Here is a 230,686-nt window from a genome sequence, read left to right as displayed (position 1 = left end):
CGGTGAAGCCTGACACCTTCCTCGACCCACTTTGAAATATCGGGGTTCGCGACAAGGCGCTGAAGGGCACCATCCTGTGCGGTCTTTGGTGTTAGCGCGATAACTAATTTAGAAAACTGACATAGAGCGTCCACGAAGGGAACCGGCTCTGGATGTCCGTCACGCAATTGGAATGGCAGCGCAAAACCCGACACCGGGGCGGCCTGCTTCTGCCGCAAGGTGGCGCGACTGACCTCAAGCTCCTCCTCGGAGTATGCCTTCAGCGGCTGGAGCCGGACAAAATCCTTCTCGGCGTCGGGCTTGCGGTAGCTGCGAAGCGAGGCCCCGCTTGTTGCTTCGCCAATCGTCTTTGCCACCGCTGAGAAGATTTTCCCCTTCTCGGTCGTGGCTTTACCGATTGTGGTCGCGATCTCGCCGATGCGTGCGGAGCGGGCATCATAGATCGATTGCTCCCGGCGCACTTCCTCCGCGAGAGCCTTATTCTCGACCCCCACAATTAGGATCGGGCGTAAGGGGCCGTCAAATTTCCCAATATTCGCTTCAACGTAATCCGAGTTAAAGACTCGGATCTTTCGAGCGCTCTTTTGACCTTTGCCGATCGCGCCGCCTTCGGCATCAACGGTAAATTCTAATAGTGGATATTCGGGATGCGCCCCGCTGTTCAGCGCAGTGAATAATCTTGATAGTGTAGTTTTGCCTGCGCCATTTTCTCCATATATCAGGTTATAACGAGAAAAATCTTTGAGACCTACGTCTTCGACGTAATCGCCAAAAACTCCAAGGTTTCTTATTTTATTTATGGTCGTAAGCACGACTATTCCCCCTCCGTACTTCTTGCCCATCCTTTAAGAAGATAAGGCTGACCGTTGTCCACATCGACCTTGGCAGTGTTCTCGCCATATTCACCGGGCGGTCCAAGGACAATCGCCACCCGGAATTCCAATTTACTGATTTCACCGGGCGGGGGCAGTTCGAAACGCTCCGGAAGATGGCGCATCTGATGCGTGTAGTAGAGCCATACATCGTTCCCTTTGAGCAGCACCAAGAGCTGCCGGACCCGTCTCGCGAGGGCGATATCATCGGCCGGGGTAGGCTTAGCCCTCCAGTCCCGCTGCGACCACGTTAGCGCAGTCAGTAACCGGATTAGCTCTTCAGCATATTCGCTGGTTTCGCCTGAAAGCGGCACGTCGACCTGAACGGTCAAGTCGTCCGAGTGCCCCGCGTCTTGAATGAGCTTCCCCTCATCCATCGTCGCGTAAGCAAGATCTTTATCGAAGCGTGGAATAACTCGGTCCTGAAGCAGGTCGTCTGGAACACGATCCATTACCTGTTGTGGCGGTACCAACTTCGGCACGTCGATCGCGAAGGCAACCTGATCACGTGAGGCACCCAGATAATTTGCGATTAGGTCCAAGGTTGCAATGGAGATCGTCGCGTTCTTGTTTTCGATCGAGCGGAGCATCCGCTCGCTGATACGGACGGCATGCGCCATCTCTTTTTGGAGCGATCCCTTTGCCAATTGCTCCCTTAGCTTTTTGATTAGGGTTCCGTTTGGTGTGACCTTCTTCATCGTGACCTCTGCGGCTGTTCTCTCCGCAAGGCTACACGGATTGCCCGTAAGCGGGTCGGCACGCGAGCGGCATTGAGCGGCAGACGACCGGCAAGCGCGAGTGATATCGCGCAAGGCAGACTGTGGGAGTTGGAAGCCCTGAAGCGTTCGCACTGCATTGCTAGTTCTTGGAACTTAGCGCGTTAGCCCGTCAATCCTGATGCCTCAGACTAATGCACTGGAGCCGCTTGAATAGAATCGAAAGGTCCCCGTCATTGGGCCAACATAGCAATTGTGACGCTGACCACCAGCGATGGTCAGGCGCAGGAAGATAGACCTTTGTATCTCACTTCGCCGCGTCCGTGCCAAGCGTCAGAACCGACCGGTTGTGACACCTCCGGTCGTAATGGCTAGAAACACGGAGAGCCCCCCAAACGTCCAGGAAACGCCGGAAGCGGGAATGCGTTAGCAGTGCTTGGTAGCTGTAATCGTCTTTAGGTGCTAGCAAGGCTGAACGGGGCCTCCCCTCGCATACGCGCTGTGAAACTGCGGCGTAAGAGCTAAAGTCTAGGGCAAGACGTGCCCGCCATGCGATACTGATTGACCGTGGCGTGATTGGAAGGGAGGCCTCGTATCCTTGAACCCGTTTGGACCTCCCCCTCGCGTCAAGCTTCCTCCTGAACTTGCTGATGAAGCGACTATCCTCACCCATCTCGGTATGTCGCCAGTCGAACTGAATAAGATTTGGTGGTATCGCGCCAAGATGTACAAGACCTTCGAGCTTGTCGGCACTAGTGGCAAGATCAGGGTTATTAATGCTCCAAACGACCGTCTAAAATACCTTCAGCGACAGCTCGTCGACCTGCTGGGGCCCCTTTACCGTGTCCGTAATCCCGTCCACGGTTTCATTACCGAACGTTCTGTTAAAACCAACGCACTTTCACACCTGCGGCGACGCTTCATCCTCAACATCGACTTCCAGGATTTTTTCCTATCCATCAGCGAGAACCGGATCGTAGGTCTTCTCCGGTCACTCGGGATCGACGCCCGTGTCGCCGATATTATCGGCCGCCTGTGCTGCCTCGATGCTTGTCTGCCGCAGGGGGCACCGACCAGTCCGGTCATATCCAACATGATATGCTTTCGGCTCGACAAGCAACTCATGAACTTGGCGAAAACGTCCCGCTGCATCTACACACGATATGCCGACGACCTGACCTTCTCGAGCCATCAGCCGATGACATCCCTCTTCGAGGGTTCCGTTCCATTACCCGGCCGGGTCCCTCCTGAGCAGCTAGCGCCAGCGCTGACCAGGATCCTTTCCGCAAACGGCTTCACCCTCAACCCGAAAAAGTCACACTATGCCGACCGGCATTCGCGGCGCATGGTGACGGGACTGAAGGTCAACGAACTGCTGAACGTTGATCGCCACTACGTTCGTAACGTGCGTGCGGCCCTTCATTCTGTCGAGAAACTCGGCCTGATAGACGCACAGGCGAAGTTCGTTGGCTTAGGCGGTAAAGGCGATCTCACCGATCACCTGCGAGGCAAGATATCATGGCTTCGCCACATCAAGGGCGCAGCCGATCCAGTGGTTCGCGGCGTCGCGCACCGCTTCAACCTCTGCTTCCCGTTGCAGCCGATTGCGGTGACGCCGACCGCGGCTGAGCAGCGCGATCGTGCCGTGTGGATCGTTGAACATGACGACGCGCAAGGAACCTATTTTTTCCTCAAGGGCGTCGGGCTTGTGACGGCTGCCCATTGTGTCCAGGGCGTCAAGGATGTGGAAGTGTTCCACCCTTCAAAGCACGCGAACACCTTCCCCGCGACCGTACTGAAGCGCGACGATAGCCGCGATCTCGCGATCTTAAGCCATACTATTCCTAACACGGAGTTCTACGAATTGGACCGCGCCGGCCATGCCGTAGCCATCGGTGACCCGATGACAGCGGCCGGTTACCCAGCTTGGGCACCTGGTGATCCGCTAAACATCAGGCCCGGTGTGATCAGCACCGTGACGGTGAAAGCCGGTCGGCAGCTCATTGAGGTAACCCAGAAACTCACCCAAGGCATGTCAGGCGGGCCTCTCCTCGACGCCAATGCCGCGGTGGCTGGTATCATTCACAAAGGTGGTCCCGAAGAAGGCCGTGACTTTGCGATCGATATCAACATGCTCGTCGCGTGGCTCGCGGCACCTTGAATTATGGAAGAACTATCACCGATCAAGCCATCCTTCACCGGCGCGATCGCCAAGGTCGATCACGCCAATCGTCATATTCGTAGCTTTGCCGCGGAGGTAGGGCGATGGTTCGCGAAGCACCCGTACCAGACGGTGCAAACCCTGCACGAGACGACAGGCGAGCCAGGCTACTACCTTTATTGCCGCCTTCCTCTCCCCGATCGGCACCTCGCTCTCTTTATAGGCGACGCGCTACATAATCTGCGCTCGGCGCTCGACCATCTCGCCTGCGCGTGCGCGATCGCGAACGGGAAGAACGCCGAGCACGTACAGTTTCCCGTCCTCCGCAAGGAAACCGGGCTCGGGCGGGCGCTCAAGGAGCACCTCGGCAAGGCTGGCCCCCTCGCCATCAACCTCGTGCGAGCGCTTGCACCAACACCGCTCCGCAATCCGTTACTGGCCGGTCTCCACCAGCTCGATATTGAAGACAAGCATCAGCTAATCCTCCCGGTCACGCACAGCATGGCAGTAGAGGTCGCCGTCGGCGCATTCGAGCAGCTTGCGATTGTGAAGACGCGCGGTGCGGCTGAGCCCCCGGCACGGACCAGCTGCTTCATCCCCGCCCCACCGGGATACGAGCAGTCAATCGCCCATGACTTCGACTACAACGGCGATATCCTCTTTCCTGCTGGCACCCCGTTCGCGGACATGCCCTGCCTCGAAACCCTCAACGAACTTTCTTGGATGGTTGCAGACATCGTAGCGAGATTCGAACAAGCCTTTTGCGTGCCTTGTTTGTCGTACTGCATCTCACGGCAAGGACGTAAGCCAATCACCAGCTGACTCGAGGCCCAACGCCTAGTGCCGATTACGGCACGAATAGCACGAGCCCCAGACCGATCGGTGTTAATCATTGCGTTACGTGCTGGCGCTCTGGCAGGCTCGCTTTAAAGTGTACATGAAGCGCTGAACGCGGAGGGGAAGGACGCGCCGTAATGTGGTCCGACAATCAAACCGACCGTGACCTACTGAATTTTCAGCACGTCGCCGACATTGCCGCAGAGCGCATCTTCGGGGCGGCCGGTCAGCCGCTGTCGATCGGGATCTCCGGCGGTTGGGGTATGGGCAAGTCATCCATGATGGAGCTGCTGCGGATCGCGATCCAAGATAGGATCGCGGAACAGCGCGCAATCGTGAACGTCTCCCGCGCTCATGGCGATCAAGGCGTGCCCGAGACCGTGCGCTTCGTCCATTTCAACCCGTGGACCTATCAGGGCTTCGACGACACTCGCGCTGCCCTCATGGAGATCATCACTAGGTCGCTTGCCGATCACGCCGAGAAGAACAAGGAAGGCCTCGGCGCTGCAGTAGTCGAGAAGATTTGGGGCCTCGTCCGGCGCACCCGCTGGTTCCGGCTGGCCGGAATGGCAGGAGGTGCGGCTCTGGCGCTGCATACCGGTGACCCCACGCCGCTGGCCATAGGCTCGGCCATGTCTGCGGTTGGCGGGGTGCTGGATGGCGATCTGTCCAAGGATGATGCGGACAAGCTGAAGAAAGCATTCGAGTCGCTTAGCAAGGAAGGAAAGACGCTCCTCAAAGACAAGAAGGAGGAGCAGAAAGTTTCTGCGGCAACTCCGCCCAAGGCGATCGACGAGTTCCGCGCGGACCTTGAAGCCGTGCTTGCAGAGATGAAGGTCACGCTGGTGGTGCTCATCGACGATCTCGATCGGTGTCTTCCTGAAACAGCCATCGGCACGCTGGAGGCGATGCGGCTCTTCCTGTTTCTAAAGCGCACGGCCTTCGTCATCGCCGCCGACGAGGAAATGATCCGCGAGTCGGTCCGCATCCATTTCCATGGTGCCAGACTTAGCGAAGCCATGGTGCGCAGCTACTTCGACAAGCTGATCCAGCTTCCGCTGCGCGTGCCCCCGCTCGGCACACAAGACGTGCGCGCATACCTCATGCTGCTCTTCATTGAGGCGAGTGACTTGGAGACAGACGCCAAGGAAATGGTGCGGGAGAAGATGGGCGAGCGGCTGGGTCAGACCTGGACCGGCGCGCGTCTCGACAGAGCGTTCGTGCTGGATTTGCTTGGCACTGGCTGCCCGCCCGATCTGCGGGCGCGCATAGCGTTAGCCGATCGGATCGCTCCCATCCTCACGAACTCCGCCGAAATCCGTGGTAACCCACGCCTGATCAAGCGCTTCCTCAACTCGCTCGCGCTGCGCACGGCGCTTGCAGAGCGACAGAAGGTCACGGTGGACGAAGAGGTGCTCATGAAGCTCCTGTTGTTCGAGCGGTGCGGAAGCGCTGATGCCTATGCGGCGCTCATCGCAATGGTGAACGCGGCTGCGGACGGGCATCCCGCCAAGCTCCGCGAAATGGAGCAACTGGTTCGTAGCGGTGCGGAGACCAAGCTCGACAAGCCTTGGGACGAACCCTTCGTCCGCGAATGGCTCGCGCTGGATCCGCCGCTTGGTGACAAGGATCTCCGCGCAGCGGCATACATCAGTCGCGACAACATCCCGATCATCTCCGCCCCCGACGACCTGTCGGTGGAAGCGATCGACCTGTTGGACGCGCTGCTCGCGGCGACACAGCCCAGCCCGCCGCTTGCAACCAAGGTGAAGGAGCTTCCATATCGCGAGCAATCAGCGATCATGGATCGAATTGTGGTCAGGGCCGGTGACGAGACCCGCTGGGGCGTGCCGCCAATCCTCAATGCAGCCCTCGACGTAGCCGTCGCCGACCCGCGACTGGCGGCCGAGTTATCCTCGTTCCTCAATGGGCGGCCCAGTACTCAGCTTGAACCAAGCATCATCCCGCGCATCGCCTCGCTTCCTTGGGCGAAAGATCTATTCCGGCTATGGTCCAATCGCGCGGATTTGCCGGACCCCATGAAGAAGCGGCTGACCAGGGAGCTTAAGGCCTGATGGGCACGTCGGCGTCGAGCAGAGGGCCGGGTCCCGGCGTGCCGATCGTACCGCCGTGGGTTCAGGATCCGGCGACGCCTCCGGGCACTCCGCTCCCGACAGACCCACCGATCGCTCCGCCTGGGCGCTTCCGGCCGGCCCGCACCGCCCTTGGCCGCTTCGGTGGCAGCGGCCGGCAGGAGGATCTGCGCCGGGGGCTCGGCCACTACGTCCGCTCCGGCATGGGCGGGGCCGGCAACGCCACAGCGCGCATGGGCAGTACCGCAGCCCGCGCTGGCGCTCTGTACGGGGCGCTCCAAGACTTGGCTGCGGGTGCGGCCCTCGCGGAATACGGGCTCGACGAGGCGCAGCTGCAAGGCCTTACCCAGGCCGAGATCATCGACAGGCTAGTGGATGCGCTTTGCCCTGCCGACGGCACACAGGAAGCCGAGGCGTCTCGCGACTCGGCCGCCCGCGCGCTCGCGGAGTGCGTCGGCGACGACGACGACGTGCGCGACCTTCCGCAGGAACGCATCGATCAGGTTGTGCGGGACTTCCTTGGCAACGAGATCGCCAACCAGGTCGCGCTCGATGTTGGACTCGCGGTGCTTCAGAAGGCGCCGAACGCCAGGACTGGACAGCAGCGGCTTGAAGAGATGCAGGATTACGTTCGTCAGGAACTTGGCCGCCGCTACGACGAGCGACGCGCTCTCAATGGCCGGCTCGACCGGGAAAGCGCCGCAAGGCTGGGACGCGAGGTGATGGCTGACGCGTTCGACGTCTTCGAGAGCTACGTCTCGTGAAGGTCGCATGCCTGCCTGAAGGCGCAACGACTCCAGCTGGCACGGATCTGCGCTTTGAACTCTACGCCAGGGCGATACGATCGGGCGTGGGACGCGTCGGCGGCCTCGTTCCCGCCGAACTGCTCAAGGCCCGACTGTCTCCGAGCTCGCGCGCATGGGACTTCTGCTCCATCGCGCTGGCCGTCGTCGCCGCGGACGAGGCCGTCACCCGCTCCAAGAGCCCGAATGGCTGGACCCGCGAAATCGATCTGACCGTGTCGGTTTCGGAACCGGACTTCTGGACCGATCAAACGCACAGCCTGGAGACAGCGCTCCGGTTTCTGACTGACGACCTGTGGACTGTCGGCTTTGTGCGAGGTGATCCACCCTACGCACCGCTCAGGCGTCCTAGTTCGCGGAAGGAGGATTGCGTTTGCCTGCTGTCAGGTGGGATGGACAGTCTGATCGGGGCCATCGACGCCGTAGCCGCCGGTCGCCGCCCGCTGCTGGTCAGCCAGAAGGCGAAGGGCGACAGCGCGGACCAGAAGCGGTTCGCGGAGCGCATCTCGAACGGGACGCTGCACCTTCAGCTGAACCATCATGCTCGGCCGCCCGGCACGTCCGAGCGGTCGCAGCGGGCTCGCTCAATCGTCTTTCTGGGGTTCGGCGCCTTGGCGGCTAGCTGCCTGGACCGCGTTCGAGACGGCGGAACTGCGGACTTGCTCGTTCCCGAGAACGGCTTCATCAGCCAGAATGTGCCGCTGACCCCGTTGCGCATCGGCGCGCACAGCACCCGGACGACGCATCCGTTCGTGCTGCGCACCGTTCAATCGGTAATTGACCAGGCGGGTCTAAATGCCCGCATCCACAACCCGTACGAGCACGCCACCAAGGGGGAGATGCTTGTCGGCTGCAGTGACCAGAACCTCCTCGCTGACCTTGTTTGGAACTCGACTAGCTGCGGCCGTTATTCTCGCACCGGGTTCCAGCATTGCGGCCGATGTGTCCCTTGCCAGGTGCGCAGGGGGGCGGTTCTAGCCTGGGGCCAAACCGATGCCACCACTAAGGGATACAAATACGATCCGCTCGGGCAAGCTGACGCCAAGCATGCCGGCTTCGACGATGTGCGTTCGGTTTCGATGGCCATCGACGTAGTCGCCAGACGCGGGATCGATGCGCTAATCGGTGGCGCGATGAACTTGGAGCAGGTCGGCGATGTTGCGCCCTACCGCCAGGTCGTTCGCCGTGGCATTGCCGAATTAGCCATGCTCCATCAACGCGAAGGCGTGACTTGATCGACCTACATTGCCACATCGACCTCTACCCTGACCCAGTGGCGATCATAGACGAGGCAGACCGCCGCGGCACGTTCGTGCTGGCGGTCACCACCACGCCGAAGGCTTGGCGAGGAACCACGCGGCTCATCGGGCAGCGCCGACGGATTCGTGTAGGTCTCGGACTTCACCCAGAGGTCGTCGCCGAGCGGCATGGTGAAGTGGCGCTGCTCTGCGGCCTCCTCCCCGAGACACGCTACGTCGGCGAGATTGGAATGGATGGCAGCCCACCCCATCGGCACTCGCTCGACCTGCAGCGAGGCGTCTTCCGGCGCATCCTTACCGAATGCGCGCGACTTGGCGGACGGATCCTCAGCATCCACTCACGGGGCGCCGCCGACGAGGTGCTCGACGCAATCGAGGCGCATCCGGACGCGGGCCTACCGATCCTCCATTGGTTTACCGGGACGTCGCGCCAACTTGATCGCGCTGTCCAACTCGGCTGTTGGTTCAGCGTGGGACCCGCCATGGTCAGGTCCGCCAAAGGTCGTGCGCTTGTCTCGCGGATGCCTCCTCAACGCCTGTTGACCGAGACCGACGCGCCCTTTGCGCGATCAGGCGACCGACCGCTATATCCGTGGGAGGCAACGGATTGCGCGCCGGCCCTCGCGGAAGCGCTGGCCGTTACGCCCGATCAGATGCTCTTGACGCTTCGCGGCAATCTACGGGTGATGGCGGAGTGGACGGGGAGCCGCTGAAGGCCACCCAAAAGCGACCCAGCCACAGTCTACGAGAGCAAAAGGATAAGAGTGTCAAAACCGAGCGGTTGTGACACTAGGAAGCCGTGCCAACGTGGGATGATCGAACGGCAGAAACTGCGCCCGCGAATGGGACTGCCAACGTCTGCACTTGGTCCGCGGGAAAGAAGGGGAGAGCGGCAGCTCCCGACGAAAATGCGACGTTCACGCGGTTTGGCGCAAACGTCCGACCGTTACAGAAGCGGACGTCCTAGCCTTCCGAAAGCTCTCGTTCAGCCGTCGCGATACGCCATCTTATGGTGTGACCTGCCGTCCCACGGAGGGACCCGGCTAGGCCGTGCCGCATGCTTCGACCACAGGAACGGTTCTTCGAATGACACTGGTGGTACTCAGGAAAAGACTCAGCTGCTGGGTGCCGCAGGGATAAAGCCAACCCGATCGCCGGGTCTGGCCTCATTTCCGGCAATCTGGACTGCGCGAAATGGAAGCCCGCGACGGCCCCCGCTCGCGTCTTAGAGCAGCCTAGCTCGGCAGAGCTGGACAAGCTCGGCAACGAGCGGCGGGTGCGACGGATTCACCGTCAAGATCTCTGCCAGATCCGCGATCGGAAGGCGGAGGCGCCCGCTACCAAGGGCGATGAGCGCCTCCGCTGCGGCCTCGCCTCTCGGACGATGGGCGCCTTCTATGATGCGTCCGACGATCCGCGCTGCGTCGAGCCGCGCCCCGGCATCGCTTGAGAAATCGATCTCGGTGGGCCTAGCGGCGCGAAGCAGGCTGGCTTGTATGACGCCGTCATTGAACCGACCGAGATTCGAGGGATCGAGCAACGTCTGCTGAAACCAGTTCGCGCGCAGCACCCGTGCGCCGGGCTTCGGCGACGTGGTGCGCAGCTTCTGCAAGACGTTGCTGATCGTGTAGAACACGTCCGCTTGGGTGGGCGTTGCCGTGGTCCGCTCTGGCAACTCCGCCGGCCAGAATACGAAGCCTGGTTGCAGCACCAACGGGGTCGCCCCACCGGCGACGAACAGTTCGTTAGTAAGGGGTTTCGAAGTTCTTCGGAGTAGGGTTAGTCGTGCGGCAAGGGAGGGGGAGAGCGCGGCACCGCGCACGACAGCGTCGTCGAGGAAAGCCAGCTCGGCCTGCCAAGCGTTCGGGGCTCCGGCGGAAGGCAGTACCAGTTCCTCGATCGCCGCGAACCTGTGCTGGCTCGGCTCTTGGGTCTGAATAAGCGTTTTCTCGAGATGCTGCCGACCAGCTGCGCTGGCCGATTTCACCAAGCCGACCACATAAATTTGCGGAGAGTTGGGTCGAACCTTGCGGAGATCGCGGCTGATGTCGAGAAGCGCTCTCCCGCTCTCGATCACAGCCGCAGCAATCACGATCGGTGAGCCGTTCAACGGCACGCCGTCTCGTGCATCGGTCCGATCGAGGTCATCGATGCCAAAGCGCGCAACGAATACAGGCGCAATGCCGGCCTTTCTCAGCAGGTCCTCGGCAAAAGGCATCGAGTCGTCGTTCAGAACGATGCATTCGCGTGTGCTCGACGGCACATGGGTCTTTGCGAAATAGTCGAGGCGCGTCGCAAACGCAGGCGCCTGCCAGAGTCGATCTGCGTCGACGACATACTGCCGGGCCGTCGCACCCGCCGCGAGCGACACACCGAACGCGCCGGAACCAGCAAGCCGATCCATTGTCGGCGCGAGGCGATCGGACGCATCGTTTCTGTTAAGCGTTATCGGCTCGAATTCTGGACCACTGAGATCGAATTGATCACCGCGCAGATCGACGGCGATCGATCCCGCGTCGCACAGGGCGCAGTCAGGCTCCCGATAGGTCTCGCGAGCCTCCGCAATGCCGAGCGGGTTCAGCCATTTGTCGAATGAAAGATCGACTGCCGACGGAAAGCGCGGCGAAGAGGCTCCGAGATAAAGGACATGCGCAATCCGGGATCGATCGACCTTTCTCCCCTCCACGATGGACCCGAGACTGCCGCTCGACGTTGCCGAAATGAGAACTATCGCGGTTTCGCTTCTGCTGAAGTCGTAGGTTGCGACGCCCAGATAGGACCGAAAGCTGTCGCATTGCAGCGGCTGGCGTCCCGGTTGGAGAACGCTGAGATGTTCGTTCACGGCCGAGACGAGCGCGAACATGGAAGGCGTATCGACATGCGCCTGCACCGCGTTGTCCGGGATTAGCGGTAGAAGCGCCATCGCGATGATCGAGATTTCCGCGTGGCGCACCAGCAGGTTGGACAAACGCATGAAGCGATCGGTGTGACGTCCCGACGGATTGCGGAAGTGATAGCTGGCGCTGGCTTCAACGAAGCCGCCGTGATCTAGGAAGATAGCCGTGGCGGACCGCCTAGCGATCTCCTTGAGCGTGATGCCGCTCTCCGCTCCGTCACCGATCGCGACATCGCGGCCGGCCTCCGCACCCTTCCGGTCGAAGCCGATGACGGTGACGGTCGCATGCGGTGCAAGCCGGTGGCGGAGCCGCTTCAGATCGCGATCGCTCCTGATCGCCGCGACCGCGGTCGCGCGGCTGGTCTCCCTGACGACCATTACGACCTCGTCCGGCACGAGGTTTCGCTCGACCTCGGCGTCGATCAGCGCGACGAGCGTGTCTGCAGGAAGTACGTCTGCCGCCAAGAAGACGACGAACGTGTCAATCACTTGAGTCTTCGTCGGCCTTTCGAGGCGAAGCGAGTAGAACGGGCGCAAGACCTAGGTCCCTACGGGAAAGAGGAGCGTGAAGAGCGTTCCGGCAATTGGCGCGACTCCTCCATTCGGGTCAGCCCAGTCGTGCAGCTCGGGAAGTTCGCCGAACGCACGCTGCTCTTCGAGCCCGAGGTCGCTGAACAGCGAAAGCCGACCAGTCCGAAGCCGTAGAAAGCCGTTTCGCTCGCGCAGAAGGTCAATCACGGTTGGCAGACCAAGGCCCGCCGAAGAGATCGACTTACGGGAGACGTTCTTGCCGAAACACCGTCGGACCAACATGCGCTCTTCGTCCCGGTCAATCGACGACAGAGGCCGGCCGGAGAGGCTAGCGGCCATGCCTGGTCCTGTGTCGAACACTGAGAGCTCGATCAGCTGAATGTCTCTGTTGCCCGCCCGCGCCGGACGTAACCGCGAGAAATAGTCGGAGAATGGCTTGGCGTCGGCGGCGAGCGTCGGCAGTGTCGTAGGGGTGATCGCGTGCCGTCGGGCGTGGAAACCCCGCACCGATTTTGCCGGGACGTTCCCGCTATCGGTCGCGCGGCCATGCTCCTCGGTATTGCGAAAGAGCTCGTGCAACGTACCGCCCAAGGCCGAGGCGAAACCGTCCGGGATCCCTCGCGAGAGTGTCGACGGGATTAGCTCCTTCAGGACCTCCACTGCGAACAGGTTGAAGGCAGGCAACCTCCTGACCTGGAGCACGCCTTGCTCGTCCGGTGCGTAGAAGGAACTTGGATGGCTCTTGGCAAGATGGTCGAAACAGATGATTTCCAACTGCGGCCCTCTTGATCCATCCTCGGGAGTCTCGGACTGCAAAATCGAGAGGCGGTCGAGCGCCGCCTGTCGGAGAACCTCTGTAAGATCGGGGCCTCGGATGCTCGAAATCGCGTCCGCAACCAGTATGCCAACTAGGCCGTGGAGCCTGCTGACTAGCCGTTCGATCTGCACCTCATCGCTCGGGCCTTCGGCGTAGCTCACGAGGTCCGCCGGATCCGCCTCATTCGCCCAGGTCGAGACCGCCTGCACGAACGCCGCCTCACCGCCTGCGGCGTGGTGCTTAGCGCGCGTCGGGATCTGAAGCTTTCCTACCGTGCCAGCTTGAATGCGGCGAAGAAAGTCCTCTGCCGCCGAGACTGTCATGAAGCTTGAGAGTTGCATGGCTTGACCTTCGTGGCGTCGGCAAGCGTCACCTATCCGCCGTCCTCCCCGGTCGCAACCGCCTTGAGCCAAAGCGGGTCGTTCCATCAGCTATCGCAAACGTCTGCTCCTGACAAAAGCGGTCATAGGACATTTCCCACGCGAAGGTCGGAACTGTCCCAAATTTCGCCTTGTCAGTATCGAGAGCGGCTTGGGCGTTCGAACCCGATTCAGAACATGAATGAATGGCAGGAGTTGGAGAGCGGAGATGGCGGTCTGAACGGCCGGGTATGGGTCTGATCAGAAAAGGCGCCGCGACTGCGCGAAAGCCAGTCACCGCAACTAGCTGTCCTTGCTACCCCGCCGATTAGACGTTGTAGCTTGGGGCCGATCACAGCCGCTTTGGCACATCACACGGGTGCGCTCACCAGGATCAAGGCGTAGCGACAGTTGAAATATTTAATTAGTCGGCTCCAAAATACATTGTCAGCAGATCTGACGCCAAGGGTGTGAGGGCCAGCCAGTCAACGCGTCGGTCGAGCTCGTTTGTCTGCCGGCTCATCAAACCTGCGGCCTCGAGCTCACTGATACGCCGCAGAGCGGTAGTCCTGGGCAGGCCGCTATGAGCGCAAGCATCCCCGACGGAAAAGCGGCTACCCTGCGCCACGAACGCGAAGAGGAGAATGTTCCATGCACCGTGATCCAACGGCAACGGATTAAAGGCTTCGTCTCGCCGTCGCAGCTTCTGTCGTTCACTTTCGGCTCTGCGTACAGCAAGCCGGGCATCATCATCCTGTCTCACAAATTCGGGATAGTCCGAACCGGACAAAGTGCAAGAGCTTCGGAGAACGGTATAATCCGGCATTGCCTTTGCAGCATCGAAGGATCGTATGGGAGACCCAACCACCGCAGCGCGTCCCACCGCCTATTCGTATCAGCGCTTCAGTAGTCCGGCGCAGTGGTCGGGCGACAGCATTACCCGCCAGCATTTAATGGCTGCGGAGTATGCTAAAGCGCACGATCTGCACCTCGACGAAAGCCTCACAATACGAGATCTTGGCGTATCTGGCTTTCGCGGTAAAAATGCTGAGACCGGGGCGCTCGCAAAATTTCTACAAGCGGTGCATAGCCAGCATGTGCCAAGTGGTAGCTTCTTGCTTATCGAGTGCCTTGATAGGCTAAGTCGTGCTCACATACTTATGGCACAAAGTCTGTTATCCCAATTGATACTGGCCGGCATCAATGTTGTATCGTTGGTGGACCGTCGCATTTATTCAACGGAAACGTTGGCGAAAGATCCTATTTCCCTTCTATATGCGTTGATCGTCTTCGCCCGAGCGAATGAAGAAAGTGCAATGAAGTCTGTGCGTGCTCGTGAAGCTTGGAAAAGGAAGCGCGAGGCGCCTAAGTGGGGCCTCATCACCAGCCATGTCCCTGACTGGCTTGTAGTGGATGCTACTACAAAGAAGATCGCTTCGCATGAAGGCAGGGCAGCGCTACTGAAGCAGATATTTGCGGCAGCGTTGAAAGGGCAATCCGCATCTGAGATTGCGAGAGCGCTTAATGAAAGCGGGGTACGCAGATGGCGGGGCGATCACCGGTGGAGTGGTCCTACCGTTTCCACCCTGTTGCGAAACCCCCGCGTGACCGGTGTGCTTCCGCTTTTTATCGCGAATGACGATACGCATGCTCGGTACGCACGCCCAGCGAGCTTGATTGCCGGATATTTCCCGCAAGTGATAAAACCAGACAGATTTCTAGCGGTTCAAGAGATTTTACGTAGGCGTCGGCGAGGGGGCAGTGTTGCTCGCAATAGTATCCTAGCCGACCTAATGCGCTGCGCGGAATGCGGCGCCGTAGTTCGCTACCAAGCGTTCGGCAAAGATGGTAGGCCAGTGCTCCGGTGTCAAGCAGCGTTAGTAAAGTATCAATGCGGCTCCCCAGAGGCTGATTACAGCCTGCTTGAGGATAGATTTCTTGAAGCGTTGCGCGTTTGGCTGCGTACGGTCGAGCCGAAAGCCGTTTATCATTACGAGAAGAAGGCTATACACGCTGCGATATTAGGCCTTTATGAGGCGCAGGAAGCAGTGCAGGCCAGCGCTATCACCGACTGTGGAGGCGTCAGCTACAATCTTTTTCTAGCATTGGCGAAGGCAGAAGATCGGCTAAATGATCTCTTAGACTATGGTGTATCAAAGCTTACCTTGGATAGGGCTCAGAAGAGCAAAATTCTAGCTACGATTGATGAAAGCATCTCGTCGCCAGACGTAAGGCGTGACCTCAACAGGTGGCTCAAAAAGACTTTTTCCGTAGCCGTTATCGACACACGTAACTGCCTAGGGCAAATTCATACCGACTGCGACATAGTCCTGTCATGGTAGGCACCTTCATCCTATACCGGTGACAACGCTTGTCGGCCTGAGGGGGGGGGGGCTGATCCGGTTTGTTGGCCATAGCTCACATTTCACGCCAGCGGGCTTTGCGCGGAGCGCGCTGTTCCGATAGCCGACGCGGCGTGCCAGCAAAATCTAATACGGGGCCTTATTGTCAGTCACGCTGAGATATTTGTTATCGCGAATGGCTTCATCAAACTACAGCTTCGCACTGGTCCGTTGTCGACGCTCATGATATACCATGAGCGTCGGCTCGGACGGACTAATTGTCTGCCAGCTCACATGCGTGCGCGTATGCCGAAGAAGAACGCCCGACCGGTATATTCGTAGAAGGCCGGGACGTTGCTGTAGGTCGAGAAACGCTTGGTGGCCGAGTCGAGCAAATTCGAGCTCTGCGCATAGACGGTGACCTGCGGCAGGACGTCGTAAGATACGCTCGCTGCGAGTTCATGATACGGCGACTGCTTTATCGCCAGGCTGTCGATGTAGCTGTACTGCGACGACACGAACCGCGACTGGTACTGGTACGAAACCGAAGCGTTGACGCCATGCGCCTCGTAGAACAGCTTGGCGTTTGCCGAGAACGGCACCGCATCCTCAAGGTTGACCGTCGGCCGCCCGGCGCGCTCCGCGCGGGACTTGTTATAGGTGGCATTAGCCTGCAGGCCGAATCCGTTGCGTAGAAAATACTGGCCGCCAACCTCGATGCCGTAGACCTTGGCGCTGTCGCCGTTGACATAGGTCAGCTCAGTGAACGGGAAGCTCGAAGGCGCGCCCGCGACCTGGTTCGTCGGCACGAGGTTGAAGGCAACTGCCTGCGTGGTGACGAAGTTGGTAAGGTGCTTGTAGAAGGCGGCTACCGTCAGCGCGAGGCGGTTGTTTGGATAGTATTCGAGGGAGATGTCGGCCTGATCCGCCGACACCGGCTTGAGGTTGGGATTGCCGGCGTCGGTGACGACCGGGGTGTTCGACTGCGCCGCGGAATAGTCCTTCGCCGACGACAGCTGACCGAAGGTCGGACGGGAGATAGCCTGCGATGCGGCGAGACGGACGCGAAGACCGTCCGCGAGATCGTACGCGAAGTTCGCCGACGGCAGGAGGCGCGAATAGTCGCCGCCGCCGTTGATCGGTTCGATCGGGTTGAACACGACGTTGGCGGTGCCGACGCCGATCACCTGATAGCTACGCACCGAGGCACCATAGCCCAGCGAGTCCACGCTGGTGTGAACGTAGCGCAGGCCGAAGTCGCCGCGCCAGCGCGAACCCTCGAGGTTGAACTGGAAATAACCGTCCCAGGTGCGCTCGCGGATCGCATAGGAGGCGAGCAGGTCGGGGACGATCTGCTGCGCCGCAAAACCGGTCGGGTAGGGTTGGCCCGTCGCCGGATTCAGCACGTTCGGATTGTTCTCCGCCTTCGCTAGCGACCCCAGATAGGTGTCGATGTCGAACGACGGGATCGATCGCGGGAAATTGCCCGGGAGCTTCGGCAGGATGTTCGACACCTGCCCCTCCTGGACGACGTTGGCGCCGATCGCGGCGAACGAGAAGGGGTAGCCGGCAAAATTCTCGGCGGTGGTGTACTGGTTGTCGATGACGTCGACGGTCTTCTTGCGGTTGAGGTAGGCGCCACCGAACGTGAACGACTTCATCGCGCCGTTGTCGACCTCGTAGGCTAGGTCAAGCTTCGCCTGCGTGCTGCGATCCGCAATGTTCTGGCCTTGAATGCCAATGTAATGCGCGCGCAGATCGCCGTTACCCGCGTCGCTGAGGGGGCGGTTGGTGAGCGTACCGTCGGCGTTGGGGATGGTGATCTGCAGGTCGGGCAGACCGCCGTTTCGCGTGGCCACCACCGCGCGCGACCCAGGAATGCCCGCGACGACGAAGCGGTTCTCGCCGCCGGTGTTATTGGTCGCCTTGCCGAAGGAGGCGTCGGCGGAGACCTTGAGCTTCTCCAACGGCGTCCAGTCGATGTGGCCGCCATACTGATAGGTGATCGAATGGCGCGGCTCAGTCGTCGCCAGGATGTCGACGGTAGCGGGATTAACCGTGTAGTTGGTGACCACCTTGTTGCGGTCGACTTGGACGTTGTTGAGGTCCCAGCGGATGCTGCCGTCGTCGGCAAGCGGCGTCAGGCCTACGGAGACTCGGTGGTTCTCCTGGTTGTCGGTATAGTTGCTGTAGATGCCGTCGAGGCGAAGTTCGAAGTTCGAGCTCGGCTTCCACTGATAGGCAGCCGAACCGCCCCACCGCTCGCGCTCGCCGAGCACATAGCCGACGCTGTAGAAGTAGGGAACGATGACCCCGCCATTGGGTACGTTGACGATGCTGCGCTGGCCGTTCGCCGCAGTGGCGATGTCGAACGTGTCGGTGCTCGAATACTCGCCGAGGTTGTCGGTGCGGAACTTGTACTTGTTGTACGTGCCGGAGACGAGCAGACCCATCGAGTCGTTCGCGAAGGTCGTGCTGACCACGCCCGACGCCTTGACACCGCCCTTCTCCGCGAACTGGTTGTACTGGCCCTCGAGCGAGCCGGCGGCGTGGAAGCCCTTGTGATCGAAGGGGCGGGCGGTGCGCAGGTCGACGTTGCCGCCGATGCTGCCTTCGAGCTGCGCGGCCTGCGCAGCCTTTTGGATCTCGGCGCCGGAAATCACCTCGGAGGGCAGGACGTCGAAGGCGAACGAACGGTCGGGGCCGTCGGTCGGCAGGATGCGGCCGTTGAGCGTCGTCAGGGCGAAGCTCTCGCCGAGGCCGCGGACGGTGATGCTGCGGCCTTCGCCTCGGCCGTCGCGACCGACCGTCACGCCGGGGATGTTGGACAGCGCCTCGGCAACGTTGCGATTGGGGAACTTGCCCAGCTCTTCGGCGGAAATGGCGTCGACGATCGTCGAAGCGTCGCGCTTCGTCTCGACCGACCGCAGCAGGCTGCCGCGGACGCCGCGCACGATGATGTCGTTGGCGGGATCGTCGCCGGCGACCTCCTGCGGGTTTCCGCTCTGGCCGGGGCCCGACTGGATCACGGAGCCGGGATTGGGCTGTTCGGTCGGGGAGACCGCGGTCTGCGCTGCCGCTTGAGAGGCTGCGAGCAGTGCCAGCAGGCTGACACCCGCTAGGGCGCCATATTGCCACCGCGTTGCACCGGTCATCATCATTCCTCTCATCGAAGCCTCCAGCGGACGTCGCCGCTAAGCGATCACTTTGTTGCGAATTGCTAGAACTGCCGTAACAATCTTGTCAAACGAATAAAAACGAAACATCATACGACGTGTTGGTCAGGTTTGCGGGGGGGGGCACACGGTCATTCCGCCGTTTCGTCGGCAGCTAACCACCTTCCATCCGGTGGAAGCGTGGATGCGTCGTTATGCTGATCGGCTTCGTCTGCCGACATGGCCAAGCCGGATCTCTCTGGCAGCGCCAGTCGCTGGGGATCATTCATTGCAGGAGAACTCCATGTCCGCACCATCTTCAAAAGGCGCCGCCAGGGGCCGTGCCCTGCGCGCGGCAGCGATTTTGGCGGCCGCCGCCTCTCCTGCGGCGGCGATGGCGCAGAACGATCCTCTCGCGCCGAGCGGAAGGTTCGCCGTCGTCCAGACCGGCGCAGCACAGACCCCGCCGATGGGTTGGAATCCGTGGAACGCCTTCCACGCAGACGTCGACGAGGCAAAGGTGCGGGCGGTGGCGAAGGCGATGGTCGACAGCGGCCTCGCGGCGCGCGGCTATCGCTTCGTCAATATAGACGACGGCTGGGCGTTGCGCCGATTGGCCGACGGACGGTTGCAGATCCGCAGCAATACCTTTCCGTCGTCGCACGTCGAAGGAAGCGCCACCGGCTCGTTCAAGCCGTTCACAGACGCCCTCCACGCCCTCGGCCTCAAGGCGGGCATCTACACCGACATCGGACGCAACACCTGCATGCAGCGATGGGACGCCAGCGTTCCCAACCTGCCGGTCGGCTCAGTCGCCGAGCGTCAGGTCGGCAGCTTCGGCTACGCGGTCACTGATATGCGGACGATCTTCGCCGACTGGCGGTTCGACTACATCAAGGTCGATGCCTGCGGCGTTGCCGACTATACGCCGGCCGATCCGCCGGTGACCTCGGGCGCTTATAACGCCTTCCCGCCGCTGATCGTACGAGGCAACATACCCGCGTCCGACCCGAAGGCGATCGAAGGACTTTATGCGGCGCTAGGCGACGCGGTGCGTCGCTGGGGCGGTGACACCGCAACGCTGTCGATCTGCGCTTGGGGCGAGGCGCTGTCGGTCCTCTGGGGCCCGCGGCGCGGCAATCTCTACCGGACGAGCCCGGACATCGAGTCGAACTGGAAGAGCATGCTCGCGAACATCGACAGCGTGGTCGATGGCGCGCTCTATGCGGGACCCGGTCATTGGAATGACCCCGACATGCTCGAGATCGGTCATGGGGACTTCGACGCGGCGCATCCCACGGAGGCGAGGTCGCACTTCACGATGTGGACGATCATGGCGGCGCCGCTGCTGCTCGGTTACGATCTGCGGCATCCCGACCCGGCGCTGCACGCCATCGTCAGCAACCCGGAGGTAATCGCGATCAACCAGGATGCGGCGGGCAACCAGGGGATCGGCTATCGCGACGGCGATGCGATGGTCGTCGTGCGAACGCTGGCCGCGGCAGGCACGCGGGCGGTCGCGTTCCTTAACCGCGGCGCGGTGCCGGTCGAGGCGAGGGTTTCCTGGCGACAGCTCGGCTTCGCCCCCGGCAGCCACGCGCGCGTCCGCGACGTCTGGGCGCGGCGCGATGATGCAGCGGCGAGCGACCTGATCCGAGTGACCCTGCCGGCGCATGGATCCGCGCTGCTGCGCGTCACCGGTACGCCGGCCGATCCCGGCGCCGTTCCGCTGGACGCCATGCCCGCGCGCATCCATGTAGCGGTCGATGGGCTGTCGCGGGCCAATGCCCTGCCGATGGGTCGCTTTCCCGCGCGCGTCGGCGCGACACCGGACGGAGCGCCGCTGATCGCAGGCGGACAACCGGTCGGTGGAATCGGCATGTTCGCTAACTCGCGCCTTGAAGTGCACGCCGATCGCGCCTTCTCACGCCTCGTGGCGACGCCGCGGGTGCTGGGCGGGACGGGGCCCGTACGCTTCCAGGTGTATGCCGACCGCCGCCTGGTGCAGGAGGTGTCTGCGGCGCCCGGAAAGGCGGCGTCGATCGTGGCCGACATCCGGTTCGCTTCCGTCGTCGAGCTGGTCACGCGCCAGCCGTCGAATGGCGGCCGCCCACCAATGGTGGCATGGAGCGCGGCGCGCATGGTTCGTTGAGGATCGTGTGATCCCTACCGAAACGTAACGCGATTGATGTAGCCTGACCGCGCTGGTAGCGGTGACGGCAGAGTGTAGGGAACGGGATGGAATGATCCGGGACACGAGTGAACGGCGATTGCGGATCAGCACGCTGGTGCGCGAGCGGGGCAGCGTGCAGGTCGCGCCGCTCGCCGAAAAGTTCGGAGTGTCGATGCAGACGATCCGCAAGGACCTGCGCTTCCTCGCGACGCGCGGCGTGATGGAGCGGTCCTACGGCGGTGGGATCAGCGCTGGCGCGGTCAACGTGACCGCCGAGCCGCCCGTCGAGGTCAAGCGCTCGATCCACGCCGACGAGAAGACGCGGATCGGCAAGGCAGCGGCGGCGATGGTGTCGCCGGGCGAGTCGATCGTGCTCGACTCCGGCACGACGACGCTGCAGATCGCGCGCTTCCTACCCGATGACGACGACATCACGGTCCTGACCAACGACCTCGACATCCTGTCGGTGCTGGCGGCGAAGGAGCGGCTCAACATCGTCATGCTGGGTGGGATGCTCCGCCGCAAGAACCGCGCGTTCTACGGGGCCCAGACGGTAGCGTCGCTGGAGAGTCTGCGTGTCGACAAGCTGTTTCTAGGCGTTGACGGCTTCGACATCGAATGCGGCATCACCACCCACTACGAGCCGGAAGCGATGCTGAACCGCAAGATGGTGGAGGCGGCGCGCGACGTCATCGCGGTGACCGACGTATCCAAGTTCGGGCGCGTTTGCCTCCACCGGATCATACCGGTCGACAGCATCCACCATCTCATCACCGGAAGCGACGTGCCCGACGACGTCCGCTCCGCCTCGCAGCGGCTGGGGTTCAGCATCCACGAGGCCTAAGCGGTTCGCGACGCTTAGCCTCCCAGATGGAAGAAGCGCCGTGCGTTGCGGTAGTAGATCTTGTCGATGACCTCGCGCGGCAGCGCAAGACCTGGCGCATCCGCCTTGATGGCTGCGATCGGCTGGGATAGCGGCGTCGCGAGATAGCGCCAGTCGGAACGCCACGTCGCATCGGCCTCCTTGGCGAAGTCGCCCGTCGTCGGCGGGTTCTGCGCGCGTGCCGCGGGATCGGGCGGGCTGTCAGTCAGGTCGGTGCCGTACATCAGCCGATCCTGATACTTAACGAAGAAGGCGCGCACCTTCGCATGGTTCGCGTTCGACTGGACCTGCACCTGGCTCATCCGGGCGGCGAGATCGACCACCGCGCTGGGAAAGCGGTCGAGAAAGGCGGCGAGTTCGTCGACGCTCCATTCTAGGCTCGCCATGTGCGCACCGTCGAAGGCGAGCTTCGGATGCTGCGCGACAAAGCGGTCGCGCACCGCCATCAGGCGCTCGTAGCTCGGCTCCTCGGGATGCTTGAACATGTAGTATTCGGGATGTTCGCTGAAATAGGTCCGGTCGTTGTCGGTCGTCATCTGGTCGAGCGGCAGCCAGCAGTTCTTTGGCTCGCCCTGATGCGCGATCAGCGGCACGCCCCGCGCCTGAATGTGGCGCATGATGGGATCGAACCGCGGATCATCGAGGAAGACGCGCTTGCCGTTCGCATCCTTGGCGATCATGCCGATATTCTTCCATACCTTCACCGCGACCGCGCCGTGCGCGAAGCCGTCGTCGACCGCGCGTTCGGCTTGGGCGGTCCATTGCGGCGTCCCGAACCCGTCCATCGAGAAGGTCGTCGCGAAGTGGAAGTGCTTAGGGTTGGCGGCATGGTCCTTGTAGGCGATCTCCGCCTGCCGCGCGAGCGGCGGGAAATCGGGATAATCGACGTTGATCGACAGGAGCTCGAACCCGTCGCGCCGGGCGACCTGTACGAAGTCGGGCGCGTCTCGGTTGGCGTGGACGTGCGCGTCGAGCTTGGCGACGCGCGCAAAGTCGGCCTCGGTATAGGACGTGGGAGACGGTGCGGAGCCGACGAGCGCCATGGCGGCGGTGACGGCAAGCAGACCTGATCGGATGCGCATCTGGTTCTCCAAAGGAAACGTAACGAAATCATACTATGTTGCGTTTTGAATTGCGCAAGCCGAACCGATGAGGCACATCCGAATTCAAGGCCGCCCGCTTCAAGTGGCGTCCGCTGCTACGAGAGGCATGCGCGTGTCGAACACATCCATATCCCGGCGTCGCCTGATCGCGCAGCTTGCGGGCGGAGCGGCCGTCGTCGCTGCCTGCCCTGCCGTCGCGCGAGTTTCGCGCCCGATTGGACCGATCACGCGAATCAGCGACGGCGTGCTGACGATCGAATTCGACGCCGGGCTGCACTCACGCCTGTCGCGCGGCGGGACCGTGCTGACCGCAATGGAACCGGGCGAAGCGATCCGCCTGGTCGGTCAGCAGCCGATCGACCGCTTCCTTCTCCTCGACCAGAGCAGCGAGGCCGTCTCGGGACCGCATGGCAGCGGTAGACTCCATCGGCTGCGCGGCACCGCGGCGGGCAGCATCGAGAAGCGGATTGCGGTGACGATGCTCGACCGCTATCCCGGCCTCGCGATGCTCGACGTCGCCTATCGCAACACTGGTAAGACGCCGCTCGCGATCGCTGGATGGCAGGCGGCGGCGCACGATCTGCTCGCGCATCCGGAGGGAGCCTGGAGCTTCTCGGGCGCCTCCTACCCCGATCGGCGCGACTGGGTGCAGCGCGTGGCGCCGGGGTTCGGCCAGCGAAACTTCATGGGCATGAACGCGTCCGACTACGGCGGCGGCACCCCAGTCGCGGCTGTTTGGCGGCGCGACGTCGGGCTTGCGGTCGGCCACGTCGACACGTTGCCGCGGCTGGTGTCGCTGCCGGTCGCTGGGCAGCCGACGGGAACGCGGATCGCGATCGCGGGCGACGAGCCGATGACTCTCGCACCCGGCGCGTCGCTTGCGCTGCCGCCGATCCTCCTGATGGTGCATGACGGCGATCACTTCCGTCCGCTCGACGCCTATCGCCGGCTGATGGCGGAGCGCGGCATCGCCGCCCCCGCGATACCGGAGCCGAGCTACGCGCCGGTTTGGTGCGCCTGGGGCTACGGCCGCGACTTCACCATCCCCGAGGTGCTGACTGCGATGGGTAAGGCCAAGGATATTGGGCTCGATTGGGCGGTGATGGACGACGGCTGGCAGACGTCGGAAGGCGACTGGAAGCTCAATCCCGCCAAGTTCCCGCGGGGCGACGCCGACATGAAGGCGTTTGTCGGTCAGATCAAGACGGCGGGCATGCGGCCACGGCTCTGGCTCGCCCCGCTCGCCGCGGATCCCGGCACCGACCTGCTCCGCGACCACGCCGACATGCTGCTGCTGGACCGCACAGGTGCCGCACAGAACGTCAGCTTCTGGAATGCGTTCACCCTGTGCCCGGCTTATCCGCCGGTGGTCGACTACTTCCGGGGTCAGATCCGCCGCATCATCGGCGACTGGGGCTTCGAGGGGCTGAAGCTCGACGGCCAGCATCTCAACGGCGTCGCGCCCTGCTACAATCCCGCCCACAACCACGCGCGGCCCGAGGAATCTTTCGAGAAGCTGCAGAGCTTCTGGAAGGCGCTCTACGACGAGGCAATGGCGATCAACCCGGAGGCGGTGGTCGAGATCTGTCCCTGCGGCGACTCCTTCGCCTTCCACAACATGCCGGGGATGAACCACACGCCCGCATCGGATCCGACGTCGTCGTGGCAGATCAGGCTCAAGGGCAAGACGTTCAAGGCGATGATGGGGCCCTCCGCGCCGTTCGCGGGCGATCACGTCGAACTCAGCGACCGGCACGACGATTTTGCCAGCCACTACGGCATCGGCGCGATCGTCTCGACCAAGTTCACGTGGCCGCACGATCCGGTCAACACCACCGATCCCCTGCCGCCGGGCGGCATCGCGCTCACTCCCGAGCGTGAACGCCTCTGGCGCAAATGGATCGCGCTGTACCGCGCCGACATGCTGCCCAAGGGCGAGTATCTCGGCGGGCTCTACGACATCGGCTTCGACAAGCCTGAGGGCCATGCGATCCGTGCCAGTGGCCGGATGCACTATGCATTTTACGCCGATAGCTGGTCGGGGAAGGTTACCTTGCGCGGATTGCCCCCGGGCACTCACCGACTGACCGACAGCTTCACCGGCGCTTCGCTCGGGATGGTCGACGGACCGGTGGCCACCGTCCCGGCGCGCTTCGAGCACTTCCTGCTGATCGCCGCCACCCCCATCACCACGAGGGGCGTCGCATGAGCGGTCTCGCATCATCAAGCGGGCGAGCCTGGCTGTTCAACGCGCTCGCCACAGTCGTGCTGTGGGGCGTGTGGGGCGCATTCTCCGGCCTGTTGCCGCAGCACGGCTTCCCCGAGACGCTCGTCTACTGCGTTTGGGCGCTAACGATGATCCCGCCCGCCCTGATCGTCCTCGCGCAGGCGCGATGGAAGCTCGACGTCAATCCGCGGGCGATCGCTTATGGTCTTGCCGTGGGTGGCCTGGGGGCGGGGGGGCAGATGGTGCTGTTCTACGCGGTCACGCGTGGCCCCGCCTATCTGATCTTTCCGGTGATCTCGCTGTCGCCGGTGGTCACGATCATCTTGTCCTTCCTGTTCATGGGTGAACGGACCGGCAGGCTCGGCGCGATCGGCATCCTGCTGGCGCTGCTCGCGCTGCCGACGTTCGACTTTGCGCCGGGCGGCGATGCGCAGGGCGGCGGCTGGATCTGGATGGCGTTCGCCGTCATGACCTGCTGGGGCCTGCAGGCCTATTTCATGAAGTCCGCCAACCGCGTCATGTCGGCGGAAAGCATCTTCTTCTACATGACCGTGACCGGCTTGGCGCTGATCCCCGCGGCACTCGTGCTGACCGACTTCAGCCGTCCGATTAACTTCGGTCTCGATGGTCCGCTGCTCGCCGCCGGCATCCAGGTTCTCAACGCCATCGGAGCGCTGACACTGGTGTTCGCTTTCCGCTACGGCAAGGCGATCATCGTGGCGCCGCTGACCAATGCCGGGGCGCCGCTCGCCACAGCGATCATCTCGCTGGTCGCGCTCGGCGTCATGCCGGGACCGGTCAAGTTCATCGGCATCGGTCTCGCTCTCGCCGCCTCGCTGATGCTTGCGTTCGAACCCGATGCCACGGCTGGTGACGACGATAGCGAAGCTACTACCGCAACATAGTAGTTTTTGTTTCGATTCGTTTCGTTGCCTTTCCTAAAAGACTCCCCTATCTCGAATGAAAGGAGATAATCGTGAAGCTGATCGAAGACATCATCGCCCGGCACAAAGCCGGCGAACGCGTCGGCGTCACGTCGGTGTGCTCGGCGCATCCGCTGGTGATCGAGGCGACGTTTGCCCATGCGCTGCGTCACGACGTGCCGGTGGTGCTCATCGAAGCAACCTCGAACCAGGTGAATCAGGACGGCGGCTACACTGGCATGGTGCCCGCCGACTTCCGCGCCTTCGTCGAGGGGATCGCAAGACGTTTGGGCTTCCCGCTCGACTGCCTCGCTCTGGGCGGCGATCACCTCGGCCCCAACGCCTGGACCGCGCTTCCCGCCGAGGCGGCCATGGCGAAGGCGGAGACGATGATCGCCGACTACGTGCGCGCCGGCTTCGGCAAGATCCATCTGGACTGCTCGATGTCCTGCGCCGATGACCCGACGCCACTTGCCGAACGCACGATCGCCGAACGCGCCGCGCGTCTCTGCCGCGTTGCCGAGGACGCCTTCGTCGGCGAGCCGGCGGACGCTCCGGTCTACGTGATCGGCACGGAGGTGCCGGTGCCTGGCGGCGCGGCGGAGGACCTCGACACGCTCGAAATCACCTCGCCTGAGGCGGCGCTCGCGACGGTCGATATGCATCGTGCGCTGTTCAGCGAGCTTGGGTTGAACGCAGCGTGGGCCCGGGTGATCGCGACGGTCGTTCAGCCGGGCGTCGAGTTCGATCACATGAAGGTGGTCGACTACCGCCCCGACGCCGCTGCCGATCTCAGCGCCGCCATCGTGCCGGTCGACCATCTGGTCTTCGAGGCGCATTCCACCGACTATCAGACCGCAGAGGCGCTGAGCGCGCTGGTTCGCGACCACTTCGCCATCCTCAAGGTCGGTCCCGGCGTCACCTTCGCGCTGCGCGAAGCGCTGTGGGCGCTCGATGCAATCGAAAGCGAGACGGTCGAAGAAGGGCGCGGCGATCTGCGTGCGGTCGCGATCGCGCGGATGCACGCCGAGCCCGCCAACTGGCGCAAATACTATCACGAGAACGGAGCTGCGCTCGACCTCCAGCTGCAGTACAGCCTCAGCGACCGCATCCGCTACTACTGGCCGGACCCTGCGATCGTCGCGGCGCAGGAGCGATTGTTCGCCAATCTCCGGGCGCAGGTGCCGCCTCTGCCGCTGCTCAGCCAACATCTGCCGCTCGCCTATGCCGCCGCTCGCGCCGGAACTGCGACCCTCGACCCGGTCGACCTCATCGTCGCGCAGATCGGCGCGACGCTCGACGCCTATCATGGAGCCTGCCATCCCGATGCCTGAGACCCTAGTCGCGGTCGATCCACAGGTCGCAAACGACGACAGCTGGACCCGGCGCGAAATCCACCAGCAGCCCGCCACGCTGCGGGCGACGCATGCGGTGCTCGCAGCGGAACGCGACGGCATCGCCGCGTTTCTCGCGCCCCTGCTTGCGCAGCCCGATCTGCGGATCATGCTGTGCGGCGCGGGTACCTCCGCCTTCATCGGCGAATGCCTCGCGCCCTGGCTGACCGCGACGCTTGGCCGCCCGGTCGAGGCGGTGGCCACCACCGACATTGTCGGATCGCCGAACTTCTATCTCGATGCGAGACGGCCAACGCTGATGGTGTCGTTCGGGCGATCGGGCAACAGCCCGGAGAGCGTCGCCGCGGTCGAGCTGGCCGACGCGCGGCTGACGTCGGTCCACCACCTGGTCATCACGTGCAACGACGATGGCGCCCTAGCGAAGCGTCCTGGCGCGATCGGCCACGTCGTCCGCCTTCCCGAAGAGACGCACGATCGGGCCTTCGCAATGACGTCGAGCTTCAGCGCCATGCTCTACGCGGCGCTTGCGATCTTCACCGGTATTGACGCCATGGCTACGCGGATCGAGGCGATCGCGGAAGCCGTCGCGACTACTTTGGAGCATGCCGACGCTGAAGCGACGGAACTCGCCGCATGCGATTTCGACCGGGTCGTCTACCTCGGCAGCGGCGTATTCCAGGGGCTGGCGCGCGAGTCGGCCTTGAAGCTGCTCGAATTGACGGACGGGGCGATCCCGACCGCGTTCGACTCGTCGCTGGGCTTCCGTCATGGCCCCAAGACGATCGTGACCGAGCGTACTCTGGTCGTCGTGTTCGTCTCGAACGATCCCCTGACCCGGCTCTATGATCTCGACATCATCGCCGAGCTGCGGGCCGACGGTCGCTGCGGCCGGGTGCTGCCAGTCATGGCGCGCGACGGGGGCGACGATGCACTGCTGGTGCTGGACGGGACGCTGATGGCGGATGCCGACCTGCTTTTTCCCTACGTGGTGCCGGCGCAGCTATTCGGCCTGCACTGCTCGCTTCGCCTCGGACGCACGCCCGACCAGCCCAACGCGAGCGGCACGGTCAACCGCGTCGTTCAGGGCGTGCGTATCCACACGCAGCCCGCATGACGGTCTACCTTGGCGTCGATGGCGGCGGTACGAAGACGGAATTCGTCTGCATCGACGCGCAGGGTGCCGTGATCGCGCGGGCGCTGACGGGCACGACCTATCATCTGCAGGTCGGGCTCGACGAGGCGTTGTCGCGCATTGCTCGTGGCATCGGCGAGGTCTGCGCGACGCTGGACCTTGCGCCTACCGCGTTTGACTACGTCTTCCTGGGGCTGCCGGCGTTCGGCGAGGACGCCGGCATCGATCCGCTGCTCGACGCCGGCTGCGCGCGCGTGCTCGGTCACGATCGATACCGCTGCGACAACGATATGGTGTGCGGGTGGGCGGGATCGCTGGCCTGTGCCGATGGGATCAACCTCGTCGCTGGCACCGGTGCGATCGGTTATGGCGAGCGGCACGGTCGCCGCGCCCGCGCTGGCGGCTGGGGCGAGGTGTTCAGCGACGAGGGCTCGGCGTACTGGATCTCGATCCAAGGACTGCAGGTCTTCACCAAGATGAGCGACGGCCGCCTTCCCAGTGGTCCGTTGCGGCAGATACTGATCGATTCCCTTCGCCTCGACAGCGATCTTGCGATCTGCGCACGCGTTATGGGCGGCTCGGGAATGACCCGTGACGAGATCGCCGCGCTCGCCCCGCTGGTTGCGCAGGCAGCGGAGGCGGGAGACACCGCCGCGACCGCGATCTTGGAACGCGCGGGCCAGGAACTGGCGGAGATCGCCGAGGCGCTTCGTGTCGCTCTCGACTATGACGAGCACGAGCGGGTCGCGCTGTCCTGGTCTGGCGGCGTGCTGACCAAGCAGCCCGCGGTACGAGCTGCGTTGCTACGCCGTCTGGAGACGCGCGCGCAATATGACGTCATCGCTCCGCGTCATGAACCAGGATTGGGCGCGGCCTTGTATGCCCGCCTTCTGGGTTCACGACCGGAGTAAAGCTCGTTGCGTAGGGATTCCGGCAAGGGTTCGGCGCCACAAAGCGGAAGTGCATCCGCGGGATCATTCAAGACCAGCAAACTGAGTGGGCGTCGTGGCCAAAGATCCTGCAGCAGAGCCGGTCGCCATCGCTAGGATGCTGAAATCACACAGAGGGCGATGAAGGTCATGTGACCTGTTACCAGAATTCGCCGCGACGTCTGCCGCGCAAGACGGTGCCCAGACGTCCGACCTGCCTCACGGTAGCACTAATCAGCCTCGACTATCTCGAACCGCCATCCGCTGCGGTCGGCACCGTGATGCGAGTTGGAACTCGCAAGAGCGCGGGACGGACAATCCGGCATTTTGATCGGCTGATCGTCCCCATTGGTTCTTAGAACTTCAGGATGGAACGACAGGTCATGGGCGGTCACCGGTGCCTGTATCCGGTCGCCTCCGATCAAGGCACGCCAAACACACAAGCCGACTCAATTCACTCTTTCTTATAGTTTCGGTTAGTTTCGGTTTGACTACATACTGTTACCGTATCTATCTACGCAACATAACGCGCGATCCGATGAATCGGACGAGTGAGCAGGGCAGCTAGGTGCGGGGCTGAAGACGGCAGGCTCGATCGGTAACGGTCTGAACCGGCAGCGATGTGACGGCGACGAGCAGCAAGGCGTTCCTGCCGAACTAGCTACGTTCCCGAATGTTTCGCTCAGCTTCGTGACCCGCAGGGATCATTAGAAGGGGAGAAGGCATGAAGAATCTGCTGGATACGAAGGACCGGCTTGCGCGGCGATGCCGCCTAGAGGCTTTTTGGCTGGGAACCGCCATGGCCATAGTGACGCCGGCTGTCGCCAAGGCGCAGGAGGGCTCGACGATCCAAGGCTCGGCTTCCGCCTCGCCAGCGCCTGAGCAGACCATCGGCGCCACCGACGACACGGGTCAGGACATCGTCGTCACTGGTATCCGAGCAGGCCTCGAACGATCGATCAACGTCAAGCGCAAGGCGGTCAATGTCGTCGACGTCATTTCGGCAGAGGACATCGGCAAGTTCCCCGACAACAATCTGGCCGAATCTCTCCAGCGCATTCCGAGCGTCACCATCGACCGTTCGGAGTTGGGAGAAGGACGGCAGATCAATCTGCGCGGTCTGGGTACCGGCTTCACGCGCACCGAGATCAACGGCGGATTCGCCATCAACGGTCTTGATCTGGGCGTTCTCGCACCGGAGATCTTCTCGCGCGTCGCCGTCGAGAAATCCTCTTCGGCCAGCAGCGTCGAGGGCGGACTCGCCGGCACGGTGAAGATCGAGACGATCAAGCCCTTTGATAGCCCCGGTCTCCGGATCGTCGCAGTCGGCGGAGGGCAGGTGGGCCAGAAGTCCAAGGTGATGCCCAGGACTTTCGGCCTGATCAGCAAGAACTGGGACGATCGCTTCGGCATCGCTCTCGGGGTGGCGTATTCGAAGGTCGACTTCCGGACCAACGAGATCGCCTACGGGCCTTGGGTGCCGTTCCGCCTGATCGCGAACGCCAACGCACTCGCCACGGCACCGTCGACGCTTCTCGATGCGGCGACGCCCCGTACCGCGGCCTACTACAGCTACATCGAACAGCGAAAGAACATTGGCGGTACCGCCGCCTTCCAGGCTAAGCTGGGCGACGGCTTCGATCTTACCGCCGACTTCCTCTACGCCGAGATCGACGGTGCACGACACGACGACCGGCCGGACGTCCCGATCGAAGGGAACAACGCCGCTCCCACCAACTATACGGTGGAGGACGGCGTGGTGACATCGGGTACGTTCGCCGGCGTGCAGAACCGCGTCGGCACAAGCTACCGGCCGCAATACCAGCGCGTCTGGCAGGGCACGCTACGCGCCGATCTGCGACCAAACGAGCATCTGACGGTGTCGCCCGCAATTGCCTTCGCCAAGAGGAACGAGCGCACGGAGCTCCAGCTCTTCTCATTCGCGATCAACAACACTACCGCCAGCTACGACGTGAACGGCAGCGTGCCGAACTTCACGTCGGGTTCGACCGACTTCCTGTCCAATCCGCAGGACTTCGGCTTCAACGTCTTCATCTTTGACCGTTTCCGTCAAACCACCGACGAGCTGATGGCGAAGATCGACGCCAAATATGCCTTCGACGACGAGGATCGGTTTTCGATCCGCTTCGGTGGACGCTACACCGACCGCACGACCAGCCGGCGTGGCGAAAACGCAGGGCTGTATCAGGGTTCCCCGCTCCTCACCGCGAACTCGCCCTCGCTGGCCGGGGTTGCGATCACGCGGCCCTTCAGCGTCAAGGGCTCGCCTTCGCAAACGCCCGACCGCATTCTCGCCGTGGATCCCGCGCTTGCGAAGAAGTACTTCTACCCGAACGTCGGCGATCCCTACGTCGCGCCCGAGTTCTTTCCGTATCTGACTGGAAACGATCTGCGGTCCTTCGCCGTACGTGAGGAGACGTTCGCAGGCTACGCACAAGCAAACTTCGTCATCGGCGCGGTGTCGTTCGATGCCGGCATCCGCTACGTCAACACCAGCACCCGCACGGAGGGTACTCAGCTCGTCGGCGAGACGCCCCTCGCCCGCAGCGACAGCGGCAAGTCGGCGAACTGGCTTCCGGCCGCGAACGCCCGGTGGGAGCCGATCCAGAACGTCGTGGTGCACGGTGCGTTGAGCCGCTCGCTGACTCGCCCGGACCTCGACTCCCTGACGCCGACGCAATACATCAACTCGGGACCGCAGACGGGGACCCGGGGCAACCCCAACTTGCGGCCCTACACGGCGGATCAAGCCGATCTCAGTGTCGAGTGGTATTGGCACCCCGGCTCATTGCTGAACGTCGGCTACTTCTACAAAGACATCAAGGATCTCATCACCCAGCGGACGGTTAATGAGGTTGCGACCTTTCCAGACCAGCTCACCGGCCTCCCCACGACGGGGGTGATCGCGTTCACGGAACCTGCGAACGGCAACTCGGCGTGGGTCAGCGGTCTCGAAGTCGGTCTCCAGTCGCCTTTCTACTTCCTTCCGGGGGCGCTGTCCGGCTTCGGTACCGTCCTGAATTATACGCGGGCTGCAAACCGAGCGAAGATCGACAATCCCGATGGGACGACCCTCCGTCAGGATCTGCCTGGTCTCTCTCGGAACGCTTACAACGCGGTGCTCTACTACGAGAAGTCTGGCTTCGATGCCCGCTTCGCCTACTCATGGCGCAGCACCTATCGTCGCTCCGATCCGGTGGGAGCCCAGTTCGGGGCGGAACGCTACGTCCGCAGCTTCGGGCAACTCGACTTCTCCAGCAGCCTGCCGGTCACGAAATGGCTGCAGCTCAACTTCGACGTGACGAACGTGCTCGACAAGCAGCGAAAAGAGTTCATCCGTATCCCCTCGACCGGAGCCACCCCGCCGGCGAACGTCATCGAGCTAGAGCGTCGTTTCATCGTGACGGCACGGGCGGTATTCTGACGTTTGGTGGACGGACATCCTGCGACGGCACCCCCAGCCCTCGCAGGATGTGCTCACCAATTCCGAAGTCCCTCGGTCGCCAGAACCGAATTATACCAGTGAGCCTTGATCAAGTAGTCCAGGCGGACGGCTTGCTCGTCAATGCGCCGATCGACCCCAATGTCAGCCGCTTAGGCCAGCCCACCCTAGCCCGCTCCATTGGATCATGGCCGGCGCTCTTTTAGATGGTGGTTCGCGCTGAGCGTGATCCGTCAGATCGGTACAATAGATGCGTCAATCGCCTGTTCGACGATGTTCCTGACTTTGAACGCCGCCAAGCTGTCCGTATGATCTCGTGCTATGCATATTCCAAAGATCGCTCTTGCCGCCGTTCCCCACGACGGCCGTCACTTCGCCGCATTCCTGTTCGACATGGACGGGACGCTGATCACCAGCATCGACTCCGCAAACCGGGCGTGGACGAGCTGGTCGCTGATGCGCGGCTTCGACCCGGCCCACGTCATCTCCATCATGCACGGCGTCCGGACGGTGGAGACGATGAAGACGCTCGGCGTCGCTGATCCGGTGGCGGAAGCGGCCTGGATCACGCGAAGAGAAATCGAGGATACCGACGGCGTGGAGGCGATACCGGGTATATTCGCTTTCCTGGCCAGTGTTCCGAAAGAGCGCTGGGCGATCGTCACCTCGGCTTCACGCGTGCTTGCCGAGGCCCGTCTTCGCCGAGCAGGCATCGAGATTCCGCCGGTTCTGGTCACCTCGGAGGACGTGGAGCGCGGCAAACCGGATCCTGCATGTTTCCTCCTCGGCGCGGAAAGGCTGGGGGTCGCGGCTTCGGACTGCCTCGTGTTCGAAGACACCCTGGCGGGCCTCGGCTCTGCGGACGCCGCGGGCGCGGCCAGCCTCGCAATTACGTTCACCCATCACGATCCAATCGGCAACGCTCATCCGGCGATACACGACTATAAGGGCCTTTCAGTCGTAGCAGAGGCCGAAGGGCTCCTGCTGACAAGAGGCATGCTTAGATAGCGCGGCCACTTCATGAAAATGGGCGGCTCCGTCAAACCAAATGCACCGGCCGGTAAGCCGAGCAGGGTAGGGGCTTGGTCATGCCTCGTGCCCTCAAGCCAGTCTCGCCGTTCCGCTACTTCAACTCATCGCCTGAGGTGATCCGGCTGGTGGTGCTGATGTACGTTCGCTTTCCGCTGTCGCTACGCAACGTCGAGGATCTCCTGTTCGAGCGCGGGATCGACATCTGCCATGAGACAGTGAGGCTGTGGTGGAACAGGTTCGGTCCACTGTTGGCAGGCGAGGTGCGCCGCCAGCGGATCAGCCGCATGCGGGGGTTCCGCCACTGGCGCTGGCACCTAGACGAGATGTACGTGAAGCTCAACGGTGAGATGGTCTACCTGTGGCGAGCGGTGGATCATGAAGGCGAGGTGCTCGAGAGCTACGTCACTCGCACCAGGGACAAGGATGCAGCACTCACCTTCATGAAGAAGGCACTCAAGCGCCACGGCTCTCCACAAGCGATCACCACCGATGGCCTGCGCTCCTACGGCGCAGCGATGAACGAGCTCGGCAACCGCGACAAGCAGGAGGTGGGACGCTGGGTCAACAACCGGGCGGAGAATTCGCACCTGCCGTTTCGACGACGAGAGCGAGCGATGCTCAGGTTCAGGCAGATGAAGACGCTGCAAAAGTTCGCCTCAATTCACGCCAACGTCCACAACCACTTCAGCTTGGAGCGCCACCTCGTTGATCGACAGACCTACCGGAATCGACGCTCCGCCGCGCTGGCGGAGTGGCAGGTGCTCGCTAGCTAGGCTACGACCGTCAAAGACCTAAGTGCATCGTGTGGAGAGCGGTTCGCATTAGACTGACAGCACCATGCCGGCATATCGACGGGCTGGGTTGCGCCGAGCGACGACCGGATTTCGGATGTGCGGGCGATCTACGAGGTGAACGTGTTTGGCGCGATCCGGGCGACACAGGCCTTCCTGCCCCTGCTGAAAGTCTCTGCCGCCCCGCGGATTGTCATGATGTCCAGCAGCCTGGGCTCACTGGGGTGGGCGTCGAATTTCGACGCGCCGATGGCGCGCGAGGCGAACCTGCTCGGCTACAACAGCTCGAAGTCCGCTCTGAACGCCGTGACGGTGGCGTTCGCTAAGGAGCTGGCGCCGTTCGGCTTCAAAGTGAATGCCGCCTGTCCCGGCTACACGGCGACCGATCTTAATCAACACACTGGCCCTCGCACCCCAGAGCAGGGTGCCGCCATCGCTGTCCGCCTTGCCTCGCTGGCCCACGACGGCCCGACCGGCGGGTTCTACGATGATGCAGGCGTGGTCTCCTGGTAGCCACAGCGCACGCGGACGCTTGTTCGTGCGAATGAACAAGCGTCCGCTTTTGGTTGACGCTCGGCTGCGCCTGAATGACGGTTTCTGGGTCAAAAGCTTTGGACGCGCGTTGGTGGAGCAGGTTCCCTTGAACGCGGAATCGTTCGCGATGGGCCGTTATAAGTGTCCGTTTTAGCGTGCTGCTGATCTACCGGATTGGACGTCTAAGCCCTGATCGGAGGTGATGTACAGGCTCGGCGACGAGACGGGAGCGAGCACAGCGCAGGAGCGCCCCTTTAGTTTTGCATCGTACAGGGCCCTGTCCGCCTCAAGGAGCAGGGTCGAGAAGTCCGACTGAGCAGCCGATTTCATCGCGATACCCACGCTGGCACCGACTGTCACCGCGGTTTCGTTTAACAAGAATGTCGTGCTGGACAGCGTGTCGATGAGACGCTGTCCGGTTTGACGAGCGGTGGCAGCGTCCGTTTCGTCGGCCAGAATGATAAATTCGTCGCCTCCCATCCGGGCGACGACGTCCGTTGCAGGGGTCGCCCGTCTCATCAACTCGCTGACTTCGACGAGAAGTTGATCGCCGGCCGCGTGGCCGAGCCCGTCGTTGATCGCCTTGAAACCGTCGAGGTCGATATAGAAGAGCGTAGCGCCCGTAGTCGTGCCTGCGCGGCGAGCAACGACTTCCTCTAGACCCGCACGGTTCAGCAGGCCTGTCAAAGTGTCATGTCGCGCGCGACGTCCGTTCTCGCGCTCGGACCGCATGGTCTGTACCAGCATGGCGTTCAGACGATAGGCCGCATGCGTCATGGCGTAGATGTACATCGGAATCTGGATTGCCGTGGCGAGCATGATCGGTTCACCGGATATGACCCCTGCCATGGCGCACGGCCCAAGGCTGAGAAGGATCATGACCATCACGAGCCGAGGGGCCGCGAAGTTCCGGAACGCCACGCCCCCGGTCATGGCCGCAGCGGAAAGGGCGACGAGCGTTGCAGCGAGCCAATCACCGCTGAGCACGGTGATAAAGCAGCCATAGCCTACCGAAGCAGCCCAACATACCGCAGCCAATATGTAGAGATCGATAGGTGCGCGGCCTCCGCTCTTCGCGGCGCGGGTCCCTTGAATGAGCAGCGGCAGGCGCAATGCCGCCAAGCCGATTTCGAGCACTGCCCAAAGCAGGAACGCGGGTGTGGGAAGGCGCGTCGTCACGATCGAGGAGACAAGAATGGTGTTGAACACACCGCCCAGAAAAATCGGGAGTGACCCATACAACCCCTGAACCAGTGAAGGGCGGATTTCAGCCGGAACTTCACCCGCACACTCGACCAGCCAGCGCGTGACAGCCCAACGCGGCAGCACACCATCACCATGCGGCATCAACATTACTCCCCGGGGCCTCCCCCCGGGAGCGCGTCGAATGCTTGCCATTCTGGGGTTAAATTTTGGTCAATCCGACAGGTTCACCGCATTGCTGGGTGCATGACATCGGTGGAACGGCTGAGATGAACGAACGGCCGAAGTTGGCGAGCGGCACGTCCCGGCTCAGTGTCTGCTTCTGGGTCTGAGCAGGTGTCCTCTCCGCCCGACGGATGCTACCTGAAAGCACGAGCTTTCGTGAGTGGCGACGTCCGACAATGCCCCTCGACGCCAGCGTAAGTCGCATCGTCTTTGCTTATTGTCCTGCGTCACCTCAATCGGTGATCGTATCGTATCGACGGGCAGAAGCCTGCTAGCCTATGGCGTTTTAGATAAAGCAATGGTGGGGACATTGGTCGTCAAATTTATTCAATATGTCGGAGGCATGGGGTTATCTGTAGCGGGCTTTTCCCTTGCTCCGGCGCAGCCGTGGGTGCCGGTAGCGACGGCCGGTAAGGTTATCGATGGCGTTTGGCGATCGCGCGGCTATGGGCATATCCTCGTCGTGCGAGGCGGGACCCGTACACTCTACCATGAGGCCGGCGCGTTCTGCTATCGCGGGACCAGCGACGACCTCGACGACGATGCCTATCGGCTGGTGTCCGTCACAGGACGGACCCATCTTGCATTCGCCGCATCGCCCGATCAGACCCATTACTTCTTCGAGCGCATAGATGCGTTGCCGCGCCGCTGCACCACGAAACGCGATTGGACGGCTCACGACATAGCAGAGGTTATCGCGGCGACGTTCTCTGACCTCTATCCCGGATTCGGCCGGCGCGGACTAACGCTGAATGCATTGACCGCTGCTCTTGCGACCAGCGACGCTTCACCCCCCGAATTGCCCTTCTTCCAACGTGCCACCCGGGCGCTGGCGAGCCTCGACGATGCCCATGTCGGTCTTGAGGCCAAGATCGACGGCGTTGATCACGATTTCGAGGGTGGCGAAGCCCGAACCATCAAGAACGCTCAAGCAGACTCTGCATTGGGTTCCGATCCCGCCGCGCGGGAGCGGGCCTGGTCCAAGTCCTATCACGACGGGATCACCGCCCTTCTCGATGGCGGTGGACATCAGGTCGCCAACCGCCGCATCCTGTGGGGGACGATCGGGCGGGTCGGCTATATCAACATCGTCGCCATGGGCGCGTTCGACAAGGACGCTCCTCCAAATAGCACAAAGGTGCTGGACGCCGCGCTGGACGAGGCGCTTGCTGCCTTTCAGGGGCTTCCCGGCGTTATCGTGGATGTCTCTAACAATCGTGGTGGGTACGATGCGATCAGCCTCCGTATCGCCGGTCGTTTCGCCGACGGGCGCCATCTGGCTTTCTCGAAGAGGGCCATAGGTGCGAACGGTCCCTACCAGCAGTTCGAAGTCATGCCGTCCGAGCGCGTCCGCTATCTTGGTCGGATCGCTTTACTGACCAGCGACGTGACGGTCAGCGCCGGTGAGACGTTTACGCTCGCGATGCGGGCGCTGCCGAACGTGGTGCATATCGGCAGCCGGACGAGAGGAGCTTTGTCCGATCAACTCAGCAAGCCGCTGCCAAACGGCTGGACGCTCACGCTGCCCGCCGAGAAGTATCGCGATCCCGATGGGCATTCGGCGGAAGGGATCGGCGTCGAACCCGCACGATCCCTACCCCCGTTCGAGCCCGATCATCGCACCATGATCCGGCAGGTAGCGCAAATCCTGTCGTCTCATGGTTGAGCTGCCGCTTTCACGGTGGCCCCTTCCGCCATGCCGGTGACGACGGCCAGATCATCTCGCTGGTCGTTCGTCATCGGGGATGCAAGTTCAGGATGACGGAACGCGTCGACGTGCGACAAGCTGGTCAACCAACTCGTCCCGACTCGATTTAAAGCACTGTCCGAAAGCCGCCTCAAGACCACGAACGTCTGTGATCTCCCCTTCGTCATGTCGTTTCCGGGCGGATGCGAGCTGAGGCCGGTACTCGGACCAGCATCGTTTGAGGGCCGTGCATCCCACGTCGTCGACGTCTTTGTCCCCAGTCGATATCGTCGTCTTGCACGTCGTGACGCCGATGGTGGTCGCAACCTTTCCCCGCCAAGCCGCCAGTCGCTTGCCGATCACGACAATATCCGTCTCGGGCGGTGCTTGAGGTACCGCCTGAGCCTGCGAAAGTAGAAGCGCGAACGCCATCATAGGACTTACCCCTTCAGTGGTCTATTCAAGTCGTTCGGCTCATTGAAAAAGCCCGCGCCGACGTAGCGGCTGCTCCGGACGTGTCGTTATATTAGTGAGGCTTGGAGCGTGTCTCTGTCGTCAGATTGCCGCTGATGAAAGCATAAGGGTGTTACCAGTGACGGTCAGCGGGACGTCGCCCGATTTCAGGATCGTTTCCACGTCTTTTAGCGGTTGGCTCGACCCCCGCTGGATCATCGCACGCATGACATCGCCTGCGTGTTTGTCATCGTTCAAACCATCGAAATAATCGAGCCACTCTGTCCCGCCCAAGCGTCGATCGGCCTGATGGCGGGTAAGCAGCGGATTGATAAAGTCGACGAAATTGGAACCGCCGTGGCGTCGCGCGACGCCGGATGCCGCCAATGCGAATACCGTCCCGCAGGCGTAGAAAGCACGGCTTTCATGGCGATCGGCAGCTTGTGCGATCGGCTTCGTGCCGAGCTTCACGCAATCGTCCACCGCCCGCTGGAGCTCGCCGATCACATACTCACGGTCGGCGTCGGCCAGCAACGTGTAGGCCATCATCTCGGCGCCGCCCTCGGTGATCCATGCGTCCGATGGCGCGCTGTAGGTCACTCCCTCCGACCCCAGCCAGAAATGTGCCATTTCGTGCGCGATGAACCACCTGGTCCGGCGCGCCGCGCGCTCGTTCCGCTCCAGCAGGCCCTCGCCCTCGAAATTGAGGACGATTTCGCCGGGGCGCACGCCACCGTCGTTGATGACCTTTCCGGGAGTCGCGCCGCGCCAGCCCATGATGAGCAACGGTAGCCGCGGATCAGACCGTGCGCCGAGGCGCGCCGCATAGGTCGATGCCACGCGCGGCGCGAACTGCGATACGTCGGTCTTCAACCAAGCCGGCAAGGCAGGATCGGCGAGCATGGCGACGCCTCCGAGCGTCTGTACCTCCCCAGATCCGAACACGACGTAGGTGGCCGCCCCGGTCAGGATCGGGTCCCTTTGCCGTTTGCCCTGCACAAACACCGGACCGGCATAGTCATGGAAGCGCACCGGCAAGGCGCGGCCACCCAAATCCTGGACCGACAGTCCTGCCTCTTTCGCGTCCACGGTTGCCGGATGATCGATCGGAACCAGGTCGAACTGGTCGGAATAGAGCGCTGTCGCGCCGTTGCTGAAGGAGATGGCTGGATCGTATTCCCGTTCCAGCGTCGCGTTAGTCGGTCTAAAGGTTATCCGGACTTTTCGGGGAACCGTACTACCATGATCGGCGACTAGTACGTCATAAGCCCCGTGCCGCTCGATCCGCACGCCGGGCGTCACAACCCGCCAAATTTCCGAGCGCCAAGCTCGATGATCGGCCTGCTTTGGCGCAGACACAGGGAAGATCCAGCCCCGCGTGTCGCTGCGAAGCGTATAGTCCACCTGCCAAGCGCCATTTCTGTGTGTGACGCTGGCTGAAGCCGGTTCATGCAATTTGGGCTTCGACGTCGCAATCTGTGCGGCAATCGCCATTATGAGCAACATGTATTCGTCCCCCTCTCCTCGATAGGAGAGGGCGACAGCTTTATGGCCGCTGAACGTTGCCCGCCTGGAATGACTGCATACAGCATTTCGTTTTTCGATAGTCTTGCCCTTGGTGATTTAGAGAAAGGATCCCGCTTCCGGTCTCTTGATCGATTTGAGGCAGCCGGGGGGCAGCCGGCAGGCCGAGCTCAGCAACTCCTTCGCTGCAAACATGAATGAATGGCCGAAAGTGGAGCGCGGAGAACGGGCGGCGAATGACCGGAACTGGGTTTAAACGCCCGCCGGTCGCCAAGCCGAGATCCTCAGGTTAGACTGAACTTGAGATCAGAGCGAAGAGGGCACCACCGTCATAATCGAGCTTGTTTCCCCTGATGCCTATGGCCCCCTCATTTAGCACCTGAAATCGCCCTTGGTAGCGGATGGCTCGGGGGTGACAGGGTTGTTGGTCGCGCCACCATCCGTGATCTGCTGATCAAGGCCGCTCGTTTCAACGAATAGGAGCGGCAGAGACTAACAATCCATCTGCCTAGCAGGGCGATCACACTCCGGTTGGACGAAATTGAACGGCACTATGAAGCTTGAAACCACCCGCACGGGCCGATGAACGAATGTCCGCTTCTGGATGGTGCACCTAGCTCCCTGAATGACCGCAAGTGGGGCTTTTGTAGCCCTTTCGAACCGCGGAGTTTGCAGAACGCCTTACGTTCTCCAAACTCCGTCTATGCAATGCAGGTTCAAGAAGGAGCAATTGGACCGGGTTTTGACAAAGCGGTCACGAGGAGGGGCGGCAACGGGGTAACAATAGCTGCTTTCCTACCGTGGGTTCCTTTCGGGATTGCTCCGGCGCTATGGTAAGCCGCGTCAGGCGTTAAAATATCTCTTCGGCGGATGCAGGCAGCTCTTCGTTACAGACAGCCTCTTCTGCCGGACACCGGCGCCAGCGCGACGGCTTTCGACAGCAATCGCCAGCGATGCGGCTGATCGTTACCCGGCGATGGTGAAGACCGAACCGGAATCGACTCTGATGCCGGCGCCATTGATAAAACTCGCCCGCTCGGAGCACAGGAAAGCGACCGCTGCGGCCACCTCTTCGGCCCGCCCGCGCCGTTTGAGCACCATGCCCGGCCGCTCCTCTTCGAGAAAGCTCGCGATCGCCTCATCGAAGCTCTCGCCGCGTTCCTCCGCCCGTTTGCGCATCATCGTGTCCGTCATTGGTGTTGCGATGAACGCGGGCGAAACGGTGTTAACCAGTACGTTTTCGCCGCCATAGGCCTTGGACAGCCCCTTAGCGAGGGCGAGGATACCTGCCTTGGACGCGCAATAGGCCAATTCGTCGATGTAGGGCTGGACCGCATCTTCGGAGGCGAACAAGACGATCCGGCCCCAGCCATTCTCGCGCATTGCCGGAATGGCTTCCCGGCACATCCGAACCGCGCCCATCAAGTTGATGTCGAGCGTATCCTGCCAGCCGGCATCGTCGACATCGAGGAAATCACCCGTCGCTCCCGTCACGCCTGCGGCGTTGACGTAGATGTCCGGGTTGCCGAACCTGTCGCGCACCTGCGCCCAGATCGATCGCACGTCGTCGGGATTGGTCACGTCGCCCGCGACGGCGGTGACCTCGCCGAGTGAGGTGAGGTCCGCGATCGCCTCGTCCAGCGTACCATCGGGCCGATCGGTGATCGCAACGCGGACCCCCGCCTCGAGCAGCAGGCGTGCCGTCTCCCGGCCCATGCCTGAATCCGCGCCACTGATAAGCGCGATACGGTTCTTGATACCCAAATCCATGATGAACTCCTCAATGCCTGGATGCGAGAAAACGGTCGGCGGTACGCAGCGACAACGCCATGATGGTCAGCGCGGGATTGGCCGCCAGCGCGCTGGGAAAGACGGAATTGTCGCAGATCAGCAGATTTGGCACATCGAAGCTGCGACCGTCGGAGTCGACCACAGCGGCGTCGCCATCCGTCCCCATGCTGCACGTGCCGATCGTATGGGCGGAGCGGTCGACCGCGACGATGTCGCTCGCGCCGGCCGCCTCCCAGATCCGAGTGAGCGTGCGCCGGGCATGACGGTCGATTGCTTGCTCGTTGGCGTGATAGCTGAAGTCGATCCGCGCCTTGTGGTGGCCGTAGGCGTCGACCTCGTCGGCGAGCATCAGACGGTTGTCGGCATGGGGCAGGCACTCGCCGTTGATCCCGATCCCCGCCATCTGATTGTACCCGCGAAGAAGGGCCTGAAGCCGCTCGCCCCACATGCCGGCCCCACGCGCAAGGCCGGTGGCGAGGTTGACGGGCAGCACGCCGAGGCTCTGGATGAGATAGCCGCCCGCGCAGCCCGCATCGCCGGGCCGCATCATGTCCTCGCTGATCAGCGATGAAGGATAGCCGCGGTTCATCCGCATGTCGGCGTCGAACCGGCCCCAGATCTGTGTCGCGACATGCGCCATGAAGTTGCGGCCGACCTGGCCGCTTGAATTGGCGATGCCGAGATTGAGCAACAGCCGCGGTGTTTCGACCCCGCCGGCGCACAGGAAGACCGTCGAACAACGCTGGCGATGCTCCTCGCCGTCCTGTCGATACACGACTGCGCTGATCCGTCCGCTGCCGTCGAACTCGAACGACACCACGCGCGCCCCGGCACGGATCTCGGTCCCATGCGCGAGGGCAAGCGGCAGGTAGGTCGTATCCATGCTGGTCTTCGCCGCGGTCCGACAGCCCTGGTGGCAGGTGCCGCAGTTGATGCAGGCCTGACGCTGCCCCCAGTGCGGCTGGTCCCGATCGCGTGAAACCAGGGCGGCAGGCGCATCGGTGGCGGTCATGCCGACCGCCGCACAGCCGCGGGCCATTGCGTCAGCCGCGGCGTTGCGCGCGACCGGCGGATAGGCATAGCGACGGGTGGCGTCCCATGGGTAGTCGTCCGGTCCGGATACGCCGGTAAACTGCTCCACCTCCGCAATGTAGCGGATCAATTCGGCGTGATCGATGGGCCAGTCGGCACCCTGACCGGTCATCGTCTTCAGTTGCAGGTCGCGCGGATCGGGGCGGGGGCAAAAGGCGCCCCAGTGCAAGGTCGACCCGCCGACGCCCATCCCCGAATTGTTCGAACCGAACGCCGTCGGGGTCGCCCCGCCGCTCAGTCGCTCCTCCATCCAGTAGATGTCGGCGGCGATCTCGTCGGCGACGTGGTCGTCGGGGCGAAACGGTCGGCCCGCCTCCAGCGCCACCACCGACAAGCCTGCCTGCGCCAGCCGGGAGGTAAGCGGTGCGCCACCTGCGCCCGTGCCGATCACCACGGCATCGACGACCTCATGCGCGCCGTAATGTTTCGACGTCACGAGGCGCGCTCCACCGACGGTTGCCAGGCTTCCAGGTCGTTGGCGCCGGTGCGCGTGTATCCCTGCTTGCGGCGACCATCGCCACCGACCGCGAAGCCGTCATAGCCGATCGCTGCCATCGTCGCCGGCAGCGACATCCAGATGCGCACCGTTTCGGCGCGCACGTCCTCGAACCACAACGCCATCTGTTCGGGAGAGAGCTGTGCCTCATCCTCACGGTTGCCGACCTCGCCGTTGGCCACACGTTCGAGCAAGCGGGTCTGCGCGCCGAGGTCGAGGGAGGCGAAACCATAGGCCGCCATCGTCGCAAGCCCGCGCTGCCATGCCTCACGGTCGGGCGGCAGTATCGCGAAGCGCCAGCCATCCCCGGTCCCGTCCGCGATGCCGCTCAGGATGCGATCCGCCAGAATGGCCGCGCCGTCAGCATCGGGCAGGATCTGCGCGACCAGAGCCGTTGCCATGGTGCGGTTTTCCGCCGACCAGATCGCAGCGGGGGCAGGAGGACGCAGGCGGTCCAGCAGGGCGGCGCGGGTCCTGCGGCTGACGCGATCGGAACCGAGCAGCGTCGCGAAATCGGCGGGCAATTCGGCTTGCGTGACGTTCGCGACATGGCCTTCGATCAACGCGGCGAGCACCTGCGGCTGTTCGTAGGGGATAAGATGGGCCGCTCCCTGCACGACCTGAACATCGGCCGTCACGTAATGCGGCAGGTTGAGCCGATGCTGGGCGTCCTCACCCAGATCGCCATCGTCCGCGCCGGCGAGGATCAGGGCAGGTATCGAGATGATCCCCGCCTCGGCGCTCCAATCCTCCCGACTGCCGCGTTCCAGCCATCCGAGCCATGCCTCGCGGCTCGACCGCCGTACGTCGTCGATCGCCGTGTCGCGTAAGGGGGGCGGCAATCGTGCCGCGGTGTTGGCGTCGACGAACGTTGCGGCTTCGCCGTGTGATGCCTGCTTTTCCGCGAACCAGCCGATCATCTCGGCGCGACGATCCTCGTCCATCGGTTCGGGCGAGGGGGGCGATGCGGCAACCAGCACGACGCCTAGGATTGCGGACAATCCGATCTCCCCCCGCGCGGCTCGTGCAGCGACAAGCGTTGCGATCTTGCCTCCCATGCTGTGGCCGACGAGCACGCACGAAGACAAAGCGCGAGACCGTATCTCGTCCGCCAGCCAATCCGCCATCGCAGCAACGTCCAGATAGCCATATGGTGCGGCCGCCCCGAAGCCTGGCAGGTCGAGCGCGACGCAATCACGCCCTGGTAGATAATGGAGAACAGGCTTCCACTCTTTCGCGCTTGCACCAAGTGCGTGAAGAAACACCAACGTCGGTCCGGTCATCAGGCCTCGCAAAGTCAACTGCATGCCCGACGTTGCAAAGGATGGTCAGTTCCGAAGCCATGCGCCCGTTGCCAAAAGAACGGTGGTAACCGTTCCAATGCGCCTGCCGAGCCCGCCCTCCAGCGACTGGCTTTCAAAGGACCGCAGCCCCCTGATAAGGACCCTTCGGGCCGGTCCCTTGTTGTGGGGACGCACGATCCTCATGCAATATCGGAGCTGAACCCCATGGCCAAAAAGCCGCCCAAAGCGAGCAACGCGTCCACGGACGAAGCGCAGCCGCGCTACGCCGTCAATTATCGCGAAATCCAGCCGTACGGTACGTTGAAAGACCTACCGATCGCGCTCGAAGACAATGCGCGTGCCCAGAGCGTGGAAATCCTGAACCAGGTTCTGGTCGATACCATCACTCTGCGCGACATGTACAAGAAGCACCATTGGCAAATGTCCGGCGCGACCTTCTACCAACTGCATCTACTGCTCGATAAGCATTTCGAGGAGCAGTCCGACCTGGTCGACATGATTGCGGAGCGGATCATGGCTTTGGGCGGCATCAGCATCGCCATGGCGCCCGACGTGGCCGAGATGACCCGCATCCCTCGCCCTCCCAAGGGACGCGAAGATGTTCCCTCACAGCTCGCGCGTCTACTCGAAGCGCACGAGATCATCCTGCGTCAGGCACATGAAGGTGCGGAAGCCGCGGACGAGTCCGGCGACGACGGCACGAACGATCTGCTGGTCAGCAACATCATTCGCACCGGCGAGCCGCAAGTCTGGTTCTTGGCCGAACATCTTGCGGCAACCGAGCTGGTGCGTCCCAACGCATAAGCCTCAGCGGGTGGCGCACACGTAATCTCCGTGTGCGCCACGTCCCATACGAGGCGAATTAGAGATGAACAGATGTCCAAAGTTGGGAACAACGACGGAGCGCAGGAATGTTCGGAACTGGGTTTCATGGAAGCCACGGATTGGGCCGGAGATGTAATACTTGGAAGCAAGAACTCAGCTTAGTATGACATCCATTCAAGCTATTAGAGGCCATCAAGCGGCGGGCTGCCTCCTGCCACGAGCGCGCTTTTCGTGCGGGCTCGAATTGACCCGTATCCGGGCGAGACGCGGTTGATATCCGCAGTCCGGCGTGGGAGACTGAGTTATCGCGCTATCCGCTCGGCTGCGATCCGGCGCCGGTCGTCTGCAAACAGCGGCCGGCACCGTTGCGGCTACGCATCCAGAGTTGCAACAATCGGGTTCGAAACCGGTTGATACCACTGGCGATGTTGCCCGACTTTCGGATTGTAGAATGAAGTTCTTTTTCCACACTGACACTGACAGCCGTTCGAACGACGTGGAAGGTATGGAGTTTGATGCACCAGACGAGGCGAAGGCTCAGGCAATTGCCATGTGCGGCCGAATGATGCGCGACGCGCCCCGCAGCTTTTGGGGCTCGCGACCCTGGAGTGTCACCGTCACTGACGAAACTGGGCTCATCCTGTGGAACATCGATTTGGATGCTACATCGTCGGCAGCGGGGAGCAGCTTGGAAGGTAACCGCCCATAGCTGGCGGACTTCGACGCACCATTCCTGCAAAGCAAACCAACTGTGGTGGCACCCTAATGATTAGCGAGCAGCTTGTCCGGCTCCCGACCGGCGTGACCGCCGCACAGACGGTCATCGCCACAGGCGCTCTTGGTAGAGTAGGCCGAGTCGCGGTCAAAGTTCCGCGAGTTCGCCGACGACGTACGCAACGGCCGCTTCACTATACGGGTTAACGCGCGACTGCCTCTCAGTGAAATTAGGAGCGTACACGAGCGTCTGGAGAAGGGCGGGGGCGGCAAGATCGTTCTGACGATCTGACTGGACGCGCAGCTGCGTAAGCCAGACTTTGCTGGCAATTAAAGGCCAGCCGCGAGACGAGGCGACGATTCCCCAAGCCGTCATCGGAATCCCACAGGGTGAACGAATGGCGGAATGCGGGGATGCAAAAGTCAGCCACGAATGGCTGGAACTGGGTCGCGGCAACCGTCCGAGGTTCGACTGAGTTTCAGCTCAAAACCGGCGGCTGGTTCATCGGCCTGATCACTCAACGGTCGCCCGCTTGTCGGTCCATCCATCCAAGATCGCGAAGCCTGCGCATTTAACTGAAGAGCAAAGCAGAAGGCGGCGACCAGTTCGCCACTTGGGCGTTTAGCGATCGAGCAAGCTTCAAATTAGGAACGAGACCAACCTTATGAAGACGGTTGTGGTAACAGGCGCGAGCGCCGGCATCGGCCTCGCAACTGCGGATCGCTTTGCGCGTAGCGGATGGCAGGTGGCGATCATCGCAAGGGACCCGACACGTCTCGGCGAAGCCAAGACGATGCTTGAGCAGCATGGCGGTAAAGTGCTGGCGATCTCAGTCGACGTTGCCGATGCGAAAGCCGTCGACGAGGCCGCCGATAAGGTGGTCGCCGAATTTGGCGCGATCGACGCCTGGGTCAACAACGCCATGTCGACGGTGGTTGCTCGCGCGCACGACATAACGTCAGATGAATATGCCCGCGTCACCGGGACAACCTACCTGTCGCAGGTCTACGGAACGCTTGCCGCACTGCGTCACATGCGTACGCGGGATCAGGGGGCAATCATCCAGGTGTCGTCCGGCCTCGCGATCCGGGCCGCTCCCTTGCAGGCCGCGTATTGTGGCGCAAAGGCTGCGGTGGGCGGCTTTACGGACTCGCTGCGCTCGGAGCTGATCTCGGACAAATCAAAGATTACGCTCAGCGTTGTGTATCTGCCCGGTGTTAATACGCCGCAGACGAGCTGGGCACGCACTCACACTGGCCGTGAGCAAATCATTCCCGATCCACTCTTCGACCCGCGCCTTTGCGCCGAAGCGATTTGGACCGCAGCGCACTATCCTCAACGTGAGTTCTGGGTTGGGCGTTCGACACTGATGATGGCGCTCGGGCAGTCGGTCGCACCAGGCTTCTCCGATCGTGAGGCAGCCGGAATGCTCGACAAGCAGCAGGGCGATCCGATGCCCGATCGCGCTGGCAATCTTGACGAGGCGGTTCCGGGACCGGCGCAGATCGACGGAAATAGTACCGACCGGGCGAAGGGCAGCCGCCGCGAGTTCTTCACGAGCCGTCAGCGCGATATGCTGAAGGTAGGCGTAGTGGGTGGTCTGCTGGGTGCGGGGGCTTTAATGGGCGCTGGTGCGTCACGCGCGCTGCCGCGTCTTTCTCGTTGACCGGGGTGCTAGCGCGGCTGCTGCCGCAGCATCATGAGCGTATCAAACTCGGCGTTCGCAAGGACGGCTATCTGCCGCTTGAGCAATATGGCGCGCTTGGGGATGGCCGATCCGTCGCACTGTCCGGTGCCGATGGATCGATCGACTGGTGGTGCGTGCCGAACATGGACTCGCCTCCATTGTTCGACCGATTACTCGATGGCGAGAATGGTGGGTGCTTTACGCTACAGCCCGATCGCCCCTTCACCGTCGAGCGCCAGTATCGCCCAGGTAGTAACGTACTTGAGACGATCTTTACGACGCCGAGTGGGCGAGCCAAACTGACGGAGTCTCTCAACAGTGGCACGGCGGGGCGTCTGCCATGGGCCGAGCTGGCGCGGCGGGTCGATGGGCTGGATGGCACTGTCCGCTTTAACCTGACTATGAAGCCCGGTCGGCGAGGCGATACGGTCAGTCCGTACCACTCGAAGATCGGTGGCCATACGGTTTTCCATGTCGAGCGCGTCCTTGGTCTCTTCGTTCACAGCGGCACGGTACATTGTGACTGGGCCGACGAAGGCATCACTGGTGAAGTAACGGTGGCTGCTGGCGAACGTCAGACCGTCGCGGTCGTGGCTGGACGTGACGAGCCGCTGGTGGCCCCAACGATTGAGCAGATTGATGCACGCATCGATATATCGGACCAGGAATGGCGGGACTGGAGCGAGCACGTCGCCTACACCGGTGAGGACCGCGACGCGTTCTTGCGCAGTGCGTTGGCGCTGAAACTCCTGCTCTATTCACCATCTGGCGCCATCGCGGCTGCGGCAACGACATCGATTCCGGAAGGTATCGGCGGAGCCAAGAATTATGACTATCGCTACGCCTGGATCAGGGATGCCGGCTACACGATCAAGGCGTTCCTGACGGCAGGCCTTGAAGCCGAGGCGAAGGCTGCGTTCAGCTGGCTGCTCGATCAGCTTCGCAGCGTCGGCACACGCGTGGTTTATACACTCGATGGCAAGGTCGTGCCCGGGGTGTCAGAATGGGCCATGCCAGGGTATCGCGGATCGACCCCGGTTCGTACCGGCAATCAGGCTACCGATCAAAGTCAGCACGGCGTCTACGGCGACATTTTCGAGACGGCCGCCTGCTTCGTTGGCTGCGGCAATATCCTCGACCCCGCGAGTGCGGAACTGCTTTCGCACCTTGCCGACGAATGTGCTGATCGTTGGCGTCTGCCCGATGCAGGCATGTGGGAGCTGGAGGAGGCGCAGCATTACACGATGTCCAAGGTCAGCTGCTGGCAGGCTCTGGCCCGCGCCGTGGAACTGGCGGACCAAGGTCAGCTACCGACCACGTGCCGGGAACGCTGGTCGCGCGAACGCGACCGCATCAAGGACTGGATCGAAGGCGAATGCTGGTCGGAGAAGAAGCAGGCCTTCGTCATGTACCCGGGTACCGACAAGCTCGATGCCTCGCTGGCGCTTGCTGTCCGCTTCGGCTTTGATGGTCATGATCGCCTGCTGGCGACGATGGATGCGATCGATCGTGAGCTCGGCAGCGGTGCTTTTCACTACCGCTATACCGGCATGGAAAAGGAAGAAGGGTGCTTCCTCGCCTGTTCCTTCTGGATGGTAGAGGCCCGGGCGGAACTTGGTCAACGGCCTGAAGCGCGCCAGCGGTTCGATAGGTTGAACAAAGCATTGTCTCACGGACACGGCATCCTTGCCGAGATGATCGATCCGGCGAGTGGCGCGTTCCTTGGCAACCTTCCTCAAGGTCTCAGCCACCTAGCGCACATCATGGCGCTGTCCGTCCTGGACGAGGCAGCGCCTGCAACTGACTCTGATTCTATCGCAATGGAGATAAGCATGACCGACCGTCTGACTATGCAGGATCCTCGCTCGCAGTACCCGCAGCCGCCTTTCCCGCGACAGCCGCAGCCCGTCCCCGGCGAAGCGTCGAAGATGGATCCCGTGCCCGACCATGGCGAAACGAGCTATAAGGGCTCAGGCAAGCTTGCCGGGCGCAAGGCGCTCATCACAGGCGCGGACAGCGGCATCGGTCGCGCGGCTGCTATCGCGTTCGCACGTGAGGGCGCCGACGTTGCCCTGTCGTATCTCGAGTCCGAGAAGAACGACGCGGCCGAGGTCATCGAGCTGATCGAGGCAGAGGGGCGCACCGCCGTCGACCTGCCCGGTGACATCACCGACGAGGAGTGGTGCAAGACACTCGTGGCGCAGGCTGTCGAAAAGCTTGGCGGGCTCGACATCCTCGTCATCAACGCCGGACGGCAGCAGAACCGTGAGGACATCTCGAAGGTCACGTCGGAGGATTTCGACAAGACCATGAAGACAAACCTCTACGCGATGCACTGGATCGCACAGGCGGCCGTGCCGCACCTGCCGGCAGGCGGCTCGGTCATCACCACCGCCTCGGTGCAGGCCTATAAGCCGTCCGCGATCCTGCTCGACTACGCCACGACCAAGGCTGGGATCGTCGCCTACACCAAGGCGCTCGCCAAGCAGCTGCTGGAGAAGGGCATCCGCGCCAATGTCGTGGCTCCTGGCCCGTTCTGGACGCCGCTCCAGGCATCCGGTGGTCAGCCGCCTGAAGCGGTGATGAAGTTCGGTTCGGAAAGCCAGTATGGCCGCCCGGGTCAGCCTGTCGAGATCGCGCCTGTCTATGTGCTGCTGGCGAGCCAGGAAGGCAGCTACATTAGCGGGGAGGTGTATGGCGTCACTGGTGGTGCTGGCGTCGCCTGACAATGAAAAGCCCCGGTCAGTCCATACTGATCGGGGCCTTCAATATTATATGGCACCCTTTGTCCCAAAAGAGGAGAAATCGCTTCAAATCATCTGCAGCATCCCGATCCTCAAGCCAACTCATGCCGCCCCGAGGACGTCATGAACGCATGTCTAAAGTGGGGAAGCGGGCAGGAGGGCTGGAATAACCGCATCTGGGTCAACTCATCTTTTTGACCGAAGCATGTCCCGTGCGGCAGTTTGCAGGAGTTCCTCCAAGGTGGGATGATACCAAGCCTGATCTTCGAACGCTGTCACATCCATCCCCTGTTCGATCGCCAAGGCGACCAGATGGCCAAGGTGTTCGCCGTCGGGCGAGACGATCGATGCGCCGAGCAGCATGCCGTCGACATCGGCATAAAGGCGAACGATTCCGAAGTGGTCGCCATCGGCTGCGGCCCTGCCGTTGTCGGCAACTGCGGCTTCGCCAATCTGTGCGCCCTCCGGAAGTGCGTCGAAAGGCGCGCCAACCTCCACCAGATTTGGCTCGGTAAAGGCGACGGCGAAGGCGGGAAGCGGCTTGGCCGCCCCGCCGCCCATGGCCACCTCGCCCGCGACGCGTCCGCCCCGTGCCGCTTCGTGCAGGACCGGGCGCCAAGCGGTGGCATCTCCTGCAAGGAAGATATTGCTGTCGCCGCATCGTCTGGTGGCTTGGTCGAACAGCGGCGTGCCATGATCGTCGAGCGTCAGGCCGGTGCTTTCGAGATCCAGGCCTTCCAGCGCGGGCGGGCGGCCGGTTGCGGCAAGGATGCAATCCACGGTCACCGAGCCCCCCGGCCAGCCGAGATGAGCCCTGCCATCCTCATCGAGCGTCGCCGAAGCTTCGACGCCAAGCACAAGCGTCATGTCCTTCGACAGGGCCTCGATCGCCGCTTTGTTCGTCGTGGGATCGTGCAGTCCGCCGATCATGTCGCTGTCATCGATGACGGTCATGTCGACGCCAAGGCGGGCGAAGGCCTGCGCGAGTTCCAGCCCAAGCGGACCAGCTCCCAGGACCGCCATCGCCTTTGGCAAGCCGTCCAGCTCGAAGGTGGTCTCGTGCGTGTGGACGAGGTGGCCCACGGGGCCGAGCGGCTCGGGTATGATCGGATGTCCGCCGGTAGCGACGATGATGCCCTTGGCAGCGGTGATGCGCATCTCGCCCGCGACGATCGCGTCGGGACCGTCGAACCGCGCGCTGCCGTGAACCACGCAGTCTGCGGGTATGGCATGATATTCCTCCAGTACGGAGGCGACGAACCGATCGCGCTCGCGGCGGACGCGTTCCCATAGCTTTCCGGCGTCCACGACGACGGGGCCGGTGATGATGCCAAATTCGGCAGCATTCCGGGCCTGATGCGCGACCCGGCCCGCCGCGAGCAGCAACTTGGACGGCATGCAGCCGACCCGGGTACAGGTCGAGCCGCCGGCGCCACGCTCCACGATCACCACATCACCGCCACGTGCGACTGCGGCCTTATAGGCTTTCAGTCCGGCAGTGCCCGCCCCGATGATCGCCACATCGCAATTGCGCTCGTTCAATATCGTTCTCCGAGGAAAGTGGGCAGGACTGGCATGAGGCCTTGCGGATGCGGCGGTCGTCCGGCGGATGAAGGGACGCTTGCGTGCGCCATCCCTGGCAGGCCGCGGCTTCGATGGATCAACGGTAGGTCAGTCGGCTCGCACGGACCATCTCTCCGATCCATCCGGTCAGCAGCGTGGAATAGACCCGCTGATGCTGGACATCTCGCATGGCGTGCGTCGCGCCCTGTATGATCCGATGGCTGAGCGAGTTCGTCTGGCGAAACGCCGCCTGCATCGACAGCAGCGCCTCACGCGGGATTTGTTCGTCCCTTTCCGACTCCACGATGAGCACGTCACCGCGGAACTCGGCGCAGGCGGTCAGCGCGCGGTCACCGCCCGCGCCATGCGGCTGCTGCCGATACGTCCGGACGATCTGCTTATCGAGCTTTGCCTTCGGCGTGTCCCAATGTTCGTCGGGATACAGCGCGGGAACGCGCATCGCGAGCCACCGAACGGGACGCAGTGCCGTCAGGAGCATCGCCAGATAACCGCCGTAGCTGGTGCCGACGACGCCGATCGAAGCACCATCGATCAGCGGTTGGGCGGCCAGATAGTCGTAGGCGGCGAGCACGTCGTCGAGGCTGTCCTGCCGCGTGATCCGCTCCTTGTCTGCGCCGCTTTCGGCATGACCGCGCAGGTCGAAGGTGAAGCAAATGCATCCGAGCCGCGCCAGTTCTTCGGCATGGCCCAGGTCTTCTGCCTGATCGCCACCCCAGCCGTGGATGAACAGGAAACCCGGTACCGGAGCCTCCGGGCTCAGCAGAGTTCCCGCGACCGTTTGACCGCCGACCTGCAACGATACCTTGCCTTCATCGATCTTGGCCGGATCGCTCACGCCAGCCTCACCGCATATTTGGTCATCGGGCCGACGGCGGGGTCGTCGCCCTGATAATATAGGATCGCACCCACCGGTGGAGTGACGAGGTCATAGACCTCGACGGTCGAGCATCGAACCGACGTCGTATCGGGTTCGTCCCGCAGTGCCTCGAACGCCGCGATCTCTGCACCGCTCGCGCCGCCGACGCGCCAGGATTGTTCCAGGACCCCGATACGGCGTAGTCCTGCGTGATCGGTGCCCTCGATGACGTCGTAATTACGCCGCGTCAGTCGGATGTCAGGATAGGCGAGGTGCGCGGAACGATCGAACGTGGCGGCGCATTCGATCGCGCGGACAACCGAGGCGGGCAGGTCAAGCGCGGCAAGCGCGTCGAAGCTGCCGCGGACTGCGCACAGGTCGGAGCCGCCATAGACCTCGCGACCCTGATGATCGACGGTGAGGGTCTGGCTGCCCCAATAACTGATGCTGTCCTCGCCCAGCTGCACCGATCCGACGCTGTAGGTGATCACATCGGTCAGATTGGCTTCCAGGACGATTCCGCACTGCGCCAATGCCGCGGCATCTTCCTGCATCAGCATTTCATCGAGCGACGTTGCGTCATTCACAACCGTCTGGCCGAGGCCCGCCTTGCCGCAGACGTCCTTCAGCCTGACGGGGCCCTCGGCAAGAAGCAGGCGGCCGGCCCGTGCGGCGTCACGGATGCTGAACGCGGTGAAACCGGTCAGCGCGGCGTCGCCCATCATGTCGGCCATGACGCTCGACCAGGCGGCGGGGCGATCCGCCTCGTCGTCGACCAGTGGATGCGTGATCGCCTTGGTGCCGATGAACATGGCTGGGACTACGCCACCCAATATCTCGACACCCTCTGTGGTGTAGCGGCTCTGCGACTGGTTGAGCGTGTCGCCCGGCACAAGCAGCACCCCATATGCCGATGCGTCGCCCTCGCTGGCGGGAAGATGGTCCGTGTCGAGATAGGCGGCGATCCGTTCGAGCAGCCGATCGCGCGATGACCGATCATGCTCGTGACCCCAGGGGCCGCCAGGATCGACGAGTGCGGCGACTCCGCCATATCGCGGCAGCACATGGCCCAAGGCGGCGGGCGAATACGATGGTTCAGCGACGACGGAGATCGTGTCGAGCATACCGGCAAGCCTTATCTTGGGTTATACCGGATGAACGTCCATTCAGGCGGCTTGTTCATGGTCCGCGATTGCGACCGCTTAATATTTATGATTGATCTGCATTGCTGTGATTGCGCGCCGGTTGGCCGGAACAAAGAAGCGTCGGGCGTCGACCTTGTCGCGCGTCGATCTTCACGATCTGCACGCGTCTTTCCGCCCGTATCCTGCGTTGAGCTGGCGTAACGGAGAGATCGATGGCGAGAGAAGAGGACGAGGCATGGATGCGCAAGGCGATCGCAGTCGCGCGGTCGAAGGGGTCGGATCCCTCTACTTCTCCGCTCGGGTGCGTGATCGTACTCGATGGCAAGGTGGTAGCGGCTGAACGGAATCAGACGCACGAACTGCCTGATGCGACCGCGCATGCTGAAATGATGGCGATCCGGCGGGCCTGCGAAGGGATCGGCCAACTCGAGCTTCGCGGCGCCACGCTCTACTCGACGTTGCAGCCATGCGGCATGTGCACGATGGCATCGATCTGGTCCAAGGTCGGCCGGGTGGTTTACGGCGCTGGCCGCGGCGACGTGCATCCGATGTACTTCGAGGCGAAGCACGTCGACACAGTGTCGTTCATCGCCGACGCCTATCGCGACGACATCGTGATCGAGGGCGGTTGCCTGGCCGAGGAATGCGCCACGCTCTACTATGGCCCCGATGCGGACCTTCCTCTTGAGGAGCAGGCAAACCTGTGACCGACCAACGCCGTGTCGACATCAATACCGCCAGTGCCGACGAGCTGAACGCCGTGCCCGCTCTCAAGGGTCATGGGTTCGAGATCGTGCGCTATCGCGAAGAGCGCGGCGGGTTCAGCGATCTACGACAGCTTGCGGAAGTGCCTGGGATGACGAGCATGACCGAGGCACTCGATGACGCGGTAACCGTCGGTAGCGGGTGAAGCTCAATGTGGTGCGAGGCGACGGAACGTGTCCTTCAGGATACGTTCGTTGATCGGCTTCTCCAGGATCACCATCGGCGCGGGGCAAGGGTGACACGCTGCCGGCGTTCCCGTCACGAAGATGACCGGTGTCACGCCATGTTCGGCGATGATCATGCGCACGGCGTCCGGACCGGTGCCGGCGGTCAGGATGACGTCTGACATGATGAAGGCGGGGGGACGCAAACGTGCCGCGGCGATCGCCTCATCCTGCGAACCCGCTTGCGCGAAAGACGTCGCGCCCGCCGTTCCGATCAACTGGATGATGTGGTCGGCGATGAGGAAATCGTCCTCGATGACGAGCACATGGCACATGATGGTGATCCCGGGTAATTTACCTTTCAACCAGTGGGATCAACCGATGTGTCCGTTGGCTGCCATTATTCTGCGCAAGCGGGGATTGATTAAATCGGAGCTTCAATTTCAAAGCGTACCCCTTCCGACAGATATCTAATCTCAGCCTTGCCGTTCACATGCCGTGAAAGCACCCGTTCGATCATCCGCGTACCGAATCCTACGCGGGTGGGTTGTATGACCGGCGGACCGTCCACCTCAACCCAAGTGAAGCCGAACCGACGTTCCGCCGCGCTACCATTGATTGCCCAACGTATCTCGACGTGGCCATCGGGCACCGACAAGGCGCCATATTTGATCGCATTGGTCGCCAGTTCATGCAGTGCCATGGAAAGCGCCAGTGTCACCTCGGGCGTCAGCCGGATCGTAGGACCGTCAGCCGAAAAGCGTTTGCCGCCGCGATCCATGAACGGGCTCAACACGCGACCCACGATATCACCGATCACGGCCCCTTCGATCTCGTCCTTTAGCAGCAACTCGTGGGCTGACGCCAAACTCGCTATTCTGCCAGACACTGCATCGCGTGCCCCTTCGAGAGACTCAGCATCGCGAAGTGTTTGACCGACCACCGCGCTAACTGTCGCCAGCGTGTTCTTCACCCGGTGGGTCAACTCCTGTGCCAGGACGCTGCGCTGTTCCTCCGCGAACTTGCGTGCCGAGATATTGCTGGAGAAGCCCGATATCGCCAGCGGCGATCCATCGGCCCGCCGCTGCAGTGATCCTTGCGAATGGATCCAGCGCTGCTCGCCCTCGGGCGTCAGAATGCGGTATTCGATATCGTATCTAATGTCTTGTTCAATTGCGGCGTTCAGCGATGACTTCATCAGGTCGCGGTCGTCCGGGTGCACACAGGCCAGCACGTCGTTGATCGACAGGACGTCGCTGGCGGGCCGCCCGAAGTTAGCGAGGCAACTTGTCGAATAGCTGAGCCGCCACTCCGGTAAGTCGATCGTCCAGGTGCCGAGACCGCCGGCGTCCAAGGCGAGTGCCAGCCGCGCTTCTCGTTCCGCAAGCGCCACTTCTCGTCGGACGACTTCGGCACTCAGGTTATCGCGGTCGCGTTCCAGTTGCTGCAACTGGTGTCTTTCCAGCGTGACGTCGAGCTGCGACGCAACGAAATAGCGCAGGATGCCGCCGGTATCGAATACCGGGGCGACCATCAGCCGGTTCCAGAATGGCGTACCGTCACGACGGTGATTGAGCAAATCGATGTCGATGCGTTCGCGGCGGGCGATCGCAAGACGCAAGCTATCCACGTCAGTTAGGTCAGTCAGCGGGCCCTGCATGAAACGGCAGTTCCGGCCCACCACCTCTGCCGCCGAAAAGCCGGTCAGCTGCTCGAACGCCTGGTTGACGTAGACCAGCGGGTTGTCAGGTAAGGTGGGGTCACTGACGACCATTGGCGTAATGCAATGATCGAACGCCGCAACGAACGGATCACTGCCATCTACCCGGCGCGTGAACGCTTCCAATGCCCGGCGCACCGCAGGTGGGGCATCGAACGGTTTGCTTGGCGCGAAAGGAAGCGGCTTGCGATCCAAAATAGGAACGGCCTAGCGGTAAGGCGCTGATCGAGCAATCTTGCACAGCATATGCCATGGCTGCGCGCGCGTCGCCCGTGGGGATGGCAGACGCTCTTCTATGCCATGCGTCTTCGTCACGACCATAGCGCAGCGAAGGCCGGCGCGGCGATAAAGCTGGCGGGCTGGGGCGACAGGGGCGGGGGATCGCATACCCCTTCCTCGATGTATCGCATTGCGGAGATAAGCCCGGTGCGGGAAAACGGCTTTGGGATCACGCCATGTCCTCCGGCGAAGTCCGCAGGAATCTTGAGCGGGTTCGCCGTGACGAACACGACGATTGCGTCCACCCAGCGTTTCCGAATGATCGCGCAAACGTCCAATCCGCTGGAGGGCTCCGTCAAATCAAATGCACCGGCTGGTAATCTGAAGAGGGTAGGCGGCGGTATGCCCCGCCCGCGCAAGCCCGCCAGCCCGTTTCGCTACTTCAACTCGTCACCTGAGGTGATCCGGTTGGTCGTGCTGATGTACGTGCGCTTCCCGCTTTCGTTGCGGAACGTAGAGGACCTGCTGTCCGAGCGGGGGATCGACATCTGTCACGAGACGGTGCGGTTTTGGTGGAACAGGTTTGGCCCGCTCTTTGCCCGCGATATCCGCCAACGGCGGGTGAGCCGGATGCGTGGCTTTCGCCACTGGCGTTGGCATCTGGACGAGATGTACGTGAAGCTGAATGGCGAGATGGTCTACCTGTGGCGGGCGGTCGATCATGAAGGTGAGGTGCTGGAAAGCTTCGTTACCAAATCCCGTGACAAGGCGGCAGCGCTGACCTTCATGAGGAAGGCGCTCAAGCGTCATGGTTCGCCAGATAAGATCACCACCGACGGCCTGCGCAGCTACGGCGCGGCGATGAATGAGCTGGGCTGCCGTGATCGTCAGGAGGTGGGTCGCTGGGCCAACAACCGGGTCGAGAACAGCCACCTGACCTTCCGACGACGAGAGCGAGCGATGCTCAGGTTTCGGCAGATGAAGACGCTGCAGAAATTCGCCTCAGTGCACGCCAATGTCCACAACCACTTCAGCTTGGAACGTCACCTCATCGACAGACAGACCTATCGAGAGCGACGCTCCGCCGCGCTGGCGGAGTGGCAGGCGCTTGTCAGCTGAGGCTTGCCCTCAAAAGACCAGCTTCAACCTGCCGAGACGCGTCCGCATTAAACTGACAGCTCCGCCAAGATCCATCGAGTGCGATGGACTTTTGTCGCCCGCGTTTGGCTGACCGTTAAGCGCATGGTTTTAGGCGAACGATGACGGACGTCTGCAACGAGATGATTCTCTTCGGCTCCTCATGTCCCTGCACCGCAACCGCTGAGATCAGCCTATTTGGTTGCGGACTCGCGGCTCGCTGCGGAGGATCGCTGCAATGATCGCGACCAAGGCTTCCTCAGCCCGCGAGCGCCCAGCAGAATTCTTAGCGAGCAGTTCGTGCCGGATTCGTTCAGCGGTTCGACGCACGATGCTGGTAATCAATCCAAACTGCTCATCATACTTCGCTTCTTCAACGCTTTTCTTCAAATGCCCCCTCTTGGGAGGGCAATGAAATCAACCCTCGAGCATCAGACACATCAACGAGCGGCCATGTCCGTGAGGGCGCTCGCGGCAGGCTCAGCGCTGGGGCGGGTGGCGATGGCCGCGATCAACGCTTCGGCGTTGTAGGGCTTGGCCAGAACGACACAGTCGATCTCGCTGGCAACCGCTCCGGGATCACCGGTTGCGAACACGACGGTAGCGTCGGGGCGCAATGCGCGGGCCTTTTCGGCGAGCTCACGCCCGGACGCTCCCGGGAGATTGAGGTCGGTCACGAGCACGTCGACGGGGGCGGTCTGCAGCGCCATCAACGCCTCCTCGGCGCTGGCGGCTTCTACCACGACGAAGCCGGCCTGCTCCAGCATCTCGCCGGTGTTCCCGCGGATCAGGTCGTCGTCTTCGACCAGCAGCGCCGTCCGACGTAGCGTCGGCGTCGAGGCGATCGGTGCCGAGCAGGCGGTGACGAGCTCGGGGACGGCAGCCGTCGGGATCGATGCCTGCCCCCGCTGGCGCTGATTGGCCAGCACATGGCGGAACTTCCGAGCCAACGCATCGCGGGTATATGGCTTGGACAGCAGTTCGACACCCTTGTCGAGTTTGCCGCCGTGCACGATCGAATTCTCGGTATATCCACTGGTGAACAGCACGGCGAGCTCAGGCAGGCGCTGGCGCGCCTTGCGGGCGAGTTCCGGGCTCTTCAGCGGCCCCGGCATGACCACGTCGGTGAAGAGCATGTCGATCGGAACCCCGCTCTCGATGACCGCGAGCGCGCTCGTCGCTTCCGGTGCCTTGAGGACCCGGTAGCCGAGATCGGTCAGCATCTCGACGACAGTGGCGCGAACCTCTTCGTCGTCCTCCACCACCAATACCGTTTCCGTGCCGCCCGTAATCGGTCCTGCATCGCTGACGACCTCGACGTCTTCGACCTCGGTCGCCCGCGGCAGATAGAGCCGGATCGTGGTGCCCTCGCCGACTTCCGAGTAGATCTTCACGTGGCCGCCCGACTGCTTGACGAAGCCATAGACCATGGAGAGGCCGAGGCCCGACCCCTTGCCCTCGGCCTTCGTCGAGAAGAACGGCTCGAACACCTTGGCGATGATCTCGGGCGACATGCCCGAACCCGTGTCGCTGACCGCCAGCATGACATATTGGCCCGGCGTCACTTCGTCGTGGGAGCGCGCATAGGCGTCGTCGAGATGAGCATTGGCCAATTCGATGGTCAGCTTGCCGCGGCCTTCCATCGCATCGCGTGCGTTGATCGCAAGGTTGAGCAGCGCGTTCTCGATCTGCGCGGGGTCGATGAAGGTGTTCCACAGCCCGCCGGAGAAGACGGTCTCCACCTCGATCGCCTCACCGATCGCGCGACGCAGCATGTCGTCCATCCCCTGCACGAAGCGGGTGACGTTGACGACCTTGGGCTCGAGTGCCTGACGGCGGCCGAAGGCGAGCAGTTGGGCCGCGAGCTTCGCGCCGCGCGCAACGCCGGCCATCGCGTTTGCGACGCGCTTTTCGGCACGCTCGTTGCCGGCCACGTCCCGCATGAGCAGCTGGAGATTGCCGCCGACGACCTGGAGCAAATTGTTGAAGTCGTGCGCGACGCCGCCTGTCAGCTTGCCGACAGTCTCCATCTTCTGCGCCTGGGCGAGCTTCACCTCTGCCTGGCGGCGTTCCGCGATCTCATCGATGACGCGGCTTTCGAGCGTTTCGTTGAGTTGCCGGAGCTGATCCTCGGCGCGCTCGCGATGCCGGACCTGGCGTGCCAGACTCTCCGCATGCTCCCGCAGGCTCGCCTCCGCCGCGCGCTGGTGCGAGATGTCGGTGTGGACTCCCACCCACTCCCTGATCTCGCCGGCACCATCGAGAATGGGCAATGCCCGAATGGCGAAGGTCCGCCATTCGCCATCGTAGCGGCACACCCGATGCTCGTGCACAAACATGCTGCGGGTCGTCACCGCCTGGTTCCAGGCGATGACCGTCGCTGCCGAGTCGTCCGGGTGGACGGCCGATGCCCAGCCGAAGCCCTGATATTGATCCGGACTCTGCCCGGTCAGCGCGCTCCAGCCGGGCTGTTCGCCGATCATGCGACCGTCGGCGCTGTTCGTCCACAGCACGCCGTGAACCGCTTCCATGGCGGTGCGGAACCGGCTGTTGCTGGCCTTGATCTCCAGCTCGCGCTCGGCGCGGTCACTGACGTCGATACCGAGGATGTAGACGCCGACCGTCGTATCGTTGTCGCCAACGTGGGGCACGTAGCGGATCTCGGTCTGGCGTGGTCCGAGGTCGCGGTGATGAAGCACCGTTTCGGCGATCACCGCATGGCCCGCCAGAGACCGATCGAGGTCTGCCGCGCGCGAGCGATACGCCTCCTCGCCGATCACCGCCCGGACGTGCTTGCCGATCATCGCTTCGGGAGCGATGCCGAACCAGGCCTCATAGTCGGCATTGGCGAAGCGGTAGACGTGCTCGCGATCGACGTAGGATACCAACATCGGCACCGCGTCCGCGATGCGGCGCAGTTCGGCCTCGCTTGCCGCCAGCTTGCGCTCGGTGGCGACGCGCACACTGTTGTCGATGATCGTGCAGAGCACCCCGCCGGGCGTGCCATCGGCATCGTACACGGGGGTGTAGAACAGGCCGAGCATCAGTGTCTGTGGGCCATCGGGACGCTCGAAGACGATCGGCTGATCGAGATAGGACTGCGTTTCGCCCTTGAGGACGGCGGCCAGCACCGGGCCATTCCAGTCCCAAACCTCGGGGAAGGCCTCCGCCACCGGCGTACCGAGCGCGAGCGGATGACGATCACCGGCGATCTCCCGATAGGCATCGTTGTAGAACATGATGTGGTCTGGTCCCCACATCAGCACCTTTGCGATCGGCGAATTGACGAGGTTGGAGATGGTCGCGCGCATCTCGTGCGGCCAACCTTCGGTCGCGCCAAGCGTGGTACGGCTCCAATCGCGATTGCGGATCAGCGTCCCGCACTCACCCCCAGCCACCGGCCAACCCTGTATCGCAGGTCGAGCGATCGGCCCCTGGCCATCGCGCAGGGCGCGAAGCCCCGCCCTGACGACTTCGCTGACGTTGGCATAATCGCCCGTGGCCAAACTGCTCGAAATGAAGCTCTTCAGCTCGGGCGTCAGCGATACGTTGCAGGAGAGGCGCGAAGTCATGATCCGGCCCTGCGCATGTGCGCGATTTGTGTCAATGGATGGCACGAAACCGTCCGTGTCACGGCAAACGCCATATGGTCCCGAAGCTTAGCGGGCATGAAAGACACGTCGTGACGTGGCGAACCGCGATGAGACCCGTCGTGCCCGCGTGGCGCCACGTTCGTCATTTCCGACATGGAGAATCCGAGCCCGGGTTCTACGCCTTGGCAAGAAGCTGCTCGACCCGGAACACCAGTTCGTCGGGGTCAAACGGCTTCTTCATATAATCATTGGCGCCTGCGAAGCGCGCGAGCTCCTCGTCGCGCTGGCCCTGACGCCCGGTGAGCATCATGACGGGCAGATCGGCAAAAGCAGCGCTCTTGCGCAGCTCCTGCACCAGCAAGACGCCCGCCAGCCCTGGCATGTTGCAATCGAGGATCACCAAATCGGGCTTTCTCGCTTTGATGATCTTGAGCGCTTCGCCACCATCGAGGACGAGCCCGGCGCCGTGGCCGGCCGAGATGAGCGCATCGCGGGCGATTTCACCGACGATCTCGTCGTCGTCGGCGATGATGATCCGGGCCATTCGTGTCTCGCTCCAGGTTTCGACATTGGGGGTTCAAAGCGACGCGCCACCCTGAACCCGCGCGTCCATCATTAAGAAGCAATGGTTCAACAAGGCCTTAACCAATCCCGCCATAGAGACGACGTCTCACGGGAGGCGCGGAAATGTACACGGAGAGGGTAAGGTCGCAGGTCGCGCTCGTCGTCGCGCTCGTCCTGCTGATCTGCTGCGCGGGTTCCGGGCTCTGGCTGGTCCACGAGAAGCAGAAGGCCGACGCCTGGGTTCGCCACACTTATGTCGTCAAGGAGCATCTGTCCGACGTCCGCGTCGACCTGCTGCGGGCGGAGGTGTACCGGCGTGCCCTCGTCCTCGGCGACGCGCAGGCCGGCGACACGCTCGCCGAAATCTCGCGCAAGGTACCGCGGCAATTGGCGACGCTTCGCCGATCGACGAACGACAATCCCGATCAGCATGCGCGGGTCGAGGCGTTCGCCAAGATCGCCAACACCAGGCTGAAGGACATCGGCGAGACCATCGCCTTGACCCGGCAGGGCAAGGCGAGCGACGCGGCCAGGATCATGGCGAGCCCCGAGAGCCATGTGGCGACCGCCGCCCTGATCGACCTGATCAAGCGCATCAGCGCGGAAGAGCGGCGCCTGCTCGCCATCCGGCTGAAGCATGCCGAGAATTTCCGCGCGCCGATCCAGGCGGGACTGATCGTCAGCGGCTTGCTCATCGTGCTGCTCGCCGTGCTCGTCTACCACGACCGCTGGAGGCGGCTTAACGCCTTGCGCATCGTAAACGAGCGGCTCGAGGCAGACATCCTGCGTCGCCAGATGGCCGAGTCGGAATTGTCGCTCCTCGCGCAGAACGCCACCGATGCCGTGCTGCGCGTCGACCTCAAAGGCCGCTGCATCTACGCGTCGCCATCGGTCGAGCAGCTGTTCGGGATCAAGGCCAGCCTGCTGGTCGGGCAGCGGCTCGGCGCCTCGGTTCATCCCGACGATCGCGCGGAAATGCAGTCGTTCCATAGCGCGCTCGTCACCGGCACCGTCGATCGCGGCGTGCGTGCCTATCGCGCGAAGCGGATCGATACGCCCGCCTACGAGCTATGGATAGAGGCGCATTCTGGCCTCGTCCGCGATCCCGCAACCGGCGAACCACGCGAGATCATCACGTCGTTGCGCGACGTCACCGAACGCAAGCGCCTCGAAGCCGAGCTGGAGGCGGCGCGCGAGCATGCGGAAGCCGCCGTCCGCGCCAAGTCGAGCTTCCTCGCCAATATGAGTCACGAGATACGAACGCCGATGAACGGTGTTCTCGGCTTCGCCGACCTGTTGCTCAACAGCGAGATATCGACGGAGCAACGCCATCAGGCGCAGTTGATCGTCGACTCCGCCAAGGCGATGATGCGGCTGCTCAACGACATTCTCGATCTCTCCAAGATCGAGGCGGGGCAGATGCAAATCTCACCCGAGCCAATCGATCTGCGCCATGCCCTGCGCAACTGCATCAAGCTCGTGCAGCCCGCCGCCTCCCAGAAAGGTCTTCAGCTCGATGTCGAGATCGACGAGGCGCTGCCGGTCTGCGTGCTGCTCGATGGCCTGCGGTTGCGCCAGGTCACGCTGAACCTGCTGGCGAACGCGGTGAAATTCACGCCGGCAGGCAGCGTGTGCCTGCGCGCATACGGTGTCGAGGGACAGGGGCGGCCGATGTTCGAGGTCGCCGTGGAGGATACCGGCATCGGCATTCCCGCGCATCGGCAGGCTGCGGTATTCGACCAGTTCACCCAAGCCGAACATTCCACGGCGAAGCGGTTCGGCGGGACCGGTCTCGGCCTGGCGATCAGCAAGCAGCTCGCGGCGTTGATGAGCGGCAGCCTGGAACTGACCAGCGACGAGGGGATCGGCACGACGTTCACGCTTCGCCTGCCGCTGCTGCCGGCGCAATCCGACGAGCGGGAAGCGATGCCGATCGCCGCCCGGACGACCGAGCAGCGCCCGCTCCGCATCCTTCTCGCCGAGGATCACGACGTCAATCAGGTCCTGATGAAGGCGATGCTGTCGCGGCTCGGCCACGACTGCGTCATCGTCGACAACGGTCTGCGCGCCGTGCAGGCGGCGACCGCCGCCGATGCGCGCTTCGACCTGCTGCTGATGGATGTGCAGATGCCCGTCATGGACGGGCTGGACGCCGCCAGGGCGATACGGTCCGCAGGGATCACCGCCGATCGCCTGCCGATCGTGGCGCTGACCGCAAATGCCTATGCCGACGACGTTGCCACATGCCTCGACGCCGGGATGCAGGACCATCTCGCCAAGCCGCTCGATCTGGCGATCCTTACCCGCGCCGTCCAGAAATGGACGCGCTCCGTGCCCGCCAAGGTCCTCGTCACGCCGACGTTCAAGATCAGTCCGGCGCTGCAAGCGCGCTTCGACGAGCGCAAGGCGGAACTGCTCGCCTTCGCCAAGCGGCTCGACGACGGCGATCAGGTGGATGACGAGGGGGTCAAGCAGCTTGCCGGACTGCTCCACAAACTGGCGGGCTCCGCTGCGATGTTCGGGCAAAAGGACCTCGGCGTACGTGCGGCAGAACTCGAGGAGCAATTGGAGACGGCGGCAGCGGGTAGTGAGAAGGCCGTGATCCATACCTTGCTGCAGACGCTGCGAGACGCGGCTTAGGCGATCGCATCAATAGCTGTTGATTGGTGGATGTGTAGAACCAGACGTCGAAGGTAGTACCAATTCTTTGCGGGTGGCTTAGGTGGACTGCCATTCCCTTACAGATCGGGCTGGCGCTGAAGCCGTGGCCGCTCTCCCGTTCCCGGCTGAAGGTTGCCAACCCGCATGCGGCCCAGCGGCTTCAAATGTCTGCAAATAGGTCGCCAACAAAGCGGAGGTCGGCGGGCATCCCAGACGCATCGATCGATCAGGCCGTCGCCATCAAAGCGGCATGGCGTAGAGCGCGTGATGGGTCAGGATGAACAGCGTGCGTTTGTCCTTCCCCCCGATCAATAGCTGCAATGGCCGCTCGGGGGTGTCGATCCGGCGCTCGAGCTTTCCGTCCTTGCCGTAAACGAACACCTGCCCGTTGGCGACGTAGAGGGTCCCGGCGTCATCCCGCGCGACGCTCTCGCCGCCACGGTCTGCTACCACCTTCAGGTCGGTCAATTGTCCGCCGATGCCGACCAGTCCGCTGTACGTCCGGTTTTCCGATGCATTCGTCAGGACCACGCGCTCACCCTGTTTCGCGGCCACCAATCCATAAGCGTCGAGCGAGTCCGACCAGCGCCAGCCGAGAGTGTCCGCCGTGCTCTGGTTCCAAACGCGAAACGCCGGCAGCACCAGCGACCCGTCGGGCGAGACATATTCCTGCGGCTTGGCCTCGGCCATCTTGTCCACGAAAAATGCGGACAGGGGCGGGAAGGCGTAGGTCTTGGGATCGAGCCGATCGGCGAACTCGCCATTGGCATAGACGTTGACCGGCAACAGCGTCGCCGCGTCGCCGTTTCTGCGCGCCGGGGTGGCGGGGATCGTGCGGACCTGCTCGGGATGCGCGGGATCGATGCTGTACACGCTGGCGTCCGTTCCCGCCGACGAGAGCACCATCAGGTCGCCGGAGCGGGCGACCGCCAGATTCACCGGGTCGAGCGGCGTATCCGTCAGCAGCGACAATCCCTCCTCCTGCGACCAGCCATGGATGCGGTGTTGAAAGCGGTCGATGAAGTAGAGCTTGCCGCTGGCATCGACCGCGCCGCCGGCGATCGAATAGAAGCCGTCCGCCAGTTTCCGGATGCCCGGCGTCACCACGACGCCGGACTCAGTGGCCGCGGCTGCCGCGGTGGCGGGGACGTCTAATCTGGCGAACTCGCGCTCGCGCACCTCCTGCCGGCGCGTGTAATCCTTGATCGCATTCTCGAACGGATATTTGCTGGCGCGCGAGAACGTGCCGCAACCCTTTGCGTCGCAATGTGCGAAGCTGTTGTCCGCGTTGACGTGGACGTTGCGGAACCGGATATCGCCCGAATCGAACAGCCGCACCGCCGTGTCCATCGGCTTCGCCGACCGCGTCACCCGATAGCTGTGGTAATTGGCGAACAGGATGTTGCGCGAATGGTGGAACTCGGTCGACACCGCATTGACCCCGTCGGTGACCTCCTGCTCGGTCTGCGGCCCCAGGAACTGCCAGTTCTCGACGTTGCGCAGCACGATTTCGTTCTTGAGGTGATGCTCCGCCGACAGCTCGTAGACATAGCCCGGCGTCTTGGTGTCGGACACCATGAAGCCGCTCGACGCGAGGCCGTTGGGGGTCCAGATCGCGGCGAAGGTGCCACCGCCGCCATCGGTCACCCAGATGCTGGCATGTTGCGAATCCATCCGTGCGCCGGGTTCGTTGACGCCGGTCGGCTTGCCGCCCGCCAGGACCACCGGGCCGTGGATGCGGACGTCGTTGACCAGCGATGCCTCGCCGGCCTTCCAGATCAGCGCCGTCGCACGCGGGTTGATCGCCCCCGCCCACAGGCCGAGCCCCGAGACGATCGCATTGCCGCCGCGGGCGCTCTCCACCATCGCCTTGGCGGCGCCCGTACCCGCATAGCCTTCCGTCCGGTTCGCCAGCGTGATCTGGGTCAGATCGGGATGCAGCGCGATGACCACGCTGTCCGGCCGCAGCTTCAGCGTATTGGTGATCCGGTAGCGGCCGATCGGCAGGTAGACGACGCGATGCGCGGTGATCGCGCGCTGGAGCGCGGCGGTATCGTCGGTGCTGTCGTCGCCCCGCGCGCCGGCGTCGCGCACGTTGGCCCATTCGCGCACCGGCGGCAGCGCGCGGATCGCCGGCGCGCGCCGCGTCGGCACCCGGGGCAGCGGGCTCATGCTGAGGTCGGTCGCATAGTCGCCGACGGCACCGAGGCCGGGTAATTTCAGCCCGTAGGAGAAGTCCTTGACCAGCCAGCGGCTGCCCTGGCCTGCCAGCGTCCTGCCGCTGTCGCGAAACAGCGCGAACGTCGGCGTGTTGATGCCGATCGCATGGTCGAAGCCGATCTGGGTGAAGACGCTTTTCTCTTCGGAGATCAGCACGGCGGCGCGCGACACGTTCTCGAAGCGGACGTCCTTGCCCCACAGGGAATCCGAATAGCCGCGATCGATCTCGATGCCGACCGGCGTGTTGCGGATCGCGACATTGACCAGCGTCAGGCCCAGCTCGTGCTCGCGGATCGCGGCGTCGCGCTGCCCCTCGAATTCGGAATCGATGAGCGTGAACGGCCAGGCGGGCGACGTCTTTTCACTGATGATGCCGTAGCGACCGCCGAAGAAGCGCAGGTCCTCGCATTCGTTGCCGGCCTGGTAGATGCCGGCAAGGCCGGATCCGAGCTGGAAGTCGGCGTGCCGCACGAAGGCATGTTGCGCCACGCGGAAGCGGATGGCGACGGCGCCGGCATTGCCTTGGCCGAGCGCGAAGTCGACGTTCGAGAGGGCGGAATAGAAGGTCGTCTGGGTCGCGTCGAACACGGCGGGGTCGAACGGGCGGGTGGTGGGCGGCGGGATCGGTGGCTTGCCCGACCGGTATTGATCGTCGCCGGTGAAGCTCACCACCGCGGCGATACCGTCCGCAAAGCCCGGCGTGTTGTCGCCGAGCACGATCACCGGGCGCGTCCTGCCGATGCCGAACACCCGCACCGCGGAACGGATCAGGATGGTGCGGCCGACCCGATAGCGTCCCGACGGCAGGAAGACGATGCCGCCCTTGGCCCCGCCGGTCCTCGCCGCGGCATCGATCGCCTGCTGGATCGCCGCGGCATCGTCGGCGACGCCATCGCCGACGCCTTTCACCGTGATCGCCCGTGGCTCGTCCGGACGGGTGACGTACACCGACGAGGACGCCCCATATGCGGGACCGGCGATGCTCGCCAGGGCGACGCCCAGCATCACGAAGGCTTTCAACTCATGCTCTCCCGGGACCGATCCGTTCGCGGACGGGGTTATGCCGCGCGGCAGGGGCGCGCAATCCGTCGTAAGGTCGTAGATTCATTGGTATTTTCGCACGGCCGCGTTCGGCTTCAGTCCTTGAACAGCAGGGGCGCCATCTCGCGCAGGCTCCGTCGCCACGACAGGAATTCGTGACCGGTACCGGGCGAGACGTAGAACACGCTGTTGATGCCGGCCTTCTTCAGCGCATCGGCATTCGCGCGCGGATCGACGCGCGGGCCGCCGGGCGGACCGGTGCCCCCCCCGTCCAGCTCGCGGCTGCCGAAGCTGACGAAGGTCAGCTTGACGCGCTCCCGATATCCCGGCGTCTTGTCGACGTCGTCCAGCGACATGGTTCCGCCGCTCAGCAGACCGATATAGGCGAAGGTGTCGAGGTTCTTCGGCGCGATCAGCTTGGTCTCGAAACCGCCCATCGACAGCCCGGCCATGGCACGGTGGCGCTGGTCGGCGAGGGTGCGGAAGTGCGTATCGACATAAGGGATCAGCTCGTTGACCAGCACGGTCTGGAACGGCTTGATGTCGAAGCGCGCAAGCCCGCCGGGACTGCCCGGCCGGATGTCGTTGGTCATGCCGTAGGTCATGACGATGATGAAGGGCCGCGTTCGGCCGGACGCGATCAGATTGTCCATGATCAGATTGGCGTGCCCCTGATTGGACCAGGCGGTCTCGTCCTCGCCCCAGCCATGCTGGAGGTAGAGCACCGGATAGCGCGTCGGCTTGCCGGCGTCGTAGCCGGGCGGCGTGTAGACGAACGCGCGACGCTGCGTCTGCGTGCTCGGCGACGGGAACAGGATCTGTTCGACGTGGCCGTGCGGGACGGCCTTCAGGGCGTAGAAATCGGCATCGTCGGCCGGTATCTCGATGCCGCTCTCCCAGCGCGTCGATCCGTAGAAGTTGAGCGTGCCCGGATCGTTGAACGTCCCGCCATCGACGGTCAGGTGGTAATAATGGAACCCCGGGTCGAGCGGGCCTTCCGACGTGCCCGTCCACGATCCGTCCGCCGCCTTGGCGAGCACCGTGCCGCCGCGCCCGCCAAGGCCGAGGCTGACCTTGACGCTCTTCGCTTCGGGCGCAGTGATCTTGAAGCGGACGAAGCCCTGCGAATTGACCTGGGGATAGCTTTGCCCGGGCTGGTTCAGCGTCGAGGGCCTGAAATCCTCGACCACCGCGGGCACGGCGGTTTGCGCCAGAGCTGTAGGAGCGATCATGGCCGCGGCCAGCATCGCAGCAAGAGCGATCTTCACCAGACATCCTCCCTCAAAGAAGCATATCCGCATCTAATATCGCCTTGTTGTCAATGACCTATGCGTCGCCTGCCGACCCTCCATCCGATCGTCATCGGGCCGGGCAATCATTTGTAATGTGGGAGTATTGACAGCCGCCCCAAATCCCACGACACGTGATGGTAACGTTACCAGATTCATCTGGACAGGAAGGGAGAGGCCATGTTGAACCGTGCTGGCGGATCGCGTTCGCGAATGAGAGGGATCGGCTCGGCGAGCGTCGCCGCCATCGCCATCGGGCTCGTCTGCACGCCGGCAGCGGCGCAGCAGACGCCGGCCCCGGTCGACGTCCAGCGCGCCACGCCGGTCCAGACGGACGCCGGCGGTCAGTCGGTGGATGCGGCGGGGGGCACGATCACCCAGGCGGACCCGCAGGCGGCAGTCGCCGGCCAGGATGCGCCGGCCGAGGATATCGTGATCACCGGATCGCGCATCACCACCGGCGGCTTCACCGCGCCGACGCCCACCACGATCATCGATTCGGCCGCGATCGCCGCGAACGCACAGCCCAACGTCTTCACCACGATCGCGCAATTGCCCTCGCTGCAAGGCTCGACCGGCACGTCGGTCGGCACGTTCAGCACCTCGAGCGGGCAGCAGGGGCTCAGCTCCTTCTCGCTGCGCGGCGTCGGCGCGATCCGCACACTGACGTTGCTCGACGGCCAGCGCGTGGTCGGCGCGAACGTGACCGGCGTTCCCGACATCAGCCTGTTCCCGCAACTGCTCATCAAGCGCGTCGACGTCGTCAACGGCGGAGCGTCCGCCTCCTACGGTTCGGATGCGGTCGGCGGGGTGGTCAATTTCATCACCGACACCCGGTTCAAGGGCATCCGCGGCAACGTCCAGGGCGGCATCACCACCTATGGCGACGACGAGCAGGTGCTCGTCCAGCTCGCGGCCGGCACCAGCGCGCTGAACGATCGGTTGCACCTGATCGCCAGCACCGAATATGCGCATGAGGAGGGCGTCGGCGGCGGCGACTTCGGCATCGGCCTGGCGGGCGGGCGTGACTGGTTCCGCCAGTCGACGCTCATCAACCGCAACGTCGTCAATGACGGTTCGCCGCAATATCTGTTCCGCGACTTCGCCCAGCCGTACAATTACACCAAATACGGGCTGATCACGGCGGGGCCGTTACAGGGTATCGCCTTCGATCAGGGCGGCAATCCGTTCCAGTTCAACTACGGCTCGAACGGCGTTCCGGCGCGCGACGCGGCCGGCAACGTCAACGGCTGTTATCCCGGCTTCTGTCTGGGCGGCGATCTGTCCGGCAACGTCGATGCGGGGCGGACGCTCCAGTCGAAGATCCAGCGGGTCAACAGCTACGGCCGGATCGGCTTCGACTTCGCGCCCAACGGCGAGATCTACGCCACCGCCAACATCGGTCAGGTGAAGACCAGCAACCAGCCGGTGGGCGGGCAGAATCGCCCCAATCTCACCATCCAGTGCGCCAATCCGTTCGTGCCCGCGCTGGTGCAGGCCGCCTGTGCCACCGCCGGGATCACCAATTTCCAATATGGCACCAGCAACGCGGCGCTCGGCAGCACGCAGGTGTTCACCGACCGCCGGCAATACCGGTTCGTCGCCGGCGCGAAAGGCCGCCAGCCCGTCGCCGGCTCGGAGTGGAGCTACGACATCTATTACGAACATGGCACCAATTATTCGAACATCGACGTCAACAACATCCTGCTGTCCAACCGCTTCAACCGGGCGATCAACGCGACGACGCTGAACGGCGCGATCGTCTGCGCCAATGCGGTGGCGCGCGCCAACGGCTGTCAGCCGCTCAACATCTTCGGCGGCAATCCGTCCCAGGCGGCGCTGTCGTACATCATGCCCGAGAACGGGCCGCGGCAGCGGACGCGGCAGACGCAGGACGTCATCAGCCTCAACTTCTCGGGATCGCCCTTCTCGTCGTGGGCGGGGCCGGTCTCGGTCGCGTTCGGCGGCGAATTCCGGCATGAATTCTACACCGTGCGTGCCGATCCTTATGGCGCCGGCTTCGCCAACACGCCCGCCGATGCGGCCTATCCCGCCGATCCGACGCTGCTCGCGGGCGGCAACAACTGGTATGCGGGCAATTACAAGAACGGCAACGGCGCCTACAGCGTCAAGGAAGCCTTCGTCGAGGCCGATTTGCCGCTGATCAACTCCGATCTGGCCGGGCGCGCCAACGTCAACGGCGCGGTGCGCGTCACCGACTACAGCACCTCCGGAACGGTATGGGCGTGGAAGATCGGCGGCACCTGGGACCTGCCGCTGGACGGCCTGCGGGTGCGCGGCGTCACCTCGCGCGACGTGCGCGCGCCCAATCTGTCCGAATTGTTCGCCGCGCCGGTGACGACCACGCTGCCGGGCTTTTTCGATCCCTTCCGCAACGTCAACGTGCTGGCGATCCAGAACACGATCGGCAACCGCAACCTGACGCCGGAGATCGCCCGCAACACCACCTTGGGGATCGCCTTCTCGGGCTCGAAGGCGCTGCCGGGGCTCAGCCTGTCGGTCGATTACTACAAGATCAAGATCACCGACGTCATATCCAGCCTGGGCGCGGCGGACATCGTCAACCTGTGCTTCCAGAACATCGCGCCGGAAACCTGTGGCGCCTTCAACCTGAACAACAATGCGGGGCCGAACTTCATTAACGTCCAGGCCTTCAATCTCGCATCGATCGAGACCGACGGCTTCGACATCGAGGCGAGCTATCGCTGGCAGCGGCCGCTGGGACTGCCCGGCAGCCTGACGTTGCGGGCGCTGGCGACGAACATCCGCAGCTTCGTCACCGATACCGGCCTGCCCGGTACGATCCCGGTCGACAGCGCCGGCGCCAACATCGGCAACACGCCCGACTGGAAGTGGCTCGCGGTGCAGACCTATGCCACCGACGATTTCTCGCTGCTGGTGCAGGAGCGCTGGTTCAGCGACGGCGTGCTCGGCCATCAATATGTCGAGTGCACGACCGGCTGCCCGGTCTCGACCAACAACCGTCCGACGATCGACACCAATTTCATCCCCGGTGCCTTCTACATGGACGTCGGCGGGACCTACAATCTCACCTCGGCGATGACCGCCTATTTCAAGGTCGACAACGTGTTCAACCGCGATCCGGCGCGCTCGCCGTATTTCGTCAATCCCGCGCTCTACGACGTGCTCGGCCGCGTCTACCGCGCCGGCGTCCGTTTCAAGTTCTGAACCGTCCCCCCTCTGTGGTCCGGGAGCAGCGCTTCCGGACCACTTTTTTGGATATTCCATGGTGCGCGCTTCCCGCCTGACCGCAATGCTGCTGCTGACCTCCGCCGTCGCGAGCGCGGCGCCCGACGTCCGGCCCGGCGCCAATCCGATCATCCGCGACACGTTCACCGCCGATCCGGCGCCTCTGGTGGTCGGCGACCGGCTGTACCTCTACGTCGGGCATGACGAGGCGCAGCGCGACGAGATGTTCAACATGAAGGAATGGCTGGTCTATTCCACGACGGACATGCGGCATTGGACCCGCCACGGGCCGATCATGAAGGTGTCCGACTTCACATGGGCCAAGAAGGACGCCTGGGCGTCGCAGACGATCTTCAAGAACGGCAGATACTGGTTCTATGCCGCGGTCGAGCATGACGACACGCATCCCGGAAAGGCGATCGCGGTCGCGGTATCCGATCGCCCGACGGGGCCATTCGTCGATGCCAAGGGGGCGGCGCTCATCACCAATGGCATGACGCCGAAGGGCACGCACAGCTGGGAGGATATCGATCCCACCGTGTTGACCGACGACGACGGCACGACCTGGATCGCATGGGGCAACCGGCAATGCTACATCGCCCGGCTGAAGCCCAATATGGTGGAGATCGACGGGCCGATCGTCGAGATCACGCCCCCGCATTTCGAAGAGGGGCCGTGGCTGCACAAGCGCGGCGGGCTTTACTATCTGACCTATGCCTCGCTGGATCGCGCGACGCATCGTGACGAGCGCGTGTCCTATTCGACCGCACCGTCGCTGAAGGGGCCGTGGACGTATCGCGGCGAACTCACCGGATCGGGAAAGTACAGTTTCACGATCCATCCCGGCATCGCCCGGTTCAAAGGCGCTTGGTATCTGTTCCTGCATAATGCAGCGCTGACGATCGGCGACCTGAACGGGGCGATCGGACGGCGGGCGGTGACCGTCGAGCCGCTGCGCTACAAAGCGGACGGCACGATGATCCCCGTCGTGCAGACCGATGCCGGCGTCACCGCCCCGACGCGGTGATCGCCTACGGCATGGTCCGGACCGGATGGGGCAGGGGGTTCGACCGCGGCGTCGCCGTGGACTCGCGTTCGATCAACTGGTGGTCGAGGACGGTTGCGCGCGCATCGTCGTCCGCCACCGGGCCGGCACGAATGTCCTGGATCAGCAATTGCAGCGCCGCCGCAGCGAGCGCGCGCACCGGTTGGCGGATGGTGGTGAGCGGCGGCCAGAGCGTGGTGGCGGCGGTGCTGTCGTCGAAACCGGTCACGGTGAGATCGGCGGGAACGTCGAGATGACGGCGATGCGCCACCGAGACGACGGCCGCGGCCATATCGTCGTTGCTCGCGAAGATCGCCGTAGGCGGATGCGCGCCGGCGAGCAGGGTCTCGCCGGCGACGAGTCCCGAGGCATAGCTATAGTCGCCCTGGACGATCTGGACGTCGAGGTCGCCTTCCTCGTCGACGGCCGCCTTGAAGCCGGCGAGCCGTTCCGCGCTGGCGGACTGGTCGGGATTGCCGAGGATGAAGCCGAGGCGCCGGTGTCCCAGCGCGATCAGGTGCCGCGTCATGTCATAGGCGGCACGGCGATTGTCGATGCCGACGCAGATCGCGCCGCACGCCGTCCCGCCCACCACCGCGACCGGCAGCTTCGCGGCGCGCAGGATCTGACCGACCACCTCGGATTCGCCGAGGGGCGGCGCGAGGATCATGCCCGCTACCCGCGAATCGATCAGCCCCTGGATCGCCTCGCGGCTCGGCGGCTTGCCATTCTCTCCCTTCAGCAGGATCAATTGGGCGGCGCGGGCCGACGCTTCCTCGAAGACGCCGGCGAGCAGGTCGCTCATGAACGCCGCGCTGGGATTGGAATAGATCACGCCGATCCGGATCTCGCGCGACGTCACCAGGCTGCGGGCGGTCAGATTGGGCGTATAGTTCAACGCGCTGATGATCTCGCCGACGCGGGCACGCACTTCGTCGCGCACCCCCGGGTCGCCGTTGATGACGCGCGACACCGTCATCGGCGACACGCCGGCATGTTTCGCGACGTCGATGATCGTGACGCCACGCGAGCGGCCTCTGGAACGGGTCAACTGTCTAGCGTCCTATCATCGGGCGCGTGGACGCCCGGCTGTTCGGCATCGACGTGCATCGTGCCGGGCGTGCAGGTCAATGGGGTCGTGCCGTCCTGCGCCGCTTCGGTACGCAAGCCGCGATCGGAACGCTTGCCATCCCGTACCGTCAACACCTAACCCTGCATGGTAACGTTATCGAGGAGCGGCGACGTGAGGCGTTTTCCATATATACGCTGGACGATCATCGCGCTGTTCGTGGTTGCGATGATCATCAATTATCTGACGCGCAGCATCCTCGGGGTCGCCGCGCCCGCGATCATGGCGGAGCAGCATATCTCCTCCGCGCAATATTCCTGGATCACCGGCGCCTTCCAGTTCGGCATCATGTTCCAGCCGCTCGCCGGATACCTGCTCGATGTGATCGGACTGAAGATCGGCTTCACGCTGTTCGTCGCGATCTGGTCGTGCATCACGCTCGGCCATGGCTTCGCCAACGGCTGGATGGGCTTCGCCGGCCTGCGCGGTGCGCTCGGCCTGGTCGAGGGATCGGCGCAACCGGCGGGGATGAAGCTGGTGGCGGAGTGGTTCCCGGCGCGCGAGCGCGGGGTCGCCGGCGGGATCTACCAGATCGGCGCTTCCTTCGGTGCCGTATTCGCGCCGCCGCTCGTCGCCTGGGCGGTGTTCAACCATAGCTGGCGTGCCGCCTTCTTCGTCGCGGGGGGGCTCGGGCTCGCATGGGTCGTCGCATGGCTGGCCTGGTATGCCCCGCCGCAGCGCCACCGGCGGCTGTCCGATGGCGAACGGACGCTGATCGTGGCGGGGCAGGAGGCCGCGCTGGTGAAGCATCGCCGCCGCCCGCCGCTCGGCGAATTGCTGCGCAAGCGCAATCTCTGGACGATCGCGGCGGCGCGATTCCTCGCCGATCCGGTCTGGGGCATGCTGTCGCTCTGGATGCCGCTCTATCTGGTGCAGGCCCGGCATTTCGATCTCGGCCAGATCGCGTTGTTCGCGTGGCTGCCGTTCCTCGCCGCCGATCTCGGCTGCCTGTTCGGCCCGGCGGTGGTCGCCTTCCTCCAGCGCCGCGGCGTCGGCCTGATCGACGCCCGGCGCGGCGCCTTCACGCTCGGCGCGGTGCTGATGACCGGCATGATGTTCGTCGGCACGGTGACCAGCCCGGCGGCGGCGATCGCGCTGCTGTGCCTCGGCGGCTTCGCGCATCAGACGCTGTCGGTCACGGTGATCACCTTATGCTCCGACCTCTTCCCGCACGATCAGGTGGCGACCGCCACCGGCGTCTCGGGCACCGCCGCCAATCTGGGCGTGCTGATCTTCACGCTTTCGCTCGGCTCGATGGTCGACCAGATCGGCTATCAGCCCTTCTTCATCGTGCTCGGCCTGCTTGATCTGGTGGGCGCGGCGCTGCTCTGGACCCTGATACGGAAAGCCGTATGACCCCTTCCAATCCCATCCTGCCCGGCTTCAACCCGGACCCGTCGATCACGCGGGTCGGGGACGATTTCTACGTCGCCACGTCGACCTTCGAATGGTTTCCCGGCGTCCGCATCCATCACAGCCGCGACCTGGCGACCTGGCGGCTGGTCGGGCGGCCGCTGACGCGGCCATCCCAGCTCGACATGCGGGGCAATCCGGATTCCTGTGGAGTCTGGGCGCCCGATCTCAGCTACAAGGATGGTCGTTTCCATCTGCTCTTCACCGACGTGAAACGCTACGGCCGGACCACGGTGGACGGCGCAAGAGGCGCGTCGCTGCGCGATTTCCACAATTACTGGGTGTGGAGCGACCGGATCGACGGCGACTGGTCCGACCCGGTCCACCTCAACAGCAGCGGGTTCGACCCCGCCTTGTTCCATGACGACGACGGGCGAAGCTGGCTGCTCAACATGCTGTGGGACCATCGGCCCAACCGGCGCAGGTTCGCCGGAATCGTCGTGCAGGAGATCGATCTGTCCACCGGCCGGTTGCTCGGCGAGCGCCGGCGCATCTTCGAAGGCACCTCGCTGGGCTTCACCGAAGGCCCCCATCTCTACAAGCGCGATGGCTGGTATCATCTGCTCGTCGCCGAGGGCGGGACCGAACGTGGGCATGCCGTCGTCATGGCGCGGTCGCGGTCGCTGACCGGGCCCTATGAACCGCATCCCGACGGCCCGGTCCTCACCGCGCGCAACCGGCCCGATGCGCCGCTGCAACGGACCGGCCACGGCGATCTCGTCGAGGGGCCGGACGGCGCGACCTGGATGGTCTATCTCTGCGGCCGGCCGCTTCCCGCCAGCGACCGCTGCGTGCTCGGCCGCGAAACGGCGATCCAGCGGATGGCGTGGGGCGAGGACGGCTGGCTGCGCCGGGCCGACCCCTGTGCGGGTCACGGTGCGGACCACGGCCGCGCCGAGCCGGTCCGCGCGCTGGACCGGTTCGACCGACCGACGCTGCCGCCCGCCTTCCAGTGGCTTCGTACGCCGCACCCCGAACGCCTGTTCAGCCTGACCGATCGACCGGGGCATCTCAGGCTCTTCGGTCGCGAGACGATCGGCAGCCATTTCGAACAGGCGTTGGTCGCGCGCCGGCAGACGGCGTTCCGCTATGACGCCCGGACGCTGCTCGACTTCGATCCGGCGCATTTCCAGCAGGCGGCCGGTCTGGTCTGCTATTACAACAGCACCAAATATTTCTTCCTCCACGTCACCGCCGGTGACGCCGGCGAGCGCCAGATCCAGGTGCTTTCGGTGACGCCGGAAGGCGAGGGGCAGAGCCTGCTCGGCGATCCGATCCTGCTCGATGCGGGGCCGGTCGAGCTGCGCGCGCAGGTGGATTACGAGCGCCTGCGTTTCGCCTTCCGGACGGGGCAGGACGCCGACTGGCGATGGATGCCTGCGTCGTTCGACGCCAGCCTGCTGTCGGATGAGGCGACGCTGCCCGGACTTCCCAACTTCACGGGCGCCTTCGTCGGCATGGCCTGCCAGGACATGGCCGGCACCGGCCGCCACGCCGATTTCGCCCGTTTCGACTATGTGGAGGAGGTCGGCTAGCGGTCAGGTCCGGCGCCGGCTGTACGGGCCTCCTGCCGTTAGCCGGGTGGTGCAGCGGGTGCGAGAACCTCCGGCGCGACGAGCCGGAAGCCGAGCATGCTGCGCCCTGGGCTGAATGCGCCCGTCAAAGCGGCGCCTCGAGGGGGCTGGACTGCTCCAAGGCGGAATGCGCCGGGATCGACCTCAGTAAAGATCGTTCCTCACGCTGTTGCCGTCGGAGCATCGGTAAACGGAACGCGCAGCCCAGCCGCGCGCTTAGCTCGCAGCAAAGGAGTTGATCATGATCAAGACGTTACTCGTGGCTGTCGTTGCGGCCGCAAGCCTTGGTTCACCCGCTTTCGCCGACACGCCCGGCAAAGGCTGGATCAGCGACGCGAAGGTCAAGACCATCCTCGCGAAGCGCGGCTATCAGGTCACCAAGTTGGAAGCCGACGACGGCCATTGGGAAGGCGAAGCACGCAAGGCCAATGTGCGTTATGAATTCCACGTCGATCCGCGCTCGGGTGCGATCACGAAGATGGAGCGAGATCACAACTGATCGGTGATTGCGCAAGTCTGGGGCATGGCGGCAGCGATCGGCACTACGCGCCGCTGTCCTTTCTTCGGCGTCCACCACACGGGCGCCGGGTTTGGTCGCTTTGTCCAGGCGCGACGATCTGAACGCGGGTCGACCGACCGCCAGCGGATCGGGCGCACGAATAGCGTCGTCTCCCATCCGCGTTGGCGGCTCGCGCCCGAGGGTTCGACCGTGTCGTCGTCGCCCGAGTAGACGAGTTCGCCCTCCGAGCGCGACCACCAGCGATCGAGCGTGAACATCACCGGACGTCGCTCGATTCGGGGCCCGATCTCGTAGCCCGTGCCGCGCACCAGCCCCGGCACCGCATCGGTTCCGGCGAGCACCCCACGCGAGTCGTTCGAGTGGAAGCCTTGGCCGTAATTGGCGTAGGGGCGACGTCCCGTGCGAGCGTAAATGCTGCACCGGTCTTGGGCGTGACGATCGAGTCGCTCGTGGCACCGCTCGTCGCCGCGCCGGCCAGCGCCAAGGCGCGGAAGCGATAATGATCGATCCGGCCACCGCCGGTCAGCGTCAGCCGCTCGACCGGTTGCCAGCGCAGCTCGGCATAGCCTGCCCGTTTGGTCTCGCGCACGTCGGCGAGGCTGGTGGTGCTGATGCGACGGCCGCCCGCATTGTGGTAGAAACCGAGACCGTCGATCCGGTCGGTACGAACCTCGGTGCCGACTGGGAGCTGCCACGCGGCGCCGGGCGGAATGCGGTGCTGCACACGCTTCTGAAAAGCGCTCAAAGGGCTTTGAATGGCTGCATCTAGGTCTACTCCGCCCCCGGCATCATCGCCCCTGTTTGGCTAGCTTAGAGTTGGGTGATCGCATCGCGGCGTGGAGCATCGCGGGATCGACGCTCGCGCCTCCTGCCAGCGAGGATCGCGCCTCGATCGCCGGCCTAGGAAGGCAAGTTGCGTTACGCGGGCGATATAGCTTCGTCTTACGACCTCGATCGTCGGGATATCGATGTCGCTCCGCTGGAGGATGGCTTACCCTCGCCGCGCCCGGACAGGGTCTGGCGTATAGGTTCAAGCGGTAATGTCAGACGGGAGGCACTAGCGGGTTGGGCCTCGGCTGTTGTGTTGCAATTCTTCGACGGCGCGCCTCGCTTCATCTGCCGCGACCGACCGCGTCTCCGGCGAGATAGCGGGCGAGCGGGTCGATCATTTCCTCCGGGATGCGGCGGGCGATGACCGGCATCGTCGCATGGCTCTTGCGCGCGTCCACCACCGTCTCGTCGCCGCGCCAGTGGCGCAGGCGCTGCGCGAGATAGGCGGGGCGCTGGCCGGCGAGCACGGGATAGGGTTTGCCGGGCGCGTGGCAGCTCGCGCAGGCGGGAAGCTGGAGCCGGGGCAGTCCCTGCGTCACGATCCGCGCGGCGGCGGCGTCGCCCGCGGGCGCTGCGCCGAGACCGGGCATCGCGGCGAAGCGGCGCGCGGCATCGCGCATCGCCTCGGGCGGCATCCGCATCGCGACCTGCTGCATCACCGCGCTGGAACGGCTGCCATCGGCATAGCCTTGCAGTGCGGCGAGCAGATAGGCGGGGTCCTGTCCGCCGAGCACCGGAATGTCGGGTGCGCCGCGGCCGCGGCCGTCGGTGCCGTGGCAACCGGTGCAGGTCGCGAGATCGGCGCCGGGGTTCGCCTCGGCGACGAGAGCGTCATATTGTGCCGGCGTCATGCCGGGCAGGCGGCGGACGAACGCGACCATGCGGCGCACCTCGTCCTGCCGGTCCTGCACCGCCCAGGCGGGCATGCCGGTATATTTGACGCCGTGCTGGAGGATCCAGAAGAGCTGCTTGTCGGTCCATTGCTTCGCATTGACGGCGAGGTCGGGGGCGGGCGGGGTCGCCGCCTGCATGACCGGGGCGGGCTTGATGCCGGGGGCGCCGTGACAGACCGCACAGGCATTGGCGAAATGGCTGGCGGCGCTGACGAGGCCGCTGCGGTCGGCGGGATCGTCGGGGCTGGTGAAGGCGGCATGGGTGCGCACCGAATTGCGCATCGTCCAGTGCAGGAACCAGTCGGTGATCGGCCAGTGGCCGCTCGATGCGGCGATGTTGAACACGCCCGACCAGGCGAAGAGCAGCCCGGCGACGGCGAGGCCGACCAGCGTCGCGACCGCGCGCGCCCAGGTGATGCGGATCGTCATGCGATGGCCTCGTTGCGGGTCTGGAGCAGCCGGCCGAGCATCGCCAGCCCGCCGAGCAGATAGGCGACGCCGCCGACGAGCAGCATGACGACGCCGGCGATCTGCTGGTCGATCAGCGCATCGGCGCCGTGGTGGGTGTAGAGGGGGCGGGGCGCGAGGCCGATCAGCGCACCGAGCAGCGTCATGTGCATCGAGGTGACGAGCAGCGCGCCGACGCCGGCGGCGCGATGGCGGGGCGCGAGCACCGCCGACCAGAGCAGCAGTCCGGCGGCGAGGAAGCTCGCCTGTTCGAGGATCAGCCACGCCGGCTGGTGATCGGCAAGGCGGCGCAGCGCGGGGACGTGCCAGCCCCAGACGATCACCGCCTCGACCAGCGCGGCGGGCAGCGGCGCGGCGAGCCGCGGCCAGCGCGTCGCCGGGTCCCAGCGGCCAAGCTGGACGCCGATAGCGACGAGCGGCGCGGCGATCGCCACGGCGATCATATGCGCCGCCATATGGCCCGTCATGCCCTGGCTGCTCAGCACCCAGCCGAGCGGCAGCAGCGCGAGGCCGGCGGCGAGGCTGGCGCGCCTCACCGGCAGTCGCTCAGCACGATGACCGGCATCGCGGTGAATACCACTGCGACGAAGCTCAGCGCCGACAGCAGCAGCGTCGAATATGCGAGGAAGCGCAGGCGGTCGCTGTCGGTACCCTCGTCATGCGGTGCGGGCGCGCCGGGGGTGCGCGCCTGTTGCCATGCGATCACGCCTGCCGCGGCGATCACCAGCAGCGCCACCAGCGTGCCGATCGCGAAGGCCGTCGGGAAACGCGCCCACATCCCGAGCTTGGCGCAGGACACCGCCGCCCAGAGGTAGGAGAAGAGGAAATGCACCGCCCAGGTCGTCGGCGGCACGATCAGCGTCCACAGCGTGACGTTGAGCCGGCGCGCGCGCCGCAGCCAGCGCCTCACAGCCCCGCCTCCGGGAACAGGCCGATCGTCAGATAGGCGACCAGCGCGGTGAGCGCGAAGAAATGCTGGTAGACGGTAATGTTGCGCAGATCAGCGTCGTGCGTCGGCGTCATCCGTCCGGCGAGGCTGCGCGCAAGCGTATAGAGCTGCATGATCGCGCCGATCGCGGCGTGGACGAGCGTCCAGATCACCAGCACCCAGACGATCGCCGGATAGACGTTCGCCTTCGGATCGAGCCCGTCGAGGCAGCGCAGGCCGGTGGCCAGGCTGGCGATCGCCGCCATCGCCCCGGCGACGAGCAACGCCCGTGCCGGCAGCACCGCGCCGCGTGCGTGGATGCCGCGTGCGGCGACGGTCGCCGCCCAGCTCGCCAGCGACAGCAGCAGCGTGACGATCGGCCAATAGACCCCTGGCCCGTCGAAGCCGGCGCCGAAATCGGGGTGGATCGTCCAGTAGAAATAATAGCCGAAGACGAGGCCGGAAAAGGCGGTGGCGTCGGCCATCATCGTGATGAACATCGCCCACCAGCCCGGCGCGGCGGGCCCGGAGATATACAGCGGCAAGACGATGCCGTGGCCGATCGGCTTTTCGGGCTTCTCGGGGATTTCGGCGGTGTCCCACAGCCACCACAAGACGCAGGCGAGCGTGACGACGCCGCTCAGCGCCGACAGCAGATAGAGGTGATAGGTGGTCAGGATGAACACCGCACCGAGCGCGACCGCGGTCATCATCGGCTTGACGCTCGGCGTGCCGAGGCGGATCACCGAGACCGGCTTGGCGTCGAGCACCGAGGTGATGATCGTCTCGCGCCGGCCTTCCTCCGCGTCGGGCAGGAAGAAGCGGCCCTCGTCGACCTTGGCGACGAAATCCTTCTGGTCCCAGATCGGATAGCGGCTCTCGATCAGCGGCACCGAGCGGATGCCCCAATCCTCGTCGTCGGGATGCGCGAGCCATTCGAGCGTGCCCGCGTTCCACGGGTTGCGCGGCGCCTTCTGCCGCGTCGGCGACAGCGCGAGGTCGACGACCAGCACCAGCACGCCGGTGGCGAACAGATAGGCGCCCGCGGTCGAGGCGAGGTTGAGCCAGCCGATGTTGAGGTCGGCGGGATAGGTGAAGACGCGCCGCGGCATCCCCTCCAGCCCCGACAGATGCATCGGGAAGAAGGACAGGTTCACGCCGACGAACATGATCCAGAAGGCGATGCGGCCGAGCCGGTTGGACAGTTTCTTGCCGGTGATGAGCGGCCAGTAATAATAGAGACCGCCGAACAACGGCAGCAGCGTGCCGCCGATCAGCACGTAATGAAGGTGCGCGACGATGAAATAGGTGTCGTGCGCCTGCCAGTCGAACGGTGCGATCGCGACCATCACGCCGGTCAGTCCACCGATCACGAACACCGCGAGGCTGCCGCTCGCATAGAGCAAGGGCACCGACCATTTGACCTTGCCCGCCCAGAGCGTCGCGATGAAGGCGAAGATCTGCACGCCGGTGGGGATCGCCACCGCTTCGGAGGCGGCGGAGAAGAAGGCGAGGCTGATCTTGGGCAGGCCGGTCGCGAACATATGGTGGACCCACAGGCCGAACGACAGGAAGGCGGTGCCGACCGCCGCGAGCACGATCCACGGATAGCCGAGCAGGTGACGCTGCGCGAAGGTGGGGATCATCATCGCGAACAGGGCGATCGACGGCAGGAAGACGATATAGACTTCCGGATGGCCGAAAATCCAGAACAGGTGTTGCCACAGCAACGGATCGCCGCCCTTGGCCGCGTCGAAGAACGGCCAGCCGAGCAGCCGCTCCATCTCGAACAGCAGGTCGCCCGCGATCAGCGGGGGGAAGGCGAACAGGATCATCACCGCGACGACGAGGATATACCAGGCGTAGAGCGGCATCAGGTTGAGGCGCATGCCCGGCGGGCGGCATTTGAGCACGCCGACGATCAGCTCGACCGCGGCGGCGACCGACGATACCTCGATGAAGCTGAGGCCGAGCATCCAGATGTCGGCGCCGAGCCCGCTGAGATCGGTCCGCGTGGTCAGCGGCGGGTACATGAACCAGCCGCCGTCCGGCGCGGCGTTGAAGAAGATCGATCCGCCGACGAAGACGCCGCCGAGCAGGAAGCTCCAATAGCCGAACGCCGACAGGCGCGGGAAGGGCAGGTCGCGCGCGCCGAGCAACTGCGGCAGCAGGATGATCGACACCGCCTCGAACATCGGCACGGCGAACAGGAACATCATCATCGAGCCGTGCAGCGTGAACAGCTGATTGAACGTGTTCGCCGAGACGAGATCATTGTCCGGCACCGCAAGCTGCGTGCGCATGACGAGCGCGAGCACGCCGGCGAACAGCATGAAGCCGAAAGCGGTCAGCGTGTACCAGACGCCGATGCGGTTGTTGTTGACGTCGGTCCAGCGGAAGAACCAGCCCGAGGGCGGCTTCCACACCGCACGCAGCCGCTCTTCCTGGGCCGCGCGGAGCTGCGGATCGTCTTGCGCGTGGAGGCTCATTTCAGGCCCTGGAGATAGCGGGCGATGGCGATGGCCTCACCGTGCGAGAGTTGCGGGAAGGCGGGCATGCGCACGCCGGGCTTGGTGGCTTCGGGATGGCGGATGAAGCGCGCGACATTGGCGGTCGTCATCGGCAGGATGCCCGCGGCGAGCGTCTCGCGTGCTCCGAAATGCGAGAGGTCGGGGCCGATACCGCGCGCGCTGCCGCTGCCGACGACGTGGCACGCGGCGCAGCCGTTGGCGGCGAACAGCCGCGCGCCGGGATCGGCCGCCGCCGGGGTTGCCGGGCGGCGCTGCGCGGCGAGCCAGGCGTCGAACGCCGCGGGCTCCATCGCGACGACGTCGAGCGCCATCAGCGCGTGGCTGAGCCCGCAGAATTCGGCGCACTGGCCGCGATAGCGCCCCGCCTTGTCGGCGCGGACGACGAGCGTGTTGGTGCGGCCGGGGATCATGTCCATCTTGCCACCGAGCCCCGGAATCCAGAAGCTGTGGACGACGTCGGCGGCGGTCAGGCGGAAGGCGACGGTGCGGCCGAAGGGGATGCGCACCTCGTTCGCGGTCTCCACAGCGCCGCCGCCGGGCGGACGATAGGTGACGCGCCACCAGAATTGCTCGCCCTCGACCGCGATCCGCATGTCGGCGGGGCCGACCGGGCGTGGCTTCATATAAGGCAGCGAATAGACCAGCAGGCCGAGCAGCACGACGGTCGGGATCACCCCGCCGAGCCAGAGGACGACGCGCATCCCCTTTTGATGCGTCAGCGCGCCTTCCCGCGCACGCACCGCATGGCGCATGAGGAGCGCGAGCCCCGTCGCGATGACGACGGCGCCGACCAGCATCAGCAGGAACAGCCGACGTATGTCGACGGCGTCGGCACCGAATGGCGCCAACGTCGATTGATGCATGTTGCATCCGGCCAGCGCGATCGCCGTAGCGATCGCAACTCCTGACTTTACCCCCCGCATGCGCGCTCAACGCGGCAGGTCCGTTTCGGTTCGTTCAGATATCGTAAGGAAAGATTGCTCGGTCCGGATGGGCCTTCATTTCGTTACGCCGCATCGTCCTTCTTGATCACGCTGATCTCGCCATCGCCTTCCATGATGACGTGATGGACAAGCTCGAGATCCTCGACGCCCTCTTCCCGCAGCTGCTGCATCAGCTCTTCTCGGTTCATCAATGCCTTGCGCATGTTGGCACGATTGAGTTTCCCGTCCTCGACCAGCACCATCGGGGGAGCGGCGGTGAGGAAGGCGAGCGGCCTGAAATGGTAGCTTGCCCAATTGAGGACCCAGCTCCAGAACAGGATCGTCAGAACGAAGACGGCGCTCTCGGTGATCGACTGCGCGTCGCCGCTGAATGCCGGCTGCGCGCCATCGACGACCGCCACGACGACCAGGATGTCGGCGATGTTGACCTGTCCACCCTCCCGCTTGAGCAGGAAGCGCATCACCAGGAACAGGAAGAGGTACATGATCGTGCCGCGCGCGATCACCTCCCATAGCGACAGCTCGGGTTTGAACATCGACGACCAGTCGGGCATGCGCACCTCCCGGTGGAGTGAACGCGCCGAGCAGCGCATAGGCTCTATTTCAATATGTTGCCGTATCCGGCGTCGGACGCTGGGGCGATGTGTTCGCGAGCCGCTCCAACGGGAGCGAATGTCCCGCCGGGGTCGATCCGGTCAGCTGCGGGTCGAGTTCGCCGGCGTTGATCGCAGCTTCGAACGCATCGAGCATCGCCGGAAGCGCTTCGGCCTGCCAGAACGTGACCGACTGCCCGCCGATGACCATAGGCTGGCCGTCGGGACGCATCGGCGTGAACGCCACGCGCCCGACGCCGTCGGCGGCGAGCCACCGCCCGCCGGCCGGTGCGGACGGGTTCGCGTCAAATGCGGTTCGCGCCTGACGCAGTTCGGCGAGCAACGCCGATCGCTCCGCGTTCGCGTCGACCGGATCAGCGGCGGCCGCGGCAACGGAACCGACCGCGGCGGCCGTGTTATCAACGATATCTTTCAGCGACATATCCTGGCTCCAGCGCGGCGGACGAGATCACGCGCGGGGCCTCAACAGTCCATCGGCGACATCGGCCCCTGCGGGCTCAAATTATCGCGCGATATAAAGGCGATACGTCGCTGGGTGCCAAAACACGAAGAGCCCCGGACACATGGTCCGAGGCTCCGTGAGGCAACGGTCCTGAAACGGATCAGAAGTGGCCGATGATCCCCAACGAGGGGCGCACCGTCTCGAAATTTCCGGTCGTGGCGACTTCGGCGCGGAAGCGCACGCCCTCCTTCTTCACGAGACCGTCGAGCCCGATCGCCTTGGGCCCGAACTCGCCGCCGACGCCGTAGGAGATGCGGCCGAAGTCGGGGCTGTTGTTGCCGTAGCGATCGAAGTTGACCCAGCGGTAGCCGACCTTGCCATAGACCAGCCCGGTTTCACCTGCACGCACGCCGGCGCGGCCGTGGACGCCATATTCCCAGTCGATGTCGCCGCTGAAGCCCTTGGCGGCATTGCCTTCGACACCGACGAAGAAGGAACCGAGCGGCACGTTCACGCCCGCGACGCCTTCGACGAGGCCGCCCTTCAGGCGATCACCGGGCGCCGAGAAGGGAATGCCGTGGCCCGGGTTGCTCTCGAAACCTTCGTACACGCCGGTCACGCCGACATAGGGATCGATCCCGAAGGCGCGCGAACCGTCGGACGTCGTGTCCTGGGCAAAGGCTGCGGCGGGGATCAGGAACGCGGCACTGGCCGCTGCGAGAAGCAGCTTCTTCATATCAATCACCTTGTAAGCGGCAGGCGAAACACAGCCTGTCAGGTGATGAAACCGCCGTCCTTCGATGCGTATCCGACCGCCGCAAACGGCACGGAGAGCGTGTTGCAATGCGGCAACAGCCTCTTGAAAGGCACTTCGAGGATACTATCGCCGATTTTCGATGGCGTCCCCGCCGTTCTGATCGCCGCGCCTCTGCCTTACTGCACCTCCATCCTTTGCCTCAATCGATCAACGCGGCTCACTCGAATTCCCTCATTCGCCCATTCAGCCTGAGATTTGCAAATTTCTCTTGATGGACCAGGTTGAGGCATTGCCGCCGGTAAGTCAGAGAAGAATTTGATACAATAGACGTCATGGCGCCGGTCATATTGCGCTTTGTAGTCGTCCGTTATTGTTGTGATCCGACGTGGCGTAGCGGCGACTCCGGGGAATGGCGGTGCGATTAGTATTGTCGCCGCAAAAATCTTGCTCATGTTGATCAGTATCATATTCCGCTCCCATAAACGTCCGCCGTTGGTCCACGACGGCTCCGTTCGAGGATCGCAATATGTGTGCCAGTCGAGTAATACGCCTTGCCCCAAGGGGGCGGTAGCGCAACGTGCCGGCCATCCACGAGGATGTAGCAATAGGCGCCACCTGTTAGGGTTTAATGCCATCTGCGCCTATCCTAATAAGGTCTAAGATCAGTGGCACGCGCCTGACGTGTTCGCGGACGATCCATACATGGAAACCGGCAAGCTGCCTCTTCACTACCCGCGTCCAAAACGCGAAACGGAGGGTCAATCAGTATGGACGATGTTACGCCATGCTAAATCCCTCGCTGGGTGCAGGAGGAGCAAAATGTTGGCAAACGTGGTGGCATCGTCGTCGCTGACGTCGTATTCGTGTATGCCGATAGTATTCCGCGATGCAGCCGGGTTTCTCAAGAAAATTGTTAAACCCGAATGTCATGACGACAAGGTGATAAATATATAGTCTGTAGTGCGGAAAATTATTGCATCTTAGGCTTCTGACATTTGCTGCTTCAGGATACTGCGTCGCCGCCGCACGCCAAGAGCGTTGTGACGTCGTCAGCCGGCCGCCTTCGGTGGTGCCGTCGAGCCGCGGACGGCCAGCCCGACCGGGACGATGGTCGGGCCGTCCGGCAGCGTGCGGCCGGCCTGTTCGGCGATGATCAGTTCCACCGCGCGCGCCGTCACGTCGGCGATCGGCTGGACGACCGCGGTCAGCGCCGGATGCGTGAAGCGGACGATCGGCGTGTCGTCGAAGCTGACGATCGACACGTCGGAGGGCACGTCGAGGCGACGCTCGCGCAGCAGCTCCAGCGTCGCGAGCGACATCTGATCGTTGCTCGCGATGATCGCGGTGGGAGGCAGCGGCGCGTCGAGCAAGGCAGCGGCGGCGCGGCGGCCCGAGGCGAAGCTGAAATCGCCCTCGGCGAGCAGGTCGCCGATCGGCAGATCCGCGGCGGCCATCGCGTTGCGCCAACCGGTGGCCCGCCAGCCGCTGAGTTCGTATTCGGCCGGGCCGGCGATGAAGCCGATCCGCGCGTGGCCGAGCGCGATCAGATGTTCGGTGGCGAGGCGCGCCGCGCCCTCGTCATCCATGGTCAAGGCGAAGCCGCCGCCCGGCCTGAGCGAGCCGATGCGGGCGAAGCTGATGCCATGATCCTCGAGCAGGCGGGTGATCAGCAGGTTTTCCGAATGCGGCGGCGTCAGGATGACGCCATCGGGTTGCAGCGCGGCGATCGCCGCGAGCAATTCGCGCTCGATATGGTCGCTGTGGGTGTCGACCAGTTCGACGATCATGCGATAGCCGTGTTTGGCGCAGGTCAGCATGCCGCCCAATAGCATCTGATCGACCCAATCCGCGCCCTCGCGGCTGCGCCAGTCGGCGATCGTCCGTTCGCGGTCGTTGAGCGCCAGGATCAGGTGCGAGCGCGATCCCGCCATGCGCTGCGCGGCGATCGAGGGGACGTAGCCGAGCTTGGCGATCGACGCCTGCACGCGCTGCGTCATCTCGGGCCGGACGTTCGGCTCCTTGTTGATGACGCGGCTGACGGTCTGCAACGAGACGCCCGCGTCGGCCGCGACGTGGCGGATCGTGACGGCCTGGCGACGGCGGACCATCAGGCGGCGTCGGGCGCCACGCCGCAATATTGCGCGACGTAGGCGGCATGGGGCGGCAGACCGCGGACCGTGGTCGCGACGTTCTGGCGCAATGTCGATAGCAAGCGCGCCATATCGTCGTCGCCGAGCTTGGCGGCGATCGGGTGGTGGCTGCGCGGCACGATGCCCTGGCCCAGCATCACCTGCACCCAGCTGTTCTCGGCGAACAATTCCTCGTTCTTGCGGAAGACGCGGCCGGTCTCGCGGAACAGCTCGATCTTCTGCGCGAGACTGTCCGGAATCTCCATCGTCGCGCACTGCCGCCAGAACGGGCTGTCCCGACGCTCGGTCACCTTATAGTGGAGGATCAGGAAGTCGCGGATCTGCAGCATGTCGGTATGCTGCTGGTCGTTGAATTCGGCGACGTCGCGGGGGCTGACGTCGCCTGCCGGCATCATCCGGATCAGCCGCAGGATCGCCCGCTGGATCAGGTGGATGCTGGTCGATTCCAGCGGCTCCATGAACCCGCCTGACAGGCCCAGCGCGATACAATTGCGATGCCATTGCTTGCGTCGCGCGCCGGTGACGAAGCGGATGCGGTTGGGCTGGGTCAGCACGCGCCCCTCGACATTGCCGAGCAGGCGGTCGAGCGCGGCGTCGTGATCGAGATAGCGGCTGCAATAGACGATGCCGTTGCCGACGCGATGCTGGAGCGGGATGCGCCATTGCCAGCCGGCGTCATGCGCCATCGCGCGGGTGAACGGCACCGCCGGGGCGACGCTTTCGGTCTGCACCGCGATCGCGGCGTCGCAGGGCAGGTAATGCGTCCAGTCGTCGAAGCCGGTGTGCAAAGCCTGTTCGATCAGCAGCGCGCGAAAGCCGGTGCAGTCGAGGAACAGGTCGCCCTCGATCCGCGTGCCCGACTCGAGCCGCAACGCCGCGATGTCGCCGCTGGCCCCGTCGAGCTCGACCTGCGCGATCTTGCCCTCGATGCGGTGGGCGCCGTCGGCTTCGGCCATCCGGCGCAGGAAGCGGCCGTACAGCGCCGAATCGAGCTGATAGGCGTAGTTCATGCGGTCGTCGGGCAGATGCGCGAACTTGCCCTCGCGCGCGGCGATCAGTTCGAGGCAGTAATCGTCATAGGGCTGGCCGTGGCCGCGGGTCTGGCCGTCGAGCCAATAATGCTGGAAGCCCGCAGCCCAATGGTCGGTGCCGGTCAGGCCGAAGGAATGGAAATAGCTGTCGCCGGCCCGCTTCCATCCGTCGAAGGCGATGCCGAGTTTGAACGTCGCCTGCGTCGCGCGCATGAACTCGGCTTCGTTGATGCCGAGCAGGCGGTTGAAGGTGATGAGCGGCGGGATCGTCGATTCGCCGACGCCGACGGTGCCGATCGCGTCGGATTCGACCAGAGTGACCTCGGCGGCGCGGCCCATGACGCGGGCGATCGCGGCGGCGGCCATCCAGCCCGCGGTGCCGCCGCCGGCGATGACGATGCGGCGCGCCTTCATCGCCCCAGCGCCCGCAGCAGGAAGGCGCGCAGCCGTCCGGCGGTGTCGGGGGTCAACGGCGCGAGGATGCTGCGCGCGCCTTCCGGGATATGCGCCGAGACGGCCGCGTCATCCTCGAAAACATAATGGTCGAACATGTCGCGCCAATGCCTCTTCTGGTCTTCGGGAAGGTCGCGGATGGCGAGGATCGCATGGTTGAGCGCATCCTGCGGCTGACCGAGCCAGCGCGGGCTCGACCGCCACCAGTAATTGACCAGCACGTTGAACGACGCCAGCCCCTCGACGTGATGCCACCACATCGCCGGCACGTAGAGCGCGTCGCCGGCGTCGAGGTCGGCGACCATCGCATGGTCGAGCGCGTCGCGGAACCGCGGATGCGCGGCGAAATCAGGCGCGTGGAAATCGACCATGCTGACCGCGCGGCCCGCGGGCGTATTGTCGATCGGACCGAGATACAGATTGCGGAACTGCTCGCGCGGGAAGAGCGTGAAGCGGCGCCGGCCGACCGCGACGCAGGCGAGATTGTCGGGTACGTCGTTGTGCGCCGCGATGCGCGTCCGCGTTCCCATCCAGATGCTGACGAGCGGGTCGCGGGTGCCGAGGTCGACGTGGTTCGCCTCGTGCAGGCCGTGGAAGAAGTTGAGCATGTCGATCGACGCGAGATAGATGGTGCGGGCGTCGTCGTTGGCGTCGATATGCGCGAAGATCTCGTCGAGCTTCGACTGGAAGGTCGCGAAGTTCATCCCCATCGCATCGTCGTAGAACAGGCGGCCGTCGCTGCCCGGTGCGCCCACCGACACGGTGAACGGCACGTCGCGGCGGTGCGCGAGGATATAGCGGCGCGCGTCCTGCGCGGAGCGGCGACCGGCCTGGACCAACGGCCAGTCGCCGACCAGATTGCGGACGACGAACGGCCGGTCGGCGGCGCGCAGCCTCGCGTCGAGGTCGGCGGCATCGACCACCGCCACCTCGGGGACGCGGGGCAGCGCCGCGAAGATGTCAGCCATGCGCCAGCGTCGCATTCTTGCGGGCGATCAGCGCCGGCAGATTGCCCTGCGACGCCAACGCCATGAAGATCGGCAGCAGATGCCCGTCGCGATGCAGATCGTCGAGCGCCGACCCCGACAGGCCGCGCAGCCGATCCTCGTCGATGACGTGGAAGCCGACCAGCCGATTGATCGATCCGTCGTCGAGCGGCACTTCGAGGGTCAGCGGCTCGAGCAGCTCGTGGCGATCGAGCGCGGCGAAGAAGCCGGCGCTCTCGCGATAACCGGCGTCGAGCGCCCCCAGCTGCTCGATCATCGCGGCGAGGCGGGGGGAGGGCTGGCCATCGGCGTCGAACAGCAGGTCGCCGTCGCCGATCCGCGGGCTGGCCATGTCGATATGGACCTGCGGCCCCTGCGCGCTCGCGCCGATCAGCAGCGGCTGGATCGCCATCGCCAAGGGCACGTAGCGCGCATCCCAGCGGCCATCGGCGAGGTAGAGGTTCTCGTCATTCTCGAACCCGAACATGGCGAGCGCGAGCGTGCTGCCGTCGGCGAGGTTGCGGCGGAAGAGGATGAGATAGTCGTTCTGCACGCGACGGAATTCGTCGGGGACGATCAGGCAGCTCATCTGCGCATCGCCCAGCGCGGCGCTGCGTTCGCGGCGGATGCGGGTGCCGGCATGCGTGGCGGCGGTAAGGATGGCATGGTCGGGCATAATCGATCCAATCCCGTGGGGGCGCGCCGTGGCGGCGGGCGCGCACGCTTCGTCCTATCCGTCGACGCGGCGCCGACAAGACGAAAAGAGCCACCTCTTCACAGAGATGGCTCTTTCCTTCAGCACCGGTCGATCAGAAGTTGAACCGGACGCCGCCCGAGTAACGCGCGTCCTGCTTGACCACGAAGGTGACGTTGCGGTCCGAGCGGCGATGCCCGCGGCGATCGGCGCCGGTCAGGTTGATCGCCTCGGCGAAGACGGTCAGGCCGGGCACGAACTGCCAGCTGATCGTGCCGTCGAGCTGGCCGTAGCCCTCCGTATAATAGGGATTGATGCCGCCGCCCGACAGGAATTCCGCCCGCCAGTTGTACGACGCGCGCGCCTGGAAGCCGTTCTTGTCGTAATAGAGCGTCGCATTGGCACTGTCGGACAGGCCGTTGATCGCGAATTGCGACGTGCTCGCCGGCAGCAGGTTGTTGTAGTCGCGATTGCCGTTGACGATCGTATAGTTGAGCTGCGTGCCGAAGCCGGTCTGCCAGAAGCTGTGCTGGATCGCGAATTCGAAGCCGTTGATCGTCGCGGTCTCGTCGCTGTTGAACGGCGTCGAGATGACGAAATTGACCGGTGCATCCGCGGCGGTGCCGAGGATCGTGCCGTTGACCACGCTGCCCGGATAGTTGGCGCCGATATAGTTGCGGATGTCGGCGAAGGTCGCATTGGCGCCCAGCGCGGCGATCGCGGCCTGATAGCGCGGGCCGTTGGCCGGGTTGGTCAGGTTGAACGCCGGGCCGTTGAGCTGGGTGACGCCGATATAGTTCGACACCTGCTTGCGGAAATAGCCGACCGACATGTAGCTTTCGGGCGTATAATACCATTCCGCCGACAGATCGATGTTCTTCGACTTGTAAGGCACGAGGTTGGGATTGCCCTGCGCACCGGTGCCGCCGCCGACGCGGAACAATTGGTCGAGCGTCAGGCCGCCCTGCAGCGAGCCGTAATCGGCACGCGTGATCGTATGGCTGTACGATGCTCGCAGCTTGACGTTGCGGATCGGCTGGACGTCGAAGTCGACCGACGGCAACCATTCGTCATAGCCGCCCGAGAAGGTGGTGAAGGCGCTGTCGCCCGAATAGACGATGTTGAATTCGTTCTGCGAATTCTGCCGCGTCCCGGTCGGGATCGGCACCAGCGCCGACGATTTCACCGTCGTGTTCTCGTAGCGCAGGCCGGCGATCAGATGCGCCGGGTTCGAGAACAGATCGAACTTGTTGTTGATCTGCAGATAGGGCGCGACGGTCTTTTCACGGATGCGGCGATCGGTGGTGTAGGGGGTGAGGCAATTGCCGTCGCCGCCGCAGATGCCATAGGTCGAATCGAGCAGGCCAACGACCTGTTCGAAATTGTAGCCGTAGAATTGCTTGGCGATGTCCGAGCTGCCGACGCCGCCGATCCCCTTGAACTTGCTGGGGATGTCGATCAGCTTGAAGATGTCGTCGGGCAGCAGCGCCGCCGCCGCCGCGCGCTGCGCCGCGCTGTCGCCGCCGGTGCCGCCCCAGGTGTCGTTCTGCAACACGCCATAGGCCGAGCGCACCTTGTTGTCGGTGAAGGTGAAGCCGAAATCGATCGAGTCGAGGAAGCTGCCCTCGTGGTCGTAATGCCCCTTCAACTGCGCCTGGTTGATCCGGTCGCGGAAGTAGGAATTGCGGAAGGCGTTGCCGGTCGGCACGATCAGCGACGCGTTCAGCGGGTTGATGCCGGGCTGCATCTGGTAGGAGATCACCGGCAGATCGTTGTCGAAGTTGATCGTCTGGTTGGCGACGCCGAAGATCGCGGTGCCCAGCGAATTGCTGTTGCCGTATTTGTTGGTCGGCTTCGATTCGGCGGTCGAATGATGCGCGTCGAGGCCGACGGTGACGCCGCCGGGCGCTTCCCAGGTGAGGTTGGCGCCGAGCGACTTGTTCTCGGTCCGGTATGCGGTCAGCGCGCTGGAATAGGACAGGTCCTTGGCTTCCGCCGCGGTGAAGCGCTCGGTGTAGAAGCGCGGGCCGGCGACCGGGCCGTCGGTCCATGCCGACGAGGTGTCGTTGTGGTTGAACCAGATGCCGACGTTGGCGTTGCGCGTCTTCACCTCGTTGCGCGAATAGGTGTAGTCGATCGTCGCGACCAACGTGTCGGTCGGCTTCGCCTGCAGCACCAACTGGCCGTTGATGCGCTCGCGGCTGATGTCGTTGACGTCGTAGGAGGCGTTCTGCGGCACTTCGTAGACGCTGGTGGCGCTCGGGCGGTTGGTGATGTTCGCCGCACGCGGATCGCCGGGCTGCGCGAGCGAGCCCCAATTGTTCTCCGAGCCGAGATAGCCGTCGCGCCAGCCGACGTTGGCCTGGTTCACCGACGCGCGGCGCTTCTGGTAGACGCCGTTCGCCAGGATGCCGATCCGGTCGTCGGCGAAGGTGGTCGAGAAGATGCCCGACACTTCGGGCGTGATGTCGTTCTTGCCGTTCTGCGAGGTGTCGATGACGCCGCGCGCCGCGACCGAGCCGCGCGTGCCGACCTTGTCGAACGGACGCGGCGTGCGGATGTTGATCGTCGCACCGATGCCGCCCGACGGCACGCTGGCGCGGCCCGACTTGTAGACCTCGAGCGCGGCGATGCCTTCGGAGGCGAGGTTGGCGAAGTCGAACGCGCGCGAGCCCGGCGCGCTGTTGCCGTCGCCGATCACCGCGGTCGGCAGCTGACGGCCGTTGAGGACGACGAGATTGTATTCGGGGCCGAGGCCGCGGACGGTGACGAACGAGCCCTCGCCGTTCGACCGGTCGATCGACACGCCGGTGATGCGCTGGAGCGATTCGGCGAGGTTGGTATCGGGGAACTTGCCGATATCCTCCGCCGAGATCGCGTCGACGATGCCCTGGCCGTCGCGCTTGATGTCCGCGGAGGCGCGCAGCGAGGCGCGGATGCCGGTCACGACGATGTCGCCGGTGGTATCCGGTGCATCCGACGGCGTCGCGGCCTGCGGTTCGATCTGCGCGGGGCCGGTGTTGCCGAGCGTGGCGGCGGCGTCCTGCGCGGCGGCGGCACCCGGCAGGGCGACGAGAGCGGCGGTCGAAACCCCGATGGCGAATTGCGAAAGCAGGCGAGCCCTGACGCGGCGCATGGTAATCCTCCCCGATGACAGGCGCGGCGATCCCGCGCTCTTGAGAACGTTCACTTCACGGATAAGCCGTTGTCTGTCAAGCGCATCCTGTCGAACGACCGTCGCCGTTGTGAACGTTCTCTTAATATGCTTTGAAGAGCGTCATGCCTGCAAAGGGCGACAGGCCGGCGCGGCGAATGCGTCGGCGACGGGAGGATTGCATGAAGCGGTTTTGGAAGACGTGTGCCTCGGCGATGGTATTGGCGACGGTCGTGCTGACGGCCGGTGCACCCGCCGCGGGCGGTCGCGTGGACGGGGCGGCACCGGCGCAGGCGACGGCGGCGCGGGCGCGTGCCGATGCGATCGTCGCGCGGATGACAATCGACGAGAAGATCGCGCTGCTCCACGGGCTGTTCCCGCCGATGGCGGCGGGCAAGTCGGCCAATGAGCTGATCCCGTCGGCCGGCCATATCGACGGCATCGCGCGGCTGGGCGTGCCGCTGGTGCGCGAAAGCGACGCGTCGCTCGGCGTCGCCAACCAGGTCGAGCAGCGTAAGGGCGACGTCGCCACCGCGCTGCCGTCCGGTCTCGCCACCGCGGCTAGCTTCGATCCCGCCATCGCCCGGGCCGGCGGCACGATGATCGGTGCCGAAGCGCGCGCGAAGCGGTTCAACGTGCTGCTCGCCGGTGGCGTCAACCTGACGCGCGACCCGTGGAACGGACGCAATTTCGAATATCTCGGCGAGGACCCGTTGCTCGCGGGGACGCTGGCCGGCGAGCATATTGCGGGGGTGCAGAGCAACCGCATCGTCTCCACCGTCAAGCATTTCGCGCTCAACGCGCAGGAGACCGGGCGCACCGTCGTCGATGCGCGGATCGGCGAGGCGGCGTTCCGGATGAGCGACCTGCTCGCCTTCGAGATCGCGATCGAGAAGGGCCAGCCGGGATCGGTGATGTGCGCCTACAACAAGGTCGGCGGCGACTGGGCGTGCGAGAACGGCCATCTGCTCAACGACGTGCTGAAGCGCGACTGGGGCTATCACGGCTGGGTGATGAGCGACTGGGGGGCGGTGCATTCGACGGTGAAGGCGGCGAACGGCGGGCTCGACCAGCAATCCGGGCAGGAGCTGGACAAGGCGATCTATTTCGGGGCGCCGCTCAAGGCGGCGGAGGCGGCGGGGCAGGTGTCGGGCAAGCGGCTCGACGACATGGTCGCACGCTATCTGACCGGGCTGATCGCGACCGGCGCCTATGACACGCCGGTCCCCGCCACCGCGCAGACCCCGCCCTATGCCGCGCACGCCGAGGTCGCGCAGCGCGCCGCCGAGGCGGGCATCGTGCTGCTCAAGAACGAGGGCGACGTGCTGCCGATCGCGCGCAGTGCGAAGCGGATCGTGGTGATCGGCGGCAATGCCGACGTCGGCGTGCTGTCGGGCGGCGGCTCGTCGCAGGTGCGCTCGGTCGGCGGCGCGCCGGTCGAGATCCCGCTCGCCACCGGCGGATCGGCGTCGTTCGCGCGGATCACCTATCACGCCTCCTCGCCGCTCGCCGCCTTGCGCAAGGCGCTGCCGGGGGCGCAGGTGACGTGGGTGGACGGCCGCAACTTCAACGCGACGATCGACGCGGCGAAGGGCGCCGATCTGGCGATCGTCTTCGCCACGCAATGGACGACCGAGGCGGAGGACGTGCCCGACCTGCGCCTGCCCAACCAGCAGGACGCGCTGATCGCCGCGATCGCCGCCGCACAGCCGCATACCGTCGCGGTGATGGAGACCGGCGGCCCCGTGCTGATGCCGTGGATCAAGGCGGTGCCCGCGGTGGTACAGGCCTGGTATCCCGGCCAGCGCGGCGGCGAGGCGCTGGCGGCGATCCTGACCGGCGCGGTCAATCCGTCGGGGCGGTTGCCGATCACCTTCCCCGCCGACGCCTCGCAGCCGCCGCGCCCGCGGCCCGTCGGGCTCGACCGCCTGACCGGGCTGGAGGCGGAGGCCGCGGCCAATCCGGCGGTGGCATCGCAGAAGACGCTGGAAAGCTTTCCGGCGGACTATGTCGAGGGCGCCGACGTCGGCTATCGCTGGTATGAGAAGAAGGGGCTGACGCCGCTGTTCCGCTTCGGCCACGGGCTGAGCTACACCAGCTTCGCCTATCGCAATCCGGTGGTCACCGGCGGCGCGCGGCTGAGCGTGACGTTCGACGTCGTCAATACCGGCCAGCGGGCCGGTGCCGACGTGCCGCAGATGTACGTGGCGCGCGAGGGCGGAGGGGCGCGCGAGGACGGGGGCACGCCGATGCGGCTCGCGGCGTTCACCCGCGTGACGCTGAAGCCGGGCGAGACGCGCCGCGTGACGCTGACCGCCGAGCCGCGCATCGTCGCCGACTATGACACGAACTTGCCGGGCTGGCGGATCGCGGCGGGGCGCTATCGCGTGGCGCTGGCCCGCGACGCGGGCGACCGCACGATCGTGTCGAGCGCGACGCTGCAGGCGACGACGATGAAGCCGTAGGGAAACAACGAGGCAAAGCATAAGGTTGTCGCCGGGAGGCATCGCGGGCAGGATCGCCGCGCCACGATGCCTCACGCCACCGCCACCTTGCCCAGCCGCCTGTTCCTGATCGTCTTCGCGCTGGCGAACGTCGGCGGGGTGATCGCCTATCTGCCGCTGCTGACGCTGCTGCTGCCGCTCAAGGTGGAAGCGCTGAGCGGTGCGGCGCGGATCGGGGTGTTCACCGCCTGCATCACCGCGGGCGCATTGTCGGCGAGCGGCGCCAACGTGCTGTTCGGCTGGCTGAGCGATCGCTCGCTACGCCGCGGCGGCGGCCGGCGGCGGTGGATGGTCGGCGGCATCGTCGCCACCGCGGCGAGCTATGCCGCGGTGGCGTTCGCCCAGACGCCGGTCGCGCTCGTCGCCGCGATCGTCGTCTTCCAGTTCGCCGTCAACGCGCTGCTCGCCCCGATGATGGCGATCATGGCGGAGGAGGTGCCCGACGCGCAGAAGGGCATCGCCGGCGGGCTGCTGTCGCTCGGCAGCCCGGTGGCGTCGGCCTTCTCGGCGATGCTGGTCGGCAGCGCGATCCTGCCGGAGGCGGCGCGGCTTGCGCTGGTGCCGGCGGTCGTCGCCGCCTGCGTGCTGCCGCTGCTGCTCGTGCGCGGCGCGCCCTCGGCGGCGGTCGTGGTGCGGACGCCGGTGCCGTCGTCGCGGCGCGACCTGGTGATCGCCGGCCTGTCGCGCTTGCTGGTGCAGGTCGCCGCAGTCGTGACGCAGGCCTATCTGCTCTATTATTTCGAGAGCATCGTCGATGGTGCGGCGCGCGTCGATCTGCCGGCGCGGATCGGCGGCCTGCTGGTCCTCGTCTTCGTGATCCCGTTGCCGATCGCCGTGCTGCTCGGCCGCCTCTCGGACCTGACGGCGCGGCGCAAGCCGTTCCTGCTGATCGCCGCCGCCGTCGCGGTCGCGGGGCTGCTCGGCATGGCAGCGGCGCGGGACTGGACCGGCGGCGCGATCGCCTTCGGCGTCTACGTTACCGGTTCGTCGGTGTTCGTCGCGCTCCACGCCGCCTTCGCGATGCAGCTGCTGCCCAATCCGGCGCATCGCGGACGCGACCTCGGCCTCTTCAACCTCGCCAATACGCTGCCGTCGCTGCTCGGCCCGCCGCTGACCTGGATGCTCGCGGCGCCGCACGATTTCACCGCCGTCCTGCTGCTGCTCGCCTTCCTCGCCGGCTGCGGCGGGCTCGGGATGCTGCGCGTGCGGGCGTGGCAGTGACCGTCGTCGCACGTCATCCGCGCGTGCCGAAGCCCGGTTGGCGATGCGCTGGACGGCGTGATATGTCGCCGATACGCTGCGATCGCATGTCCCGCTTCTCCTCCCTCGTCGTGGTGGCGACGCTCGCCGGTTGCTCGCCGACCGCGGCGGTCGAGGGGCCGGTCGCGCTCGGCCATACCGCGCTGGTCGGCGGGCCGCGGGTACGGCCCGATCATGTTGTTGAGGACAGCCGCTGCCCGATCGGCACCCGCTGCGTCTGGGCGGGCCGGGTGGTGGTGCGCGCCACCGTGTCGGGCGGCGCGTGGTCGAGGAGCGTCGACCTGATCCTGGGCGTGCCGGTCGATGTCGCCGACGGCAAGCTGACGCTCACCGCGGTGACGCCGGCGCGCAGGGCGGGCCAGTCGGCGAAGACGACGCCGTCGCGCTTCACCTTCGCCTTCCAGGGCGGGCTGTAGCGGGAAACGCCCGTTAACTAGGTCATTTTACCGGATAATCAGTTCCCTGCGCCTATCCTTCGCGCGACGGACATGCCGTCGAGGGGGATCTTCATGCGGTGCTTGCACATCTTGGCGCTCGGCTGCGCCTTGCCGACGATCGCGGCGGCGCAAAATGCGCCCGCCGACGTGGTGATGGTGCCGGCGCATACCCAGATCGCCTTCCGCCTCGACGAGGAGGTCAGCTCGCAGCGCGCCCGCGTCGGGCAGCTCGTGCCGGTGTCGGTCGCGCGCGACGTGATCGTCGACGGTGCAGTGCTGATCCCGCACGGCGCGGCGGGCACCGGCCTGGTCACCGCGCGCACCGGCAAGGGCGCGTTCGGCAAGTCGGGCAAGGTCGATATCGCGCTGCGCTCGGTGGAGATCGCCGGGCGGCAGGTCGCGGTCACCGGCCGCTTCCACGCCGCGGGCGAGGGCCGCGCCGGCGAGACGGTCGGCTCGATCCTCATCGGCGGCGTCGTCGCGGGCGCGTTCGTCACCGGACGGCACGCGGTGTTCGAGGCGGGTCGCGAGTTCGTCGCCTACACCACCGATGCCGCCAGCATCCCCAAAGCCGCGGTCCGGCCGGTGCGGCCGGCGCCCGTCCTCGTCTATGCGAGCGCCCTGCCCGCGCGCGCGGGGGCGTATCGGACGCCGATGCCGGTGCAACTGGTCGACATGCCCGGCGACGCCGCCACCGGTTCGTCCCGCTTCGACACGATGCAGCAGCTCGATCGCCGTATCGCCCAGGCGCAGCCGATCCGCGGCCGCGACGCGCGGCAGGGCTGGACGATCAGCGACTGAGCCGGCGCGGCGTCACAGCCCGAGGCGCAGACCCAATGCAAAATAATGCGGCCCCGCGTTGCCCTTCAGGCTGATCGCCGGCAGCAGCGGTAGCGCCACCGTACCATAAGGGCGCAGGTCGTCGCCGGCGCGAATGCCGGCGCCGACCGTCGCGACGAGGGGAATCGCATAGGTCGCCTCGATCCGGCCATAAGGTTTGACCGCATCGTCGTCGCCGCGATCGACGAGCGCGCCGACCATCGGCGTCAGGCGGAAGCCCGCCGCCCCGAAGCCGTAGCCGGCGCCCAATTCGCCGCCCCAGCGGCCATCCGCGCGCGCACCATTGGCTTCCAGCACGATCTGCGCCGACGCCGGCGCGGCGCTGGCGAGGGCGGCGGCGATGGCGCCGCCGATCAATGGGATTCGGGTCATACGCTCTCCGTACGGATCGCCGGACCGGCGACGTGGCGGGCTCTACGAACCGGCGGCGGCCGGCACAAGCCGCGACCATGGCCGCGCCCGCCGCATGTCGAGCCGGCAGAGGCCGTGCAGACGATGGCGCCGCGCATAAGCGGCGACGCGCGCGTCATAGTCCGTCGCCAAGGGGCTGGCGAAATCCCAGTCGGGCGGGTTGAACGTGGAGATGCCGTTGATCGTCGGCACCCGCCACAGTTCGGCGAGCAGCATCGCATCGGCGTTGTGCGGATAGAGGCCCTGCTTGAAGGCGCTGAGGTACAGCGGCTCGTCGCGCCGTGTGACCACGGCGTAGAAGCTGGCACAGGCGGCGGGCGGCGGCGGGATGGCCGACACGGCGGCCTGCTGTTCGTCGTGGTGCAGCTGGGCCGGCGTTTCGGCGCTCAGATTCTCGGCGACGAGCAGCACGGCGAAGGTCGCGGCGAGCCACGGCCGCGACCGGGCCAGCCGCGTCGCCCGCTGTCGCCAGACGGCGACGACGAGCAGCAGGAAGGGCAGCACCAGCCAGAGCTGGTAGCGCGACACCACGCGCAGCCCCTTGCCGCCGGGTACCAGCGCGTACACCAGGCCCCAGGGCGACACCGACCAGAATTGCAGCGTGAGCAGCCAGCCGATGATCGTCGCGAGCGCGAAGGCGCGCAATTCGCGCGATACCGGCAGGCCGTCGATCCGGCGGCGGACGATGATCTGCCATGCGGCGGTGACGACCAGCACGAACAGGATCGGCGGGATGCCGGTTTCATGCTCGCCGCCGAGCACGCGCCGGGGCAGCATCGGGTCGGCGGGCATTTCGGCGTGGATCAGCGCGAACAACGGCCGGAACAGCCAGCCCCACAGGTAATTGTCCGGCCCGACGTTGATCATGTCGATCAGCGGCGTGACGAGATAGCCCAGCATCTCCTCATAGGGGTGACCGCCGGTTTCGCCTGCCTTGGGAAGGTAGATGGCGAGGAACGGCAGGACGAGGATCGCGAACGCGCCCGTGCCGCAGAGCAACGTCGCGGCATGGCGGCGGGCCAAAGCGAGGGCGGCGGCGGGACGCCAACGGTCGCTCAGCACGCACCAGCAGGCGACGAACAGGGCGGCGGAAAAAATTGTGAACCAGGCCATGTAATAGGCGGTGAGCAGCCATGCCGCGATCAGCGCCGCCAGCGCGACGGCGAGCGTCCGCGCGCGACCGCGGCGCCCGTCCTGTTCGGCGCGCACGGCGGCGATCGCGAGCATCATCGCCACCGGCAGCAGGGCGACGCTTTGCAACTGCACGTGCACGGCCTGCAGCGAGATGCCGCTCGCCACCGTCCACAGCAGCGCGACCAGCGTCGCCGCAACGCGCCCCCAGCCGAGCGTCCGTGCGACCAGCAGATAGGCCGCGACGAAGCCGATCGTCTTGAAGGTCAGGACGTTGAGCGTGTCGGCATGGAAGGGATCGGCGAACAGCCGCCAGAAGGAGTAACTGAGCCCATACAGCAGATAGCCGTCGTTATAGCCGAGCGTGCCGCGATACGGATGGAAATAGCCGGTGGTGTCCCAGGCGGCGGCGCCGTCCAGCACGTTGCGCCAGTGTTCGAGGATGCTGATCTCGATCACCGCATCGCCGCGATCGCCGAAGCCGAGATCGAAGCCGCTGAGGATCGGGACGCGGAAGAACAGCAGCATCGCGACGACGAACGCGCCGGCGACCATCGCCCGATGCGCCAGCCGATCGCGGCCGGACGACCGGTCGCGCGCATCCGTCACGGCATTGGCGTCGGCGACGTCGGCACGGTCCATCGCCTCCGCCTAATTGTGGCGGTGGGTGCTGTCCAGACGGGCGTGCGCCGGCACGCCCGGCGATCAATAAGTGACGGCCTTCACCATCAACCCGGTCTTGACCTTGTAGGCGACGGGGCGGGCGGGATCGATCGTCTGCGACCAGGTCGCGCCGGCATAGAGCCGCTTGGCGGGGAGCGGGCGGCAGTCGCCGCCGGCGGCGGTGCATTGCCGGCCTTCGTACAGTTCGACGCTGGTGCTGCCGGTGTTGGTCAGGGCGAGCGTCGTGCCGTCGCGACGGCCGGCGACTTCGCCGGCCATCACCGCGGGGCGGACGATGACCAGCATGTCGTAGCCGACCAGCACCTTGAGCGCCGACCCCGCGGCCGAGACATCGCCCGCCACCGGCTTGACGGTGACTCGATAGACGCGATCGCGCGCCGCGCGCGGCGCCACCGCGGCGATGCGGATCAGCTTGCGCTCGCCCGGTTCGAGGATCATCTTCTGCGGCGTCACCAGCAGGCCGCTTTCGGCCGGATCGGCGCTGGCGACACGCCGCTCCGCCGGGGTGCCGGGATCGACGATGCTCGCGGGTTCGGCGACGACGTACATGCGCTCGGCCCCGGTGTTCCACGCCTCGACATCGGCGCGCGGCGGCCCGGCGGGCGTGAGGTCGACGACGACCTGGCTGAGCACGAGATTGGCGGCGGCGGGCTGGGCGGCCAGGCCGACGACGGCGACGGCGGCGGTCGCGAGGCTCCGGCGCATCCGGGTCATGGTCATGATCCTCTCCTTCTTCACGGCCGCAGGTCGGCGATCTGGTTGACGAACGACGCGCCGACGCAGGCGAGCGTTCCGAGCGCGGCATAGCCGTCGGGCGTCGCCGCGGCGTGGACCGGCAATTGGCAGGACCGGCCGTCGGGCGCCTGGATCTTCAGCACGGCATTGCGGATCGTCTCGATCTGGAAATAGCCCGCGGCATCGGTGTCGCCGATCGCGCCGGCAGCGTGGATCGCCGCATTGGCGACCGGCGTGCCGTCGTGCCACAGCAGCCGCCCGAACATCGCGACGACGTGGCGCGTCTTCCATTCGAGCCGCGCGACGGTGCCGGGATAGACGCTCACCTTTCGCGTGCCGCCATCCAGATGCATCAGTTCCTCGCCGGTCGAGCGCAGGCGCACGGCATATTGGCGATAGGCCGGCACCGACACCGCCAGCGTCTCGCCGAGCCGGACGGTGCCGCGCGTGCCATTGTCGACCAGCACCTCGAACGGGGCGCCGGCGGCGCCCTTGCGGCGGGGCTCGCCATCCTCCTGCACCGAGACGACGATGATCGCGTCGTTGCGCTCGCGGCCTTGCAGGACGAGCGCGCGATGCGTCGCCGCGGCGGTCGTCTGGAAGCCGAAACTATATTGGGTGGCGCCGTTGCTGCCCGCGAGCGGCTGCGCGACATCGGCATAGAGCGCGGCGGCGCGGGTGCGCAGATCGGCATGGCCGCGCGCCAGCGTGCCGCCGACCTCGCGCTCCACGCCGCCCGACAGCGCCAGCTCGCCGCCGAGCACGCGATCGCGCTGCCACGCCCCGGCGATGCCGCCGACCGCCGCGACGCCGCGCTGCGTGCCGCCGACATCGCTGGCGCGCAGGCCGGCGCTGGCGCTCCACGCGGCGGTGCCGCGCAGCCGCTGGAGGCTGATGCCGAGGAACGCCGCGCGCCCCTGGTTCGTGATCGTCGCGTCGCCACGCACCGTCACCTGCAAGCCGCCGCGCTGGATCAAGGGGATGGTGAGGCTCGGCCCGAGGCCGTAGGAGGCGCGCGCACGCTGATCCCGGCGGTAGAAACCCGACAGGGCGAACTGGCCGCGGGGTAGCGCATAGTTGATCGTGCCGTTGACCTGGGTGAAGCCGCCGGTCGAGACGCGCGCCGCCGGGTCGGCGCGGAGGATCATCGCGGTCGCGACGCTGTCGCCGAGCGGGATCAGCGGCCGTCCCCCCGGGCTCCACACCCGCCGCAGATCGACCGCATAATTGAGCCGCGCGGTGCCCGACGAGGTGGCCTGGGCCAGCATGCCGAACTGGCCGTGGAGCGAGGCGAGTCCGGCGGCACGCCATTGCGCGGCATGGCCGAGCCAATAGCCGCCCAGTTCGATCAGTGCGTTGCGATCGGTGCCGAGCACGGTCGCGTCGAGCGCGAGCTGCGGCGTCAGCCGGCGCGCGACGCCCGCTTCGTAGAAGGGCGTGCGCGACGTCGCGATGAAGGTGCCGACGCGGTCGTTGGCGAGCAGCCCGGCATAAGCGAAGACGATCGGGTCGCCGATCGCCGCGATCGCGGCGTTCTTGGTGAAGAAGCGGCGCTCGTCGCGCACCGCGACGCCGGCCTCGGTGACGTGCAGCACCAGTTCGTAGGCGCCGTCCGGCAGGCTGGAGGTGTCGAGCGCCTGATTGCCCGCGTCATAGGTTCGCGAGGTCAGCAGCCGGCCGTCGCGCAGCACGTCGACGCGCGCCCGCGCCGCCAGCGAGACGACGAGCGGACTGCCGGCGATCAGCGTACGGTCGAGCCGGGTATCGATCTGGCTCTGCACGCCGACGCCGAGGATACGCCGCCGGCCGGTGAGATCGATCCCCGGCGTCCATTGCACGCCCGCCGCATAGCGATAGCCGGGCGTGTCGAGCTCGGCCGCCAGCGTATCGGCGAGCAGGCCGTAGCGCGACGAATAGGACATCTCGCTGCGCAAGCGGGCATGGCCGTAGCCGAGGATGGCGCGGTTGAGCACCGTGTAATCGACATAGCTGCCGCTGCCCGCGACGGTGCCGCCGATCTGGTCGACCAGCGACAGGCGCGCCTCGGGCGGCGGCAGATAGCGGCGCTCGCTCGCCGGATGCACCGCCAGCAGCCTCGGATTGAAGAAGAGATCGATACGGAAGCGTGCCGCGTCGAGGATCACGCCGGCATCGGCGGGCGTCAGCGTCCGGCAGCTCGCCGGATCGGCATCGGCCGGGCAGACCAGCCCGGGATGCGCATCGAGATCCGGCGCGGCGAGCGCGGCGCGCGCGGTGGCGACGTCGACCAGATCGGGGACGAGGGCGAGCAGCGCGTCGACCTCGAGAAGGGTGACCCGGCCCGAACCGTAGCGCAGCCGCGTCTGGCCGATCACGCGGCCGCCGACGAAGACGTCGACCATCGCCTCCTGCGGCTTGAGCAACTGGTCGAAGCCGGCCGGCGCGCCGACGTGGAGCTGCGGCGCACCCGCCGGTCGATCCGCACGCGCGCCCGCGGACCAGCAGAGCGCCGCCGCGGCGGCCAGCGCCAGTCGCCAGCCCCTTCTGGGACGGCACCGGGGAACGGAAGCGCCGGACATGGCGTCGCGCCGCTATTCGGCCGCGATCAGCAGCGTCAGCGTGCCCGTATAGGGACCCGCCGTCGCCTTGCTCAGCTCGCTCGACCGCAGCAGGACGATCAGGCTGGCGCTGTCGTTGCCGAGCACGCAGCCGAGATTGAGGCCGAGGCCGGTCGTCGTCAGTCCGGTGGTGGCCACCCCGGCGACCAGCGCGGTACCGGTCGCCCGGCCCGGCGTGCCGCTCCATTGCACCTCATAGGCCAAAGGCGCACCGGCGCCGGCGAGCGTGAAGGCGCGGTTGGTGCCGCTGCCGCTCGCGACCACATTGTAGCGGCCGAGCACACCGGACGAGGAGATGCACACGTCCTTGCTGCTGCTGATGTCCGCATCGACCCCGACCGTGCCGAAGGCGAAGTCGGCGAGCCGGGTGATCTGGACCTGCTGCGCGGCAGCGGGCGCGGCGCCGGCGAGCGCGACGGCCAGCATCATGCCGCCGGACCGGGCGCGCGGACATCCGATGGCCACGCTCCCGCCGTCCGTCAGAGCGGGTTGACGAGCAGCGTCAGCGTGCCTGTGTAGCTGGTCAGCGACGGCATCGCCTGCAACTGCGACTGCGCGATGGTGACGATCAGGCTCGACGTCGAGCTGGGCGTCGTCGCGCAGGTCGGCACCGCGGCGGTCGAGACGAAGCCGCTCGACGCGGTCGATGCGACCAGCGCGGTGCCGGACGTCTGGCCCGAGCTCTGGTTCCACTGCACGGCATAGGTCACCGGCGTCAGCGCGCCCGAGGCGAGGGTGAACGCGCCGCCGGTGCCGCTGCCCGTCGCGGTGATCGTATAGCCCTTGGTCGCGGTGTTGCTCCACACGCAATTGTTCTGCGCGCTCAGCGCTTGGGCGTTGGGCTCGGCATTGGCGAAGCTGATGTCGCTGAGGCCGGTGATCTGCACGCGGCTCGGCACCGAGACGGTGATCTGGACGCTGCCCGTCGACGTCGCACCGAGCGCGCCGTTGGTCGCGGCCGCAGCCGGCGTCGCGGCGAGCGCGGTGAGACCGAGCAACGCCGCCGCGCGACCCGGCAGGAACTTTCCGAAAGCAATGATGTTGAGCTTCATGTTGCGCCACCCAAGTTGACCGACGATCAAAGTGCCGGTGAATGTGCCGCTGGACCGCTCGATTGCTCGAACTGTCCGAATAGTTCGGCGTTGATCCGCTGATCTCATGGCGCCGTTAACATTGCGTGTAACATTTTAACCACTTTGATGTGGGTTATGGGCGATTAGAACCACAACTGTTCTATGGGAACGGCGGTTTTATCTATCGTATATGATATCGTGGTGCGGTTGTGGTCGGGTCGCGCGGTTCGGGCGGTCCGATCATGCCGGGAACCTCATCGGCGCTGCGGAATTGTTGGGGCAGCGAGTGGGCGAACGCCCCGTGTCATCGATCTGAGGACATTATGAATCGTATCAAGCTGGGCCTGTTCGGGGCCGCCCGTCCGTCGAGCGTATCGGCCGACCTACAAGCGCCGAGCGACGCGCGCACCATCGAAGCGCAGGACCGGCTCGCTGGCCTGACCCCGGTCGAGATCGCCACCGCGGAAGCCTTGTCGCGCAGCGACGGCGTCGCGCTCGCCGCGCGCTGACGCGGGGTGGGGTCAACGTTGGTCGCCGCCGTGACCCCAAGACCTTAGTCCGTCACCCCGGGCTTGACCCGGGGTCCCGCTTCTTCCCGATCGACACGTTCAAGATGCAGCGGGACCCCCGATCAAGTCCGGGGTGACGAGGCTCGATGTGGCGGGGTCGCGACCGCGACGAACGTCGCTCCGGCCGCGCGTCGACCGCTTCCGGTCATTCGACCAAGAAGCCCTCGGGTGGCGTGCGGGTGATGAAATGGCCCTTCACGCCCGCGGGCCATTGCTTGAACGCGACCTGCCCGGTGTCGCTGGCGGAGTAGAGCGCGGCATAATCGAGGATCGCGCGCGCCGCTGCCGCGTCCGGAGTGAAACGGCCGAGGACGTAGCCGACCTTGCCGGGCGCGCGCAGGTGGACGGTGCAGAAATCGGCGCAGGCGAAAAGGCACGGCATCTCCTGTACCGCGACGCCGGCATAAGCGGGATCGGCAGCGCGTGCCGCATGGAGCGCCGCGACGAGCAGCGCGCCGCCGCGACGGCCGTCGCCATCCTCGCGTGCGTCCGCGGTCAGGCGGCAGGTACTGCATGCGACCACGGCGGGCCCGGCGGCGACGGGGGTGAGCTTCATCGCGCGACCCGGCGGTGTCCGTCCCGCACCGTCCGCTCCGCGGCGCGGCCGAACAGATCGGCGGCGACCAGCCAGAACAGCGCCTGCGTGCCGATCGCGGCGAGGCGGAACTGCCAGAGCAGCGTCGCCGGGAAGCGCGCCGGCACCTCGTCGATCATCGGCAGCAGCCGCTGCACCAGCGCCACCGTTCCGGCATAGATGCCGATCGCGATCAGCAGCCGGTCGAGCCCGGCGATGCGGCCGGCGAGGCGGCGATAGCTCCACAGCGCCAGGGTCGCCGCCGCCACCGACAGCGCGAGCATCGCGAAATAGGCGGCGGTGCGCAGCCGCACCGTCTCGTGCAGCCCGACCGCGGGCGGGGTCGGCGGATATTTGATCGCCGGCACCAGCACGATCGCGACGAAGGCGGCGAGCGCGAGCAGCAGCGCTAGGCTGCGCGGCCCGACCCGCGCGACCCGGCCGTACAGCCCGGCGAAGACGATCGCGAGCAGCCCGCCGAGCGCGGTGCCGTACAGGCCCATCGCCGTGTAGAGGCCCCAGGTCTTCTGCGTCGTGCGGCTGACCAGTTCCTCGTCCGCCATCGCGTGCGCGGCGTTATGCGCCTCCAGCGCGACCGCGGCGTCGATCTGCGGCTCGGCGAACAGCAGCGCGAAGGTGGCGGCGACCAGCGCGCCGATCAGTCCGGCGAGCATTCCCCGCCAGAGTAAAGTCCTCATCATGACCGTGCGTCCGTCGGGATCAGTGACAGGGGAAGCCGAGCAGGTGGCGGCCGTCGTGGACATATTCGTGGACGTACATGCCGTCGAACAGCGCGAAGGCGCCCTGTTCGGTGCTGACGAAATACAGCAGGATCAGCGCGACGACCGCGGCGAACACCGCCCAGGGGGCGATGTCGGCGAGCGGGATGTGCGTGGTGCCGACGGGAAGAAACGCGTCGTCGAAGGCGGCGGTGGTGCCGGACATCAGTCAGTCTCCTGCCGGGAAAGCGCGCCCGGATGGGGTGGAGGCGCCGGGCGGGGTCTGACTCTCGACAGGCTGGCGCCCGGCGATCACAGTGGCGCGACCGCGCCGGATTTCCACCGGCTTCCCGCCCGGCTCCGATCCGCCATGCTGTGGACGCGGGGCGGGGATGCGTCAACCGATCAGGAGATCCCGCCCGATGCCGACCCGCCTCGTCCTGCTCTGCGCCGGTGCCACCGCGGCGACGCGCGCGGCGCGCTTCGCCGATCCGGCCGAGCCGCTCGACGCCGGCGGCCGCGCCAAGGTGCTGGCGCTCGACCTTGCCGGGGCGGCGGCCGCGCGCTGCTGGGTCAGCCCGGCGGCGGCGGCGCGCGAGACCGCCGCACTGATCGGTGTCGCCGCCGAGGAGGCACCGGCGCTCCGCGACATCGATGCCGGCGCATGGACGGGCCGCAGCGTCGAATCGCTTGCGCCCGCGGCGGTCGCGGCGTGGCTGGCGGCACCCGAGGCGGGCGCGCCGGGCGGCGAAAGCATGGCGGCGGTACGCGCGCGGGTCGGGCCGTGGCTCGACGGGCTGGGCGAGGGGCGTGTGCTGGCGATCAGCCATGCCGCGGTGCTGCGCGCGGCAATCGCGCACGCGCTCGACGTGCCGGTGGCGGCGACGCTGGCGATCGACGTCGCGCCACTGTCGATGGTGGTGCTGTCGCGACACGGCCGCTGGCGGGTGCAGGAGCTGCGCCGCGGCTGAGGCGTCAGCGCTCGACGATGCGGTCGGCGAGCGGTTCGCGCGCCTGCCAGCCGCGGCGCGCCAGTTCGGGGGTGGCGGCGGGTGCCTCGGGATAGCCGATGCAGAGCAGAGCGATCAGCGTCCACTCCGCCGGTACGTCGAGCAGGGCGGTGACATAGGTCGGATCGAGGATCGAAACCCAGCCGAGGCCGATGCCGCGCGCGCGGGCGGCGAGCCACAGCGTATGGATCGCCATGACGGTGGAATAGCGCAGCATCTCCGGCATCGTCGCGCGGCCGAGGCCGTGGCCGGCGGCGGGCGCCTCGTCGCTGAACACCGCGAGCAATTCGGGCGCCTCGCGTAGCCCGTGCAGCTTGAGCCGGGCATAACGCGCGCGGCGCTCGGCGTCGGGCAGCCGGTCGGCCGCCGCGGCGCTGGCGGTATCGACATGCGCGGCGAGCGTCTCGCGCAGGCCGGGCGAGCGCAGCCGCACGAAGCGCCACGGCTGGGCGTTGCCGACCGAGGGCGCCAGCGCCGCGGCGGCGAACAGCGCCTGCATCGCCTTCTCCGCCACCGGATCGCGGCGGAAATGGCGCACGTCGCGGCGCCAGTGGAGCAACAGGTCGAGCCGGTCGCGGAACGCCGCGTCGAAAGCGGGTGCGGTCACGCGGCCGTCCGGCGCAGGAGATAGGTGTCCATGATCCAGCCGTGGTCCGCACGCAGCGCCGCACGCCGCGCGACGATCGCCGCGCCGGTGTCGGCGAGCGGACCGGCGGCGAGTGCCTGCTGCGGCATGCCGAGATAGGCGCCCCACCAGATCGTCACGCCGGCGGGGTCGAGCGTCGTGAACGCACAATCGCCGTCGAGCATCACCGCCAGCGTGTCGATGTCCGCCGGCCAGCCGCTCGCGCGCAGCCGGCGGCCGGTGGTGACGAGCACCGGCGCGGCGAGCGTGTTGAGCGGGATGGCATGCGCGGCGGTAAGCGCCTGCAGGCTGGTGATGCCGGGCACCACCGTGACCGTCAGCGCCATGCCGCCGCGGCGCAGGCGCGCGGCGATCCGCAGGCTGCTGTCGTAGAGCGAGGGGTCGCCCCAGACGAGCAAGGCGAGCCGCCCGCCGGCGGGCAGGTTGGTGGCGATCGCCCCGGCCCAGGCGGCGGTGATGGCGTCGTGCCAGTCGCGCACCGCCCCAAGATATGGGCCGAGATAGGGGCCGTCCGCGGCGCGTTCGGGCAAATCGAAGACCACGACGCGCGTCGTGTCGGTCAGCACCTCGGCGCAGAGCGCGCGGCGCAGGTCGAGGAGATCGGCGGCTTCGGCGCGCTTGCGCGGCAGCAGGATCAGGTCGGCGGCGCGCATCGCGCGTTCGGCGGCGCGGGTGAGATGATCGGGATTGCCGGTGCCGATGCCGATGAGGTCGAGGTGGATCACGCCTCCTCCATCAACGGGCCGTAGAGGATCAATGCCGGTGCCTCCGACACGGTCGCGCGCAGGCGGTCGGCGAGCGCGGCGACGGTGGTGCGGGTCAGCCGCTGGTCGGGGTGGCCGACGTTCTCGGCGAACAGCGCCGGTGTATGGGGTGGCAGACCGTGCGCGACGAGATCGTCGGCGAGCGCCGGAAAGGTGCGTTTGGGCATGAAGACGACGGTGGTCGCGTCGGGATCGGCGAGCGCCGCCATGTTGCGCGCCTGCGGCAGCGTGCCGGTTACGTCGTGGCCGGTGACGAACTGGACGCGCCGCGCCGACAGCCGCCGGGTCAGCGGGATCGCCGCCGCCGCCGCCGCGGCGCTTGCCGAGCTGATGCCGGGGACGATCTCGAAGCCGATCCCCGCGTCGCGCAGCGCGACGATCTCTTCCTCGAGCCGGCCGAAGATCGCGGGATCGCCCGATTTGAGGCGGACGACGCGCGCGCCGGTCGCCGCATGCGCGACGAGCAAGGCCGAGACGTGGCTTTGGCTCGGCGAGGGGCGGCCGGCGCGCTTGCCAACCGCGACCAGATCGGCGTCGGCGCGGACGTGACGCAGCACCGGCCCGGCTGACAGATCGTCGAACAGCACGATGTCCGCGGCGCGCAGCCGGTCGACCGCTTTCAGCGTCAGCAACTCGGGGTCGCCCGGTCCCGAGCCGACGAAGGAGACGAAGCCGCTCATCCCACCGCCGCGATCAGGTGGAAGAAGGTGCCCGACACGCGGCCCCGGTACGATCCGGTGTCGGCGAGCTCGGTCCCCTCCGCATCGGTGACCCGCGCCAGCGCGGCGTCGGGCTGATCGAGGATCGTCGAATAATGGAATTCGTGCCCGGCGAGCGTCGTCCCCGCCGGCAGCGCGGCGAGCGGCGCGTGCAGCGCGGCGCGACGATAGCCGAGGTGCATCCGCCGCCGTTCGTAGCTGGTGACGAGGCCGAGCAGCCCGGCCATGCGGTGGCGCACGCCGGCGGCATCGATCAGCCCCTCGCCGAGCGCCATATAGCCGCCGCACTCGCCGTGGACCGGCCGCGTTTCGGCATGGAGGTGGAGCGCGGCGCGGAACCGCTCCGCCGCGGCGAGGCGGCCGGCGTGGAGTTCGGGATAGCCGCCGGGCAGCCAGACCAGATCGGCGGCGGCGTCCGGCGCCTCGTCGGCGAGCGGCGAGAAGGCCAGGATCTCGGCACCGGCGGCGCGCCAGCCGTCGAGCAGATGCGGATAGGTGAAGGAGAAGGCCGCGTCGCGGGCCAGCGCGATGCGTTGCGCGGGCGGCACCAGCCGCGTCGACGGGACCGGCAGGCGCGTCTCGGCGCCGGCGGCGGCGCGCAGCGCGTCGAGATCGACGTGCTCCGCCAGGAAGGCGGCATAAGCGGCGATGCGCGCGTCGAGATCGGGATGTTCGGCGGCCTGGACGAGACCGAGGTGGCGTTCGGGCAGGTGCAGGTCGGCGCGCCGCGGCAGGCTGCCGAAGACGCGGAGGCCGATCGCCGCCATCCCGACCCGCGCGAGCCGTTCGTGGCGCGGGCTGGCGACGCGGTTGAGGATGACCCCGGCGATCCGCACCGCGGGATCGAAGCGCGCGAAGCCCAAGGCAGTGGCGGCGGCGGATTGCGCCTGACCCGATATGTCGAGCACCAGCACCACCGGCCAGCCCATCCGTGCGGCGATGTCGGCGCTCGCGCCATTGCCGGTCGCGCCCGCGCGGGCGACGCCGTCGAACAGCCCCATCGATCCCTCGGCAAGCACCAGATCGGCATCACCGGCGCGGTCGGCCAGCCCGTCGAGCATCGCCGCCGGCATCGCCCAACTGTCGAGGTTGAACGACGGGTGCCCGCTGGCGGCGCGGTGGAAGGCGGGATCGATATAATCGGGGCCGCTCTTGAACGGCTGCACGGTCAGCCCGGCGTCGGTGAAGGCGCGGAGCAGGCCGAGCATTACCGTCGTCTTGCCGGCGCCCGAGGCGGGCGCGGCGATCATCAGGCCGGGAATGGGGCGGGGCGTCATGCCGCATCGCCTCCGGCGAAGCGCGAGTCCGCCGATTGCGGGCGGAAGCGGCGATCGTAACCGGGCGCATAGAGGCTGCTGTCGCCGAACCCCTCGGCGGCGAGGACGCGGCCGACGAGGATCAGCGCGGTGCGTTCGGGGCCGCCCTCCGCCGCCGCGACGATCGTGGCGAGCGTGGCGCGGACGATGCGCTCGTCGGGCCAGCTCGCCCGCCAGACGATCGCCGCCGGGCAGTCCGCGCCATAATGGTCCGCGAGCTGGGCGGCGACTTCGGCGAGGCGGTGAATCGACAGATGGATGGCGAGCGTCGCGCCGGTCGCGCCGAAGGCCGCGAGCGTCTCCGCCGCCGGCATCGCGCTGGCGCGACCGGAGGTGCGGGTCAGCACCACCGACTGGGCGAGGCCGGGCAGCGTCAGTTCGGCTTCCAGCGCCGCGGCGGCGGCGGCGAAGGCGGGCACGCCGGGGGTGATCGTCACCGGGATGTCCAATGCGCGCAGCCGGCGGAGCTGTTCGCCCATCGCCGACCAGATCGACAGATCGCCCGAATGGAGGCGGGCGACGTCCTGACCCGCCTCGTGCGCGGCGACGATCGCGGCGACGATCTCGTCGAGCGACAGCGACGCGGTGTTCACGATCTGCGCGCCGGGCGGGCAATGGTCGAGCAGCGCGGCGGGCACCAGCGATCCGGCGTAGAGGCAGACCGGCGAGGCGGCGATGCGGTCGCGGCCGCGCAGCGTCAGCAGATCGGGTGCGCCGGGGCCGGCGCCGATGAAATGGACGGTCATGCGGGAATATCCTGTGAGATGGCGAGCGCGCAGGTCGCCATACGGTCCGGCGAGATTCGGCGGGATGTGAGCAGCCGCGCGCCGCGACCGGCGGCGGCGAGCGCGGCGGCCTCGGCGACGCTGCCCGTGCCGCGCGCGGCGAGGCTGGCGCGCGAGCGGGTCGGCGTAACGATGGCGGCGAGCGCATCGGCGGCGATGCCGACCAGCGGCAGGTCGAGCGCGTCGGCCAGCGGTCGGGCGATCGCGAGCCGGTCGGCGGGGATGGCGAGCATCGTCGCGACATGGTCTTCGCTCGCGAAGACGAGCGCGGCGCGCAGCGATGCGGCGGTGGCGCCGGCGCGGCACCCGAAACCCGCGACGATCATAGCGTCACGCTCCACTGGACCAGCGGATAGCTCGACCGCCAGCCGCGGCGACTGCCGAGCGGTACCGCTTCGGCGAGTTCGATGCGCAGCAATTGCCCGCCGCGCCGCGCGTGCCAGCCGGCGAGCAACGCTTCGGATTCGAGCGTCACCGCATTGGCGACCAGCCGCGTGCCGGCGGGCAGGTCGGCCCACAGCTGGGCGAGCAGCGCCTCGCCGAGCCCGCCGCCGACGAACACCGCATCCGGCGGCGACCGGCCGGCGAGTACCGCGGGGGCGTCGCCCTCGACGACGTCGAGCCGGTCGACGCCGAGCGCGGCGGCGTTGGCGCGCGCGCGGGCGGCGCGGACGGGATCGCGCTCGAAGCCGATTGCCCGGGTCGAGGGGCAGGCGAGCAGCCATTCGATCGCGATCGATCCCGATCCGCTGCCGATGTCCCACAGCATCTCGCCGGGCCGCGGCGCGAGTGCCGAGAGCGTCAGCGCGCGCGCCGGGCGCTTGGTGATCTGGCCGTCATGCGCGAACCAGTCGTCGGCGAGGCCGGCGGTGCAAGGCAGGACCGCGCCGTCGCCAGCGAAGGCGATGCCCAGCGCGACGGGATGCGCGATGTCGTCCAGCGCGAGCTCCATCGCGGCGGCGTGGCGGATGCGTTCGCGGGGACCGCCGAGCGCTTCGAGGACGGCGATCCGCGATGCGCCGAAGCCGTGGTCGCTTACATAGCGCGCGGCGGCCAGCGCCGCCTCGCCGTCGCGGACCAGCACGATCGCGCGGGCACCCGGCGCCAGATGCGGGCGCAGCCGCGTCGGCGGCGCGGCGTGGAGGCCGAGACAGGCGGTCTCCTCCAGCCGCCAGCCGAGCCGCGCCGCGGCAAGCGCGAAGGTCGAGGGGGCGGGGTGGGCGAACCATTCGCCGGGTGCGAGATGGCGGGCGAGCGTGCCGCCCGCGCCGAACCAGAACGGATCGCCCGACGCCAGCATCACCACCCGCTGCCCGCGCCGCGCGAGCAATGGCGCGATCCCCGCCTCGAACGGCACCGGCCATGGTTCGACCGGGCAGGCGAGCGGCGGCAGCAGCGCGAGATGACGGCGCGCGCCGGTGACCCATTGCGCTGCGTCGAGCGCGGCACTGCTTGCCGCGGACAGGCCCGCGGGTCCATCCTCGCCGATCCCGACGATCGTCAGCCACGGATTGCCTTCAGCCATGCCCCATCTCCTGATCCTCGGCGGGACGACCGAGGCGAGCGCGCTCGCCGCCGCCTGTGCGGCGCGCGGGGTGGCGGCGACGCTGAGCTATGCCGGACGGACCGCGGCCCCTGCGGCACAGCCGGTGCCGGTGCGGATCGGCGGTTTCGGCGGGGTGGCGGGGCTGACCGCGCATCTCCGGCGGCAGGGCGTCACGCATCTGGTCGATGCCACCCATCCCTTCGCCGCGAAGATGAGCGGCCATGCCGTCGCCGCCGCCACCGCCGCGGGCGTGCCGCTGCTCGCGCTGACCCGCCCGGCCTGGGTGGCGCAGGCCGGCGACCGCTGGACGCACGTACCCGACATCGCCGGTGCGGTGGCGGCGCTCGACGGACCGGCGCGGCGGGTGATGCTCGCGCTCGGGCGGATGCACGTCGAGGCCTTCGCCGCGCGGCCGCAGCATCGGTATCTGCTCCGCTTCGTCGACCGTCCGGACGCGGCTCCGCCGCTGCCGCGATACGATCTGGTGGTCGATCGCGGGCCGTTCACCGTCGCGGGCGACCGCGCGCTCATCGAGCGGCATGGCATCGACCTGGTCGTCGCCAAGAATGCCGGCGGCAGCGGCGCGGCGGCGAAGCTGGCGGCGGCGCGCGACCTCGGCTTGCCGGTGCTGCTGATCGACCGGCCGATGCTGCCGGCGCGCGCCGAGGTGCACGACGTCGCCGCGGTGCTGGCGTGGCTGGGTCATGCCGAGCGCGGCGTATAGAGGATCGGCGCGCCGGTACGCGCGATCAGCCGGGTGCGGCTCGATCCGACGATCACCATCGTGCGCATGTCGGCCATCGCGCCGCGCGCCGCGGGCAGCGGCACGATGCGCAGCGCTTCCTCCGCGGTGGTGACGGCGCGGGCGAAGAGCACCGGGCGATCGTCGCCGCACGCCTCGCGCAGGATCGCGAAGGCGGCGTCGAGCGTATCCGGCCGCGCGCGCGAGCGCGGATTGTAGAAGGCGATGGCGAAATCCGCCTCGGCGGCGAGCGCGAGGCGGCGTGCGATCAGCGGCCAGGGCTTGAGATTGTCGGAGAGGTTGATCGCGCAGAAATCATGGCCGAGCGGCGCACCGGCGCGGGCGCTGGCGGCGAGCATCGCGGTGATGCCGGGCAGCACGCGGATGTCGAGGTCGCGCCAGTCGGGCGGCCCCGCCTCCAGCGCCTCGAACACCGCCGCCGCCATCGCGAACACGCCGGGATCGCCCGACGACACCACGACGACGCGCGCGCCCGCCGCCGCCAGCCGCAGCGCGTGGCCGGCACGATCGATCTCGACGCGATTGTCGCTGGCGTGCAGCCGCAGGCCCGGCCGCGGCGCGATCCGCGCGACATAGGGGATATAGCCGATCACGTCGGTCGCGCGGGTTAGCGCGTCGGTCACTTCGGGCGTGATCAGCGCCGCATCGCCCGGTCCCAGCCCGGCGATCGCCAGCCAGCCGCTGCCGCTCATGGCCGCCGCCCCTGGCCGTGGATCAGCAGGATCGCGAAATAGGGTGCGGTCTCGCCCGCCTCGGCAAGCGGGGTGACGCGTTCCTCCGGCATCGCGGCATATTCGACCAGCCACGCCGCGTCGGTGCGCCCGGCGGCGGCGATCGCGCGGCGCAGCTTGGCGAGGTGGCGGCCGATCTTCATCACCACCAGCGCATCGGTATCGCGGATGCGGCGGGTCAGCTCCTCTTCGGGCAACGTCGCGGTGGCGATGGTCAGCACGTCGTCGCCCCAGGTGATCGGCCGGTCGGTCGCGGTCCAGGCGCCCGACATGCCGGTGATCCCCGGCACGATCCGCACCGGCACGCGGCCGGCGAGCCGCGCATGCAGGTGCATGAACGATCCGTAGAAGAACGGATCGCCCTCGCACAGGACCACCACGTCCTCGCCCGCTTCCGCCAGCGTGGCGAGATGCGCGGTGCAGTCGGCATAGAAGGCGGCGAGGCAGGCGTTATAGGCGGGGTCGGCGACGGCGATCTCGGTGGTGACCGGATAGTCCATCGCATATTCGACCACGTCGGCACGCAACAGGCCGTCGACCAGCCGGCGGGCACGGCCGGCGCGACCCCGTTTGCGGAAATAGGCGAGGTGGCGCGCGCCGCGCACCAGCCGGTCGGCGCGCACGCTCATCAGGTCGGCGGCGCCGGGGCCGAGGCCGACGCCATGGACGGTGCCGGTCGTCATTCGGCGCGGCTCGCCAGCGCGTTGACCGCGGCGACGGTGATCGCGCTGCCGCCGAGCCGCCCGGCGACGATCGCGCACGGCACCGGCTGCTCGGCCCAGAGCGCGTCCTTCGATTCGCACGCGCCGACGAAGCCGACCGGGCAGCCGATGATCGCCGCCGGGCGCGGGCAGGCGGGGTCGGCGAGCATGTCGAGCAGGTGGAACAAGGCGGTCGGCGCGTTGCCGATCGCCACCACCGCGCCGGCGAGATGCGGCCGCCACAATTCCAGCGCGGCGGCGGAGCGGGTGTTGGCCATCGCCGCGGCGCGCGCCGGTACCTGCGGATCGTGCAGCGTGCAGATCACCGCATTGCCGGCGGGCAGGCGGGCGCGGGTGATGCCCTCGCTGACCATGCGCGCGTCGCACAGGATCGGCGCGCCGTCGGCGAGCGCGGCGCGGGCGCGGGTCGCGAAGCCGGGCGAGAAGCGGATCGCGGCGGCGAGCTCGACCAGTCCGGCGGCATGGATCATCCGCACCGCGACCGGTTCCTCCTCGGGCGGAAAGCGGGCGAGATCGGCCTCGGCGCGGATGATGGCGAACGAGCGGCGATAGATTGCGGCGCCGTCGGTTTCGTAGCTATGCGACACGGGAAGGGCTTTCGAGCAGGGCGATGAGTTCGTCGGGCGACAGGCCGGTGACGGCGGCGGGATCGCCGGCACGGGCGTGGAAGGCAAGATCGAAGCGGCCGTCGCGGCCGGTGGCGACGACGTCGGCGGGGGCGGCGCGGGCGCAGCCCTTGGCGCATCCGGAGACGTGCAGCCGTCCGGCAACATGCGGCGCGAGACGCAGCGCGAGCGCGCGCGTCGCGACGGTCGCCTGCGGACAGGCGGGTGCGCCGACGCAGGCGTCGACGGCGAGGTCCGCAGCCGCGCAGGCGGGGAGGCCGGCGGCGGCGGGATCGAGCCCCTCGACCAGCAAATTGCGCCACGGCGTCACGCGGATGCCGGCGACGCCGGGCCGGTCGGCGAGATCGGCGAGCATCGCCGCGTCGGTCCGGCCGAAGGGGAGGCCGATCGCGGTGCCTTGGGTAGGTCGTAGCGGATGCGTCTTGTGGTCCCCGGCGGAGGCGCGATCTTCGCGCAAGCCGACGCCACCTTCAGTGCTCCCGCGAAGGCGGGAGTCCAGAGCCCCGGATACCACAAGACGATGTCCTGCTTGGTCCTGGGTTCCCGCTTTCGCGGGAACACGGGGGGTGGTGGCACCCCCCGCGAGGTTCGCCGGCAACGGGGCGACATGCCGCGCCATTCGTCCCGCCGCGACGCCGCCGCTGACGACGAACCACTCCGCCAGCGCGATCAGCGCCGTCGTTTCCTCGCCCGGCGTCAGCGCGTACCCTCCGGCGCGGCCGTCGGCGCGCAGGATCAGCCCACCGGTCGCATCGCGTTCGATCCGGAAGTCCGCGGAACTGTCGGTCAACACCGGCTCGCGGCCGGCGTCGATCGCGATGCCGATCTTGCCGGGCAGCGGCGGCAGCGCGTCGAGACGGTCGAGCAGCGCGCAGGCGATGCGATGCGTGTCGTCGCCCTCCCGCCAGTCGGGCGCGACCAGCAGCGCGCGGGCCTCGCGGACCGGATCGGGATCGACCAGCCCGGCGGCGACCAATGCGCCGAGCGCGACCGGCCAGTCCGCCTCGCGCAAGCCGCGCAACTGGAGCGCGGCGCGGTTGGTGAGGTCGATCAGGCCGTTGCCATGCGTGCGGGCCACCACGGCGATCGTCCGCGCCTGCGCCGGCGTCAGCCGGGCGAGCCGCGGGCGGACGCGCAGGATCAGCCCGTCGCCCGCCGCCATCGGCCGCCATGCGGTCGGGCACCAGCCACGTACGACGCTCATGCCAGCGACGCCACAATGGCGTTGCGCCGCGTCGGCCACAGGCCCGAGCGATGCAGCGCGGCGAAGCGCGCCTCCATCGCGGCGAGCGCGGCGGGATTGGCGGCGGCGAGGAAGGCGCGCACCGCGTCGCGGCCGAGCGTCGCGTCGTGATAGAGGTCGATCAGCTCCGGCGTCACCACGCGTGCGAGATGCGCGAAGGCGCCGAGATGGTCGAGCGTCGCGGCGATCTCGGCGGCGCCGCGGAAGCCGTGGCGCATCATGCCGTCGATCCACGCCGGCTGCGTCGCCCGGCCGCGGACGACGCGGGCGATCTCCTCGCGCAGGCTGCGTGCGCGCAGCCGCTCGGGATCGCGCGCATCGAGATGATAGAGCGCCGCCCGGCCGCCCGCGACCGCTTGCGCGGCCGCGAACCCGCCTTCGTGCGCGGCATAATCGGCGGCGAGCAGCAGGTCGCTTTCGGGCAGGTCCTGCAAATGGACGAAGGCGTCGGCGGCGGCGACACGCGCGCGCAGACCGGCGGCATCGGCGCGCGCGTCGGGGTCGTCGAAGGCAAAGGACGATGCCGCCAGCCACGCCTCGCCCGCCATTGCGCGCGCGGCGTCGGTATAGGTGTCCGCAGCCTCGCTCAAGTCGAGGCCGTACAACCCGGGCGCGGGGCCGTAGACGCGCGGCGCAGCGGCACGGCCGACGAACGGGTTCCAGTCGGCGGGCTCGTCGCGCGCCGCCAGCGCCCGCACCGCCTGACCGAACAGCGTACACAGCGGCGCGAACGTGTCGCGGAACAGGCCGGAGATGCGCAAGGTCACGTCGATCCGCGGCCGGTCGAGCAGCGCGAGCGGCAGGATGTCGACGCCGGTGACGCGATCGGAGCCGGTATCCCAGATCGGCGCGGCGCCGAGCAGGTGCAGCGCCATCGCGAATTCCTCGCCGGCGGTGCGCATCGTTGCCGATCCCCACAGGTCGACCACCAAGCCGCGCGGATAGTCGCCATGATCCTGCAGATGGCGGCGGATCAGTTCGTCGGCGAGCCGCTGGCCCTGCAGATGCGCCGAGCGCGACGGCACCGCGCGCGGATCGACCGCGAACAGGTTGCGCCCGGTCGGCAGCACGTCGGTACGGCCGCGGTGCGGCGATCCCGCCGGGCCGGCGGCGACGCGGCGGCCGGCGAGCGCGGCGAGCAGGCCGTCGCGCTCCGCCGCGCCGCACGCGCCGCGCCCGAAGACGTGCAGGCCGTCGCCGAAGCGGCTGTCCTTCACGTCGCAGACGAAGGCGTCGATGCGGGTGATCGCCTCGGCGGCGGTGGCCGCGCCGGCGAGATCGAGTTCGGCGGCGAGGCCGATCGCCTGCGCCTCGTCGGCGATGTCGCGCTGCAACCGGTCACGCCGCGCCGGGTCGAGCCCGTCGGCATTGGAGAATTCGTCGAGCAGCGTCTCGATCCGCCCGAGACCCACGCCGCCGTCCGCCGCGATCATCGGCGGCGGCAGATGGCCGAGCGTCACCGCGGCGGTGCGGCGCTTGGCCTGTGCCGCCTCGCCGGGATCGTTGACGATGAACGGATAGAGGATCGGCAAGGACCCGGTCAGCGCCTCCGGCCAGCAGGCGTCGGACAGCGCCACCGCCTTGCCGGGCAGCCATTCGAGCGTGCCGTGCGCACCGATCTGGATCGCCGCATGGCACCCGCGGCTGCGCAGCCAGAGGTAGAAAGCAACATAGCCATGGCGGGGGACCCGCGACAGATCGTGATAATCGTCGGCGCGGGTCGCGGGCGTGCCACGTTCGGGCTGGAGCGCGACCAGCGTCGCGCCACGCAGCGTCGCGGCGAAGCGGAAGGCGCCGTCGGCGACCGCGGGATCCTGTTCGGGTTCGCCCCAGGCTGCGGCGAGATCGTCGCGCAGCCCCGGCGGCAAGGCGGCGAGCGCGGCGCGATAGGCGACGACCGGCCAGCAGAGCCGCTCCGCCGCCAAGGCCGCGGCCAGCGGCGCGCCGGCGGCGGCGGCATGTCCGGCCGTGGCGAGATCGGCGAGCATCGCCTCCGCCGAGGCGAGCGCGTCGAGCCCGACCGCATGCGCCATCTGGTGGCTCTTGCCCGGATAGGTGGAGAGGATCAGCGCCAGCCGCCGCGCCGCCGGCGCGGTCCGCCCGAGCGAGACCCAGGCGGCGACGCGATCGGCGATCGCCGCGATGCGGGCGGGGTCGGCGCGATGCGCGCGGCGGGCGTAGTCGAGGTCAGGGTCGCGCACCGCATCCTGCTTGCAACTGGCGATCCCGGCGAAGATGCGGCCGTCGACCTCGGGCAGCACCACGTGCATCGCGAGATCGGCGGGCGACAGGCCACGCGCGCTCTCCGCCCAGGCGGCCTGCGTCGAGGTGGCGAGCGCAACCTGGAAGACCGGCACGTCGGCGCCGTCGAGCGGCGACTCGGTCTCGTCGCGCGCCGAGAAGGCGGTGGCGTTGACGATCGCGACCGGGGCCAGCGCCTTGACCCATCGTGCGATCCAGCCGCGCGCCTGCGCATCCTTGAGCGACGGCGCGAACAGCGGGACGACGTCGAAGCCGCGCGCCGCCAGCGCCTCGGCGAGCGCCGCGACCGGATCGAGATCGGCGGCGAGCAGATAGGAGCGGTAGAAGGTGAGCAGTACCCGCGGCCGCGCCTCCGGTCGCATCGCGAGCGCCGCGGGGCAAGTGACGCCGTCCGCCTGCGTCCAGCCGCCGACCGGCGGAACCGCACGCACGCCGCGTACCGGTCCCGCCGCCAGTCCCGAGGCGAGCGCGAGCTGCGCCAGAGCCGCCTGCGCCGCGACCGCGCCGCCGGTGTCGCACAAGGCGGCGAGCCGGCCGAGCGTCGAGCCCGGCACCGTCGAGGCGGCGGTCAGCGCGGCGTCCTCGCGCCCGTCGGCGGCGAGCACCGCCAGCGCGATCCCCTGCGCCCGCGCCAGCGCCTCGACCTGTTGCAGGCCATAGGACCAATAGGACCGCCCGCCGATCAGCCGGATCAGTATGCCCTTCGCACCCGCCAGCGTCCGCTCGACATAGGTGTCGACCGACAGGGGATGCGCGAGATCGGCGAGATTGGCGAGCCGCAGCGACGGCAACGGCACGCCGCCGCCGCGCGCGGCATGCCAGCCCGCGGCGAATGCGCCGAGGTCGCTGTCGGAGAAGGACAGGACGACGAGATCCGCCGGTCGCTGGCCGAGATCGCGCGGCGTCGCGGTCTCCTCCAGGCCGTGGCTCTCGCGGAAGACGACGTGCATCGTGGCGGCTCAGCCGTTCAGCACGGGCCCGATCGTCGCGGGGTCGATGCGGTCGCGCTCGGCGATCACGACCAGCCGGGTGGCGCGCGCCTCGCCCGGCCGCCACGGCCGGTCGTATTGCGTCCGCACCCGCGCGCCGACCGCCTGGACGAGCAGTCGCATCGGCTTGCCGCGCACCGCCGCATAGCCCTTGACCCGCAACACGTCGGACTCGCGCGCGAGCCGTTCGATCCGCGCGACCAGATCGGCGGGATCGTCGATCTCGCCGGTTTCGTGGACGAGGCTGTCGAAATCGTCGTGCTCATGCTCGTCCTCGCCGTCATGATGCGAGGGGCGGGCGGCGATGTCGTCCTCGGCCGCGGCGTCGAGACCGAGGATCACCGCGGGATCGATCACGCCGTCGGTCAGCTCGACCACCGGCACCGGCCGCGGCGCCTCGGCGGCGATCACCGCGCGGGCGGCGGCGACGCCCTCCGGCCCGGCGAGGTCGGCCTTGGTCAGCAGCACCATGTCGGCACAGGCGAGCTGGTCCTCGAACACCTCCGCCAGCGGCGTCTCGTGGTCGATCCCCGGATCGGCGGCGCGCTGCGCGTCGAGCGCGGCGATATCGGTAGCGAAGCGACCGGCGGCGACCGCCTCGGCGTCGGCCAGCGCGATGACGCCGTCGACGGTGATGCGCGAGCGGATCGCCGGCCAGTCGAACGCCTTCAGCAGCGGCTTTGGCAGCGCGAGGCCCGAGGTCTCGATGAGGATATGGTCGGGGCGCGGGTCGAGCGCGAGCAAGGTCTCCACCGTCGGGATGAAATCGTCGGCGACGGTGCAGCAGATGCAGCCGTTGGCCAGCTCGACGACATTCTCCGCCGGGCAATCGGGGATCGCGCAGCCCTTCAGGATGTCGCCGTCGACACCCAAGGTGCCGAATTCGTTGACCACCACCGCCAGCCGGCGGCCGTTGGCGTTGCGGATCAGATGGCTGATCAGCGTCGTCTTGCCGGCGCCGAGGAAGCCGGTGACGATGGTGACGGGAATCTTGGCGAGCTGTGGATCGGCCACGGATGTTCCTTCGCGAGCGCCGCGACGACGAGAACACGGTGGGGCCACATATCGCCGATGCGCGAGCGACGGACGGGCGCTTCGCATGTCGCCCGCGCCACGCACCGATGCGGGCCAACCGCATGGGTCTTCGTCGCTCAGACGGAACACCGTGCCCCGGCCATCCCCTGGACCGAAGCAAGAGCGACCCTATCGCCGGCAGGTTTCCTGGCTCGCGGGTCGTCGCTCGGGGCACGGCCTTCCCGGGTCGGGCGAACCCTTGCCAGTGGCCGCCTTCCCGCGGGGGGAAGGCATGTGTCCGTCGCTCGCCGCTTACAGTTGCAGGGACAGCCGCGGCATTGGAGCCGAGGCCCCGCACCGCATTCCCATTTACGCCCTCTTGCGAAGAGCACCGACGCGATCATGGCACCGGAGACCGGCGCCGCCGGTCGACTTAGCCGCTACCGCCGGCTTTGCCAATCGCGCAGGCGGGCGGAGACGGCGATCGCTGTGTACGGTTTCGTACATAGCCCGTTTCCGGTCGACTTGCCGCCGTTAACCATTAGAGCCCGTGCGCAGCAGGAAGGGTTCTCCCGATCCTTCGTGTGCAGTTCTCCAGGACTGTCGGAGCCGTCGCCGCATCATGCCGGCGGCGGCTCCACCCCGCCCCGTCAATGCGCCGCGAGGTGTGCGGCCTCATCCTCGATCAGCCGGCTGATCGAGCGTTGCAGCGTATCGTGCGACACCGGCTTTTCGATCACCGTCGATCCCGGCGGGCATTCGCCGCAGCGTTCGGGATAGCCGGTGACGTAGAGGATCGGGATGCGGCGTCCCTTGGCGATCCGCTCGACCGCACGGACCCCGGAGCCGTGGACGAGCTTGACGTCGGCGATGATCATGCCCGGCATGCAGCGCTGCGCCGCCGCTTCCGCCGCTTCCTGCGTCTCCACGATCTCCGTGCTGCCGGCACCGGCGAGCACCGCGGCGTCGGCGACGAACTGGCCGAACAAATAGGAATCCTCGATGATCAGCACATGGGTCATGACCGCTCCCGGCAGTATCCGGGGGCCGGCAGGCCAGAGGTGGCGACGCCGTCTCCCGAACCGGCCCCTAATGCGTCATGCTGATCTAAGTTCCTGATAGAGGTCATTTTCCCCATGTTCGACGGGCGATGCGTCCGGTCCCCGGCACGGTGCGTTGACGCCGCGCACGAGGAGAGAATGATGACCGACACGACCGATCAGAATGGCCCCGCCGAAAGCTACGGCGACCTGCCGATCCAGCCGACCGGATCGGGTGTCGCCGATCTCGAGATCGCCTATGAGCAGATGAAGCTCGCCGAACAGGCCGAGGCGGATGTCGGCGCGGTCGCGGTGACGCCGACCGATGCCAGCGACGCCGCCGCCGAGAGCGCCGCCCACCCGAGCTGAGCGACGGGACGGCGCTTGCGAGGCAGCGGCGGCACGGTGCCGCAAGGAGAATGACGATCTTCCACCTGATCTTTGCGACGCCGTCCCTGTACGTCATCGCCCGTTGGCTGCTGCCGCTGTCCCTGCCGCTCTGGGCGAAGGGCGGCGTCGCGGTGACGCTGCTCGCCGCCTCGCAATATCATTTATGGAGCCGCCTCTCGTCGGGATCGGTGTTCGCGCCGGAATTCCCGCGCGCGATCGTCATCCTGTTCAACTGGGCCTTCGGCGCCATCCTGTTGCTCGCGCTGCTGCAGATCGTGCTCGATCTCGGCACGCTCGCTACGATGCTGGTGCGGCGCGAGGTGGTGGGGGCGCCCGATGCGGCCCGCTATGGCATCGCCGGCGTCGCGACGGTGCTCGCTGCGATCGGTGTCGCCGGGGCGATCCGCGTGCCGCCCGTGCGCGACATCACCGTCGCGGTGCGCGACCTGCCGCCGTCGTTCGACGGCTACCGGCTGATCCAGCTCACCGACCTGCATATCAGCCGTCTGTTTCCGCAGCGCTGGACCCGTGCCGTCGTCGATCGCACCAATGCCGCGGGGGCCGACCTGATCGTCGTCACCGGCGACTTCATCGACGGATCGGTCGACATGCGCCGCGCCGACGTCGCCCCGCTCGCCGGATTGCGTGCGCCCGACGGCGTCTACGCCATTCCCGGCAACCACGAATATTTCTTCGATTACGGCGGCTGGATGCGGCACCTCGCCGGGCTCGGCTTTCGCATGCTGCCGAACGCGCATCGCGTGCTGACGCGTGGCGGCGACGGGCTGGTGCTCGCCGGCGTCACCGACGCCTCCGCGCCGTCGCATGGCGAGCCCGGCCCCGATCTCGACGCCGCACTGTCGCGCCGCCCGCCGGGCGCGCCGGTCCTCCTGCTCGACCATCAGCCGCGCAACGCGCGTCGGGCGGCGGCGCGTGGGGTCGCGCTGCAACTGTCCGGCCATACGCATGGCGGGATGATCGTCGGGCTCGACCGATTGTTCAGGCCCGCGAACGGCGGCTTCGTGTCGGGCCGTTATGCGGTGGACGGCATGACGCTCTACGTCAGCAACGGCACCGGTCTGTGGCCGGGCTTCGCGCTACGCCTCGGCCGGCCGCCGGAGATCACCCGGATCACGCTCCGCGCCGTACCGGCCGGAGGCTGAGCTACAGGCCGAGCTTGTCGAGCGCGGCGGCGAGTTCGGCGTCGATCGCCGCCGCTTCGCCCTTCGGCGTGAGACGGTTGAGCGCGGTCTGCACGCGGGTCTGCGCGACCTGGAGCGTCTTGTAGCGCACCTCGCGTGTCGCATTGGTCCGCCAAGACGGGCTCTCGCCGAGCAACGCCGCCCATTTCGCCTCTTCGACGGCGAGGATCGCCAGCGCCAGTCGCAATCCGTCGCGCCGGCCGCGGGCATAATCGTCGGAAGGGGGCGGAGTCTTCAAACCGGGGCCACGCCGTCGGCGTTGACCAGATCCGGCCCGACCAACGTGCCGACCAGCCGCACGCGCTTCTCGACCAGATCGACCGGGGTGCGGTGCAGCTCCAGCTCGAACCGCCCGCCCGAATCGCGGCGCAGGTAGAAAGCGCCGCCGTCGCGGATCAACGTGCCGGTTTCATCGACCCGGGTTCCGATTGCGATCATAAGGAATTGGGCCTCGTGCTGGGATGCCGGAACAGGCGGCGGGGGAGAGCCGAAGGCTCGATCCCCTGCCCAACCGGTCGGGCCGTTGCCGGTCTTGCCGGCGGCTCCTCTCCTGCCGTTTCTCTTTCGATCCGCCCAGACCCGGTAACTGGAACCTGCCGGAGATCGGGACAAAAAGAAAGGCCGATCGAGACGACCGGCCGTAAAAGTTTTTAGGAGAGGATGCCTGAAAGGCACGCTCTTTGTGCAGCGCAGCACCCGATCTCGCAAGTGCAAATGGTAGCGCTCAACATGCAAAGTTTGCAATCGCAACCAATGCCGCGCTCCGGGTCGGTCAGTCGCGCTTCTTGCCCGAATTGGCGAACAGCACCGCTGCCGCCACCGCGGCGGAGCCGATGCCGACACCGATGATCCGCATCGGCCAATGGCTCTTGGTCGACGGATCGCGCGTGTTCGCGGCGGCATCCTGTTGCGCCTTGGCCGCGGCGGCCGCGGCGAGAATCTCATTGGGCTGATCCGACATATTACTCTCCCTTGCCCCGCTTGTAGCGCGCGCGGAACGCGTTCGCGAACAGGGTCAGTTCCTGGGCTGCAATGGCGCGTCGCAGGTCCGCCATCAAGCGTTCGTAGAACCAGATGTTATGCTCGGTCATCAGCATTGCGCCGAGAATCTCGCCGGACCGGACGAGATGATGGATATAGGCCCGGCTCCACGTCGTGCAGGCGGGGCAGGGGCATTCGGCGTCGAGCGGCCCCTGGTCCTCGGCGAATCTGGCGTTGCGCAGGTTGATCGGCCCGTCGCGGGTAAAGGCCTGCCCCGTCCGTCCCGACCGCGTCGGCATGACGCAGTCGAACATGTCGATGCCGCGCTCGACCGCGCCGACGATATCGTCGGGCTTGCCGACCCCCATCAGATAGCGCGGCTGGTCCGCCGGCAGCTGCGCGGGCGCGAAGTCGAGGCAGCCGAACATCGCCTCCTGCCCCTCGCCGACCGCGAGGCCGCCGACCGCATAGCCGTCGAAGCCGATGTCGACGAGCGCGTCCGCCGACGCCTTGCGCAGCCCCTCGTCGAGCGCGCCCTGCTGGATGCCGAAGATCGCATTGTTGGCGCCATGATCGCCGCCCGCGTCGAACGCGGCGCGGCTCCGTTTCGCCCAGCGCATCGAGCGCTCCATCGCCGCGGCCTGTACCTCGCGCGTCGAGGTGGTCGGCACCAGTTCGTCGAACGCCATGACGATGTTGGAACCGAGCAGCCGCTGGATCTCGATCGAGCGTTCCGGGCTGAGCAGATGGCGGGTGCCGTCGAGATGCGACTTGAACGACACGCCCTCCTCGGAGCGTTTGGTGAGATCGGCGAGGCTCATCACCTGATAGCCGCCCGAATCGGTGAGGATCGGCCGCTCCCAGCCCATGAAGGCGTGGAGCCCGCCGAGCCGCGCCACCCGCTCCGCGCCGGGACGCAGCATCAGGTGATAGGTGTTGCCGAGGATGATGTCGGCGCCGCTCGCCGCGACGTCCGCCGGCTTCATCGCCTTCACCGTGGCGGCGGTGCCGACCGGCATGAAGGCGGGGGTGCGGATCGTGCCGCGCTGCATCCGGATGGAGCCGGTGCGGGCACGGCCGTCGTTGGCGGCGATGGTGAAGGCGAAACGCGGGGACATGATCGTCCCGCTTTGGCGAAGCCGGCGCGCGGTGTCGAGCGTCGGGGTGCGATAGCAAGGCGATGGAACGATGGCTGGAACGACCTGAGAGATTTCGCGCGTTCGCTCCTTCGTCACACCGGATCAAACCGACACCTCGCCGAACGTCCGCATCATCGGTTGAGCAGTACAGTGCTCCTGCGAAAGCAGGAGCCTAGGATCAAGCAAAGCAACGTCTTATGGCGCTCGGGACTCCTGGGCTCCTGCTTCCGCAGGAGCACGTGGCGTTTATCAGACGTCTCGAGTCCAGTCCGGTTGACGGATCTCGTTTGAGTCGCAGCCTCAGCGGATGTCGACCGGTCTCAGCGCTTGCGCTTGCCGGGCGGCCCCATCGTCCGGCCGGCCATGGCGCGGATCGTCAGCAGCTCCTTGCGGGTGACGAAGCCGTCTTTGTCGACGTCGAGCCGCGCGAAGATGCGCGCGAACGCCGCCTGCAGCTCGGCGAGGGTGATCCGATTGTCGCCGTCGCCGTCGACCTCGAACGGGCTCGGCAGCGCGTTGCGATCGCCGAGCCAGCGCTCCGCCCAGTCGGCGAAGGCGATATAGCCGATCGCGCCGGCCTGCGCGCTGTCGACCGCGGCGAAGCTACGGCGCACGCCCGCGTCGAGCTCGGCGCGGCTGGTCCGCCCGTCGCCGTCGGCATCGAATCCCGCGATCGCCATGCCGACCGGCTCGACGACGAAGGTCGCCGGCGGCTGGCCCGGCGCAGCGGGCAAGGACGAGGCCGGGACGGCGGCCTGGAGCAGCAGCGCGAGCAGCATCACGATCGCGCCGGCAGCAACAGCGACGCATCGCCATAGCTATAGAAGCGATAGCCCGCGGCGATCGCATGCGCGTAGGCCGCCTGCATCCGCTCCCGCCCCATCAGCGCCGATACCAGCATGAACAGCGTCGATTTGGGCAGATGGAAGTTGGTCACCAGCCCGTCGATGCCGCGGAAGGCGTAACCGGGGGTGATGAAGATCGCGGTGTCGCCCTCGAACGGGGCGATGACGCCATCGGCGCGCGCGGCGCTTTCGATCAGGCGCAGCGAGGTGGTGCCGACCGCGATCACCCGGCCGCCGTTCGCGCGCACCGCGTTGAGCCGGTCGGCGGTCGCGGCGTCGATCCGGCCCCATTCGGCGTGCATGCGGTGATCGGCGGTGTCCTCCGCCTTGACCGGCAGGAAGGTGCCGGCGCCGACGTGCAGCGTCAGCGTCTCGTGCGCGATCCCCGCCGCGGCGAGCGCGTCGATCAGCGCCGGGGTGAAGTGCAGCGCCGCGGTGGGCGCGGCGACCGCACCGGGTTCGGCGGCGAACATCGTCTGGTAATCGGTCGCATCCTGCGCGTCGGTCGGGCGCTTGGCGGCGATATAGGGGGGCAGCGGCATGCGGCCGGCGCGCTCGAGCAGCAGCTCGACCGGCTCGTCGCCGGCGAAGTCGAGCGCGAAGCTGCCGTCCTCGCCGCGATCGGAGGCGCGCGCGCCGACCCCCGCGCCGAAGTCGATCGTATCGCCGTCGCGCAGCCGCTTGGCGTTGCGGATGAAGGCGCGCCAGCGGCGCGGCCCCTCGCGCTTGTGCAGCGTCGCGCCGATCGTCGCATCGCCACGCCGCCCTTCGAGCTGCGCCGGGATGACGCGCGTGTCGTTGAACACCAGGCAGTCGCCGGCGCGCAGCTGGCCGGGCAGGGCGCCGACGGTCAGGTCACGCGTCGCCTCGCCGTCGAGGACGAGCAGCCGCGCCGCATCGCGCGGCACCGCCGGACGCAGCGCGATCCGCTCGGCCGGCAGGTCGAAGTCGAAAAGGTCGACCCTCACTTGCGCGCGGGCGCGGCCCCGGCGGGCGCGCGCTTGGGCGCGGCGGTGCCGGCCGGGCCCGCACCGGGCAGCGTCACCGGCGCGCCGAGCGTCACCGGCGCCGGCGCGGCCGCGGCAGTGTAGGGCGGGGGATTGTCGGCGGCGATATAGGCGCGGACGATCCGGGTCGGATTGGCGGGCGGCTCGCCGCGTTCGATCGCGTCGACATATTGCATCCCGTCGATCACCCGCCCGAACACCGTATATTTCTTGTCGAGGCTGAGCCGCGGCTGGAAGACGATGAAGAACTGGCTGTTGGCGCTGTTCTCGGCATCGGCACGCGCCGCCGACACCGCGCCGCGGACGTGCGGCAGATAGTTGAACTCGGCCGCGACGTTGGGCAGCGTCGAGCCGCCGGTGCCGTCGCCCTTGGGATCGCCGCCCTGCGCCATGAAGCCGTCGATCACGCGGTGGAACAGCAGGCCGTTGTAGAAGCCCTGCCGGGTCAGCGTCTTGACTCGCTCGACCATCTTCGGCGCGACATCGGGGCGCAGCCAGATCGTCACCCGGCCGCCGTCCGACAGATCGATCAGCCAAAGGTTTTCCTTGTCGGTGGTCGCCGGCGGCGTCGCCCGTTCGGCGACCCCGGGCACCGCCTGCGCCGCGGCGGCGGTCGCTGCGAAGGGCAGCGCGAACAGGCAGAGAAGAAACGCGAACAGACGGGCGAACGGGCGCATGGAATATCCAACCTTGGGTGGTGCCGGCGGCTTAGAACAAAATGCGGATTGCACCAAACTGAACGTGGTCAGACGTTCCTGATGCTTGGCCTGCGTCTCGCGTCGCTGCCTCGCTGGTCGATCCGCTATCATACGCATGTCGTCACCCCGGACTCGTTCCGGGGTCCACCCTGCGGCGAGGAGGGAGGCTTGAGGAGCAAGCGCGCAATTGCGGCCCGGTGGACCCCGGAACCAGTCCGGGGTGACGGGCCGTTGGGGAGATCGATCGAGTCTCGTCATGCCCCTGTCCGATGGCCCTGGCCGTGGGGTAACGTACGGAGCGCCCTCAGCTGCCCTTGCGGCCGATCACCTCGACGCGGGCGACCACTTCGGCGCAGACGGCGGGGGTGACGAACTTGCCGATCGGGCCGCCGAACAAAGCGATTTCCTTGACCAGCCGGCTGGCGATCGGTTGCAGCGCGACGTCGGCCATCAGGAAGACGGTCTCGACCCGCGGATTGATCTGCTGGTTCATCCCCGCCATCTGATATTCATATTCGAAGTCCGCCACCGCGCGCAGGCCGCGGATGATGACCCTGGCGCCCTGGCGTTCGGCGAAGTCCATCAGCAGCGAATCGAAGGCGACGACCTCGACCGTGCCGCCGATCCCCGCCACCTCGCGGCGGACGATCGCCATCCGCTCCTCGATCGTGAACATCGGCGACTTGGACGGGTTGGTGGTGACGCCGATCATCAGCCGGTCGACCAGCTTCGCGCCGCGCCGGATGATGTCCATATGCCCCAAGGTGATGGGGTCGAAGGTGCCGGGATAGACGCCGATCCGCTCTGCCATGTCGTTACCCTTCAGCGATCGCGTTCGACGACGTAGCGCGCGACCTCGCGCAGCACGTCGGCTTCGGCGCCGTACCCGTGGAGGTGCCGTACCGCCTGGTCGACAAGCATGCGGCATTGCTCGCGCGCCCGGTCGACGCCGAGCAGCGACAGGAACGTCTCCTTGCCCGCCTCGCCGTCCTTGCGCAGCGCCTTGCCGACCACCGCCTCGTCGCCCTCGGCATCGAGCAGGTCGTCGGCGATCTGGAAGGCGAGGCCGAGGTCGTGGGCATAGCCGTGCAGGCTGCGCCGCCCCTCCGGCGGGACGCGGCCGAGGATCGCACCCAGCTCGACCGAGACGGAGATCAGCGCGCCGGTCTTCATCTGCTGCAGCCGGGTGACGGTGGCGAGATCGAAGCGCGAGCGTTCGGCGACGAGGTCCATCATCTGCCCGCCGGCCATGCCGCCCGGCCCGGAGGCGCGCGCGAGTTCCATCACCAGCTCGGCGCGGACGAAGGGATCGGCGTGCGTCCTGGGATCGGCGAGGATCTCGAACGCCAGCGCGTGCAGGCAGTCGCCGGCGAGGATCGCGGTCGCCTCGTCAAATGCCTTGTGCACGGTCGGCTTGCCGCGGCGCAGGTCGTCGTCGTCCATCGCCGGCAGATCGTCGTGGATCAGCGAATAGACGTGGATTGCCTCGACCGCGAGCGCGACGTCGCCCGAACAGTCGCGGTCGACGCCGAACAGATCGGCGGTCGCGCCGACCAGCAGCGGCCGCAGCCGCTTGCCGCCGCCGATCGCCGCATGCCGCATCGCGCGATACAGATCGGCGCGGGGATCGTCGGGGATCGCGAGCAGCCGGTCGAACCGCGCGTCGATGTCCGCGGATATGCGTGCCAGAGCCGCATCGAGCGTCGTCGTCACGCGATCAGCCTGCGGCAAAGGGGCGCGTCGCCGTCGCCTTGCCCTCGGCATCGAGGCGGATCGCCTCGATCCGCGCCTGCGCGGCGTCGAGCCGCTCGGCGCAGCGCTGGCGCAGGCGGTCGCCGCGCTCGTAGAGCTGGATCGATTCGTCCAGCGTCGCCTCGCCGCTTTCGAGCCGGCCGACGATCCGTTCCAGCTCCTTGAGCGCGTCTTCGAACGACAGGCTTTCGATAGGATTATCCATGGCCTCGCTATGCGGCAGCGTCGCAGCAGGCGCAAGCACGGGCGGCGGCATCGCCGCGCCCGCTCAGCGGCGGGCGGTCCAGGTGTAGAGCACCGACACGCCGACCAGCCCGAGGTCGATCGCCGCCTGGACGCGATGCGGGCGCGGATCGCCGATGTCGTGGGTGAGCAACCGGATGTCCGGCGTCGGGTGGCGTAGCGCGAGCAGCGAGGCGAGCGCGATGCCTGCCACGGCCAGTTTCCGACGGTCCCTCATCGCGCAATCCTCCCGATGGGTGAATTCGTACCAGAAAGCCGGCCCCGCTGCCAGCGGGTCATGCCACCTGGGCGAGCGGGGCACCGTGGCGGACGCGGTCGCGTCCGGCCGCCTTGGCGGCGAACAGGGCACGATCGGCGCAGCGGTACAGCGCCTTCCAGTCGGTCTCGCGGGTCAGCGTGCCGGTGCAGGTGCCGATGCTGGCGGTAACGACCAGGTCGAACGGCATCCGCTCCATGCGCAGCCGGTCGAGCACCGCGCGCGCGTCGAGCGGCGTATCGGCACGTACCAGCAGCGCGAATTCCTCGCCGCCGATCCGCGCGACCAGCGCCTCGGGCGTGGCGGCTGCGCGCAGCGAGCGGGCGATGAGGCGCAGCACCTCGTCGCCGCCGTCATGGCCGATCGTCTCGTTGATCCGCTTGAAATGGTCGATGTCGACGAGGATCAGCTGATGCGCGTCCTCGCGGCCGATCGCGCCGTCGAGGAAGGCGCGGCGGTTGAGCAGGCCGGTGAGCGGGTCGGTCGCGGCGAGCAGGCGGGCGGCGATCTCCTGCTCGCGTGCCGCGTCGCGCTCCAGGCTGAGCAGGCGGATGCGATAGGCGACGCCGAGCGACGACAGCGCCGCCTCCAGCGCCATCGCCAGCAGCGTCGAATTGTCGATCCACAATTGCCAGGCGAAGACGTTGAACGCCGCCAGGATGCGGACGCTGCCCAGCACCACCGGCGCGCCCCAGGCGAGGCCGAAGACCCACAGATAGTTGCTGCGCCGGCGATAGGCGCGGATCAGGATCGGGGCGAGCAAAGTGATGACGAACAGATAGCTCGAAGTGCTGATCAGATCGGTGATCGCGGCGAAGCGCGGGGTCAGTCCGGCGTAAGCGGCGGCGGCGAGCAGGACGAAGGCGATGACCGCGCTGCTGTACGGCCGCAGCCAGCCGTCGAACACGCGGCGTTCGAAGAAGGCGCGCGCGAAGACCAGTGCCGCGGCGGCGGAGCCGGCGAGCAGCACGTAATTGATCCGCTGGCGATCGTTGTTGTCGATGCCGGTGATCTGGCCGAGCAGCCCCGACGAGGTGAAGGCATAACCGAGCAGGCACAGCACCATCAGGCAATAGGCCGGCTGGAACGCCTGGCGCAGCGCCGCCCAGAGCGCGAGATTGTAGACGAGCAGCGCGAGGCACATGCCGGCGAACGCCGCATAGAGCGCGGCCATCGTCATGTCGGCGGCGGCGGCGGCGTCGCGGTCGATCAGCGTCGGGCCGATCACCACGCCGCGGCGGTTGAGCGCCCCCTCGACGTGCCACAGCAACCGCACCGGCGGCGCGGCGTGACGCGGCAGCGCCAGTTCGATGATCGCACCGAGGCGCAGGTGCCGGCCGGTATTGGCGCTGGTGAAGCCGGTCCGGCGGATCGCGCCATCGGCATAGAGCACGTAGAGCGTCGCGCGTGTCTGCCACAGGCTCGCCTGGCGCACGCGCAACGGCGCGTCGCCGGTGGCGGGCAGCGGCTGCGACAATATCCAATAGTCGCCCGCGCCATAGGCGGTCTGCTTGCCCGCGCAGTCGAAGCGCTGCGGCTGCGTGAACAGCATCGCGGCGGTGCGGCCGTCCGCCTGACCGGTGGCAGGGAGGATGCAGGCGCGCAGCGGGACGTGGACGGCGGCATGGGCCGGATCGGCGGCGAACGCGGTCAGGGCCAGCAACAGGACGGTGAGGATCCATCGTATTGCGGGCGCGCTCGACATGAGCCGCGGGCTAGCAGTCGAGTGCAAACCATTGGTTAACAACAGGGTAAGCCGATTTGCCCGGTGGCGGCGATCGGGCATACCGGTGCCCGGGGAAAGATCGACGTTCAGCTCGTGGACTATCGCATGCCGCCCCCCCCTTGCGGGCAGGGCAATCACATATGGACGCCCGTGTGAGCCTGTCCTCTTCCAAGCTGACCCCGTCACCCCGGACTTGTTCCGGGGTCCACCCTGCGGCGAGGCGTAAGGCTTGAGTCGACACCCTTCTTTCGCGGCCCGGTGGACCCCGGAACGAGTCCGGGGTGACGATCCTGCTAACGAAACCGATCGAACCTCATCACCGCAGCCATAGGCGATAGCCCTGCCTTGGCGGGCGAGGAATTTGTGACCAAGATCATCGATTCCACCCAGGGAGGGACGCATGCAATCCATGACCGAACCGCGCGTCGGCTGCGGCGCGGCGATCGTCGTCGATGGCCAGATCCTGCTGCTGCGCCGGCTCAAGCCGCCCGAGGCGGGCTGCTGGGGCCTGTCCGGCGGCAAGATCGACCTGTTCGAAACCGCCGAAGCGGCGATGCGCCGCGAGGTTTCGGAGGAGCTCGGCATCACCGTCGGTGCTGCGGAGTGGCTGTGCTGGGTCGACCAGATCGATGCCGACGCCGGCACGCATTGGGTCGCGCCGGTCTATCGCGTCCGCGACTTCACCGGCACGCCGCGCAATTGCGAGCCGACCAAGCATGAGGGACCGCGATGGTTCGCGCTCGACGCGCTGCCCGAGCAACTGACCACGCCGACGCGGGTCGCCGTGGCGGCTCTGCGGGTGATCGGGGCATAGGGTAGCGTGCGCGCGTCCGGGGGCTTTTCCTGCAAAGCGCCGTGATATCGACGGATCAGCACCGTGTTCCTGCGAAAGCAGGAACCCAGGGCCAAGCAGGACAACACCTTGCGGTGCTCGGGACTCCTGGGCTCCTGCGTTCGCAGGAGCACTGGTCGGGTATCGCCCTTGCCGGGGCATTACTGAGCAAACCACCACCGGCGCGACGACGTCCGGGTGGCGCACAGTCTGTCGACCGTACGCCGCACTCCCCAACCAAAACGGGCCGGACTGTCGCCAGTCCGGCCCGCTCTGCATCGTCGTCCGAACCCTATTTGGCGTCGACCGGTTCGGCCTTGCCCTTCTTCTTGGGCTTCTTTGGTGCCGCGGGCTCGATGCCGAACGACAGCGCACCGTCCTTCATCCGCACCGTGACCTCGCCGCCATGGACGAGCTTGCCGAACAGCAGTTCCTCGGCGAGCGGCTGCTTGATCTTCTCCTGGATCAGGCGACCCATCGGACGCGCGCCGTACAGCTTGTCATAGCCCTTCTCGGTCAGCCAGCTCTTGGCGGCATCGTCCAGATTGATGTGGACGTTGCGGTCGGCAAGCTGGAGTTCGAGCTGGAGGATGAACTTGTCCACCACCCGCGCGACCACCTCGGTCGGCAGGTAACCGAACGGCACGATCGCATCGAGCCGGTTGCGGAATTCCGGCGTGAACATCTTCTGCACCGCCTGCTCGTCCTCGCCCTCGCGGGTGAGATTGCCGAAACCGACCGTCTCGCGCGCCATGTCCGACGCACCGGCATTGGTGGTCATGATCAGGATGACGTTCCTGAAATCGACCGACTTGCCGTGCTGGTCGGTGAGGCGGCCGTTGTCCATCACCTGCAACAGGATGTTGAACAGATCGGGATGCGCCTTCTCGATCTCGTCGAGCAGCAGCACGCAATGCGGATTCTGGTCGACCGCATCGGTCAGCAGCCCGCCCTGGTCGAAGCCGACATAGCCCGGCGGCGCACCGATCAGCCGGCTGACCGAATGTCGCTCCATATATTCGCTCATGTCGAAGCGCTGGAGCGGAATGCCCAGGATCGACGACAATTGCTTGGCGACCTCGGTCTTGCCGACGCCGGTCGGGCCGGTGAACAGATAGTTGCCGATCGGCTTCTCGGGTTCGCGCAGACCGGCGCGGGCGAGCTTGATCGCCGACGCGAGCTTCTCGATCGCGCTGTTCTGGCCGAAGACGACGCGCTTCAGATCGGTTTCGAGGCTTTCCAGCGCCGCCTTGTCGTCGGTGCTGACCGACTTCGGCGGGATGCGCGCCATCGTCGCGATCACCTGTTCGATCTCCTTGGCGGTGATCGTCTTCTTGCGCTTGTTGAGCGGCACCAACATCTGCATCGCGCCGACCTCGTCGATCACGTCGATCGCCTTGTCGGGCAATTTGCGATCGTTGATGTAGCGCGCCGACAGCTCCACCGCCGACTTGATCGCATCGGGGGTGTATTTGACGTTGTGATGATCCTCGAACGCCGAGCGCAGGCCGGCGAGGATCTTGATCGTATCCTCGATCGTCGGCTCGTTGACGTCGATCTTCTGGAAGCGCCGCAGCAGCGCGCGGTCCTTCTCGAAGTGGTTGCGGAACTCCTTGTAGGTGGTCGAACCGATGCAGCGGATCGTGCCGCCCGACAGCGCGGGCTTCAGCAGGTTGGACGCATCCATCGCGCCGCCGCTGGTCGCGCCGGCACCGATCACGGTGTGGATCTCGTCGATGAACAGCACCGCGTGCGGCAGCTTCTCCAGCTCGTTGACGACCGCCTTCAGCCGCTCCTCGAAATCGCCGCGATAGCGCGTGCCGGCGAGCAAGGCGCCCATGTCGAGGCTGTAGATCACCGCCTCGAGCAGCACGTCGGGAACCTCGCCCTCGACGATCTTGCGCGCGAGCCCTTCCGCGATCGCGGTCTTGCCGACGCCGGGATCGCCGACATAGAGCGGGTTGTTCTTCGACCGGCGGCACAGGATCTGGATCGTGCGATCCACCTCCGGCCCGCGCCCGATCAGCGGATCGACCTTGCCGATCTTCGCCTTCTCGTTGAGGTCGACGGTGAATTGCTTGAGTGCGCTTTCCGTCTTGCCCTTCTCCTGTCCCTTGGCGGGCTTGTCGTCCTCGGCGCCCTTCGGCGTCGTGGCTTCGGTCGCGGCACCGCCCTTGCCGACGCCGTGGCTGATGAAGCTCACGGCATCGAGGCGGCTCATGTCCTGCTGCTGCAGGAAATAGACGGCATAGCTCTCGCGCTCGCTGAACAAGGCGACGAGCACGTTGGCGCCGGTCACCTCGTCGCGACCCGACGATTGCACGTGCAGGATCGCGCGCTGGACGACGCGCTGGAAGCCGCTGGTCGGCGACGGATCGGTCGCGGCATCGACCTTGAGCGCGTCGAGCTCGGTGTCGAGATAATGCGCGACGGTGGTCTTGAGATCGCCGAGCTCGACGTGGCACGCCTCCATCACCTTGGAGGCATGTTCGTCGCCGATCAGCGCGAGCAGCAGATGTTCGAGCGTCGCATATTCGTGCCGACGCGAGGACGCGGCTTCGAGCGCCTTGTGCAGCGTGGTCTCGAGCGCGGGGGCGAAGGATGGCATTCAGATTACTCCAGTCGGGCCGCGGTGGGTCGCCGCGCCCTTTCCAACCATGTCGGTATCGCGGGCGTCCGCATCAAGCACTTGACGTCGCACCGTCGGCATCCTGCACGCGGCCGGTCGAGTGCCCTGCCGGTTCATCGCCGGAATAACGCGTCGGCGGTTGCGCGGTGGTTAACGGATCGCTCGCGCGCCAGCCGGGTCCGGACGATCTCGCCCTCCAGCGCGACGAGCCGCGCGTCGAGCTCGGCGACCGACAGCGGATCGAGATCCTGCCGCAGCAGCTCGGTCAATGCGTCATTGGGACGCGACGGGGCGTCGTCCGATTCCATCGTCGCATAACGTTGACCCCCGCCCGCACGATGTCAATAAGGCCGTCATGCCCGTATCTCCGCGGTCGGGCGAGCTACGGACAGGATGCGACCGGATGAGCGAAGTGCCCGAGACGATGCAGGCGATCGATCCGGAGGCGCCCGGCGGCCCCGAAGTGCTGACGCTGGTCGAACGGCCGGTGCCGCGCCCCGGCGCGGGCGAGGTGCTGATCCGCGTCGCCGCCGCCGGGGTCAACCGCCCCGACGTGCTCCAGCGCAAGGGCGGCTATCCGCCGCCGCCGGGCGCGCCGTCGATTCCCGGGCTGGAGATCGCCGGTACCGTCGTCGCGCTCGGTGCCGATGTCGATGACGCGCTGCTCGGCCAGCGCGTCTGCGCGCTGCTCGCCGGCGGCGGCTACGCCCAATATGCGGTCGCGCCCGCCGGCCAGTGCCTGCCGGTGCCCGCCGGGCTCGACATGATCGAGGCGGCGGCGATCCCCGAGACGCTGTTCACCGTGTGGACCAATCTGTTCGAGCGCGCCTTCGCCACCGAGGGCGACAGCGTGCTGCTGCACGGCGGCACCAGCGGCATCGGCACGATGGCGATCGCGCTCGCCAACATCTTCGGCCTGACGATCATCGTCACCGCCGGCTCGGACGCGAAATGCGCACGCGCCCGCGAACTCGGCGCGACGCATGCGATCAACTACAAGACCGAGGATTTCGTCGAGCGGGTCAAGGCGATCACCGACGGCAAGGGCGTCACCGCGGTCATCGACATGGTCGGCGGCGACTACGTGCCGCGCAACCTGCAATGCCTCGCCGACGACGGCCGCCACGTCTCGATCGCGGTGCAGGGCGGCGCGCAGGCGACGATCCCGCTGTTCGAGATCATGCGCCGCCGCCTGACGCTGACCGGATCGACGCTGCGCCCGCGCGACACCGCGTTCAAGTCGCTGGTCGCCGACGAGATCGGCCGCACCGTCTGGCCACATGTCGAGGCCGGCCGGCTGCGCCCGATCATCGATCGCGTCTTCCCGCTCGCCGAGACGGCCGCGGCGCACGCCCGGATGGAAGAGGGCGATCACGTCGGCAAGATCGTGCTTACCGTCTGATCCGCGCCGGCGCCGGATACGATCGGGGCCCCGCCACCATCGGTGACGAGGCCCCTCGGCATGGTCGAAGGATCAGTTGCTGTCCGAATCGTCGTCGCCGCCGGTGGCGACCAGCACGCCGACGACGAGTGCGGCGAGAATGCCGATGCTGATCAGCGTGGTGCCGGGCACCGATGCGCCGAGGTGGCTCTTCGACGAAGCCGGCGCCGCGGCGCGGGCGACCGACAGGCTCGCCGCCGGATTGGCGGCCGGGGCGACGGGGGCGGCGGAGGCGGCGACGGGGGCGGCGAGCAATGCCGTTCCGGCGATCGCCGTGCGCAGGCGCTTGATCGTGATCATGTTGTTAACTCCCTTGTCTTTAAACGGTAACTTATTGAAATCTATCCGACGGACATGCGCCGCGGTTTGTGTTCGGAGGTCCTTTCCGATGCAAGTGGAATCTTGACCCGCGGCAGGTGCGGTTCCGTACCGCACGCGTCCTTACTGGCGAAACTCTTGCTCCCCTCGCCGCTTGCGTCCATGCCTGCGGTTCATCCCCAATGGATTGTCCCGCGCGCGTCATGACTCTTCCTCCCGCTTCTCCGCCCCGCTCCTCCCGCCGGGCGGGTTCCGCGCCGACGATCAGCGACGTCGCCAAGCGCGCCGGCGTCTCGCCGATGACCGTCTCGCGCGTCATCAACGGCGAAAGCAACGTCCGCCCCGCCACCCGCGACCGGGTCAACGACGCGATCTCCGCGCTCAATTACGCCCCCAATCCCGCCGCACGCAGCCTGGCGGGGGCGGGGCCGTCGCGCGTCGGGCTGCTCTACAGCAATCCCAGCGCCGGCTTCCTCAGCGAATTCCTGCTCGGCAGCCTCGACCAGGCGAGCCGCAGCGACGTGCAGATCATCGTCGAGAAATGCGACCTCGGCGATCATGAGCTGGAGGTCGCGCAGCATCTGATCGACGGCGGCATCGACGGCATCATCCTGCCGCCGCCGCTGTGCGAGGCGCCGGCGCTGCTCGCATTGCTCGACGCGGCGAATATCCCGAGCGTCGCGGTCGCCACCGCGCTGCCCGCGGCGAGCCAGATGGCGATCCGCATCGACGACCGCGCCGCCGCGGCGACGATGACCCGGCATATCATGGACCTCGGCCATCGCCGCATCGGCTTCATCGCCGGCAATCCCAATCTCTCCGCCAGCGACCAGCGGCTGGAAGGCTATCGCGAGGCGCTGGCCGAAGCGGGGATCGCGATCGATCCCGCGCTGATCGTCGACGGCCTGTTCACCTATCTGTCCGGCCTCGACGCCGCCGAGCAACTGCTCGGCCTGACCGACCCGCCGACCGCGATCTTCTCGTCCAACGACGACATGGCGGCGGCGACGGTGGCGGTGGCGCATCGCCGTGGGCTCGACGTGCCCGGCGACCTCACCGTTTGCGGCTTCGACGACACGACGCTGTCGACCGCGATCTGGCCCGAGCTCACCACCATCCACCAGCCGATCGCCGACATGGCGCGCGCCGCGGTCGCGCTGCTCGTCGGCACCATTCGCCGCCAGCGCGGCGGCGACGCCCCGCGTCATCAGGTGCTCGACTATACGCTGATCCGCCGCCAGTCCGACGCCCCGCCGCGGCGGCGGCCGCGCGCCAGCCTTTAGGTTGGATCGACGGTCCCGAAGCGCCTAGAAGAAGAGGAATGTTCGCGCGGAGGCGCGGAGGCGCGGAGATGGCCCGGGTAGGCGATGTGGTCCTGTCATCGCCGTCGTTCGATAGGAAGGACCGCGGATCGGGCGAGCGCAACACCTCCGCGCCTCCGCGTGAACGTCACCTCGGCTCGTGCGAACCGGCGGCGCGGCCCTCGATTGGTCGCGGCGGCCGGTTATGGGTTGCGTCGCGGCGCGCAAGCGTAGACGGTGCCGGGCAGGGCGGATGAAGGTGACACGCTAGGCTATGGCGACGCAGGCAGCGCCTCTCTCGGACGCCGCGACGCATGCGCGGCGCTGGATCACGGATTATTGCGCGCGCACCACCGCGGGCGACGTGCTGTGCGGCAGCGACGACGCCGCCTGGGCGGCGATGTTCGAGGAACTCGCCACCGTCGCCTCCGACGATCTCGACCACGTCCGCGAGCGCGTCCGCCGCCACGCCGCCGATATCGGCATGGGCTTCCGCATCATCGGCGAGGCGGACGAGCGGCCGTGGCCCGTCTCCCCCGTGCCGCTGCTGATCGCGGCGGACGAATGGGCGCAGATCGTCCGCGGCGTCACCCAGCGCGCCGCGCTGATGGAGACGGTGATCGCCGACCTCTACGGCCCCGGCCGGCTGGTCGAGCGCGGGCTGATCCCCGCCGCTCTGGTCACCGGCAGCCCCTATTTCCTGCGGCCGATGGTCGGGCTGGAGCCGCCCGGCGGCCGCCACCTGCATTTCATCGCGATCGATCTCGGCCGCGGCCCGACCGGCGAATGGCGCGTGCTCGCCGATCACCTGCGCGCGCCCGCCGGCGCCGGCTATGCGCTGGAGAACCGGCTCGCGGTCAGCCGCACGCTGGGGGGGCTGCAGGCGCGGATCAACGTCCAGCGCCACGCACCCTTCTTCGCCGCCTTCCGTGCCGGCATCGCCGCGATGTGCCGCCGCACCGACCCGCGTATCGGCCTGCTGACGCCGGGCCGGTTCAACCCGAGCTATCCCGAACAGGCGCATCTCGCGCGCTATCTCGGGCTGTTGCTGGTCGAGGGCGCCGATCTCGCCGCGCTCGAGAACCAGCTCTACGTCCGCACCATCGCCGGCCTCAAGCGCGTCGATGCTCTGTGGCGGCGCGTCGATCCGCGCATGCTCGACCCGCTGGCGTTCGATTCGCATTCGCAGATCGGCGTGCCGGGGCTGATCGATGCCTATGCCGCGGGCAATGTCGTACTCTCCAACGCCCCCGGCGCGGGCGTGCTCGAGGCGCCGGCGTTCGGCGCCTTCCTGCCGCAGCTCGCGACGCGACTGTGCGGCGAGAGCCTGCACCTGCCCAATATCGCGACCTGGTGGTGCGGCCAGCCGTCCGAGCGTGCGCGCGTCGAGGAAGACCTCGACCGGATGCTGATCGGGTCCGCGTTCGGCCCCGTGCCGCTCGGCCTGCCCGGCGGCCGCACGATGCCGGGCGCCGAACTCGACGCCGGCCAGCGCGCCGCGCTGCTCGCCGATATGGAACGCCGGCCACAGGATTATGTCGGGCAGGAGATCGTCCGCCTGTCGACCATGCCGGTGGTGATCGACGACCGATTGGTGCCGCGGCCGTTCACGCTGCGCGTCTTCGCCGCGCGCGACGGCAACGGCGAATGGACGGTGCTGCCCGGCGGCTTCGCGCGGATCGGCGAGGCGACCGACCCGCGCGCCAGCGTGCTGGGGGAGGGCACCTGGTCCGCCGACGTCTGCATCCACGGCGCCGACACGGTCGAGCCGGTGTCGCTGCTCCCCGCCCCCGATTCGCATCAGGTTCGCCGCAATCCCGGCACGCTGCCGAGCCGCGTCGCCGACAATTTCTACTGGCTCGGCCGCTATCTGGAGCGCGGCGAAGCGTTGCTCGCGGCGATCCGCGTCATGCTCGGCAATTCGATCGATGCCGATGGCGGCGCGGCCTTGTCCTCGGCGACGGTCGGCAAGCTCGTCGGGCTGATCGCCGGCGGCGGCGCGGCGCCGCATCCCGCCTCGCTGCGTCGTGCCGATCTCACCGGCTTCGCCAGGACGGCGATGGAGGACGAGGGCTGGCATTCGGTCGCGACGATCAACCGGCTCGCGCGCGGCATCGGCGAAGGCTCGCGCGACCGGCTGTCGGCGGACATGGTACGCCTGCTCGAAGCGCCGTTCCCGACGCATCGCGGCATGCTCGACCGCGCCGGCTCGCTCCAGCGCCGCTATGTCGCGATCGCCGGCCTGTCGGCGGAGCATATGGGGCGGACCGCGGCGTGGCGGTTCCACGATCTCGGCCGCCGCGTCGAGCGGGCGATGGCGATGACGCGCGCGCTGCGGCTGTTCGGCATGCCGGGGGCGACCGCCGACGATCTGTCGACGCTGCTCGACCTCGCCGACAGCCAGATCAGCTATCGCCAGCGCTATCTGACGGGAATCGCGCGCGTCCCCGTCGTCGACCTCGTCGCGCTCGATCCGGGCAATCCGCGCAGCCTCGCCTATCAGGCGGAGCGGATCGGCGAGCGGCTGCGCGACCTGCCGGTGCTCAGCGACGACGGCATGCCCGAACCGCAACAGGCGCACGGCCGCAGCCTCGCCGCCGCACTGGCGATGACCACCGCGGCGACGCTCGATGCCGACGTGCTCGGCGACCTCGAACGGCGGCTGGCGCAACTGTCGGAAAGCGTCGCCCGCCGCTATTTCCTGCAGGGCGCCGAGCCGCTGCGCGAAGGCGGGCTGACGCTGGCATGAGGGCGATGCAGCATTGCGGATGGGGGTCGGGCGCTTGCCTGCTTTCCCCCGTCACCCCGGACTTGTTCCGGGGTCCACTCTGCGGCTGGGAGAACGACTTGAGGCGAGAACGCGCGCCTGCGGCCCGGTGGACCCCGGAACGAGTCCGGGGTGACGAGAGGGGTAGGGAGACCGGCTGCCCCAAGTCAGTCGCTATAGGCACACGCGCCGCTCGTCTGGTGGAAACGGCATGATCGGTGAAATGCTCTATGATATCCGCCACATCACGCGCTTCGACTATGGCGGCAACGTCAAGTTCGCGCGCTGCAACCTGCGGCTGAAGCCGATCGACTGGCCGGGGCAGAGCCTCGAGGATTATGCGCTCACCGTCGAACCGGTCGGCCGGCTCAGCCCGGCGCGCGCCGAGGCGGGACTCGCCAACGTCACCCGGCTGGTGATCGATACGCCGGTGCGCAGCCTGACGATCGAGAGCCGGTCGCGGATGCGCGTCGACCGGCTGGTGCCGGTGGCCTCGCCCGACGACCCGACGCTGGGCGAGGTCGCGGCGCTGGCGCGCGCCAGCCGCGACCTGTCCGCGGCGAGCCCGGCCAATTACCTGTTCCCGTCGCCGCTGATCCCGCTCGACCATGCCATCGCCGCTTATTGCGCCCCCGATCTCGACCCGGCGCGCGGCGCGCTGGAGGCGGGGATCGCGCTCGCCCGGCGCATCCAGGACGATTTCACCTTCGATGCGACCGCGACTCTGGTCGACACGCCGCCGCACGAGGCGTTCCTGAAGCGCAAGGGCGTCTGCCAGGATTTCGCGCAGATCATGATCACCGGCCTGCGCGCCGCCGGTCTGCCCGCCGCTTATGCCAGCGGCTATATCCGCACCATCCCGCCCGCGGGCCAGCCGCGGCTGGTCGGCGCGGATGCGACGCACGCCTGGGTGCTGTTATGGTGCGGGCCGGTGCACGGCTGGGTCGGGCTCGACCCCACCAACGGCATCTGGATGGCGGGCGACCATATCGTCATGGCGGTCGGCCGCGACTATGCCGAGATCGCGCCGGTCGACGGCGTCGTGCTGGGGTCGCAGGCGCAGAACATGGCGGTGAGCGTCGACGTCGCGCCGCTGGCCTCCGACGTCTGATACACTTCCCCCGTTCGCCCTGAGCCTGTCGAAGGGCAGTGGGACTCACCGTGCTTCGACAAGCTCAGCACGAACGGGGGGTAAACAGAACATCGCGGTGAGCGTCGACGTCGCGCCGCTGGCCTCCGACGTCTGATACACTTCCCCCCCCCCGTTCGCCCTGAGCCTGTCGAAGGGCAGGTGGGTCTCACCGTGCTTCGACAGGCTCAGCACAAACGGGGGGGGTATCGGGCAAGGCAGTGTTGCTCACAAGTCCGGCAGCACCTGCTCCGCCACGCCCCAGCCCGCCAGCGCCCGCGACGTCGCGCGCTGCAACAGTTCCTCGGCATCGCGCACGCCCCAGCGCGCCGCGGTATCGATATCGCGCAGCTCGGTCCACGACACCGGCGCCGCGACCAGCGCACCGGCCCGCGCACGCGCCGAATAGGGCATGATCGCGGTGCTGCCGCGCTGGTTGCGCAGGTAATCGATGAAGATCTTCCCCTTGCGCTTCGCCTTGGTCATCACCGCGACGTAGCGGTCGGGCTCGGCCGCCGCCAACGCCCGCGCGAAGCGATCCGCAAAGTCCTTCACCGCCGGCCATGCCGCCTGCGGCGTCAGCGGCACGACGACATGGACGCCCTTGCCGCCCGACAATAACGGAAAGCTGACCAGCCCCAGCTCGGCGAGCTGCGCGCTGACATGCTCCGCCGCGCGCTTGGTGTCGGCGAAGTCGAGCCCCTCGTCGGGGTCGAGGTCGATCACCAGCCGGTCGGGCTTTTCCAGATCGTCGACCCGCGATCCCCAGCCGTGGAATTCGATCGTCCCCATCTGCACGCAGGCGACCAGCCCGTCGGCATCGTCGACATAGAGATAGGGCTGCACCGAGCCGTCTTTCTCCTTGACGTCGACATGATGCACCGTGTCGCCGAAGCTGCCCGCGTCATGCTTCTGGAAGAAACATTGCTTGGCCCGCCCCTGCGGACAGCGCACCAGGCTGACCGGCCGCCGCCCCGCCCAGGGCAGCATAATCGGCGAGACCTGCGCATAATAATCGGCGAGCTCACCCTTGGTGACGTCGCTTTCCGGAAAGATCACGCGGTCGCGGCTGCTGACCTTGATATGCACCTCGGGCGCGGCGGGCGCGGGTTCGGCGACCTCCGCCACCACGTCCGCCGCCGCCTTGTCGCCGCGCAGGCCGAGGAAGCTCGAATGGCGCAGCACCTTGTCCGGCGTCACCTCGGCGAAAGCGATTTCGGCGACGAGTTCGGGCTTCACCCATTTGGCGCCGCGCAGCGCCGCCTTGAACGGCTTGAGGCTCTTCGCATCGACCGGCGGCGTCTTGACCGCGAGCCCCGCCAGCCGCTCCGCGAGGTCATCCATCATCGCCTGATCGAAGCCGGTGCCGACCTTGCCGGCATAGCGGAAGCCGCCGTCTTCGTGCAGGCCGAGCAGCAGCGACTTGAAGCCGCGCTTCTTGTCCGACGGCGTCCAGCCGACGATGACGAACTCCTGCCGCCGCGTGCATTTCGCCTTGAGCCACGTCCGGTTGCGCTTGCCGGCATAAGGCGCGTCGGCGCGTTTCGAGACGACGCCCTCCAGCCCCTCCTTGCACATCGCCTCGAACAGCGCCTCGCCCGAACCGAGCACGTGCTCGGCGAACTGGAGGCGCGGCCCGTCGGTCAGCATCGCACGCAGCCGGTCCTTGCGCTCGACGGTGGTCAGCGGGGTCAGATCCTCGCCGTTCAGTTCGAGCAGGTCGAAAGCGAACAGCGTCATGTCGCCGCCGCCCGAAATGGCGTCCTTGAGCGTCGAGAAATCGGGCCGCCCATCCTTGAACGCGACGATCTCGCCATCGATCAGCGCGCTGTCGACGAGCAGCGCAGCGGCCGCCTCGGCGATCGCGGCGAATTTGTCGGTCCAGTCGAGTCCGCTGCGCGTGAAGACCTTCGCCTCGCCCCCGGCGACCGCGACCAGCGCGCGATAGCCATCATATTTCACCTCGTGCAGCCAGCCGGTGCCGGCGGGGACGGCGTCGACCAAGGTGCAGAGCTGCGGGTCGCGGAAGGCGGGCATCGCCTGCGGCTTGGCGGCGCGACGCTTCGCAGGTTTGACGGCCTTCGCGGGCTTTGCCGCTTTGGCGGGGGCGCTCTTGCGCGCCGGCTTGCCCGCGGCGATCTCCGCCATCGTCCGGCCCGTATCGACGCTGGTCAGCGCCTCCTCGACCAGCGTATCGGTGCCGCCGGCATAGGCGTCGTCGAGCTTGCGCAGCAGCCAGTTCTCGCGCTTTTCCTTGGCGCGCGGCTTCAGCCGGATCAGCAGCCATTCGCCCTTCATCCGCTCGCCGTCGAGCGTGAAGTGGAGATGCCCCTTGTCGATATCCTTAGCCGATTTGCCCGCCACCGGCGCCCAGGTGCCGCGATCCCACAGCATCACCGTGCCGCCGCCATATTCGCCTTTGGGGATCGTCCCCTCGAACGTCGCATAGGACAGGGGATGGTCCTCGGTGCGCACCGCCAGCCGTTTCTCGTCGGGATCGAGGCTCGGCCCGCGCGTCACCGCCCAGCTCTTGAGCACCCCGTCGACCTCCAGCCGGAAGTCCCAGTGCAGCCGCGTCGCATCATGCTTCTGCACCATGAAGCCGTTGCCATGGCCCGGCGCCAGCGTACCCGCCGGCTCGGCAGTCTTCGCGAAGTCGCGCTTGGCGTTATAGCGTTCGAGCGGATCAGGCACGTTTCTTCGCCGGCGCCTTCTTGGCCGGTGCCTTCTTCGCGGGCGCCCCCGTCTCCGCCTTGGTCTCCGCCTTGGCCGCGCCCGATCTCTCCATCGACTTCTTGAGCGCCGCCATCAGGTCGACGACGTTGCTCGACGTCTTGCCGCCGTCGTCCTTGTCCTCGATCACCTTGGCGCCCTTCGCCTTGCGCTTGCGCTCGACGAGGTCCTTCAGCGCATCGACATAGCGGTCGTGGAATTCCTGCGGATCGAACGCCGAGGTCTTCTTGTCGATCAGCGCCTCGGCGAGGTCGAGCAATTCGGCATCGGGCTTGCCCTCGGGGATCTCGCGGAAATAGCTCTGCGCCTTGTTGACCTCGTCGGCATAGCGCAACGTCTCGAGCACCAGCCCGCGCCCGCACGGCTTCAGGCTGACGACATATTCGCGCCCGCGCATCGCCAATTGGCCGAGCCCGACCTTCTTGGTCCGCCGCAGCGCCTCGCGCAGCACGATGAACGCCTCTTCGGCGAGATCGTCCGCCGGCACGACGAAATAGGGTTTCTCGTAATAGAGCACGTCGATCTCGCTCGCATCGACGAACTGGGTCAGCTCCAGCGTCTTCTTCGATTCGAGCTTCACCGCGTCGATCTCGTCCTGTTCGAGCAGCACGAACTCGCCCTTCGACACCTCATAGCCCTTCATGATCTCGTCGGTGTCGACCGGGCCGACGCCGGTGACGATCTTCTCATAATGGATCGGCTGGCCGGTCGGCTCGTGGATCTGCTTGAACGCGACCGACGCGCCGCTCTTGGTGGCGGCATAGATCTCGACCGGGATCGACACCAAAGCGAGCCGGATCTGTCCTTGCCAATAGGCGCGTGCGGGCATGATGGGGTCTTTCCGTTGCGGAAGCGATTTAATCCGCGGGCGCGGGAGTCGTTCCGCCCCCATCATTCCTCCCCCGCCAGGGGGAGGGGGACCGCTCGGCGGTAGCCGAGTGGTGGAGGGGGAGGATAGGTCGGGAGCGTCGTAGCAAGGCTTCCGCCTATCCTCCCCCTCCGTCACCGCTACGCGGCGCCACCTCCCCCTGGCGGGGGAGGAATCGGGTGTGCGCATTTCCCGTTGCATCAACATGCGCTAAGGGCGGCGCATGGCTGACGACCCCTTTGCGCTGTTCAACTCTTGGTACGCCGAGGCGCGCGACAGCGAAATCAACGATTCCAACGCGATGGCCTTGGCCACCGTCGATGCGACGGGGCAGCCGTCGGTGCGCATGGTGCTGCTCAAGGGCCATGGCCCGGACGGCTTCGTCTTCTACACCAACCGCGAAGGGCGCAAGGCCGCCGATCTCGCCGCGGTGCCCAAGGCGGCATTGCTGTTCCACTGGAAATCGCTGCGCCGCCAGATCCGCATCGAGGGGCCGGTAAGCCTCGCCAGCGACGCCGAATCGGACGCCTATTTCGCCAGCCGGGGCCGCGATTCGCAGCTCGGCGCCTGGGCGTCCGACCAGTCGCGCCCCCTCGACTCGCGCGAGACGTTCGAGGCGCGGGTCGACGCCGCCAAGGCGCAGTTCGAAGGCCACGACGTGCCGCGCCCGCCGCATTGGGGCGGCTATCGCGTCACCCCGCATGCGATCGAATTCTGGCAGGATCGCGCGCATCGTCTGCACGAACGCCGGCTGTTCACCCGCGCCGGCGACGGCTGGCGCGAAGGGTTGCTGTTCCCATGACGCGCGACGAACAGCGCCGGCTTCTGCCGCTGGCGACGCGCGCCGCGCTCGCCAGCGTGGCGATGGCGTGCTTCCTGCTCGCGCTCAAGGGCTTCGCCGCCTGGCATACCGGTTCGGTGGCGATGCTCGGCAGCCTCGCCGATACCGCGCTCGACCTGCTCGCCAGCCTCGTCACGCTGTATGGCGTGCGCCTCGCCGCGACGCCGGCGGATCACGACCATCGCTTCGGCCACGGCAAGGCGGAGGCGCTCGCCGCGCTGTTCCAGGTCGCGCTGATCACCGCCTCGGCGGCGGGCATCGCGTGGCGCGCGATCACCGCATTGTCCGAGAACGGACCGACCGCCGACGCCGAATTCGGCATCGGCGTGTCGATCGTCGCGATCGGCGCGACCATCGTGCTGCTCTGGTACCAGCGCCAGATCATCCGCCAGACCGGCTCGGTCGCGATCATGGCGGACAACGTCCATTACCAGTCCGACGTGCTGCTCAACGGTTCGGTCATCATCGCTTTGGTGCTCGATCAATATTTCGGCTGGCACAAGGCCGATCCGATCCTCGGCATCGTCATCGCCCTGTGGCTGGCCTGGGGCGCGTTCCAGGCGTCGTCCAACGCCATCGACCAGCTGATGGACAAGGAATGGCCCGACGACGAGCGCGCCGCCTTCCTCGACGTCGCCGCGCGCCAGCCGGGACTGAAGGGCATCCACGACTTCCGCACGCGCCGCTCGGGCAGCCACGATTTCGCGCAATTCCACATGGAGGTCGACCGCGACCTCACCGTCGGCGCGGCGCACGACATCGTCGAATCGGTCGAGCGTAACCTCCGCCGCACCTTCCCCAAGGTCGAGGTGCTGATCCACCTCGATCCCGAGGGCCATGTCGACACCGACAATCCGCTGGTCGAGGCGGACGTCACCCCCCATTGGTTCGGGAAACGCCTGTGAGAATACCGTTCGCGCAGATCGACGCCTTCGCCGACGCGCCGTTCGGCGGCAATCCCGCCGCGGTGATGCCGCTGTCGCAATGGCTCGCTGACGACGTGCTGCAGGCGATCGCCGCGGAGAACAATCTCTCGGAAACCGCCTTCCTGATCCCCGATGCGAGCGGCGAGGCGGATTTCGAGCTGCGCTGGTTCACGCCGGGGCATGAGGTGCGATTGTGCGGTCATGCCACGCTCGCGAGCGGCCATTTCGTGCTGTCGTCGGACGCCGACCGCACGCAGGTCCGCTTCCGCACCCGCCGGGCAGGCGTGCTGACCGTCATGCGGGAAGGTGCGGGCTATACGCTGGCGCTGCCGGCGTGGAAGCCCGAACCCCGGCCGCTGCCCGAGGTCGTCGCGGCGTTGGGCGTCACCGATGTGGTCGAGACCTTGTGGCGCGAGGGGGGGTATGGCGTGATCGTGCTGGAGTCGGAAGCCGCGGTTCGCGCCGTCCGTCCCGACCTGCGCGCCCTGGCGGCGACCGGCGACCATCAGGCGATCGTCACCGCGCGCGGCGAGACCGCCGCGGTGGTCAGCCGCATGTTCGCGCCCGGCGCGGGCGTCGACGAGGACCCGGTGACGGGCTCGGCGCATGCGGTGATCGTGCCCTATTGGGCGGAAAAGCTCGGCACCGACCGGTTCGGCGCCTATCAGGCGAGCGCGCGCGGCGGCGCTTTGTCCTGCCGGCTGGAGGGCGACCGCGTGGTGCTCGGCGGCGCCTGCGTGACGGTGATCGAGGGAACGTTCCTGCTGCCGTAGATCCGCCTTCGCTGTGGCGTTCCCCCAAGGTCTGTCATCCCCGCGAAGGCGGGGATCCAGACGCGCAGGTCCTCGATTGAGCCGGAACGTCAGCGTTTATGGATCCCCGCCTCCGCGGGGATGACGGAACTGGGGTGGACGCGTAGGCGCGCACCGGTCGGTCTGCTGATCGGGCGGCGAATACGTTGCCGCTGGCATCCGTCACCACCCCTCCTGTCGTCATCCCGGCGAACGCCGGGACCCATGGATACGATGACGTAGGCGGTAGTGTTCCTCGCCAGCCGCCTGCAACCATGGGTCCCGGCGTTCGCCGGGATGACGAAGCGGGCAGGGGTGTCGCACGGCGAAGGGATGAGCGAGGGGAGGCGGTGCGTTGAGCGCAATACCTCCCCCCGATCTCCGAAAGCACCCCTCGCGCGCTACCGCCCCCGCCGCTTGGTCATCGGATCGGGCTTGACCGGCTTCACCCAGCCTTCGGGCGGCACCACCCGCGACTGGCTCGTGCCGAGCCCCATCGCGCCTGGCCGCTGCCGCTCCAGCCCGGCCGGATCGACATCCTCGCCACCGGCGCGCAGCAGGCTGATCCGGTCGCGCAGCCGCCCCGCCGTCTCGAAGTCGAGCGCCGCCGCGGCCGCCTCCATCTCCAGCCGCAGCGCCTCGATCGAGACGGTCACGCCGCCGCCGCCGCCGCCAGCGCCGGCTCGGTCGCCGCGATCCAGCCGCCGCCGAGCACCCGCTCGCCCGCATAGAGCACCGCCGCCTGACCCGGCGCGACGCCATATTCGGGCGCGGCGAAGCGCAGCCGGTCGCCGTCGAGCCGCGCCGGCACCGGCTTGGCCATCGAACGCACCTTGGCGGTGATCGGGCCGGCATGATCGGCGCCGATCCAGTTGAGGCCCGTCACCTGCGCCGCCGCCACCGCCAGCGCGGCGCGCGGGCCGACCACCACCTGCCGCGTCGCCGCATCGACGCGCACGACGTAGAGCGGCTCGGGCGTGCCGCCGATCTCGAGCCCACGGCGCTGGCCGACGGTGAAATGGATGATGCCGCGATGGCTGCCCAGCCGCCGGCCGGCGAGGTCGACGATGTCGCCCGCGGTATCCGCCTCGGGGCGCAGCTTGCGCACCAGTCCGGCATAATCGCCGTCGGGGACGAAGCAGATGTCCTGGCTGTCGGGCTTGGCGGCGACGCCGAGACCGAGTTCGGCGGCGATCTCGCGCACCCGCGCCTTGGGCAGCGCGCCGAGCGGGAAGCGCAGATAGTCGAGCTGCGCCTGCGTCGTCGCGAACAGGAAATAGCTCTGGTCGCGCGCCGGATCGGCACCGCGATGCAGCTCCGCCCCCGCCGGGCCGACGACGCGGCGGACATAATGGCCGGTCGCGAGGCAATCGGCACCGAGGTCGCGCGACAAGCTCAGCAGGTCGGTGAACTTCGGTCCGGTGTTGCACTGGACGCAGGGGATCGGCGTCTGCCCCGCCAGATAGGCGTCGGCGAAGGTGTCGACCACCGTCTCGCGGAAGCGCGTCTCGTGGTCGAAGACGTAATGCGCGATGCCGAGCCGGTCGCACACCGCGCGCGCGTCGCGGATGTCGCGCCCGGCGCAGCAGCTGCCGGCACGGCCCGTCGCCTCGCCATGGTCGTACAGTTGCAGCGTGACGCCGATCGTCTCGGCGCCGGTCTGCGCCGCCAGCGCCGCGACCACCGAACTGTCGACCCCGCCCGACATCGCCACGACGATCCTCTTGCCGGTAAGCGCGTCGCCGAGCTGGAAATCCACATCGTCCATCCGGCCATCATACCCGGTCCGGCGGCGAACCGCAAAACAGCTACGGTTAACATCGGCTCACATAGGTTCGCACAAAAGTGACGGCGGCTTTACCCCGCCTTCATTGCTCGCCGCTACAAGGGAGGTTCGAACAGGCAACACGAGTGGATCAGCGTTGGACCTCAGCTTTCCAGGCTTCGACAGAAATACGGAGGTCACCAAGCTTCCGGGCGATCTGGCGGTGCTCATGGTCGGGATCGCCGCGCGGCAGACGGCGTCGCCGACCGCCGTCGCGCAGGCGCGCTTCGGCCGGATCGGTCATCCCTCGCGTTTGCTGCAGCCGCTCGACGGCGCCTTCAACGGTCCGACCGCGGCGCTGCTTGCCCAATGGAGGGACGGAATTCCGCGCCCGGAAGAATGAAACTGCCGTTAACCTTGGCGTGCAAGGCGATCTTCAAGACCGTTCGCTAAGGTTCAGTATCGCGTTTGAGAGGGGGCCCCCAGCCCCGATCGAGGTTGAGTGATGATCGAGAACCAGAAAATCCGTCCTGCCAAAGTGATAGGCCCGCTCGGCGAGTCGCTCACGCTGGATTCGCTGCCGCCGCCGTCGACGACGCGCTGGGTGGTGCGGCGCAAGGCGGAAGTGGTCGCGGCGGTCAACGGCGGTCTGCTGACCGTCGACGAGGTCTGCGCGCGCTATGGTCTGACGGTCGAGGAATTCGCCAGCTGGCAGCGCGCGATCGACCGCTCCGGCATGCCCGGACTGCGCGTCACCCGCATCCAGCACTATAAATCGCTATACGAGCGCCAGCAGAAATATTGAGCGATCCGACGCCCCTGGCGCCCTAAAAACGAAACGCGTGCGGAACATTGTTACGGGGTTGAGAGTCTTTCCGAGCGGAGCCCACGGCGGGCACAACGGAGGGACCTATGGGTATCATTCTTTGGCTTATCATCGGCGGTGTCATCGGCTGGCTGGCCAGCATCATCATGCGCACCGACGCCCAGCAGGGCATCTTCCTGAACATCGTCGTCGGCATCGTCGGCGCGTTCATCGGTGGCCTGATCCTGTCGGGCGGTTCGATCAACAATCAGCCGCTCAACATCACCTCGTTCCTGGTATCGCTGCTCGGTGCGGTGATCCTGCTTGCGATCGTGAACCTCGTGCGTCGCGGTAGCGTCCGCTAAGACGTTCGCTTCGTCACGCGAAACGAAAGGGCCGTCCGGGCAACCGGGCGGCCCTTTTCGCGTCATTGCAGCAGGAAGCGCACCGACAAGGTGACGGTGACGTCCTTCTCGCCCGGCGCGATCTCGGTCGATGCGGCATCCGCCTTCATCGCGCGCGCCATGAACATCGGTTGCGGCCCCGGTCCGCCGGCATCCTGCCCCGCCTCGGCGATCGAGATCACCCGCGCCACCTTCATCCCCGCCGCCGCCGCATACAGATCGGCCCGCGCGCGCGCCCGCTTGACCGCATCGGTCCGCGCCTCGTCCAGCGCCGTCTCGGGCGTGTCGATCGAGAGATTGGGGCCGTCGATCTGGTTCGCGCCCTGCGCCACCAGCGCATCGAGCACGCTGCCCGCCTTGGTCACGTCGCGGAAGCGGACGCTGACCGTGTTGGTCGCCTGATAGCCGGTGATCGCCGGCGGCTGGCCGTCGGTATAGCGATATTGCGGGCTCAGTCCGACGTTCGACGTGGCGAGGTCGCGCGGCGCGATGCCGGCGCGCTTCAGCGCCGCGAGCACGCGCTGCATCCGCTGCGCATTGTCGGCGAGCGCGGCGGCGGCGGTCGGTGCCTGCGACACCACGCCGGCACGGATCGTCGCCAGATCGGGCACCCGCGTCGTGCGTCCCTCCGCGCTGACGTCGAGGATCGTCCCCTGCGCCGGCACCAGCGGCTCGACGCTGGTCGCGGCGCTCTGCGCCAACGCCGCCGTCGGGACCATCATTAGCGCCATTGCTGACAGATATTTCACTTAGTCTCTCCCGTGTTAGTGAACGCCAGGCCGAGCATTTGCCCTGATCGAGGTCAACCCCAGCTGAACGGGCGATCGTGTTGCGGACACTGTGCATTTCGGGCATGGCAGCGCCATCGCGCCAGCGGGGGCTTGAGCGCGGTGATTTATTCAGATAACACAGTCGCGACGGACGATGGCCCGGCAGTGGCCGGCACGGGGATGGGACAGGCATGAACGACTATCAGGGTTCGATCGGTCACGAGGAACGGCTGGCTCTGCCGGGTGAATCCGCACCGTCGGGCCGCCGCCGCAAGATCGTCGTCGTCGCCGTCATCGTGCTGCTGCTCGCCATCGTCACCTGGGCGATGTTCGGCCGCAAGAAGGCCGATCCCGCCGCCGGCCAGAAGACCGAGCAGATGCCCACCGTCACCGTCGTCGTCCCCGGCCGCAAGACCGTCGACCGCACGCTGACCGCCACCGGCACGCTCGCCGCGCGCCGCGAGATGCCGGTCGGCGTCGCCGGCGAGGGCGGGATGATCACCCGCGTGCTCGTCGAGCCCGGCCAGTGGGTCAATGCGGGGCAGGTGCTCGCCACCGTCGACCGCTCGGTGCAGACGCAGACCGCCGCCTCGCTCGCCGCGCAGGTCGCGGTCGCGCGCTCCGACCAGACGATCGCGCAGGCCGAGCTCGACCGCGCGCAGCAGCTCGTCGACCGCGGTTTCATCTCCAAGGCCGATCTGCAGCGCAAGGCCGCGACCCGCGACGCCGCCGCCGCGCGCGTTCAGGTCGCCGCCGCCAGCCTGCGCGAGGCCAACGCCCGCAACGGCCGGCTCGACATCCGCGCGCCCGAAGCCGGCCTCGTCCTCACCCGCGGCGTCGAGCCCGGCCAGATCGTCAGCTCGGGCAGCGGCGTGCTCTTCCGCATGGCGCAGGGCGGCCAGATCGAGATGCGCGCGCAGCTCGCCGAGGCCGATCTCGCCAGCCTGCACGCCGGCGCGCGTGCGCAGGTGACGCCGGTCGGCAGCGACCGGACCTTCGCCGGCGAGGTGTGGCAGGTCTCGCCGATCATCGATGCGAACACGCGGCAGGGCATCGCGCGGATCGCGCTGCGCTACGATCCGGCATTGCGCCCGGGCGGCTTCGCCTCGGCTACGATCGTCGGCGGCGCCGCGGTCGCGCCCTTGCTCCCCGATGCGGCGTTGCAGAGCGACGACAAGGGCAGTTTCGTGTATATCGTCGGCAAGGACGACAAGGTCGAGCGCCGCAACATCAAGATCGGCCAGGTCTCCGACGCCGGCGTGACCGTGGTGGCGGGCCTCGACGGCAGCGAACGCGTCGTCCGCTCGGCGGGCGGGTTCCTGGCCCCCGGCCAGAAGGTGAAACCGGTCGTCGCGACCGCCCAGCCAAAGGCGAGCTGACATGAGCTTCCGCAACATCTCCGCCTGGGCGATCCGCAACCCGGTCCCGCCGATCGTGCTGTTCCTCGCACTGACGCTGGCGGGGATCGTCAGCTTCATGCGGATGGACGTCAACAACGACCCCGACATCGACTTCCCCGTCGTCATCGTTGTCATCAGCCAGCCCGGCGCCGCGCCGACCGAGCTGGAGAATCAGGTCACCAACCGCGTCGAATCGGCGGTCCGCTCGCTCCAGGGCATCGACGAGATCACCTCGACCGTCACCGAGGGCCAGTCGACCACCGTCGTCCAGCTCGCGATCGGCACGCCGATCGACCGCGCGGTCAACGACACCCGCGACAAGATCGCGCAGATCCGCAGCAATCTGCCCGAGGGCATCCTCGAACCGCAGATCTTCCGCGCCGACACCACCGACAACGACCTCGCCAGTTATTCGGCGATCGCCAGCGACATGACCGTCGAGCAATTGAGCTGGTACATCGATAACACGGTGACCAAGGAACTGCTGTCGGTGCCCGGCATGGCCGCGGTCAACCGCAACGGCGGCGTCAGCCGCGAGATCCGCGTGATCCTTGATCCGCTGCGTCTGCAGAGCCAGGGCCTCACCGCCAGTCAGGTCAACGCCCAGCTGCGCCAGATCAACCTCAACGCCGCCGGCGGCCGCGCCGAGATCGCGGGGTCCGAACAATCGGTGCGCGTGCTCGGCAACGCCCGCAACGCCAACGACCTCGCGCAGACGCAGATCAACGTCGGCAACGGCCGCACCATCCGCCTGGGCGACATCGCCACCGTCCGCGATCTCTATGCGGAACAGCGCAGCCGCGCCGCGGTCGACGGCCGACAGGCGATCAGCTTCGACTTCCAGCGCGCCAAGGGCGCCTCCGACGTCACCGTCTTCAACGAGGCGGTGAAGAAGCTCGCCGACCTCGAGAAGCGCAACCCCAACGTCCATTTCATCCTGCGCTCGAACAGCGTCAAATATACCGAGGCGCAATACGAATCCGCGATCCATGCGATGATCGAGGGCGCGGTGCTCGCGGTGCTCGTCGTGCTGCTGTTCCTGCGCGACTGGCGCGCGACGATGATCTCGGCGCTGGCGATCCCGCTGTCGGCGATCCCGACCTTCTGGTTCATGGAGCTGCTCGGCTTCAACCTCAACCAGATGACGTTGCTCGGCCTCAGCCTCGTCGCCGGCGTGCTCGTCGATGACGCGATCGTCGAGATCGAGAATATCGTCCGCCACATGCGGATGGGCAAATCCGCCTATCAGGCGTCGATCGACGCCGCCGACGAGATTGGCCTCGCGGTGCTCGCCACCACCATGTCGATCGTCGCGGTGTTCATGCCGGTCAGCCTGATGCCCGGCATCTCGGGCCAGTATTTCCAGAATTTCGGTCTCACCGTCGTCGTCTCGGTGCTGATGAGCCTCGCCGTCGCGCGTCTCATCACGCCGATGATCGCCGCCTATTTCCTCAAGAGCTTCGGTCACGCCAGCCATGGTGAGGGCAGGCTGATGGACGTCTATATGGCGGTGCTGCGCTGGACGCTCGACAGCAGCCGGCAAAAGGCGAGCGCGGCGCGCGGCGGCGTCCACCGCTTCACCAGCCGCTGGCGCGATCACCGCATGTGGGTGATGGGCTTCGGGTTCCTCACCTTCATCGCGACGATCCTGATGTTCGGCGCGGTCCCGATGCAATTCTCGCCCGCCGAGAACAGCGACAATTCGACCGCGACGATCGAGATGGTGCCGGGCGCGACGCTCGCCCAGACCGACGAGGTCGTGACGCGGGTCGGCGAGCTGCTGCGGCGCCAGCCCGAGGTCGCCTCGGTCTATACCCGCACCGGCTCGAACGGCGCGGTCAACACCGGCCGCGTCACCGCGACGCTCAAGGAAGACCGCACCGTCACCAGCACCGAATTCGAGCGTAACCTCGCGCCCGAACTCGCCAAGATCGCCGATGCGCGCGTCGGCTTCCGCTCGCAATTCGGCTGGGGCTCGTCGGGCCGCGACATGACCGTCGTGCTCGGCGGTGACGATCCCGTGCTGTTGCAGAAGACCGCGAACACGCTGGTCGACCAGATGGCGACGCTGCCGACGCTCACCCAGCCGCGCATTTCGGGCAACCTCCAGCGGCCCGAGATCGTCATCAAGCCGCGCTTCGACCTCGCCGCCAATCTCGGCGTGACGACGCAGGCGCTCTCCAGCGCGATCCGCATAGCGACGCTCGGCGACATCGACCAGAATTCGGCGCGCTTCTCGCTGTCGGACCGGCAGGTGCCGATCCGCGTCGCGCTCGATCAGGGCGCGCGCACCGAATTGTCGACGATCCAGAACCTGCCCGTCTCCACCGCGAGCGGCGGGTCGGTGCCGCTGTCGCTGATCGCCGACATCAGCCTGGGCTCCGGCCCGACGCAGATCGACCGCGTCAACCAGCAGCGCCGCATCGCCGTCGGCGCCGATCTCGCCCCCGGCATCGTCTCCGGCACCGCGCAGAAGCAGATCGACAATCTGCCGATCATGAAGAACCTGCCGCTGGGCGTGAACAAGCTGACGCTCGGCCAGGCCAAGTGGCAGCAGGAGATGCTCAACAATTTCGTCGTCGCGGTGATCGCGGGCACCTTCCTCGTCTTCGCGGTGCTCGTGCTGCTCTACCGTCGCGCGCTGCCGCCGTTCGTCAACATGGCCTCGCTGCTCCTCGCGCCGCTGGGCGGGCTGATCGCCTTGTGGGCGACGGGCAATCCGCTGTCGCTGCCGGTGTTCATCGGGCTGCTGATGCTGCTCGGCATCGTCGCCAAGAATTCGATCCTGCTGATCGACTTCGCGCTGGAGGAGATGAACAAGGGCGTCGACACGCTCACCGCGATCATCGACGCCGGCCACAAGCGCGCGCAGCCGATCGTGATGACGACGGTCGCGATGGTCGCCGGCATGGTGCCGACCGCCGCGTCGATCGGCAGCGACGGGTCGTGGCGCGCGCCGATGGGCATCGTCGTGATCGGCGGCCTGCTGCTCTCGACGCTGCTGACGCTGGTGATCGTGCCGGCGGCGTTCAGCCTCGCGGTCGGCATCGAACGCTACATCGGCCCCCGCCTCGGCAGCCGCCTGCTCACCTACCGTCCCGGCGACGACGGCAGCACCGTGGTCGGCATCGCCGGCCCCGATCAGCCGAGCATCGCGCCGGTCCCGGGCCGCATCGGCCGCGACGATCCGGGCGCGCAGCCGGCGGAATGACGGGACGGGCGTAGAGTCCGTCCCGGATGATCGTCATCCCGGCGCAGGCTTGGGCCATCGCATATGGACGCTCGTGCGAGCCTGTCGTCTTCCAAGCCCATCCCGTCACCCCGGACTTGTTCCGGGGTCCACCCTACGGCGAGGAGCAAGGCTTGAGTCGACACCCTTCTCTCGCGGCCCGGTGGACCCCGGAACGAGTCCGGGGTGACGAATTTGGTAAGGAAACCGATCGAGCCTCATTACCGCAGCAATATGCGATAGTCCCGCCGCGCAGGTCGGGCTTGGGTCGCAACCTCAGCGTATATGGATCCCCGCCTGCGCGGGGATGACATAGGAACAAGCGGTATCGACCGACGCCGCGCCATCCCAATCGCCCCATCCACTTGAACTTCCCCCGCGCTCGGGGATTGTTTCGCATATGACAGCCTTCCCCCGCGCCAGCACCACCGAGGCGGCACCGCCCGCGCTGGTCCGGATGCGGCGTATCGCCGTCGGCCTTCTCGTCGCGATGGCGGCGCTGTTCCTCGTCAGCCGCCAGCTCGCCCCGACGCACCCCGGCTGGGGGTTCGCGCAGGCGTTCGGCGAGGCGGCGATGGTCGGCGGGCTCGCCGACTGGTTCGCGGTCACCGCTTTGTTCCGCCACCCGCTCGGCCTGCCGATCCCGCACACCGCGATCATCCCGCGCAACAAGGACCGGATCGGCGATACGCTCGCCGCATTCCTGCGCACCAATTTCCTCCAGCCCGCGGTGATCGGCCGGCGCATGCGCCGCGTCGACGTCGCCACCGCGATCGCGCGCTGGCTCACCGATCCGCCCGAGGGGGCAGGGGGCCGTTTCCGCCAGGGCGCGTCGAAGCTCGTCGCGCAGGTGCTCGAAGGCCTCGATCCGCAGCGGCTCGGCGGCATGGTCAAGGCCGGCATCGCCGCCCGGCTGCGCGAGACGGAGGTCGCGCCGATCCTCGGCCGGGTGATGCAGGCGGCGCTCGCCGAACAGCGCCACGCGCCGCTGCTCGACGGCGCGATCCGCTGGGGAGCGAAGGCGCTCGCCGCCAACGAGCATCTCATCCGCCAGATGGTCCACGACCGCGCCGGATCGATCCTGCGCTGGACCGGGCTCGACGAGACGGTGGCGGACAAGCTCATCGCCGGGCTCGACAAACTGGTCGCCGACATGGCCGACGATCCGCAGCATCCGCTGCGCCTCAAGGCCGAGGAGGGGCTCGACCGACTCGCCTGGGACCTGCAATTCGATCCCGCCACCCGCGCCCGCGTCGAGGCGATGAAGGTCGAACTGATCGCCAATCCGGCGATGCAGTGCTGGCTCGACGGGCTGTGGGAGTCGGCACGCGCCGGCCTGCTCCGCATCGCGCGCGATCCCGAGGGGGCGATGCAGGGCCAGCTCGGCGACATGTTGCGCCAGCTCGGCCAGACGCTGACGCAGGACCCGCGGCTGTCGCATACGATCAACCGCTTCGTCCGCCGCGCGGTGGTCGGCATCGCCGCGGATTATGGCGACGGCATCGTCCGCCTGGTCTCGGAGACGGTGCGCGGCTGGGATGCCGATACGATCACCAGCCGGCTGGAGAATGCGGTCGGTCGCGACCTGCAATATATCCGCATCAACGGCACGCTGGTCGGCGGGCTGGTCGGCCTCGCCATCCATGCCGTCGACGTGCTGTTGTGAACCCGCGCTGTCCGGTCAACCCAACCGTCCCGTATGATAAACGCCTTGCCGTGGATCGGAACTTGCCGCACAAGCGCAAGCGATGAGCGCCACAGCCGAATTCGAGCAGGACAGCGGCGGAACCCTTCGCTTTTCCGGTGATCTGCTGTTGCGGACGCTCGGCACGCTGCCCGACCGGCTTGATGCGATCAGCGGCCCGGTCGAGCGGATCGACCTCAGCGGCATCGGCCGGATCGACACCGTCGGCGCCTGGGTCGTCCATCGCCTCGCGACCCGCCACGAGGCGGCGATCGAGGGGCTCGACGAGGACGGCCGCTATCTGCTCGATTCGGTGGTCGCCGCCGACCGGCCGGTGGCGCTGGCCCCGCACGCGCGCAACGCCTTCAGCAAGATGCTCGGCGAGATCGGCGATGCGGTCATCATCACGCTGCGTACCCTGTACGGCCTGCTCGGCTTCATGGGCGCGACGACGATCGCCTTCGTCAACGTCGTGCGTCATCCCAGCCGTTTCCGCTTCAACGCGACGGTGCACCGGTTCGAGGTGGTCGGCGTCCAGGCGCTCGCCATCGTCGGCCTGATGAGCTTCCTGATCGGCATCGTCATCGCCCAGCAGGGCGCGGTCCAGCTCCGCCAATTTGGGGCAGAAGTGTTTACCATTAATCTGGTCGGCCGGCTCACTTTGCGTGAACTTGGTGTACTTATGACCGCGATCATGGTCGCCGGCCGCTCCGGCTCGGCCTTCGCCGCGCAGCTCGGCACGATGAAGCTGACCGAGGAGATCGACGCGATGCGCACCATCGGCGTCTCCCCGATGGAGGCGCTGGTGCTGCCGCGGACGATCGCCGCGGTGCTGCTGATGCCGCTGCTCGGCTTCTATTCGTCGCTGATCGCGATCATCGGCGGCGGCCTGCTCGCTTGGGTATCGCTCGACATCCCGCCGGTCACCTTCATCCAGCGCATCCGCGAGGTCGTGCCGATCACCGACCTCTACATCGGCCTCATCAAGGCGCCGGTGTTCGGTGCGATCATCGCCATCGCCGGCTGTTTCCAGGGCATGCTGGTCGAATCGGACGCCGAACAGGTCGGCCTGCGCACCACGTCGGCGGTGGTGCAGGCGATCTTCCTCGTCATCGTGCTCGACGCCTTCTTCGCGGTGTTCTTCACCTGGGTGGGGTGGAACTGATGGCGCAGCGCGAGCCGCAGGACGACGCACCGATCATCCAGGTGCGCGGCCTCAAGAACGCCTTCGGCGACGCGGTCGTCCACGACAATCTCGACCTCGACGTGCGTCGCGGCGAGATCCTCGGCGTGGTCGGCGGCTCGGGCACCGGCAAGTCGGTGCTGATGCGCTCGATCATCGGGCTGCAGACGCCGGTCGAGGGCGACATCACCGTCTTCGGCGAACCGACGATCGGCCGCGAGGAGACCGAGGCGACCGACATCCGCAAGCGCTGGGGCGTACTGTTCCAGGGCGGCGCATTGTTCTCGACGCTGACCGTCGCCGAGAACGTGCAGGTGCCGCTGCGCGAGTTCTACGGCGACCTCAACCCCGCGCTGATGGCGGAGATCGCCGCCTACAAGGTGGTGATGACCGGCCTGTCGCCCGACGCCGGCCCCAAATATCCCGCCGAACTGTCGGGCGGCATGAAGAAGCGTGCCGGCCTCGCCCGCGCGCTCGCGCTCGATCCCGAATTGCTGTTCCTCGACGAGCCGACCGCGGGGCTCGACCCGATCGGCGCGGCGGCGTTCGACGGCCTCACCAAATCGTTGCAGAAGACGCTGGGGCTCACCGTCTTCCTGATCACCCACGATCTCGACACGCTCTATGCGATCTGCGACCGCGTCGCGGTGCTCGCCGACAAGAAGGTGATCGCGGTCGGCACGATCGACGAACTGCTCGCGCTCGATCACCCGTGGATCGAGGAATATTTCAAGGGGCCGCGCGGCCGCGCCGCGATCGCGACCCAGGAAGCGCATGCGGACGCGTCGCAACATCCGACGGAAGTGAAGACGCAGCAGATCGCGGCAAGTCCGGCCGCCGCCACCGAACCGGCCGAACCGGCCCGACCCCCTGTAGGGACCGACTGATGGAAACCCGTTCCAACCATGTGATCGTCGGCGCGGTGGTGCTGATCCTGCTCGCCGCGCTCGCGATCTTCACGATCTGGATCGCCCGCCTCGGCGGAGCCACCGAGCGCGAATACGACATCTTCTTCAAACAGTCGGTCGATGGTCTGGCGAAGGGATCGACGGTCACCTATTCCGGCGTTCCCACCGGCCAGGTCAAGACGATCGCGCTGTGGAAGCCCGATCCGCAGTTCGTCCGCGTCCGCGTCACCGTCAACGAGGAGACGCCGATCCTGCTCGGCACCACCGCGACGATCCAGGGCAGCTTCACCGGCACCAGCACCGTCGCGCTCGACGGCGCCCGCAAGGGCGCACCGCCGATCGTCTGCCCCGAGCGTGCCGATGCGACGCAATGCCCCTATGGCGTGCCGGTCATCCCGACCAAGCAGGGCGGCATCGGCGCGATCCTCAATTCGGCGCCGCAGCTGCTCGAGCGGCTGTCGACGCTGACCGAGCGGCTGACCGGGCTGCTGACCGACCGCAACCAGGCGTCGATCGCCGGCATCCTCGAGAATACGAACCGTCTGTCGGGCGCGCTCGCCGATCGCGGGCCGGAGATCGCGGCGACGCTGGCGCAGACGCGCATCGCGATCCAGCAGGCGGGCGACGCCTCGCAGCAGATCGGCAAGCTCGCCGAGACGACCAACGGCCTGCTCGCCGAGGACGTCAAGCCGACGATGCAGAACCTCAACAAGGCGATCGCCTCGGCGCAGCAGAGCGCCGAGACGCTCAATTCGGCGATCCAGGACGCGCGGCCGGGCCTGCAGACCTTCTCCAAGCAGACGATACCGGAGGCGAACCGGCTGGTCCGCGACCTGCGCGTCACCGCGACGGCGCTGTCGTCGATCGCCGACAAGGTCGATCAGGGCGGCGCCAGTTCGCTGATCGGCCAGCAGAAGCTCCCCGATTACAAGGGCAAGTGAGATCATGAAGACCAAGCTTCTCCTCCTCGCCGCGGCGCTGCCGCTCGCCGGCTGCATCAGCTTCGGCGCCAAGCCGCCGCCCTCGCTGCTGACGCTCGACGCGACCTCGGCACCCGCGGTCGGTGCCGACCAGAATTCGGCGAAGACGCGCTCGATCACCATCCAGGTGCCGTCGACGCCGACCGCGATCGCCGGCGGACGGGTGCCGGTGCAGGCGACGCCGACGACGATCGCTTACGTCAAGGACGCGTTATGGGCCGAGCCGCCGGCGCGGCTGTTCGCGCGTCTGCTGTCCGACACGGTGTCGGCGCGCAGCAACATGGTGGTGCTCTCGACCGTCCAGTCGATCGCCGACCCGAGCGCGACGCTCGCCGGTGAATTGCGCCGCTTCGGCCTCGACGCGACGACGCGCGAGGCGGTGGTGACCTATGATGCGTCGCTGACCCGTGCCGGCAAGGAGACGGTCGAGAAGCGCCGGTTCGAGGCACGCGTACCGGTGACCGCGATCGACGCGGCGAGCGCCGGCCCGGCAATCAGCCAGGCGGCCAATCAGGTCGCGGTCGAGGTCGCCGCCTGGGTCGCCGCGAGCTGATCGGCTAGCGCGGCGTGCGCCGGACCGCCGGCAGCACGTCGCACACCGCCGCGCCACCCAGCCCGACCGTCGGCGCGTCGGGGGTCTCGCGCTTGATAACCGCGGCGGCGAACCGCGGATTGTCGGCGCTGCGATACTGGAAATGCGGCCGGTCGCCCGCGGGCATGTCGCTGGCCAATCGCACCGAGACGATCGGCAGCCGCTCCGCCGCGCTCGCATAGACGCCCATCGCCGCATCGCTGCGCGGCAGGCCCGACAGATACCCCATCCCCTCGACGATCCGCCCGACGACGGTGTAGTTGCGATCGAGCCGCCGCGCCGACTGGCCGATCGGCGTGAACAATTCGGCACCCGAGCCGGTGCTCGGCAAGGCGTCGCGCGCGACGCCGACCATGCCGTAGCAATGCGTCAGCCACGCCTGCCGCCCGTTGGTCGCAACCGGCCAGCCGTCCGCGGTGATGCCGCTCGCGGTCGAATAGCTGTCCGCCTTCGTCATCCGTACCGCGGGCCGGAATGCGGCGATCTCGAACTCGGCGGCGGGATGATCGGTGATGCCGGCGGGCAGCGGCTTCTTCTCGGTGGCGTCGCCCCATTGCGCCACCCAATTCTCCTGCACCCGATAGACGCTGGCATCGTCCCACCAGCGCGCCCGGGCGAGCGTGTGGATGTTGGCGACGTGCGCGGGGGCGAAGCCCGGCGCGAGCCGGATGACGACCTGCTTGCCGGTGGCGAGAGTCATCACCAGCAATTCGTCGTCGGGCACCGCGCGCCAGTCGGCCTCGACCGGGTCGGCGGGGGAGGCGGCGGGGGCGGCCTGGGGCGGCGGCGCGGCGGCGAGAAGGAGCAGACTCAGCATGGCCGCGAGACTGGCCCAGGCGCGCCGATCACGCAATCACTTGCAGCCCGGATGCGGACCGGCTACGCGCGCCTTTCCAGGACATGCGGAGCGGTGGCCGAGTGGTCGAAGGCGCTCGCCTGGAAAGTGAGTATACGTCAAAAGCGTATCGAGGGTTCGAATCCCTCCCGCTCCGCCACTTCGGTCCCCGGCCTGTAAAGGGCTAAAGACCCCTTTTGGTCTTCGTCGTTCCGGACATTCGTGTGAGCGGCCTGCAAGCGCAGACGTCCACATCAGTGGTTTTTCATACCGAGCCGAAGCGTGGCCTCCAGCCCGCCGGTGGGACGGTTGGCAAGGGACAGGTCCGCCCCGATCGCCGCCGCCTGCGCCAGCGCGATCGTCAATCCTATGCCGGTGCCGTCGCCGCTCGATCGCGACCGGTCGGCGCGTACGAAGGGATCGAATGCGCGGGCCAGTAGCGCCTCGTCCATGCCCGGGCCGGAATCCTGCACCGTGACGATCACCGACGTGCCGGCGCGGTGCGCGGCGATGTCGGCGCCGCCGCCATATTTGATCGCATTGTCGATCAGGTTCGACAGGCAGCGCGCCAAGGCATCGGGTCGCACCCGCACCAGCGCGCCGCAGCCTTGGGTGAAGCGCACCGCATGGCCGAACTCGGCGGCATCATCGGCAAGGCTGGATAGGAGCGAGTCGAGATCGACCGTCGACCAATCCTCGGCGCTCTCGCCGCTGCGGGCGAGGTCGAGGCCGCGTTTCACCATCGCCAGCGTCGCCGATAGGTCGGCGACCAGCCGTTCGCGCAACGCCTCATCCTCGACCTGTTCGAGCCGCAGCCGCAGCCGCGTCAGCGGCGTCTGGAGGTCGTGGCTGATCGCCGCGAGCATCCGCGTCCGCTCGCGCAGGCCGGCGCGGACGCGCGCCTGCATCAGGTTGAAGGTCGCCAAAGCCGCGCGCACGTCGCCGGGGCCGGTTTCGACCACCGGCTCGGCGTCGATCGATCGGGCAAAGGCGTCCGCCGCCGCGGAAAGGCGCCGGAGCGGCGCGGTCGCCAGCCTCGCCACGATCAACGACAGCGCGATCGCCGCGACGACGACGAGCAGCAGGAACAAGCGGTCGGTCGTCCAGCCCGGCGGGGCGGGCAGCCGCGGCAGGTCGATCGCCACCGCGACGGGGTGCCCGCCCACGTTTAGCGTCAGCAGCCAGCAATCGGGCAGCATCAGCGGTTTCAGTCCTGCCGCGCGCGCACGGGAGCGGAATGGGTCGTGAAGCTGGCAGACACCGGTGGGCGCGTGCGCGAGCACGGCCTGTATCGCCGGCGCGGTGCGCCTTGCGAGCGTCGCGGTGAGGTCGTCGTCGCGCGGCGGGATCGGCCTGATCCCTTCGCCCGCGAGATGCGCGCCCAACAGCCGGCCGTCGCGCAGGCTGACGAGCGCACCGGCGGGGTCGCGGTGCAGACGATCGATGACGTCGAGCGCGCTCGCGATGACGCGCTCGTCGCGCACCCGCCGGAACTCGGCCCGCCGCCCTTGTTCGGCGAGGAACAGCGCGGCGAGCGACGCGATCGAGATACCGACGACGAGGATCAGCGCGATCCGGCCCGCCAGCGATCCGAGAAAGCGCATCGGCCGGGCGGCGACGCGCCTCATGCGAACGTGGTCGTCGCCGCGAGCATATAGCCCTGGCCGCGTACGGTGAGGATCAGATCGTCGCCATCGGGTTTGAGTTTCTGGCGCAACCGGCTGATCTGATTGTCGATCGTCCGGTCGAACGCGGCGGTGGCGGCGCGCGTCGGCACCAGCGCCTCGCGCGACAGCGGCCGCCCGGCGGCGTGGACGAGGCGCGAGAGCATGTCGAATTCGGCGGTCGACAGCATCACGACATTGTCGCCGGGGGCGAGCAGGCGACGTTTCACCAGATCGAGCCGCCAGCGGCCGAAGGTGGCGATGCGGGCCGGCGTGCCCGTGCCGCGGCGCAGCAGGTTGCGGATCCGTGCGGTCAGTTCGCGCGGCTCGAACGGCTTGGTCAGATAGTCGTCGGCGCCGAGTTCGAGCCCGAGCACGCGGTCGATCGCGCTGTCGCGCGCGGTGACCATGATGATCGCGCCGCCATAGCCCTCGGCGCGCAGTTCGCGGCACAGCATCAGCCCGTCGCCGTCCGGCAGGCCGAGGTCGAGCACGACGAGGTCGATCGCCGCCGCCGCCAGCGCCGCGCGGACGCCGGCGACGTCGCCCGCCGCGCTCAGCCGATAGCCCTCGCGCGCGAGCTGCGCCGCGACCAGATCGCGGATGTCGGGATCGTCGTCGGCGATCAGCAGATGCGGACGGTCCGCCGCGGTACCGGGCATCATATCGTCGTCCCTCTGCTGCGGCGGCGGCAGCCGGCCGCCAGGCAGCGGGCATAGCCGGGCGGGCGGCGGCTGCCCAGCCATCGCCCGGTCACAGCGTGTCGTCCGATCCGATCGCCTGATACAGCGTCACCCGGTTGGCGAGGTCGGTGAGCGCCGCCGAGATCGCGGTCTGCTGCGCGCTGTACAGCGTCCGCTGCGCGACCAGCGCGGTGAGGAAACTGTCGCTGCCCTCGCGATAGCGCGCCTCGCCGATCGCATAGCTCGCCTGCGCGGCGGCGACGAGATCGGCCTGCGCCTGGCGCTGCCGCGCGATCGTGCCGCGGCGGGCGAGGCCGTCGGCGACCTCGCGATAGGCGGTCTGCGCCGCCTTGCGATAGGTGGCGAGATAATAGTCCACCTGCGCGCGCGCATAATCGAGATTGCCGCGATTGGTGCCGCCGAGGATCGGCACGCTCACCGACGGCGTCGTCGTCCAGGTCGAGCCGGAGAACAGCCCGGTCAGCGCGCTGCTGGCGAGGCCGAGCACGCTGGTCAGCGAGATCTGCGGGAAGAAGGCGGCACGCGCCGCGCCGACATTGGCGTTCGCGCTGCGCAATTGATGCTCGGCCTCGACCACGTCGGGCCGGTCGAGCAGCAGCGCCGACGACAGGCCGGCGGGGACGGTGGCGATGCCGGCGTCGAGCGCGGTCAGGCTGGCGGGCAGCAACGCATCCTCGACGTGCGCGCCGACGAGCAAATCGAGTGCATTGCGATCCTGCGCGACCTGCGTCGTGCGATCGGCGACGTCCGCCTGCGCCTGCGCCAGCAGCGTGCGCGCATCGGCGAGGTCCGAGCCGCTGACCAGCCCGGCGTCGTGGAGTTCGGCGTTGAGGCCGACCGTCCGCGCGCTGCTGCGCACCTGCTCCTGCGACACCTTGAGCAGGTCCCGGTCCGCGGCGAGCGTGACATAGGCGGTCGCGGTCTCGGCGACGACGGCGAAGCGCGTCGAGCGGGCGCCGCTCTGCGTCGACAGATAGGTCTCGAACGCCGCGCGCGACAGGTTCTTCTGCCGGCCGAACAGGTCGAGTTCGAAATTGCTGACCCCGGCGCTCGCCGAGAACAGGTCGCTCGACGCCGCGGTCGCGGTGCCGCCGCCGGTGACCGCGCGCGCGATCGACGCCCCCGCATCGGCGGAGACGGTCGGCAGGCGATAGGACCGCTGCACGCGATATTGCGCGCGCGCCGAGGCGACGTTGGCGACCGCCGCGGCGAGATCCTGGTTCGCCGCCAGCGCGCGTTCGATGACGATGCGCAATGTCGCGTCGGTGACCAGCGACCGCCACGGCATCCCCGCCTTGCCCGCCGCGGCGGGGGCGTAGGCGGCGCCCGCGGGCCATGACTGCGGCACCGCATCCGCCGCGGTGCGGACCTCGTGCGGCGCCAGATCGCAGGCGGCGAGCGCGCCCGCCCCCAGCAGCAGCATCGCGATGCGCAAACGGATCATGCCGCACGCTCCCTGCGTCCATGGAACAGTCGCGCGACGACGACGAAGAACATCGGCACGTAGAAGATCGCCAGCGCGGTGGCGGTCAGCATGCCGCCGACCACCGCGGTGCCGATCGCGATCCGGCTGTTGGCGCCCGCGCCGGTGGCGACCGCCAGCGGGAAGACGCCGAGGATGAAGGCGAGGCTGGTCATCAGGATCGGCCGCAGCCGCGTCCGCGCCGCCTCCAGCGCAGCGTCGACCACGTCCTTGCCCGCGCGGCGCGCCTCCTCGGCGAATTCGACGATCAGGATCGCATTCTTGGCGGCGAGGCCGATCGTGGTGATGAGCCCGACCTGAAAATAGATGTCGTTGTCGAGCCCGCGCGGCGTCACCGCGAGCACCGCGCCGATCACGCCGAGCGGCAGCACCAGCAGCACCGCGATCGGCACCGACCAGCTTTCGTACAGCGCCGCGAGGCACAGGAAGACGATCAGGACCGACAGGCCGTAGAGCATCGGCGCCTGCCCGCTCGCCTCATTCTCCTGAAACGACAGGCCGGCCCAGGCATAGCCGGTGCCCGGCGCGAGCTGGTGTTGCAGCTTGACCATCTCGGCCATCGCCGCGCCCGAGCTGCCGCCCTCGGCGGGTTCGCCCTGGATTTCGTAGGAGGAGCGGCCGTTGAACCGCGACACGCTGTTCGGACCTTTCTCCCACGACAAGGTTGCGATCGACGAGAAGGGGACCATCGTGCCACTCGCGGTGCGCGCGAACCAGCCGCTGAGGTCGTCGGGCAGCATGCGATAGGGCGCGTCCGCCTGCATATAGACGCGCTTCACCCGGCCGCGATCGACGAAGTCGTTGACGTAGACGCCGCCCCAGGCGTTCGACAGCGTATTGGTGACGTCGGCCTCGGTCAGGCCGAGCACGGCGAGCTTGGCGTCGTCGAGCGTGATGCGCAGCTGCGGCGTATCGGGCAATGTCGAGGCACGGACCTGCGCCAGTTTCGGATCCTTGTTGGCGGCGGCGATCAGTTTGTCGCGCAGCGCGACGAAGGCATCGCGGCTGAGGCCGCCGGTATTGGTCAGCTCGAAGGTGAAGCCGTTCGACTGGCCAAGGCCGGAGATCGCTGGCGGCGTCAGCGGGATGACGGTCGCGTCGCGGATCGTCCCGAAATTCCGGATCGCGCGCGCGTTGATCGCCGAGGCGCTCTGGCTGGCGTCCTTGCGCTCGTCGAAGGGCGTGAGGCTGGCGAAGGCCATGCCGGCATTCTGCCCCGAGCCGCTGAAGCCGAAGCCGGTGATGCTGAACACGTTTTCGATCGTCGCCTTCTCGTGCGTCGAATAATAGCTCTGGACGCGGTCGCGCACCGCCTCGGTCCGCTCGTCGGTGGCGCCGGCGGGCAGCGTGTACATCACCATCACCTGTCCCTGATCCTCGACCGGCAGGAAGCTGGTCGGCAGCCGGACGAACAGCACCGCGAGCACGACGGTGATCGCCGCGACCACCGCCAGATGCAGCCAGCGCCGGCCGATGACGCCGCGCGTCGCCGCGACATAGCGATTGGTGGTCCGGTCGAACCAGCGGTTGAACCGGCCGAACAGGCCGCGCCGCGCCAGCGGATCGCCATGCGTCGGCTTGAGCAGCGTCGCGGTCAGCGCCGGGCTGAGCACCAGCGCGACCAGCACCGACAGCAGCATCGACGACACGATGGTGATCGAGAACTGGCGGTAGATCACCCCGGTCGAGCCGCCGAAGAACGCCATCGGCAGGAACACCGCCGACAACACCAGCGCGATGCCGACCAGCGCCGAGCCGATCTCGCCCATCGAGCGGATCGTCGCCGCTTTGGGATCGAGCGCCTCCTCGGTCATCACCCGCTCGACATTCTCGACCACGACGATCGCGTCGTCGACCAGCAGGCCGATCGCCAGCACCATCGCGAACAGCGTCAGCGTGTTGATCGAATAGCCGCAGACCGCGAGCACGCCGAACGTGCCGAGCAGCACCACCGGCACCGCGATCGCCGGGATCAGCGTCGCGCGCCAGTTCTGCAAAAAGACGAACATGACGATGATGACGAGGACGATCGCGATGGCCAGCGTCTCGACCACTTCCTCGACCGACAGTTTGACGAAGGTGGTGGTGTCGCGCGGATAGGCGATCGCATAGCCCGCCGGCAGGTCGGTCGCGAGCGCGGCCATCCGCGCCTTGACCGCGGTCGCGGTCTCCAGCGCGTCGGCGCCGGTCGCGAGCTGGATCGCCATGCCCGCGGCGGGATGGCCGTTGAGCTCGGCGGAGGTGGTGTAGCTGTCCTGCCCCAGTTCGACGCGTGCGACGTCGGACAGGCGGACGATTGCGCCCTCCGTGGTGGTCTTGAGCACGATCGCGCCGAATTGCGCGGGCGTGCTCAGCCGCGACTTGGCGCGGACGGTGGCGTTGAGCATCTGCCCCTTCACCGCGGGCAGCGCGCCGATCTGGCCGGCGGCGACGTCGACGTTCTGCGCCTCGATTGCGCTCTGCACGTCGGAGGGCATCAATTGCACCGCGGCGAGCTTGGTCGGATCGAGCCAGATGCGCATCGCATATTGCGCGCCGAACACCTGGCTCTGCCCGACGCCGTCGACGCGGGCGAGATCGTCCTGGAAATTGCTGACCAGATAATCGGCGATGTCGCTCGCCGACGCCTTGTCGCTCTTGTCGTAGAGCGCGACGATCATCAGGAAGTCGCTGTTCGACTTGGTCACGGTCACGCCCTGCGACGTCACCGCCGAGGGCAGCCGCGCGCTCGCCTGCTGCACCTTGTTCTGCACCTGCACCTGCGCGGTATCGGGGTCGGTACCCTTGGCGAAGGTGACGGTGATCGACGCCGAGCCCGCGGAATTGGAGCTGGACTGGAAATATTGCAGCCCGTCGATGCCGGTGAGCTGCTGCTCGATCACCTGCGTCACGCTGGTTTCCAGCGTCTCGGCGGAGGCGCCGGGATAGGTGGCGCTGATCGCGATCGTCGGCGGCGCGACGTCGGGATATTGCGCGATCGGCAGCGACCGCAGCCCGGCGACGCCGCCGAGCATGATGCAGATCGCGATCACCCAGGCGAAGATGGGGCGTTCGACGAAGAAGCGGCTGATCCCCATGTCAGCGATCCTGCTTCACGGCGACGGGCTTGACCGTCGCGCCCGGCTGCGCCTTGTCGGTGCCCTCGACGATCAGCCGGTCGCCCGCCTTCAGCCCGGCGGTGACCAGCCAGTTGCTGCCGATCGCCTCGCCGGTGGTGATCTGGCGTTGCACCACCTTGTCGTCGGCGCCGACCACCAATGCGGTGGCATTGCCCTTGGCGTCGCGGGTGATGCCCCGCTGCGGTGCGAGGATGCCGTTGCGCACCACCGTCTGCGGTACGGTGACGCGAACGAACATGCCGGGCAGCAGCAGCCCCTGCGGATTGGGGAAGCGCGCGCGCAGCGTGACGGTGCCGGTGGTGGCGTCGACCGTCGCCTCGCCGAACTCGATCCGTCCCGCCTGCGGATAGGCGCGGCCGTTGTCGAGCGTCAGGCGGACGGTGGTGCTTGCCGGCAGCGCCGAACCACTGGCGAGGCTCTGGCGCAGGTCGAAGACGTCGCTGCTCGACTGCTGGATATCGACGAAGATCGGGTCGAGCTGCGCGATCGTCGCCAGCGCGGTCGTCTGTGCGGCGGACACCAGCGCGCCCTGCGTATAGGTCGAGCGGCCGATCCGCCCCGAGATCGGCGCATAGACGCGCGTGAAACCGAGCTGCACGTTCGCGGTGCGCAGCGTCGCGCGATATTGCGCGATGCTCGCCCGCGCCTGGCGTGCGGTGGCGACCGCATCGTCGACGTCCTGCCGCGCGACCGCGTCTGCGCTCTGCAACCGGCCGTAGCGCGCGACCTTGGCCTGCGCGGTCGCCGCCTGCGCCTCGGCGCTGGCGACCTGCGCCGCCGCCTCGTCGCGGGTGGCGCGATAGAGGCGCGGATCGATCTGGTAGAGCGGCTGGCCGGCGCGGACCGGCGCGCCCTCGGTGAACAGCCGCGCCTTGATGATGCCGTCGACCTGCGGGCGCACCTCGGACATCGCGGTCGCGGCGGTGCGGCCGGTCAGCACCGTCGTCGTGGTGACCGGCGAGGTGGTGAGCGTGACGACGCCGACCTCGGCGGGCGGCGGCGGTGCCATGCCGCCCTTCGAACCGCCGCCGCAGCCGGCGAGCGTGAGCGCGAGCGCGAGAGACGCCGCGACACATGGAGAGACGGGTTTCATGCCGCGCGACCGCCTGCATCCCGATCGACATCCGAACCGGAGAGAAACGCGAGAGGATGGCAAGCGAACATGGCGGAGGACCCCGATGAAGGTCAGTCCCTCTATTCCGATCCGGCAGGAGCAGACAGACATGGTCCGTAAGCGAATGTAACGGTTTGTAACGGGTGGTCGCTATAGTTCTGCGACCCGTATCGGATAGTTGGCCCGATAAAGGCATCACGGATAATCATGACACGTTCGCGCGCGTCGACCTCGAAGAAGCTAGGGTTTGTGGTCGTGGTGTGGGCCATCTATTGCCGCGTGAGACGTTCGATCCGTCGTCCGCTGGGTGAACCCCTTCGCATTTGATCGCGCTGCCTGCTTGCAGCATGATCATCCCACGCCAGACAATAGGCGGAAGGATAGAGGGTGTCGTGAACGGGTCGCTGCGGTGATCGTCGAATCATGCTGGCGCTCGCGGCGCCGCGCGACGGTATTGCAGACCGGCGCGGCGATGCCGCCGCCGACGTTCCTCTCATTCTTTCCGACCTCGAGCAATGATTTCGAGAATTGTGCAGGTCGGCGACTGTGCTGGACCCGGCCGTAACGGAATGGATAGCAGATGACGAAGAATCGTTGGATCGTCCTGGTCGCCCTGGCCTATATGCTTTCTATCGGGATGGCGCTGCCCATCTATGCGGGCAGCGTGATCAACACGTCGATGGTCGTCGACATGGGCTGGAACCGGCAGACGCTCGGGCTGCTGGTCGGTGCGAACATGATCGTCAATGGCCTGCTCGCCCCGGGCGGCGCGTTCGTCGTGCAGAAGATCGGCGTCCGTCATGCGCTGATCGCCGGTGCGACGCTGATGGCGCTCGTCAGCGCCGCGCTGGCGACGATCGTCACCGCGCCGTGGCAGGCGATCCTCGCCTTCGGCCTCGGCCTCGGTATCGCCGGCAATCTGACCGGGATCATCGCCTGCCAGACCGGCGTCGCGCAATGGTTCGACGAGCAGCGCACCACGGCGCTGTCGCTGCTCTACGCGGCGATGGGGGTCGGCGGCTTCGCCTCGGTATGGATCGTGACGCGCGCGATCGAGGCGTCGCACGACTGGCGTGCCGGCTGGTGGATCTTCGCGGCGGCGGCGGCGGCGGGCGCCATCGTCGCGACGCTGGTCATCCGCAACCGGCTCGACGCATCGGGCACCATGGCCGGTCCCGGCATGCCGATCGCGCCCGACAGCGGTGCGGCGCGTTCGGTGGACGAGACGCTCACCCTCGGCGGGGCGCTGCGCTCGCCGTTCCTGTGGGCGGTGTGTCTGTGCATGCTCGCCTCGACATCGGCGGCGGCGTTCGTCGTGGCGCACGTCCAGGCGTATCTGCGCGACGTCGGTTTCTCGCCGACCGGTGCGGCATCGGCGGTGTCGCTGTTCTCGCTGGCGACGTTGGGCGGCAATCTCGCCGTCGGGCCGATCGCCGCCAAATCCTCGCCGCGCATCGCTTATGCCGCGGCACTTGGCACGCTGGCGATCGCCATGCTCATCCTCATCAACGTACACGGATCGCCGATGCTGTATGCCTTCGCGATCATCGCGGGCATCGGGTTTGGTGCGAGCCAGGTCGGGTCGATGGCGATCCTCGGTCATTACTGGAGCACGCGGCTGTTCCCTGCGCTGACGGCGCTGGGCCTGCTGATCCAGACCGCGGGCGGCGGTGCCGTGCCGATCATCGCCGGCGCCTATTTCGACGCCAATCACAATTACACCGCGATCCTCGTTGCGATCGTGCTGCTCAACGTCATCGGCGCGGCGGTGCTGATGGTCGCCCGCCCGCCGGTCCACGCGCCGGTCGCGGCGGTCGCCTGACGCGCCACGCCGCGCGTCGTTCACGCGGCGGACGCGCACGCATTCGACCTACCGTCGCCGCATGCGGGTTCCTAGCCACCACGCGATGCCGACCGGTGGCCAGGAACAGGAAAGACCCCGATGAACAAGCTATTCGACTCCCCCGACGCTGCCGTCGCCGATATCGCGGACGGCGCGACCGTCGCGATCGCCGGGTTCGGGGTCGGCCACAGCTATCCCAACAGCCTGACCGTCGCATTGCGCGATCAGGGGGCGACGCATCTGCGCGTCGTCGCCAATTCGCTCGGCGGCGGCGGCCAGCACCGCCCGCAGATCCTGGTGGAGAACGGCCAGGTCGACGCGGTCGTCCTGTCGTTCTCGGCCCGTCCCGGCATCGCCTCGCCCGAGGAGGCGCTGGTCGCCGAAGGCAAGCTCGACCTGGAAATGGTGCCGCAGGGCATCCTGGTCGATCGCCTGCGTGCCGCGGCGGCGGGGCTGCCCGCTTTCTACAGCCCCGTCACGGTCGGCACGCCGCTGGCCGATGGCAAGGAAGTCCGCGATTTCGACGGCAAGGCGTATGTGCTCGAGCGCAGCCTGCCGGTCGATGTCGCGCTGATCCGCGGCTGGCGGGCCGACCGCTTCGGCAACGTTCAGTTCCGGGGCAGCAGCGCGCATTTCCATGCATCCTTCGCCAAGGCCGCCCGGCTCGCGATCGTCGAGGTGCAGGAGATCGTCGAACCGGGCGTCATCGCGCCCGACCAGATCGACCTGCCCGGCATATTCGTTCACCGCGTGGTCCAGTCGACGATCACGATCGGGGCGAGTGCAGGGCGGATGGGACGGCGCGCCCCCGAAAGCGGGCGCGACTATCTCGGCAAGCCGGCGCTGTCCCGATCGGCGATCGCGCGGCGTGCCGCGGCGCTCGTTCCCGATGGCAGCTACATCAATCTTGGCTCGGGTCTGCCGACGCTGGTGGCGGGTCATATCCGCGGCCGCGAGGTCTTTTTGCATGCCGAAAACGGCGCGCTGGGCTATGACCTGCTCGACGATCCCGAGGACCATGACCCGGACTTCTTCGACGCGGCGGGCAATTTCATCCGGCTGCGGTCCGGCGGCGCGGTGTTCGAAAGCGTCGCCTCGTTCGAGATCGCGCGGTCGGGCAAGCTGTCCGCGATCATGCTCGGCGCCTATCAGGTCAGCGAGGCCGCCGACCTCGCCAATTGGGCGACGCCGGGCCAGCAGGGTGGCGGCATCGGCGGCGCGATGGATCTGGCCGCATCGGGTGCGCCGGTGATCGTGGTCATGGAGCATACCGACAGCAAGGGGCGCCCGAAGCTGGTCGCCGACTGTGCCTATCCGCTGACCGCGCCGGGCTGCGTCACGACGATCGTCACCGATCTGGCGCTGTTTCAGTGGCGCGACGGCCGGTTCGTCGTCGAGGAGATCGCGCCCGGATTCACCCGGGAGGACATCCGCGGCCTGACGCCGATGCGGTTCGATTTCGCCGCCACCGTCGGCGTGCTGGGCGAGGGCTGATGCGCGCCAGCCGATCGTCGCGGTACACGCAGCGGACCACGATGTGTCGACACTTCCCGTTCCGCAGGCCGGAGCATAGCCTTTCCACTATGATCTAGCGAACCGTTCATCTCCAATAGTCGGATGGTTCCGCAGGGAAATGTCCGGCTTGCGGCCAAATTGAACTCCGGCGGCAAATCGTTTCTGCGCCGCTTGATGCGAACAAAACTATAAAACGGCCGCAAGTGTTTTAAGCGGCATGCAAAAACATGAGAGGATATTCGATGGCCCGTTGTGTGGGAGGCCTGCTCGCGCGCGTCAGCGTGAGCGCTCTGTTGCTTGGCATCGCCGCGCCCGACGTGGCGTTCGCACAGTCCGCGACCCCGTCGGTACCCTCCGCCACGACGCCGTCGGTATCGACGGACGGACAGGTCCAGCCACAGGCGCGGTCGGGCACGGCCGCCGCCGCCCCGCCGCCCTCGTCGCAGACCGCGGCACCTGCCAACAGCGATATCATCGTCACCGCACAATTTCGGTCGCAGCGGCTGCAGGATACGCCGCTGGCGATCACCGCGATCAGCGCTGCGGACCTCGAGAAGCGCAACCAGACGAGCGTCGTCGATCTCGCCGGCAACGCGCCCAACATCACGATCCTGAAAGGCGGGTCGGGCTATGGCCTGACCCCGACGATCAGCATTCGCGGTGTCGGTGCCGGCGACTATAATTTCGCGCTGAGCCCCGCCGTCGGCGTCTATCTCGACGATGTGTATATGCCGACGTTGTTCGGCTCCGCGTCGGATCTGGTCGATATCGATCGCGTCGAAGTCCTGCGCGGGCCGCAGGGGACGCTTTCGGGCAAGAATTCCGTTGGCGGTGCGATCAAGATCTTCTCGAAAGCTCCGGACAACGATTTCGGCGGCGTCGTCGAGGGCGGATATGGATCCTACGACACGGTGCGCCTGCGCGGAGCGATCAACATCCCCATCGTCAAGGATACGCTGGCGCTGCGGATCACTGGCGCCTTCTCGCGCGAGGACGGCTATCTCACCCGCATCGATTACGGCTGCCGCTTCCCCAATTCGGGGATAGCCGCGACGACGACCGCATCGAATTGCGTGCTGGGCAAGGAGGGCGGCACCAATCACCGTGGCATCCGCGGCCAGCTGCGCTGGACGCCGACCGCTGCGCTGCAAGTCGATCTCAGCGCCGATTATACGAAGATCGACGACCAGCCGGCCGCGACCAAGCTGACCTATGCGCGCAATCCGCAGAACATCCCGCAGACGAACTTCGCGCAATTCCTGACCGACGCGCGGTTCGTCAACTACGCGACCAATTGCGTCGCCGAACTTGGCTATTGCCAGCCGTCGGTCGCGAAGTCCGATCCCTGGGGCGTGTCGGCGCGGATCAGCTACGATTTCGGGCACAAGCTGTCGCTGGTCTCGATCTCGGCCTATCGCGCCTATACCGCGCGCTTTACCAGCGACGGCGATGCCGGCCCGCTGACCGCGCTGCAGCAGGACAACCAGCTCAAATACCGGACGTTCACGCAGGAACTGCGGCTGAACGGGTCGCTCGGGTCGCTCGACTGGACGCTCGGCGGCTTCTACTCCACCGATCGCGGCGTCCAGGCCGGGCGACAGAACGTCGGTTACGTCGGGGTGCCGTTTCCGCCCTTCGCGCAATTGTCCGATTTCAACCAGAACGACGTCATCACGGCGAGCAGCCTCGCGGGCTTCGTCCACGGCGTGTATCACTTCAACGACAAACTCAACCTGACGCTCGGCTATCGCCGCACGCACGACGCGCGCGACTATACGTTCAACCGGACCGCCAATACCCCGGCGGCCGATCTGGCGGCGTCGATCAACGGAACGACGAGCCGGTTCCGCGGCAACTCCAACGATTACCGCGCGACGCTCGACTATCGCTGGTCGAACCAGATCCTGACCTATGCCACCTTCTCCACCGGCTTCCGCGGCGGCGGCATCAATCCCCGTCCGTTCGTGGCCAGCCAGGTCGTGCCATTCGGACCGGAGCGCCTCAAGAATTACGAGATCGGCATGAAGACCGATCTGTTTGACCGGCGGCTGCGGTTGAACGCGAGCGCGTTCTACGATCGCTACAACGACATCCAGGAAACGATCACGAGCGGCTACGGCGGTTTTCCGATCTCGGCAGTGCCGGTCAATTCGGGCGATGCGACGCTGAAGGGCGTCGAGCTCGAAATGAACGCGCGCCCGTTCGGCGCGCTGCAGCTCGACGGTTCGGTAAGCTACATCAAGTTCGACTTCACGCGCCTGTCGGCCGATGCGCTCGCCTCGGGGCTGACCAGGGACATGGTGTCGCCGTTCACCCCGTCGTGGAAGGCGAGCCTCGGCGCGCAATATGCGGTCGACCTCGATCGCTTCGGGGTGCTGACGCCGCGTCTCGACGTCAATTACCAGTCGTCGCTCTACACGCAGGCGGTGAACAACGATCGCAACAAATTGCAGGCGTTCACCGTGCTCAACGCCAAGCTGAGCTATGCGCCGCAGGGTTCGGCTTGGCTGTTCTCGATGGCGGTCACCAACGTCACCGACAAATATTATTTCGTGAACATCGACGACACCTATCAGGGGACGGGAACGACCCGCGCGACGCCGGCGCGGCCGCGGACCGCGTTCTTTTCGGTGAAGCGGACGTTCTGAACCGGTGTCTACCGGCTCGGTACCGGCGCGTACACGATACGGACGCCACCCGGTTGCCGATGTCGCCGCCCCCCGGATCGACCTACCATCACGCCAACGACCGAGCACATACTCGGGCAGTAGGATGAGGTTTTCCATGGCTACCGCAATTGCACCCGCGCTTCGCGCCCTCGTGCCGCCCGAACCCGAACTGACGCCCGAGGCCATAATCGCGCGTGCGCATGCGATGATTCCGACGCTGCGCGCGCGGCAGGCCCAGGCGGAGGCGGCGGGTCGCCTGCTCGAGGAGACCAATCGCGACTTCCTAGAGGCGGGATTCTACCGGATCGTGCAGCCGCGCCGCTTCGGCGGTTATGAATTCGGGCTGCCGACCTATGTCCGCGTCATGATGGAGATCGCGCGCGGTTGCCCGTCGAGCGGCTGGGTGCTCGCGCTGGTGTCGGGCCATCCGATCATGCTCGCCGATTTCGACGAGCGCGCGCAGGAGGAGGCCTATGGCGACAACGGCGACTATCGCTGTCCGTCGGTCGGCTCGCCGGTGCCGGTCAAGCCGGAGAAGGACGGCTTCCGCGTCAGCGGCGTGTGGGACTATACCTCGGGCTGCGACATATCGACGCATGCGATGGTCAGCGGCCTGATCCCCGACGGCAAGGGCGGCATGACCGCGCGCCTGATGCTGGTCGACCGCGCCGACTATACGATCGTCGACAATTGGCGCATGATGGGGATGCAGGGTACCGGATCGCGGCAGGTCGTGGTGAAGGACGTGTTCGTGCCCGGCTATCGCACCGCGCCGATGGCGATGTGGCTGGCGCGGGGCGAGAATGCCGCGCACGCCAATCCGATGTACAACGGCCGCAAGGGCTCGTTCTTCCTCATCGAACTGGGCGCGGTCGTCGTCGGCACCGTGAAGGGCGCGCTCGATCTGTACGAGGATATCTGTCGCACCAAGACGATGCGCTTCCCGCCGAAGGTGTTCCTGTACGAAAGCCATGAGTTCCAGCAATATTTCGGCGATGCCCAGGCCAAATTGGACGCGGCCGAGGCGCTGTTGCTCAAGGTGACCGAGCGCTACGTCGAGGCGTGTAGTTCCGATCCAATCACCGGTGGCGACTTCAGCGAGGAAACCGATCGCCGGCTGTTCGCCGCCGCGCAGGAGGCCTGCAAGATGGCCTGGGATGCGCTGGAGATCATCTTCACCACCGCGGGAACCAGCATCGGCCAGCGCGATTCGATGTTGGCGCGCATCTATCGCGACGCCAGCGTGCAGAAGACGCATTTCGTCCAGCAGCGGTCGCGCACTGCGGTGAACGCCGCCCGCCTGCATTTCGGCCTGTCGCCGCTGACGCCGTTCTGAGCCGTGGCCATCGCATCGGATCCGACCACCGGCGGCGCCACGCCGGACCCCGATCACGTGCGCGACGAATTCCGCCGTCGCCGTGGTCATTGGCATGACGATTGGGAGGCGATGCTCGCCTATTCGCCGACCTATGTCGCCGCCTATCTTGATTTCTCGGTCTATGCGGCGGAGCGCGGCGCGCTGACGCCGCGGTTCATCGAATTGTTGTACGTCGCGACCAATTGCACGCCGACGCATATGTTCGATCGCGGCCTGCGCAATCACGCGCGTCAGGCGCTGGCGCTGGGCGTCACCCGCGACGAACTCTTGTCGGTGGCGGCGACCGTGAGCGCAATGGGGATCCACTCCTATCTGCTCACCGCACAGGCGGTGGCCGATCTGGTGCCCGAGGCGGGGACGGAGGCGGATCCGCATGCGATCCAGCGGGCATTCGACGCGCATGCCGCGCTGTTCGGCGAGGTTCTCGACGATGTCGACGTCGCGGTTCGCGTCGATCCGGACTTCTACCTGCACTGGCTCGACTTCGTCGCCGCCCCCGTGCGCGGCGCCAAAGCGGGACTGTCGGCCAAGGAGGCGCATCTCATCTCGCTCGCGGTCCATGCGCAATGCACGCAGCTGAACGCGGCCGGGGTGCGACATCACGCCCGCGCGGCGATCGCGCACGGGGCGAGCGTCGAGGAAGTGCTCGACGTCGGGCGGTTGATCTCCAGCATGGGCATCCATGCGATGGTCTTCGCGCTGCCGATCATCAACGATCTCACCGGGCTGGATTCGTGACGATGGGAAGCGATTTCGCTTATACCGGCGGCGGCGTGTCTGCCCGGGGCTATTATGCCGAACCGGCGACGCGCGACATCCGTGGCGCGGTGCTGGTCTTTCCCGAGGCGCCCGGCATCGGCGGCCATGTGCGACGGCGCGTCGACGCGCTCGCCGCAGCCGGTTATGCCGCGCTCGGCGCGGATCTGCACGGCAGGGGGCGACTGGCCGAAGGGCATGACGAGGCCCGCCGCTGGGTCGAGGCGCTGAAGGCCGATCCCGCGACCCTGATCGCGCGCATGGAAGCGGCGCTCGCCGCGCTGGTCGCGAGATGCGGTGTCGACGATCGACGCGTCGCGCTTGCCGGCTATTGTTTCGGCGGCTGGTGCGCGCTCGAACTGGCGCGCTCGGGCGCGGCGGCGGGCAGCGTCACCTCGTTCCACGGATCGGTCGCCAGCGCGCGCGGCGTCGACGGCCTGATCGGCCGGTCCGTGCTGGTCTGTACCGGCGATGCCGATCCGTTCGTGCCGGCCGACCAGCTTGCCGCATTCGGCGCCGCGGTGCGCGGCGTGCCGGTCGATTACCAGCTGTGCGTCTATGGCGGGGTCGGCCACGGCTTCACCGACCGCGACGCACCGACCATGCCGGGCTTCGCCTACGACGCCGCCGCCGACCGGCGATCCTGGCGATCCTTCCTGCATCTGCTCGACGACCAGATGACCGCTGCCGACGTGAGGACGACGCAATGACGAGTTTCGATGGCCAGACGATCCTGATCACCGGCGCGGCGACCGGGATCGGGCGCGCGACCGCCCGCAAGCTGGCCGATCTCGGCGCGCGTCTGGTGATCGTCGATCTGGACGGCGAGGGCGCGGTCGCGGCCGCCGCGTCGCTGCCCGGCGATGCGCGCGGCTATCGCTGCGACGTGCGCAGCGACGCCGACGTCGACGCGCTGCGCGCCGTCGTGCTCGCCGAATGCGGCGGTGTCGACGTCCTGGTCAACAATGCGGCCAAGCCGCCGGTGACCGGGCCGATCGCCGACACCGATATCGAGGTGTGGCGCGACGCCCTGGACGTCAACGTCCTGGGCTATGTCCGGATGATCCGCGCCTTCCTGCCGCATATGGTCGCGCGCGGCACGGGGCGGATCGTCAACACCGCGTCGGGTCTCGCGCTGCTGCCCGATCCGCCGACGCGCTTCATGGGGCCGTATATCGCCTCCAAGGGCGCGCAACTGGCGATGAGCTATGCCTTCGCGCATGCGCTCGAGGATACGGGCGTGACGCTGTCGATCTTCTGTCCGGGCCTGACCGCAACCTCGGACCGCCCCGGCGGACCGCCGCCGGCGGGTGTCGGCGCGCCCACCCTCGACGATTTCCGTCGCGGCGTGCCGGCGCGGCGCGCCCGCCCCGCGACCGCCGACCATGCCGCGCAGACGTTCGTCGACGGGCTGCTCAGCGGCGAATTCCTCACCTGTTCGCAGGAAGGCTATCACAGCGATCTCGTCGACTTCGCCTCGGCCAATCTCGATCCCTATTCGATCGTGCGCCAGGCGCAGGCCGAGGCGGCCTGACGATGGGGCGCCTCCGCTATCTCGACAACGCCGATCTCGCCCCGGAATTCCAGGACATTCCGCGGATGAAGTCGAACATCACGCGCGCCGTCGCGCACAGCCCGAAGCTCGCGCGGCTGGTCGCGGGGCGTGGCATGTACCTGCGCCACGACAGCGGGCTCGACGCGCGATTGCGCGAACTGGCGATCCTCCAGGTCGGCTATTCGACGCGTTCCGCCTACGAATGGGCGCATCACGTCGACGTCGCGCTGTCGTTCGGCGTGACCGAGGACGATATCCGCGCGATCGCGACCGAGACCGCGGGGGAAACCTCGCATCTGGAGCCGCTGGCGGTGGCCGTGCTGGCGGCGACGCGAACGCTGACCGACGACCTGATCCTGCCCCAGCCGCTGTTCGATACGTTGGCGGCGGCGCTGCCCACCGATCAACTCGTCGATCTGCTCGTCGCGATCGGGGAATATAACGGCCTCGTCCGGGTCATGGCGGCGATCGAGATCGATCTCGAGCCCGAATACGTCCGCTATCTCGACCGCTTCCCGCTGCCGTCCCCCTCCATTTCAGCAAAGGAATCCTGATGAAACTGTTGAGCTTCAAGATCGACGGGCGCGAAAGCTTCGGTGCGGTGGTTGGCGACGAGGTCGTCGATCTCGGCCGCCGGTTCGAAGGCCGCTTCGCGACCATCGTCGACGCGCTCAGGGCCGACGCGCTGGGCGAACTGGACCGGGCCGTGGCGGGCGCGACCGGCGATCACGCGCTGGCGGACATCGAATTCCTGCCGGTGATCCCGAACCCGCCCAAGATCATCTGCATCGGCGTGAACTACGAGACGCACCGCAACGAGATCGGTCGCGATCCGAGCGCCAAGCCAATGGTGTTCGCGCGCTTTCCGATCAGCCAGGTCGGTCACGGCGAGCCGATGATCGCGCCGCCCGAATCCGGGACCTACGATTATGAAGGTGAGATCGCGGTCATCATCGGCAAGCCCGGACGGCGCATTTCGCAGGCGGATTGCTGGGACCATATCGCCGGTTACGCGCCCTATAACGATGGCAGCATCCGGGAGTGGCAGCGCCATACGCCGCAGTGGGGGCCGGGCAAGAACTGGTACAAGACCGGCGCGTTCGGCCCGTGGATGACGACGCGCGGCGAGATCGCCGACGATCAGGACCTGCACCTGAAAACCCGCCTGAACGGGGTGGAGGTGCAGAATGCCAAGAGCAGCGACATGATCTTCAAGATCCCCGAGCTGATCGAATATTGCTCCACCTTCATCCCGCTGGAAGCGGGCGACGTCATCGTCACCGGCACGCCGGGCGGTGTCGGGGTTCGGCGGGAGCCCAAGTTGTTCATGAAGGACGGCGACGTGGTCGAGGTCGAGATCACCGAGGTCGGCGTCCTCAGCAACCCGATCAGGGCGGAAGCCGTCTGATCAAACGGCACGGCGGGCGGCGGTCAGCGTCGCCCGTCTCGCCGATGGTGCCACATCGGCGCGCCGGCGACCGGACTGCGGAAGCGCAGGACATGGTCCATCCGGATCGATCCGACGTAGAGCGTGCGGCGGTCCGGCCCGCCGAAGGCGATGCTTGCCGGGAAATCCAGCAGCGACGCGTCCGGATCCTCGTACAGGCATTGCGCGGCACCGTCCGGCGCGATCCGGTAGAGGGCGTTGCGCGTGACCTCCGTCACCCATAGCCCACCCTCGACGTCCCAGGCGAGACCGTCGACGATGGCGTTTGCGAACAGCGGGTCGGGTCCGAACGGCATGGCCGGGCCCAGCGTGCCGTCGGCGCCGATCGCCATCCGCACGATCCGGCCGCGCGCGGATTCGGCCAGATAGGCCCATCGCATCGCGGGATCGATGCGCAGCTCGTTGGCGAAGCACAGGCCCTTTGCCATCAGCCGCGGGCCGTCGGCGCGCAGCGACAACACATAGCCGTCGGGGATCGGCGCATCGATCGCGCACGAGCGCGGGACGGTTCGCGTCGAGACGGTAAGCCAGAGGTCGCCGCGCGGGTCGCAATAGGCGAAATTCACCGCGCCGAGCGGCTCGCCGTCGAACCGGTCTATCAAGAGCACGTTGCTGCCGTCGGGGCGCAGGGCGTGCACCGTGCCGCTGTCGATGCCGGCGAGGATCAACGTGCCGTCACGCCGTTGCGCCACGCCGTTGGTGACGCCACCGGGACAGGGAAGGTGCGTGCAGCGATCCATCGCGTCGATCCGCGTCACGCCGCCGCGCGCGTCGGAGACGAACACCGTGCCGTCGGCGGCGACGAGCACGCATTCCGGCCGGCGCAGGTCGCGCCCGATCCGGCCGGCGGGTTCCAGCAGCGCAGGCATCGCCGGCGTCAGCCGGCGCCGGCGAGCGGGATGGTGCGCGTCAGGGCGTCGAGCGCCTCGGCAGTGCGCGCCGTGCCGAAAATATAATGGTCCGGGCGGATCAGCACCGCCGCGGCGCCGAGGGTCGCGAGATAGTCGTGCGCCGCGTCGGTGACGATCACCACGTCCGCCCTCGACCAGATGGCACGCGTCGCCGGATCGACGGTGTCGACGATGTCGGGACGGGCGAGCAGCACGAAGTGCAGCGGTGCGGCATCGTCGAGCAATGTGCCGTCGCCCAGCCGCGGCTGGGGCGCTAGCGTGCCGGCGAGCGGATCGGCCCTCGCCGCGTCGCCGCCGAGCCGCGGTCGGATCGGCACCAGCACCGGCGGTCGCGCCAGCAACGTCGCATCCCGCACGCGGGCACGATCGGGATCGCGTTCCTGGATGATCGCGCCGATCCGGTTGGCCTCGGCGATATAATGGGTGACGTGAGGCGCGAGTTCGGCCTGATAGGTGTCCAGCAGCGCCGGCGTTGCGCGACCGTCGATCACCCAGGCCAGCTTCCACGACAGATTGGCGGCGTCACGCAGACCGGCGCACAGGCCCTGGCCGAGAAAGGGGGGCGTTTGATGCGCGGCGTCGCCGGCGATCAACAGCCGGCCGCTGCGCCATCGCGATGCGATGACGGAATTGAAGGTATAGACCACCGCGCGCTCCAGCGCGGCATCGTCGGGCGCGAGCCAGCGACCCAGCAGCGCATGCACGTTTTCCGGCCGGGCGAAGTCCGCGGGGTCGTCGCCGGGCAGCAGCATGACCTCCCAGCGCCGGCGTCGACCCACCGCCTCGATATAGGTGAAGGGGCGGGCGGGATCGCAATATTGCACCGTACCTTCGGGAAGATCGGGGGCATCCGGGCGGAGAATGAGGTCGGCGACGAGCCATCGTTCGGACGGGGCGAGCGTCCGGGTTTCCGCCCCGATCGCCTGTCGCACGCGGGACCGGGCGCCGTCGCAGCCGACCGCATAACGTGCCCGGATAGGCGCGAGCGCGCCATCGGGGGCGGACGTGGTGAGCGTGACGCCGTCGTCATCTTGGGCGATGCCGGTAACCGTCCAGCCGAGCCGCAGGTCGATGCCCGCCACGGTCGCGGCACGCGCGCGCAGTGCGGCTTCGAGATCGGGCTGGTGAAAGCGATTGCTGTCGCGCCAGCCATGGATCCCCGGCTCGACCGGGCGCGGCCAGTCGATCAGCATTGCGCCATCGGCATCCTCGAACCGCATGCGGCGATAGATGCCGAGATGCGGCGACAGCGCGTCGGCGACGCCCGCGGTCTGCAGGATGCGCAAAGCCTCGCCGTCGATATGCGTGGCGCGCGGCAGGGGATAGGCCTCGGCGAACTGGTCCACCAGGACCACCCGCCGGCCTTGCCGCTCGAGCAGATTGGCCAGCGTTGCGCCGACCGGGCCGCACCCGATGACGGCGACGTCGTAGATTGCGTTCATCGTTGCCCCGCGGCGATCCGAGGGTGTCAGAGCGTCGCGATGTCGCGCGCGACGTCGGCGCTCCATTGCCGCATCGGCGTGAAGCCGGGTGCCTTGCGACACATCGCCTCCGTCTGCGCGACGATCTCGTCTTCTGGCGCGGCGAGGTCGATCGTCGTGCGATGCGGCTGGGTGATGTACCAGGGCGTGTCGACATAGGCCTCGACGCGATTGCCGTCGGGATCGGGGAAATACACCGACCAGGCGATGCCGTGGGTCAGCGGCTCGAGGTTCGGCACGCCCTCGTCGACCAGCTTCTTGTACACGCGCTGCAATTCGGCGAGCGTCTGCAGACGGAACGACAGCTGGTTCATCAGATGCTGGTCGCTGTCGGGCCGCCCGGTGACGAGCACGAGCTGGTGGTGCGACGTTGGGTCGGCGGTCAGGAACGCGATCGAACGGCTGTCGCTGCGCGCCTCGTCCGTCACCGCGAAACCGAAGATCTTCCGGTAGAAGGTCAGCATGCGGTCGAAATCGCTGACGTAAAGCCCGACGTGGCCAACTTCCATGACGTCTACCCTCCGGATGCGCGCAGATGCCCTCGGCACGTGCGTCTGATCGCGGCGAGCTAGGCGGGCGGGGAGGGCGCCGTAAATCCGCATCGGGATGGCGTCCGCGGGGTGAACCGCGGCCATCCGGCGGCGTCAGTCGCGCGCGTCGCGTTCGAGATTGCGTTCGATCTCGGTCTGCGCGCGCATCAGTGCCGGGACGAACTGGTCGATCCCCTCCTGCACCTTGATCGCGCGCGAGATCCAGGCGACGTCGATACAGGCGAGCACGCGACCGCGGAAGCGGACGGGGGCGGCGATCGAGGTGACGTGCGGATAGGCCAGCCGCTGTTCGAGCGCATAGCCCTTCTCGCGCACCGTCGCGAGTTGCGCGCGCGTCTGCGTTCCCACCCGTGCCTCCGGATCGACCGGATCGCCGAACCGCTCGATATGGCGCAGGATCAGGTCGGTCTCCTGATCGGGCGCGAACGCCAGATAGGCCCGTCCCAGCGCGCTCGTCAGCATCGAGCGCGGTCGATCGTCGAAGTTGCGCACGTCGATGCGGAACGGATTTTCGAGGTGCATCGAGTCGCGACGGACCATCGCATAATCCTCGAACGTCGCGATCTCGCACGTCCAGACGACTTCCTTCTGCAACTCGGCCAGCGTCGGCGTCGCGGTCCACAGCGCCCAGGCGCGATCGGTGAGGCCGTTCTCCAGTGCGCGCACCGCGAAGGTCGGGTGATAGACCTTGTCCCCGTCGACGGAGACCAGGCCGCTGGCGACCAGCGTCTCGAGAATGCGGTAGACGGTGGGACGCGACAGGCCGAGTTCGTTGGCGATCTGCTGGCAGGTCGTGCCGCCGGTGTCGCTGACGATGCGCAGCGCGCTTATCCCCCTGAACAGGGCGCGGATATTCTCGTTCATCACGCGGATGTAAGCCTCCGCCCGAGCCGAGACCAGACGAAACCGGGATACACCAGGCGGACGTCGCCGCGGAGGCATTGGCGTTGCCGCACGCGCGCCAGCACAGCGGGAACAGGTGTCGGACCACGGCACGACGGGCTCGATTGGAGGGGCGACGTGACCAACTTGGACCCCTCGCGGGCCTCGGACCCCTCGCGCGGCAAGGGCTTCGGCTGGCGGCTGCGGCTGGGCATGTTGCTGCCGTCGAGCAATCCGGTCGCCGAGCCCGAGATCACCCGCATCCTGCCCCCCGGCGTCTCGCTCAACACGACGCGGTTGAAGCTGGCGGGCAGCACGCGCGAGGACCTTCTCGGCATGACCGAGGGCGTCGAGGCGGCGGTCAGCCTGCTGAGCGACGCCGGGATCGATCGGCTGCTGTTCAACTGCACCGCGGTCTCGACGTTCGACCCGGAGATGGGAGAAGCGTTGCGATTGCGCATGGAGGCGGTCGCCGGACGCCCGGCGATCAGCACCGCCGATGGCATCGTCGCAGCGATCAGGGCGCTGGGATCGCGCCGGGTCATGATGATCTCGCCCTATATCGCGCCCGTCGTCGAGCGCGAGGTGGCGTTCCTCCGGCATTGCGGCGTCGAGGTCGTCCACGCCTCCGGCATGGGGTTGAAGGAGGGGCGCGCGATGTCCTCGGTCGAGCCCGGCGAATGGTATCGGCAGGCGATGGACCAGGCCGGCAGCGGCGCGGACCTGTGCTTCCTCAGCTGCACCGCGATCCGGGTCTTCGGCATCATCACTGACCTCGAACGCGACCTCGGCATGCCGGTGATGACCAGCAATCAGGCGATGATCTGGTGGTGCCTGCGCGAGGCGGGCGTCCGCGATCCGCTGCCGTCGCTCGGCCGGCTCGCCGCATGACCCGCCCCCTGGAGGAGTTTCGATGAGCATTCGCGGCAAGGCCCATATCGCCGGGGTCTTCGAACATCCCGGGCGCGATCTGCCCGATCATTCGGTGCAGCAGATCCATGCCGAATGCGCGATCGGCGCGCTGGCCGATGCCGGGCTGTCGATCCGCGATGTCGACGGCTATTTCTCGACCGGGCAACTGGGCTTCGGCGGCGTCTCGCTGACCGAATATCTCGGCCTGGCGCCGCGCTATGTCGATGCGACGTTCGTCGGCGGCTCGTCCTATCTGTCGCACGTCGGCCATGCGGCGGCGGCGATCGCGGCGGGCAAATGCCGCGTCGCGCTCATCACCCAGGGCGCCAAGGTGCGCGGCGTCCTCCGTGGCAACAAGCATACCGCCGACACCCCGGAATTTCCGTTCGAGACGGTATATGGCGAGACCAATGCGGGCATCTATGCGCTCGCCGCGCGGCGCCACATGCACGACTATGGCACGACCGCGGCGCAGCTCGCCGCCGCCAAGGTCACCGCCTCGGAATATGCGCAACACAATCCCGCTGCGCTGCTCAGGAAGCTGGTCACGGTCGACGACGTCGTCCATTCGCCGATGATCGCCGACCCGCTGCACCGGCTCGACTGCTGCGTCGTCACGGATGGCGGTGGCGCGATCGTCGTCGTCGCGCCCGAGATCGCGCGCAGCCTCCAACGCCGCTCGGTGACGGTCCTCGGCCATGGCGAGGCGATCCGGCATGGCGGTCGCGGCGCCATCGACTTCACCAGTACCGGCGCGACGATATCGGGGCCGAGCGCCTTGGCCGAGGCGGGCGTCGCGCTGGCCGACATCGATTATGCCTCGATCTACGATTCCTTCACGATCACCGTCATCATGACGCTGGAAGACCTCGGCTTCTGCAAGAAGGGGGAGGGCGGGGCGTTCGTCGCCAGCGGCGCGCTGCGCCGCGACGGTGCCATTCCCGTCAACACCGACGGCGGCGGCCTGTGCAACAACCATCCCGGCTATCAGGGCGGTATGGTCAAGATCGTCGAGGCGGTGCGGCAGCTGCGCGGCGAGGCCCATGCCGAAACGCAGGTGCGCGACTGCGAACTGGCGATCGCGCACGGCACCGGCGGCGGGATGTCGCGGCAAGCCAGCGTCTCGCTGATACTCGGACGGGAGGACGCATGATGGCCGATCCGACGACACGCGCCGGCCTGCCGACGCCGGCGCCCTATGTCTCGCCCGAGACCAGACCGTTCTGGTCGGCGGCGAAGGCGGGCCGGCTGGTCCTGCCGTTCTGCACCGAATGCGGCGTCGCGATCTGGTATCCCAAGGCGTTCTGCAGCGCCTGCGGGTCGATGCACGTCGACTGGCGCGAGGCGTCGGGCCTCGCCACCGTCTACAGCTACAGCCACGTCCATCGCGGCGAGGGCGCCTATCGCGAAGCCGGCAGTTTCGTTCTCGCCCTCGTCGACCTCGACGAGGGGCCGAGGGTGCTGACCAACATCGTCGACATCGACCCTGCCGACGTCGCGATCGGGCAGCGGGTGCAGGTCGTGTTCCACGACGCGGGCGACGAGGCATCGCTGCCCCGGTTCGCGCCGATGGCGCCGGCCCGGGCCGCGTCGGTCCGCGATTGAACGAATCCCCAAAGGAGAAGTGACGTGAAGATATCCCAGTCGATCAAGCTCGCGGCGCCGGCCGATACGGTGTGGACCTACGTCCGTGATTTCTACAATTTCGAGGAATGGCAGCCGCACATCGTCTCCACCGAAAAGGGCGAGAAGGATGGCGAGCGCGTCGTCAAGATGGCGCGCGGCAACACCGTGCTCGATCGCATCGCGACGCTGGACGACGACCAGCGCATCCTCGCCTATGAGATGGTGCCCGACCAGATCCTGCCGCCCGGCGTGCCGCGCCTCGAGGGGTTCCTCGCGACGTTCAAGGTCAACGCGGCGGGCGAGAGCTCGCAGGTCGACTACAGCATCGCGGTCGAGATCCCCGATGCCATGAAGGAGATGGCCGAGAAGGGCATCGGGGGCGATATCGCCGGCGCGCTCAAGGGGCTCGCCGACAAGTTCGGCACGGCCTGACATCGCTGCGACACGGATCGGACGAATGACCGATCGTCCGGTCCGTGTACATCGATCTTATCCAATTAAAACAACGTCATAAGCTGATTGTGCGGATGACGGCGGGTTGCCCGCCGTTTGTGGCCCGCCCGTCGCCATGCTAGTCTCTCCGCCATAAAAGAACCTGGAGAGGTTATGACATACAAGCATATCCGGTCACTCTCGCGTGGCATCGAGGTCTTGCGCTATCTGAACACCGTCGACGGTGCGCATCCCAGCGACATCTGCCGCAGCCTCGATCTGCCGCGCCCTACCGTCCACCGCATCCTCGAAACGCTCGGCGAGCTCACCCTGATCTATCAGGGGCCGTTCTCGCGCGAATTCCGCGTGTCGCCGAAGGTGCGCGAGCTCGCGCAGTCGCGCGACCAGTTCGGCCTCATCCGCCACGCGGCATGGCCGGCGATGCACGCGCTGACCTCGCAGGTCGTCTGGCCTTCGGACATCGCCGTGCCGCAGGACCATGCCATGCTGATCGTCGAATCGACGCACCGGATCAGCTCGATGTCCGCCGATATCGGCATGATCGGGCAATCGCGGCCGATGCTCGTCAGCCCGCTCGGCCTCGCCTATCTGAGCCATTGCCGCGATGCGGCGCGCGACGCGATACTCGACGATCTCTATGCCACCGCCACGGCGGACGATGCGTTCGCGGACCGGGCGACGATCGAACGCGCGCTTGGCGACGGACGGCGTGACGGCTTCGTCATCTGCCACGATCTCGCGCATCGCCGGTGCGCGAGCATGGCGGTGCCGGTCCGCGTCGGCGGCGACGTCGTCGCCTGCATGAACGTCGTCTGGCATGCCGCCGAACTGACGTTCGACGAGGCGCGCGACCAGCTCGGCGGACCGCTCATGGCGGCGCGCGACCGGGTGGAGGAAAGCCTGCGCGACTTGATCCCCGGCGCCGCCCCCGGTCCGGACGGCGGACCGGGCTGGGCGCGGCTCGCCGCCTGACGCCGTACACCAGCCGGACGGCCGGGGCGTGGCCATTGCTGGCCGGCGCCCCGGATGGACAGGTCGTCGCCGACCCTCACGCAAAGGATATGTTCGGTGAAGACTCTCGGTTTTCTAGGTGCAGGCCGTCTTGCACAGATGCTGGCGCCCAAAGCCGGCAAGGCCGGCTGGCGGGTGATCCTGTCGAATTCGCGCGGACCGGATACGCTGAAGGCGCTGGTCGACGGTATCGATGGCGACGTCGTCGCGGCGACTCCGGCGGACATGCTCGCACAGGCCGATATCGTGCTGCTGGCGATCCGCTGGCCCCAGCTGGCCGCGGCGACCGACGGCCTGTCGTGGCAGGGCCGGATCGTGATCGACGCGACCAACAATCGCCTGGGGCCGACGCCGTTGGACGTGATCGATATCGGCGGCGCGCTGTCGAGCGATATCGTCGCGGACCACGTTCCGGGCGCACGTCTGGTCAAGGCCTTCAACCATGAGCCGATCTTCCTGTTCGACAAGGCATTGCCGCCGCAGGACGATGCCAAGGTCCTGTTCCTGGCCGGTAGCGATGCCGAGGCCAATGCCGCGGTCGCCGCACTGATCCGCGACCTCGGTGCCGAGCCGGTCGATCTCGGCCCGATCGATCAGGGTGGCAAGCAGATCGCGATGGGCGGTCCGCTGACCAACAAGATGAAGCTGTTCACGGTCGAGGAGGCGGCGTCCGCAAAGACGCCCGCCTGATCAACCGGCGAAGGGTGAGGGTGTCGCGGGCAGCGGGTTGCGCGCGACATTCATCACCATCGCCAGCAACGCATAATAGCCGCATACCGAACACAGATCGATCACCCCCGCCGCGCCGAGCAGGTGGGCGACCGGCGCATAGATGGTGTCGTCGACGCTGCCCGACCGATGCAATTGGCGGCAGAATTCCAGCACCATCGCTTCCTCTGGCGTCAGTCCGGCCACGTCCGTCCCCGCCGCCAGCGTCGCGATCGCGCTGGCGCTGACGCCCGCCGTCGCGGCCAGCGCGGCATGGACGGTCCATTCGTAATCCTGTCGCCAGTGGCGCGCGGTCGCCAGGATCGCCAGTTCGCGCAGATTGGCCGGGATCGGGCTTTCGAAGCGCAGATAGGCGCCGAGCCCCTGTGCCGCCGCAAACGCCCCCGGACTGTTCAGCAGGACCGCGAACGGCCCGCGCACCGACCCGCGTGGTCCCGCGGCGACGACGGCCGCGGCGTCGCGCTGCGCCGGCGTCATCGCCTCCGGATCGACCGCCGCGATCCGTGGTGTCGTCTCGTCGCGCATGGCCGTCCCTCCCGCTTGGTATCGCCATGTCCATGCGCTCGGGCCGCCGGCGAGGGAAGCCAAACGAGGTACGCGGAGCGGACGGGCGACGGTGTCGCGTTGCCGGCCGGTGCCGGTCGATCCACACACGCTGCATCTGTCATCTAGAAGTGGGTATCCCGTGGCAACTCTCCTGAAAGACGTGTCCTCGGCCGCTGCCGGCCTGCCGCAGCCCGAGCCTGACCTTACGTCGGCGGAGATCGTCCGGCGCGCCAGCGCGCTTCGCCCGCTCCTGCTGGCCGACCAGGCCAATGTCGAAGCCCGCGGGACCTATTCGGACGAGATGCATCAGCGATTCCGCGATGCCGGCCTGTACCGCATCCTCCAGCCCCGGATGTATGGCGGTTACGAATTCGACCTCACCGTGTTCGCCCGCGTGGTGATGGAGATCGCCCGCGGCTGCCCCAGCACCGGCTGGGGCTTTTGCCTCGCCTCGGCGCATGCGCTCAATGCCGCCGCGCTCTATTCGAAGGCGGGGCAGGACATTCTGTTCGGCGCCGACGGTCATTTCGCCGCATCGGCCCGCGGCGTGCCGAGCGGCACCGCGACCGAAACGCCCGAAGGCTGGGTCGTCAACGGCCAGTGGGATTATTGCTCCGGTTCGCCGCACAGCAGCCATGCGATGTTCGGCGTGCGGCTGATCCCGCTGGGCGGCGCGCCGGTCGGCCCGCCGATGTTCGGCACGGTGACCGTCCCGCGCGAACAATGGGCGATGCTCGACAATTGGCGCGGTTTCATCGGGTTGCGCGGCAGCGGGTCGAACAGCATCCGGGTCGAGGATGCGCTGGTCCCCGATGCGCTGGTCAGTCGCCAGAACTTCTTCTCGATCAACATCGATGGCGGCACCGTCGGTTACCACCTGCACGGCAACGCGATGTATTCCGGGCGCATGTTCGGCTTTTTCCAGACCGAGATCACCTCGATCCTGGTCGGCATCGGGTTCGCCGCGCTCGACGAGTTCGAGCTGATCCTGAAGAAGAAGGCCGAGGGGCCGGCGGGTCCTCCGGGCGCGCCGGGCAGCGGCGTGGACGACCTGCTGCGGCCCTATGGCCTCGCTGCCGGCCTGCTGGAGGCGGCGCGCAATGCGGTCATCTCGGGTGCGCAATCCTACCTCGATTATTGTGCGGCCGGCGTCGAGGACGCCGCCGCTTATGCGGAGATCGACGACATGCGGATCCAGGCCGGTTTGCAGCAGGCCGCACGCATGGCCGGGGAAGCGATCGATCTGTTGTACACCGCCGCCGGGACGAGCACCTCGGCGAAGGACGGCAACCGGTTGCAGCGCTACTTCCGCGACATATCGATGGCGCGGACCAATCCCGGCCTTGCCTACGAGCGGACCGCGGTGATGCTGGCCCGCCGGACGGTCGCGGAGCGGATCGCGCCGGACAGCGCGGCTCCCGGCGGCCCGCGTCCGGACGGTGCGCCGGTCGGCGCTCCCCCGCCCGGTGCCGCACCGGTCGCGCGTTGACCGCCGTCTGACCCCGCGAACGATCCTCCTCACCGTTCCGGGATCATGATGCACGCACGCTCGCCTTCCTTTTCCCCGTGGCGCGGCCCCTTCCTGAAGGTCTGGCTGTTGCGTGCATGTTCAACGCTGGGGGGGCAGGTGCTGGCGTTCGCGGTGACGCTGCGGCTGTACGAGGCGAGCGGCTCGGCGCTCGACCTCGGGCTGGTCGGACTGGTGCAGTTCCTGCCGGGTTTCGCGCTGGCCATTCCGGCGGGACAGCTCGTCGACCGGTTCGCCCCCGCGCGGGTCGCGATCGGCGTCCAGTCGGTGAACGCGCTCGCCGCCGCGATGCTGCTGGTGCCGGGATTGTCCAAGGACGGCCTGACGGCGCTGCTCTTCGCCGCGGCGCTGGCGACCGGGGCGACGCGGGCGTTCGACCATCCCGTCAACACCGCCCTGCTGCCCAGCGTCGTGCCCGATCGCCATGTCGCGCGCGCCGTCGCCTGGACGACGTCGATCGCCAAGATGGGGACGCTCGCCGGGCCGATCCTCGGCGGCATGCTCTATGCGCTGTCGCCGGCGGCCGATTACGCCGTCGCCTGCGGCCTGTTCCTGCTCGGAATCGTCGCGGCCGGGACCATCCCCGCCATCGTCCGCAGCGCGACTGCCCCGGCGCTCGATCTCCGGGCAGCCTTCGCCGGTTTCTCGATCATCCGCCGCGACCGGGTGCTGGGCGGGGCGATGCTGCTCGACATGGTTGCCGTGCTGCTCGGCGGTGCCACCGCGCTGCTGCCGGTGTTCGCCAAGGACGTACTGCACGTCGGTGCGGCGGAGCTCGGCATCCTGCGCGCGGCACCGGCGGTCGGTGCGGTGCTGACCGGATTGTGGCTCGCGCGCCATCCGGTCGAACGCCATGCCGGGCGCGTGCTGGTCGCGACGACGCTGCTGTTCGGGGCGCTGACCTGCGGCTTCGGGCTGACGCAGAGCCTCGTCCCGGCCTGCGCTTTGTTGTGCGGGATCGGCGCGGCAGACATGATCAGCATCCATATCCGCAGCGCGCTGGTGCAATTGCGCACGCCGCCCGAGCTGCGCGGCCGGGTGGGGGCGGTCAACGGCCTTTTCATCAGCAGCTCGAACCAGATCGGCGCGTTCGAATCGGGAGTGACCGCTTATTGGTTCGGGCTGGTGCCGGCGATCCTGCTCGGCGGTGGTGCGACGATCGCGGCCACCGCGGCGATCGCGCGCCTGTTCGCACCGCTGCGCCGGGTCGACCGGCTGGCGGACACGCCCGCTCCGCCGGCACGGCCCCGACAGCGGCAACCGGTATGACCCCTCTTGCATGAAGGCAGGCCTATGTTCTGGCGCGACCAGTCTCCGACGATACGGGCACATGACGGCCGGCACTCGCGCATCCAGTCGCGGTTCGTGCTGTTCGGGATGATCCTGTCGGCCAAACATTCGAACGACGGCATGGGCGCCGTGCCGCGCGACCGGCCCGCCGGGACGGATACGCCCGGCAGAGGGATCGAGTGACGTGAGCGACGATGCCATGGACGCGATCACCGCCCGCGCGCTGCGCAGCGTCGAGGACGCGGCATCGCCGCGCGCGCGGCAGGTCAGCACGGCGCTCATCCGCCATCTCCACGCCTTCGTGCGCGAGGTCGCGCCGACCGAGCAGGAATGGATGGCGGGGATCGCCTTCCTGACCCGGACGGGCCAGATGTGCAGCGACAGCCGACAGGAATATATCCTGCTGTCCGACGTGCTCGGCGTGTCGATGATCGTCGATGCGATCAACAACCACCTGCCGGCCGCGGCGACCGAGACGACGGTGTTCGGCCCATTCTACGTGCCGCCGCCCAGCTTTCCGTCGGGCGCCGACATGCGCGGCGACCTGGCGGGCGCGTCGCTGTTCATCTCGGGCGTCGTCCGTGCCGCCGACGGATCGCCGATCGCGGACGCGACGATCGACATCTGGCACGCCGATGCGGAAGGCTTCTACGACGTGCAGAAGCAGCACGACCGTCCGGGGCTCGCCGCACGCGGCCGGTTCCGGAGCACGGCGGATGGCGGGTTCAGCCTGTGGACGGTTCGGCCGACCGCCTATCCGATCCCCGACGACGGCCCGGTCGGCGACCTGCTGAAGCTGCAGGGGCGCCACCCCTACCGGCCCGAGCACGTCCATTTCATGGTCAGCGCGCCGGGCTATCGCAAGCTGGTGACGCATCTGTTCGCTGCCGGCGATCCCTATCTCGATTCGGACGTGGTGTTCGGCGTCAAGCCGTCGCTGATCCGGCCGATCGTCGTCCATCCCGCCGGGCCGGGACCGGACGGCGAGATGCGGACCGGGCCATGGCACGAACTGCGCGCCGACGTCGTGCTCGCACCCGAATGAACGGCCGCCCGCGGGGGGCGGGGACACGTGGCGGACATCGGCGGCGGGGAAATTGTGATCGCCCGGGAACAGGCGATAACCCGGGTCCAGACGATCGGCGGGCGATCTCGACATCGGTCCAGACGCGATTTCCGACGTACAGGAGAGCATGATGTCCGCCTCGACCGTAGCGATGATCGATCCTGCGAGTTTCCGGAAGGTCCTGGGCGCCTATCCGACCGGCGTGTGCGTGATCACCTCGGCGAAGGACGACACACGGTTCGGCCTCGCGGTCGGGTCGTTCACCTCGATCTCGCTCGATCCGCCGCTCGTCGGCTTCTTTCCCGGCAAGACGTCATCCAGCTGGCGCAGCATCGCCGACAGCGGACGCTTCTGCGTCAACGTGCTGGGCGCGGATCAGCTCGATATCTGCCGCCGCTTCGCGTCGAAGATGGAAAACAAGTTCGCCGACCTGTCGCACGGGTCGAGCCCGGCGGGGTTGCCGCTGATCGACGGCGCGCTCGCCTGGATCGACTGCCGGGTCGAATCGGTGTTCGAACTCGGCGACCATTATCTGGTCGTCGGCGCGGTCGACGACCTCAGTTGCGCGGATGCGGGCGATCCGCTGATCTTCCTGCGCGGCGGATATCACAACGTCCGGGCGATCGACGCGGTCGGCGCATGACATCGCCGGCCGAACCCCAGCGTCCCGACCGCCGCGGCGACGGCGCCATGCGGTCGGGCCGGCGCATCCCGGTCGCCACCCCCGACGAGATCATCGACGAAGCCCGCAACGGCCGCATGTTCATCCTGGTCGACGACGAGGATCGCGAGAATGAGGGCGATCTGATCATCCCGGCGCAGATGGCGACGCCCGAGAAGATCAATTTCATGGCGCGTCACGGTCGCGGGCTGATCTGCCTCGCCATCACCAAGGCGCGCGTCGATCATCTCGGTCTGGGCCTGATGACCCGGCAGAACGGCACCCGGCACGAGACGGCGTTCACCGTCTCGATCGAGGCGCGCGACGGCGTGACGACGGGCATCTCCGCCGCCGACCGGGCGCGTACGGTGGCGGTGGCGATCGATGCGGGTAAGGGCGCAGACGAGATCGTGACCCCCGGCCACGTCTTTCCGCTGGTCGCGCGCGACGGCGGCGTGCTGGTGCGCGCGGGGCATACCGAGGCGGCGGTCGACGTGTCGCGACTGGCCGGGCTCAACCCGTCGGGCGTGATCTGCGAGATCATGAACGAGGATGGCACGATGGCGCGGCTCGATCAGTTGCTGCCCTTCGCCGAGCGGCACGACCTCAAGATCGGCACGATCCGCGATATCATCGCCTATCGCCGGCGCTTCGACCGCGTCGTCGAACGCGTCGCGAGCAAGGCGTTCGATTCGGCCTATGGCGGCGATTGGCAGCTCCTGACCTATCGCAGCAAGGTCGACGGGTCGGAGACGCTGGTGCTGCAGAAAGGCGCGGTCGCGGCGGACGGCGAGACGTTGGTGCGGATGCATACCGCGTCGCTGCTGTCCGACCTGCTGGGCGAACAGGGCTCGCGGACCCGTGCCATCCCGCAGGCGATGGAGCAGATCGCGCGGGCCGGGGCGGGCGTCATCGTCCTGATCGTGCCGCGGACCGAGCGGGGCGTGCCGCTGCCCGCGACGCGCGAATCCGACCCCGATATCGACCCGCGATCCTATGGCGTCGGCGCGGAGATCCTCGCCGATCTCGGCGTGCACGATCTCGTGCTGCTCACCAGCTCGCCGTCGCCGCAACTCGTCGGGCTGGAGGCGTTCGGATTGCGGATCGTCCGGCAGCAACCGTTCGATTTCCCGAAATGACCGGCGCCGACGCGTTGGGCGTGGAGGACACGCACGGCATCCTGGCGCTGCCCGGCCAGACGCTCATCGCGTCGAGCGAGGGGCTCGGCTGGCGGACGCTGTTCGCCTCGCGGCAGATCGAGCAGCCCTATACCGGCTATTTCCGGGCCTGCGCGGATCATCTGATCGTCATGCATCTCAGCGGCCCGGTCCGGATCGAGCGCGACTTCAGCGGCGAGCAGGCCTGTGCGAAGGTGCAGCGCGGCGGCCTGTTCATCCTGCCTGCCGGGCGCGATTTCGGCGTTTCGCTGGACGGCACGCTCGAGACGATCCACATCTACGTGCGCGGCACGATGCTCGATGCGGCGGCGCGCGAACTGGGCGTCGATCCCGCCACGCTCGCGATCATGCCGGGGCTCGGCGTCCACGATCCGGTGATCGAGCAGATGGGGATCGTCTGTTGCACGATGCTGGCCGAGCGCCAGTCGGGCTTCTTCGCCGACGCGGTGGCGCGGATTCTCGCGGCGCGGATCGTCTCCGCGCATTCGAGCGCGATGCACGCGGCATCGGCGTCGGCCGCCGGGTTGAGCAGCGACCAGATCGATGCCGTCCGCGATCTCGTGCATCGGCATATCGAAGAGGCGATCACGGTCGATTCCCTGGCGCTGGCGGCGGGTCTCCCGCCGGGGCAGTTCGCGCGCCGGTTCAAGCACACGACGGGACGCTCGCCCTATCAGTTCGTCATGGACGCGCGACTGGATCTGGCGCGCGACCTGCTGTTGCGCGGCGCGGCCATCGCCGAGGTCGCGGTGCAGACCGGCTTTACGCATCAGGAGCATCTGACGCGGATGTTCGGCCGCCGCTTCGGGATGACGCCGGGCCGGTTCCGCTCGGCCGCCATGCACTGACACTGCCGGATCATGCAGAGGAAAACCCGTATCGTGCAGGACGGGCCTCGGCATCCCCCGGTATCGTCTGTTCGGATCAATCGCGCGCGACGCGAAGATGCAGGAGTTGGATATGGACGGTGTCGTAACCCAGTTCGGGAGCTTGCGCGACTATCGCAAGGGCGGGGTCGAGATCATCGACGACAACCCGAAGAACTACGTCTTTTCGAACGTGTTCGAGGTCGCCGACACCTCGGCGCCGTACGAGCGCGTCGCGGTCGGCAAGAATTTCGAATATGTGATCGAAACCGCCCGCGCCGAGGGCGTCTCCGGCTGGTTCGGCTGCGCCCATGACGAATTCGTGCTGTGCATGGACGGCGCGGTCGAGGTCCATTTCGTCAAGCTCGACGACCCGGACGCCGTGGTCGATCCGGAGGGCGAGGGCGCGGTGGCGCTCGGCGACGCGATCCCCGCAGGGCGAAAGATGGGGCGCGTCGTGCTCGGCCGCGGCCATATGGCGATGCTGCCGGTCGGCGCCGCCTATCGGTTCCAGGCGGACACGCCGTCCGTCATCCTGTTCCAGACCATCGAAGGTGCCGTCACCGTCCAGAAATGGGCGACGATCTGCCAGACCGAAGCCGCCTGAGCTTCAGAGGAGAATATCGAAATGGCCATGTCCGAAGCGCTGTTCGCAACCCAGCCGTCGACCGAAGGACTGCGCACCGATGTCGCCGTCCTGTCGACCAACAACCAGACCGGCTATCGCGCCTTCAAGGCGGGCAGCTTCGAATTCAGCCGCGACGAATATTTCGCGCGGCTGGCATGGCCGGGCGGGACGCACATCCTGCCGATCGACGTGTTCCTGCGCGCGATGATGCGCGACGTCGCCTGGGGCTTCTTCTACGGCGTGGTCAATTTCGACGGCGTGTTCGGGACCATCAACCATTATGGCGAAGTCACCGTGTTCGCGGGTCGTTTCAACGACGCCTATACCGCCGCGGGCCGCGATTACGAGGAACGCTTCGCCGCCGGCGTGCTGATGGGGGTGTTCAAGGATATCCTGTCGGACTGGACCAACAGCGGTTTCGATCCCTTCGCCGCGCCGATGGAAACCGGAACGCCATGGGGCATCAAGAACGGCGACAATGACGAGGCGATCACGCGCCAGCGCGTCACCGCGCGCCGCATGGTCGGACTGCCCGGCGATACGCCGGTGCGTTCCGATGCCAACGGCTTTCCGGTCAATCGCCAGTTCGCCGACGTCGCGCAGGATCAGCCGCTCGTCGAGGCCGAACCCGGCTTCGAGCATGAGGTGAGCGCCTACAATCTGTTCGGCTATCTCTCGCGCAGCGACGTGACGTGGAATCCCAGCGTCTGTTCGGTGGTGGGCGACAGCCTGTTCTGCCCGACGTCGGAGGAGTTCATCCTGCCGGTCGAACATGGCAACGACCGCTGCGAATGGTTCCTGCAACTGTCCGACGAGATCACCTGGGACGTGAAGGACAAGGATACCGGCAAGCCGCGGGCGCGCGTCCTCGCCCGTGCCGGCGACATCTGCTGCATGCCCGCCGACATCCGCCATCAGGGCTATTCGACCAAGCGGTCGATGCTGCTGGTGTGGGAGAACGGGTCGAGCAGGATTCCCCAGATGATCGCCAACGGTACGGCGCCCGTCGTCGCCGTCGATTTCTGAAGGTATTTGCGTGACGGGTCTACAGACGAAGCTGCTGATCGGCGGCAAATGGGTCGACGGCGTCGAGGGCGGGACGATCCGCGTCGACAATCCGTACGACGGCGCGCTGCTGGCCGAGGTCGCCGAAGCGACGGCGGCCGACGTCGATCTCGCCGTGGAGGCTGCCCGTGCCGCCTTCCCGGCGTGGAGCGCACTGGCCGCGCATGAGCGCGGCCGGCTGCTGCTGAAACTGGCCGACGCGATCGAGGCGGATGCCGCCAACCTCGCACGGCTCGAGGCGATGGACACCGGCCATCCGATCCGCGACTGCCTGTCGCTCGACGTGCCGCGCACGGTGCTGTGCTATCGCTACTTCGGCGGCATGGCGGACAAGCTGGAAGGATCGGTGATCCCGGTCGACGCTGGCTTCCTGAACTATGTCGAGCGCGAGGCGATCGGCGTGGTCGGCGCGATCGTACCGTGGAATTTCCCGCTGATGTTCACCAGCTGGAAAATGGGACCGGCGCTCGCCGCCGGGAATACGATCGTCATCAAGCCGTCCGAGATCACGCCGCTGTCGACGCTGCGCATCGGCGAGCTGATGCAGCAGGTCGGCATCCCCGACGGCGTGGTGAACATCGTCACCGGCTACGGCCACACCGCGGGGCAGCGGATCGCCGAGCATCCCGGCATCGGCAAGGTGGCGTTCACCGGATCGACCAATACCGGGCGGACGATCGTCCATGCCTCCGCCGGCAATCTGAAGAAGGTGCAACTGGAGCTGGGCGGCAAGGGGGCGAACATCGTCTTCGCCGACGCCAATATCCCCGCGGCGGTCGGCGGCGCGGCCTTCGCGATCTTCCACAATCAGGGGCAGGCCTGTATCGCCGGTTCGCGGCTCATCATCCACGAAGACGTGGTCGACGACTTTCTCGACCGGTTCGCGACGCTTGCCCGATCGATCCGACTGGGCGATCCGCTCGATCCGGAGACGGAGATGGGGCCGCTGACCTCCCGCCTGCATCAGCAGCGCGTCCTGTCCTATGTCGAGGTCGCGCGCGAACAGGGCGGCGAGATCGTCACCGGCGGTCGCCAACCCGACGGCGAGGACTATGCCAGGGGGTGTTTCGTCGAACCGACGATCGTGCGCGCCCGGCCCGGCGACCGCGTCGCGCAGGAGGAGGTGTTCGGCCCGTTCGTCACCGTGCTGACCTTCCGCACCGACGAGGAGGCGCTCGCGATCGCCAACGGCACCGAATATGGCCTCGGCGCCGGCCTGTGGACCAGCGACCTGACGCGGGCGCACCGTATCGCCAGGCGGCTGCATGCCGGCATGGTCTGGATCAATTGCTACAAGCGCGTCCACCCCGCTTCGCCGTTCGGCGGCATGGGCCAGTCGGGCTATGGCCGCGAAATGGGTTTCGAGGCGATGCGCGAATATACCGTGCCGAAATCGGTATGGGTCAATGTCGACGCCCAGATCCCGCCCTTCTACCGGCGATGAGCGTCCAGACCTTCCGCTATGAGGGCCTGCCCGGGCGCGTGCTGTTCGGGCGGGGGGTGACCGCGCAACTGGCCGACGTCATCGGTCAGGTCGGCGGTACGCGCGCGCTGCTGCTCTCCACCGCACAGCAGGCGGATCAGGCGCGGACGCTGGCCATGCACGCCGGCGCGCTGATCGTCGGGCATTTCGCCGAGGCGACGATGCATACGCCGGTGGAGGTGACCGCGCGCGCGCTGGCGATGCTGAACGACCTGGATGCCGATTGCGTCGTCGCGATCGGCGGCGGTTCGACGATCGGGCTCGGCAAGGCACTGGCGCTGCGTACCGACGTGCCGCAGGTCGCGGTCGCCACCACCTACGCGGGGTCGGAAATGACCCCGATCCTCGGCGAGACGGCGGGCGAGCGCAAGACGACGCAACGCACGCTCAACGTCTTGCCGGAGGCGGTGATCTACGACGTCGACCTGACGCTCGACCTCCCGGTCGCGATGACGGCGACCAGCGGGCTGAACGCGATCGCGCATGCGGTCGAGGGGCTGTACGCGCGCGACACCAATCCGGTGATCGGTCTGTTCGCGGAGGAGGCGGTCGGCGCCTTCGCCGCGGCGCTCCCCCGGTTGATCGGCACGCCGCGCGATCCGGAGGCACGAGCGCAGGCGTTGCGGGCGGCGTGGTTGTGCGGCATGGTCCTCGCGACGACGTCGATGTCGTTGCATCACAAATTGTGCCACACGCTGGGCGGCGCGTTCAACCTGCCGCATGCCGAGACGCACAGCGTGGTCCTGCCCCATGCGCTCGCCTATAACGCACCCGCCGCGCCCGGCGCGATGGCCGCGCTGCGCCGTGCGTTCGGTGGCGAGGATCCCGTGACGGCGCTGGTCGCGCTGGCGCGGCGGATCGGGGCACCGACCGCATTGCGCGATATCGGCATGCCGGCGGACGGGATCGACCACGCCGCCGACGAGGCGTTGCGCAATCCCTATTGGAACCCGCGGGCCGTCGAGCGCGACGGGGTGCGCGCGCTGATCGCGCGTGCCTATGCCGGCGACCCGCCGGCAGCCTGAGACGCAGCGATGGCCACCCCAACCGACGACAGCTGGCGGCTGCGGCCCAATGCGCCGGCATCGGGAAGCGTGCTGGGCGATGCGGCACTCGTCGCAGAGGGGCAGGCGCGACAGTTCGTGTTCGGTCGCGGGCGCAGCGCCTTCGGCATGTTCGTCGTGCGCCGCGACGGCCGCTATTTCGGCTATTTCAACCTCTGCCCGCATTATTCGCTGCCGCTGAACCACCAGGCCGACCGGTTCCTGAATGACGGACAGATCGAATGCGTCCAGCATTTCGCCCGGTTCGCGATCGAGGACGGCCGCTGCCTGTCCGGGGCGTGCGAGGGGGAGGGGCTGTGGCGCATTCCGGTGATCGTGACGCCGGACGGCCAGCTGGCGATCGCGTGATGGACCGGTTCCTGTTCCACGCGGTCGATCGCCCCGGCACCGCCGCCTTGCGGCAGCGGCTGCGCGAGGCGCATCGCGCGTCGATCCGGCGATCCGACCCCGAATGCCGCTGCATCCTCGGCGGGCCGTTGCTCGACGCGGCCGGCACGATGACCGGCTCCGCGCTGGTGTTCGCGGCGGTCGACGTCGCCGCGGTCCACGCCTTCATGGCGAGCGACCCTTATTTGCTGTATGGCCTGTTCGAACGGATCGACGTCCGGCCCTGGACGATCGGGCTCGGCGCGATCGCCTGACCGGTCAGACCCGCTCGACCGCGAGCGCGACACCCATGCCGACGCCGACGCACATCGCGGCCAGTCCCAGCCGGCCGCCGCGTTTCTCCAATTGGTGTACCAGCGTGAGCGCGAGCCGCGCACCGCTCATGCCGAGCGGGTGGCCGAGCGCGATCGCGCCGCCGTTCGGATTGACGTGGGCGGCATCGTCGGCGACGCCGAAATGGCGGAGCACGGCGAGCGCCTGGCTGGCGAACGCCTCGTTGAGTTCGATCGCGTCGAATGCGTCGATGCCGAGGTTCAGCCGCGCGAGCAGCTTCTCGATCGCCGGCACTGGCCCCATGCCCATCACCCGTGGTTCGACCCCGGCCGCGGCGAAACCGAGAATGCGCGCACGCGGCGTCAGGCCCTCGCGCGCGATCGCCGCGTCGTCCGCGATCAGCAGCGCCGCCGCACCGTCGTTGATTCCCGAGGCATTGCCCGCGGTCACCGTGCCGCCCGCGAACAGCGGCCGCAGCGCCGCCAGCGCTTCGATCGTCGTGTCGGCGCGCGGATGTTCGTCGACGCGCGCCTCCGCCGGCGGCGCGCCGCGCCGTTGCGGCAGCGGTACCGCGACGATCTCCTCGGCGAAGAAGCCCGCCTGATGCGCCGCCGCCGCGCGCTGCTGGCTGCGCAGCGCGAACGTATCCTGATCGGCGCGGCTGATCCGGTGGTCCTCCGCGACATTCTCGCCGGTGCGCGGCATCGTCTCGGTGCCGTACAGCGCCTCAAGCAGCGGATTGACGAAGCGCCAGCCCATCGTCGTGTCCTCCAGCGTCTGGCCGCGCCCGAACGCCCCGTCCGCCTTGCCGACCACGAACGGCGCACGCGTCATGCTTTCGACCCCGCCGGCGATCGCGAGGCCGATCTCGCCGGCGCGGATCGCGCGCGCCGCGCTGCCGACGGCGTCGAGACCCGAGGCGCACAGCCGGTTGAGCGTGACCCCCGGCACCGTATGCGGCAGACCGGCGAGCAACAGGCTCATCCGCGCGACGTTGCGATTGTCCTCGCCGGCCTGGTTGGCGCAGCCGAGATAGACCTCGTCGATCCGCGCCGGATCGAGCGACGGCCGGCGGGCGAGCAACGCGCGGATCGGCACGGCGCCGAGATCGTCGGCACGGACCTTCGCCAGCGCGCCGCCGTAACGCCCGATCGGCGTCCGCACCGCGTCGCAGATATAGGCGTGGGTCATGCTGATCTCCCGGCGGTATCGTCCGCAAAGGTGAGGGGGACGCCGCACAGGCGGCGCAATTCGTCCGCGTCGAGACCGTCGACGACCCGGCGAACGCGCGCGCCGTCGGGACCGAGGTCGAAGATCGCCAGATCGGTATACAGGCGCGAGACGCAGCCGATCCCGGTCAGCGGATAGCTGCAGCGATCGACCAGCTTGCTGCTTCCCTGTTTGGTGAGCAGATCCATCATCACGAACGTACGCTTGGCACCGATCGCCAGATCCATCGCGCCACCGACCGCCGGGATCGCATCGGGCTCGCCCGTATGCCAGTTGGCGAGATCGCCCGTCACCGACACCTGGAAGGCGCCGAGCACGCAGAAATCGAGGTGGCCGCCGCGCATCATCGCGAAGCTGTCGGCGTGATGGAAGAAACTGCCGCCGGTCAGCAGCGTGACCGGCTGCTTGCCCGCATTGATAAGTTCGGGATCCTCGTCGCCCGCCGCCGGCGCCGGCCCCATGCCGAGCACGCCATTCTCGCTGTGCAGCAACACGTCGCGATCCGCGCCGAGGTGATTGGCGACCCTGGTCGGCACCCCGATGCCGAGATTGACATAGGCGCCATCGGGAATGTCTTCGGCGACCAGTCGCGCCATGTCGTCGCGGCTCCAGCGGTTCATACGATGGCTCCTTTCTGCGCGGACGGCACTTCGACGACATATTGCACGAAGATCCCGGGCGTGACGATCGCTTCCGGATCGAGCGTTCCGAGCGGGACGAGTTCGGCCACCTGCGCGATCGTGCAGGTCGCCGCCATCGCCATGATCGGCCCGAAATTGCGCGCGGTCTTGCGATAGACCAGATTGCCCCACGGATCGCCGCGATGCGCCTTGATGAGCGCGAAATCGGCGCGCAACGGATATTCGAGGATATAGTCGCGTCCGTCGATCGTCCGCGTCTCCTTGCCTTCGGCGAGCAGCGTTCCGTAGCCGGTCGGCGTATAGAATGCGCCGATGCCCGTGCCCGCCGCATGGATCCGGGCGGCGAGATTGCCCTGGGGTATCAGCTCCAGCGCGATGCGCCCGGCGCGATAGGCGGCGTCGAAATGATGCGAGTCGGATTGTCGCGGGAAGGAGCAGATGATCTTGCGGACCCGCCCCGCGGCAATGAGCGCGGCCACACCCGTATCGCCATTGCCCGCGTTGTTGTTGATGATCGTGAGATCGCGAGCGCCCGTGTCGATCAGACCATCGATGAGTTCGTTCGGGATGCCGGCAGTGCCGAAGCCGCCGATCATGATCGTCGCGTTATCCTCGATCGTGGAAAGCGCATGCCCGATTGATGCGGACGATTTATCAAGCATGATCTGGCCTTGTCGAAATGTCGAACTGTGTTTCAAAAGAATTGGTACGGAGATGACATTGCGTGGATTGCAATCCGGAACTAGGGTCGCCCTTGTCTAAGGTGACAGGTTCCTTTCCATAATTGAAGTGTCCGGCAAGTCGCTATGCCGATCGGTCCGCCTGACGTATCTCCTGCCTGATCGATCGGCCCACGCGGGTCCCGCTTCTTCGGACGGTGCGAAGAAGCGGGATGCCGGCACGACGGGAAGTGCGACTGCAACACCCCGATCGAGCCCTGCCTGGTGGGGGCGTTCGATCCACCCTAGAACTTCAGCGTCGTGCTCACGAAGAAGGCACGTCCATAAGGGTCGTAGGTCGACGGATAGGTGTTGGCCTGTTCCTGATTGTCGCCGAGGATCGGCGGCTGCTTGTCGAACAGATTGTTGACGCCGACCGACCAGGTGAAGCCGGGCTTGACCTCGAAGGCGGTGGTCAGATCGAAGTAATTGTACGCCTTGATGTGGTTGACCGAATATTCGCCTGAATCGTCGTCGACCGGCGAAAGGTAGCGATAGAGCAGCGACACCGTCACCGGCCCGCTTGCCCAGGTCGTGCGGCCCGACAGGCGCCATTTGGCATAAGGGTTGCCACAGGTGACGCCGAACTTGCCCGCGCAGTCGATCGTCAGGTCGGCGATCGCCGCGAGCGGATTGTAATCGAACGCGATCAGGCGCGTGCCGCTGAACCGCAGGTCGAGCCGGCTGGTCTGCTCGCCGAACAGCCCGAAACCCAGCTGCGTGCGATAGCGCGCCTCGAAATCGACGCCGCGCGTGCTCACCCCGCCGGTGTTCGACAGCGTGTTGACCGCATCGGTGATCGCATAGCTGTTGGCGTCGCGCGGCAGGGCGGCGCAATAGCCGGTGTCGTACGGCGTATAGCCGTTGCCGGCATCGCCGTAGCAGGCGCGGATGAGGTTCGAGGTGCCGGCTGAGGCGATGTAATTGGCGATCTTGATCTTGTAATAATCGACGGTGAGCGAGAAATTGCGCAGGACGCGCGGCTGCAGGACGATGCCGGCGGTATAGGTGTCCGACGTTTCCTCGCGCAGATTGGGATTGCCGCCGGTGATGCTCTGGATCTGCGTGCTGCCGCCGTCATAGGCGGTGCCGAGCAGTGCCGCCGGGACCCCGGACGAGAGGCAGCTTGCGCGCAGATTGGCGTTGCTCACCGCCGTCGCCGTCGTGCAGAGGTCGGTCGCGGTCGGGAAATCCTGTGCGGAACCGCTGAACAGGTTGCTGACCGTCGGCGCCCGCACCGCACGCGCATATTGGCCGCGCAGCGAAAGGTCCTGGACGATCCCCCAGACGACGCCGCCCGAATAGGTGTTCACCGACTTGGCCGCGGTCGAATAATAGGAATAGCGATAAGCGCCGTTGACCTCGAGCCGCTTGACGAACGGCTTGTCGGCGAGCAGCGGCACCGCGATCTCGGTATAGGCTTCCTTGACGTCATAGCCGCCGCTCAGCCCCTCGCCGGCGTTGAAGCCGACGACGTCGCCCGACGACAGCGAGAAATCGGGACTGTAGCTGCCCTTCTCCTTGCGATATTCGGTGCCGAAGACGATCCCCGCCGGCCCCGCGCCGAGGTCGAACAGATGGTTGTTGGTGATCGACGCGCTGGCGACCTGTTCGGTGATCGTGCTGCCGTTCTGCACCGGAATGCTGATGAACGATGCCGCATCCGCGCCGATATTGCCCTCGCCGAAGATGTTGAGCGGGACGCAGCCGTTGCTGGTGTTGGCGCAGACCAGATTGCCGCCGGCGTCATAGGTGGTGCGCAGCGCCTGAAGCACGCGGCTGCGCGAGACATTGCCGGTCTGCGTCTCGGTCGAGCGGGTGCGGGCGTAACTGTAATAGGCGTCGTAGGCCCAGCCGCGGCCGATGTCGCCATTGGCGCCGATCACCGTGCGATAGGCGGTGTTGTCGTTGCTGGACACGCGATTGCCGACCTCGCTGAGGCGGCGGTAGATGGTCGAGGTGACATAGCCGTCGCCGTCGGTATCGAGTCCGCGCAGCAGCGCCTGCGAACCGGCGGACAGGAACGAGGAATCGACGTCGAGCGCGACCGAGCCGGTGAACGGCGTCGGCGCGAGCTGGTTCTTGACGCGATTGTTGATGAACTGGCCCTCGGCATAGACGTTGAGCGCCGGGCTCACCTCGTAATGCGTCTGCGCGCTGATCAGCAGGCGCTTCTGCGGCACCTGCAGGTAATTGTAGGGGGCATAGTTATAGGCGTCGGTCGCAGAGTTATAGGCGCTGTAGCTGCCGTCGGCGGCGAACTTGCGGTTGACCCCGCCGATCGCGAAGCGTGTGCCGGGGATCGAGCCGGAGCCGCCGGCGATCAGGCCGCCCGATCCATCGTCGACCAGCGCCTGCCGCGCATAGCTGCGATCCGCCTGCAGGATGCCGTCGCGCTTGGTGTAATCGACGTAGAAGGTCGCATTGCCGCGGCCGTCGGCAAAATTGCCGCCGAGCAGCAGATTGGAATTGAACGTACCGCCGTCGCCCGCGCCGTTGATGCGATAACTGGCGTTCGCCTGCGCGCCGCTGAAATCCTTCTTCGTCACGAAATTGACGACGCCCGCGATCGCATCCGAGCCGTAGACGGCGGAGCGGCCGCCGGTGACGATGTCGACGCGTTCGATCAGGCCCGCGGGGATCGTGTTCAGATCGACGATCTGGCTGGAATCGTACGAAACATAGCGCCGGCCATTGACCAGCACGAGCGTGCGCGTCGCGCCGAGGCCGCGCAGATCGGTGGTGGCGACGCCGCCGCCGGGATTGTTCGACGCGCTGGTGACGCTGGGGACGAGCTGTGGCAGGTCCTTGATGATATTCTCGACGTTGACCTGCCCGGACAGCGCGATCTCGCGTGCGCTGACCACCGCGATCGGCGAGGCCTGTTCGAGCTGCTGCCCACCGAGGCGCGATCCGGTGACGACGATTTCCTGTCCCTCGCCATTCTCCTCGGCGCTGTCCTGCGCGGCGGCGGTCGCGGCGGGATCGGTTTGCGCCCAGGCGGGCTGGGCGACGCCCAGCAACAAGGTGGACGCCAGCAGGCGTTTGCGAACGACCAGACGCATGTCTTCACTCCCAGAAATTCAACTGATTTTTCGGCGATCGAATGTTGCGGAGTCAGTCCGCAGGCCTTGGGTGGCGGCCAAACGCCATCATGACAATGTCGTAATCTGGAAGAGGCGCAGCATTTCTTGGATGAGTTGTCGGACAGCCACGGTTTGCTTCAGTATCAAGTCGAATGATACATGGAGAAACATTGTTTCCCGATGGATATATATCAAAATGTTAACGGGGTGCTGCCGGAATGAGGAAGGCGCATCGTTGCTCCGCCGCCAAGTTTGTCATTTGCAACGTGTGGAAACATCAGGGAAAATCATTGCTGGCAGGAAAGCCGTTTCCGCCCCGCCCGGGGTCCAGCAAAGGAAACGGAAGGATGACCCAGGACGTCCTGCGAAACGTCGCGCACGGCCCGGTGGCGGCGCACCTCCCGGTCGCAGGCGACGACGCACCCGTACGCGTGCTCGTCGTCAACCGCGATTCACAGGCGGCGTCGGTGCTGGTGGCGATGCTGTGCGATCATGGGTTCCTCGCCGAGGCGGTCGGCGTGACGGCCTTGCGCAATGGCGCCGGCGGTCAGGATTGCGATCTCGTCATCCTCGACATGATGGTCTGTGAGGATGGCGGCCTGGCGATGCTGCGGATGTTGACGCAGCGGCGGCATTGCCCAGGCGTCATCATGCTCAGCCGCCATGCCAGCGAAGTCGACCGGATCGTCGCGCTCGAAATGGGGGCCGACGATTGCGTCGCGAAGCCGACCAGCCCGCGCGAGATGCTGGCGCGGGTCCGGTCGGTGGTGCGCCGCCGCAGCCGGACGCCGCCGGTTGCGGCGGTCGATATCGGCGAGGCCGGGCTGGATCGGGACAAAAGGATCGCGGTCGCGCGGTTCGCGGGTTGGACCTTCGAAGTCGAGACGCGCACGCTTACCTCGCCCGCCGGCGCGGTGGTGCCGCTGACCAACGGCGAATATGGCATGCTGCTGAGGTTCGTCGCCCAGCCCCGCACGGTACAGTCTCGCGAGCGGCTTGCGGTGGCCAGCGGCAAGCCGGCCGGCGGGCAGCGCGACCGGACGATCGACGTCAACGTCAGTCGGTTGCGCCGCAAGCTCGCCGATCACACGGCGGACGAACTGATCCGCACGGTGCGCAGCGGCGGCTATCTGTTTATGCCGGTCGTCGCCTGCGATCTCGCGACGAACGGCGGCTGTTAGCGATCTGAAGGGAAGTCGGGATCCTGTGCGCAACCCGGCGACCCTTGATCGAGCCGTCGCCGTGGCGGCGCCTGACGCTCTTGCCGCGACCGCTCCGCCTGGCGGATGATGAGCATCTGGCCGGGACAAACGTCTCAAGAAGATGCACGTGGTAAGATCCGACCCAGCGCAGGACCCGAGCGAGCTTCTGACGGTGATGCGCCGGATGCGTCCGGCATTGATGGCCTTCTTTCTCCGGCGGCTGCACGATCGGACCCTGGCCGAGGATCTGGTCCAGGACATGTTCGTCCGGATCGCCGACATGGGCGGTCGAACCGCCGGCAATCCCGAAGGCTATATCTTCCAGACCGCCGCCAACCTGCTGCGCGACCATGTCCGCCGCGAGGCGACGCGGTCCCGCTACGCCCAGGCGTGGATGGAGGACGGCACGCTCGGCATCGACACGTTCGACGCCGAGCGGCTGCTCGCGGCACGGCAGAGCGTCGGCTGCGTCGCCAGCACGCTCGGCATGCTGCCCGACCGGACCCGGCAGATCTTCATCCTGTATCGGCTGGAGGCCATGCCGCGTAAGGCGATCGCCGCGGCCTTTGGCATTTCGGTCAGCGCTGTCGAAAAGCATATCGCGAAGGCGATGCAGGCGCTGCTGGCGAATCTTGAGGATATACGATGACCGGCAGCCTCGGGTCGAGCGACCAGGACAATGCGATCATCTGGTGCATGCGCCTGAGCGAGGGCGCTCTGACCGCCGCGGAGCAGCAGGACCTGCGTGACTGGCTCGCGGGCGACGCCGCGCGTCAGGAGCAGCTCGATCTGGCCCTGGCGGTCTGGACGGGGCTGGAGGCGGATGCCGAGGCGCCGGAGCTGCTCGGCCTGCGTCGCGAGGCGCTGGGTGCGATGCATCGGGCGGAACGACGGCGCTGGATGCGCGGTGCCGTGCTGCCGGCAGGCTGGCGCGTGCTGGCGGCGGTCGTCGCGCTCGTCGCGGTGGCGCTCGCCACGATGGTCTGGCAGCGACACGGCGGCACCTCCTATCGCACCGGCATCGGCGAGCGCCGCGTGATCGCTTTGGCGGACGGGTCGCGGCTGTCGCTCGACGCGGACAGCGCGGTCTCGGTCGCCTTCAGCGACCAGCGCCGCGATCTTACCCTCGAACGCGGGCGTGCACGCTTCAAGGTGGCGAAGAACCCGCTCCGCCCCTTCGCCGTCCATATCGGCGACGATGTCGTTGTCGCCACCGGGACCGAATTCTCGGTCGAGCGTCTCGCCGGCGAGATGCGCGTCGCGCTGTTCGAGGGGCGCGTCGCGGTCCTGCACGACGGCCGGCACGGTCCGGTCGCCGCGCTGACCCGACGCGACGGCGCGATCGTCGCTGCCGAACGGGCGCTCGCGCCGGGCTCGGAGCTGCGGATGCCGTTCGGCAAGACGATCGGCGGGATCGCGCCGATCGGTCTCAACGACGGCATGGAGGAGGGGCAGATGAGCTTCACTGCCGAGGCGCTGGGCGTCGCGGCCGAGCGGATGAACCGCTATGCCGGCGCCCACCGGATCGCGGTTGCGCCCGATGTCGCGGCGCTGCGCATCAGCGGCGTCTTCAATGCCGGCGACAGCGACGCCTTCGCCCAGGCCATCGCCGCCACCTTTCCGGTACGCGTCACGCGCGATGGCGACACGTTGCGGATAGTCGCGCCCTGACCGGCCAATCTGATACCAAATTGCGGCAATGGTTATAAAAATGTTGGAAAGCTGCTGAGCATTCCGTCCGGTCGTCCGTCATAAAACCACAACATAAAAGAGGGGTGTGACATGATCGGGACTCGACGCATCGGTGCCGCCGTCAGCAGCGCGGCAATCGCCATCGTGATGATCGCCTCGCCGGCGCTGGCCCAGCAACGACCCGTGCAGGTCGATATCAAGGCGCAATCGCTGGGTCAGGCGTTGCGCACCTTCGGTCGTCAGGCGCGTATCCAGTTGGTGTTCGACGAGGCCCTGCTCGGCAATCGCATCGCGCCGGCCGTGGCGGGCAGCATGACGGTCGACGCCGGACTCGACCGCCTGTTGCAGGGCAGCGGGCTGACCGTCGCGCGGACATCGCAGGGCGTGTACGTCATCAACCGCGGTGCGGCGTACACGCCGGTCGCGATGACGACGCAGGCGGGCGCCGCGACCGCTGCGCCGCAGGCCGCCGTGCCGTCCGACCCGGTGACGCCCGATGGCGCCGACGTGATCGTCACCGGCTCGCGCATCCGCTCCAAGAACCTCGTCGAGACCGCGCCGGTGACGAGCGTCGGGCAGGCGGAGATCAAGCTGCAATCCGCATTCAGCGTGCAGGAGGTGCTCAACCGCGTTCCGGCGATCAAGAACAGCGACACCAACCTGTCGAACGGCAACGGCCGCCAGCAATTCGACTTCCACGGGCTCGGCACCAACCGGACGCTGACGCTGATCGACGGTCAGCGGATCGGCGTTACCGAAGGGATCGACGCTTCGGTGATCCCGGTCGGGCTGATCGAGCGCGTCGACCTGCTGACCGGTGGCGCCTCCGCCGTCTACGGCTCCGACGCGATCGGCGGCGTCGTCAATTTCGTGCTCCGCAAGAATTTCGAAGGCGTCAACGCCAACGTCAATTACGGTTTCTACAACGCCGACAACAGCGACAATATCGCCGCGCAGGCCGCCCGCAACGCCGGCTTCGCCGTCCCCAGCGGGTCGCGCAACGACGGCGGCCGGTTCGACGCCAACATCAGCATCGGCCACAATTTCGCCGACGGGCGCGGCAATATCTCGGTCTTCGGCGCCTATAGCCAGGTCGAGCCGGTGCTCGCCTCGTCGCGGTCCTTCTCGGTCTGTCCGATCACCTTGTCCGCGCAGACGGTGGTCTGCGCCTCGCCCTCCTCGGCGACGCCGGCGGGCTATTTCCAGGCGCTGTCGGGGCCGGCGCAGAACGGGACGATCTTCAGTAACGCGGCCGACGGCTCGCGCGCCTTCGTGCCCTACACCGGCGCCAACGGCTACAATTACAACGAGACCTTCTACTTCCAGCGCCAGAACACCCGCTACAACGGCGCGGCGTTCCTCAATTACGAAGTGTCGCCGGCGATCCAGCTCTACGCCAACGGTCTCTACCTCAAGTCGAACGCGACCAGCCAGTCGGACCCGGCGACGATCCAGCCCGGGTCGGTGGCCTATAACATCAATTGCGACAATCCCCTGCTGTCCGCGCAACAGGCGCAGTCGCTGTGCGGCACCGCGGCGGGGACCGCGACCAACGTCACCACCGACGTGCGCTATCGCTTCACCCAGCCGCAGGTGACGCGTTCGTCGAACGAAATCTACCGCGGCGTCGCCGGTGTTCGCGGCGATCTCGGCAGCGCCTGGCATTACGACGTCGGCGGCGTCTATTCGACCACGCTCTACCGGCAGCGCCAGCTCAACCGCGTCGATCCGGCCAAGGTCGCCAATGCGTTGCAGGTCGTCGACGTCAACGGCGTCGCGACCTGTGCGTCGGTGGCGACCAACCCCGGCTGCGTGCCGCTCGATATCTTCTCCACCGCCGGCCCCAGCCAGGCGGCGATCGACTATCTGTCCTACGGCGAGGGCGGCGGCCTGTTCCGCGAACGCTACGAACAATGGGTCGGCAATGCCAACGTCACCGGCGATCTCGGCGAGTACGGCATCCGCAGCCCGCTTTCGACCAAGGGGATCAACATCGCGCTCGGCACCGAATATCGCGCCAACACCTATCGCTCCAATCCCGACGCGGCCTATCAGGCGGCGTTCGGATCGACGCCGAACCGGCTGTCGAACCATGCGTTCGACGTCTACGGCGAGATCAACGTGCCGCTGGTCAGCGACCGCCCGTTCGTCCGCGATCTGAGCTTCGGCGCGGCGATCCGCGGCTCGAACTATTCGGGCGTCGACAAGATGCGCTCGACCTACAAGATCGACGGCAGCTGGCGTCCGATCGAGGATCTGCTGCTGCGCGCCAGCTACAACAAGGCGACGCGCGCGCCGAGCATCTACGAATTGTCGTCCAACGCCGCGGTCAGTTACGGCACGCTCGACAGCAACACGCTGGGCGATCCCTGTGCCGGCGCCAGCCCGTCGGCGAGCCTCGCGGTGTGCCAGAAGACGGGTGTCACCCAGGCGCAATATGGCGCGATCCCGCAATGCCCGGACAATCTGTGCACCGTGCGCAACGGATCGCAGGGCCTGGTGACGCCGGAGATCGCGCATACCTATACCTATGGCCTGGTGCTGACGCCGCGGATGCTGCGCGGCCTGTCGATCACCGCCGATTATTACAGCATCGAGATCGAGAACGGCATCGGCTATTACCGCGCCATCGACTTCCTGCAGACCTGCGCCAACACCGGCTATGACTTCTTCTGCGGCCAGCTGGTCCGCAACCCGGACGGCAGCCTGTTCAGCAATGCCGGATCGTCGAGCGGCTACATCAACCAGGGTTACAGCAACCTCGGCAAGACGAATGCGCGCGGGTTCAACTTCTCGGCGAATTACGATACGCGTGTCGGAAATTGGGCGCATTTCTCGACGAGCTACGTCGCGACGCTGCAGACCGCGAAGGGTGGCGACCTCGGCCTGCCCGACACCGACTTCAACGTCGTCGGCCTGTTCGGACCCTATGCGGGGCAGGGCTATCGCCGCTACCAGCATAATTTCCGCTTCACCCTCGCCTCGCCGGACAGCGCGCGGACGCAGGGTCTGGTGTCGCTCAACTGGCGGCACAATTCGGGGCTGAAGAATTCGCGGCTCGACGGCAATCCGATCTTCGGTGCGGACGATCCCAACCTGCCCGACCAGTACAAATATCTGCCGGCCTATGACGTGTTCGACCTCAGCACCAGCGTCACCGTATCGCGCAGCCTGACGCTGCGGGTCGTCGTCAACAATCTGCTCAACGCCAATGCGCCAGTCCGCCCCAGCCCGCCGCTCGAGGCGGCGGAGCGGGTCAATACGTCGCCATCGGTGTATGATGCGCTCGGCCGCTCGATCAACATGGGAGCAACGCTCAATTTCTAGGCCGACCTCTCCGATCGACGACGACGGATCGCCGGCGGTCTCGCGTCGCGACCTGCTCGCCGGGGGAAGCGGCGCGGTGATCCTGGGCCTGCTCGCCAGCGGTGACGCGGCGCTTGCGCAGGAAACCGCGCCGACCCGCGGCCATCGTCTCGTCGCGACCGCGCCTGCCACCGAGTGGCTGCTCGGCCATCCCGTCGGCAACGGCCGGATCGGCGCGATGATGGGTGGCGGCGTCGCCAGCGATACGATCTCGCTCAATCACGACACGTTGTGGACGGGGCAGCCCGCGACGTCGCCCGACCACGACGGGCGCGCCGAGTTGGCGGCGGTGCGTGCCGCGGTGTTCGCCGGCGACCCGCCCGCCGCGGATCGGCTGAGCAAAGGGCTGCAAGGCGCCTATAGCCAGAGCTACGCGCCGATGGCGAACCTCGTGCTCGCGATGACCCATGGCACGCCACCGCGCGCGTACCAGCGCGAGCTCGACCTCGACCGCGCGGTGGCGTCGGTCGCCTATCGCTGCGACGGCATCGGCTTTCGTCGCGAGCTGTTCGCCTCGCATCCCGACGGGATCATCGTGCTTCGCCTCAGCGCCGATCGTCCGGGTGCGCTGCATGGCCGGATCGGCCTGACGACGTCGCTGCGCGGCGATACCGTCGCCGACGGCACGACCCTCACGCTGACCGGCAAGGCGCCGACGCGCTGCGAACCCGATTATCGCAACCTGCCCGATCCGATCGCCTATTCGGACGAGCCCGGTCACGGCATGGCGTTCGCGACCGTCCTCTCCGTCGAAGCGCGGGGCGGCATCGTCGTCGCGCACGGCGATACCGTTTCCGTCCGCGGTGCCGACGAGATCGTCGTGCGGATCGCCGCGGCGACCGGGTTCCGGGGCTTCGATCGGCTGCCCGATACACCACCGGCCGCGGTGGTGGTGGCGGCGGGGCGCGACCTCGCCGCGAGCGCGGGCCGGCCGTTCGCGCTGCTGCTCGATCGCCATATCCGCGATCATCGCGCGCTCTATCGCCGCACCGCGCTGTCGCTCTCCGCCGCGGATACCGACGCAGCGCAGGCCGAGCGGCTGTTCCATCTCGGCCGGTATCTGATGATCGCCTGCTCGCGCGCGGGAACCATGCCCGCCAATCTGCAGGGGCTGTGGAATGCCACGGTGCGCCCGCCGTGGAGCTGCAATTACACGACCAACATCAACCTGCAGATGAACTATTGGCCGGTGGAAAGCTGCAACCTGTCGGAATGCCATCTGCCGCTGATCGACCATATCGAGCGGCTGGCGGCGAACGGTGCCCGGACCGCGCGGACGCTGTACGGCATGCCGGGCTGGTGCGTGCACCACAACAGCGACCTGTGGGCGATGACGCATCCGGTCGGCGCGCGCGAGGGCGACCCGAATTGGGCGAACTGGCCGATGGGCGGGCCGTGGCTGGCGCAGCACGTCTGGGACCATTACCGCTTCACCGGCGATCGGCGCTTCCTCATCGATCGCGGCTTCCCGCTGCTGCGCGGCTGTGCCGAATTCTGCGCCGCCTGGCTGGTCGCCGATCCGGCGGGCGACGGACTGACCACCGCACCGTCGATCTCGCCCGAGAACCTGTTCATGGCCGCGCCGGGCAAGGCCGCGGCGGTCGGCGCAGGCTGCACGATGGACCTCGCGCTGATCCGCGAGCTGTTCGCGCATTGTATCGAGGCGGCGACGCTGGTCGGCGATACCAGCGATCTCGCCGCGCGCCTGTCCCGCCTGCTGGACCGGCTTGCGCCCTATCGGGTCGGGCGCTTCGGCCAGTTGCAGGAATGGTCGGCGGACTATGACGAGCAGGACCCCGGCCACCGCCACGTCTCGCACCTCTATCCGCTTTATCCCGGTACCGCGATCGATCCGCAGCGCACGCCGCAGCTGGCGCAGGCCGGCGCGGTCTCGCTGGCGCGGCGCGAGGCGCATGGCGGGTCGAGCACGGGCTGGAGCCGGGCCTGGGCGACGGCGATCTGGGCGCGACTCGGACGCCCGGCCGATACCGCACGGTCGCTGGCGGCCTTTCTGGCGCATAGCGTCGCCGCCAACCTGCTCGACACGCACCCGGCGCAACCGCGCCCCGTCTTCCAGATCGACGGCAATTTCGGCATCACCGCCGCGATCGCGGAGATGCTGCTGCAGAGCCACGGTGACGCCATCGCGCTGCTGCCGGCGGTGCCGGCGCACTGGGCGAGCGGCACGATAAGCGGGCTGCGCGCGCGGGGCGGCCATGCGGTGGACATCGCGTGGCGACCGGCGGTGGTCCGTGCGACGGTGACCGCGGGCGGCGACCGGCTCGCGGTGCGACCGCCGGCCGGGTTCGTCGTGACGGCGATACGGCAGGACCGCCGCGCACTCCGCTTCGCGCCGATTCAGGGCGTGACGCAAATCCACACCCGGCCGGGCCGACGCTATCGCATCACGCTGCGCCGGATTCCCGTCGGGGCGGCCTGATCGTCCCGAGCCTGCCCTCTTGCATCAGGACCAGCCATGTCGTCGCTCTCCCGCCGAACCCTTCTCGCCTCCGGTCTCGCCACCGCCGGCGTCGGCGCCGCCCGCGCGGTACCCCGCGCCACGGCGGACGCTCCCCCCGCGGCCTATGGCGCGACGCCGTCGCCGCGGCAGCTCGCCTGGCATCGGCGCGAGCAATATGCCTTCGTCCATTTCTCGATCAACACCTTCACCGATCGCGAATGGGGCTATGGCGACGAAAGCCCCGCGCTGTTCGATCCGACCGACTTTTCCGCCGAGCAGATCGTCGACGCGGCCAAGGCGGGCGGGCTGCGCGGCATCGTGCTGACCGCCAAGCATCACGACGGCTTCTGCCTGTGGCCGACGATGCTGACCGAGCATTGCGTGCGCAACAGCCCGTTCCGCAGTGGCAAGGGCGACGTCGTGCGCGAATTCGAACAGGCCTGTCGTCGCGCCGGCCTCGCCTTCGGCCTGTATCTGTCGCCTTGGGATCGCAACCACGCCGATTATGGCCGCCCCGCCTATATCGATTACTACCGCAAGCAGATCGTCGAATTGTGTACCCGCTACGGCCGATTGTTCGAATTCTGGTTCGATGGCGCCAATGGCGGCGATGGCTATTACGGCGGCGCACGCGAGACGCGCACGATCGACGCGGCCGCTTATTACGACTGGCCGTCGATGTTGGCGCTGGTGCACCGCTACCAGCCGCTCGCCTGTACCTTCGAACCGCTCGGCTCCGATGCGCGCTGGGTCGGCAACGAGGACGGCGTCGCCGGCGATCCCTGCTGGCCGACGATGCCCGACCACAAGCCCAGCCAGGCGGAGGGCAATGCCGGACTGCGCGATGGTCCGTTATGGTGGCCGGCGGAAACCAATACCTCGATCCGCCCCGGCTGGTTCTATCACGCCGACGAAGACGCCAAGGTCAAGGACCCGCAGCGGCTGGTCAGACTCTATGACGAATCGGTCGCCCGCGGCACCAATCTGATCCTCAACCTGCCGCCCGACCGCCGCGGCCGGCTGGCGGACGTCGATACCGCGGTGCTCCGCGCCTTCGGCGATGCTCAGCGCGCGACCTATAAGGTCGATCTGGCCAAGGGGACGATCGCGCATGCCGATCATGAACGCGGCGCGCGCTTCGCTGCGGCCAAGGTGCTGGACGGCGATCCCGACAGCTATTGGTCGACACCGGATGGCGTACACACGCCGCAACTCGTGCTCGACATTCCGCCCGGCCGCAGCTTCGACATCATCCGCATCCGCGAATATCTGCCGCTCGGTGTTCGCGTCACGCGCTTCGCCGTCGATCTCGATACGGGATCGGGCTGGCGTGAGGTGGCGTCAGGCGCCTGTATCGCAGCGCAGCGAATCGTCCGCCTCGCCGCTCCCGTCCAGGCACGACGATTGCGGTTGCGGATCACCGATGCACCCGTCTGTCCGGCGATCAGCGAGATCGCTTTGTTCCGCCAGACCGCCCCGGTGGTGGTCGCACTGCCGAGCCAGCGCGCGGCCGATACCGTCCCGCCGTCGGCCTGGTCGATTGCTTCGTCGTCGGGACCGGGCGTGGAGGCTTTGTTCGACGACGATGTCGGCACGTCCTGGCGGGTCCCGGTGGCGGATTGGTCGATGGCGGTGATGGTGGTGCTCAAATTCGACCCTCGGCAACGGCTCGGCGGCTTCGTTCTGACCCCATCGCGCGCGGTGATGACCGATGCCGCTCCTCCACGGCGGTATCGTGTCGAGGCCAGCGTGGACGGCGAGACCTGGAGCGATCTCGGCGCCGGCGAATTTTCGAACATCGCCAATGCCCTCTCGCCCCAGCGGATCGCTTTCACGACCGTCTCGCCCTGCGCTTATGTTCGCTTCAGCTTCATCGGCCTGGCGTCCTCGGCGCATCACATGGCGATCGCCGACCTGAAGCTTCTACGGGCGGGGTGACCCGGACGACACCGCAACCGACCGATGGCGGACGTGACGGCGGGATAGCACGTCGATATCGTTGATCCCCGCCAGCGTCAGCGTGCGGCGGAATTCCTCGTGCAGCAGCGTCAGGAGACGATCGACGCCCGGCTCGCCGCCCGCGGCGAGGCCGTACAGATAGGGGCGGCCGATCGAGCAGGCGGTCGCGCCCAGGGCGAGCGCCTTCACCACGTCCGAGCCGCGCCGGATGCCACCGTCGCAGATCACGTCCGGTGCGTCGCCGACGGCGTCGCGCACCGCCTCGATCTGGTCGACCGGGGCGGGCGCGCCGTCCAGCTGACGCCCGCCGTGGTTGGAGATCATGACGCCGGTCGCGCCCGAGCCGATCGCGCGGCGCGCATCCGCGGGCGTCATCACGCCCTTGATCGCCAGCGGTCCGTTCCATTCGCGGGCGAGCCATTCGACGTCGCGCCAGCCGACCGAGCGGTCGAACTGACCGCCGATATAATCGAACAGGCTCATCGGTCCCGCCGCCAGCGCATCGACCTTGTGGCTGACGTTGGCGAGATCGAACCTCGACCCGGTCAGCGCGGGCAGCGACCAGGAGGGATGGAGCGCGAAGCTGAGCAACGAGCGGAGCGTCAGTTTCGGCGGCAGCGACAGGCCGCTGACCCGGTCGCGCTCGCGATTGCCGGCGACCGGCGTATCGACCGTCAGCGCGAGGCCGTGGAATCCCGCCGCCCGACAGCGCGCGACGAATTCGGCGGTGAGGCCGCGATCCTTGAAGATATAGATCTGGAAGACCTTTGGCCCGGCGAAGGCCTGCGCGAGATCCTCCAGCCGCGTCGTGCCCATCGTCGAGAGGCTGTAGAGGAGCCCGTGTCGCGCGGCGGCGCGGGCGACGGCGTGTTCGGCGTGGCCGTGGAACATGCGGGTGAGGCCGGTGGGCGACAGCATCAGCGGCCACCGCGCGGGTTGGCCGAAGATACGGGTCTCCGTCCGGATCGTCGACACGTCGTTGAGGACGTCTGGAACCAGTTCATAGTCCGCAAAGGCGGTGGCGTTCCGCCGCAGCGACACTTCGTCGTCCGCACCGCCATCGATATAGTCGAAGATTGGCCGCGGCAGCCGGCGACGCGCCATCAGCCGCAGGTCGGCCACGTTGTTCGCCCGTTCGAGTCGCGTCATGCCGCACGCTGCGTCGGAAGCGCGCGGATCGACAACCGGTTTCGCTGTGCCGAAGCGCTTGGCGGCTGTGCGTGCCGATCGATCGCGCGGACCGGACGGGATCAGGGCTGCGGCGGTGCGTCTTTCGGCGCCGGCGGTTCGGCGGCTTGCGCGCGGTTCATGCTCTCGACCTCTGCCGCGGTCTTGAAGTCCAGCAATTCGACCTGGAAGACGAGATCGGCATTGGCCGGGATCGGCCCCGACGCCTGCGTGCCATAGCCCAGCGCGGCGGGGATGCAGAACCGGGCGACGCCCGACCGGGCCATCGTCTGCAGGCCCTGCGAAAAGCCGGGGATCACGCCGTTGACCGGCAGCGGCGAGCGCATGCCCTGATCGAACACCGCCCCCGTCGCCGCAAGATAGCCGATGTAATTGACCAGCACGACGTCCCCTGCCGCGGGTTTGGTCCCGGCGCCGGCGCGCAGCACCGTCGATCCCAGGCCGGACGGTGCCGTCACCGAACACAGCCGCTGCCCCGCCGGGACGATTGGATTGAGCGGCAGCGCGACGATCGCATTGTCCGGCTTGGCCGGTGCGGGTGCCGCGGCCCGTGGCTTGGCGCGGCGGGTCGCCGCCGCGTCCGCCGGCAGCGGCGCGGCGAGCAACGGCAGGAGTGCCGCGAGGATCAGGCGGGATGAAGCGTGCGAAAGGAATGGCATGGACCCGGCTATATGCAAGGCCGGCGATCGACGCCAACCCGATGTCGCGCGGACGGCGTATCGAGGCCGCTATTGTTCTTGAGACGAACGAACCGCGCGCATCGGCGCGGTGTCGGGACGCAGCGTGAGGCCGGCAAGTGTCGTCGTGCGTTCGGTGCTTGTGCCGGTACCGATCGATCCTGCGACGATGCTTTGCGGAATGCGCGCGAGGCGGACGACGACGTCTGGCCGCTTGGATCGCGATCGCCGCGCATGACGGTAGCCGCCCGCGAGACGACGCTTGCGCTGCTGGCATCGCGATCCCCGGATGCGACGGTGTGTCCGAGCGAGGTGGCGCGCGCGATCGCGCCCAAGGAGGCTTGGCGAGACGCGATGCCGCTGGTCCATGCCGCGATCGATGGTCTCGTCGAGGAGGGCCAGGTGCGGCTCAGCTGGAAAGGGCGGCCTCTGGTCGTCCGCGACGGACCTTATCGCATCGGTCGCGCGACGCGGCCGTCGTAGGCCGGCGATCGACTTCCGCCGTGCGGGCGCCATCACCGCCGATCCGTATCGACGGTCCGCTGGACGAAGCCCGCGACGTCGTCGAGCACCGGGGCACGACCGCGAAACGGGCGAGCGAGCGCCAGCAGGATGCCGATATGCCCCAGCTTGGCGTAGGCACGTTCGTCCACCGCCACGCCGCCGGCGCGCAACTTCGCGGCCAATGCCTGGCTGTTGCGCGGGCGCACGACGGTGTCGTCGCTGCCGTAGAGGAGCAATGCGGGCGGATCGCCGGCGCCGGCCCAGGTGACCGGCTGCGTCGCGGCGGGATCGGGGGACTGGCCGAAGGCGGCGCGGCTGGCCGCCACGTCGAAGGGGGCGAAGTCGTAAGGGCCGGCGAGCCCGACCAGGCCCTTGACCGCAGGTCGCGAAGCACCGAGCCAGCGAGGGTCCACCGCCAGCATCGCGGCGATATAGGCGCCGGCCGAATGGCCCATCAGCACCACCGATCCACCGTCGCCGCAATAGGCGTCGGCATGCGAGATGGCCCAGCGCACCGCCGCCGCGCCGTCCTCGACGAAGGCGGGATAGTGCACGTCGGGGACCAGCCGATAATCCGGCACGACCGTCACGAAGCCGCGCGCGGCCAAGGCGCGGCCGACGAAGGCATAGCCCGCACGCGTGCCGCTGTTCCAGCTGCCGCCGTAGAAGAACACCACGACGGGTCGTGACCGGCCGCAGGCTTCGCGCGGCGCGTAGACATCCAGACGTTGGCGCGGCGCGTCGCCATAAGCGAGGTCCTTCGCGACGCGGACGCCGCCCCGGTCCTTCGGCACCAGCCTGTCGAAGGTGGTCAGTGGCGAACACGCCGCGGCGAGCGAGCCCAGCAGGGCGAGGACGCCGACGTGGCGGCGGACGGCCCGCGAGCGGATCATGCCGCCGGGGTCACGGAATGGACTGTCACGATGGCGGCCTTTCGCGGGAGGGCGAGGGCAGGACGAACGTTCGCGGGCATCGTTCCGTTTGCCCCCGGCCGCGCCTGCGCCCGCGCCTGCGTCCGGACGGGCGTCAGTCCGGATAGCGCCGCAGCGTCTGGCGTATGCTGCCGGGCCGCGCGGCGGCGCCGGTATCGTTCACCAGATGGGCGATCGTGCCCTTATCGTCCCCGAGCGAGATGGTGGTCACATTCGCGATGCGCACGCCGGGGGTGTCGGGCACCTCGACCGCGCTCGCCAGGACGATCGTCGGGTCCGCGGTGAAGTTCGCATAGACGCCCATGCCGATCGCCTCGTGACGGCGGACCCGGTCGGCGACCTTGTACGCGGCCCAGCCGCGCGGCGACTCCGGCCGCCAGGCACGCTGGCTCGGCGGATCGTAGGGCAGTTCGTTCTGGTAGAAGAAGGTGCGGCCGTTCTCGCCGTTCCATACCGTCTGCCAGCCTTGGAAATGCTCCACGAACAGCCCGTAACAGCATATGTCGTCGCCGTTGACGACCAGCCCGTGCTCACCGCGGCTCTCGGTCCAGCCGACATGGACGCGACCACCGTCCCGATCGCCGTGGTCGGCGCGCCAGATCCACAGATGGTCGGCGATCACATGATGGCTGTTGATCTCCAGGCACGTGCCGGCGTTGCCGATCGCGGCGCCGCCGACCCGGAAGAAGAGGTCGGCGAGCAGCGTCGGATTGGCCCGGTGGTCGCGTACGGCGCCCCGCGGCCCGACCTCCATCAACACCGGCGAGGATTGCGGCCCGGCGTCGATCAGCAGGCCGGCGATCGACACGCCCGGCACATCGGCGACCGTCATCGCGGCATTGCCCGCCTCGCTGAGCAGCGTCGCGAGGCCCAGTCCGAGGACGATCGTGTCCGCCCGGACGACGCGGATGGGCTGGCGCAGCCGGTACACGCCCGGGGTGAGCAGCAGGTGGCGCCCCGCCGCCAGCGCGCGGTTGATCGCCGCGATCGGCGTCGCGGGGGTGGCGATGAGGAAGTCGTCCAACCCCACGACCCGGCCGTCGGGCCGGCCCTGCCAGGAGATGCCGGTCGCATCGCGACGCAGCGCCGGCACGAACACCGCCCAGCGGCCGTCGGCGGCGACGTGGAGGAACGGCTTTTCGCGCATGCGCGGCACCGACGGCAGCGTGGTGATCGGCGGTTCGGGAAAGCTGCTGGCCGGCGCGCCGACGACGCCCATGAACATCATGTTCCAATTGGCGCCCTGCCAGCCGCCGATCTGCGAACTGCGGGTGAACCATTGCTGCTGCGTGCCCGACCGGATCGTGCCGTCGATGCGGCAATCGGCCATGAAGCCGCCGCTCGACCAGCCGCCGTCGTCCAACGTGAGATCCCCCGCGAGGTGGACGCGGCGATAGGGCGCGGCCTGCGAGACCGCCCAGCGGTCGGCGCCATCGGGCGGGCGGACGGCGAGGTTCTCGACCGCACGCCAGAAATTGACCAACGCCATGCCCTTGGCCCAATCGGCCTCAGCATGGACGTGGCCGGTGACGGTCACGTCGCCGGGGCGCAGGCCGAGACCGGCTACCTGGGTGAAGAAGCCGACGTTGATGTCGAGCCGGTGCGCGCCCGGTTTGAGCAGCACGGCATAACGACGGTCGGTGAAATGCGCGCGTTCCTGCTGCGCGAACCAGCCGTCGATCCGGCGCTGCGCGTCCGGCATGCCCGGATCGACGACGAGCACGTTGGGACCGAAATCGGGATCGCCCATCGGCGCACGCGGTCTCGCGCCGGCAGGGGCGAGGCCGATGGCGGCGATGCCGGCCAATATGCCGCGCCGTGTCGTCTTCGAGGTCAACCCGTTGTCCGCCAAGTCAAATCTCCCCGCGATGATCCGCTACCGATCCTCGAACGGCAGGTCGATGGCTGGATCGCTGCGCGTAAATAGCAGCCGTTCGAGGCGCTTGGCGTCGGCGGGGGTGGCGGGGTTGTAGATGATCATGCCGAGTTCCGGCCGTCCTTCGACCGAGAAGGACGAGAATTCCATCGCGAGCAGCCCCGCGTCGGGGTGATGGATGCGCTTCGTGCCCTCGCCGTGCGCGACGACGTCGTTATCCTGCCACAGCGCCGCGAAATCGGGGCTGAGGCGGGACAGTTCGGCGACCAGCGCCATGACCTCGGCGCTGCTGCTGGCACCCGCGCGGGCCACGTCGGCGCGGAAGGCGCCGACGACGAAGCGGGCGATGTCGGCGAAATCCGCGTTGCGCGCGCGGACATGGTCGCTGGCGAACATCAGCCGCAGGATGTTGCGGCCCTCGCGCGGCAGCTTGGCGTAATCGGTCAGCAGCACCGCCGCGGCGCGGTTCCAGCCGACCACGTCCCACATCGCGGTCTTGATGATCGCCGGGCTGAGCACCATTCCGTCGAGCACGCGCTGCAGCCGCGGCGAGATGCCGTCGACCGGCCGGTAGCGCGCCTCCGGCAGGCGGCCGAGGCCGAGCATGTAGAGGTGCTCGCGCTCCGGCTCGGTCAGCATCAGCCCCTTGGCGATGCGGTCGAGCACGTCGGCCGACGGCGCGCCGCCGCGCCCCTGCTCCAGCCAGGTATACCAGGTCGGGCTGATGTTGGCGCGGCTCGCCACCTCTTCGCGGCGCAGGCCGGGCGTGCGCCGCCGGCTGCCGGCGAAGCCGAACGCCGCCGGGTCGAGCCGGGTGCGCCGGTCGCGCAGATAGGTACCGAGCGGGTTGGACGCGTCACTGGCCATGGTCGATCCTGTTGAACGGTATACCACGATAAGGTCACTACTTTAACACGTTGGAAAGGTTCGCGATACCGTATGGGTAAGAAGGAGATCACCCATGCGCGTATTCCTGACCGGCGCGACCGGTTTCATCGGCTCACACGTCATCCCCGAACTGCTCGCCGGCGGTCATCGCGTGCTCGGCCTGACCCGCTCCGATGCCGGCGCACGGCAGCTCGAGGCGGCCGGCGTCGAGGTGCATCGCGGCGATCTGGATCGCCCCGAGACGCTCGCCAGCGGCGCGGCGGCGGCGGATGCGGTGATCCATTGCGCGTTCGATCACAATTTCGCGACCTTCTTCGAGAATACCAGGAAGGACGAGCGCAACATCACCGCGATGGGCGAGGCGCTGGAAGGAACGGGCAAGCCGATCCTGATCACCTCGGGCGTCGGCATCGGCACGCCGGTGAACGGCGGCCCGGCGACCGAAGACGTGCTGAACCCGCACCACGCCAATCCGCGCATCGCCACCGAATTGGCCGGCGCGGCGCTGATCGCGCGGCGCATCGACGTCCGCACCATTCGCCTGCCGCAGGTCCACGACACGACCAAGGCGGGGCTGATCACGCCGCTGGTCGCCGAGGCGCGCCGCGCCGGGGCGGTGGCGTATCTGGAAGAGGGGCGGACGCGCTGGGCCGCGGCGCACATCAGCGACGTGGCGAAGCTGTACGTGCTGGCGCTGGAAAAGGGCGAGCCGGGCGCGCGCTATCATGCGTCGGTGGAGGACGGCGTCTCCGCCCGCGCCATCGCCGAAGCGATCGGGGCGGGGACGGGCCTGCCCGTCCGCTCGATCGGGCGGGAGGAGGTCGAGCTGTATTTCGGCTGGATGGCGCCGTTCGCCGGCCTCGACATGATCGCGTCGAACGCCTGGACGCGCGCCCGGTTGGGGTGGACGCCGAGTGGCCCCGATCTGCTGACCGACCTCGCGGCGATGGACTATTCGGCAACCGCGCCGGCGTGACCGACCGCCGTGTGGCAATTTCTCCCGGCGGTCGGGAACCGGCCGAGCGGTCCGATCCTTCAGCCGGGGGAGACAGGATATGAAGTCGATCGATCGTCGCCAGGGATTGTGGATGCTCGCGGGGAGCGCGGTCGCCGTGACCGCGCTCGGCGCACGGGCGATGGCGCAGGAGGCCCTGGCCGCGCCGGGGCGGACGCTCGCGCTGGTCGAGAAGAGCGCCGGCCGCGTCGCCTTCTACGCGCTGCCCGACGGCAGGCGGCTCGGCACGGTCGCGTTGGGGACGCAACCGCATGAGATCGCTGCCGATGCGGCGGGGCGGTTTGCCTATGTCGGCCATTACGGCGTCGCGAGCTGGAAGGCGCCCGGCGCGGGCGGCAGCCAGATCTGGGTCATCGACCTGCACAAGCGCGCGCTGGCGCGGACGATCGACATGGCGCCGTTCGGCCGTCTCCACGCCGTCCGTGTCGATGCGCGGGGACGGCTGTACGTCCTG

At 67.1% G+C, this 230,686-nt stretch carries 197 protein-coding genes, 1 tRNA gene, 1 pseudogene and 1 riboswitch (2 of these 200 cut by a window edge); of the genes and pseudogenes, 98 read left to right on the top strand and 101 right to left on the bottom strand.

All coding sequences use genetic code 11. The annotated features are described in order from the left end of the window. Both AC07U4_RS16330 and AC07U4_RS16325 read right to left on the bottom strand, forming a co-directional pair. A protein-coding gene (locus tag AC07U4_RS16330) for an AAA family ATPase (RefSeq protein WP_495196135.1) crosses the window boundary here: on the bottom strand, window positions 1-812 show its 5' portion. It extends 733 nt beyond the left edge of the window; the window shows 812 of its 1,545 coding nt (coding positions 1-812); its start codon is at window positions 810-812; its stop codon lies beyond the left edge, outside the window. Between the two features lie 2 nt (window positions 813-814). Next, the gene (locus tag AC07U4_RS16325; RefSeq protein WP_495196134.1) at window positions 815-1,570 is read right to left on the bottom strand and encodes a helix-turn-helix domain-containing protein; all 756 of its coding nucleotides are present in this window, start codon (window positions 1,568-1,570) and stop codon (window positions 815-817) included. Window positions 1,571-2,312: 742 nt separating this feature from the next. Here AC07U4_RS16325 and AC07U4_RS16320 point away from each other — a divergent pair. The 6 genes from AC07U4_RS16320 (at window position 2,313) to qatD (ending at window position 9,454) form a co-directional block, all read left to right on the top strand. Beyond that, on the top strand, window positions 2,313-3,749 hold the full coding sequence (locus AC07U4_RS16320; RefSeq protein WP_495196133.1) for a trypsin-like peptidase domain-containing protein: 1,437 nt from the start codon (window positions 2,313-2,315) through the stop codon (window positions 3,747-3,749). 3 nt (window positions 3,750-3,752) lie between these two features. Then, window positions 3,753-4,571, top strand: coding sequence for a hypothetical protein (locus tag AC07U4_RS16315; RefSeq protein WP_495196132.1), 819 nt, complete (start codon window positions 3,753-3,755; stop codon window positions 4,569-4,571). 152 nt (window positions 4,572-4,723) lie between these two features. Next, window positions 4,724-6,661 carry a KAP family P-loop NTPase fold protein gene (locus AC07U4_RS16310; RefSeq protein ID WP_495196131.1) on the top strand — a complete coding sequence of 646 codons (1,938 nt, stop codon included), beginning with the start codon at window positions 4,724-4,726 and terminating at the stop codon, window positions 6,659-6,661. A 38-nt stretch (window positions 6,662-6,699) separates the two neighbouring features. Continuing rightward, window positions 6,700-7,443, top strand: coding sequence for a Qat anti-phage system associated protein QatB (gene qatB / locus AC07U4_RS16305; protein WP_495196130.1), 744 nt, complete (start codon window positions 6,700-6,702; stop codon window positions 7,441-7,443). Next, on the top strand, window positions 7,440-8,717 hold the full coding sequence (gene qatC, locus AC07U4_RS16300) for a Qat anti-phage system QueC-like protein QatC (protein ID WP_495196129.1): 1,278 nt from the start codon (window positions 7,440-7,442) through the stop codon (window positions 8,715-8,717). The genes qatB and qatC overlap by 4 nt, the downstream gene beginning before the upstream one ends. Continuing rightward, window positions 8,714-9,454: a Qat anti-phage system TatD family nuclease QatD gene (gene qatD / locus AC07U4_RS16295; RefSeq protein ID WP_495196128.1), complete on the top strand. Its 741-nt coding sequence runs from the start codon at window positions 8,714-8,716 to the stop codon at window positions 9,452-9,454. Before qatC ends, qatD begins: the two co-directional genes overlap by 4 nt. Before the next feature lie 512 nt (window positions 9,455-9,966). On the opposite strand, the gene AC07U4_RS16290 is transcribed toward qatD, so the two are convergent. Then, complete coding sequence (locus AC07U4_RS16290) at window positions 9,967-12,126, bottom strand: hypothetical protein (protein ID WP_495196127.1); 2,160 nt, start codon at window positions 12,124-12,126, stop codon at window positions 9,967-9,969. A gap of 51 nt (window positions 12,127-12,177) precedes the next feature. Then, window positions 12,178-13,326: a hypothetical protein gene (locus tag AC07U4_RS16285; RefSeq protein WP_495196126.1), complete on the bottom strand. Its 1,149-nt coding sequence runs from the start codon at window positions 13,324-13,326 to the stop codon at window positions 12,178-12,180. Window positions 13,327-14,195: 869 nt separating this feature from the next. Here AC07U4_RS16285 and AC07U4_RS16280 point away from each other — a divergent pair. Beyond that, entirely contained in the window at window positions 14,196-15,686 is a 1,491-nt protein-coding gene (locus AC07U4_RS16280; RefSeq protein ID WP_495196125.1) for a recombinase family protein, read from the top strand. A gap of 290 nt (window positions 15,687-15,976) precedes the next feature. Here AC07U4_RS16280 and AC07U4_RS16275 read toward each other — a convergent pair whose 3' ends face one another. Beyond that, a complete protein-coding gene (locus AC07U4_RS16275; RefSeq protein ID WP_495196124.1) occupies window positions 15,977-18,844 on the bottom strand; it encodes a TonB-dependent receptor in 2,868 nt (955 codons plus the stop codon). 301 nt (window positions 18,845-19,145) lie between these two features. Here AC07U4_RS16275 and AC07U4_RS16270 point away from each other — a divergent pair, with 301 nt between their 5' ends. Together AC07U4_RS16270 and agaR are read left to right on the top strand one after the other, a co-directional pair. After that, window positions 19,146-20,993: an NPCBM/NEW2 domain-containing protein gene (locus AC07U4_RS16270; protein ID WP_495196123.1), complete on the top strand. Its 1,848-nt coding sequence runs from the start codon at window positions 19,146-19,148 to the stop codon at window positions 20,991-20,993. A 91-nt stretch (window positions 20,994-21,084) separates the two neighbouring features. Further along, the gene (gene agaR / locus AC07U4_RS16265) at window positions 21,085-21,858 is read left to right on the top strand and encodes a transcriptional repressor AgaR (protein WP_495196122.1); all 774 of its coding nucleotides are present in this window, start codon (window positions 21,085-21,087) and stop codon (window positions 21,856-21,858) included. Window positions 21,859-21,872: 14 nt separating this feature from the next. Here agaR and AC07U4_RS16260 read toward each other — a convergent pair whose 3' ends face one another. After that, on the bottom strand, window positions 21,873-22,979 hold the full coding sequence (locus AC07U4_RS16260) for an amidohydrolase family protein (protein WP_495196121.1): 1,107 nt from the start codon (window positions 22,977-22,979) through the stop codon (window positions 21,873-21,875). 265 nt (window positions 22,980-23,244) lie between these two features. Between AC07U4_RS16260 and AC07U4_RS16255 the strand changes: the two genes are divergently transcribed. From AC07U4_RS16255 to AC07U4_RS16215, 9 genes are all read left to right on the top strand, one after another. After that, window positions 23,245-25,209 (top strand): glycoside hydrolase family 36 protein, encoded by a 1,965-nt coding sequence (locus tag AC07U4_RS16255; protein WP_495196120.1) that lies wholly within the window; start codon window positions 23,245-23,247, stop codon window positions 25,207-25,209. Then, entirely contained in the window at window positions 25,206-26,132 is a 927-nt protein-coding gene (locus AC07U4_RS16250) for an EamA family transporter (RefSeq protein ID WP_495196119.1), read from the top strand. The genes AC07U4_RS16255 and AC07U4_RS16250 overlap by 4 nt, the downstream gene beginning before the upstream one ends. 71 nt (window positions 26,133-26,203) lie before the next feature. Continuing rightward, window positions 26,204-27,484 (top strand): D-tagatose-bisphosphate aldolase, class II, non-catalytic subunit, encoded by a 1,281-nt coding sequence (locus tag AC07U4_RS16245; RefSeq protein ID WP_495196118.1) that lies wholly within the window; start codon window positions 26,204-26,206, stop codon window positions 27,482-27,484. Further along, window positions 27,477-28,619: an SIS domain-containing protein gene (locus AC07U4_RS16240; protein ID WP_495196117.1), complete on the top strand. Its 1,143-nt coding sequence runs from the start codon at window positions 27,477-27,479 to the stop codon at window positions 28,617-28,619. Before AC07U4_RS16245 ends, AC07U4_RS16240 begins: the two co-directional genes overlap by 8 nt. Beyond that, window positions 28,616-29,548: an N-acetylglucosamine kinase gene (locus tag AC07U4_RS16235; RefSeq protein WP_137897156.1), complete on the top strand. Its 933-nt coding sequence runs from the start codon at window positions 28,616-28,618 to the stop codon at window positions 29,546-29,548. The genes AC07U4_RS16240 and AC07U4_RS16235 overlap by 4 nt, the downstream gene beginning before the upstream one ends. Before the next feature lie 742 nt (window positions 29,549-30,290). Then, on the top strand, window positions 30,291-33,011 hold the full coding sequence (locus AC07U4_RS16230; RefSeq protein WP_495196116.1) for a TonB-dependent receptor: 2,721 nt from the start codon (window positions 30,291-30,293) through the stop codon (window positions 33,009-33,011). Between the two features lie 339 nt (window positions 33,012-33,350). After that, window positions 33,351-34,037, top strand: coding sequence for an HAD-IA family hydrolase (locus AC07U4_RS16225; protein WP_495196115.1), 687 nt, complete (start codon window positions 33,351-33,353; stop codon window positions 34,035-34,037). Between the two features lie 80 nt (window positions 34,038-34,117). Continuing rightward, on the top strand, window positions 34,118-34,834 hold the full coding sequence (locus tag AC07U4_RS16220) for an IS6 family transposase (RefSeq protein WP_495196114.1): 717 nt from the start codon (window positions 34,118-34,120) through the stop codon (window positions 34,832-34,834). A gap of 72 nt (window positions 34,835-34,906) precedes the next feature. Then, window positions 34,907-35,365 carry an SDR family NAD(P)-dependent oxidoreductase gene (locus tag AC07U4_RS16215; RefSeq protein ID WP_495196189.1) on the top strand — a complete coding sequence of 153 codons (459 nt, stop codon included), beginning with the start codon at window positions 34,907-34,909 and terminating at the stop codon, window positions 35,363-35,365. 171 nt (window positions 35,366-35,536) lie between these two features. Here the strand turns inward: AC07U4_RS16215 and AC07U4_RS16210 are convergent, their stop codons facing one another. Beyond that, entirely contained in the window at window positions 35,537-36,733 is a 1,197-nt protein-coding gene (locus AC07U4_RS16210; protein ID WP_495196113.1) for a GGDEF domain-containing protein, read from the bottom strand. Between the two features lie 241 nt (window positions 36,734-36,974). On the opposite strand from AC07U4_RS16210, the gene AC07U4_RS16205 reads away from it, so the two are divergent. Beyond that, window positions 36,975-38,480: a S41 family peptidase gene (locus AC07U4_RS16205; protein ID WP_495196112.1), complete on the top strand. Its 1,506-nt coding sequence runs from the start codon at window positions 36,975-36,977 to the stop codon at window positions 38,478-38,480. Window positions 38,481-39,056: 576 nt separating this feature from the next. Here the strand turns inward: AC07U4_RS16205 and AC07U4_RS16200 are convergent. From AC07U4_RS16200 to AC07U4_RS16185, 4 genes are all read right to left on the bottom strand, one after another. After that, window positions 39,057-40,460 carry a hypothetical protein gene (locus tag AC07U4_RS16200; RefSeq protein WP_495196111.1) on the bottom strand — a complete coding sequence of 468 codons (1,404 nt, stop codon included), beginning with the start codon at window positions 40,458-40,460 and terminating at the stop codon, window positions 39,057-39,059. A gap of 984 nt (window positions 40,461-41,444) precedes the next feature. Continuing rightward, complete coding sequence (locus AC07U4_RS16195; protein WP_495196110.1) at window positions 41,445-42,248, bottom strand: SDR family NAD(P)-dependent oxidoreductase; 804 nt, start codon at window positions 42,246-42,248, stop codon at window positions 41,445-41,447. Between the two features lie 10 nt (window positions 42,249-42,258). Next, complete coding sequence (locus AC07U4_RS16190) at window positions 42,259-43,797, bottom strand: GMC family oxidoreductase (protein WP_495196109.1); 1,539 nt, start codon at window positions 43,795-43,797, stop codon at window positions 42,259-42,261. Then, window positions 43,794-45,140, bottom strand: coding sequence for an alpha/beta hydrolase (locus tag AC07U4_RS16185; RefSeq protein WP_495196108.1), 1,347 nt, complete (start codon window positions 45,138-45,140; stop codon window positions 43,794-43,796). Before AC07U4_RS16185 ends, AC07U4_RS16190 begins: the two co-directional genes overlap by 4 nt. 225 nt (window positions 45,141-45,365) lie before the next feature. Between AC07U4_RS16185 and AC07U4_RS16180 the strand changes: the two genes are divergently transcribed. From AC07U4_RS16180 to AC07U4_RS16160, 5 genes and pseudogenes are all read left to right on the top strand, one after another. After that, window positions 45,366-45,965: a Dps family protein gene (locus tag AC07U4_RS16180; RefSeq protein WP_495196107.1), complete on the top strand. Its 600-nt coding sequence runs from the start codon at window positions 45,366-45,368 to the stop codon at window positions 45,963-45,965. A gap of 472 nt (window positions 45,966-46,437) precedes the next feature. After that, entirely contained in the window at window positions 46,438-46,695 is a 258-nt protein-coding gene (locus AC07U4_RS16175; protein ID WP_495196106.1) for a DUF6894 family protein, read from the top strand. A gap of 670 nt (window positions 46,696-47,365) precedes the next feature. Beyond that, window positions 47,366-48,367, top strand: coding sequence for an SDR family oxidoreductase (locus AC07U4_RS16170; protein ID WP_495181467.1), 1,002 nt, complete (start codon window positions 47,366-47,368; stop codon window positions 48,365-48,367). Window positions 48,368-48,372: 5 nt separating this feature from the next. Beyond that, window positions 48,373-48,654: pseudogene (locus tag AC07U4_RS16165) on the top strand (trehalase-like domain-containing protein); the annotation flags it as partial. 135 nt (window positions 48,655-48,789) lie between these two features. Further along, window positions 48,790-51,114: an SDR family oxidoreductase gene (locus AC07U4_RS16160; protein ID WP_495196188.1), complete on the top strand. Its 2,325-nt coding sequence runs from the start codon at window positions 48,790-48,792 to the stop codon at window positions 51,112-51,114. 204 nt (window positions 51,115-51,318) lie between these two features. Here AC07U4_RS16160 and AC07U4_RS16155 read toward each other — a convergent pair whose 3' ends face one another. The 3 genes from AC07U4_RS16155 to AC07U4_RS16145 form a co-directional block, all read right to left on the bottom strand. Continuing rightward, window positions 51,319-52,674: a dihydrolipoyl dehydrogenase gene (locus AC07U4_RS16155; RefSeq protein ID WP_495196105.1), complete on the bottom strand. Its 1,356-nt coding sequence runs from the start codon at window positions 52,672-52,674 to the stop codon at window positions 51,319-51,321. A gap of 118 nt (window positions 52,675-52,792) precedes the next feature. Further along, window positions 52,793-53,551, bottom strand: a complete 759-nt coding sequence (locus AC07U4_RS16150; protein WP_495181469.1) for an alpha/beta hydrolase family protein — start codon at window positions 53,549-53,551, stop codon at window positions 52,793-52,795. Then, entirely contained in the window at window positions 53,548-54,696 is a 1,149-nt protein-coding gene (locus AC07U4_RS16145; protein WP_495196104.1) for a DUF3182 family protein, read from the bottom strand. Before AC07U4_RS16145 ends, AC07U4_RS16150 begins: the two co-directional genes overlap by 4 nt. 233 nt (window positions 54,697-54,929) lie before the next feature. On the opposite strand from AC07U4_RS16145, the gene AC07U4_RS16140 reads away from it, so the two are divergent. Further along, window positions 54,930-55,424: a nucleoside deaminase gene (locus AC07U4_RS16140; RefSeq protein ID WP_495181471.1), complete on the top strand. Its 495-nt coding sequence runs from the start codon at window positions 54,930-54,932 to the stop codon at window positions 55,422-55,424. Continuing rightward, window positions 55,421-55,627 (top strand): helix-hairpin-helix domain-containing protein, encoded by a 207-nt coding sequence (locus AC07U4_RS16135; RefSeq protein ID WP_493160801.1) that lies wholly within the window; start codon window positions 55,421-55,423, stop codon window positions 55,625-55,627. The genes AC07U4_RS16140 and AC07U4_RS16135 overlap by 4 nt, the downstream gene beginning before the upstream one ends. A gap of 3 nt (window positions 55,628-55,630) precedes the next feature. Here the strand turns inward: AC07U4_RS16135 and AC07U4_RS16130 are convergent, their stop codons facing one another. Together AC07U4_RS16130 and AC07U4_RS16125 are read right to left on the bottom strand one after the other, a co-directional pair. After that, on the bottom strand, window positions 55,631-55,981 hold the full coding sequence (locus tag AC07U4_RS16130) for a response regulator (protein ID WP_495196103.1): 351 nt from the start codon (window positions 55,979-55,981) through the stop codon (window positions 55,631-55,633). An 89-nt stretch (window positions 55,982-56,070) separates the two neighbouring features. Then, complete coding sequence (locus AC07U4_RS16125) at window positions 56,071-57,561, bottom strand: HWE histidine kinase domain-containing protein (protein ID WP_495196102.1); 1,491 nt, start codon at window positions 57,559-57,561, stop codon at window positions 56,071-56,073. A 426-nt stretch (window positions 57,562-57,987) separates the two neighbouring features. Here AC07U4_RS16125 and AC07U4_RS16120 point away from each other — a divergent pair, with 426 nt between their 5' ends. Further along, complete coding sequence (locus AC07U4_RS16120) at window positions 57,988-58,704, top strand: IS6 family transposase (RefSeq protein WP_495196187.1); 717 nt, start codon at window positions 57,988-57,990, stop codon at window positions 58,702-58,704. Window positions 58,705-58,911: 207 nt separating this feature from the next. Here AC07U4_RS16120 and AC07U4_RS16115 read toward each other — a convergent pair whose 3' ends face one another. The 3 genes from AC07U4_RS16115 to AC07U4_RS16105 all read right to left on the bottom strand — a co-directional run bounded on the left by AC07U4_RS16115 (window position 58,912) and on the right by AC07U4_RS16105 (window position 62,859). Beyond that, the gene (locus AC07U4_RS16115) at window positions 58,912-59,112 is read right to left on the bottom strand and encodes a hypothetical protein (RefSeq protein ID WP_495196101.1); all 201 of its coding nucleotides are present in this window, start codon (window positions 59,110-59,112) and stop codon (window positions 58,912-58,914) included. A 50-nt stretch (window positions 59,113-59,162) separates the two neighbouring features. Next, on the bottom strand, window positions 59,163-62,294 hold the full coding sequence (locus tag AC07U4_RS16110; protein ID WP_495196100.1) for a hybrid sensor histidine kinase/response regulator: 3,132 nt from the start codon (window positions 62,292-62,294) through the stop codon (window positions 59,163-59,165). Window positions 62,295-62,490: 196 nt separating this feature from the next. After that, window positions 62,491-62,859, bottom strand: coding sequence for a response regulator (locus AC07U4_RS16105; protein ID WP_038665254.1), 369 nt, complete (start codon window positions 62,857-62,859; stop codon window positions 62,491-62,493). Window positions 62,860-63,002: 143 nt separating this feature from the next. Between AC07U4_RS16105 and AC07U4_RS16100 the strand changes: the two genes are divergently transcribed. After that, window positions 63,003-65,519: an ATP-binding protein gene (locus tag AC07U4_RS16100; RefSeq protein WP_495196099.1), complete on the top strand. Its 2,517-nt coding sequence runs from the start codon at window positions 63,003-63,005 to the stop codon at window positions 65,517-65,519. Between the two features lie 261 nt (window positions 65,520-65,780). Here the strand turns inward: AC07U4_RS16100 and AC07U4_RS16095 are convergent, their stop codons facing one another. After that, a complete protein-coding gene (locus tag AC07U4_RS16095; protein WP_495196186.1) occupies window positions 65,781-68,765 on the bottom strand; it encodes a glycosyl hydrolase family 28-related protein in 2,985 nt (994 codons plus the stop codon). Between the two features lie 131 nt (window positions 68,766-68,896). Continuing rightward, the gene (locus tag AC07U4_RS16090) at window positions 68,897-70,069 is read right to left on the bottom strand and encodes an alpha/beta hydrolase (protein WP_495196098.1); all 1,173 of its coding nucleotides are present in this window, start codon (window positions 70,067-70,069) and stop codon (window positions 68,897-68,899) included. A 201-nt stretch (window positions 70,070-70,270) separates the two neighbouring features. Between AC07U4_RS16090 and AC07U4_RS16085 the strand changes: the two genes are divergently transcribed. Together AC07U4_RS16085 and AC07U4_RS16080 are read left to right on the top strand one after the other, a co-directional pair. Then, window positions 70,271-73,300 (top strand): TonB-dependent receptor plug domain-containing protein, encoded by a 3,030-nt coding sequence (locus AC07U4_RS16085; protein WP_495196097.1) that lies wholly within the window; start codon window positions 70,271-70,273, stop codon window positions 73,298-73,300. A gap of 58 nt (window positions 73,301-73,358) precedes the next feature. Then, entirely contained in the window at window positions 73,359-74,348 is a 990-nt protein-coding gene (locus tag AC07U4_RS16080; protein WP_495196096.1) for a glycoside hydrolase family 43 protein, read from the top strand. Between the two features lie 4 nt (window positions 74,349-74,352). On the opposite strand, the gene AC07U4_RS16075 is transcribed toward AC07U4_RS16080, so the two are convergent. Both AC07U4_RS16075 and AC07U4_RS16070 read right to left on the bottom strand, forming a co-directional pair. After that, window positions 74,353-75,417, bottom strand: coding sequence for a LacI family DNA-binding transcriptional regulator (locus AC07U4_RS16075; protein WP_495196095.1), 1,065 nt, complete (start codon window positions 75,415-75,417; stop codon window positions 74,353-74,355). Further along, window positions 75,414-75,569: a hypothetical protein gene (locus tag AC07U4_RS16070; RefSeq protein ID WP_495196094.1), complete on the bottom strand. Its 156-nt coding sequence runs from the start codon at window positions 75,567-75,569 to the stop codon at window positions 75,414-75,416. Before AC07U4_RS16070 ends, AC07U4_RS16075 begins: the two co-directional genes overlap by 4 nt. Window positions 75,570-75,609: 40 nt before the next feature. On the opposite strand from AC07U4_RS16070, the gene AC07U4_RS16065 reads away from it, so the two are divergent. From AC07U4_RS16065 to AC07U4_RS16055, 3 genes are all read left to right on the top strand, one after another. Beyond that, window positions 75,610-76,851 (top strand): MFS transporter, encoded by a 1,242-nt coding sequence (locus AC07U4_RS16065; RefSeq protein WP_495196093.1) that lies wholly within the window; start codon window positions 75,610-75,612, stop codon window positions 76,849-76,851. Next, entirely contained in the window at window positions 76,848-78,443 is a 1,596-nt protein-coding gene (locus tag AC07U4_RS16060) for a glycoside hydrolase family 43 protein (protein WP_495196092.1), read from the top strand. The genes AC07U4_RS16065 and AC07U4_RS16060 overlap by 4 nt, the downstream gene beginning before the upstream one ends. A 280-nt stretch (window positions 78,444-78,723) precedes the next feature. After that, window positions 78,724-78,981, top strand: coding sequence for a PepSY domain-containing protein (locus tag AC07U4_RS16055; protein WP_038665507.1), 258 nt, complete (start codon window positions 78,724-78,726; stop codon window positions 78,979-78,981). Here AC07U4_RS16055 and AC07U4_RS16050 read toward each other — a convergent pair. From AC07U4_RS16050 to AC07U4_RS15980, 15 genes are all read right to left on the bottom strand, one after another. After that, window positions 78,972-79,343, bottom strand: coding sequence for a hypothetical protein (locus AC07U4_RS16050; RefSeq protein ID WP_495196192.1), 372 nt, complete (start codon window positions 79,341-79,343; stop codon window positions 78,972-78,974). The two genes, AC07U4_RS16055 and AC07U4_RS16050, sit on opposite strands and share 10 nt — an antisense overlap. Next, on the bottom strand, window positions 79,259-79,726 hold the full coding sequence (locus AC07U4_RS16045; RefSeq protein WP_495196091.1) for a TonB-dependent receptor domain-containing protein: 468 nt from the start codon (window positions 79,724-79,726) through the stop codon (window positions 79,259-79,261). The genes AC07U4_RS16050 and AC07U4_RS16045 overlap by 85 nt, the downstream gene beginning before the upstream one ends. 388 nt (window positions 79,727-80,114) lie before the next feature. Beyond that, entirely contained in the window at window positions 80,115-81,155 is a 1,041-nt protein-coding gene (locus AC07U4_RS16040; protein ID WP_495196090.1) for a c-type cytochrome, read from the bottom strand. Continuing rightward, the gene (locus AC07U4_RS16035) at window positions 81,152-81,730 is read right to left on the bottom strand and encodes a cytochrome c oxidase assembly protein (RefSeq protein WP_495196089.1); all 579 of its coding nucleotides are present in this window, start codon (window positions 81,728-81,730) and stop codon (window positions 81,152-81,154) included. The genes AC07U4_RS16040 and AC07U4_RS16035 overlap by 4 nt, the downstream gene beginning before the upstream one ends. Beyond that, window positions 81,727-82,104, bottom strand: coding sequence for a hypothetical protein (locus AC07U4_RS16030; RefSeq protein WP_038660042.1), 378 nt, complete (start codon window positions 82,102-82,104; stop codon window positions 81,727-81,729). Before AC07U4_RS16030 ends, AC07U4_RS16035 begins: the two co-directional genes overlap by 4 nt. Then, window positions 82,101-84,611 carry a cytochrome c oxidase subunit I gene (gene ctaD / locus AC07U4_RS16025; protein WP_495196088.1) on the bottom strand — a complete coding sequence of 837 codons (2,511 nt, stop codon included), beginning with the start codon at window positions 84,609-84,611 and terminating at the stop codon, window positions 82,101-82,103. Before ctaD ends, AC07U4_RS16030 begins: the two co-directional genes overlap by 4 nt. Further along, window positions 84,608-85,516, bottom strand: a complete 909-nt coding sequence (gene coxB, locus AC07U4_RS16020) for a cytochrome c oxidase subunit II (protein WP_495196087.1) — start codon at window positions 85,514-85,516, stop codon at window positions 84,608-84,610. The genes ctaD and coxB overlap by 4 nt, the downstream gene beginning before the upstream one ends. A gap of 143 nt (window positions 85,517-85,659) precedes the next feature. Further along, a complete protein-coding gene (locus tag AC07U4_RS16015; protein ID WP_495196086.1) occupies window positions 85,660-86,151 on the bottom strand; it encodes a DUF421 domain-containing protein in 492 nt (163 codons plus the stop codon). 49 nt (window positions 86,152-86,200) lie between these two features. Further along, window positions 86,201-86,632, bottom strand: a complete 432-nt coding sequence (locus tag AC07U4_RS16010) for a hypothetical protein (RefSeq protein WP_495196085.1) — start codon at window positions 86,630-86,632, stop codon at window positions 86,201-86,203. A 181-nt stretch (window positions 86,633-86,813) separates the two neighbouring features. Continuing rightward, window positions 86,814-87,389: a hypothetical protein gene (locus AC07U4_RS16005; protein WP_038660028.1), complete on the bottom strand. Its 576-nt coding sequence runs from the start codon at window positions 87,387-87,389 to the stop codon at window positions 86,814-86,816. A gap of 1,070 nt (window positions 87,390-88,459) precedes the next feature. Beyond that, entirely contained in the window at window positions 88,460-89,518 is a 1,059-nt protein-coding gene (locus tag AC07U4_RS16000) for a LacI family DNA-binding transcriptional regulator (protein WP_495196084.1), read from the bottom strand. Beyond that, window positions 89,518-91,005 carry a tryptophan halogenase family protein gene (locus tag AC07U4_RS15995; RefSeq protein ID WP_495196083.1) on the bottom strand — a complete coding sequence of 496 codons (1,488 nt, stop codon included), beginning with the start codon at window positions 91,003-91,005 and terminating at the stop codon, window positions 89,518-89,520. Before AC07U4_RS15995 ends, AC07U4_RS16000 begins: the two co-directional genes overlap by 1 nt. Then, window positions 91,002-92,012, bottom strand: coding sequence for a cupin-like domain-containing protein (locus AC07U4_RS15990; protein ID WP_495196082.1), 1,011 nt, complete (start codon window positions 92,010-92,012; stop codon window positions 91,002-91,004). Before AC07U4_RS15990 ends, AC07U4_RS15995 begins: the two co-directional genes overlap by 4 nt. Further along, window positions 92,005-92,706, bottom strand: coding sequence for a SapC family protein (locus AC07U4_RS15985; RefSeq protein ID WP_137898472.1), 702 nt, complete (start codon window positions 92,704-92,706; stop codon window positions 92,005-92,007). The genes AC07U4_RS15990 and AC07U4_RS15985 overlap by 8 nt, the downstream gene beginning before the upstream one ends. A 133-nt stretch (window positions 92,707-92,839) precedes the next feature. After that, window positions 92,840-95,860 carry a TonB-dependent receptor gene (locus AC07U4_RS15980; RefSeq protein WP_495196081.1) on the bottom strand — a complete coding sequence of 1,007 codons (3,021 nt, stop codon included), beginning with the start codon at window positions 95,858-95,860 and terminating at the stop codon, window positions 92,840-92,842. A 200-nt stretch (window positions 95,861-96,060) separates the two neighbouring features. On the opposite strand from AC07U4_RS15980, the gene AC07U4_RS15975 reads away from it, so the two are divergent. From AC07U4_RS15975 to AC07U4_RS15960, 4 genes are all read left to right on the top strand, one after another. After that, the gene (locus tag AC07U4_RS15975; protein ID WP_495196080.1) at window positions 96,061-98,343 is read left to right on the top strand and encodes a beta-glucosidase; all 2,283 of its coding nucleotides are present in this window, start codon (window positions 96,061-96,063) and stop codon (window positions 98,341-98,343) included. A 66-nt stretch (window positions 98,344-98,409) separates the two neighbouring features. Continuing rightward, the gene (locus AC07U4_RS15970; RefSeq protein ID WP_495196079.1) at window positions 98,410-99,603 is read left to right on the top strand and encodes an MFS transporter; all 1,194 of its coding nucleotides are present in this window, start codon (window positions 98,410-98,412) and stop codon (window positions 99,601-99,603) included. An 86-nt stretch (window positions 99,604-99,689) separates the two neighbouring features. After that, complete coding sequence (locus AC07U4_RS15965) at window positions 99,690-100,058, top strand: hypothetical protein (protein ID WP_495196078.1); 369 nt, start codon at window positions 99,690-99,692, stop codon at window positions 100,056-100,058. Window positions 100,059-100,151: 93 nt separating this feature from the next. After that, window positions 100,152-100,880: a hypothetical protein gene (locus AC07U4_RS15960; RefSeq protein ID WP_495196077.1), complete on the top strand. Its 729-nt coding sequence runs from the start codon at window positions 100,152-100,154 to the stop codon at window positions 100,878-100,880. A 12-nt stretch (window positions 100,881-100,892) separates the two neighbouring features. On the opposite strand, the gene AC07U4_RS15955 is transcribed toward AC07U4_RS15960, so the two are convergent. The 6 genes from AC07U4_RS15955 to AC07U4_RS15930 all read right to left on the bottom strand — a co-directional run bounded on the left by AC07U4_RS15955 (window position 100,893) and on the right by AC07U4_RS15930 (window position 107,529). Beyond that, window positions 100,893-101,291, bottom strand: a complete 399-nt coding sequence (locus AC07U4_RS15955; protein ID WP_137898466.1) for a hypothetical protein — start codon at window positions 101,289-101,291, stop codon at window positions 100,893-100,895. Between the two features lie 42 nt (window positions 101,292-101,333). Then, window positions 101,334-103,103 (bottom strand): hypothetical protein, encoded by a 1,770-nt coding sequence (locus tag AC07U4_RS15950; protein ID WP_495196076.1) that lies wholly within the window; start codon window positions 103,101-103,103, stop codon window positions 101,334-101,336. Window positions 103,104-103,166: 63 nt separating this feature from the next. Beyond that, a complete protein-coding gene (locus AC07U4_RS15945) occupies window positions 103,167-103,865 on the bottom strand; it encodes a fimbrial biogenesis chaperone (protein ID WP_495196075.1) in 699 nt (232 codons plus the stop codon). Between the two features lie 14 nt (window positions 103,866-103,879). Continuing rightward, entirely contained in the window at window positions 103,880-106,438 is a 2,559-nt protein-coding gene (locus AC07U4_RS15940) for a TcfC E-set like domain-containing protein (RefSeq protein WP_495196074.1), read from the bottom strand. Window positions 106,439-106,450: 12 nt separating this feature from the next. Continuing rightward, entirely contained in the window at window positions 106,451-106,906 is a 456-nt protein-coding gene (locus tag AC07U4_RS15935; RefSeq protein WP_495196073.1) for a hypothetical protein, read from the bottom strand. 50 nt (window positions 106,907-106,956) lie between these two features. Beyond that, a complete protein-coding gene (locus AC07U4_RS15930; RefSeq protein ID WP_038665336.1) occupies window positions 106,957-107,529 on the bottom strand; it encodes a hypothetical protein in 573 nt (190 codons plus the stop codon). A 344-nt stretch (window positions 107,530-107,873) separates the two neighbouring features. On the opposite strand from AC07U4_RS15930, the gene AC07U4_RS15925 reads away from it, so the two are divergent. After that, entirely contained in the window at window positions 107,874-108,059 is a 186-nt protein-coding gene (locus AC07U4_RS15925; protein WP_038665338.1) for a hypothetical protein, read from the top strand. Window positions 108,060-108,264: 205 nt separating this feature from the next. Here the strand turns inward: AC07U4_RS15925 and AC07U4_RS15920 are convergent, their stop codons facing one another. From AC07U4_RS15920 to AC07U4_RS15910, 3 genes are read right to left on the bottom strand one after another with little or no spacing between them, the layout of a single operon-like run. Next, the gene (locus AC07U4_RS15920) at window positions 108,265-108,675 is read right to left on the bottom strand and encodes a DUF1636 domain-containing protein (protein WP_495196072.1); all 411 of its coding nucleotides are present in this window, start codon (window positions 108,673-108,675) and stop codon (window positions 108,265-108,267) included. Then, a complete protein-coding gene (locus AC07U4_RS15915; protein ID WP_495196071.1) occupies window positions 108,672-109,394 on the bottom strand; it encodes a CbtA family protein in 723 nt (240 codons plus the stop codon). The genes AC07U4_RS15920 and AC07U4_RS15915 overlap by 4 nt, the downstream gene beginning before the upstream one ends. A 19-nt stretch (window positions 109,395-109,413) precedes the next feature. Next, window positions 109,414-109,638 carry a CbtB domain-containing protein gene (locus AC07U4_RS15910; RefSeq protein WP_495181245.1) on the bottom strand — a complete coding sequence of 75 codons (225 nt, stop codon included), beginning with the start codon at window positions 109,636-109,638 and terminating at the stop codon, window positions 109,414-109,416. 196 nt (window positions 109,639-109,834) lie between these two features. On the opposite strand from AC07U4_RS15910, the gene AC07U4_RS15905 reads away from it, so the two are divergent. Then, window positions 109,835-110,383, top strand: a complete 549-nt coding sequence (locus tag AC07U4_RS15905) for a histidine phosphatase family protein (protein WP_495196070.1) — start codon at window positions 109,835-109,837, stop codon at window positions 110,381-110,383. Window positions 110,384-110,387: 4 nt separating this feature from the next. Here AC07U4_RS15905 and bluB read toward each other — a convergent pair whose 3' ends face one another. Genes bluB through cbiE form a run of 7 tightly spaced genes read right to left on the bottom strand, consistent with a single transcriptional unit; the run spans window position 110,388 to window position 116,177 of the window. Continuing rightward, window positions 110,388-111,029: a 5,6-dimethylbenzimidazole synthase gene (gene bluB / locus AC07U4_RS15900; RefSeq protein WP_495196069.1), complete on the bottom strand. Its 642-nt coding sequence runs from the start codon at window positions 111,027-111,029 to the stop codon at window positions 110,388-110,390. Next, complete coding sequence (gene cobF / locus AC07U4_RS15895) at window positions 111,026-111,793, bottom strand: precorrin-6A synthase (deacetylating) (RefSeq protein WP_495196068.1); 768 nt, start codon at window positions 111,791-111,793, stop codon at window positions 111,026-111,028. The genes bluB and cobF overlap by 4 nt, the downstream gene beginning before the upstream one ends. Further along, window positions 111,790-112,512, bottom strand: a complete 723-nt coding sequence (gene cobA / locus AC07U4_RS15890) for a uroporphyrinogen-III C-methyltransferase (protein ID WP_038665359.1) — start codon at window positions 112,510-112,512, stop codon at window positions 111,790-111,792. The genes cobF and cobA overlap by 4 nt, the downstream gene beginning before the upstream one ends. Next, window positions 112,509-113,828, bottom strand: a complete 1,320-nt coding sequence (locus tag AC07U4_RS15885) for a cobyrinic acid a,c-diamide synthase CobB (RefSeq protein ID WP_495196067.1) — start codon at window positions 113,826-113,828, stop codon at window positions 112,509-112,511. Before AC07U4_RS15885 ends, cobA begins: the two co-directional genes overlap by 4 nt. Continuing rightward, a complete protein-coding gene (gene cobM, locus AC07U4_RS15880; protein ID WP_495196066.1) occupies window positions 113,825-114,613 on the bottom strand; it encodes a precorrin-4 C(11)-methyltransferase in 789 nt (262 codons plus the stop codon). The genes AC07U4_RS15885 and cobM overlap by 4 nt, the downstream gene beginning before the upstream one ends. Further along, on the bottom strand, window positions 114,610-114,978 hold the full coding sequence (locus AC07U4_RS15875) for a cobalamin biosynthesis protein (RefSeq protein ID WP_495196065.1): 369 nt from the start codon (window positions 114,976-114,978) through the stop codon (window positions 114,610-114,612). The genes cobM and AC07U4_RS15875 overlap by 4 nt, the downstream gene beginning before the upstream one ends. Continuing rightward, window positions 114,975-116,177, bottom strand: coding sequence for a precorrin-6y C5,15-methyltransferase (decarboxylating) subunit CbiE (gene cbiE / locus AC07U4_RS15870; RefSeq protein WP_495196064.1), 1,203 nt, complete (start codon window positions 116,175-116,177; stop codon window positions 114,975-114,977). Before cbiE ends, AC07U4_RS15875 begins: the two co-directional genes overlap by 4 nt. Here cbiE and AC07U4_RS15865 point away from each other — a divergent pair. Further along, window positions 116,176-116,922 carry a cobalt-precorrin-6A reductase gene (locus AC07U4_RS15865; RefSeq protein WP_495196063.1) on the top strand — a complete coding sequence of 249 codons (747 nt, stop codon included), beginning with the start codon at window positions 116,176-116,178 and terminating at the stop codon, window positions 116,920-116,922. The two genes, cbiE and AC07U4_RS15865, sit on opposite strands and share 2 nt — an antisense overlap. Here AC07U4_RS15865 and cobJ read toward each other — a convergent pair. The 7 genes from cobJ to AC07U4_RS15830 form a co-directional block, all read right to left on the bottom strand. Next, on the bottom strand, window positions 116,901-117,653 hold the full coding sequence (gene cobJ / locus AC07U4_RS15860) for a precorrin-3B C(17)-methyltransferase (protein ID WP_495196062.1): 753 nt from the start codon (window positions 117,651-117,653) through the stop codon (window positions 116,901-116,903). The genes AC07U4_RS15865 and cobJ overlap by 22 nt on opposite strands. Then, window positions 117,650-118,375, bottom strand: coding sequence for a precorrin-2 C(20)-methyltransferase (gene cobI / locus AC07U4_RS15855; protein ID WP_495181255.1), 726 nt, complete (start codon window positions 118,373-118,375; stop codon window positions 117,650-117,652). Before cobI ends, cobJ begins: the two co-directional genes overlap by 4 nt. Beyond that, window positions 118,372-119,001, bottom strand: coding sequence for a precorrin-8X methylmutase (locus AC07U4_RS15850; RefSeq protein ID WP_038665383.1), 630 nt, complete (start codon window positions 118,999-119,001; stop codon window positions 118,372-118,374). The genes cobI and AC07U4_RS15850 overlap by 4 nt, the downstream gene beginning before the upstream one ends. Next, window positions 118,991-120,244 (bottom strand): ferredoxin-like domain-containing protein, encoded by a 1,254-nt coding sequence (locus AC07U4_RS15845; RefSeq protein ID WP_495196061.1) that lies wholly within the window; start codon window positions 120,242-120,244, stop codon window positions 118,991-118,993. The genes AC07U4_RS15850 and AC07U4_RS15845 overlap by 11 nt, the downstream gene beginning before the upstream one ends. Beyond that, window positions 120,241-123,495 (bottom strand): cobaltochelatase subunit CobN, encoded by a 3,255-nt coding sequence (cobN, locus tag AC07U4_RS15840; protein ID WP_495196060.1) that lies wholly within the window; start codon window positions 123,493-123,495, stop codon window positions 120,241-120,243. Before cobN ends, AC07U4_RS15845 begins: the two co-directional genes overlap by 4 nt. 9 nt (window positions 123,496-123,504) lie before the next feature. After that, window positions 123,505-124,548: a cobalamin biosynthesis protein CobW gene (cobW, locus tag AC07U4_RS15835; protein ID WP_495196059.1), complete on the bottom strand. Its 1,044-nt coding sequence runs from the start codon at window positions 124,546-124,548 to the stop codon at window positions 123,505-123,507. Window positions 124,549-124,728: 180 nt separating this feature from the next. Continuing rightward, window positions 124,729-124,959: riboswitch (cobalamin riboswitch) on the bottom strand. A 239-nt stretch (window positions 124,960-125,198) separates the two neighbouring features. Further along, window positions 125,199-125,570 (bottom strand): response regulator, encoded by a 372-nt coding sequence (locus AC07U4_RS15830; protein WP_137899010.1) that lies wholly within the window; start codon window positions 125,568-125,570, stop codon window positions 125,199-125,201. A gap of 180 nt (window positions 125,571-125,750) precedes the next feature. Between AC07U4_RS15830 and AC07U4_RS15825 the strand changes: the two genes are divergently transcribed. Continuing rightward, the gene (locus AC07U4_RS15825) at window positions 125,751-125,957 is read left to right on the top strand and encodes a hypothetical protein (RefSeq protein WP_137899009.1); all 207 of its coding nucleotides are present in this window, start codon (window positions 125,751-125,753) and stop codon (window positions 125,955-125,957) included. A gap of 50 nt (window positions 125,958-126,007) precedes the next feature. Then, window positions 126,008-127,141, top strand: a complete 1,134-nt coding sequence (locus AC07U4_RS15820; protein WP_495196058.1) for a metallophosphoesterase — start codon at window positions 126,008-126,010, stop codon at window positions 127,139-127,141. Window position 127,142: 1 nt separating this feature from the next. On the opposite strand, the gene AC07U4_RS15815 is transcribed toward AC07U4_RS15820, so the two are convergent. From AC07U4_RS15815 to AC07U4_RS15760, 12 genes are all read right to left on the bottom strand, one after another. Next, the gene (locus AC07U4_RS15815; RefSeq protein ID WP_137899007.1) at window positions 127,143-127,418 is read right to left on the bottom strand and encodes a hypothetical protein; all 276 of its coding nucleotides are present in this window, start codon (window positions 127,416-127,418) and stop codon (window positions 127,143-127,145) included. Continuing rightward, a complete protein-coding gene (locus AC07U4_RS15810; RefSeq protein WP_038665404.1) occupies window positions 127,415-127,618 on the bottom strand; it encodes a DUF5818 domain-containing protein in 204 nt (67 codons plus the stop codon). The genes AC07U4_RS15815 and AC07U4_RS15810 overlap by 4 nt, the downstream gene beginning before the upstream one ends. Before the next feature lie 334 nt (window positions 127,619-127,952). After that, window positions 127,953-128,141: a hypothetical protein gene (locus AC07U4_RS15805; protein WP_038665407.1), complete on the bottom strand. Its 189-nt coding sequence runs from the start codon at window positions 128,139-128,141 to the stop codon at window positions 127,953-127,955. A 1-nt stretch (window position 128,142) separates the two neighbouring features. Continuing rightward, complete coding sequence (tgt, locus tag AC07U4_RS15800; RefSeq protein ID WP_495196057.1) at window positions 128,143-129,279, bottom strand: tRNA guanosine(34) transglycosylase Tgt; 1,137 nt, start codon at window positions 129,277-129,279, stop codon at window positions 128,143-128,145. A 341-nt stretch (window positions 129,280-129,620) separates the two neighbouring features. Then, window positions 129,621-130,079, bottom strand: coding sequence for an EF-hand domain-containing protein (locus AC07U4_RS15795; protein ID WP_495196056.1), 459 nt, complete (start codon window positions 130,077-130,079; stop codon window positions 129,621-129,623). Then, window positions 130,079-131,113: a tRNA preQ1(34) S-adenosylmethionine ribosyltransferase-isomerase QueA gene (gene queA, locus AC07U4_RS15790; protein WP_495196055.1), complete on the bottom strand. Its 1,035-nt coding sequence runs from the start codon at window positions 131,111-131,113 to the stop codon at window positions 130,079-130,081. The genes AC07U4_RS15795 and queA overlap by 1 nt, the downstream gene beginning before the upstream one ends. Further along, window positions 131,110-131,829 (bottom strand): peptidylprolyl isomerase, encoded by a 720-nt coding sequence (locus AC07U4_RS15785; protein WP_495181263.1) that lies wholly within the window; start codon window positions 131,827-131,829, stop codon window positions 131,110-131,112. Before AC07U4_RS15785 ends, queA begins: the two co-directional genes overlap by 4 nt. A gap of 325 nt (window positions 131,830-132,154) precedes the next feature. Further along, a complete protein-coding gene (gene coaD / locus AC07U4_RS15780) occupies window positions 132,155-132,661 on the bottom strand; it encodes a pantetheine-phosphate adenylyltransferase (protein WP_038665421.1) in 507 nt (168 codons plus the stop codon). 11 nt (window positions 132,662-132,672) lie between these two features. Beyond that, window positions 132,673-133,563 carry a polyprenyl synthetase family protein gene (locus AC07U4_RS15775; RefSeq protein WP_495196054.1) on the bottom strand — a complete coding sequence of 297 codons (891 nt, stop codon included), beginning with the start codon at window positions 133,561-133,563 and terminating at the stop codon, window positions 132,673-132,675. A 4-nt stretch (window positions 133,564-133,567) separates the two neighbouring features. Beyond that, window positions 133,568-133,807: an exodeoxyribonuclease VII small subunit gene (locus AC07U4_RS15770; protein ID WP_038665424.1), complete on the bottom strand. Its 240-nt coding sequence runs from the start codon at window positions 133,805-133,807 to the stop codon at window positions 133,568-133,570. A gap of 63 nt (window positions 133,808-133,870) precedes the next feature. Continuing rightward, window positions 133,871-134,062, bottom strand: coding sequence for a hypothetical protein (locus tag AC07U4_RS15765; protein WP_038665427.1), 192 nt, complete (start codon window positions 134,060-134,062; stop codon window positions 133,871-133,873). A gap of 58 nt (window positions 134,063-134,120) precedes the next feature. Then, window positions 134,121-135,764: a GGDEF domain-containing protein gene (locus tag AC07U4_RS15760; RefSeq protein ID WP_495196053.1), complete on the bottom strand. Its 1,644-nt coding sequence runs from the start codon at window positions 135,762-135,764 to the stop codon at window positions 134,121-134,123. Window positions 135,765-136,227: 463 nt separating this feature from the next. On the opposite strand from AC07U4_RS15760, the gene AC07U4_RS15755 reads away from it, so the two are divergent. Continuing rightward, the gene (locus AC07U4_RS15755; RefSeq protein ID WP_495196052.1) at window positions 136,228-136,641 is read left to right on the top strand and encodes an NUDIX hydrolase; all 414 of its coding nucleotides are present in this window, start codon (window positions 136,228-136,230) and stop codon (window positions 136,639-136,641) included. A gap of 310 nt (window positions 136,642-136,951) precedes the next feature. On the opposite strand, the gene clpA is transcribed toward AC07U4_RS15755, so the two are convergent. Both clpA and AC07U4_RS15745 read right to left on the bottom strand, forming a co-directional pair. Beyond that, on the bottom strand, window positions 136,952-139,267 hold the full coding sequence (gene clpA / locus AC07U4_RS15750; RefSeq protein WP_038665433.1) for an ATP-dependent Clp protease ATP-binding subunit ClpA: 2,316 nt from the start codon (window positions 139,265-139,267) through the stop codon (window positions 136,952-136,954). Window positions 139,268-139,401: 134 nt separating this feature from the next. After that, window positions 139,402-139,596 (bottom strand): DUF1192 domain-containing protein, encoded by a 195-nt coding sequence (locus tag AC07U4_RS15745; RefSeq protein WP_137898998.1) that lies wholly within the window; start codon window positions 139,594-139,596, stop codon window positions 139,402-139,404. Window positions 139,597-139,691: 95 nt separating this feature from the next. On the opposite strand from AC07U4_RS15745, the gene AC07U4_RS15740 reads away from it, so the two are divergent. Next, window positions 139,692-140,690: an NAD(P)H-quinone oxidoreductase gene (locus AC07U4_RS15740; protein ID WP_495196051.1), complete on the top strand. Its 999-nt coding sequence runs from the start codon at window positions 139,692-139,694 to the stop codon at window positions 140,688-140,690. Between the two features lie 72 nt (window positions 140,691-140,762). Here AC07U4_RS15740 and AC07U4_RS15735 read toward each other — a convergent pair whose 3' ends face one another. Continuing rightward, window positions 140,763-141,029, bottom strand: a complete 267-nt coding sequence (locus tag AC07U4_RS15735; protein ID WP_495196050.1) for a hypothetical protein — start codon at window positions 141,027-141,029, stop codon at window positions 140,763-140,765. Between the two features lie 221 nt (window positions 141,030-141,250). Here AC07U4_RS15735 and AC07U4_RS15730 point away from each other — a divergent pair, with 221 nt between their 5' ends. The 3 genes from AC07U4_RS15730 (at window position 141,251) to AC07U4_RS15720 (ending at window position 146,226) form a co-directional block, all read left to right on the top strand. After that, the gene (locus AC07U4_RS15730; protein WP_495196049.1) at window positions 141,251-142,330 is read left to right on the top strand and encodes a LacI family DNA-binding transcriptional regulator; all 1,080 of its coding nucleotides are present in this window, start codon (window positions 141,251-141,253) and stop codon (window positions 142,328-142,330) included. 292 nt (window positions 142,331-142,622) lie between these two features. Next, window positions 142,623-145,097: a circularly permuted type 2 ATP-grasp protein gene (locus tag AC07U4_RS15725; RefSeq protein ID WP_495196048.1), complete on the top strand. Its 2,475-nt coding sequence runs from the start codon at window positions 142,623-142,625 to the stop codon at window positions 145,095-145,097. 241 nt (window positions 145,098-145,338) lie between these two features. Then, a complete protein-coding gene (locus tag AC07U4_RS15720) occupies window positions 145,339-146,226 on the top strand; it encodes a transglutaminase family protein (protein ID WP_137899013.1) in 888 nt (295 codons plus the stop codon). Between the two features lie 246 nt (window positions 146,227-146,472). Here AC07U4_RS15720 and ligD read toward each other — a convergent pair whose 3' ends face one another. Together ligD and ku are read right to left on the bottom strand one after the other, a co-directional pair. Next, complete coding sequence (ligD, locus tag AC07U4_RS15715) at window positions 146,473-148,938, bottom strand: DNA ligase D (RefSeq protein ID WP_495196047.1); 2,466 nt, start codon at window positions 148,936-148,938, stop codon at window positions 146,473-146,475. Next, window positions 148,931-149,806 (bottom strand): non-homologous end joining protein Ku, encoded by an 876-nt coding sequence (ku, locus tag AC07U4_RS15710; protein WP_495196046.1) that lies wholly within the window; start codon window positions 149,804-149,806, stop codon window positions 148,931-148,933. Before ku ends, ligD begins: the two co-directional genes overlap by 8 nt. A 262-nt stretch (window positions 149,807-150,068) precedes the next feature. On the opposite strand from ku, the gene pdxH reads away from it, so the two are divergent. The 3 genes from pdxH to AC07U4_RS15695 are packed head-to-tail and all read left to right on the top strand — an operon-like array spanning window position 150,069 to window position 152,385. Continuing rightward, window positions 150,069-150,647, top strand: coding sequence for a pyridoxamine 5'-phosphate oxidase (gene pdxH, locus AC07U4_RS15705; RefSeq protein ID WP_495196045.1), 579 nt, complete (start codon window positions 150,069-150,071; stop codon window positions 150,645-150,647). Next, a complete protein-coding gene (locus AC07U4_RS15700) occupies window positions 150,644-151,591 on the top strand; it encodes a cation diffusion facilitator family transporter (RefSeq protein WP_038665451.1) in 948 nt (315 codons plus the stop codon). Before pdxH ends, AC07U4_RS15700 begins: the two co-directional genes overlap by 4 nt. Next, window positions 151,588-152,385, top strand: a complete 798-nt coding sequence (locus AC07U4_RS15695) for a PhzF family phenazine biosynthesis protein (protein ID WP_495196044.1) — start codon at window positions 151,588-151,590, stop codon at window positions 152,383-152,385. Before AC07U4_RS15700 ends, AC07U4_RS15695 begins: the two co-directional genes overlap by 4 nt. 419 nt (window positions 152,386-152,804) lie before the next feature. Here AC07U4_RS15695 and AC07U4_RS15690 read toward each other — a convergent pair whose 3' ends face one another. Together AC07U4_RS15690 and mnmA are read right to left on the bottom strand one after the other, a co-directional pair. After that, entirely contained in the window at window positions 152,805-153,059 is a 255-nt protein-coding gene (locus tag AC07U4_RS15690; protein ID WP_081974480.1) for a UvrB/UvrC motif-containing protein, read from the bottom strand. Beyond that, window positions 153,056-154,171 carry a tRNA 2-thiouridine(34) synthase MnmA gene (gene mnmA, locus AC07U4_RS15685; protein ID WP_495196043.1) on the bottom strand — a complete coding sequence of 372 codons (1,116 nt, stop codon included), beginning with the start codon at window positions 154,169-154,171 and terminating at the stop codon, window positions 153,056-153,058. The genes AC07U4_RS15690 and mnmA overlap by 4 nt, the downstream gene beginning before the upstream one ends. 154 nt (window positions 154,172-154,325) lie before the next feature. On the opposite strand from mnmA, the gene AC07U4_RS15680 reads away from it, so the two are divergent. The 3 genes from AC07U4_RS15680 (at window position 154,326) to AC07U4_RS15670 (ending at window position 155,338) form a co-directional block, all read left to right on the top strand. Further along, complete coding sequence (locus AC07U4_RS15680) at window positions 154,326-154,571, top strand: hypothetical protein (protein WP_038665457.1); 246 nt, start codon at window positions 154,326-154,328, stop codon at window positions 154,569-154,571. A 102-nt stretch (window positions 154,572-154,673) separates the two neighbouring features. Beyond that, window positions 154,674-154,973, top strand: a complete 300-nt coding sequence (gene sciP / locus AC07U4_RS15675) for a CtrA inhibitor SciP (RefSeq protein ID WP_037531838.1) — start codon at window positions 154,674-154,676, stop codon at window positions 154,971-154,973. A gap of 107 nt (window positions 154,974-155,080) precedes the next feature. Continuing rightward, window positions 155,081-155,338 (top strand): GlsB/YeaQ/YmgE family stress response membrane protein, encoded by a 258-nt coding sequence (locus AC07U4_RS15670; RefSeq protein WP_038665458.1) that lies wholly within the window; start codon window positions 155,081-155,083, stop codon window positions 155,336-155,338. Window positions 155,339-155,400: 62 nt separating this feature from the next. Here the strand turns inward: AC07U4_RS15670 and AC07U4_RS15665 are convergent, their stop codons facing one another. Next, complete coding sequence (locus AC07U4_RS15665) at window positions 155,401-156,099, bottom strand: SIMPL domain-containing protein (RefSeq protein ID WP_495181275.1); 699 nt, start codon at window positions 156,097-156,099, stop codon at window positions 155,401-155,403. Between the two features lie 239 nt (window positions 156,100-156,338). On the opposite strand from AC07U4_RS15665, the gene AC07U4_RS15660 reads away from it, so the two are divergent. The 7 genes from AC07U4_RS15660 to AC07U4_RS15630 all read left to right on the top strand — a co-directional run bounded on the left by AC07U4_RS15660 (window position 156,339) and on the right by AC07U4_RS15630 (window position 166,084). Further along, complete coding sequence (locus AC07U4_RS15660) at window positions 156,339-157,526, top strand: efflux RND transporter periplasmic adaptor subunit (RefSeq protein ID WP_038665461.1); 1,188 nt, start codon at window positions 156,339-156,341, stop codon at window positions 157,524-157,526. 1 nt (window position 157,527) lies between these two features. Then, the gene (locus AC07U4_RS15655; RefSeq protein WP_038665462.1) at window positions 157,528-160,758 is read left to right on the top strand and encodes an efflux RND transporter permease subunit; all 3,231 of its coding nucleotides are present in this window, start codon (window positions 157,528-157,530) and stop codon (window positions 160,756-160,758) included. 418 nt (window positions 160,759-161,176) lie between these two features. Continuing rightward, window positions 161,177-162,442, top strand: coding sequence for a DUF445 domain-containing protein (locus tag AC07U4_RS15650; protein WP_495196042.1), 1,266 nt, complete (start codon window positions 161,177-161,179; stop codon window positions 162,440-162,442). Window positions 162,443-162,524: 82 nt separating this feature from the next. Next, window positions 162,525-163,625: an ABC transporter permease gene (locus AC07U4_RS15645; protein WP_038665466.1), complete on the top strand. Its 1,101-nt coding sequence runs from the start codon at window positions 162,525-162,527 to the stop codon at window positions 163,623-163,625. Next, window positions 163,625-164,530: an ABC transporter ATP-binding protein gene (locus AC07U4_RS15640; protein ID WP_038665469.1), complete on the top strand. Its 906-nt coding sequence runs from the start codon at window positions 163,625-163,627 to the stop codon at window positions 164,528-164,530. The genes AC07U4_RS15645 and AC07U4_RS15640 overlap by 1 nt, the downstream gene beginning before the upstream one ends. Then, window positions 164,530-165,492, top strand: a complete 963-nt coding sequence (locus AC07U4_RS15635) for an MlaD family protein (RefSeq protein ID WP_038665471.1) — start codon at window positions 164,530-164,532, stop codon at window positions 165,490-165,492. The genes AC07U4_RS15640 and AC07U4_RS15635 overlap by 1 nt, the downstream gene beginning before the upstream one ends. A gap of 4 nt (window positions 165,493-165,496) precedes the next feature. Then, the gene (locus AC07U4_RS15630) at window positions 165,497-166,084 is read left to right on the top strand and encodes an ABC-type transport auxiliary lipoprotein family protein (protein WP_038665473.1); all 588 of its coding nucleotides are present in this window, start codon (window positions 165,497-165,499) and stop codon (window positions 166,082-166,084) included. A gap of 4 nt (window positions 166,085-166,088) precedes the next feature. On the opposite strand, the gene AC07U4_RS15625 is transcribed toward AC07U4_RS15630, so the two are convergent. Continuing rightward, complete coding sequence (locus AC07U4_RS15625) at window positions 166,089-166,940, bottom strand: peptidylprolyl isomerase (RefSeq protein WP_495196041.1); 852 nt, start codon at window positions 166,938-166,940, stop codon at window positions 166,089-166,091. 87 nt (window positions 166,941-167,027) lie between these two features. On the opposite strand from AC07U4_RS15625, the gene AC07U4_RS15620 reads away from it, so the two are divergent. Next, window positions 167,028-167,118 (top strand) — tRNA-Ser (locus AC07U4_RS15620). Between the two features lie 94 nt (window positions 167,119-167,212). Here AC07U4_RS15620 and AC07U4_RS15615 read toward each other — a convergent pair. The 5 genes from AC07U4_RS15615 to AC07U4_RS15595 form a co-directional block, all read right to left on the bottom strand. Further along, window positions 167,213-168,586 carry an ATP-binding protein gene (locus AC07U4_RS15615; RefSeq protein ID WP_495196040.1) on the bottom strand — a complete coding sequence of 458 codons (1,374 nt, stop codon included), beginning with the start codon at window positions 168,584-168,586 and terminating at the stop codon, window positions 167,213-167,215. Next, window positions 168,583-169,284: a response regulator transcription factor gene (locus AC07U4_RS15610; protein WP_495196185.1), complete on the bottom strand. Its 702-nt coding sequence runs from the start codon at window positions 169,282-169,284 to the stop codon at window positions 168,583-168,585. Before AC07U4_RS15610 ends, AC07U4_RS15615 begins: the two co-directional genes overlap by 4 nt. Window positions 169,285-169,375: 91 nt before the next feature. Beyond that, window positions 169,376-170,770 (bottom strand): efflux transporter outer membrane subunit, encoded by a 1,395-nt coding sequence (locus AC07U4_RS15605; RefSeq protein WP_495196039.1) that lies wholly within the window; start codon window positions 170,768-170,770, stop codon window positions 169,376-169,378. Next, window positions 170,767-173,886, bottom strand: a complete 3,120-nt coding sequence (locus tag AC07U4_RS15600) for an efflux RND transporter permease subunit (RefSeq protein WP_495196038.1) — start codon at window positions 173,884-173,886, stop codon at window positions 170,767-170,769. Before AC07U4_RS15600 ends, AC07U4_RS15605 begins: the two co-directional genes overlap by 4 nt. 1 nt (window position 173,887) lies before the next feature. Beyond that, window positions 173,888-175,021, bottom strand: a complete 1,134-nt coding sequence (locus AC07U4_RS15595; RefSeq protein WP_495196037.1) for an efflux RND transporter periplasmic adaptor subunit — start codon at window positions 175,019-175,021, stop codon at window positions 173,888-173,890. A 601-nt stretch (window positions 175,022-175,622) separates the two neighbouring features. On the opposite strand from AC07U4_RS15595, the gene AC07U4_RS15590 reads away from it, so the two are divergent. The 9 genes from AC07U4_RS15590 to AC07U4_RS15550 all read left to right on the top strand — a co-directional run bounded on the left by AC07U4_RS15590 (window position 175,623) and on the right by AC07U4_RS15550 (window position 186,166). Then, on the top strand, window positions 175,623-176,864 hold the full coding sequence (locus AC07U4_RS15590) for an MFS transporter (RefSeq protein ID WP_495196036.1): 1,242 nt from the start codon (window positions 175,623-175,625) through the stop codon (window positions 176,862-176,864). A 120-nt stretch (window positions 176,865-176,984) separates the two neighbouring features. Next, the gene (locus AC07U4_RS15585) at window positions 176,985-178,379 is read left to right on the top strand and encodes a 3-oxoacid CoA-transferase (RefSeq protein WP_495196035.1); all 1,395 of its coding nucleotides are present in this window, start codon (window positions 176,985-176,987) and stop codon (window positions 178,377-178,379) included. A gap of 263 nt (window positions 178,380-178,642) precedes the next feature. After that, a complete protein-coding gene (locus AC07U4_RS15580; protein ID WP_495196034.1) occupies window positions 178,643-181,048 on the top strand; it encodes a TonB-dependent receptor in 2,406 nt (801 codons plus the stop codon). 136 nt (window positions 181,049-181,184) lie between these two features. Further along, window positions 181,185-182,405, top strand: coding sequence for an acyl-CoA dehydrogenase family protein (locus tag AC07U4_RS15575; RefSeq protein ID WP_495196033.1), 1,221 nt, complete (start codon window positions 181,185-181,187; stop codon window positions 182,403-182,405). A gap of 3 nt (window positions 182,406-182,408) precedes the next feature. Then, window positions 182,409-183,185, top strand: a complete 777-nt coding sequence (locus AC07U4_RS15570; protein ID WP_495196032.1) for a carboxymuconolactone decarboxylase family protein — start codon at window positions 182,409-182,411, stop codon at window positions 183,183-183,185. A gap of 2 nt (window positions 183,186-183,187) precedes the next feature. Then, window positions 183,188-183,913 (top strand): dienelactone hydrolase family protein, encoded by a 726-nt coding sequence (locus tag AC07U4_RS15565; RefSeq protein WP_052075724.1) that lies wholly within the window; start codon window positions 183,188-183,190, stop codon window positions 183,911-183,913. Beyond that, the gene (locus AC07U4_RS15560; protein WP_495196031.1) at window positions 183,910-184,737 is read left to right on the top strand and encodes an SDR family NAD(P)-dependent oxidoreductase; all 828 of its coding nucleotides are present in this window, start codon (window positions 183,910-183,912) and stop codon (window positions 184,735-184,737) included. The genes AC07U4_RS15565 and AC07U4_RS15560 overlap by 4 nt, the downstream gene beginning before the upstream one ends. Before the next feature lie 2 nt (window positions 184,738-184,739). Continuing rightward, window positions 184,740-185,312: a carboxymuconolactone decarboxylase family protein gene (locus AC07U4_RS15555; protein ID WP_495181492.1), complete on the top strand. Its 573-nt coding sequence runs from the start codon at window positions 184,740-184,742 to the stop codon at window positions 185,310-185,312. After that, window positions 185,312-186,166, top strand: a complete 855-nt coding sequence (locus tag AC07U4_RS15550; protein ID WP_495196030.1) for a fumarylacetoacetate hydrolase family protein — start codon at window positions 185,312-185,314, stop codon at window positions 186,164-186,166. Before AC07U4_RS15555 ends, AC07U4_RS15550 begins: the two co-directional genes overlap by 1 nt. A gap of 23 nt (window positions 186,167-186,189) precedes the next feature. On the opposite strand, the gene AC07U4_RS15545 is transcribed toward AC07U4_RS15550, so the two are convergent. The 4 genes from AC07U4_RS15545 to AC07U4_RS15530 form a co-directional block, all read right to left on the bottom strand. Further along, the gene (locus AC07U4_RS15545; protein WP_495196029.1) at window positions 186,190-187,074 is read right to left on the bottom strand and encodes an SMP-30/gluconolactonase/LRE family protein; all 885 of its coding nucleotides are present in this window, start codon (window positions 187,072-187,074) and stop codon (window positions 186,190-186,192) included. Window positions 187,075-187,082: 8 nt separating this feature from the next. Then, window positions 187,083-188,558 carry a bifunctional 3-(3-hydroxy-phenyl)propionate/3-hydroxycinnamic acid hydroxylase MhpA gene (gene mhpA / locus AC07U4_RS15540; protein ID WP_495196028.1) on the bottom strand — a complete coding sequence of 492 codons (1,476 nt, stop codon included), beginning with the start codon at window positions 188,556-188,558 and terminating at the stop codon, window positions 187,083-187,085. A 26-nt stretch (window positions 188,559-188,584) separates the two neighbouring features. After that, window positions 188,585-189,106: a VOC family protein gene (locus AC07U4_RS15535; protein ID WP_038665540.1), complete on the bottom strand. Its 522-nt coding sequence runs from the start codon at window positions 189,104-189,106 to the stop codon at window positions 188,585-188,587. A 135-nt stretch (window positions 189,107-189,241) separates the two neighbouring features. Further along, window positions 189,242-190,012 carry a helix-turn-helix domain-containing protein gene (locus AC07U4_RS15530; RefSeq protein ID WP_038665543.1) on the bottom strand — a complete coding sequence of 257 codons (771 nt, stop codon included), beginning with the start codon at window positions 190,010-190,012 and terminating at the stop codon, window positions 189,242-189,244. A 156-nt stretch (window positions 190,013-190,168) separates the two neighbouring features. Here AC07U4_RS15530 and AC07U4_RS15525 point away from each other — a divergent pair, with 156 nt between their 5' ends. The 6 genes from AC07U4_RS15525 to AC07U4_RS15500 all read left to right on the top strand — a co-directional run bounded on the left by AC07U4_RS15525 (window position 190,169) and on the right by AC07U4_RS15500 (window position 194,722). Continuing rightward, window positions 190,169-190,921, top strand: a complete 753-nt coding sequence (locus tag AC07U4_RS15525) for a maleate cis-trans isomerase family protein (protein ID WP_495196027.1) — start codon at window positions 190,169-190,171, stop codon at window positions 190,919-190,921. A gap of 22 nt (window positions 190,922-190,943) precedes the next feature. Next, a complete protein-coding gene (locus tag AC07U4_RS15520) occupies window positions 190,944-192,095 on the top strand; it encodes a thiolase domain-containing protein (RefSeq protein ID WP_495196026.1) in 1,152 nt (383 codons plus the stop codon). Further along, on the top strand, window positions 192,092-192,547 hold the full coding sequence (locus AC07U4_RS15515; RefSeq protein WP_495196025.1) for a Zn-ribbon domain-containing OB-fold protein: 456 nt from the start codon (window positions 192,092-192,094) through the stop codon (window positions 192,545-192,547). The genes AC07U4_RS15520 and AC07U4_RS15515 overlap by 4 nt, the downstream gene beginning before the upstream one ends. A 24-nt stretch (window positions 192,548-192,571) precedes the next feature. Continuing rightward, window positions 192,572-193,000: an SRPBCC family protein gene (locus AC07U4_RS15510; protein ID WP_038665553.1), complete on the top strand. Its 429-nt coding sequence runs from the start codon at window positions 192,572-192,574 to the stop codon at window positions 192,998-193,000. 174 nt (window positions 193,001-193,174) lie between these two features. After that, window positions 193,175-193,993 carry a helix-turn-helix domain-containing protein gene (locus AC07U4_RS15505; RefSeq protein ID WP_495196024.1) on the top strand — a complete coding sequence of 273 codons (819 nt, stop codon included), beginning with the start codon at window positions 193,175-193,177 and terminating at the stop codon, window positions 193,991-193,993. 96 nt (window positions 193,994-194,089) lie between these two features. Further along, window positions 194,090-194,722 (top strand): NADPH-dependent F420 reductase, encoded by a 633-nt coding sequence (locus AC07U4_RS15500; RefSeq protein WP_038665556.1) that lies wholly within the window; start codon window positions 194,090-194,092, stop codon window positions 194,720-194,722. Here the strand turns inward: AC07U4_RS15500 and AC07U4_RS15495 are convergent, their stop codons facing one another. Further along, the gene (locus AC07U4_RS15495; RefSeq protein ID WP_038665558.1) at window positions 194,723-195,286 is read right to left on the bottom strand and encodes a carboxymuconolactone decarboxylase family protein; all 564 of its coding nucleotides are present in this window, start codon (window positions 195,284-195,286) and stop codon (window positions 194,723-194,725) included. Between the two features lie 160 nt (window positions 195,287-195,446). Here AC07U4_RS15495 and AC07U4_RS15490 point away from each other — a divergent pair, with 160 nt between their 5' ends. The 13 genes from AC07U4_RS15490 to AC07U4_RS15430 all read left to right on the top strand — a co-directional run bounded on the left by AC07U4_RS15490 (window position 195,447) and on the right by AC07U4_RS15430 (window position 206,777). Next, window positions 195,447-196,796: an acyl-CoA dehydrogenase family protein gene (locus AC07U4_RS15490; protein WP_495196023.1), complete on the top strand. Its 1,350-nt coding sequence runs from the start codon at window positions 195,447-195,449 to the stop codon at window positions 196,794-196,796. A 45-nt stretch (window positions 196,797-196,841) separates the two neighbouring features. Continuing rightward, window positions 196,842-198,104: an MFS transporter gene (locus AC07U4_RS15485; RefSeq protein WP_081974485.1), complete on the top strand. Its 1,263-nt coding sequence runs from the start codon at window positions 196,842-196,844 to the stop codon at window positions 198,102-198,104. A 24-nt stretch (window positions 198,105-198,128) separates the two neighbouring features. Continuing rightward, window positions 198,129-198,308, top strand: a complete 180-nt coding sequence (locus AC07U4_RS15480) for a hypothetical protein (RefSeq protein ID WP_495196022.1) — start codon at window positions 198,129-198,131, stop codon at window positions 198,306-198,308. Window position 198,309: 1 nt separating this feature from the next. Then, entirely contained in the window at window positions 198,310-199,170 is an 861-nt protein-coding gene (locus AC07U4_RS15475) for an intradiol ring-cleavage dioxygenase (RefSeq protein ID WP_495196021.1), read from the top strand. Window positions 199,171-199,321: 151 nt separating this feature from the next. Beyond that, entirely contained in the window at window positions 199,322-199,834 is a 513-nt protein-coding gene (locus AC07U4_RS15470; RefSeq protein WP_342666996.1) for a flavin reductase family protein, read from the top strand. 47 nt (window positions 199,835-199,881) lie between these two features. Then, on the top strand, window positions 199,882-200,991 hold the full coding sequence (gene ribB, locus AC07U4_RS15465; protein ID WP_038667755.1) for a 3,4-dihydroxy-2-butanone-4-phosphate synthase: 1,110 nt from the start codon (window positions 199,882-199,884) through the stop codon (window positions 200,989-200,991). After that, the gene (locus AC07U4_RS15460) at window positions 200,988-201,878 is read left to right on the top strand and encodes a helix-turn-helix domain-containing protein (RefSeq protein ID WP_495196020.1); all 891 of its coding nucleotides are present in this window, start codon (window positions 200,988-200,990) and stop codon (window positions 201,876-201,878) included. The genes ribB and AC07U4_RS15460 overlap by 4 nt, the downstream gene beginning before the upstream one ends. 112 nt (window positions 201,879-201,990) lie before the next feature. Beyond that, window positions 201,991-202,503, top strand: a complete 513-nt coding sequence (locus AC07U4_RS15455) for a cupin domain-containing protein (protein WP_137897983.1) — start codon at window positions 201,991-201,993, stop codon at window positions 202,501-202,503. Between the two features lie 21 nt (window positions 202,504-202,524). Further along, complete coding sequence (locus AC07U4_RS15450) at window positions 202,525-203,550, top strand: hydroxyquinol 1,2-dioxygenase (RefSeq protein ID WP_495196019.1); 1,026 nt, start codon at window positions 202,525-202,527, stop codon at window positions 203,548-203,550. Between the two features lie 10 nt (window positions 203,551-203,560). After that, a complete protein-coding gene (locus AC07U4_RS15445) occupies window positions 203,561-205,033 on the top strand; it encodes an aldehyde dehydrogenase family protein (RefSeq protein WP_495196018.1) in 1,473 nt (490 codons plus the stop codon). Beyond that, window positions 205,030-206,097 carry a maleylacetate reductase gene (locus tag AC07U4_RS15440; RefSeq protein WP_495196017.1) on the top strand — a complete coding sequence of 356 codons (1,068 nt, stop codon included), beginning with the start codon at window positions 205,030-205,032 and terminating at the stop codon, window positions 206,095-206,097. Before AC07U4_RS15445 ends, AC07U4_RS15440 begins: the two co-directional genes overlap by 4 nt. Before the next feature lie 9 nt (window positions 206,098-206,106). Then, the gene (locus AC07U4_RS15435) at window positions 206,107-206,484 is read left to right on the top strand and encodes a Rieske (2Fe-2S) protein (RefSeq protein ID WP_495196016.1); all 378 of its coding nucleotides are present in this window, start codon (window positions 206,107-206,109) and stop codon (window positions 206,482-206,484) included. Beyond that, a complete protein-coding gene (locus AC07U4_RS15430; RefSeq protein WP_495196015.1) occupies window positions 206,484-206,777 on the top strand; it encodes a YciI family protein in 294 nt (97 codons plus the stop codon). The genes AC07U4_RS15435 and AC07U4_RS15430 overlap by 1 nt, the downstream gene beginning before the upstream one ends. A gap of 4 nt (window positions 206,778-206,781) precedes the next feature. On the opposite strand, the gene pcaF is transcribed toward AC07U4_RS15430, so the two are convergent. From pcaF to AC07U4_RS15410, 4 genes are all read right to left on the bottom strand, one after another. Continuing rightward, the gene (gene pcaF / locus AC07U4_RS15425; protein WP_495196014.1) at window positions 206,782-207,987 is read right to left on the bottom strand and encodes a 3-oxoadipyl-CoA thiolase; all 1,206 of its coding nucleotides are present in this window, start codon (window positions 207,985-207,987) and stop codon (window positions 206,782-206,784) included. Next, entirely contained in the window at window positions 207,984-208,646 is a 663-nt protein-coding gene (locus tag AC07U4_RS15420; protein WP_495196013.1) for a 3-oxoacid CoA-transferase subunit B, read from the bottom strand. The genes pcaF and AC07U4_RS15420 overlap by 4 nt, the downstream gene beginning before the upstream one ends. Then, complete coding sequence (locus AC07U4_RS15415; RefSeq protein ID WP_495196012.1) at window positions 208,643-209,329, bottom strand: 3-oxoacid CoA-transferase subunit A; 687 nt, start codon at window positions 209,327-209,329, stop codon at window positions 208,643-208,645. Before AC07U4_RS15415 ends, AC07U4_RS15420 begins: the two co-directional genes overlap by 4 nt. A 302-nt stretch (window positions 209,330-209,631) precedes the next feature. Beyond that, on the bottom strand, window positions 209,632-212,451 hold the full coding sequence (locus tag AC07U4_RS15410; protein ID WP_495196011.1) for a TonB-dependent receptor: 2,820 nt from the start codon (window positions 212,449-212,451) through the stop codon (window positions 209,632-209,634). 368 nt (window positions 212,452-212,819) lie between these two features. Here AC07U4_RS15410 and AC07U4_RS15405 point away from each other — a divergent pair, with 368 nt between their 5' ends. The 6 genes from AC07U4_RS15405 (at window position 212,820) to AC07U4_RS15380 (ending at window position 223,131) form a co-directional block, all read left to right on the top strand. Then, a complete protein-coding gene (locus AC07U4_RS15405) occupies window positions 212,820-213,653 on the top strand; it encodes a response regulator transcription factor (RefSeq protein WP_052075730.1) in 834 nt (277 codons plus the stop codon). Window positions 213,654-213,801: 148 nt separating this feature from the next. After that, the gene (locus tag AC07U4_RS15400; RefSeq protein WP_495196010.1) at window positions 213,802-214,323 is read left to right on the top strand and encodes an RNA polymerase sigma factor; all 522 of its coding nucleotides are present in this window, start codon (window positions 213,802-213,804) and stop codon (window positions 214,321-214,323) included. Then, the gene (locus AC07U4_RS15395) at window positions 214,320-215,345 is read left to right on the top strand and encodes a FecR domain-containing protein (RefSeq protein ID WP_495196009.1); all 1,026 of its coding nucleotides are present in this window, start codon (window positions 214,320-214,322) and stop codon (window positions 215,343-215,345) included. Before AC07U4_RS15400 ends, AC07U4_RS15395 begins: the two co-directional genes overlap by 4 nt. 111 nt (window positions 215,346-215,456) lie before the next feature. After that, window positions 215,457-218,693 carry a TonB-dependent receptor gene (locus AC07U4_RS15390; protein ID WP_495196008.1) on the top strand — a complete coding sequence of 1,079 codons (3,237 nt, stop codon included), beginning with the start codon at window positions 215,457-215,459 and terminating at the stop codon, window positions 218,691-218,693. A 76-nt stretch (window positions 218,694-218,769) separates the two neighbouring features. Further along, window positions 218,770-221,172, top strand: coding sequence for a glycoside hydrolase family 95 protein (locus AC07U4_RS15385; RefSeq protein ID WP_495196007.1), 2,403 nt, complete (start codon window positions 218,770-218,772; stop codon window positions 221,170-221,172). A gap of 36 nt (window positions 221,173-221,208) precedes the next feature. Further along, entirely contained in the window at window positions 221,209-223,131 is a 1,923-nt protein-coding gene (locus AC07U4_RS15380; protein ID WP_495196006.1) for an alpha-L-fucosidase, read from the top strand. Here the strand turns inward: AC07U4_RS15380 and AC07U4_RS15375 are convergent. Then, window positions 223,117-224,301, bottom strand: coding sequence for an alpha-hydroxy acid oxidase (locus AC07U4_RS15375; RefSeq protein WP_495196005.1), 1,185 nt, complete (start codon window positions 224,299-224,301; stop codon window positions 223,117-223,119). The genes AC07U4_RS15380 and AC07U4_RS15375 overlap by 15 nt on opposite strands. Before the next feature lie 101 nt (window positions 224,302-224,402). Next, a complete protein-coding gene (locus AC07U4_RS15370) occupies window positions 224,403-224,999 on the bottom strand; it encodes an FKBP-type peptidyl-prolyl cis-trans isomerase (protein ID WP_495196004.1) in 597 nt (198 codons plus the stop codon). Window positions 225,000-225,251: 252 nt separating this feature from the next. Between AC07U4_RS15370 and AC07U4_RS15365 the strand changes: the two genes are divergently transcribed. Next, window positions 225,252-225,500, top strand: coding sequence for a DUF3253 domain-containing protein (locus AC07U4_RS15365; RefSeq protein ID WP_495196003.1), 249 nt, complete (start codon window positions 225,252-225,254; stop codon window positions 225,498-225,500). 32 nt (window positions 225,501-225,532) lie between these two features. On the opposite strand, the gene AC07U4_RS15360 is transcribed toward AC07U4_RS15365, so the two are convergent. From AC07U4_RS15360 to AC07U4_RS15350, 3 genes are all read right to left on the bottom strand, one after another. Next, on the bottom strand, window positions 225,533-226,414 hold the full coding sequence (locus AC07U4_RS15360; RefSeq protein ID WP_495196002.1) for an alpha/beta hydrolase: 882 nt from the start codon (window positions 226,412-226,414) through the stop codon (window positions 225,533-225,535). A 133-nt stretch (window positions 226,415-226,547) separates the two neighbouring features. After that, window positions 226,548-228,305 (bottom strand): pectate lyase-like domain-containing protein, encoded by a 1,758-nt coding sequence (locus AC07U4_RS15355; RefSeq protein ID WP_495196001.1) that lies wholly within the window; start codon window positions 228,303-228,305, stop codon window positions 226,548-226,550. Between the two features lie 24 nt (window positions 228,306-228,329). Further along, complete coding sequence (locus tag AC07U4_RS15350; RefSeq protein ID WP_495196000.1) at window positions 228,330-229,196, bottom strand: helix-turn-helix transcriptional regulator; 867 nt, start codon at window positions 229,194-229,196, stop codon at window positions 228,330-228,332. Between the two features lie 94 nt (window positions 229,197-229,290). Here AC07U4_RS15350 and AC07U4_RS15345 point away from each other — a divergent pair, with 94 nt between their 5' ends. Together AC07U4_RS15345 and AC07U4_RS15340 are read left to right on the top strand one after the other, a co-directional pair. After that, entirely contained in the window at window positions 229,291-230,193 is a 903-nt protein-coding gene (locus tag AC07U4_RS15345; protein WP_495195999.1) for an SDR family oxidoreductase, read from the top strand. A gap of 79 nt (window positions 230,194-230,272) precedes the next feature. After that, window positions 230,273-230,686, top strand: the 5' end (the start) of a protein-coding gene (locus tag AC07U4_RS15340; protein ID WP_495195998.1) for a Vgb family protein. The gene runs 606 nt beyond the window's last position; only the first 414 of its 1,020 coding nucleotides appear in the window; its start codon is at window positions 230,273-230,275; its stop codon lies beyond the right edge, outside the window.

Source organism: Sphingomonas sp. GW821-FHT02B09, assembly GCF_059421875.1.
Note: the sequence above shows the minus strand (reverse complement) of the source record. Positions and strands in the feature narration are given on the sequence as shown.

Coding starts and splice junctions, on each gene's coding strand:
- AC07U4_RS16325 (WP_495196134.1), bottom strand. CDS start 1,570: ATGAAGAAGGTCACACCAAACGGAACCCTAATCAAAAAGCTAAGGGAG.
- AC07U4_RS16320 (WP_495196133.1), top strand. CDS start 2,313: ATGTACAAGACCTTCGAGCTTGTCGGCACTAGTGGCAAGATCAGGGTT.
- AC07U4_RS16315 (WP_495196132.1), top strand. CDS start 3,753: ATGGAAGAACTATCACCGATCAAGCCATCCTTCACCGGCGCGATCGCC.
- AC07U4_RS16310 (WP_495196131.1), top strand. CDS start 4,724: ATGTGGTCCGACAATCAAACCGACCGTGACCTACTGAATTTTCAGCAC.
- AC07U4_RS16285 (WP_495196126.1), bottom strand. CDS start 13,326: ATGCAACTCTCAAGCTTCATGACAGTCTCGGCGGCAGAGGACTTTCTT.
- AC07U4_RS16280 (WP_495196125.1), top strand. CDS start 14,196: ATGGGAGACCCAACCACCGCAGCGCGTCCCACCGCCTATTCGTATCAG.
- AC07U4_RS16275 (WP_495196124.1), bottom strand. CDS start 18,844: ATGATGACCGGTGCAACGCGGTGGCAATATGGCGCCCTAGCGGGTGTC.
- AC07U4_RS16270 (WP_495196123.1), top strand. CDS start 19,146: ATGTCCGCACCATCTTCAAAAGGCGCCGCCAGGGGCCGTGCCCTGCGC.
- agaR (WP_495196122.1), top strand. CDS start 21,085: ATGATCCGGGACACGAGTGAACGGCGATTGCGGATCAGCACGCTGGTG.
- AC07U4_RS16260 (WP_495196121.1), bottom strand. CDS start 22,979: ATGCGCATCCGATCAGGTCTGCTTGCCGTCACCGCCGCCATGGCGCTC.
- AC07U4_RS16250 (WP_495196119.1), top strand. CDS start 25,206: ATGAGCGGTCTCGCATCATCAAGCGGGCGAGCCTGGCTGTTCAACGCG.
- AC07U4_RS16240 (WP_495196117.1), top strand. CDS start 27,477: ATGCCTGAGACCCTAGTCGCGGTCGATCCACAGGTCGCAAACGACGAC.
- AC07U4_RS16235 (WP_137897156.1), top strand. CDS start 28,616: ATGACGGTCTACCTTGGCGTCGATGGCGGCGGTACGAAGACGGAATTC.
- AC07U4_RS16230 (WP_495196116.1), top strand. CDS start 30,291: ATGAAGAATCTGCTGGATACGAAGGACCGGCTTGCGCGGCGATGCCGC.
- AC07U4_RS16225 (WP_495196115.1), top strand. CDS start 33,351: ATGCATATTCCAAAGATCGCTCTTGCCGCCGTTCCCCACGACGGCCGT.
- AC07U4_RS16220 (WP_495196114.1), top strand. CDS start 34,118: ATGCCTCGTGCCCTCAAGCCAGTCTCGCCGTTCCGCTACTTCAACTCA.
- AC07U4_RS16210 (WP_495196113.1), bottom strand. CDS start 36,733: ATGCCGCATGGTGATGGTGTGCTGCCGCGTTGGGCTGTCACGCGCTGG.
- AC07U4_RS16200 (WP_495196111.1), bottom strand. CDS start 40,460: ATGTTGCTCATAATGGCGATTGCCGCACAGATTGCGACGTCGAAGCCC.
- AC07U4_RS16195 (WP_495196110.1), bottom strand. CDS start 42,248: ATGGATTTGGGTATCAAGAACCGTATCGCGCTTATCAGTGGCGCGGAT.
- AC07U4_RS16185 (WP_495196108.1), bottom strand. CDS start 45,140: ATGACCGGACCGACGTTGGTGTTTCTTCACGCACTTGGTGCAAGCGCG.
- AC07U4_RS16180 (WP_495196107.1), top strand. CDS start 45,366: ATGGCCAAAAAGCCGCCCAAAGCGAGCAACGCGTCCACGGACGAAGCG.
- AC07U4_RS16175 (WP_495196106.1), top strand. CDS start 46,438: ATGAAGTTCTTTTTCCACACTGACACTGACAGCCGTTCGAACGACGTG.
- AC07U4_RS16170 (WP_495181467.1), top strand. CDS start 47,366: ATGAAGACGGTTGTGGTAACAGGCGCGAGCGCCGGCATCGGCCTCGCA.
- AC07U4_RS16160 (WP_495196188.1), top strand. CDS start 48,790: ATGAAGCCCGGTCGGCGAGGCGATACGGTCAGTCCGTACCACTCGAAG.
- AC07U4_RS16145 (WP_495196104.1), bottom strand. CDS start 54,696: ATGCTCGACACGATCTCCGTCGTCGCTGAACCATCGTATTCGCCCGCC.
- AC07U4_RS16140 (WP_495181471.1), top strand. CDS start 54,930: ATGGCGAGAGAAGAGGACGAGGCATGGATGCGCAAGGCGATCGCAGTC.
- AC07U4_RS16130 (WP_495196103.1), bottom strand. CDS start 55,981: ATGTGCCATGTGCTCGTCATCGAGGACGATTTCCTCATCGCCGACCAC.
- AC07U4_RS16120 (WP_495196187.1), top strand. CDS start 57,988: ATGCCCCGCCCGCGCAAGCCCGCCAGCCCGTTTCGCTACTTCAACTCG.
- AC07U4_RS16110 (WP_495196100.1), bottom strand. CDS start 62,294: ATGACTTCGCGCCTCTCCTGCAACGTATCGCTGACGCCCGAGCTGAAG.
- AC07U4_RS16105 (WP_038665254.1), bottom strand. CDS start 62,859: ATGGCCCGGATCATCATCGCCGACGACGACGAGATCGTCGGTGAAATC.
- AC07U4_RS16100 (WP_495196099.1), top strand. CDS start 63,003: ATGTACACGGAGAGGGTAAGGTCGCAGGTCGCGCTCGTCGTCGCGCTC.
- AC07U4_RS16095 (WP_495196186.1), bottom strand. CDS start 68,765: ATGCTGGGCGTCGCCCTGGCGAGCATCGCCGGTCCCGCATATGGGGCG.
- AC07U4_RS16085 (WP_495196097.1), top strand. CDS start 70,271: ATGTTGAACCGTGCTGGCGGATCGCGTTCGCGAATGAGAGGGATCGGC.
- AC07U4_RS16080 (WP_495196096.1), top strand. CDS start 73,359: ATGGTGCGCGCTTCCCGCCTGACCGCAATGCTGCTGCTGACCTCCGCC.
- AC07U4_RS16060 (WP_495196092.1), top strand. CDS start 76,848: ATGACCCCTTCCAATCCCATCCTGCCCGGCTTCAACCCGGACCCGTCG.
- AC07U4_RS16055 (WP_038665507.1), top strand. CDS start 78,724: ATGATCAAGACGTTACTCGTGGCTGTCGTTGCGGCCGCAAGCCTTGGT.
- AC07U4_RS16040 (WP_495196090.1), bottom strand. CDS start 81,155: ATGACGATCCGCATCACCTGGGCGCGCGCGGTCGCGACGCTGGTCGGC.
- ctaD (WP_495196088.1), bottom strand. CDS start 84,611: ATGAGCCTCCACGCGCAAGACGATCCGCAGCTCCGCGCGGCCCAGGAA.
- coxB (WP_495196087.1), bottom strand. CDS start 85,516: ATGCATCAATCGACGTTGGCGCCATTCGGTGCCGACGCCGTCGACATA.
- AC07U4_RS16015 (WP_495196086.1), bottom strand. CDS start 86,151: ATGCCCGACTGGTCGTCGATGTTCAAACCCGAGCTGTCGCTATGGGAG.
- AC07U4_RS16010 (WP_495196085.1), bottom strand. CDS start 86,632: ATGTCGCTGAAAGATATCGTTGATAACACGGCCGCCGCGGTCGGTTCC.
- AC07U4_RS16005 (WP_038660028.1), bottom strand. CDS start 87,389: ATGAAGAAGCTGCTTCTCGCAGCGGCCAGTGCCGCGTTCCTGATCCCC.
- AC07U4_RS16000 (WP_495196084.1), bottom strand. CDS start 89,518: ATGGTCCGCCGTCGCCAGGCCGTCACGATCCGCCACGTCGCGGCCGAC.
- AC07U4_RS15995 (WP_495196083.1), bottom strand. CDS start 91,005: ATGAAGGCGCGCCGCATCGTCATCGCCGGCGGCGGCACCGCGGGCTGG.
- AC07U4_RS15990 (WP_495196082.1), bottom strand. CDS start 92,012: ATGGCTGACATCTTCGCGGCGCTGCCCCGCGTCCCCGAGGTGGCGGTG.
- AC07U4_RS15985 (WP_137898472.1), bottom strand. CDS start 92,706: ATGCCCGACCATGCCATCCTTACCGCCGCCACGCATGCCGGCACCCGC.
- AC07U4_RS15980 (WP_495196081.1), bottom strand. CDS start 95,860: ATGCGCCGCGTCAGGGCTCGCCTGCTTTCGCAATTCGCCATCGGGGTT.
- AC07U4_RS15975 (WP_495196080.1), top strand. CDS start 96,061: ATGAAGCGGTTTTGGAAGACGTGTGCCTCGGCGATGGTATTGGCGACG.
- AC07U4_RS15970 (WP_495196079.1), top strand. CDS start 98,410: ATGCCTCACGCCACCGCCACCTTGCCCAGCCGCCTGTTCCTGATCGTC.
- AC07U4_RS15965 (WP_495196078.1), top strand. CDS start 99,690: ATGTCCCGCTTCTCCTCCCTCGTCGTGGTGGCGACGCTCGCCGGTTGC.
- AC07U4_RS15960 (WP_495196077.1), top strand. CDS start 100,152: ATGCGGTGCTTGCACATCTTGGCGCTCGGCTGCGCCTTGCCGACGATC.
- AC07U4_RS15955 (WP_137898466.1), bottom strand. CDS start 101,291: ATGACCCGAATCCCATTGATCGGCGGCGCCATCGCCGCCGCCCTCGCC.
- AC07U4_RS15950 (WP_495196076.1), bottom strand. CDS start 103,103: ATGGACCGTGCCGACGTCGCCGACGCCAATGCCGTGACGGATGCGCGC.
- AC07U4_RS15945 (WP_495196075.1), bottom strand. CDS start 103,865: ATGACCATGACCCGGATGCGCCGGAGCCTCGCGACCGCCGCCGTCGCC.
- AC07U4_RS15940 (WP_495196074.1), bottom strand. CDS start 106,438: ATGTCCGGCGCTTCCGTTCCCCGGTGCCGTCCCAGAAGGGGCTGGCGA.
- AC07U4_RS15935 (WP_495196073.1), bottom strand. CDS start 106,906: ATGATGCTGGCCGTCGCGCTCGCCGGCGCCGCGCCCGCTGCCGCGCAG.
- AC07U4_RS15930 (WP_038665336.1), bottom strand. CDS start 107,529: ATGAAGCTCAACATCATTGCTTTCGGAAAGTTCCTGCCGGGTCGCGCG.
- AC07U4_RS15925 (WP_038665338.1), top strand. CDS start 107,874: ATGAATCGTATCAAGCTGGGCCTGTTCGGGGCCGCCCGTCCGTCGAGC.
- AC07U4_RS15920 (WP_495196072.1), bottom strand. CDS start 108,675: ATGAAGCTCACCCCCGTCGCCGCCGGGCCCGCCGTGGTCGCATGCAGT.
- AC07U4_RS15915 (WP_495196071.1), bottom strand. CDS start 109,394: ATGATGAGGACTTTACTCTGGCGGGGAATGCTCGCCGGACTGATCGGC.
- AC07U4_RS15910 (WP_495181245.1), bottom strand. CDS start 109,638: ATGTCCGGCACCACCGCCGCCTTCGACGACGCGTTTCTTCCCGTCGGC.
- AC07U4_RS15905 (WP_495196070.1), top strand. CDS start 109,835: ATGCCGACCCGCCTCGTCCTGCTCTGCGCCGGTGCCACCGCGGCGACG.
- cobA (WP_038665359.1), bottom strand. CDS start 112,512: ATGAGCGGCTTCGTCTCCTTCGTCGGCTCGGGACCGGGCGACCCCGAG.
- AC07U4_RS15885 (WP_495196067.1), bottom strand. CDS start 113,828: ATGACGCCCCGCCCCATTCCCGGCCTGATGATCGCCGCGCCCGCCTCG.
- cobM (WP_495196066.1), bottom strand. CDS start 114,613: ATGACCGTCCATTTCATCGGCGCCGGCCCCGGCGCACCCGATCTGCTG.
- AC07U4_RS15875 (WP_495196065.1), bottom strand. CDS start 114,978: ATGATCGTCGCGGGTTTCGGGTGCCGCGCCGGCGCCACCGCCGCATCG.
- AC07U4_RS15865 (WP_495196063.1), top strand. CDS start 116,176: ATGCCCCATCTCCTGATCCTCGGCGGGACGACCGAGGCGAGCGCGCTC.
- cbiE (WP_495196064.1), bottom strand. CDS start 116,177: ATGGCTGAAGGCAATCCGTGGCTGACGATCGTCGGGATCGGCGAGGAT.
- cobJ (WP_495196062.1), bottom strand. CDS start 117,653: ATGAGCGGCAGCGGCTGGCTGGCGATCGCCGGGCTGGGACCGGGCGAT.
- cobI (WP_495181255.1), bottom strand. CDS start 118,375: ATGACGACCGGCACCGTCCATGGCGTCGGCCTCGGCCCCGGCGCCGCC.
- AC07U4_RS15845 (WP_495196061.1), bottom strand. CDS start 120,244: ATGAGCGTCGTACGTGGCTGGTGCCCGACCGCATGGCGGCCGATGGCG.
- cobN (WP_495196060.1), bottom strand. CDS start 123,495: ATGCACGTCGTCTTCCGCGAGAGCCACGGCCTGGAGGAGACCGCGACG.
- AC07U4_RS15830 (WP_137899010.1), bottom strand. CDS start 125,570: ATGACCCATGTGCTGATCATCGAGGATTCCTATTTGTTCGGCCAGTTC.
- AC07U4_RS15825 (WP_137899009.1), top strand. CDS start 125,751: ATGACCGACACGACCGATCAGAATGGCCCCGCCGAAAGCTACGGCGAC.
- AC07U4_RS15820 (WP_495196058.1), top strand. CDS start 126,008: ATGACGATCTTCCACCTGATCTTTGCGACGCCGTCCCTGTACGTCATC.
- AC07U4_RS15810 (WP_038665404.1), bottom strand. CDS start 127,618: ATGATCGCAATCGGAACCCGGGTCGATGAAACCGGCACGTTGATCCGC.
- AC07U4_RS15805 (WP_038665407.1), bottom strand. CDS start 128,141: ATGTCGGATCAGCCCAATGAGATTCTCGCCGCGGCCGCCGCGGCCAAG.
- tgt (WP_495196057.1), bottom strand. CDS start 129,279: ATGTCCCCGCGTTTCGCCTTCACCATCGCCGCCAACGACGGCCGTGCC.
- AC07U4_RS15795 (WP_495196056.1), bottom strand. CDS start 130,079: ATGCTGCTCGCGCTGCTGCTCCAGGCCGCCGTCCCGGCCTCGTCCTTG.
- AC07U4_RS15785 (WP_495181263.1), bottom strand. CDS start 131,829: ATGCGCCCGTTCGCCCGTCTGTTCGCGTTTCTTCTCTGCCTGTTCGCG.
- coaD (WP_038665421.1), bottom strand. CDS start 132,661: ATGGCAGAGCGGATCGGCGTCTATCCCGGCACCTTCGACCCCATCACC.
- AC07U4_RS15770 (WP_038665424.1), bottom strand. CDS start 133,807: ATGGATAATCCTATCGAAAGCCTGTCGTTCGAAGACGCGCTCAAGGAG.
- AC07U4_RS15765 (WP_038665427.1), bottom strand. CDS start 134,062: ATGAGGGACCGTCGGAAACTGGCCGTGGCAGGCATCGCGCTCGCCTCG.
- AC07U4_RS15755 (WP_495196052.1), top strand. CDS start 136,228: ATGCAATCCATGACCGAACCGCGCGTCGGCTGCGGCGCGGCGATCGTC.
- clpA (WP_038665433.1), bottom strand. CDS start 139,267: ATGCCATCCTTCGCCCCCGCGCTCGAGACCACGCTGCACAAGGCGCTC.
- AC07U4_RS15745 (WP_137898998.1), bottom strand. CDS start 139,596: ATGGAATCGGACGACGCCCCGTCGCGTCCCAATGACGCATTGACCGAG.
- AC07U4_RS15740 (WP_495196051.1), top strand. CDS start 139,692: ATGAGCGAAGTGCCCGAGACGATGCAGGCGATCGATCCGGAGGCGCCC.
- AC07U4_RS15735 (WP_495196050.1), bottom strand. CDS start 141,029: ATGATCACGATCAAGCGCCTGCGCACGGCGATCGCCGGAACGGCATTG.
- AC07U4_RS15730 (WP_495196049.1), top strand. CDS start 141,251: ATGACTCTTCCTCCCGCTTCTCCGCCCCGCTCCTCCCGCCGGGCGGGT.
- AC07U4_RS15725 (WP_495196048.1), top strand. CDS start 142,623: ATGGCGACGCAGGCAGCGCCTCTCTCGGACGCCGCGACGCATGCGCGG.
- AC07U4_RS15720 (WP_137899013.1), top strand. CDS start 145,339: ATGCTCTATGATATCCGCCACATCACGCGCTTCGACTATGGCGGCAAC.
- ku (WP_495196046.1), bottom strand. CDS start 149,806: ATGCCCGCACGCGCCTATTGGCAAGGACAGATCCGGCTCGCTTTGGTG.
- pdxH (WP_495196045.1), top strand. CDS start 150,069: ATGGCTGACGACCCCTTTGCGCTGTTCAACTCTTGGTACGCCGAGGCG.
- AC07U4_RS15700 (WP_038665451.1), top strand. CDS start 150,644: ATGACGCGCGACGAACAGCGCCGGCTTCTGCCGCTGGCGACGCGCGCC.
- mnmA (WP_495196043.1), bottom strand. CDS start 154,171: ATGGACGATGTGGATTTCCAGCTCGGCGACGCGCTTACCGGCAAGAGG.
- sciP (WP_037531838.1), top strand. CDS start 154,674: ATGATCGAGAACCAGAAAATCCGTCCTGCCAAAGTGATAGGCCCGCTC.
- AC07U4_RS15670 (WP_038665458.1), top strand. CDS start 155,081: ATGGGTATCATTCTTTGGCTTATCATCGGCGGTGTCATCGGCTGGCTG.
- AC07U4_RS15665 (WP_495181275.1), bottom strand. CDS start 156,099: ATGATGGTCCCGACGGCGGCGTTGGCGCAGAGCGCCGCGACCAGCGTC.
- AC07U4_RS15660 (WP_038665461.1), top strand. CDS start 156,339: ATGAACGACTATCAGGGTTCGATCGGTCACGAGGAACGGCTGGCTCTG.
- AC07U4_RS15655 (WP_038665462.1), top strand. CDS start 157,528: ATGAGCTTCCGCAACATCTCCGCCTGGGCGATCCGCAACCCGGTCCCG.
- AC07U4_RS15650 (WP_495196042.1), top strand. CDS start 161,177: ATGACAGCCTTCCCCCGCGCCAGCACCACCGAGGCGGCACCGCCCGCG.
- AC07U4_RS15645 (WP_038665466.1), top strand. CDS start 162,525: ATGAGCGCCACAGCCGAATTCGAGCAGGACAGCGGCGGAACCCTTCGC.
- AC07U4_RS15640 (WP_038665469.1), top strand. CDS start 163,625: ATGGCGCAGCGCGAGCCGCAGGACGACGCACCGATCATCCAGGTGCGC.
- AC07U4_RS15635 (WP_038665471.1), top strand. CDS start 164,530: ATGGAAACCCGTTCCAACCATGTGATCGTCGGCGCGGTGGTGCTGATC.
- AC07U4_RS15630 (WP_038665473.1), top strand. CDS start 165,497: ATGAAGACCAAGCTTCTCCTCCTCGCCGCGGCGCTGCCGCTCGCCGGC.
- AC07U4_RS15625 (WP_495196041.1), bottom strand. CDS start 166,940: ATGCTGAGTCTGCTCCTTCTCGCCGCCGCGCCGCCGCCCCAGGCCGCC.
- AC07U4_RS15615 (WP_495196040.1), bottom strand. CDS start 168,586: ATGAGGCGCGTCGCCGCCCGGCCGATGCGCTTTCTCGGATCGCTGGCG.
- AC07U4_RS15610 (WP_495196185.1), bottom strand. CDS start 169,284: ATGCCCGGTACCGCGGCGGACCGTCCGCATCTGCTGATCGCCGACGAC.
- AC07U4_RS15605 (WP_495196039.1), bottom strand. CDS start 170,770: ATGATCCGTTTGCGCATCGCGATGCTGCTGCTGGGGGCGGGCGCGCTC.
- AC07U4_RS15600 (WP_495196038.1), bottom strand. CDS start 173,886: ATGGGGATCAGCCGCTTCTTCGTCGAACGCCCCATCTTCGCCTGGGTG.
- AC07U4_RS15595 (WP_495196037.1), bottom strand. CDS start 175,021: ATGAAACCCGTCTCTCCATGTGTCGCGGCGTCTCTCGCGCTCGCGCTC.
- AC07U4_RS15590 (WP_495196036.1), top strand. CDS start 175,623: ATGACGAAGAATCGTTGGATCGTCCTGGTCGCCCTGGCCTATATGCTT.
- AC07U4_RS15585 (WP_495196035.1), top strand. CDS start 176,985: ATGAACAAGCTATTCGACTCCCCCGACGCTGCCGTCGCCGATATCGCG.
- AC07U4_RS15580 (WP_495196034.1), top strand. CDS start 178,643: ATGGCCCGTTGTGTGGGAGGCCTGCTCGCGCGCGTCAGCGTGAGCGCT.
- AC07U4_RS15575 (WP_495196033.1), top strand. CDS start 181,185: ATGGCTACCGCAATTGCACCCGCGCTTCGCGCCCTCGTGCCGCCCGAA.
- AC07U4_RS15565 (WP_052075724.1), top strand. CDS start 183,188: ATGGGAAGCGATTTCGCTTATACCGGCGGCGGCGTGTCTGCCCGGGGC.
- AC07U4_RS15560 (WP_495196031.1), top strand. CDS start 183,910: ATGACGAGTTTCGATGGCCAGACGATCCTGATCACCGGCGCGGCGACC.
- AC07U4_RS15555 (WP_495181492.1), top strand. CDS start 184,740: ATGGGGCGCCTCCGCTATCTCGACAACGCCGATCTCGCCCCGGAATTC.
- AC07U4_RS15550 (WP_495196030.1), top strand. CDS start 185,312: ATGAAACTGTTGAGCTTCAAGATCGACGGGCGCGAAAGCTTCGGTGCG.
- AC07U4_RS15545 (WP_495196029.1), bottom strand. CDS start 187,074: ATGCCTGCGCTGCTGGAACCCGCCGGCCGGATCGGGCGCGACCTGCGC.
- mhpA (WP_495196028.1), bottom strand. CDS start 188,558: ATGAACGCAATCTACGACGTCGCCGTCATCGGGTGCGGCCCGGTCGGC.
- AC07U4_RS15535 (WP_038665540.1), bottom strand. CDS start 189,106: ATGGAAGTTGGCCACGTCGGGCTTTACGTCAGCGATTTCGACCGCATG.
- AC07U4_RS15530 (WP_038665543.1), bottom strand. CDS start 190,012: ATGAACGAGAATATCCGCGCCCTGTTCAGGGGGATAAGCGCGCTGCGC.
- AC07U4_RS15520 (WP_495196026.1), top strand. CDS start 190,944: ATGAGCATTCGCGGCAAGGCCCATATCGCCGGGGTCTTCGAACATCCC.
- AC07U4_RS15515 (WP_495196025.1), top strand. CDS start 192,092: ATGATGGCCGATCCGACGACACGCGCCGGCCTGCCGACGCCGGCGCCC.
- AC07U4_RS15505 (WP_495196024.1), top strand. CDS start 193,175: ATGACATACAAGCATATCCGGTCACTCTCGCGTGGCATCGAGGTCTTG.
- AC07U4_RS15495 (WP_038665558.1), bottom strand. CDS start 195,286: ATGCGCGACGAGACGACACCACGGATCGCGGCGGTCGATCCGGAGGCG.
- AC07U4_RS15485 (WP_081974485.1), top strand. CDS start 196,842: ATGATGCACGCACGCTCGCCTTCCTTTTCCCCGTGGCGCGGCCCCTTC.
- AC07U4_RS15480 (WP_495196022.1), top strand. CDS start 198,129: ATGTTCTGGCGCGACCAGTCTCCGACGATACGGGCACATGACGGCCGG.
- AC07U4_RS15470 (WP_342666996.1), top strand. CDS start 199,322: ATGTCCGCCTCGACCGTAGCGATGATCGATCCTGCGAGTTTCCGGAAG.
- ribB (WP_038667755.1), top strand. CDS start 199,882: ATGCGGTCGGGCCGGCGCATCCCGGTCGCCACCCCCGACGAGATCATC.
- AC07U4_RS15460 (WP_495196020.1), top strand. CDS start 200,988: ATGACCGGCGCCGACGCGTTGGGCGTGGAGGACACGCACGGCATCCTG.
- AC07U4_RS15455 (WP_137897983.1), top strand. CDS start 201,991: ATGGACGGTGTCGTAACCCAGTTCGGGAGCTTGCGCGACTATCGCAAG.
- AC07U4_RS15450 (WP_495196019.1), top strand. CDS start 202,525: ATGGCCATGTCCGAAGCGCTGTTCGCAACCCAGCCGTCGACCGAAGGA.
- AC07U4_RS15440 (WP_495196017.1), top strand. CDS start 205,030: ATGAGCGTCCAGACCTTCCGCTATGAGGGCCTGCCCGGGCGCGTGCTG.
- AC07U4_RS15435 (WP_495196016.1), top strand. CDS start 206,107: ATGGCCACCCCAACCGACGACAGCTGGCGGCTGCGGCCCAATGCGCCG.
- AC07U4_RS15430 (WP_495196015.1), top strand. CDS start 206,484: ATGGACCGGTTCCTGTTCCACGCGGTCGATCGCCCCGGCACCGCCGCC.
- pcaF (WP_495196014.1), bottom strand. CDS start 207,987: ATGACCCACGCCTATATCTGCGACGCGGTGCGGACGCCGATCGGGCGT.
- AC07U4_RS15420 (WP_495196013.1), bottom strand. CDS start 208,646: ATGAACCGCTGGAGCCGCGACGACATGGCGCGACTGGTCGCCGAAGAC.
- AC07U4_RS15415 (WP_495196012.1), bottom strand. CDS start 209,329: ATGCTTGATAAATCGTCCGCATCAATCGGGCATGCGCTTTCCACGATC.
- AC07U4_RS15410 (WP_495196011.1), bottom strand. CDS start 212,451: ATGCGTCTGGTCGTTCGCAAACGCCTGCTGGCGTCCACCTTGTTGCTG.
- AC07U4_RS15405 (WP_052075730.1), top strand. CDS start 212,820: ATGACCCAGGACGTCCTGCGAAACGTCGCGCACGGCCCGGTGGCGGCG.
- AC07U4_RS15395 (WP_495196009.1), top strand. CDS start 214,320: ATGACCGGCAGCCTCGGGTCGAGCGACCAGGACAATGCGATCATCTGG.
- AC07U4_RS15390 (WP_495196008.1), top strand. CDS start 215,457: ATGATCGGGACTCGACGCATCGGTGCCGCCGTCAGCAGCGCGGCAATC.
- AC07U4_RS15380 (WP_495196006.1), top strand. CDS start 221,209: ATGTCGTCGCTCTCCCGCCGAACCCTTCTCGCCTCCGGTCTCGCCACC.
- AC07U4_RS15375 (WP_495196005.1), bottom strand. CDS start 224,301: ATGACGCGACTCGAACGGGCGAACAACGTGGCCGACCTGCGGCTGATG.
- AC07U4_RS15370 (WP_495196004.1), bottom strand. CDS start 224,999: ATGCCATTCCTTTCGCACGCTTCATCCCGCCTGATCCTCGCGGCACTC.
- AC07U4_RS15365 (WP_495196003.1), top strand. CDS start 225,252: ATGACGGTAGCCGCCCGCGAGACGACGCTTGCGCTGCTGGCATCGCGA.
- AC07U4_RS15360 (WP_495196002.1), bottom strand. CDS start 226,414: ATGATCCGCTCGCGGGCCGTCCGCCGCCACGTCGGCGTCCTCGCCCTG.
- AC07U4_RS15350 (WP_495196000.1), bottom strand. CDS start 229,196: ATGGCCAGTGACGCGTCCAACCCGCTCGGTACCTATCTGCGCGACCGG.
- AC07U4_RS15345 (WP_495195999.1), top strand. CDS start 229,291: ATGCGCGTATTCCTGACCGGCGCGACCGGTTTCATCGGCTCACACGTC.